This is a genomic window from Mesorhizobium sp. P2_E7, assembly GCF_056403855.1.
On sequence record NZ_JBFUER010000001.1, the window covers coordinates 2,860,544 to 3,088,898 of the forward strand.

Consider the following 228,355-nt stretch of genomic DNA (forward strand, 5'->3'; position numbering starts at 1 on the left):
ATATATTATTTTGCATTCTGATTTCTGGCTGAGATAATGTATCAAGACTCCTCAATGGACGGATTCGGCCGCGGGCAAGCGAATGGCTAGGGAAGGCTCGATCAATCTCACCCAGGGCGCGTATGAGGATCTGCGCGCCGACCTGTTGTCGTGCCGGATCGCGCCGGGCAGCCGGCTCAAGGTCCAGGAGCTCTGCGACCGGCTGTCCGTCAGCCTCGGCGCCATCCGCGAGGCGCTGTCGCGGCTGACCTCGGAAGGCCTGGTCGTGGCCGAGCCGCAGCGCGGCTTCCGCGCTGCCCCCATCTCGGCCGAGGACCTGCTCGACCTCACCAAGACGCGCATCCAGATCGAGACGCTGTGCATTCGCCGGGCCATCGAGGTCGGCGATGTCGCCTGGGAATCGCAATTGGTCGCCGCGCTCCACCGGCTGTCGCGCACGCCCGAGCACACGCCCGACGATCCGGTGCATTCGAGCGACGAATGGGCGACCGCGCACGCGGCCTTCCACAAGGCGCTGGTGGCCGGCTGCGACAGCCACTGGCTGCTGCGCCTGCGCGACCAGCTTTACGACCAGAGCGAGCGCTATCGCCGCCGCTCGGTCTCGCTGGCGCCAAAGGCCCGCAACATCACCAAGGAACATCAGGACCTCGCCACTGCCGTGCTCGACCGCAATGCCGACAAGGCCGCCGAATTGCTGGCGGCGCACCTGGCCGTCACCACCGACATCCTGCTGGCGGCGGAGGCCTCCGACCTCTCAGCGCCCAAGACCAAGGTGCGGGCGTAGCGCTTCATTTTCGAACTCCTCCGGAGGAAACAAAACGCCGCCCGTCGAGCGGCGTTTTGCTGTCGGCTTACTGGCGCAGATTGGTCCAGATCCGGTCATAGGCACGGATCGCCTTCTCGTCGCATGACGGTGCGAACGAGATCTTCAGGTCCGCCGGCGGATTGAACTCCGGCGAGCCGCCAATGTCGGCCGCCAGGAACTTGTTGGAGCCGGCGATCGCGCTCTGGTAGCCGGTGTATTTTTGCTGCAGCGCGATGTTTTCGGGATCCATCAGGAAGTTGAGAAACTTCTTGGCGTTCTCGACATTGGGCGCGCTGGTCGGCACCGCGACATTGTCCATCCAGCCGACGACGCCCTCCTTGGGATAGACGTATTTGACCGTCGATTTCTGCTGCCGTGTCGCCAGCGCCTTGCCCGACCATTGCTCATGCATGACCGTTTCGCCGGCGACCTGGCGCTCGACGATGCCGTCGGAATTGTAGACTTTGACGAAGGGCTTCTGCGCTTCGAGCAACGCGTTCAGTTCCTTCAGATCAGCCGGATTGCTGTTGCACTGGTCCTTGCCGAGATAGACCAGCGCCAGCGACATGACCTCGGTCGGCGAGCCGAACATGCCGACCTTGCCCTTCAGTTCTGCCGGCGGATCGAACAGCGGCTTCAGGCTGTCGGTCGGCCCTTTGTAGATGGCGGTGTCGACGGAATAGGAGGTCGTGCCCCACACCCATGGCACCGTATATTTCGCATCCGGATCCCAGGGCCGATGCTGCCATTTCGCATCCACGTTTTTGAAGTTCGGCATCGCGCCTGCATCGACTTCCTGGAACAGCTTCTGTTTGACGAAGATCGGCACGAAGTCGTTGCTGATGATCATCACGTCATAGCCGGCAGCGCCCGAGCTCAGCTTGGCCAGCGCCGTCTCGTTGGAATCGTAGGTGTCGATGGTGACCTTGATCCCGGTCTCGGCCTCGAACTTCTTGATCATCTCGTCCGACGTGTAGTCGGTCCAGTTGTAGATGTGCAGCTCGCCGGCATCGGCGAGTGCCGTGGTGGTGATCGCGCCGAGCATGGCGGCGGCAAGCGCTATCCTCGAAAGTCCTTCTTTCCATTTGGTCACGGTCGTTCTCCTCTGGTCTGTTTTCTTGTTTTCTAGGCAAATCTGTTGCGTCGCCCGACGAGCAGGGCCGCCGCGACGAAGACGATGGAAACGGCAAGCAGGATGGTGGAGATGGCGTTGACCTCCGGCGTCACGCCAAGCCGCATCATGCCGTAGATGTAGACAGGCAGCGTGGTCGATCCGGCGCTCGACACCATCATCGAGATCAGGAAATCGTCGAGCGAAACGACGAAGGCCATGATGGCGCCGGCCGAGATCGCAGGCAGCAGCAGGGGCAGCGTGACGCGGTGAAACAGCCGCCACTCATCGGCATAGAGATCGCGCCCCGCCTCCTCCAGCGTGCCGCCCATGTCGCGCAGCCGCGCCTGGATCGGCAGCAGCGCGAACGGGATGCAAAAGACGGTGTGGGCGATCATCAGGTTGATCAGCCCGTGATGCATGCCGAGCCCTGAGAAGAAGATCAGTGTGGTGATCGCCACGACGATCTCCGGCACCACCAGCGGCATCGCGATCAGCGCTGTCGCCGCACCGCGCCCGAAGCGCAGCCGGCCGCGCTCCAGCGCGAGCGCGCCGGCCGTGGCGATGGCCGTTGACGCTATGGTCGCGACAATGGCGACGATGACACTGTTGTAGGCGGCGTCGCGGATCGCGCCATTGTTGGCGACGGCGACGAACCATTTGAAGCTGAAGCCGGCCCACACCGTGACCAACCGGCTCGAATTGAAGGCATAGATCACCAGGATCAGCAGCGGCGCGTAGAAGAACAGGAAGATCAGCGCGGTGTAGGCCGACAGGCCGGGCGTATGTCGCCAGTCGAAAGGCTTGGCGCCATTCATCGCCGGTCCTCCTGTACCCGGCGCGAACGGATGACGAAGACGGTCAGCACCACGACCGTCACGACGGTCGAAAGGGCGGCGCCAAACGGCCAGTTGCGCGATGAGGTGAACTGCATCTGGATCAGGCTGCCGATCAGCAGCTTCTTGCCCCCGCCGAGCAGGTCTGGGGCCAGGAACGAACCGAGCGCCGGTGCGAACACCAGCGTGGCGCCGGCCAATGCGCCGGGCCTTGCCAGGGGCCAGACGATACGCCGGAAGACGGCGGCGCGGCTGGCATAGAGATCGTGCGCCGCCTCGATCAGCCGGGGATCGATGCGCTCCAGCGTCGAATAGATCGGCAGTACCATGAAGGGCAGGAAAGTGTAGACGAGGCCGAGCAGGATCGAGCCGTCATTGTAGAGCAGCGGCAGCGGATCGGAGATGATGCCGGCATGGCGCAGCGCACCATTCGCCAGCCCTTCGTCACGCAGGATCAGGATCCAGCAATAGGTTCGGATCAGCGTGTTGATCCAGAATGGCAACGTGACCGCGAACAAAAGGATCCGCCGCCGTTCCGGCGTCTGGCAGACAATGTACCAGGCAACCGGCAGGCCAAGCACGAGGCAGATGAGAGTGGTGGCGATGGCGAGATAGATCGAGCGCAGGATGATCAGCGCATAGCTCGGCGAAAACACCAGGCTGTCGTCGAAATCGCGCTGGTAGAGAAACTGCAGATAGGCATCGAAGGTAGCCGGCGCCGTGACGCCGCCATAGGGGTTGGCGGTCATGAAGGAATAGCCGACCGCCAGCAACAGCGGCAGCACCATGAAGATGCCGATGACCAGCATGGCCGGGGCGATCAGGAGCCAGGTGCGGTTCGGACCCATCTCAGCTCGCCAGCTCGCGTTCGACGCCGCGCGCCCAGTCGACGACGACCCTGTCGCCTGTCGAAAGTGCTGCACCGCCGCGCGAGCGCGAATGCAGCTTGGCCCCCTCCTCCAGCACCACTTCGTAGAGCGTGTCTGAGCCGAGGAAAGTGATGGCCGAGACCGCGCCCGTCGCATGTCCCTTGGCGCCGTCCGATGCCGGCGACACCACGATGTGTTCGGGACGCACGACGATGGTCTTTGCCGGATCGCGGCCAAGCGCGGCACCCGGCAAAAGATTGGACTCGCCGATGAAGTCGGCGACAAAACGGTCCTGCGGATTGTCGTAGATGTCACGCGGCGTGCCGACCTGCAGCACGTCGCCGCTGCGCATCACCGCGATGCGGTCGGACATGGCCAGCGCCTCTTCCTGGTCATGGGTGACCAGCACGAAGGTGATGCCGGTCTCGCGCTGCAGCCGCTTCAACTCGCTCTGCATGCCCTTGCGCAGTTTGAGGTCGAGCGCCGACAGCGGCTCGTCGAGCAGAAGCACGCTGGGCTTGGGGGCAAGTGCGCGCGCAACCGCGACGCGCTGCTGCTGGCCGCCCGACAATTGCGCCGGACGGCGCGTGGCGAAGCCTTCCAGCCGCACCATCTCCAGCGCTTCCTTGACGCGTTCGTCGATCACGGCTTTTGGCGCGTTCTGCATTTGCAGCCCGAACGCGACATTTTCGGCCACGCTCATATGCGGAAACAGCGCGTAGCTCTGGAAAACCGTGTTGACCGGCCGCTTCTGCGGTGGCAGCGCGGCGACATCGCTACCGGCGATGCGAATGGCGCCGGAGCTCGGCGCCTCGAAGCCGGCAATCAGGCGCAACAGGGTTGTCTTGCCGCAGCCCGACGGCCCCAGCAGCGTGAAGAATTCATTGTCGTAGATTTCGAGGCTGACTTCCTTCAGCGCGTGGACGGGATCGGTATCCCTGGTCACGAAGGACTTTGACACGCTGTGGATGTCGATCATGACCGGCACATTCCTGGACTGCGTTTGAGATGGCCGGAAGGCCATCACGGTCGTCTGGCGCCGCACCTAAAAATTCGCTCCAAAATTATATTTGTCAAAGGATAATATATTGTTTTTGCAGTTCGACACGCGAATGTGTGGCGGACACCGTTCTGACCTGCTCCGGAACCCTTTGCGCTCAGAGCACCTTGCCGCTTTCGGGGTCGAGCAGGTGCATGTGGCCCATGCCGAGCGACAGCGTCGCCATCTCGCCGGGCTTCGGCGTCGCAGCCGGATCGATGCGTGCCGTTGCCTCGGCGCCGGCGACCAGCACATGCAGCAGCGTCTCCATGCCCATCGGCTCGACCACCTCGACCGGCACCTTGATGTCGACGCTATCGGGCCGCTCGCGTTGCTCGGTGATGTGCTCGGGACGCAGGCCGAATTCGAGCTCGCGGCCGACATGGGCGGCATAGCGCGCGGCGCGGGACGCCGGCACGGCGAGCGAAGCGCCATCGCCGAGCACCACCGCCAGACGGTCGCCTCGCCCTTCCAGCCGGCATTTGAAGAAATTCATGCCGGGGCTGCCAATGAAGCCGGCGACGAAGCGGCTGGCCGGCTCATGATAAAGATCGTTGGGCGGCCCGATCTGTTCGATGCGGCCCTTGTTCATGACCACGACACGGTCGGCGAGCGTCATCGCCTCGACCTGGTCGTGGGTGACATAGACCGTGGTGGTGGCGACCATCTGGTGCAGTTTCTTGATCTCGGCGCGCATCTTGACCCGGAGCTTGGCGTCGAGATTGCTAAGCGGCTCGTCGAACAGGAACACTTTCGGCTGGCGCACCATGGCGCGGCCCATGGCGACGCGCTGGCGCTGGCCGCCGGAGAGCTGGTGCGGCTTGCGGTGAAGAAGCTCGCTTAGGTCGAGAATGTCGGCGACGCGCGCAATGCGTTGCTTCACCTCGGCATCCGCCACTTTGCGGATGCGCAGGCCAAACGCCATGTTCTGCGCCACCGTCATTTGCGGGTAGAGCGCATAGCTCTGGAACACCATGGCGATGTCGCGGTCGCGGGCCTGGACGTTGTTGACGAGCTTGCCGCCGATAAGGATCTCGCCGCAGCTTGGCCGGTCCAGCCCCGCCACCATGCGCAGCGTCGTCGACTTGCCGCAGCCGGAGGGGCCGACGAGGACGACGAACTCGCCCTCGGCAATGTCGAGGTCGATATCGTGCACGACCTTCAGGTTCTGAAAACTCTTGGAAATCTTGCGCAGTTCGACATCGGCCATGGCGCTATTCCTTTGCCGTCAGCGCAAACATATCGAGCGCCAGAGCAGCCGTGCCGATCACGCCGGCGTCGTTGCCATGCTCGGCCGCCACGATCACCGGGGGACGACCGGGCTTGAGCAGGACGAAATCCCGGACGTTCTTGGCAATGCGGTCGGTGAAGAACGGGCCGGCCAGCGACAGGCCGCCACCGATGATCGCCGCCTCGATGTTGAGCATGTTCGACATGATGCCGATCATCTGGCCAAGCCAGCGCGTAACTTCGTCGACAACCTGCAGGGCAATCGCATCGCCGCCCTTGGCGAGATCGACGACGGTCTCGGCATCCTTTGCGTCGGTGTCCGGCTTGAGCTGGCGGTACCGGTTGACCAGCGCCCGGGCGCTGGCGAGGTTCTCGACCATGCCAGGCACCGGATCGGCAATGTCGGTGCGGGCCGGGTCGAGCGAGATGCAGCCGAACTGCGGCGGCAGTCCGTCCGGACCATCGATGACCTTGCGATCGATCACCATGGACCCGCCGATGCCGGTGCCGAGCGTCAGCAGCGCAAAGCGCGAGAACGGACGCCCGGCGCCATGGCGCATTTCGCCATGGGTGGCGCTGACGGCGTCGTTGCGGACAACGGCCGGCACGCCGAAGCGGATGGAAAACAGTTTCGACAGCGATCCCTTGAGCAGCGCGGGGATCGCCGGGCAACGGCCGTTCAGCATGCCGGTCTCGGGATTGGGCGTGCCCGGCACACCGATGCCGATGGCCGCGATGTCGGGATAAGCTTTTCTCAGCGTCTCGGTCGCTTCTGTGACCAGATGGACGAAATCCGCGAACTCGATATCGCGGTGTACAGGCACCGCATCCCGCGCGAGCACCTTACCTGAACCGTCGACGACGCCGAGCTTGACCAAGCTGCCGCCAATGTCGATTCCAACAGCGGTAACCATCACGCCTCCTTGCGGATGCGCACGTTGAGCCGCCGTCCGAGGTTGGGGTAGATCATCTTGTCGGGATCGATGCCGCGCGCGATCGCCAGCTCGCAGCCATACCATTGCAGCGGCATCGGCGCCCAACTTCCGGCGAGCCATTGCTGCTCAGGTGCGGTCGGCCAGCTCACCGCCAGGTCAAAGCGGGTCGGATGTCCCGAGAGGTTGAGGACGACGGTGCGCGGCCCAAGCTCGGCCAGCGCTTCACCAAGATTGGCCGCGACCTTCGCCTCGCTCTCGGTCTGCGCGATTGCGATCACCAGGCTGTTGTTCGTCGTGCCGTAGACATGGCCGTGCAAGGCCTCTTCGGTGTCGAAGGCAGAGGTCGGCACGCCGCTGATCTCGGCGATCTTGAGCGACGCTTCGAGCGCAGTGCCGAGATGCGTCGCCTGGCCGGCGACCAGGATGTAGTCGGGAACGCCGAAGCGGGTGACCAGATCCTTCGCCGCAGCCAGACCGGTTTCGGCTGTCTGCTCCAGTTGCGCGAGCAGGCCCGACACATCGACCTTCTTGCCGGCGAGCTTTGCCGCAACCGCCAGCACCGAGATGACCGTGGCGGTGTAGCCCATGGTCTTGGGGCCGACCGTCTCAGGGCCGATCGGCATGACGATGATCTCGGCGCCGGTTGCGGTAATCAGGCTGCCGGCCTCGCCGGTGACGACGAGCGTTGGAAACCCAAGCTCCACCGACAGGCGCACTGCCTCGATCGTGGTGATGCTCATGCCGGACTGCGACGCCGCCAGAACCAGCGTGCGCTGGTCCGATGCCTTGGGCGGCAGGCGCAGGAAGGCTTCCGGCTCCTTGGCGATGACCGATGCGCCCGTGCCCTCTTCCAGCGCCTCGGCACCGGCCAGAAGCGCATTCATCGACGAGCCGGTGCCGAGCAGCACGATCCGCTGAGGCGCCTGGCGCAGGCTCGCAAAACCGTCGAGCTCCGCGCCGATCGCGGCGGGCAGGCTGGTGAGCGTCGCGGGCTGCCGCCGGATGTATTTGCCTATCTGCATTTCAATGTTCCATCAGTTCGAAATGTCGGAAATTACTTGCTGTAGCCCTTGCTCAGGCCGCTGATGAATTGCCGCGAGAACAGGGTGAACAGCAGCACCAGCGGCACCGCGCCGAGCGTCAGTGCGGCAAGCAGCGCCGGATAGTCGTTCATGAACTGGCCGACGAATTGCTGCACGCCGAGCGTCACCGTCTGGTTCTGCCGGCTTGGCGCCAGGATCAGAGGAAACCATAGGTCGTTCCACACCGGCAGCATCGTGAGTGCTGCAACCGCGGCGAGGCCCGGCCTGACCAGCGGCAGCACGATCCAGAAGGTGCGCAGCTCGCTGGCACCATCCATGCGCGCCGCTTCCTTGAGATCGGTCGGCACGGTACGGAAATAGGTGACCATCAGCGTCACCGCGATCGGGATGCTCATGGCGGTGTAGACGAGGATGAGTGCCGCCAGCGTGTCCATCAGCCGCCAGGCGAGCATCATCTGGATCAGCGGAATTGTGCCGAGCCGGATCGGCAGCATGATGCCAAGCACGAACAGGCCACCGAGCAGCGACGCCAGCCGCACCCGGTATTCAACCAGCGCGAAGGCGGCGAGTGTCGACAGCACCACGGTGAGTCCGATCGTCGTCACCGTGACGATCAGGCTGTTGCGGTAGTTGATGATGAAATTGCCGCGGGTGAACACCCGCTTGTAGCCTTCGAGGCTGAAGGTCTTGGCCGTTGGCAGATCGAACGGCCCGCCAAAAATCGCCGGCGTCGTCTTCAGCGAATTGATGATGACGATCAGCACCGGCCCGATGGCGAGCAGCACAAAGACGATCAGCAGCGCATGCACGATGATGCGCTCGGCGGTCCAGTGTTCGCGGTCATGGCGGCGGCGGGTGGCGGGTATTATGAGGTCCTGGGCGCTCATCTCAGCTCCTAGACCGAATAGGATTTCAGGCGGCGCTGGATCAGCCAGAAATAGGCTGCGGTGACCAGCAAGACGGTGAGGAAGATGACCGTTGCGACCGCGCTACCCAGATCGAGATCGGCAAGCTGTCCGCTCGAGCCGAAGAAGGTGCGGTAGAAATAGGTGCCGAGAATGTCGGTGCTGTAGTTCGGACCGGGCGCTGAGCCGTTGAGCGCGAACACCAGGTCGAAGCCGTTGAACGTCCAGATATAGGTGAGTATCGCGATCAGCCCGAACTGCGGCGCAATCAGTGGGAACTTGATCTTCCAGAAGGTCGTCCAGCCATTGGCGCCATCGATGTTGGCGGCTTCGACCAGCTCGTTAGGCACCGCCAGCAGGGCGCTGTAGAGGAACACCATCGGGATGCCGAAATACTGCCAGACCGACATCAGCGATATGGTGGTGAGGGCGGTCGATTCCGTGCCCAGCAACGGGAAGCCGACCAGTCCCCAGAGTGGGTTGATGATCAGCCGCCAGACAAAGCCGACAATGACCACCGACAGCGTCGCCGGGATGAACAGCAGCGTCCGATAAATGCCTTCCGAACGCGCCAGTTTGCCGGACGTCAGCAGCGCCGCCAAAAGCAAGCCCATCGGTACTTCGACGATCAGATGGATGGCGAAATACTGCATGTTGTTGATGAGCGCATTCCAGAAGCGGGCGCTGATGGTTGGGTGGGTGAACAGCCGCTCGTAATTGGCGAAGCCGACAAAGACGTCACCCGCGCCGCCGCTGGTCTGGAAAAAGCTCATGACGATCGAGGTCGCCAGCGGCAGCACGGCAAAGACCAGATAGACGGCCAGCGCCGGCAGCACGAACAGCAGCAGGTTTCGATAAGCGGCAGCGGGAGATATCAACGGAAAACCTCATCTTCACGCCGACCGTCATGGCCGGCGTGCCGTCAGGCTTGCGCATGCCCCGCCAACTGGCAAGGCATGCGCTAAGCAGAGCCGGATTACTTCTTCTGCGGTCCGTACCAGGAGGCGAGGCCTGCCTGGAGTTCGGTCGCAACCTGCTGCGGCGTGACGTCGGACTTGGTGAACATCACCTGCAGCAGGCGCCAGGTCTCGTCGTCGAGCGGCGGCGTGCCGGCGCTGAGCCGGTCCAGCGCCAGGCGCGGCGTCAGCTCGGCGCCCTTCTTCAGATCGGCAAAATCCTGCGCCAGCTTGTTCTTGTAGGTCACCGGCTTCGAACTCATGGCAAAGAAGCCAGGGGCGGCGTTGACATAGAGTTCCTGGAATTCAGGTCCGGCGACCCAGTCGAGGAAGGTCTTTGCCGCATCCTTGTGCGCGCTCTTGGCGTTGATGCCGATGCCCATGTCGGGCATTTCCTGGAGATAGCGCTTGTCGCCAGCCTTCGGCACCGGCGGGCCGAAGACGCCGATGTTGAGACCGGTCGAGGTCGCCTGGTTGATGTCCCATGAACCATCGGGAAGGATGGCCGCTTTGCCGAGCGTGAACAGCTGCGTCATGTCGGCATAGTTCAGGCTCTCCTGCCCGGCCGGCAGGAACGGCTTCCAGGCTTCGAAGGCGGCGATGGCGTCGACGAATTCAGGATCCGTCAGCTTCTTCTTGCCGTCGATCAGGCCAAGCCGACCCTCCTCGCCTTTCCAGTAGGCCGGGCCGATGGAGTAGAGGCCGTTATAGGCGAGCTGCCAGGATTCGGCCGAACCATAGGCGAGCGGCGTGTAGCGGCCGTCCTTCTTGATTGCCGTGAGCACGTCGATGAATTCGGCGCTGGTGGTCGGCACCTTGAGGCCCAGCTCCTTGAAGATGTCGGCGTTGTAGTAGAAGCCGGCGAGCACCGCGGCGACCGGCAGGCAGTAGGTCTTGTCGTCGGCGCCGGTCCAGGCCGCGCGGGACGTCTTGTCGAAGTTTTCCAGGCCCGCCAAGCCGTCAAGCGACTCGAAATAGCCGCGCTTGATCCATTCGCGGTTCACGTCGAACGGTCGGCAGGTGATCAGGTCGCCACCGGCGCCGCCTTCGATCTGCGACTGGACGGCGGCATTGTATTCATTGGTGTTGATCGGCGCGAACTCGACCTTGATGTCGGGGTGCTTGGCCTCGAAGGCCGGCAGGATGGTGTCCTGCCACACGGCGATATCCTCGGTGCGCCAGCTGCTCAAGGTGATGGTGACCGGGTCGGCAAACGCGGCGCCGACACCCCCTGAAAACATCACGCCAAGCGTCGCCGCCAGCGGGATCGATACACGTATGGAACGCATTGTCCTGCTCTCCCTCAAGATGGTGCCTCGTGTGGATTCACGATTTTGCACTGTTGCCTCGGACCATACCTACTGATACATCTTGTGACAAGTGGTATTGTGTTGTCTTTTCCAATCAAGAAGCCGTGTTCGCCTCGGGCACAGCCAAATTGATGGCAAGAAATCTGGGAGGATTTGAATGATTGGAGTTGGAATTCTGGGTTCGGGCTTCATCGCCGAGACCTATGCGGACTCGATTCTCGACGTGCGCAACGCCGAACTGGTCGCCTGCTCGTCGCGCAGCTTCGAGCGCGCCACGGCCTTCGCAAAGAAGTGGGGTCCCAAAGTCACCGCCCACAAAGACATCGACGCGCTGTGCGCCGATCCTAAAGTCGAGCTGGTGGTCATCGCCCTGCCCAACGAAATCCATCTCGAAGCTGTCAGGACCGCAGCGAAACACGGCAAGGCCGTCATCTGCACCAAGCCCTTGGCCCGCACCGGCAAGGAAGCGCAGGAAATCCTCGACATCGTCAAGCGCGCCGGCATCTGGCACGGCTATGCCGAATGCGCGGTCTTCTCCCCCAACATCGCCAAGGCCCACCAGATGATCCAGGCCGGCGGCATCGGCAATCTCTTGACCATGCGCGCCCGCGAGGCGCATTCCGGCCCGCACGCGCCGCATTTCTGGAATGCCGAACTCGCCGGCGGTGGCGCCCTGCTCGACATGGGCTGCCACACAGTCGAAAGCGCCCGTCACTTCTTCGGCAAGGACAATAAGATCACCGAAGTATTCGCGTGGGGCGCGACGCTGGTCCACGGTGACAAGACGTCAGGGGAAGACACCGCGATCGCATTGTTGAAATTTGCCGGCGGCCAGCTTGCCACCATCGAATCCTCATGGATCGAAAAAGGCGGCATGCAGCTTCGCCACGAACTGGTCGGCTCGGCCGGCCGCATCGTCACCGACACGTCGGTCGGTCCGGTCTGGGGTTTCATCGAGAAGCCGGTCGGCTATCTCGTCGAGAAGGCCGATGCCGAAACCGGCTGGGTCTATCCGGTGCCCGAGGAAACCCGCGCCTATGGTTTCTCGCAGCAGATGCGCCATTTCGTCGACCATTTCGCGGCCGGGACGACGCCGCTGGAAACCTTCGAGGACGGCGTTATCGTCAACCACATAATTGACGCCTGCTACCGTTCGATGCGAACGGGCGTATGGGAAAAGATCAAGGGGTGACCGTGATGGAGGGCTCGCCACTGCAGTCGGACGGACCCGAACCACTCTGGCGGCAGGCCGCCGATGCGATCCTGCAGGAGATCGCCTCAGGCAAGCTCGCTTCGGGCGCGCGCCTGCCGGCCGAGCGCGACCTGTTCACGCGCATGTCGATATCGAGGGTGACCTTGCGCCGGGCCTTGCAGAGCCTGGTCGAGGAAGGCGTGCTGACGCCCTCCCACGGGCGCGGCTGGTATGTCTCGGCCAAGGTGCCGAAGGAGTTCCCCAACACGCTGGAATCGTTCAGCGAGACCGCCAGGCGCCTCGGCCTGACGCCCTCCTCCAACGTGCTGCGCGCCGAACAGGCGCCGGCCTCGCTGGACGAAGCCGAGGAGCTGTCGATCGCGCCGGGTGCTGCGCTGTTTCACCTCGAGCGCATCCGCCGTCTCGATCAGGTCCCGGTCGCTGTCGACACCTCGTTCTTTGCCGCAAGCCTCGTTCCCGATCTCAGCCGCGTCGACTTCAGCAACGCGTCGCTGTTCGGCTTGCTGATCGATGCCGGTGTCGATCTGGCGCGCGCCGAAACCACGATCGAGGCGCATGACGCCGATCCCGTTCTGGCGCGGCACCTCGACATCGATGTCGGCAAATCGACCCTGGTGATGCGCCAGCTCATCGTCGACACCGCCGGCCGGCCGCTGCTGTCCTCCACCATCCGCTACGCCGGCGACCGCTACCGCCTGCGCACGTCATTTTCGCGCACAGGCAGACCGACGGGCCGCAATCCCTGAACCAGACAAGCGACCTCGCCCACCGCCGCGCATCGGTATTGTGCTTGACTATGCCGCCCGCGCCATCCGCTGGACGCGAACGGACCAGAGCATTTCCGGGAAAAGTGTGAAACGCTTTTCCCGCGAAAAGCGTGTGGCGCTTTCCCCGAGCAATTGCCTCGAAATCAAAGAGATGGGGCGGTTTCAACGTGTGTGTTGAACGATTGACCGCTCTAGGTCTTTTGTCCGGGTTGGCATGGCTGGACACGTGCGGCTAAGGCTGGAAATGTGATTGCGTCTTCGCTGCCGGGGGGCTGGCCGGAGGACGAGGAGGATGGCGCTGAACTTCGAATATATTGTCGGCCATCCGGCGCTGCATCGTCATGTCCAGGCGCAGTCGAAGGCGCTGCTGCACATCTATGAAACAAGCCCGCGCCTGGCCGCCGTATTCGCCACGCAACAGCGTTGGCTGCTGGCTCACACTGGCCTTGCCCTGCATTTCGCCCGTGACCCGCGCGATCCCCGCACGGAACTTACCCTCGCCCGCTTCATCGATGCCGTGCTTCACTATTCCGTCGCCAGCCGCAACACGGCCGAGGCCTTCATCAAGGAGATGCTGCACTATCACATCATCGAATATTTGCCGCACACCGGTGACGGGCGCGCTCACCCGTTTCAGGTGACGCCGGCGACACTGAAGGAATTCGATGGCTGGGTGTTTGCGCATCTGCGCACACTCGACGGCCTCGACGGCGGCAATCGCCTCGCTTCGTTTCTCGAGCAGCCCGGCATGATTGCCAGGCTGCAGCCGCTGGTGGCGGAAGGCCTGCTTTCCTCCAACCCGGTGCGGGAGCCCAAGCAGACCTTCTCGCTGTTCATCTGGCTCAACAATGGCGGCATCGTCATGGATCGGCTGATGTCCGGTATCGACCCTGCCCATGCTGGCCTCGACCAGATCCCGACCAGCGTGGTTTCGATCGGCGAATTCGCCAGTTGGCTAAAACTGTCGCGCACCCACCTGGCGCGCAAATTGCGCGACGCCGAAAAGCTCGGCAGCATCGGCTGGATGGGCGGGCGCGGGCATTCGGTGATGTGGGTCTCGAACAGCTTCTATCAGGAATACATGACCGTGCAGGCCGCCAAGCTTGCGGTCATCGATGCCGCTTTCGAAGCCTGTCGCCCGATGCAGAAGGCTGGCTGAACCTCCACGCTCACAGGTAATCATCCCACTTGCCAGGACCTGGCAGCCCATGGCCGAGATCGGTGGCTCTTCGCCGCCGGGATACGGACATCTGGACACCGTTGTAGAAGCCTGAAAATGTGAGTCCGTGGCTTGGTGGGATCGAGGCACGGGGAATAATGCTCAATCTGGAAAATATTACCGGTCACCCGGCGCTGCACCGCTGTGTCCGGACACAGGCGCTGGCGATGATCACAGCCTTCAAAGCGGACCAGCGCCGCTCTTCGGTGTTTGCCACGCAGCAGCGTTGGCTGATGGCGCATCTCGGCCTTGCCCTGCATTTCAGGCGCGATCCCGGCGACTATCGCAAGCAATTGACGACGTCGCGCTTTCTCGACGTCATCGGCCAGCACTCCGTCGCCAGCCGCAACACCGCCGATGCCTTCATCCGGGAGATGCTGCACTATAATTTCATCGAGTATCTGGAAAACAGCGAGGACAGGCGCATCCGCCCGCTGCAACCCACCGCAGCCTCGCTGGGGGCGGTGACCGGCTGGCTTCTTGCCCATCTGCAGACATTGGACAGTCTGGACGGTGCCAGCCGGCTGGCGAATTTCCTTCAACAACCCGACGGTCTTGCCAGGGTGCAGCCCCTGGTCGCCGACGGCCTGCTGTCGTCAAGTCCCGTACGCGAGCCCAAACAGACCTTCTCGTTGTTCACCTGGCTCAACAATGGCGGCGCGGTCATGGACTGGCTGATCTCGGGCATCGACCCCGACCATGGCGGGCTGGACCGGATCCCGACCGGCGTGGTGTCGATCGGCGACTTCGCCACCTGGCTGAAGCTGTCACGCACCCATCTCGCCCGCAAATTGCGCGACGCCGAAAATCTCGGCAGCGTCGGCTGGCTAGGCCAGCGCAGGCATTCGGTGATGTGGATCTCGAACAGCTTCTACCAGGAGTATATGAGCGCGCAGGCCGTCAAGCTCGCCATCATCGATAGCGCCTTCGCTGCATCGATTCCGTTGCCGGCAAGCGGAACGATGCAGGCAGCACGATAGCGATCCACCCCGACTGAATCGGGATGGATCAACTGGTCAGGGAAGCCGGCGCAGCGCCTCAGTCGATGTCGAACGACACGCCCTGGGCCAGCGGCAGCGCTTTGGAATAGTTCACCGTGTTGGTGGCACGGCGCATATAGGCCTTCCAGGCGTCCGAGCCGCTCTCGCGGCCGCCGCCGGTCTCCTTCTCGCCGCCGAACGCACCGCCGATTTCGGCGCCCGAAGTGCCGATGTTGACGTTGGCGATACCGCAGTCCGAGCCATCGACGCCAAGGAAGCGCTCGGATTCCTGCAGGTCGCGGGTGAAGATCGACGACGACAGCCCGGCGCCGACCGCATTGTGCTCGTCCAGAACGGCGTCGAAATCGGAGTATTTCATCACATAGAGGATCGGCGCGAAGGTCTCTTCAGTGACCGGCGCAACCTGCTTCGGCATTTCGACCAGCGCCGGATGCACGTAATAGGCATCGGGATGGCCGTTCTCGACCCGCGTACCGCCGGTCAATTTGCCGCCGTGAGCGGTGGCTTCCTTCAGCGCCTTCTGCATGGCATCGAACGCCGCCTTGTCGATCAGCGGACCGACAAGCGAGGACGTCTCCAACGGGTTGCCGACCGAGACGCTCTCATAGGCCTTCTTCAGGCGCGGCAGCAGCGCGTCATAGACGCTGTCATGCACGAACAGGCGCCGCAGCGTCGTGCAGCGCTGGCCGGCGGTGCCCATGGCACCGAAGGCGATGGCGCGCAGCGCCATGTCGAGATCGGCGGTCGGGCAGACGATGCCGGCATTGTTGCCGCCGAGCTCCAGCACGGCGCGGGCAAAGCGCTTGGCCAGCCTTGGGCCGACATCACGGCCCATGCGCGTCGAGCCGGTGGCCGAAACCAGCGGCACCTTGGGATGATCGACCAGGATCTCGCCGACGGCGCGATCGCCGATCAGCACCGGCGCCAGGCCCTGCGGCGCGTCAGCGCCGAAGCGCTTGACCGCGCGGGCGAAAATCGCCTCGCAGGCGAGCGCCGTCAGCGGCGTCTTTTCCGACGGCTTCCACACCACGGCATCGCCGCAGACCAGTGCCAGGGCTGCATTCCAGGACCACACCGCGACCGGGAAGTTGAAGGCCGAGATGACGCCGACGACGCCGAGCGGATGCCAGGTTTCCATCATGCGGTGGCCAGGGCGCTCGGTGGCGATGGTCAGGCCGTAGAGCTGGCGGGAAAGGCCGACGGCGAAATCGCAAATGTCGATCATTTCCTGCACTTCGCCGAGGCCTTCGGACGGGATCTTGCCGACCTCGATCGACACCAGCCGGCCAAGCTCGGCCTTGTGCGCGCGCAATTCCTCGCCGAGCAGCCGCACCAGTTCGCCGCGCCGCGGACCCGGCACCATCCGCCATGCCTGGAACGCCGTGTGCGCGGCATCAATGGTCTTGGCCGCCTCGGCCGGTGAAATCGTCTTCAGCGCCGCGATCTGCTCGCCCGTCACCGGGCTGCGCACGATGAGGTCGCCGCCGGTGAGCGCGTCCTTGGCCACGCCCAATTTCGCCAGAAGTTCTGCCGTTTCCTTCGCTATCGTCATTTTTATCCCTTTCAGATCCGCTCGCCATCATGTGGCGGCGGTCAAGCCTTCGCGCCACGTCGCCCGCGTGCCGCAGGCACCTCAGGCGCTGTCATGGCGTGGCATTACTCGTTTCAGGGGAAAATCGCCACCCCGGCATGGTCCAAGCCAGGATTGCACGATTGAGCCAGCAGGCTTCAGTGCGTTGTCTTCGCCGGCGCCTTCACGGCGCCATCCCGCATCAACCGGTCGATATGCATGCGGATATGGGCGGCTTCCGCCGCCGTGTTGGCGAGTGCGATGGCACGGTCGAAGGCGACACGCGCCTCCTCACCACGGTCGAGCTGCATCAGCAACCCACCCTTGAGGCCGAAGAAGTGGAAATAGCCGGAGAGCCGTTCGCCGAGCGGCTCGATCATGGCAAGGGCGGCTTCCGGGCCGCGCACCTTGGCGACCGCGACCGCGCGGTTCAGCGTCACCACCGGCGATGGCTGCATCCTTTCCAGCAGACTGTAGAGCAAGTCGATCTCGGTCCAGTCGGTATCCTCAGGCGTTGCCGCCCGCGCATGCAGTGCCGCAATCGCCGCCTGCACCTGATAGGGCCCGGGCTTCTGGTGGCGCAGCGCCTTGTCGACCAGCGCCAGGCCCTCGTCGATCATCTTGCGGCTCCAGAGACTGCGGTCCTGGTCGTCGAGCAGCACGATCTCGCCATTCTCGTCGAAACGGGCCGGCGCACGCGCATGCTGCAGCAACAGCAGCGCCGTCAGCCCCATGATCTCCGGCTCGGTCTGGAACAGCCGCAGCAACAGCCGCGCCAGCCGGATCGCTTCCTCGCAGAGCGGCGCGCGGGCCGGCGCCTCGCCGCTGTTGGTCGAATAGCCTTCGTTGAAGATCAGATAGACCATGGCTGCCACTGCGGCGAGCCGCTCAGACCGCTCGACCGCACCCGGGGTCTCGAACGGCACGCCGGCGTCGGCAATGCGCGCCTTGGCGCGGGTGATGCGCTGCTCCATGGCGCTTTCGCCGACCAGGAAGGCGCGCGCGATCTGCTTGACGGTGAGGCCGGAGACGATGCGCAACGCCACCGCGATCTGCTGCGTCGCCGGCAGGTCCGGATGGCAGCAGATGAACAGCAGCCGCAATATATCATCGCGGTAATGCGCGCCGTCCAGCCGCTCGGCGATATCGCTCTCGGCATCTTCGAGGTCCGAAATCTGGTCCTCTTCCGGCATCGGCGCCTGCTTGGCGCGCTTGCGCACCGCGTCGATGCCGCTGTTGCGGCCGACAAAGATCAGCCAGGCCGCCGGATCGCGCGGCGGCCCGTTTTGCGGCCAGTTCTTGAGTGCCCTCAGGCACGCGTCCTGGAAAGCCTCCTCCGCCGTATCGAGATCGCGGAAATAGCGCAGCAGCGCACCCATCGCCTGCGGGCGGGCGGCTGAGATTGCGGAGCTGATCCAGGAAAGGTCGGTCATTTCAAAACTCGGGTTGGGTCGAAGACGGAAACCGGCCGGATCTCATAGGATCCGCCGCTCGGATTGACCTCGGACAGTTCGCGCGCGAAGTCGACGGCCTCATCGAGATCGGCGCATTCGAGCGTGTAGAAGCCAAGGAACTGCTCCTTGGTCTCGGCAAACGGACCGTCGATGACGACCGATTCGCCCTTGACCTTGCGCAGCGTCGTCGCAGCAGTGGTCGGCAAAAGCCGCGCCACCGGGCCAAGCCGGCCGGCGTCAGCGTATTTTTGCTGCACATTCAGGAGTTTCGCCATCACCTCGTCATCCTGTGCCTTGCTCCAGGAGGAGACGACATCTTCGGAGGCATAGCAGAGGATAGCGTAGAGCATGGGACGTCCTTTTCTCTCATCAAAGGACGAAACAGTAGGGCCTATGCCGACATGGCGTCGACAAAAAAGTTAGGGCATTTTTTCAACCTTCGCTGGCCTTCAACCACCGCAGCACCAGCGCCTCCTCGTCGTCGAGACCGGCTATGGATCGCTTGCCTTTGTTGGCTTCCGTCATTTCGCCAAGCAGCCGCCCTTCCGACCACGCGTCGAAGACTTGCGGATGGATGTAGCATTTGCGGCAGACGGCGCGCGTGTTGCCCAGCCGCTCGGCGACCTTGTCGATGACGGTATTCATCACCCTCTTCACCCCGGCCTGGGTTTCGGGAAGCTCCGTCTGTGCAAACAGGGACGCGGCATGGATGGTGCCGCCCCAGGTGCGGAAATGCTTGGAACTGAAATCTTCTCCGACCGCCTCGCGGATGTAGCGGTTGACGTCGTCGGAGCGCACCGGATGCCTCGCTCCGTCCTCGTCCAGATACTGGAACAGTTTTTGCCCCGGAATATCCTGCGCGCCGCGCACGACGCGCGCGATGCGGCGGTCGACCAGCTTCAGTTTCCATTCCTTGCCGGATTTGCCCTTGAAGGCAAAGCGCAGGCTCGATCCCTGGATGTCGACGTGACGGTCGCGCAGCGTGGTCAGCCCAAAGCTCTTGTTGTCGCGGGCGTAGGCGGCATTGCCGACCCGGATCATGGTGTTGTCGAGCAACCAGACGATTGCCGCCACGACCCGCTCGGCTGGCAGGCCGTGGCGGCGCAAATCGGCGTCGATCCTGCGGCGCAGCTCCGGCAGGCTTTCGGCAAAGGCGACAAGGCTCGAATATTTGGCGCCATCACGCTCAGCTGCCCACAGCGGATGGTAGCAGTATTGCTTGCGCCCACGCTGGTCGCGGCCGGTCGCCTGGATATGGCCGGCGGGATCGGGCGAAATCCACACATCCGTCCATGCCGGCGGAATGGCCAGCGCCTTGATGCGGGCGATGGCCGAAGCGCTGAAGGCCTGTCCCTTAGGGCCCTTGTAGGAAAATCCCTCGCCCGCCTTCAGGCGGCGGATACCCGGCTCGCTATCGCTGACATAGATCAGCGAGGCCTGATCGGCAGAGGCTTGCGCGCCATTCGTCGGCGCACCGTTCTTTCGTGCAAGCTCCCGGGCCGCCGATGAGCCGGATAGCGACGCGGATTTGTCCAGCATGCCCTCTCCCACGGAATTTTCCCGTAGATAAGCTGCGGGACCGGCAGCTGGTTCCACCGCGTTGCTACGGAATGTCGTCGGGTCCACCAGCGGCGGCACCAGCCGACACGTCGGCCATCCAGAGGCCGCCATCGTCGACGTGAGGCGGATGGTAGTCGCGCCCGGGCGGAATCTGTTCGAACACGGCCCCTGCCTCATCGGCAAGGTAGTCATAGCCCACATCCTGCAGGAGGCCCTTTGGATCGAGGTGGTCGTAGAGATTGCGGCGGGCGATCCTCCGCTTCGGCTCCATCATTTTCAGATGATAGAGGTTGAGCCCGCTTTTGCGGGCCTTGAAACCAAGATCGGGAGGGTACCAGAGCCCATGCAGGTCCTCTGGTCGGTACTTCGCCGGATCGTAGGCTCTAAACAGACGATACTGGAACTTTTCGGCCCACAGCCCGTCAACCCGATACTCGGTCGGCGAATACAATTCGCGGAGCCGGAACCCCCAGGCCATGCGCCTGTAATCCCCCGTCAACTGTCCGATCCGCTCCGCGGCACCGCGTTCCAGCCGCTCATCGGGATCAATAGCCAGGATCCAGTCGGCGCCAGCTTCATGCGCTGCGTCGAGCAAGATCCGCCGCCGCTGCGGCTCGCTGCTGAACACGCCGGTCGCCCCGCGATCGTCATAGGCAATCCAGCCGTCGACGACCGGATCGATATTGGCGATCAGATCGGCAATCAGATGCGCGTCATAGCGATAGCTGAAAACTGCGATCGTTCTCTGCCGCGTCCAGAACAGTCGGCTCCGTCGCCAGCGTCGAGGCTTGATTTGGCTCGTTATCATCTTCTTGTTGCCGCTTTCACGCGATTTCGCACGCCAATATAGACACCCACGGATTTGACCAGCAGGGCAAGCCAGACAATTGGCATCGACATCATCGCGAAAGTTCGATCCCGATCGGAAAGCCCGATGTTCGCCAGCTTGCGGGCATTCCGCCGATCGCGAAACGTGTCGCGAAAACACCGAAACGGAGTGTTCGGGGCGGACGCTGCGAGGTAATCGCCGCGGCGACAGCCGCGCCTGTACTGATCGGCAAGCAATCTCGACAGCCGGGTTTCGTTGCGATGAACGGTTTGCACCTTAGGCTCCCAGACCGGCTGCAGTTCCTGCGGCAGCCGCCCCAGGAATTCGGTGTCTTCGGCAGCAGGCATGGTTTCATCGAACAAGCCATATTCATCGAACAGCCGCCGATCGAACGACACGCCGTAACGCAGCGCACGATCCGACGGCAGACCGGGAAGCCGTCGCATGAACATGATCAGATGAGCCGCACAGGCGATCAGATTGCGCGGATGGCTGTTCACCATGGCGCTCGCCACGGCGCGGTCGCCAGTCAGATGCCGCTGCATCCGTGCCTCGGCCCAGCCCGAACAGGCGAGGCAATCATCGGCAAGAAAGGCAACGAAAGGCGCTTTGGTGGCCGCAATGCCAAGATTGCGGGCTGCGCCGACAAACAGCCTTCGACCGACCTCGATCACTGGCACCTTGACCCCGGCGCCGGTCAGCAGCGCCAGCACCTCACCTCCGCCCGAGTTGACCACCATGATCTCGAGCGACGCATTCTGATCCAGCAAGGATGTCACCGCCTCGACGATTTGAGCCGGCGCGCGATAGCCGATGACAATGACGGCAAGCTGCGGCGGGGCTGATTCAGGCACGTTGCAACTGGGCGCGCGGAGAGGAAAAACAGCGCCGCAGCGCCAGCTTCAGCTGGTAGCGCCTGCAACGCCAGGTGTTCGACCGCGCCTTCGGCGCCGCCGCCGCGATCCTCAGGAACCGCGCCGCCGTCTCCAGATCGCCGCGCGCATAGTGAACCCGCGCGATCTTGAGGGCGACCAGCCCTTCCCTGGTCTTCAGCGACGATGGTGGGATGCCACAGTCAGTCAGCTCACGCAGCGCCAGCCGCCAGTCGAGAAAGCGGCGCACCGGCCTGATGATGAAGCGATCATCGGAACGCACTGCCGAAACGTCGTAGATCATGACGGGATGCACGATGAGGGCAAGCGACGCCCTGCCCATCAGCCTGGCCCAAAACAGCGTGTCCTCATCATAGGCAAGCCCGGTCGGGAAGCGCGTGTCGCCGACGACGCGCCGGGAAACCAGCGCACTGCCCACGGCGATCGAGCGAATGCGACCTTCCAGATAGGCCGAGGCATTGGCTATACCGTCTTCTGTGTAGCCGGCTGGAAGCTTGAGGTTCCGATTCTCGCCATCGGTGCGCCGACGGTAGGCGCCGACCACCATGTCAGCGGTCGGCTGCTCCCCCGCCCGGACCAGCATCGACCGCAGCCCGCCCTCCAGATGCACGTCGTCGGCGTCGATCAGGTAGATCCAGGAGCATTGCGCCCGCGCCAGCGCCACATTGCGGGAGCCGCCCGCGTCCCGGCAGCTGCTCTTGAGCACGCGCAACGGCAACGAGAATTGCGTGGCGGCATTCAGCGCGGCTTCTGCCGTCCCGTCCGAGGAGGAATCGTCGACCAGCAGCACCTCGCCGATAACCTCGGCTTCAGAACGAAGCGAGGCCAGCGTGGCCGCTATGGTTGCCGCCGCATTGTGCGCCGGGATGATGACACTGATTGCCGTCAATACCGAACTCCGCATCGGCATGCCTGCCGACCGATCCTCCCCGAAGTTTCGACCGAGCATAACGGGCATGGCCGTTGTTGAGAAGCTGTGCTTCGAGGCTGTCAGGCCTTCTCGAGCGCGACCGGGATGACATCGACCGCCTGGTCGCCGACCTGACCGCCGGTGGTCTTCAGCACGCCGACGATCGGCGCCACGTCGGAATAATCGCGGCCGTAGCCGACGGTGATGTGGTCGTTGCTGGCCCGCATGCCGTTGGTCGGGTCGAATTCCTGCCAGCCGGCATCGCGCCCGCACCACACCTTGACCCAGGCGTGCATGGCGTCGGCGCCTTCGAGCCGCGGCTTACCCTTGGGTGGAATGGTGCGCAGGAAGCCGCTGACATAGCCGGCCGGGATGCCCAGCCCGCGCAAGCCCGCGATCATGATGTGGGAGAAATCCTGGCAGACGCCGCGCTTCAGACGGAAAGCGTCGCTGGCCCTGGTATGAACGGTGGTCGCCTCACCATCATAGGTGAAGTCGCGGTGGATGCGGTTGCACAGGTCGATGGCCGTGCCGACCGTCGAGCCGCCGGCGCTGCCGCGTGCATAGGCGGTGATCGCCGCATCGATGCCGGCATGATCGCTGGCCGTGAGAAAGTGATGCGGTGCGTCAGGCGCCAGTGACCGCACCGCGCCGAGTTCTTCCCTCAGGCGCTGCAAGTCGGGCGACACATCGAGCCCAGGCTCCGGCCGAGACACCGACACGCGCGCGCTCATCCTGATGTCGAGCCCGTCATGGACATCGCGAAAGGCGATCGCGGTGACATTGTTGCCGAAGAAATCAGTAAAATCCGTGCGCTCCGACGGGGTCGGCACAAATGAAAGCGAGGCGGCGACCACGCGCTGCACGCCGGCAATGGTCTGTGGCAACACACGCACCTGATGTCGGCTGCCGCCGGCCGCGGCGTCATAGTCGTAGCTGAGATGAAGCCTGATGTCGTACAGCATGTTAACCGAAGTAGGCTTTGGCGAGGCTGTTGTAGAGGTTGCCGATCTCGGTGGCGAGATCGTCAAGCACCTCCGCCGACATTTCCGAGGGCTCCATGACGGCAATTGCCGTGTTGAGCTGCAGGATTTCCTTGGCCGCCACCGACATGTGCCCCTCCGGGCCAACCGACGGCAACAGGCCAATTTCCGCCTTCAGCCTTTCGAGCTGGAACAGGATCGACCGCGGGTTGAGCGGGTCGAGCGCCAAGAGGTCGATCACCGTGCGCCGCCCCGCCCGCACCGGATACTGCCGGCGATGGGTCATGACGCTGTCGCCGATCTCCAGCATCATGTCGAGCGCGCCATCAGGTGCTTTTGCCCTGGTCAGGCGGGCAAGCGTGCGGGCGATCTGGATGCCGCGCTCGATGCGCCGGCCGATCTCGAGGAAACGCCAGCCGGTGAAGCGGTACATGTTCTCATGCAGCAGGCCGGAAAAACCAGCGAGCTTGCGCAGCATCACCGTCATCGCTCGCGTCGCATCGTCCCCCGGCGCCACTGTCGTGGCGAACTGGTGAATGGTCTTCGACAGATCCTTCAGCGCAAGCCAGCCATCGGGTGAAAACCGGTCGCGGATCTGTCCGGCGCTGTAGACGGCGCTGTCCAGCGTGCCGATCAATCCGGGCGGAATGGCCGATTCGAGGTCGATGCCGAACGGTTCGAGATAATCCCTGATATCGACGAGCAGCGGCATGTCCGGATCGGACGTCTCGGCCAGCCGTACATGATAGGCGCGCAGGATACGCACCGTATCTTCCGAGCGCTCGATGTAGCGGCCGAGCCAGGTCAGGTTTTCGGCCGCACGGCTGGGCAGGCTGCCCGGCATGGTGCGGGCAAAACTGTCATGCTCCTGCGGCAGCAGCGTCTCGCGCTCGACCGGCTTCTCGCTGACCACCCAGACGTCGGCCGCCTGTCCGCCGCGCTGCATGGCGATGGCCGTCGGGTCGAGCGACAGGCCGACTCGGGCGAAACCGCCCGGCATCACCGTCCAGCCCTCGGGCGTACGCGCCAGATAGACACGCAGGCTCGCCGGCCGGGGCTCGAGCCAGCCGCCGACATAGACCGGCGTCGTCGACAGCGTCACCGCTTCCTGGCCGACGAAACCGCCGCCGTCGCTCTCGATGCGCGCAATCAGAGCGGCACGTTCTTCCGGCGTCAGTGCCGATCCAAGCCTGGTTTGGTCGTCGTCCTCGAAGGCAAGTCGCGTCGACAGAGCCGGGCCGACGACCATACGGTCGAGATTGGCAAGCACATGCCGGCGTTCGCTGTCCTGCCCGCACCACCAGGTGGCGACGCTCGGCAACAAAAGCTCTTCGCCGCGCAATGCGCGCGAGATCTTCGGCAGGAAGGCGAGCAGCGCTCGCGTTTCCATCAGGCCCGACCCCAGCGCATTGACCGTCGATACGGCGCCGCGGCGGATCGCCTCGACCAGTCCCGGCGTGCCGATCTGCGAGTCTGGTCTGAGTTCCAGCGGGTCGGCGAAGGCGGCGTCGAGCCGCCGCCACAGCACGCTGATCGGCATCAGGCCGGAAACCGTGCGCACCATCAGCTTGCCGCCGGACACGGTCAGGTCCTCGCCCTCGAGCAGCATGATGCCGAGATAGCGGGCGATATAGGCGTGTTCGTAATAGGTCTCGTTGAGCGGCCCCGGCGTCAGGATGGCGACGCGGCCGTCATTTTCCTTGGCCATGCCGATCAGCGCGTCGCGAAAACGGCGGAAGAAACCGGCAAGACGATGCACATGCATCTCGCCATAGATGTCGGACAGCGCACGCGTGGTGGCGACGCGGTTTTCCAGCGCAAAGCCGGCGCCCGACGGCGCCTGCGTGCGGTCGCCCAGCACCCACCAGCTTCCGTCTGGCCCGCGGCCGAGCTCGAAGGCGCAAAAATGCAGGAAATGGCCGCTGGCCGGCCTCGTGCCGGCGACCGGCCGCAAATATTCAGGGCTCGCCGCAATCAATCCCGCCGGGAGGATGCCCTTCTCGATCAGCCGGTTCGGCCCATAGATATCGGCGACTATTTCCTCGAACAGGTCGGCTCGCTGGACGAGGCCGGCGCTGATCTCGGCCCATTCCTTGTCCTCGATCAGCAGCGGGATATGCGCCAGCGGCCATTCGCGCTCATTGGCGCCGGCCTTGTCGTAGACGCGGTAATAGACGCCGGCGTCGCGCAGATACTGATCGGCGCGGGCGAAGCGCTGGCCGAGCTTTTCCGGGCCAAGCTCTTCCAGCGCATCGATGAAGTTCTTCCACACCGGGCGCGGATTGCCCGCTGCATCGACCATTTCGTCGACGACGCCGTCAATCGGCTGGTAGTGCTCCAGCAGACTGTGCCTCAGCGGCTTGCCGCGCAGCTTTTTGTGATTCCCCTTTGCCATCGCTGATCAGAGTCTTGCCGGCCGCCTGAGGTCAAGGGTCATCGGGAAGTCTTCAGAGGCTTCTTCGTTGCGCAGCACATAGGCCGACGGCGTGTGGCCACGCGGCTCGAAGCGGGCAAGCCGTCGCGCCTCGGCCTCATTGCCATTGACCGGGAAGGTGTCGTAGCTGCGCCCGCCGGGATGCGCGACATGATAGACGCAGCCGCCCACCGCCCGGCCCGACCAGCGGTCGTAGATGTCGAAGACCAGCGGCGTGTTGACCGGCAGCGCCGGATGCAGACCCGACGCCGGCTGCCAGGCCTTGAAGCGCACGCCGGCTACCGCGACCTCGCGATTGTCGGTCACCTTCATCGGCACGACGCGGCCGTTGCAGACGATGGCATGACGTTCCGGGTTGAGGCCCTCGGTCCTGACCTGCAGCCTTTCGACCGAGGAGTCGACGAAGCGCACGGTGCCGCCAATGGCGCCCTGCTCGCCCATGACATGCCACGGCTCCAGCGCCTGCCGCAGTTCCAGCTTGATGCCGGCATGCTGAACCTCGCCGCAGAAGGGAAAGCGGAATTCGAGCTGCGCGTCGAACCATTCGGGACGGAACTCGAAACCGTTCAATTTGAGGTCGTCGAGCACGTCGAGAAAATCCGCCCAGACATAGTGCGGCAGCATGAAACGGTCGTGCAACGAGGTGCCCCAGCGCACGAAGCGGCCGTCGAGCGGGTTCTTCCAGGCGCGGGCGATGATCGCGCGGACCAGCAATTGCTGCGCCAGCGACATGCGCGCATTGGGCGGCATCTCGAAACCGCGGAACTCGACCAGGCCGAGCCGCCCGGTCGGCCCGTCCGGCGAAAACAGTTTGTCGATGCAGATTTCGGACCGATGCGTATTGCCGGTGACGTCGGTGAGCAGATTGCGGAACAGCCGGTCGACCAGCCACGGCAAGGGTGCATTGCCCTGGTCCGGGTGCGGCACCTGCGCCATCGCGATTTCGAGCTCATACAGCGAATCGTGCCGCGCCTCGTCGAAACGCGGCGCCTGGCTGGTCGGGCCGATGAACAGGCCGGAAAACAGATAGGACAGCGACGGGCGCCGCTGCCATTGCAGCACCAGGCTCTTCAACAGATCCGGCCGGCGCAGGAACGGGCTGTCATTGGGCGTTGCGCCGCCGACCACGACATGGTTGCCGCCGCCGGTGCCGGTGTGGCGGCCGTCGATCATGAACTTGTCGGCGCCGAGGCGCGTCTGCCGCGCTTCTTCGTAAATCGCGGTCGTCGTCGCCACACAGTCTTGCCAATTCGAAGCCGGATGGATGTTGACCTCGATGACGCCGGGATCGGGCGCCACGCGGATGACGTTGAGGCGCGGATCGTGCGGCGGGCCATAGCCTTCGATGTGCACGGGAAGACCGATCGCCTTTGCCGCATTCTCGGCGGCTGCGACCAGTTCGAGATAATCTTCCAGCGCCTCGACCGGCGGCATGAACACGCAGAGCCGTCCCTCGCGCGGCTCGACCGAAAGTGCCGTGCGCACCGCGCCGCCGATCTCGGTGATTTCCTGCTCGACCCTGTCCTGCTGGCCGGTCGTCGCGGTGAAAGAAATCGCCTGCTGGCGGCGCGCCATTTCGTCGGCGCCTTCCAGTTCTGCCGGAGCTGGCAGTATGGCTTCACGCGCCGGCAGCGGTCCACGCGGCAGCGACGGGTCGACCGGCACGATGTAGGGGAATTGCGCCGGCGGTACGTAAGGCAGCGTGCCCAATGGCAGGCGGTAGCCTACCGGTGAATCGCCAGGCACCAGGAACAGCCGGCCACGCCTGGTCTTCCATTTCTCCGAGCGCCAGCGCGGATCCGAAGCCTGGCTGTTCCAGCGCTGTACCGGCAGCACATAGCCGGACGGCTTAGTCAGCCCACGCTCGAACACTTTCGTCATGCGGCTGCGCTCTTCAGGGTCTTCCAGCTTGGAATTGGACGGATCGACATTGTCGGGCAGTTTGCCTTCCTTGAGCAGCCATTCGGCCGGATCCTCATAGGCTTCGCTGACCATAGCCTTGTCGATGCCGAGTTCGCCGGCAATCGCCGTCAGCAGGCTTTCGGCCTGCTGCGGTCCGACCGTTGCGTCGCTCTTTTCGCGTGCGATCAGCGATGGATCGCTCCACACCGGCTGGCCATCGGTGCGCCAATAGAGCGAGAAGGTCCAGCGCGGCAGGCTTTCGCCGGGATACCATTTGCCCTGGCCATAATGCAGGAAGCCGCCTGGCGCGAAACGTTCGCGCAGTTTGCGGATCAGCGCATCGGCCTTTTCGCGCTTGGTCGGGCCGACGGCGGCGGTGTTCCATTCGGCGGACTCGAAATCGTCAATGGAGACAAAAGTCGGCTCACCGCCCATGGTCAACCTGACGTCGCCAGCCTGGAGCGCGGCGTCGACCTTGTTGCCCAGCGCATCCAGCGCCTGCCAGCTTTCATCCGAAAACGGCTTGGTGATACGCGGATGCTCGGCGATGCGGTCGACCCGCATGTCGAAGCCGAATTCGACATTGGCAAAGCTCGCCATGCCGGAAATCGGTGCGGCATTGCGGAAATGTGGCGTTGCCGCCAGCGGCAGATGGCTTTCGCCGGTGAGCAGGCCCGAGGTCGGGTCGAAGCCGATCCAGCCGGCGCCCGGCAGGTAGACCTCGCACCAGGCATGCAAATCGGTGAAGTCGACGGCGGTTCCGGCCGGGCCATCGAGCGCCACCAGATCGGGCTTGAGCTGGATCAGGTAGCCGGAGACGAAGCGCGCGGCGATGCCGAGGTTGCGCAGGATCTGCACCAGCAGCCAGCTCGAATCCCGGCACGAGCCTTTTTTCGCGGCCAGCGTTTCCTCCGGCGAGAACACGCCGGTTTCCATACGCACGATATAGGCGATCTCGCGCTGCAGCCGCGCATTGAGGTCGACGACGAAATTGACGGTGTTGGTGGCGCTACGGTCGATCGTTGCGAGGAAAGCCGAAAGCAGCGGCCCGGCCGGCTCCGGCGTGCGATAGATGGCGAGGTCGTCCCTGATGTCTTCCGGATACTCGAACGGAAAGGTCTCGGCCGCCGGCTCGACGAAGAAATCGAACGGATTGTAGACCGTCATGTCGGCGACAAGATCGACCTCGATCTTCAATTCCGTCACCGGCTCCGGGAAGACGAAGCGGGCGAGGAAATTGCCGTAGGGGTCCTGCTGCAGATTGACGAAGTGGTTAGCCGGCCCGACTTTCAGCGAATGGCTGAGCACCTTGGTGCGGGAATGCGGCGCCGGCTGCAGCCTGATGACCTGGGGCCCGAGCACCACGGGCCGGTCATATTTGTAATGGGTCAGGTGGTAGACGGCTGCCAGAATTGCCATGGGGCCCCGGAGAACGGCGTTTCAAACGAATTCGCCGAACCCTGACACATCTGCTGGCCAATCTCCAAGCACAGATGTTGCGGTGCACCTAATTTAAGCAGCTAACGACTGCGCTGGCGGCTGGTTCCACCGGCTTCCAGCCTCTGCGACTAGCGAGGGCTTTCGCGTCTTCGTCATCCTGGGGCGAAGCAAGGAGCGCAGCGACGCGGCGTAGACCCCGGGATCCATGCCGTTACGCCGATCGAAGAACGCAACGGCGCAGAAAGAACCCGTTTTCGACCTGCCCCGGAAATTCACCGCAGCGGCGCCTTGACGTCGCGGCAAGGATCCTCGGGTCAAGCCCGAGGATGACGACGCAGAGGGCTCAGAAGAACGCCTGGATACCGGTCTGCGCCCTTCCCAGGATCAGCGCGTGCACGTCATGCGTGCCCTCATAGGTGTTGACCGTCTCCAGGTTCTGCGCGTGGCGCATGACGTGGTAGCCGATCTGGATGCCGTTGCCGCCATGCATGTCGCGGGCCTGGCGGGCAATGTCGAGCGCCTTGCCGCAATTGTTGCGCTTGACGATCGAGATCATTTCCGGCGCCATCTTGCCCTCGTCCATCAGACGGCCAACGCGCAAGCTGCCTTGCAGGCCAAGCGCGATTTCGGTCTGCATATCCGCGAGCTTCTTCTGGAACAGCTGGGTGCCGGCCAGCGGCTTGCCGAACTGCTTGCGGTCGAGGCCATACTGACGCGCCCGGTGCCAGCAATCCTCGGCCGCGCCCATGGCGCCCCAGGAAATGCCGTAGCGGGCACGGTTGAGGCAGCCGAACGGGCCGCCGAGGCCCTTGGCGTTGGGCAGCAGCGCGTCTTCGCCCACTTCTACGCCTTCCATCACCACCTCGCCGGTGATCGATGCGCGCAGGCTAAGCTTGCCGCCAATCTTCGGCGCCGACAGGCCCTTCATGCCCTTCTCCAGCACGAAGCCGCGGATTTCGTCCTTCCCGTTCTCGCCCTTGAGCTTCGCCCAGACGACGAACACGTCGGCGATCGGCGCGTTGGAGATCCACATTTTCGAGCCGGAGATTTTGTAGCCATTCGCGGTCTTCTCGGCGCGCGTCTTCATGCCGCCCGGATCGGAGCCGGCGTCCGGCTCGGTCAGGCCGAAGCAGCCGATCCATTCACCGGAAGCGAGCTTCGGCAAATATTTCTTGCGCTGCGCTTCCGAGCCATAGGCATGGATCGGATACATGACCAGCGACGACTGCACCGACATCATCGAGCGATAGCCGGAATCGACACGCTCGACCTCGCGCGCCACCAGCCCGTAGGTGACGTAATTGGCGCCGAGCCCACCATACTCCTCCGGAATGGTGATGCCGAGCAGGCCGGCCTCGCCCATTTCACGAAAAATGCCGGCATCGGTCTTTTCCTCGAGATAGGCTTCCTCGATGCGCGGCGCCAACTTGTCGGCGGCGAAGGCAGCCGCGCCATCGCGCACCATGCGCTCATCCTCCGAAAGCTGGTTCTCGATCAGGAAAGGGTCTTCCCAGACGAACGCGTTCTTGTCGGCGGCCATGGCTCGGTCTCTCCCAGCGAAAATCTTGATTGCCCGGGCTTATCCGCCTCTGCCTCCTAAAAATCAAACGAAATTGCATCACCAATCAATGAGAGATAGTAATGGATCATGAACGTCCAGCGCCGCCTTTTGCCGAGCACCAGCGCCCTTGCCGCCTTCGAGGCGGTCGCCCGCCTCGGCTCCTTCACTGCCGCCGCACAGGAACTCGACCTGACCCAGGGCGCCGTCAGCCGGCAAATAGCACTTCTGGAAAACCAGTTCGGTCGCCGGCTGTTCGAGCGCGACAGCCGCAATGTCCGGCTGTCGGCTGCAGGCGAAACCTATGCCGAGGCGGTGCGCTCGGCACTTGGCCAGTTGTGCGACGCAGCGCTCGGATTGATGAGCAATAGGCATAGTGGCATGCTAAACCTCGCCATCTTGCCCACCTTCGGCACACGCTGGCTGATGCCGCTGATCCCGGATTTTGTCGCAGCGAACCCGGACATCACCATCAACTTCGTCACCCGCATCGGCCGCTTCGACTTTGCCCGCGAGCGCCTCGACGCCGCCATCCATCACGGACTGCCGGACTGGCCGGACGCGGACTCCACTTTGCTGATGCGCGAAACCGTCATGCCTGTGGTCTCGCCCGACTTCCTGGCCAGCCGCCATATCGCTACGGCAGCCGATATCAGCCGCCTGCCGCTGCTGCACATGGCGACGCGCCCTGGCGCCTGGAGCGAATGGTTCGAGGAACAGGGCCTCAGTGCGCCGACCGGGCCCGGCATGCAGTTCGAGCAATTCGGCACCGTCGCCCAGGCCTGCATGGCGGGGCTTGGCGTCGCGCTGCTGCCGCAGGTTCTCATTGCAGGCGAATTGCAGCGCGGTCAGCTCGTACCGACACCGGGACAGCCGATGCAAAGCCGCAGCGCCTACTATCTCGTCGTCCCGCACGACAAGCGCGGCCATCCACCGGTCGCCAGCTTTCGCGACTGGCTGCTAGGCCAGGTCGAGAAGGAGCCGGCTGTTCTGGCGTGGTAGCTACTTCCGCTTCAGCGCATCGGCCAGCGCTGCGCCGAACGCGCCTTGCGACGGCCGCTCGGGCTGACGCTGCGGCGCTGGCGAACGCGGCGCCGGCTTGCCGCCGCCGTTGTCGCGTGGTCCTTTCGAGGCACCGCCCTCGCCGCCATCCTTGCGCATCGACAGCGCGATGCGCTTGCGCTTGATGTCGACGTCGACGACGCGGACCTTCACGACGTCACCGGCCTTTACCACCTCGTGCGCATCCTTGATGAAGCGATCGGCGAGTTGCGAGACATGCACCAGCCCATCCTGATGCACGCCGATATCGACGAAGGCGCCAAAGGCGGCGACGTTGGTTACGGTGCCTTCGAGCAGCATGCCAGGCTTCAGATCCTTGATGTCGTCGACGCCGTCGGCAAAGGTCGCCGTCTTGAAGCCGGGGCGTGGGTCACGGCCCGGCTTTTCCAGCTCGGCGATAATGTCGCGCACCGTCGGCAGGCCGAAACGCTCGTCGACGAAGACGCGCGGGTCGAGCGCTTTCAGCGCAGCACTGTCGCCCATCAGCGCGCGCACATCGCGGCCGCAGGCGGCGACGATCTTCTTGGCCACACCATAGGCTTCCGGATGCACGGACGAAGCATCGAGCGGCTCGCTGCCATTGGCAATGCGCAGGAAGCCGGCGGATTGTTCGAACGCGCGCGGTCCGAGCCGCGCCACCTTGAGCAATTCCTTGCGGCTGGCAAACGGCCCGGTCGCATCGCGATGCGCGACGATGGCATCGGCGAGCGATGCGCCAAGGCCGGACACGCGGGCCAGCAGCGGTGCCGAAGCGGTGTTGAGATCGACGCCGACGGCGTTGACCGCGTCTTCGACCACCGCTTCCAGCGAGCGGCCGAGGCGGTACTGGTCGACATCGTGCTGGTACTGGCCGACACCGATCGACTTCGGCTCGATCTTGACCAGTTCGGCCAGCGGATCCTGCAGCCGCCTTGCGATCGACACCGCACCGCGCAGCGACACGTCGAGGCCGGGGAATTCCGCCGCCGCCGTGGCCGAGGCCGAATAGACCGAAGCGCCGGCTTCGCTGACGATCACCTTGAGCGGCTTTGGGCCTGCACCGGCCGGCATATCCGACAGCATGTCGGCAACCAGCTTTTCCGTCTCGCGACTGCCGGTGCCGTTGCCGATCGAGATCAGCTCGACCTTGTGCTGGCTGATGAGGGCGGCGAGTTCGACCTGCGTGCCGCGCGCATCGTTTCTTGGCGGGAACGGATAGACCGTCGTCGTCGCCACAAGCTTGCCGGTGCCATCGACCACGGCGACCTTGACGCCGGTGCGGATGCCGGGGTCGAGCCCCATGGTCGGCCGCGAGCCGGCGGGCGCCGCCAGCAGCAGATCTTTCAGGTTGCGGGCAAAGACGTGGATCGCCTCTTCCTCCGCCCGCTCGCGCAAATCGCGCATCAAATCGAGCGTCAGGTGCAGCGACAGTTTTATCCGCCAGGTCCAGCCCGCGACCTCCATCAGCCAGCGGTCGCCAGGCAGGCTGGAGCCGATGGCATAGGCGTTGGCGATCGTGCGCTCGACCGGCTTCACCGGCGAGGTGTCGTCGGCGTCGACCTCAATGTCGAGCGACAGCACCTCTTCGTTGCGGCCGCGCAGCATCGCCAGCGCGCGGTGGCTCGGCACGTTGGCCCAGCGCTCGACATGGTCGAAATAGTCGGAGAATTTCGCCCCGGCCTCCTGCTTGCCGTCGACGACACGGGCACGCATGAAAGCGCGTTCCTTCATGTAGTTGCGCAACTTGCCGACCAGATCGGCATTTTCGGCGAATTGCTCCGACAGAATGTCGCGCGCGCCTTCCAGCGCCGCCTTGGCGTCGGCGACCTCTTCGGTCACATAGGCCAGCGCCGCCTCGGCAGGGACGAGCGGGCGGTTGGCCAGAATAGCCTCGGCCAGCGGCCCGAGTCCGCGCTCTCGGGCGATCTCCGCCTTGGTGCGGCGCTTGGGCTTGTAGGGCAGATAGATGTCTTCCAGCTCGGCCTTGGTGGTGGCGGCAACGATCTTGCCTTCAAGCTCTTCAGTCAGCTTGCCCTGCTCGCGGATCGAACCGAGAATTGTGTCGCGGCGCGCATCGAGCTCGCGCAGATAGGCCAGCCGCTCGGCAAGGTCGCGCAATTGCGTGTCGTCGAGCCCGCCGGTGACCTCCTTGCGGTAGCGCGCCACGAACGGCACGGTCGCCCCCTCGTCGAGCAGCCCGATGGCTGCCGCCGCCTGTTCCGGCCGCGCGCCGATCTCGGCCGCGATGATTGCTGCGATGCGCTTGCTGTCCGATGCCATGCTGGTCCTTGTCGCAAAAGAGCGGCGACCATAGGCGCAGACATCGGCGCCGCCAACTGCCGCGTCTTCACCAGCGCGCGAGGTCCACAGGAAAGCACCGAAGTTCGGATGTCCGGGATGGGCTAAACCAGCCCGCTCAGCGCCTCGAAGAAGGCAACGATCTCGCGTTCAAGCGCAGGCTCCTCCGGCACAGGCTGCGACCCCATTTTTGCAATCACCACTTCGGTCTTGGGGTTCACGTACAGCCATTGGCCATGGATGCCGATGCCGCAGAAGGCGCCGTTTTCGTGTCCCGTCTGGTACCATTTGTTGCGATACCGGCCCTTCGGGAACAGATGCACCATGGTGCCGCGCTGCCAGGCTTCCGCATTGCCGCCGGTAACGACCGTATCGTGCACCCAGGCTTCCGGTACGATGCGCCGGCCATTGGCCGTTCCGCCCTGCCGCATCATCTCGCCGATGCGCGCGAGATCGCGCGGCGTTACCGAAATGCCGCCGGCGGTGCGCGCCGTGCCCTCCATGTCGACGCCGATCGAGGCTTCGCTGACGGCGCCGAGCGGCAGCCACAGTTTCTCGCGCATCAGGTCGGGGAAGCGCTGGCCCGAAGCGCGCTCCAGCAGGATGCCGAGCAGGTCGGAGTTGGGTGAACGGTAGCGAAAGGTCTCGCCATGCGGTTCGTCAAGCCGCTGCAAGGTCAGGATGAATTCGCGCAGGCTTTCCGTGCCGCCGCCCGGATTCCACAGCGTGGCCCGGCGGTAGCGGGCAAAGGCGCTTTCGGGATCGAGATAGGCCTCCTCGAAATCGAGGCTGACGCTCATGTCGAGCACATGCCGGCAACTCGCGTCGGCATAGGCAGAGCCGGCGGCTTCCGGGATGTACTGGGTCACCGGCGCTTGCGGATCGAACACGCCCTCGCCTTCCAATATGCCGGCGATGATGGCGGTGACCGACTTGCTGATTGAAAAGATGATGTGGCGAGCACCGAAATCCATATGCGGCGCGAACCAGTCGCCGATGATCTTGCCGCCCTTCATCACCGTAAGCGCGTCGCTGCTCGAACGCGCCAGGAATTCGGCGACCGTTTCCGGCGCGTTGGCGACGGAGACCTTGTCGCGGAGCAGATCGCTGAGGTCCGGCACCGGCGCTTCGACGCTCCCAGGCGTTGCCGCCACGGGAGCGGTCGGCACCAGTTCGCCGAGATTCTGGAACGACCAGCGATTGAATGGGCTTTCGCGCCAGTTGGAAAGCAGCACCTCATTGCGGCTAAAGCCGTGGCGGGTCTCGAACGCGGTCTTGCCGGTCATGAACGTTTCCTCAAAGGGATTGTTTGTGTGGTTTCAGCCAAGCGCCTTGGCGATGGCGTGCACGGCTTTCAGCGTCGCCACCGAATAGGCGACATTGCTGAAATCCGGATAGGTCGAGAGCTTGACCACGACCATGTTCGTTTCCCAGTCGATATGGATCATTTGCCCGAACACACCCCGGCACATCAGCGCGCGTGAGCGCGGATCCTCGATCCAGAACTGGTTGCGGTAGCTGCCCTCCGGCAAGCTCGGATTGAAATCCGGCCCATGCCTGCCATTGCGCGTCGCCTCGATCCAGTCGGCCGGCACGATGCCGCGGCCCTCGTCGAGGATCAGCTGGCCGAAGCGGGCATAGTCGCGCAGCGTCGCGTTGAAGCCGCCATCGGCCAGCGCATAGCCGGCGCTGTCGACGGTGAAGCAGGCGCTCTCGTCGGCGCCGAGCTTTTGCCAGAGTTCCTCCGAGACCAGCTGCGCCAGCCGCTTGCCGGTCACCCGCTCCATGATGAAGGCCAGCACGTCGGTCTCGATCGAACGGTACTCGAAGGCTTTGCCATGCGGCCGCACTCTGTCCTTCAGCCGCAGGATCAGTTCGAACAGATGCGACGGCCACTGGAAATCCGGATCGCTGTCCGGCGGCACCGGCTTCCAGCCGGTGGCGACATCGACCTGACCGATATCCGAATAGCGGTCGGTGTATTCTTCGGAAAAGCGCACGCCGGTGGTCATATCGAGCACATGCTGCACGCTGGCGCCGGCCCAGCCGGTGGTGGCCAATTCCGGCAGATAGGTGGTTACCGGCTTGCCCGGATCGATGAGGCCACGCCCGACCATAATCCCAAACACAGTGCCGGTTATCGACTTCGCCATCGACTGCGACAGGTGCAGCGTGCGCTCGTCCATGCCGTTGAAATAGCGCTCGTAGGCGACCTTGCCGTCCTTGAGCACCAGGAAGCCGTCCGCATAGGTCTCGTCGAGCAGACCGGCGAGTGTGGTCGGACGGCCCTCGCTGTCCTCGACCGGCAATGCGTCGAGATCGGTCTCGGCCCGCTCGAAACGATGGCGATGGCCGGCACCGCGCCAGACCTCGACGGTCGGCAGGAATTCGCGGATGTGCTGAAAGGCCCAGCGGTTCCATGGCGGCCGGTCCCAATCAAGTTTCGGCAATACCATTTGCGGCGGCGAACCCTGCATGATCGGCGGCCGCAGATCGCTGTTGCGATAGGAGTCCATGAAAGCCATTCCGGAAAGAAGAGACCCGGCGGGAAAGATCGCCGGGTCTCTCAAGAAGCGGTTACTTCTGCAGTTCGGTCCAGATCTTGGTGTAGATGTCCTGGATCTCAGGCGCGCACATCTTCTGGAATTCGCCCTGTGCCTTCGCAGCCTCCGGAATGACAACCTCCGGTGCGTCCTTCATGTCGGCCGGCATGTACTTGTCCGAGCCGGTGATGGCGTTGGCGTAGCGGTGGAAGGCCGACAGGCCCGCCGCATTTTCCGGATCCATGATGAAGTTCTGGAACAGCTTGGCGTTCTCGACGTTCTTGGCCTCCTTGAGAACGACGACGTTGTCGCTCCACAGGCCGTAGCCTTCCTTCGGATAATTGTAGTGGATGGCCGGATTGGCCAGCCGCTGGCGCAGCGCCGAACCATTCCAGTCGCTGGTCGCCTTGAAGTCGCCGGCGCCCATCTTCTCGATGGTGTTGTATTCCATGGCGATCCAGTTCGGCTTGGCCGCGACAAGCGTGTCACGCACCTTCTTCAGCACCGCCTTGTCGTCGGTGCACTGCTGGCCGCCGACATATTTGATCGCGGCGAAGATGACGTCATTCATCTCGGGAACGACATTGGTCTTGCCCTTGAGCTCGTCCGGTGTGTTGAAGATGATGCCCCACGAGTCGGCCGGTCCCTTGTAGACATCGGTGTTGACGACGACACCGACGGTGCCCAGCGCCCACGGAACCGAATATTTGCGGCCGGGGTCGAAATCGGGATTGGCCCATTCGGGCGCCACGTTCTTGAAGTTCTCCATCTTGCCGGGGTCGGTCTCGAGCACGAGGCCTTCCTTGATCCAGATCGGCACATAGGTCTGCGACGGCACGGCAATGTCGAAGCCGGTGCCGCCCTGACGCACCTTGGCGAGCGCCGTGTCGTTGGAATCGTAGTCGGTGATGGTCACCTTGATGTTGTATTTGGCCTCGAACTTCTTGATCACGTCGGGGCTGGTGTAGTTGCCCCAATTGTAGATGTTCAGCTCGCCATCGGCGCGGGCCAGGCCCGTCGTTGCGAGCAGCGCCAACCCCATGGCGGCTGTCGTTGTTTTCCAGTTCATGGTTTTAACTCCCATTTGTAGGTTCAGTCTCGTTTCCTGCTGACAAAGAAAAACAACGTGACGATCGCGACCGAAAGCAGCAGGAAGGCGGTCGATATCGCGTTGATCTCGGGTGTGATGCCGCGGCGGATCTGGCCGAGCATGTAGGTGGGCAGCGTGTCCTGCCCGCCGGATTTGACGAACTCGGTGATGACGACGTCATCGAGCGAGATGACGAAGGCCAGCATCAGTCCGGCCAGGATGCCTGGCCACAAAAGCGGCAGCGTGATGCGCCGAAAAGTCTTCCATGGCGTCGCGTAGAGATCGGCCGCGGCGCGCTCCAAAGTCAGGTCCATGTTCTCCAGCCGCGCTCGGATCGGCAGATAGGCGAACGGAATGCAGAACGCCGTGTGCGCGGCGATCAGGTAGCCAAGGCCGGAATAGCCGGTGAAAATCTTGATGCGCGAGAAGAAGATCAGCAGCGCCACGCCGGTGACGATCTCGGGCACCATTAGCGGCTGGTTGATCGCCGCATATTTGAAGGTGAGGCCGGGATAGGACGCGGTGCGGGTGGTGGCCAGCGCCGCCATGGTGGCAAAGATGGTCGACAGCACTGCCGCGACGGCGCCGATCTGGAACGAGCGCAACGTCGCGTCGATAACCTGCACATTCTGCCACGCCGACTGGAACCAGCGCATCGAAAAGCCGCCCCATTCGGATGTCGAGTTCGCGGCATTGAAGGCGTAGGCGACCAGCACGATGATCGGCAGGTAGAGCACGATGAAACAGGTCGCGGCGATCGCCGTGAAGCCGGTCTGGTGCTTGATGGAAAAGTTGCTAGCCATGTCGCACCCCCGACTTGCCGGCGTTGCGGACATAGGCAAGCAGCGCCACCATGACGATAATCATCACCGTGATCGACAGCGCCGAGCCGAGCGGCCAGTTGCGGCCCTGCCCGAACTGCAATTCGATCAGGTTGGACAGCATCATGTTCTTGCCGCCGCCAAGCACGCTCGGCGTCACATAGGCGCCAAGCGCCGGAATGAAGACCAGGATGGAGCCGGCAATGACGCCGGGCTTGACCAGCGGAAAGATGATCTTGCGCAACACCTTGAAGCGCGTCGCGTAGAGATCATAGCCTGCCTCGACCAGGCGGAAATCGAGCTTCTCCATGCTGGCATAGATCGGCAGCACCATCAGCGGCAGGTAGACATAGGCCATGCCGATCAGGATCGCGGTGTCGGTGTAGAGGATCTGCACCGGCGCCGAGACGATGCCGAGCTTGATAAGGATGGTGTTGATGATGCCTTCGTTGCGGATGATCTGCAGCACGGCAAAGGTGCGGATCAGAAGGTTTGTCCAGAACGGAATGGTGATCAGGAACAGCCAGAGATCCCTGGTCTTCTCGCTGCGCGTCGCCATGAAATAGGCGGTGGGAAACCCCAGCGCCAACGTGGCGATGGTCGTCACCACCGCAAGCTTGATCGAGCGCCAGAAAATGGTGACATGCGCCGCCGCAAGCGAAAGCGTATCGTCGAAAATGTCGCGTTCCATGAACACCGACAGCCAGGCATCGGGCGAAAACTGCCACTTCACGTCGCCATAGGGGCCGGGCGTCAGGAACGAGTAGATCAGCACGATCAGCAAGGGGCCGGTCGCGGCGAGGAAAATCACCAGCAATGCTGGCGCTGACAGCAGCCAGCGGTCGCGCACATCGCGCCGCTCCGCTGCCTTGGCGACTTCTTCCGCGGTCGCCATGATCAGTCCTTCAGCACTTGCGCGGCGTCGTTGCCGATCATGATGCCGACCTGGCCGCCCTGCACGATGCCGTCGCCGGCGCCGCGGCTGTTCTGGCGCCGCACGATGAACGGTTCGCCACCGGCAAGGCGCAGATGGAAGTGCGTGTCGGTGCCGAGATAGACGATGTTCTCGACGGTGCCGGACAGCGAAGCGCTCGGGCTGGCCGCACCCAGCTGCGCATGTTCGGGACGCACCACAATGGTGACCTTGCCGCTGGGGCTGAAACCGTCCGGCAACGAGGCCGGGATTTCCGTTCCCGACGATAGCTTTACCGTGGCGCGGCCACTGGTCACGCCGACCACATCCGCCTTGAGGAAGTTCGACTCGCCGATGAAATCGGCGACGAAGCGCTCGGCCGGCCGGTCGTAGATGTCGCGCGGCGAACCGACCTGCAGGATCTTGCCCGACGACATCACCGCGATGCGGTCCGACATGGTCAGCGCTTCTTCCTGGTCATGGGTAACGAAGATGAAGGTGATGCCGGTCTCGTGCTGCAGCCGCTTCAACTCGATCTGCATTTCCTTGCGCAGCTTGTAGTCGAGCGCCGACAGCGGTTCGTCGAGCAACAGGACCTTGGGCTGTGGCGCCAGTGCGCGGGCGAGCGCCACGCGCTGCTGCTGGCCGCCGGAGATCTGGCTGGTGCGGCGACCCGCCAGCGCCTCCATCTTCACCAGCTTCAACATCTCGGCGACGCGCGCCGTGATCTCGGCCTTCGGCTTGCCCAGCATTTCGAGACCAAAGCCGATATTGTCGGCGACGGTCATGTGCGGGAACAGCGCATAGGACTGGAAGACGGTGTTGACCGGCCGCTTGAATGGCGGCAAGGGCGCAATGTCCTGGCCGTAAAGCAGGATTTCGCCGGCGGTTGGAAAGTCGAAGCCGGCAATCAGCCGCAGCAACGTGGTCTTGCCGCAACCGGATGGGCCCAGCAGGGTGAAGAACTCGTTCTCGCGGATGGATACCGAGACCGTGTCGAGGGCCGCGACCTGCCCTTCCCCTGATCCGAAAATTTTACTGACGTTTACGACTTCAATTGCATTCCGATCCGGTTTTTCCGGCACGATACGCCTCACTGTTGACCCCGCTCTTGTCGGCGGAGTTTTTCCCCTGTTCGATGTGACCACACGGCCGGTAGGTTGGCAAGTCCGGCATTGAATCACAGTTCAGTCCGTCAATTCGTCTTGCAAGCCGCAAGCTTTGCAAGCCGCATGCCATTGTTAGGCCTGGTAGGTGACCTTGCCGCCGCAGACCGTCGTCACCGGGCGAACCTTGTGCAATTCAGCCGGTGCCGTCTTCTCGATATCAGCGGACAAAACCACCAGATCCGCCATGTAGCCGGGTTTCAGAACGCCTTTGCGCTGCTCGGCGAATTCGGCATAGGCACCCTCGACCGTGTAGGCCGCGAGCCCTTCCTGCAGCGAGAAACTCTGGTCGGGATCGCCTTCTGCCCATGGTTTGCGCAGCAATGCCGCCTGGATGCTCAGGATCGGGTCGATCGCAGCCACCGGCCAGTCCGACGCGAACACGACATGGGCGCCGGCTTCCCTCAAGGTGCGCCAGGCATAGCTCAGCGGCCAGCGGTCCCGCCCGATGCGCGATACGGTCGGCTCCAGCGGAAAATCCATGGCTCCGGGTGGATGCGACGGCTGCATCGAGGCGATGACGCCGAGTTCGGCGAAACGCGGTACATCGGCGGCGGTGGTGACTTCGATGTGCTCGACCCTGTGCCGGCTGTCGCGCTTGCCATTGGCCTTTTGCGCCGCCTCGTAACCGTCGAGCACAGAGCGCACGGCGCCATCGCCGATCGAGTGCACGGCGATCTGCAGGCCACGCTTGTCGATGGCCACGGCGAGATCGATGAATTGCTGCGGCGTGAACAGCGGCTCGCCGACCCAGTCGGGACGGTCCGCATAGGGCTCGACCATAACCGCGGTCCAGGAGTCGAGCACCCCGTCATAGAACACCTTGACCATGCCCGATGACAGCCATTCGCTGTCGTACCGCTCAGCCATGACAGAGGCCTTCTCCAGCATGTCGAGGGTCATGAAATTCTTGTAGTGGAACGGGATCTTGACGCGGCAGGGCAAGCCTTCTTCGGCCTCGATCTCGGAGAGCAATTCGAGCTGGTAGAGATTGCCGTCCATGTTCTGGATCGAGGTAATGCCGTGGCGGGCGCACCAGGCAAGGCCGCGCCGCATGATGTCGCGGTCGGCGGCCCGCTCTTGCGCCGACGGCATCGGGTTGGGCTCGCCGCCAGTCGACAGCCCCAGCCGCACCCGGCTTTCGCCGGCAAGGTCGAGCACCGGACCGAACGCTTCGCCCTCGCGCAATTCACCGGCAGCCAGGCCGTCTTCGCCCATGACGATCTCGTTGCCTGGACCGAGCGTGCGCGCCCGCAGAATGCCCGCCATCTCCAGCGCTTTGGTGTTGGCCCACATGGTGTGATGGTCGGGCGCCGCCATGCAGAAGGGACGGTCCGGCAGGATGGCGTCGAGATGGTGGCGGGTCACCCGCTCGTCGCCGAGCACGGTGTAGTCGACCCCCTGCCCGACCAGCATCTTCGCCTCGGGCCGTGTCGATGCATAATCGCGGATCGCGCTTTGCAGCGCCTCGAAGCCGTGGATACCACCAAGCTGGAGATGCGCGAGCTCGGCCCCTCCGGAGAACAAATGCATGTGGGCTTCGATGAAACCGGGCAGGACCGAACCGCCTTTGGCGTCGATAACCCTGGTAGCCGATCCCTTGAGTTCTTCGATGGAAGCGCGGCTGCCGATGGCGATGATGGCGCCGTCCTTGACGGCAATAGCCTCGGCGGCGGGATTGTCATCGTCCATGGTCCGCACGCGACCATTGATGACGATCAGATCAGCACCCGCACCCGTGACAGACATCGCGACTCCGCGCTTTTGACGACTGACTGAGACCGACAACCCTCTTGTCCGACAAGCTTCCACTCCGCTGGAGCGGCGCTATCGAACAAAAACTGATGCCAGTGCGCTGTTTTGAAATTCCCCTTGTGATCTCCGAAAACAGCGTGGATAAAAGAATGCGACTAATTATTCGCGTTTGTCAACGTGCCGAATTTCGAATGTATTGTGGACAGCATGCGGCGCTTGGGACGGGCGAACGAGGGCATCGGGACGTGAAGCGCAATCTCAGCCGCGAAACCAGGATGGCGCTCGAGCCGCGCAAGCAGCCGCGGCAAGAGCGGTCGAGCAAGGTGGTCGACCGGATTCTCGACGCGGCGCTGACTCTGACGCGCGAGCAAGGAACCAAGACGCCGACAACGCTCGCCATTGCGCAGCGCGCGGGCCTGTCGGTCGGGTCGGTCTACCAGTACTTTCCCAACAAGGAAGCCATTCTTCTCGACCTCGCGCGGCGCTGGCTATCATCCTTTCCCGAGGTGATCGCCAGGCGCATCAAGGTCGCGCCGCCCACCAACCGCGACGAGTTTCGCCAGGAAGTGCGCAAGCTCTTCATCGATACCTCCAGGATATATCTCGAAAACGCCAACCTGATGCCGGTGATCGAGGCCATCTCCGGCAATGCCGACCTCAGGCCGATCCAGGACGAATATGACGAGCAGATCATCGCGCTCTACGCCGCGTGGCTGCAGCATGTGAACCCGGCCCTTGAAGACAGGATCGCCAGCCGGCTCGGCGTGCTGATGATGGATGTCGGGCACGCCTGCCGGCTTGTGGGACTGAAACGAGACCGCAAGACATACGACCTCATCGAGGACGATGTGGAAAGAATGTGGCTCGCTCTGGTGACCCCCTATCTCAACCTTGACTGATTTCACTTCGAGAGGAATTTTATGAAGACTGTCTATTCGCCGCTTCATGCTGGCCATGCCGGCCAGATGGAACTGGTCACATCAGCCATCGTTCCAGGTTTCGAAAAACCGTCGCGGGCCGAATTCATCAAGGCGCGGGTCGAGAGCGAGAAGCTTGGACCGATCGTCGGACCGGTCGAGCATGATCTCGCCGCCGCCAAGCGTATCCATAAAGCCGATTACATCGACTTCCTGCCGACGGTGTGGCCGCGATGGACCGCCGAGGGCCACAATGGCACGGCCATGCCTTTCACCTGGCCGACACGTGGCCTGCGCGGCGACGTGCCGCCCAAGCGCGTCGATGCTCTGCTCGGCTACTATTCCTTCGACGCCGGAGCCACCTTCGTCGAAGGCACCTGGACCGCCATCAAATCGTCCTATGACGTGGCGCTGACAGCGGCTGCCCTGGTCAAGGGCGGCGAACGGTCGGCCTTCGCGCTCTGCCGCCCGCCCGGCCATCACGCCGGCGCCGGTTTCATGGGCGGCTACTGCTACATCAACAACGCGGCGGTGGCAGCGCAGTGGTTCCGCGACCAGGGCGCCAAACGCGTTTCGATCCTCGACGTCGACTATCACCACGGCAATGGCACGCAGGAGATCTTCTACGAGCGCGCCGACGTGCAGGTCCTCAATCTGCATGGCGATCCGATGGTCGAATACCCCTTCTTTCTCGGCCATGCCGACGAACGCGGCGCCGACGCCGGCGAAGGTTTCAACATCAATTATCCCATGCCCTTCGGCACCGACTGGGACGCCTGGAACGCCTCGCTGGAAGATGCCTGCGCCAGGCTCGCGGCTTACGCGCCTGACATCGTCATCGTCTCGCTCGGCGTCGACACCTTCGAGAAGGACCCGATCAGCCAGTTCAAGCTGAAGAGCCCGGACTATCCGAAGATCGGCCGCCGCATCGCCAAGCTCGGCCTGCCGACGCTGTTCGTCATGGAAGGCGGTTACGCCGTCGAGGAAATCGGCATCAACGCCGTGGGCGTGCTGACCGGCTTCGAGGACAAGTAGGAGTGGGGGGCGGCCACAGCCGCCCCCGGAACTCCACCTAGACAGCTGCGCCGGTGGTCGGCGCGGCCGCTGGAACGACTGGCTTTCGCGACCGGCCGATCCTGTAGACGATCACCGCCGCGATCAGGCCGGCGGCCAGGATCCCTACCGCCAGCAGCGGCCGGTACCAGAACCAGGCGATGGCGATCGTCGTCGTGCCGACCAGGATCGCCAGGACGAAGGCGATAATGCCGGTTCCCATCCGCGCCATGCTGCCGAGGAAGGGTATGACGTCGAGGATCACCCCGATCGGGCTGAGGAACAGCGCAAAGCCGATGGTCAGCAAAAGCAGGCCGGCGCCGCGTAGCAGCCAGGTGATCAGCGTGTTGGCGCTTACAGCGTCGGCGAACATCTTTTCGGCCGGCACGTTGCCGGTATCCACCATCAGCAACGCATCGCCCGCTTGCGTCTGGTATGGCTCGAACCGGCTGCCGGCCTGACGCGCGACGATGCTGACCACGCCAAGCGGCGCCAGTTCGTAGCCGATGCGGTAGTCGCCCAGAGCAGGTGTTGTGTTGTCATTGCCGAGATAGATCCTGCCATCGACGATGCTGAGCGGCTTCGTCCCGGTATAGGCGGCCTTTATCGCCGCCGACTGATCGGCCGACAGCGAATAGTCCTTGTCGCCCTCGATGCGATCCAGCACCGGCGTATCCAGATCGAAGGCGACAAGCTTGCCCTGCGGGATCTGGAAAGTGCGGCTGTGGATCGCCATGGACGGATTCTGATGGCCGTCCGGCTTCTTGAAATCGGACGAGTCGATCTGGCTGTCGTCCCACACTTTCGAATAACTGTAGGTCGTCACCGTCTCTTCACCGCCGCCGAGCTTTTTCGTCGTCTCCGACTTGGACTCTTCCTTCCACTGATACATCTCGACGCTGCGCGACAGCCGCAATCCTTGCGCCGCGATGCCAAAATCCGGATCGGCGAGACCGCTGTCCGCTGTCACCGGTCCGCTGACATGGACCAGCTTGCCGTCATTGGCGGCATCGACGCTGTCGGCGCCGACCGAAACCACCGCGCCCGACCCTTCGGCCAGCGAGCGCGCCGTCTGCACGGCGCGGCCCTCGTTCCAGAACAGCCCGATCACCATCAGCACGATCAGGATGAGGCCGAAGATGACCCCGCCCACCGCACGCTTGATCCGTCCGAACCACGAGACGGATGTGACTTCTTGAAATGAATCGCTCATCGTTTCCCCCGAAACAAAGTTACCCAAAATTTCAACGCGACCGGCGGCCGCGCGCCGAACTGACTAGTCTGCGTGGATCTGCGCGCCGCAATCCCGGTCGCCTGCGCAAGAGTGCACCGCCCGCGTCGTGCCGCCATCGCCGACCCGCCACGGTGAAGCCGACAGCGGCGCCTGCCGCTTGTTGCCAAGAAGATCGAGTGCCCGCATCGCGGTCTGCTCCGCCGTCTCTTCCCGTTTGACGACCAGCACATCCTTAAGGCCGACCGCGGCAAGCTGCGGCATCACCACATCCGGGTCGCCCGCCACCACGATCAGCGACGGATCCAGCGACGACAAGGCCAATGCCTGTTTCTGCACGGCGTCGAGCGTAAGTTTAGTGCGCGCGGCCATGCGGCCTTGCTGGTCCTCCAGCGTCGAGCCGCTGCCGACCGCAGCAATCAGCGAAGAGAACAGGCCGGCCGAGGTCTCGGCCGATCCAGCCAGCGCCCGGCGATAGACGGTCACCGTACGGTCGACCTCATCCTGCGCCACCGGCAAGGTGGTCAGGCCGGCAAAGCCCTTCAGTATCTCAGTGATCGCCGGACCGGTGTTAGCGCGCTCGACCGTGGTTGCCACCACCAGTCCCGAACCGGCCTTCATCGGGCTCATCAGATAGCTCGACACGCCATAGGAATAGCCCTTCTCCTCGCGGATCACCGAATTCAGCCGGCTGGAGAAATCGGCGCCGAGCAGGTTGGAGACCGCGGTCGATTCGGCGCGCTCGCTTTCGTCGGTGCCGGGCGCCGGCCGCGCCACGAACAGCGCCGACTGGCTGGCGCCAGGTTCGGGCACCAGCAGCACCTTCTGGCCGCCATCGAAATGCGCTACCGGCGCTTGCTCGACGGCATAGCTGGCGGCGTCGCTTGTCCATGCGCCGAATGACTTTTCCAGGCCGGCTGCAACAGTCGCGACCGGCATCGGGCCGACGCTGTAGAAGGTCACCGCCTTCGGCGTGAACTCCGCCTTGAACGCGTCTCTCGCCTCATCGAGCGAGATCGAGGCCAGCGCCTTTGCCGACCAGTCGACCGACGCCTTGCCCGGCACCTGCGGGATCAGCGCTGCCTTCGCCACGCGGCCGGCAACGCCGGGCAGATCGGCCTCGCGGCCATTCAGCCAGTCGATCGTCTGCGCCATCAGCACCGTCCATTCGGTCTTATCGAAACGCGGCTTCAGCACCGCGTCGGCAAGCAGGCCGAGACCCTGGTCGAGCTTTTCCGGCGGCACGCCCAGCGTCATCGTCGTGGTTAGTGCGCCGGCCTGGTAGCCGACGCCGGCGCCGATGTCGCTGGCGGCCTTGGCGAAGTCAGCCGAGCCGCGATCCCCGGCTCCGCCCGTCGCCATGCTTGCGGCAAGCTCCAGCAGCCCCTCCTTGCCTTCCGGCACGCTGTTCCAGCCGCCCTGGGCAATGGCCGCGACATAGAGCATCGGCGCTTCCGGCATCGTGTAGTGGACGAGCTTGATGCCGTTCGACAGCGTCGCCGTTTCTTTTGCGGGCAAGGTCGCCGAAGGCGCCTCGCCGGCCGCATGCTTTGGAATATCGATCGCTGCCCGCTCCGGTGCGGTGAACGGTTGCGGCGTGCCGGACGAGCCGATCAGAGCGTCGGGATAGCCCCCACGCGGACCGGGCTTCAGCACCAGCACGCTGGCATCTTCCGGTTTCAACAGCCGCTTCATCGTCGCTTCGATATCGGCGATGCTGACATTCTTGACCCTGGGATCGTCGACCAGCGCACTCTGCGCATCGCCGAGCACGTCGGCATAGTAGGAGACGGTGCCGGCGCGATCCTTCAGCCCTTCATTGCCGAGCCGCGCGGCCTGCAGCAAGCCGGTACGCGCGCGTTCGACATCGGCCGGATCGAGCGGTGTCTTGAGGAAATCCGCGAACGCCGCTTTCATCGCGCTTTCCAGCGCCTCCGGCTTGACACCTTCCGCCGCGCCCGCCTCGAAGGTGAAGCGGCCGCCGAGCAGCCCGACGGTCCAGTTCGCATTGGCATAGGTGGCGATGCCCAGCTGCGAAACCAAACGGTTGCGCAGGAACCCATATTCGCCATTGCCGAGCAGTTCGGCGGCAATGCTGAGCGCGCCATTGTCGGGCGACTGCGCCACCGGGCCGCTGAAACCGACCACGACGATCGCGCTCGGCACACGATCCTCGAGCACCAGCTTGAGCCGCGCCTGCGTCGGTTCCGGCACCGCCGGCCGCGCCACATCGGCGCCGCGCGGCACCTTGCCAAACGTGTCGGCAATCAGCGCCTTGGTGTCGTCGACTTTGATATCGCCGACCAGCACCAGCACCGCATTGTTGGGCAGATAATAGCTGTTGAAGAAACCTCTGACATCGTCGAGCGTCGCCGCATCGAGGTCGGCGACCGAGCCGATGACCATGCGGCTATAGGGATGCGGCTTCGGGAACAGTCCGGACCAGAAGGCTTCCCAGCCGGAGGCGCCGGCCTTGTCGAGCACGTTCTGGCGCATCTCGTTCTTGACCACGGAGCGCTGCAGGTCGAGCTTGGCCTGCGTCACCGAACGGCCGAGATTGGCCATGCGGTCGGCCTCCAGCGACAGGATCATCGGCAGCGACGACGACAGCCCGTCGACGTAATAAACCGTGCCGTCCTCGGTGGTCCAGGCATTGATCTCGTTGCCGAGCGCTGCATGCGCGCCAAACACGTTCGGCCAGGCCGGCGTGCCGGAAAACATCAGATGCTCGAACAGGTGCGCAAAGCCCGAGCGTCCCGCGGGCTCATTCATCGATCCGACGCGGTAGCGCAGGTTCATCACCACCTTCGGCGCACGATGGTCCGGCACCAGCACCACCTGCAGCCCGTTGTCGAGCGCATAGGTGACGATCGGCTCGGCCTTGGCGGGCGCTGCCGCGCCGGCAAAAACCGCAAGCACCACCACCGTGAACGCCAGGAAAACCTGCTTCATCACTACCCCCGATGCTGATGGCCGCGAAGCAAGCGCGCCCAAATCCGCCTTTTACGACCGAAGGGATGCCCACCCCTGCCGGTCGCCGAGAACCTATCGGAATCGATCGGCCCTCGATACGGCAGTGTCGCAACACCCTCTGTCTTTTTCGTGTCAGCGTTTCGGGTCGTTCGAGGCAGGAAAAGCCCACGAAAGCCGGCTCTGAGTCGCCTGAGTCCAAAAAAAACGATTTTGTCAAATCGCGTTTGATGTCGGATTCATCTGCGGGTAGATTAGACCCGAATCAGCCGGTCCTGGGGGGCGCGGCGACCACCCAAAGTCTCAAGTTCCGGCCTCTGACCGGCACCAGACGCGGACGGCTTCGCGTTCCCTGATGGATTCGGCGATCGGCGCGACCGCCGCGCCCGTGTGAGTGCTTCGTAAACGTAATGCGTCTTCAAGTTCGGCCGCTGGTGACCCCAGCATCCGGGCTCAAGAAAAGATTCCGGCCATGACATACAACCAAAGCATCCAATGAGCAGCTCCGCCGCGCTTCTCCAATCCGACACATTAGGCTCGCGCCTCGCGTCCCGCGGCGATCTCACCTCCTTTTTCATGCAGCTTGCCGCCGAGATCGGCGCCGACAGCTACATGCTCGTCGCCATCGTCCACGACCAGGACCGCAACGACGCCCGCATCGTCTCCTCCAACTGGATTTTCGACGCCATCGAGCTCATCGGCAAGCGGCTGATCGCTGGCCTTGCCCAGGGGCCGCTGACTGTAGCACCCGGCATCCGCCCGAAGCCGTTGGTGGCCGCCGAAGCACCCGACACCGACGGTCTGGTCACCGGCGAGGAGGCCCGCCTGCTCGACGCGCTTGGCCATGCCGAAGTCTATTCGCTGCGGCTCAATGTCGGACGCCAGCGGCTGTTCGCCTTGTTCTCAGCGGCGGAGGCCGGCAAGATCGACCAGCCGGCGCTGATGAAGGCCCAGCTGAAGTGCTGCTATGCGCTGTCCGCCATTCCGCAATTGGTCGCCGCCGCCGCCATGCAGGACCCGCTGTCCGACCGCGAGCGCGAGTGCCTGTTCTGGGTGTCGGAAGGCAAGACCACCGATGAGGTCGCGGTCATCCTCGGGGTCTCGTCCAACACCGTCAACAGCTACATCACCCACGCCATCCAGAAATTCGCGGCCTCAAACCGTGCGATGGCCATCGCCACGGCGATCAGGAGCGGCATCATTTGAAACACGCTGACATCAAGGCGGCTGCCGAAGCCCTTTTCAACGAGCAGCGCAATCCGTTCGGCGCCTTCTCCATCGGCTCCGAGACGCACCACGCCGTCAGCATCCCGGACGCGGTGCGCCGCTGCCGCTGGATCGCCGTCGACATCAACGCGTCGGCCTTCGGCCTCTACTTCGTCAGCCCTTCGCCGGAACGCGCGCGCCTGGTGCCGAGCTTCGATTCCGACTATCCCGCCACCGCGGTGACAACCAAGTTCATCGCCGGCGCCAATGGCGAGGAGATGGTGCGCCACAGCGGCGCCTCGACAGCGCCGCGTTGGTGGGCCGATGACGGCATCGCCGGCTCGGACGCCGTCTTCCAGAACCTTGCCTGGGCGGAGCGCACGGCGGCGCTGGCGCCGGGCACCAACGGCATTGCCTTCCCCGTCCATGCCGATCGCGGCCATTGCGGGTTGGTGGTGTTCCTCGGCTCGACGATCGCTCTGCCGGAGGACACGCTCTACGAAATCCACGCCCGCTGTTTCTCGCTGTTCGCCGCCGTTGCCCGCATTCGTCCCAACGACGCCAGCCGGATGCGCTCGATCTCCAAGCGCGAACTGGAGTGCCTGAAGCTGACCGCCAACGGCAACACCAGCGAAGAGATCGCCAGGCTGCTGAAGCTGTCCGTCCACACCGCCAACCAGTATCTCACCCAGTCCACGCAGAAGCTCAACGCGGTCAACCGCAACCAGGCGGTGGCCAAGGCGCTGCGGCTGGGGCTGATCGAGTGATCCAAGGACCAAGGCTGTCGTCTCGGAACGAAGTGTCTGAATCAAAAATCGTCAGGCCGCTGGCGAAAATGGTGATTTCGAGAACCGGAGCGGAGCGTACATGAAGGTACGCGAGCACCGGAAGCGCAGAAAGTGCCATTTGCAGCCCGGCATGGCGACTTTTGGATCAGACACTCAGCGATAGGCGAGCGGCTCGGTCCTCCGGATGCGCGCCTCTTCGATCACGGTCTCCAGCAGGACCGTGTTGTGCTCCGGGTCTTCGCCGGGCTTCTCGAACGATACATAGTTGACGGCGACCGAAGACCTCTCCTCGCTCAGCGTCAGCTGGAAATAGACGGTGACGCCAGGCGGCCTGAGCTCCAGATCAAGCACGATGCGCGGGCTGCCGCTCCAGTCGACATGCGCTTCGCCGCCATGACCAAGCCTGAGCGTGCCCGGCAGGAAGAACAGTTCAACCGCCGAATCCACCAGGTCCGACAAGCAAGCGAAATGCTCGAGCCGGATAAAGGCGATGTAGTCGGCGACATCGATCAGCCGCAACTCGTCCACCACTGGCTCGATGGCCTTGGCAACGATGAGTTCACGGGATTTTGCGTGCGGTTGGCGGTTCATGAAATTTGTCTCCGCTCAGCCTTTTTCGAGTAGACGATCCGCACCAGTTCGGCGACGGCCTGGTAGAATTGCGACGGGATCACGCTATCAACCGAAACTTGCTTGTACATGGAGCGGGCGAGCGCCACGTCCTCGAAGATCGGGATGTTATGCTCCTTGGCGATCTCGCGAATCTTGAGCGCCACCAGGTCCTGGCCCTTGGCCAGCACCAGCGGTGCCGAATCCTCGTCGCGGACATATTTGAGCGCGATGGAAAAGTGCGTCGGATTGGCGATGATCAGCGTCGCGCGCGGCACGGCTGTCATCATCCGCTTGCGCGCCCGGTCGCGCGCCAGCGAGCGCAGCCGCGACTTGATGATCGGGTCACCCTCGGACTGCTTGAACTCGTCCTTGACCTCCTGCTTGGTCATGCGCAGATCCTGCTTCCAGTGGAAGCGCGACCAGACGACGTCGACAGCTGCAATCAGCCCCATGACGAAGACGATCGCCACCAATATGTCGACGGTGATGCTTTTGATGACGAGGCCGAAAGCGACGGGGTTGGTGATCATGCCGGCCAGGAGCTGGCGGTAGTCCTGCGACAGCGTGAAGTAGAGCACGATGCTGGCGAAGCCGAGCTTGCCCAGCGATTTCAGGAATTCGACCCAGCCCTGAATACCGAACGTCCTGGTCCAGCCCTTGGCTATCGAGATCCGTGACAGTTGCGGCCTGATCCGCTCGCCGACGAATTGCGGCATGTTCTGCAGCACCGAGGCGCCGATGCCGGCCACCACCAGCAGCACCAGCAGGCTGACGACGGCACGGCCGATCTCCATCATCACGGTCTTGTAGAGCGCGATGACGTCGGTCTCAGTGTCCATCGGCCATGCCTCGGGTTTTTCCAGGAACATGGACAGGAACATGCCGAGATCGACGACGGCATCCTTGGCGTAGAAGACGGTGAACACCAGTATGGCGATGAAGGACGCCAGGAGTGCGGCTTCCCGCGAATGGGGCAACTTGCCCTGTTCGATGGTGTCGCGGATTTTCTTTTCTGTCGCGTCTTCGGTTTTGGAGTCTTTGTCCGCCGCTTCAGCCATTTGAGGTCAGCGCTCTGCTTTAAGCCGCTTCGCTCTGCTGCGACGAGGACGGAAGTTCGAAAGCCCCCTCGCGCGAAAGCCGGATCGTCGCCACCGCAATGGTCTTGCGCGCCGTCATGATGTCGGCAAGCTGGATGCCTTCCGAGCCCTGTCCGAGCTCGGACTCAATCATGCGCCGTGACCGGGCGCCGATCGCCGATAGCACCGATTCCGTCAATCCGGGCGCAGCACCGCGCAGCGCCAGCGTGATCAGTTCGGTCGACAGCCCGTCGAACAGAAGCACCCTCGCCTTCTGCGTCAACAGCGGCAGATCGTCGAAGGCGAACAGCCTGGAGCGGACGCCGCCGAGATCCGGCGTGCCGGCCTCTTCCAGATCCTGCATGACCTCTTCCAGCTGCGGCTTGTCCATCTCGTTGAGCACGCTGGCGACGCGCGCCTGTCCAGCCGATATGTCCTTGGTCGCCGTCTGCGCCAGCACGCTGGCGCGCAGCTGGTTCTCGATGATCCTGGTGGCCGCGTCGGGAATCGTTGCCATCGACACCATGCGCTTGATGATTTCGCTGCGCATCGGCTTTTCCATGGTCAGCAGAATGTTGGCCGCCGTTTGCGGCGCTAGCTTCGACAGCACCACGGCCGCTGTCTGCGGATGTTCGCCGGCAAGGAACGTACCCAGACGCGTCGGTTCGAGCTTTTCCAGTTCCGGCCAGATCGGCGGCGGTCCTTCCGGCGCAACCTCGAAGCGCTTGTCGCCCATGATGGCGCTCATCTCTTCGGGCGACAGCGATTCATTGAGGATGGTGTCCATCCGGTCGGCGGAATCGAGCAGGCCGGCGCCCTCGGTGAATTCGGCCTCGAATTCGGCGACGATGCGTTCGAGATCGCTCTGCGGAATGGTGCGCAACAGACGCGCCCCTTCGATCAGCGCCTTCAGCTCTTCCTGCTTGAAGAATTTCAGCAACCGGCTGGCCGACGGCTTGCCCATCGCCACCAGGATGGCGGCGGCCTTTTGCGGGCGCGTGAGCGTCACCGGCGTCGTCATGGCATCCGCTCCTGCTGAGACCGCATATCGTCTATCCCTTTGAAGCAATTCCAGGAAAAGTGTGTGCGGCTTTTCCGTCCGGAATTGCGTAAAAACAAATACTCTATGCGCTCCTGGTGGCAGCGATGATTTCGGTCAGCCGGATGCCGAAGCGCGACGGATCGCTTTCCAGCACGGTGATTTCGCCGCGCGCGATCTTGCGGCCATTGACCACCACATCGACCGGTTCGCCGATGCGCCGGTTGAGCGCCACCGTCGAGCCCTTCTGCAGCGCCATCAGGTCCGACACCGGCATTTCCGTGCTGCCGAGGATGATCTGCACGTCGACCGGGATGCTCATGATGATGTTCGGATTGGTGCCGGACATGGCGGCCCGCAAGCCGGCGTCGGGGCGCTTTTCCTCCTCCTGGAGGACGCCGCGCAATTCCTCGATGGCGCGGTCGAGCTGTTCGTCCGGCTGGTCGATATTGGCTTCCACCTTGGTCTTGGCCATACGTCGTCTCCAAATGCTTGGGTTTGCCCGGCGTCAGCCCGGCATAAGCCCATCGATAAAATCCTGACCGGCATCGTAAGGGTGCCTGATCCGGACGGTGTAATTCTGCCCGAGTTTGCCGAACTCGCAGACGAACAAAGTCTTGTCGCGCGCGCTCAGCTTTGCATGCGACTGTGCCGTTTCCTCGAATTCGATGACCTGGCCAGGCTCGAAGCCGGCGAGGTCGCCGAGCGTCAGGCGTGCCAACGGCATGGTCGCTTCGAGCGTCACCGTCGAGCGCATCACCTCTTCCGAAAAGCGTGCCCGCCAGTCGGAGGTCGTGCCTTCGCTGTCATGGGCATCGGCGATACCGCGGGTCGCAAGCAGGATGCGTTGCGGGATCATCACCGTGACCGTGCCGCTGTCGGTCGGCGTCGAGATGCCGAACACGATGCGCACTGCTGCGCCATCGCGCAGCACGCGGCGCCTGGCTTCGTTGCCCGAAAGCGCCCGCGGCACCGGCAGCCGCAATTCGAGCGAGCGGCGGCCCGATCCGTTCAGCGCCTGCGCAACCTCCTGGAACACCGTCGTCGCCACATCCGTCTCGATCTGCGACAGCTCGCGCTCGATCGGCGCAACCGGCTGATCCGGATCGCCACCGAACAGCGCGCAGACCATGACTGCGATCGCTGGTGCATCGATCACCAGTGTCATCGCATCGGAAGAGGTCGGCGATGGGATGATGGTCATGGCAAAGCTGTCGCCGGCATGCACGCGCGCATCCGGCACGCGGCTGACCTCGACGGCGCGCAGGTCGACCGTCACCGGTGCGCCGAGTTCGCCGGCCAGGCTCTTCTGCAGCAGCGGCAGCGCGCGCTCACCCATCGAGCGCCCGGTGCCGATGACGTGAGCGGCCTCGCCGCTGTCACCGACCAGACGCTCGATGATCAGCGAGCGGGCTTGCGAGGGGCTGCCAGGACTTGTCATGACGGCGTGCGGTCCTGTCTGTCGTCATGCATGGCTCAGGCCGCTTTCTTCTCGGCGGAGGCAGTGTTCATCGTGCTCTGCTCGACGGCGTCGATCGTCGGCCGCTCATAGGACGAGATGGTCTTGCGGCCGAACTCGATCGCCACCTGCGGCAGGGCGCCGTTCATGTAGGCGAGCAGCGTCTGCTTGACGATGATGTAGAGGCGGTTCTTCTTCTCGCGCACCGTCTTGATCTTGGTGGCGACAGGCCCGACCACGGCGTAGGACAGGAAGATGCCGAGAAAGGTTCCAACAAGGGCGGCGCCGATCAGGCCGCCGAGGATTTCCGGCGACTGGTCGAGCGCGCCCATCGCCTTGACCACGCCGAGCACGGCGGCGACGATGCCGAGCGCCGGCAGGCCGTCGCCCACTGCGACGAGCGCGTGATAGGCCTTCATCTTGTCGGACTTGATGGTCTGGATTTCCTCATCCATCAGCGCCTCGATCTCATGCGAGCGGGCATTGCCGATGATGATGATGCGGCAGTAGTCGCAGATGAAATTCGTCAGATCGTGATTTTTCAGCACGGTCGGGAATGCCTGGAAGATCGCCGATTCCTCGGGGTTGTCGATATGCGCCTCGACCTCGCTGCGCGACTTCGAGCGCAATTCGCGCATCAGGCTGTGCAGGACGCCCAGCGTCTCCAGATAGTCGCGCTCCTTCGGCACCGCCTGCTTGAAGGCTTCGAGGATGCCCTTGCCGGTGTCCTTGACCGTCTTCATCGGATTGGCGACGAGGAAGGTGCCGAGTGCGGCGCCGCAGATGACCACCGCTTCCCAGGGCTGCATCAGCACATGCAGATGGCCGCCCATGGCCATGAAGCCGCCGAGAACACAGCCGAGCGTCACCACAAGTCCGATCAGAATGCCCACGCCAGATCCTTCCACATCACGTCAGGCCTAACCGATAGCCCTCGTGCCTTGTGTGAGGCTTGAATCACGCATGGTGAGGCGATTCAGCCTCGCGCAAGCAACCCGGCATACTCTGCCGTTTGAAGCTGCGACCGGAGGCATGTCGTGTTGAGCACTTTTACCAGCTACCAGCTCATCGCCAGGGATATTCCCAAGGCGATCGACCGCATCGAGGCGGACCCGATCACCAAGCGCGACACCGACTACTATCTGGCCAACATCGGCAGCGTGAAATCGATCGACGATTTCGTCAAAAACACCCGTCTGTTCACCTATGCCATGAAGGCCTTTGGCCTTGGCGACATGGCCTACGCCAAGGCCTTCATGGTCAAAGCCCTGAAGGAAGGCGTCTCCGACTCCGATAGCTTCGCCAACAAATTGACCGACAAGCGCTACGCGGAATTCGTCTCGGCCTTCAATTTCGCAGCGCTGGGTTCGGATGCCACCAGCTACAATCCCGCGCAGCAAGGCGTGACCAAGAACTATACGGCCCAGATTGGGCTCGGCGCCTTGCAGAACGGGTTCGACTACTACAAGGGCGAAACCTCCTACTTCATTAGCAACATCTCCAACGTCAAATCGATCGACGATTTGATGGGCAACGATCGCCTGCTCACCTATGCGATGGCCGCATTCGGCCTCGATGCAGACGCCGAAGCGCCTGCGACCGTCCGCGCCATGCTGGAAGGCGGCGTCACCGACCCGAACAGCCCCGCAAACACGTCGACCAACAAGGGCTATGCGGCCTTCGTCGCCGCCTTCGACTTCGCCCAATATGGCGACCAGGCGACAGCACGCGACGCCGTCCAGCAAGCGGTTCCCAAAGCCATCATGGCCGGAACCGGGCTGGTGCTGGTCAAGCCGACCGCGCAATACATCAAGGGCGAGGCCGACTACTACGCGGCCAACATCTCCAAGGTGAAGTCGATCGAAGACCTCTTGAAGGACAAGCGCCTGCTGACCTTCGCCATGGCTGCCTATGGGCTGGATGCATCGACCCAGACGGCCAGGCAGATCCGCACGATGGTCAACGGCGGCGTCACCGATCCGTTCAGCCCCGCAAACCAGTTGACCGACAAGAGCTACGCCAACTTCGTCAGCGCCTTCGACTTCGCCCAATATGGCGACCAGACGACCACGCGCGACGCCGTGCTGAAGACCACGCCGAAGCTTTATACGACCGAGTCCAGTCTTGGCCTGATCAAGCCGAATGCCGACGCCGTCCAGGCCGAGACCAGCTACTACCTCGCCAACATCACCAAGGTGAAGTCGATCGACGACCTGATGGCCGACAGCCGCCTCTACAACTATGCGCTGTCCGCAAGTGGGCTCGATCCGGCAACCACCAACAAGGATCTCGTCCGCGATGTCCTGGAGGGTGGCGTGCGCGATCCCGCCAGCATTGCCAACAAGCTCTCCAACAAGGCCTATGCCAGGCTCGCCACCTCGCTGAATTTCGAGGCTTACGGCGAAGCCGCAACGACACGCAGTCCGTCGCAGCAGCCGGTCATCGACAAATACATGCGCCAGACACTGGAGGAAGATGCCGGCAAGACCAATGAGGGCGTGCGGCTGGCACTCTATTTCGAGCGCAAGGCGCCGACCATCACCAACTGGTACGACGTGCTGGCCGACACCGCCTTGGCCAGCGTGGTGCGCACCGCGATCGGCCTGCCCGATTCCTTCGCCACCGCCGACATCGACAAGCAGGCGCAGGCCTTCGAGGCCAAGCTCGACCTGACCGATTTCACCGATCCGGCCAAGCTCGACAAATTCCTGACCCGCTTCACCAGCCTGTGGGAAATCAATCATCCGACCTCGACGGCATCGACATCGGTCGGCGTGCTGTTTGCCCAACCGACCACCGTCGGTATCTCGACCGATCTGATGATGGCCATGCAGAAACTGAAATTCTGAGAGCACCATGCAGGACAGTCTTTACGTCGCCCTTTCCTCGCAGATCGCGCTCGAGCGCCGTCTCGACACCATCGCCGACAATGTCGCCAACGCCTCGACCATCGGCTTTCGCGCCACCGGCGTGAAGTTCGAGGATGTCGTCTCCGGCAGCGGCCCCAAATCCGTATCCTTCGCCTCCTCCGGCAAAACCTATTTGTCCGGCGCGCATGGCGCGATGACGCAGACCGGCAATCCGTTCGACTTCGCCGTCCAGGGCGATGCCTGGTTCGGCATCGACACGCCGGCCGGCACCGTGATGACGCGCGACGGACGTTTTTCGATGAACGAGAACGGCGAGTTGATGTCGCTCGAGGGCCATCCGGTGCTCGATGCCGGCGGTGCGCCGATCCAGCTCGACCCGCGCGACGGCCCACCCAAGGCGGGCGCCGACGGTTCGCTACGCCAGGGCGACAAGCTCGTCGGCGCCATTGGCCTGTTCAATTTCGACCCAGGCCCGAATTTCGTGCGCTACGGCAATTCGGGCATCGTTCCCTCACGCGCGCCGGAGCCGGTCACCGACCGCTCCGATCTCGGCGTCGCGCAAGGCTTTGTCGAGGAATCCAACGTCAATCCGGTGCTCGAGATGACGCGCCTGATCATGGTTCAGCGCGCCTTCGAGAACACGGCGGCGCTGATGCGCCAGACCGACGCGTCGACCGACGACGCCATCAAGACGCTCGGCTCCAAGTCGTAGCGCATGTCGAGCCCGCAATCATCGATACGTGCGCTTGAACGGCAGCCGGAAGCAGCACCGGAAAACCGGCTGGCTGCGCTGGAGCGGATCTGGCACCGGTTCGACGATACCGAAACGCTGCTGCGGCGCGGCGGCCGCGTCGCCGAGGTTTCGCCGACGCACTACAAGGTGCGCGGCCTGTCCGAAGTCGCGAGGCTCGGTGACCTCGTCGAGCAGCGCGGCCAGGCCGGCACGCGCCGTGGCGAGATCGTCAGGATCGGCCGCGACGAGGTCGTCATCGCGCCTTTCGAACGCAGCGCCGATGCCGGCATCGGCGACGCCGTGTTTCGCCGCGGACCACTGGTGGTGACGCCGCACGCCTCGTGGCGCGGCCGCGCCATCGACGCGCTGACCCGCGTCATCGATGGCGGTCCGCCGCTGATCAGGAACGGCGAAGCTGCAAGCGGCGACGGCACCACGCCCGGCGCCATGGCGCGGCAACGCGTCGGCACCGCCTTCACGACCGGGGTCAAGGTCATCGACATCTTCACGCCGCTTTGCTTCGGCCAGCGCCTCGGCGTTTTCGCCGGATCCGGCGTCGGCAAGTCGACGCTGCTTGCCATGCTGGCCGGCGCCCATGCTTTCGATACCGTGGTGGTGGCGCTGATCGGCGAACGCGGCCGCGAGGTGCGCGAATTCCTCGAAGACACGATCGGTGCGCAAAGCATGGCCAAGACGGTCGCCGTCGTGGCCACCAGCGACGAGAGCGCCATGATGCGGCGGCGTGCGCCCGACACCGCCATGCGCGTCGCCGAACATTTTCGCGACCAAGGCCACCGCGTGCTTCTGGTGCTGGATTCGATCACCCGCTTTGCCCATGCGCTGCGCGAAGTCGCGACCGGCACCGGCGAGCCACCGGTGGCGCGCGGCTATCCCGCTTCCGTTTTCACCGACCTGCCCAAGCTGCTCGAGCGTGCCGGACCGGGCGCTGAAGGCCCCGGCGCCAAAGGCCAGGGATCGATCACCGCCATCATCTCGGTGCTGGTCGACGGCGACGACCACAACGACCCGGTCGCCGATTCGGTGCGCGGCATTCTCGATGGCCACGTCGTGCTCGACCGCGCCATTGCCGAGCAGGGCCGCTATCCGCCGGTCAATCCGCTGTCGTCGATCTCGCGCCTTGCCGACAAGGCATGGAGCCCCGAGCAGCGCATGCTGGTGACGAGGCTGAAGTCGATGATTTCGCGCTTCGAGGACACGCGCGACATCCGCCTGCTCGGCGCCTATCAAGGCGGCGCCGATGCCGAGCTCGACATTGCGGTGCGCCAGGTGCCGCTGATCTATGAGGCGCTGACGCAGTCACCAAAGGACCGCGCCTCGAACGACGCATTCTCCGACCTCGCCCGTCATCTGAAAGGCAAGCAAAGTGTCGATGCTGGAGACTGAGCGCCAATACACCGAGCGGCTTTTGCGCGAGATGCTGGCCGAGGCCACCGCCGCCGAGGAAGCCAGGGCTAACGAAGCACGGGCTGCCAAGGCGAAAGCTGAACGCGCCAAGGCAGCTAAAACCGAGGCCGCATTGGCCAGGGCGGCCAAGCCACCTTTGCCGAGACTGGTCCAGCCTGCGTTGCGCAGCGTGCCCGAACCTGCCTTGCTCGGCTCGCCTGAGGCTGCCTTGCCGAGCGTAGCCAACCTTGCCTTGCCAGGCATGGGTGAGCCATCCACACCCAGCGCGTTCAGGCTTGCCCTGGTCGGTGCACCGAATGCTGCCTTGCGCGGTATGTCCAGGCTTGCATCGGGCAGCGCGAAGCTTATATCGAGCAGCGCGTCCAAGGCGGCGTCGCGCAAAGCGGCCAGAGTAGCGGCGCGCAAAGCAGCCAAGTCTGCCTCGCGCAAAATGGCAAAGCCTGCACCAACCGACGAAGCCAAGCCGGCGTCGCTCAGGGCAGTCGAACCTGCATTGCGCGATGTCGGCAAGCCTGCCTTCCCGGAGGTGGCCAGACCTGCTCCTCCCGCTTTCGCCAAGCCCCCACTAGCCAAGGCTCCGCATGCCGAACTCAACGAGGCGATCGCGGCCAGCCGTGACTCGCTGCTCGACGGGCTCTTTCCCGACGTCGACTGGCCGCAGCCGCCAAGGGCGCAGTTTCCCAGGCTGAAAAAGAAGGATGACCGCCGCAGCGACATCGTCTTCGCCGCGCTCGGCATCACGCTCGGCCTGATCTGCGCGCTGTTCCCCTGGTATATCTTCTTCAACCAGGACCAGTTCGGCGTCCAGGCGATCAAGTTCGGCGGCAGCGGCACCAATGCCGGTCGCGTCAGCGGTGGCTCGCAGATGGAAAATTCCGGCCAGCCGCTGACCGCAAACGATGTACCCGATGTCGACCTGTTCGCCACCGGCACGCTGCAGCACCCCGACGACAAGACCCAGCCTCCCGTGGCCGACGAGCAGCCCTTTCCGGGCGATCCCAAATTCCGCATGGTTCATGTCGCCAATGGCCGCGCCATGATCGAGGACGATGCCGGCCTGTGGATCGTCCAGCGCGGCTCGAAGCTGCCTGATGCCAGCACCGTCTCGTCGATCGAGCAGCGCGGCGGCAAATGGGTCATGGTCACCAGCACCGACCAGGTGATCGAACTCTCCAAATAATCGCACGCTCCAGCTGCGGCACGGGCCGGCCCGCGCAAGGTCCGCGCAAGACTGGCGGCCTAGTCTGGTGCGTACCAGCCTGGAGATCCCCATGGAGCCCGTCAACCTTTTCGATCTTGCAGCCAAGCAGTCGCAATGGCTGTCCGTGCGTCAGTCCGCCATTGCCGGCAACATCGCCAACGTCAACACGCCGGGCTACACCGCCGGCGATGTCGAGCCGTTCGAGAAGGTGCTCGACCGCACCGCGGTATCGCTGACGGCCACCCAGGCCGGGCACCTCGGCACCGCCGCCACCAATGCCGGCTTCACGGTCAAGCCCGAAGAGACGACCGGCGCCATCATGCCGTCGAAGAACACCGTGGTGGTCGAGAACGAGCTGATGAAGGCCGGCGAGGTCCGCCGCTCCTTCGAGCTCAACACGGCGATCGTCAAGGCCTTCCATTCGATGATGATGATGGCGGTTAAGACCTGACCATGGACGCGCTCACCGCAGCCCTCAAGATCGCCGCATCCGGCCTCGGCGCCCAGTCGGACCGCTTGCGCGTGGTCTCGGAAAACCTTGCCAACGCGCAGTCGACCGGCAACACGCCGGGCGCTGACCCCTATCGCCGCAAGACCATCAGCTTCGTCTCCGAGCTCGACCGTGCCTCGGGCGGCACGATGGTCGAGGTCAACTCCATCGACCGCGATCCCAGCGACTTTCCCGTCGAATTCCAGCCCGGCAACGAGGCCGCCGACGACAAGGGCTACGTCAAGATGCCCAACGTCAACGTGCTGGTCGAGATGGCCGACATGAGCGAAGCCAACCGCTCCTACGAAGCCAACCTTCAGGTCATCAAGCAGGCGCGTGATCTGATCTCCATGACCATCGACCTGATGAGGAACCAGTAATGATCAGCGGCATTGGCGGTATCGGATCGCTTCCACTCAAGCCGGAGATCGGCGGCGCCGACGCCGCGACCGACCTGTTTCAGGGCACCACGGCGCCAATGGCCGGCGGCGAGATCGCCGGCACCTTCGCCGAGGCGCTGAGCCAAGCCGCTTCCAAAACGGTCAACACCTTGCAGAATGCCGAGCAGGTTTCGATCCAGGCGCTCAAGGGCGACGCCGATACCCGCCAGGTCGTCGACGCCGTCATGAGCGCCCAGCAGGCCCTGCAGACCACGATCGCCATTCGCGACAAGGTCGTCTCCGCCTATCTCGAAATCAGCCGTATGGGCATCTGAGGAGACTTGCCGTGAAAGCACTCGCCATTGCAGCGACCGGCATGAACGCCCAGCAGACCAATCTGGAAGTCATCGCCAACAACATCGCCAACATCAACACCACCGGCTACAAGCGCGCGCGCGCCGAATTCTCCGACCTGCTCTACCAGGTCGACCGCTCGCAAGGCGTGCCCAACCGCTCCAATTCCTCGCTGGTGCCGGAAGGCGTGTCGATCGGCCTCGGCGTCAAGACGACGGCGGTGCGCAACGTCCATACACAGGGCGAACTGACCTCGACCGGCAACAGTTTCGACATGGCGCTGACCGGCCGCGGCTGGTTCCAGATCGAGGGCGCCGACGGCGGCACGCTCTACAGCCGCGCCGGCGCCTTCAACACCAACGCCACCGGCCAGCTGGTGACGGTCGACGGCGCCAATGTCATCCCGGCCATCACCGTGCCGGTCGATGCCATCGAAGTCATCGTCAACAAGACCGGCCAGGTCTTTGCCCGCATCGACGGCCAGACCGACCTCCAACTGCTCGGCCAGCTGCAGCTCGCCAACTTCGCCAACGAAGCCGGCCTGGCGCCGCTCGGCGACAATCTGTTCCAGGAAACGCCCGCCTCGGGCCCGGCCAATGTCGGCGTGCCCGGCGATCCCGGCTTCGCCACGGTCCAGCAAGGCTATCTCGAGGCGTCCAACGTCGATCCGGTCAAGGAAATCACCGAACTGATCTCGGCGCAGCGCGCCTATGAGATGAACTCCAAGGTCATCCAGGCCGCGGACGACATGGCCTCGGTCGTGTCCAAGAACATCAGGTAAGGTTTGATGGTCTCTCCGACCTCCCGCTTAGCATTTTGCCGCACCGCGCTGATCCTCGCGCTGGTGGCCGGCGGCGTGCCGGCGTTTGCGCAGGAGAGCGCAGACCAGCAGGCAACGCAGGTCGCCAGCAACCAGGCGGCCGGCGAAGTCGTGTTGATCCCCAATCGGGTCATCTATCCCGGCGAGATGATCGATACCGGCGCCTTGAAGGCGGTGACGCTGCTGCCCGGCAAGCACAGGCCGGATGCGGTTGCCACGCACGCCGAGGAACTCCAGGGCAAGGTCGTCAAGCGCACGCTGCTCCCGGGCCGCTACATTCCGGTCGCCGCCATCCGCGATGCCTGGCTGGTCGAACAGGGCGCCGCCGTACAGGTCTATTTCATCGCCGGCGACCTCACCATTTCGGCCACGGCGGTGTCGCTGCAGCCGGGCGCCGCGGGCGATCTGATCAAGGTCCGCAACACCGACAGCGGCAAGATCTTTTCCGGCACGGTGATGGCCGACGGCACCATCCGGGTCAGCGCATCATGAGACGCGGACCTGCCCTTCTGCTCGCGGCCATTCTCGGCCTGCAGCCGGCGCTGGCCGATGGTCTTACGCCGAAGCAAAAGCGCGATCTCGCCGGCCAGAATGGTGGCGCCTTTGTCGACCCCGAATATGACCCGGCCACAACCAGCCGCATGTTCAGGGTGTCCAACGGCCCAAGCTCGCTGCCGCCCGGCCAGGTCGCATCGCGCATCAAGGACATCGCTCAGCTGCAGGCTTCGCGCGACAACCAGCTCGTCGGCTACGGCCTCGTCATCGGCCTCGCCGGGTCGGGCGACAGCTTGCGCAATTCGCCCTTCACCGAACAGTCGATCCGCGCCATGCTGGAAAATCTCGGCATCGCCACCGAAGGCGGCAGCGCGCGCGCCAAGAACGTCGCCGCCGTCATCGTCACCGCCAACATGCCGCCCTACGTCCAGTCGGGCGCCCGCATCGATATCGACGTCTCCTCGATGGGCGACGCCACCTCGCTTGCCGGCGGCACGCTGGTGATGACGCCGCTGAAGGCGGCCGACGGCGAGATCTACGCTGTCGGGCAAGGCTCGGTGATCGTTTCCGGCTTTACCGCGCAAGGACAGGCCGAGCAGCTGACGCAGGGCGTGCCGACGGCCGGCCGCGTGCCCAACGGCGCCATTGTCGAGCGCACGGTGCGCGCCGAGTTCGAAGACCAGTCGCTGCTCACCTTGCAGCTGCGCAATCCCGATTTCTCCACTGCCGTTCGCATCGCCGACGCCATCAACGGCTACACCTCACAGCGCTTCGGCATGCGCGTTGCGGCCGAGCGCGATGCGCGCACCGTCCAGATCAGGCGGCCGAAGAATGTTTCGGCGGCACGCTTCTATGCCGAGATCGAGAACCTGGTGGTCGAATCCGACACGCCGGCGCGGGTCGTCATCGACGAGCGCACCGGCACCATCGTCATCGGCAACGAAGTCAAGATCTCACGCGTGGCGATCAGCCACGGCACGCTCACCGTGCGCATCACCGAACAGCCGAAAATCGTCCAGCCGGAACCCTTCTCCAAGGGCGTGACGGCTGAAGAACCCTTCACCACCATCGAGGCCACCCGGCCCGACGCCCGTGTCGCCGTGCTCGACGGGCCCAATCTCGAAACGCTGGTGTCCGGCCTCAACCGTCTCGGCGTCAAGCCGGACGGCATCATTGCCATCCTGCAAGGCATCAAGTCGGCCGGCGCTTTGCAGGCCGATCTGGTTCTTCAATAGGCCATGAAGATGATCGATCGCCTTTCCCCAAAACATCGCCGCAACGCAGCCCTGGCAGCCTGCGCCGTCGCCACGCTTCTCGCCGCCACATCGGTCGGTGCTGAAGAACCAGTGCGGCAGGTTCTGCCCGGCGGGCAGCAGCCGGCGGCAGCCCAGCAGCTGGTTCGCGAGAAAGCGCCGGACGAAAGCGAAATCCAGCGCTTCTGCTCCAACATCGCCGATGCCGCCCGCGACCGCCGCTACGCGCTGCAGGCCGAAGAGCTGAAGCAGCTGCAGGCCGGTATCGACCAGCGCATGAAGGCGCTGGACGACAAGCGCGCCGAATACGAGCAATGGCTGAAGCGGCGCGAAGTCTTCCTGGCCCGCGCCGAGGACGGCGTCGTCAAGATTTACGCCGGCATGAAGCCGGACGCCGCCGCCGAGCGCCTGGCCATGGTCACCCCCGATCTCGCCGCCGCCATCCTGATGAAACTCGATTCGCGCAAGGCCGGCGTCATTCTCAACGAAATGGACCAGAAGGCTGCGGCCACGCTCACCGGCATCATGGCCAGCGCGGCCCGAAGGGTAGATCCGTCATGAAGTTGCAGTTGCTCGTCCTGGTCGCGGCTGCATCGCTGTCCGGCTGTGCCATCGACCCGAAGGAGATCGGCAGGGAGCCGGTGATGTCGCCGGTCGGCTCCGGCATTACCGGTAGCGTCAATGCGCCCTATGCATACCCGGAAGAGCCGCGGTCGCCGGTAAAGAAATTCTCGCTCTGGGACGATCGCCAGAGCCGATTGTTCACCGATCCGCGCGCGCTGCGCGATGGCGACATCCTGACCGTCAGGATCAAGCTCAACGACAAGGCCAACTTCAAGAACCAGAACGACCGCAGCCGCACCGCCGCGCGCAAACTCGGCTATGACGTCAAGCTCGGATGGGAAGATGCCAGCACCAGCGGCAAGGGCGACGCCGGCTTGAGTTCCAGCACCGAAACCAACGCCGACGGCGAGATCAAGCGTTCGGAAAACCTCGAGCTCAATGTCGCCGCTGTCGTCACCGAAGTGCTGCCCAACGGCAATCTGATGATCCGCGGCTCGCAGGAGGTGCGCGTCAACTACGAGCTCAGGGTGCTGACCATTGCCGGCATGGTGCGTCCCTCCGACATCGGCGCCGAAAACACCATTTCCTACGAACGCATCGCCGAGGCGCGAATTTCTTATGGCGGCCGCGGCCGGATTGCCGAAGTCCAGCAACCTGCCTACGGCCAGCAGATCCTCGACCAAGTCCTCCCCTTCTAGGTCAGGAGAACAGCGCCGTGGCAAATGTCGAACAGGTCCAGCCCAAGAAAGGCCCATCGCTTGTCATCCAGCTCGCGATGCTTTTGGCGGTGACGGGCGCTGCCATCGGCATGGGCTGGGTCTCCGGCGGCTATCTGAAGGGCGTCGGCGGACCGGTCCCGGTGCCCGCCGCACCCGAGAACCAGTCCAACGCCGAGCAGCCGAGCCCGGCCGCCGAACATGCGCCGGGCACCGGGCCGGCGCTCGTGCAGCTGCCGCCGATCACCACCAATCTGGCCGCGCCGGCCGATATCTGGATAAGGCTGGAAGCGTCGGTGGTCTATGACGCGCCGCAACCCCCGGAGATGACCGAGAGCATCCACCAGGACCTGCTGGCCATGGTCCGCACCTTGAAGATGCATCAGATCGAGGGCGCCAGCGGCTACCAGCATTTGAAAGCCGACCTCGAGGAGCGCGCCGCGATCCGCAGCGGTGGCCATGCCAAACAGATTCTGATCAGGACATTGCTGCTCGAATGAGAAAACTCATCCTCGCCGCCGCGATCGTCGTTGCTGCCACTTCTGTCGCCGCTGCCCAGCAGCTCGACCTCGGCGGCATCGGCAAGGCCGACGGCGCCACCGTCGGCTATATCATCCAGATGTTCGGCCTGCTCACCGTGCTGTCGGTGGCGCCGGGCCTGTTGATCATGGTGACGAGCTTCACCCGCTTCGTCATCGCCTTCTCGATCCTGCGCGCCGGCATCGGCCTGCAGTCGACGCCGGCCAATCTGATCCTGATCTCATTGTCGCTGTTCATGACCTTCTATGTCATGGCGCCGACCTTCGACCAGGCCTGGAACACCGGCGTCAAGCCGCTGATGGACAACCAGATCAGCCAGACCGAGGCGTTCGAGAAGATCTCGGACCCGTTCCGCACCTTCATGCTGCACAATGTCCGCGACAAGGATTTCGACCTGTTCGCCGATCTCGCCCGCGAACGCGGCCAGGTGGTTGCCAAGGAAACCGTCGACCTGCGCATCCTGGTGCCGGCCTTCATGATCTCCGAAATCCGCCGCGGTTTCGAGATCGGTTTCCTGATCGTGCTGCCGTTCCTCGTCATCGATCTGATCGTCGCCACAATCACCATGGCCATGGGCATGATGATGCTGCCGCCGACCGTCGTTTCGCTGCCCTTCAAGATCCTGTTCTTCGTCCTCATCGACGGCTGGAACCTGCTGGTCGGCAGCCTGGTGCGATCCTTCACCTGACCGCCCGCGCCCCTGCGTGGCGCCTGGCTAAAACTTTATCCAATATATTTCCGGTTAACCGTCCCGTTTAGCCCTTTGGTAGGGACTTGCCCGCATATTGCTCGCAGATGGCGGGTGATCGGGTCTCACGATCATTGGCATGATGCCGCTCCGTCATACCGGAAAAGCCGGTATGCAAAAAAACACCCTGTAAAAATCAAGGTACGAGTAGCCATGTCCAGTATCATGACGAACGCCGCGGCGCTGACCGCACTGCAGAGCCTGAACAGCACCAACAAATCCCTCGAGCAGACGCAGGCCCGCATTTCGACCGGCTACCGCGTCGCCACCGCTTCCGACAACGCCGCCTACTGGTCGATCGCGACCTCGATGAAGTCCGACAACAAGGCGCTTTCGTCGGTTCAGGATTCGCTCGGCCTCGGCGCCGGCAAGGTTGACACCGCCTACACCGCCATCAACGACATCAAGGACCAGGTCGATCTGATCAAGTCCAAGCTCGTCACCGCTCGCGGCGCCTCGAAGGAAGACCAGCAGAAGATCGCGACCGAAATCAACGCCATCCAGGCGCAGATCAAGTCGTCGGTGACCAACGCCAACTTCGCCGGCTCGAACCTGCTGCAGACCGACGGCGCTGCCGCCTCCGACCTGAAGATCGTCGCTTCCTACAACCGTACCGGCGCGACCGTCACCATCGACACCATCGACGTCAAGGCTGCCGACACGCAGGTTCTCGACGTCGCCGGCACGGGCGGCATCGTTGGCGGCCTGCTCGCCACGGCCTTCTTCGATCCGAGCACCACGGCCGTTGCCGCCACCGCCATCGACACCGCACTCGGCACCGTTGAAACGGCGCTCGCCAAGCTGTCCACCGGCGCTGCCTCGCTCGGCGCTGCCAAGTCGCGCATCGACACCCAGAAGAGCTTCCTGTCGAACCTGTCGGACTCGATCGACAAGGGCGTCGGCGCTCTGGTCGACGCCGACATGAACAAGGAATCGACCCGTCTGCAGGCCCTCCAGGTCCAGCAGCAGCTCGGCATCCAGGCGCTGTCGATCGCCAACGGCAACTCGCAGTCGATCCTGTCGCTCTTCCGCGGCTGATCTCTCGACTTTACGACCGACAAGATCCGATCGGGCCGCGCCAACAGCGCGGCCCGATTTCTTTTTGTGGCTGTTGATTTTCTCTTTGAATGGCGGCCGATTTTGCTTTTGGCCAGCGCCCGGATTGGCTTGTTTTAACAGGCCATTAACCATATCCCGCTAGTCATGGTTAACCATACCATGGCGGGCAGACCAGACGGTCGATGGGCTTATGCCTACCCCCTGATGAAGTTGATCCGGCGTGTGCAGGACACGCCAGTTTTTGAAAAGGGGTAGATATCTTGGCAAGCATCATGACGAACGCCTCGGCGCTGACCGCGCTGCAGAGCCTGAACAACACCAACAAGCAGCTCGAAATGACGCAGGCCCGCATTTCGACCGGCTACCGCGTCGCCACCGCCAGCGACAACGCTGCCTACTGGTCGATCGCCACCACGATGAAGTCCGACAACAAGGCGCTTTCGGCCGTTCAGGACGCGCTCGGCCTCGGCGCCGGCAAGGTTGACACCGCCTACACCGCCATCACCGACATCAAGGACCAGGTCGATCTGATCAAGGCCAAGCTGGTTACCGCGCGCAGCGCCTCGAAGGACGACCAGCAGAAGATCGCGACCGAAATCAAGGCCATCCAGGACCAGATCAAGTCGTCGGTCACCAACGCTTCCTATGCAGGCTCGAACCTGCTGCAGAACGACGCTACCGCAGCCTCCGACCTGAAGATCGTCGCTTCCTACAACCGCACCGGCACGACCGTCGCCATCGACACCATCGACGTCAAGGCTTCCGATACGCAGGTTCTCGATCTTCCCGGCACGGGCGGCATCGTCGGCGGCCTGCTTGCTGCGACCTTCTTCGATCCGAGCACCACACAGGTCCTCCCGGCTGCCATCGACACCGCACTCGGCGCCGTTGAAACGGCGCTGGCCAAACTGTCCACGGGTGCAGCCTATCTCGGCGCCGCCAAATCGCGCATCGACACCCAGAAGAGCTTCCTGTCGAACCTGTCGGACTCCATCGACAAGGGCGTCGGCGCTCTGGTCGACGCCGACATGAACAAGGAATCGACGCGGCTGCAGGCCCTCCAGGTCCAGCAGCAGCTCGGCATCCAGTCGCTGTCGATCGCCAACGGCAACTCGCAGTCGATCCTGGCGCTGTTCAAGCAGTAAGCGGACCGGGCTTTCTCTTCCCATGGATTAAAGGGCCGCGCCAACAGCGCGGCCCTTTCGCTTTGTGGCTGTATTTGATGCATGTCGTTGGCCCGGAACCGCCGCACACTTCCGGGCGACATGCTCTATCATCTTCGCACAAGCTTCGCGGTCTAGTGTTCCCACGGAATATCATGCTGGGAGCGCTTGAATCGTGCCGCAACAGATCCAGAGCATCATCTCGAATCTCAGGGCATTTGGCGTCAGGCGCCTGGCCATGCTGGCCGGCATCGCCGCGCTGGTCATGGCCGTCATCGGCATCGGCTCGGTCTATCTCAATCGCCCCGCCTACGAGACGCTCTATGTCGGGCTCGACCGCTCCGACGTGAACCAGATCGGCCTGGTGCTCGGCGAGGCCGGCATCGGCTTCGACGTCGGCTCCGACGGCACCTCCGTGCTGGTGCCGGCCGGCACCACCGCGCAGGCGCGCATGCTGCTTGCCGAAAAAGGCCTGCCGACCAGCGCCAATGCCGGCTACGAACTGTTCGACAATGTCGGCGCGATGGGCCTGACATCCTTCATGCAGCAGATCACCCGCGTGCGCGCGCTGGAAGGCGAGATCGCCCGCACCATCCAGTCGATCGCGGGCATCAAGGCGGCACGCGTCCACATCGTCATGTCCGAGCGCGCCAATTTCCGCCGCGACGAACAGCAGCCCTCGGCCTCGGTGGTGATCCGCTATTCCGGCATCGACGCCGAAAAGAGCGCCATGTCGATCCGCCATCTCGTCGCCGCCGCTGTCCCCGGCCTGTCGGCCGACAAGGTGACCGTGCTCGATTCCAACGGCAACCTTCTGGCCGCCGGCGACGACCCCTCCAACACCAGCGCTGCCCGCACGCTCGGCGTCGAGCAGACCGTCGAGGCGCAGATCGGCGACAACATCCGCCGCGCGCTGACCCCCTATCTCGGACCAGACAATTTCCGCGCCAGCGTCAAGGCCGATGTCAACACCGACACCCGCCAGACCGAAGAGACGATCTTCGATCCGGAGTCGCGCGTCGAGCGTTCGGTGCAGTCGGTGCGTGCCAACGAGAACAGCAACCAGAGGCAGGCCTCGACCCCCGCCAGCGTCGAGCAGAACCTGCCCGAGACCCAGGCGACCAGCACCGAAGGCCCGCAGACGACATCGGCCAACGACCGCAAGGAGGAGATCACCAACTACGAGATCAACTCCAAGAAGATCGCCACCGTCTCCAACGGTTACTCCGTCACCAAGATGTCGATCGCCGTCGTCGTCAACCAGCAGCGGCTGATGACCATCCTCGGCAAGGACGCCACCCCCGAGCAGATCGCCAAGCGCGTCGCCGACATCCAGAAGATGGTGGCCTCGGCCACCGGCTTCGACGACAAGCGCGGCGATATCATCGACGTCTCGGCGGTCGAGTTCATCGACGGCCTGGACGGCGAGCCGATCGAGCAGCCGGGCATCATGGCATCGATCGGAACCCATGCCGGCACGATGATCAATGCCGGCGCCTTCATCGTCGTGGTGTTCCTGGTCGCCTTCTTCGGCCTGAGGCCAATGGCCGCCGCGCTGACCGCGCGGCCGACGCCCGCACTTGCCGGTCCAAGCTTCGACGATGTCCAGCGTTCGCTGCCGACACCTGAAACCACCGCCACTGCCGAACCCCCGCCGGCGGCATTGCCGAGCGGCCGTCCCGGCCCGACCCCGCTCGACGATCTTCGCCAGAAGATCAGGCCGGCGCCACAGGAACGGCTTGCCCGCATGGTCGATCTTAACGAGGAGCGCACCGCGCAGATCCTGCGCAAATGGGCGGCCCAGGAAGCAGCGGTGTAGACCATGGTCTCGGCAGCTCTTTTCGACCTTTTGCCTGATTTCGGCGCGCGCACCCAGCGCGCCGGCCAGCCGCCGCTTGCGACCAAGGCCGAGCCAAGGCCGGAGACGCCGGCGCCGCAGGCCGACATCGGCGCGCTGATCGCCGAAGCAGTCGTCGATGCCGAGGCCGCCCTTGAAGCCCGCCTTGCCGTGGCTCACGAGGCAGCGCTCGAAGCAGAGCGCCAAGCCAGCGCCGATGAAGCAAAGGCTTTTCTGGAAAGCTTCGGCGGCGATGTCGGCGTAGCCGTTGCTGCCCGTATCGACGCCATGGAGGCAAAGGTCAGCGAGCTTGTCGGCGCCACCATTGCCCGCATCATTGGCGGCATCGTCAGCGACGACCTGCAGAAGCGTTCGCTGGAAGCCCTTGCCGGCACGATCCGCGAAGCCGTTGGCGACAGCGAGGCGGTGCGCATCGCCGTGCGTGGCCCGCTCTCCTTGTTCGAGACGCTGAAGGCTTCGCTTGGGCCGCGCGCCGCCAATCTCGATTTCGTCGAGGCGCCCGGCTTCGACCTCACCGTCGCCATTGACGAGGCGGTGTTCGAAACCCGTATCGCCGAATGGTCTTCCGCCTTGTCCGAGGCCCTGTCATGAGTACCGCCGACGCCGCCGAACACCCGCACGAGATCATCATCGTGCGGCGCAGTCACGACGACCACGACGACGCCCACCATGGTGGCGTCTGGAAGATTGCCTTCGCCGATTTCATGACCGCCATGATGTGCTTCTTCCTCGTCATGTGGCTGATCAACGCGGCCAACGAGCAGACCAAGGCAGCCGTCGCCAGCTATTTCAACCCGGTCAAGCTGGTCGACCGCAACGCCAGCCGCAAGGGCCTGGAGGATCTCGGCAACGGGCCGAGCGCGGCCGGCCAATCGTCAAGCGACCCGCAGGAAAAGACCAGCAAGAGCGGACAGGACGAGAGCGGCGCTTCCGGCACGTCGGACAGCAGCGCTTCGGCGGCTTCGGAAAAGGGCACAGCTAGCGCGCCAGCCGAAAAGCAGACGAAGGATCTGGAGCAAAAGACGGACCTTTCCGACGAGCATCTGTTTGCCGATCCCTATGCGGTGCTGTCGGAAATCGCCACCGACACCGGCGTCATGCAGAATGTCAGCGAAAAGGGCGATGGCGGCGCGCAGGCGTCCGGTCCGGCCACCGGCGCATCGGGCGGCCAATCCTATCGCGACCCGTTCGCGCCGGATTTCTGGTCGCAGCAGGTGGCGGCACCAGGCGCCGAAGCCACCGCCGAACGCAGCAAGATCGAAGGCGATCCTCTGAAGCCCGGCGACAAGGCCGCAAAGGAGCAAGTGGCTGAAGTGAAGGCCGTGCCGCCCGCGCCGCCGGTGGTCGATGCGCCACTGCAGCCGCTGGCGAAATCCGCATCCGACAAGCCGCTTACGAAGGCTGAAGCCAAGGCAGAGGCGAAGGCTGAAGCCGCAAAGGCCGCTGCTGAAAAGGCAGGGGCTGCAAAGGCGGAAGTCGCCGAAGCTCAAACCACGCCCAAGCCCGAAGCCGCGGAAAAGGTGCCGAGTGCCGCCGCCGCCCAGGCCGCGGCGCAGGTCAAGCAGGAACTGGCCGAGGCCTTCAAGCCAGGCGACAAATTGCACGACGGCGTCTCCGTCGAGGCCACCGACAAGGGCGTCGTCATCTCGATCACCGACCAGTTCGATTTCGGCATGTTCGAGATCGGCTCGGCAGTGCCCAGGCGTGAACTGGTGCTGGCGATGGAAAAGATCGGCCGCATCGTCAACGAACAGAAAGGCACGATCAGCATCAACGGCCACACCGATGCGCGGCCGTTCCGCAGCGACACCTATGACAATTGGCGGCTGTCCACGGCGCGCGCCCATTCCGCCTACTACATGCTGGTGCGCGGCGGCGTCGACGAGCGCCGCATCACCGAGGTCGCCGGTTTCGCCGACCGCGAGCCGAAAATTGCAGCCGACCCGATGGCGGCCGCCAACCGCCGCATCGAGATCCTGATGGCGACCGACGGATGAGGCGCTCCGCCATCATCGGCCGCGCCATCGGCCTGCTGCTGTTGAGCGCTGTCTATTCGCCGGCAGCTTTTGCCGAGGACGGCTTGCAGCCCTATCAGCTGGTGCGTTCGCTGCAGCTGGTGCAGGATCGCATCGCTGCTGGCGACCATGCCGCGCTGCCGATGCAGGCCAAGCTGCTCGAAATGACCGACACAAGGCTGCGCGCGGCGGGCGCGCAGGACTTCAGCGACCCGAAGAATTTTCGCGCCTTGCTGGTCTATGGCATGAGCGGTGGCAACCCCGTCACCGTCGAGGCGGCGGTGTCGCGCGCCAAGACCGACCAGCAAAGCCTTGCCATCGCCAAGGGCATTGTCGACTATCTGAACGGCCGCCCGGCGGCCGCGATCGAGGCGCTGAAGCCGATCGACCCGATGACGCTGCCCACCGATCTCGGCGCTTTCCTGGCGCTGGTCAAAGGCTCACTGCTCGCCACCGAGCAACCGGCCGCAGCACTTGCCCTGCTCGACGACGCTCGCCTGCTCAGCCCCGGCACGTTGGTCGAGGAAGCAGCGCTGCGCCGCTCGGTCGGCATCGCCGCCGCGCAAGGCGACGGCGCGCGCTTCGCGCTTGCCTCGACCCAGTATGTCGAGGACTACCTCTATTCGCCCTATGCCAGCCAGTTTGCCGACGCCTTCGTGTCCGGCGTGATCACGCTGCACATGGCGATTAGCCAGGACAAGCTCGCCGACATCACCGCAATGATGGATCCCGAACGCGAGACGGTGATCTATCTGCGCATCGCCCGCCGCGCGGCGATCGACGGCTTCGCCGATCTCTCCGCTTTTGCCTCGGCCCGGGCCGAACAGGGCCGCGACGGCATCCACAATCAGGACGACCCGCGCGCCCAGCTCTATTCCAGCCTGTCCACGGTGACGTCGGGCACCATCGAAGAGGTCCGCGCCAAGCTCTCCAGGATCGATCGCAGCCAGCTTTCGCAAAGCGATCGCGACCTGCTCGATGCCGCGCAGGCCGTGGCCGGCGAAGTGATCGCGCCGCCGGCGCCGCTGCCTGTCGGCAAGCCGGCGCCCGCCGCGGCCAAACAGGAACCGGTCAAGACCGCGGCTGCGGTAAATCCCGATGAGCCCGAGCTGCCGCCGGTCGAAGGCGCAATGCCGGAGCAGCCAGCAGCTGGCGCACCGGGCGGACCGGCCGCAACCGACCAGCCGAAGGCGCCAGGCGAGCCTGCCGCTCAGGCACAAAGCACGTCTCAGACAAAGGCGCCGCAAGCGCCTGCAGTCGCCACCGCCAGCGATGCGGCGCCTGTCGTGCCGGCATCGGCGCCTGCCGGGGCCGAGCCCGCCGATCCCACCGACGCCGCCATGGCCAAGACGCGTCGCCAGCTCGATTTGATCGACCAGATGCTTGGAGCAGCACCGAAATGACCACCAATGTTGGCCAGGCCTTGCCGGGATTTGCACCCGTGCACGCTGGATCGAAGCAGTCGGCGCCGAACGCCAAGGGCGATGACAAAAGCTTCGGTGAACTGGTGCGCGACGGGGACAATGCGCAGACACAGAAAGGCCAGGGAGCAACAGAGGCCGTGCCGCACGAGCCACGCTGGAGCCGACGCAGCGCGGCCGGTCCCGTCAAGGGCGAGACTGCACACGCAGAGACGGGAAAGACGGCCTCCAAACCGGTTGTCGGGAAAGCCGCAAAGGACCCTGCCGCCAGCGATCCGGACAAGACATCCGCTGACGCTGAGGCGGGTGGACAAGTGGCAGGCACGGCTCCCCTGCAGGACCATCTGCCGTTGCTGATAGCGCTGCATGATATCAGCCGCTTCTCGGCGACCAGGGCGAGCGGGAACGGGCCCGCCACGAACGAACAGAGTGAACAACCGGCACTCGACGGCGACACCGTTCCTGCGCATACGCCGCCTCTGTCGTTGAAGAAATTCCGCGCGACATCCGGCCCCGACAACAGCCTCGAAACGACGCCACGGCCCGAGCGGGCCAAGGCCGGCGCTGACATTTCCGCACAGGATCAGGGGCAAAAGCTGGCCACGATCGGACCCCAGTCCGACAAGCCGCCGCACCAGGATGGCGCGACGCCAACTCTGCCGGCGGACGGGCCGGCAAGCGACGGTTCGGCCCCCGATGCAAAGCGGTCTGCGCCGTCGATGAAGGTCGTCGATGGAGCCCATCCCGCTGCATCGTCCACACCCGAAAAACAGGCGCCGTCCGCCGGGCGCGTCGACATTGTCGCCGAGCAGAGTTTCCCGGCGCCGGCGCAGAGCCCAATGAACCAGACAACGTCAGCTCTGATCGACGCACTCGCCTCGGAAAACGGCCTGCGGCAAGCGGTTTCGACACCGTCGACGAGCGCCCAGACGGCCGGTTCTGTTGCCGTTCCGACACATATATTGAAGATCGAGCTTCACCCGGCCGAGCTCGGCATGGTCACAGCCAGTCTCAGGCTCGCCGGCGAACAACTTTCGATAGAATTGAAGCCGGAGACGCATGAGGCTTATCGCCGTCTCGCCACCGACAGCGACGCCATTGTGAAGTCGTTGCGCGGGCTCGGTTTCGATGTCGACAAGGTCACCATCCTGCAACCCTCGATAGCAACCCACGCGCCGGCGCGCAGCGATGCGGCGAACTCCCAGCCGATGCCGCAAGGCCGCGATCAGTCCGCTTTTCAGCCCGGAAACTCGAGCGGCAACAATGCGAGTTCGGGCGGCCAGCAGTCGGGAAGAAACCGCAATGACGATGCCCAGGAATTCGGCCGCCCTGCAGCGCCTGTTCGCGAGCGTGCTGGCGACGATATGTTTATCTAGCCTCGGCATTGGCCCGGCCAACGCCGCTACCAACCCTTGCGAGCCCGAGATCCTGCGCGCCGCCGATCGCTATGGCGTGCCGGCCGGCATCCTCTATGCCGTCGGACTGACCGAAACCGGAAAGAAGGGCAGTCTTCAGCCTAATGCCTTGAATATAGAAGGAAAAGCCGTTTTTCCGAAGAGCCGCACCGAGGCTTTGGCGACCTTCGAAGCGGCCCAGCGCGAGGGCAAGACGCTCATCGATCTCGGCTGCATGCAGATCAACCATCACTATCACGCATCGCATTTTCGCAGCGTCGACGACATGCTCGATCCGCGCCAGAATGTCGACTATGCGGCGCGCTTCCTGGCCAGCCTGCATGCCCGTCACGTCAGCTGGTCGATGGCGGTCGCCCGCTACCACGCCGGCCCCGACAACGATCCCGCGCAGAAATTCTACGTCTGCCGCGTCATCGCCAACATGGTCGCCACCGGCTTCGGCAAATGGACGCCAAACGCCCGCACCTTCTGCAACCCATAGACGCAGTCGCCTTTCGGAGATATGAGCAGGCCGCGAGCCCGCTGATGCCCCGGCGCGTCACCGGTATCGCCAACCGACGATACAACCCTGTGACTGCTGTTATTTCGAAAGCCGAAATAACTCCCAAGAAAATAGCTACAAGAAATGATGGTTGTTCAGGATTCCCGCCACCGGTTACGCCTCTTCCCACGGGGCAGATGATCTGATTCGGAGGCGGGGCCGATGATTGTAATCGTTGACGAGCGAGAGCTCGTAACTGAGGGGTATAACTCACTTTTCGATCGCGAGGGGGTCGCCTGTGCGGGCTTCGCACCTGGCGAATTCGGCGAGTGGGTGACATCGGCCGCCGACACCGATTTGAAGTCGGTCCGCGCCTTCCTCATCGGCGACTGCCGCGAAGGCGCCATCTCGCCACGCCAGATCCGCGACCGCACCGGCGCTCCGGTCATTGCGCTCAGCGAACAGCACTCGCTTGAAAACACCCTGCGGCTGTTCGAGAGCGGCGTCGACGACGTCATCCGCAAGCCGGTCCATATCCGCGAGATCCTGGCCCGCATCACCGCCATCCGCCGCCGCGCCCATGAGGACGTCAGCTACACCGAGATCGGCGCCATGCGCATCTTCATGGACGGTCGCGATCCCGAGATCGATGGCCAGCCGCTGCCGCTGCCGCGCCGCGAGCGCCGCATCCTCGAATATCTGGCGAGCAACCGCGGACGCCGCGTCACCAAGACCCAGGTCTTCAACGCCATCTACGGCATCTTCGACGAAGAGGTCGAGGAAAACGTTGTCGAGAGTCACATCTCCAAACTGCGCAAGAAATTGCGCGAAAAGCTCGGCCAGGACCCGATCGATTCCAAGCGCTTCCTCGGCTACCGGCTGGTGTTCTGATGGCGGTCTGCGCCAGCCTCGCGCAAGACAGAAATTATACCCTCGCGACCACAGACATGGGCATTGAGGAGACGTTTCGATGAGCCTTTACGGAATGATGCGGACCGGCGTTTCCGGGATGAACGCACAGGCCAACCGCCTGTCGACGACAGCCGACAACATCGCCAATTCCGACACCACCGGCTACAAGCGATCCTCGGCCGAGTTTTCGACGCTGATCATGCCGCAGGTCGGCGGCGCCTATAACTCCGGCGGCGTCAACACCACCATCCGCTCGGCAATCAGCGCCCAGGGCGTGCTTCAGTACACGACCTCGGTCTCGGATCTCGCGGTCAACGGCAACGGCTTCTTCGTTGTCCAGGACCCCAGCGGAACGCCTTTCCTCACCCGCGCCGGCGCTTTCGTCCCCGACGCCCAGGGCCGGCTGGTCAACGCAGCCGGCTACCAGCTGATGGCCTACAGCTACGCCAACGGCACACCTGCTGCCACCGCCAACGGCTTCGAAGGCCTGGTGCCGGTCGAGATCTCCGACCAGGAAATGACGGCGACGCCCAGCACCACGGGCAACTTCAACGCCAATCTGCCGGCCGGTGCCACCCCGCCCGCCGGTCCGCTGCCCTCCTCCAACAGCCCGACGGCGGAGTACACGTCGAAATCCTCGATCGTCACCTACGACAATCTCGGCAACAAGAAGCTGCTCGACGTCTATTTCACCAACACCGGCACCGGTACCTGGTCGGTTTCGGTGTTCGACCAGTCCAAGGCGACGCCCGGCACGTCCTTCCCCTACACGGGCGGTGCGCTGGCCTCGGCCAACCTGACATTCGACACCACCACCGGTAAAATCACCGGCGCCGTCGACTCGATTACGATACCCGTGCCGGGCGGCGCGTCGCTCGATCTCGATCTGTCCAAGCTGACGCAGCTCGGCACCGGCTTCACCGTCTCCGAAGCGAAGGTCAACGGCAACGCCCCCAGCACCATCGAAAAGATCCAGATCGGCGAGGACGGCGTCATCTACGCCCAGTATCAGGACGGTTCGACCAAGCCGCTATTCAAGATCCCGCTGGCCGACGTCCAGAGCGCCGACAACCTCACGGCACTGCCCGGCAACGTCTATGCGCAGTCCACCGACTCCGGCACCGTGCGCATCGGCTTTGCCAATGAAGGCAAGCTCGGCTCCATCATCTCCGGCGCGCTGGAAAACTCCAACGTCGATATCGCCGAGGAACTGACCAACATGATCGCTGCGCAGCGCAGCTACACCGCGAACTCGAAAGTATTCCAGACCGGTTCCGACCTCATGGATGTCCTTGTCAACCTGAAGAGATAAACGACGGGCGCTAGTGGGATGAACCCAAACCAGAGCAGCGCGGTGCGCGGATTTCGAATTCAAGGCCACACCGGCAACTGGCCGGAGTGGTTTGGAATTGGAGGTTTCCGAACGCTGACGCCGCCGACAGGGCAGAAACGTCATCCCCCTCCCCACTGGCCTCGTGAAAGACCCGCATGTCGCTGACTTCCGCATTGACCATAGCCCAACAGTCGCTTCAGACCACGTCGAAGCAGACCAGCGTCCTTTCCCGTAACATTGCCGACGCTAGCAATCCCGACTACGCCCGCCGCACGGCGGTCGTCGTCAGCAGCGCGCCCGGCGCCCGCTCGGTGGAAATCCAGCGCGCAGCCAACGCCCTGCTGTTTCGCCAGAACCTCAGCGCGCAATCGGCCTGGAGCGGCCAGAGCACGCTTTACAGCGGCATTGACCGCCTCGCCGTTGCCGTCAACGGCGTCGACAACGCCTCCTCTGCCTCGACCGCGATCGGCAACTTGCAGAACGCATTGCAGCTTTACGCCGCCACGCCATCCAACCAGAACCTCGGCTCCAGCGTCATCGACGCGGCCCAGCAGGTGGTGCGCGCGCTGAACGACGGCACCAACGCGATCCAGGATTTCCGCACCCAGGCCGATGGCGAGATATCAACGGCCGTCGACGATCTCAAATCGCTGCTCAGCCAGTTCCAGGATGCCAACAAGGCGGTCATCTCCGCAACCCGTTCGGGCACGGACGCGTCCGACGCGCTCGACCAGCGCGACGCCCTGTTGAAGAAGATCGCCGACTATGTGCCGGTGTCGACCTTCACGCGTGGCGACAACGATATGGTCATCACCACCAAGGACGGCACGACGCTGTTCGAGACCATTCCGCGCTCGGTCAGCTTCACGCCGTCGGCAGGCTACACCGCCGGCACGCCCGGCAACACCATCTATATCGACAATGTGCCGGTCAGCGCCGGCACCGGCGGCAACGCCAGCGCCGACGGCAAGTTGGCCGGGCTGATCACCTTGCGCGACGGTGTCGCCGCGACCATGCAGAGCCAGCTCGACGAAGTCGCGCGCGGCCTCATCACCGCCTTTGCCGAGACAGCACCCGCGCAGCCCGACCGAACCGGTCTGTTCACCTGGTCTGGCGCGCCCGCCATTCCGGCCGCCGGCACGCTGATCGACGGCCTTGCCGGCTCGATCAAGGTCAACGCCGCAATGGATCCGAGCGTCGGCGGCAATCCGGTGCTGCTGCGCGACGGCGGCGCCAATGGCGCCGCCTATATCGCCAACACCGCCGGTAATGCCTCCTATTCGCAGCTTTTGATCGGCTATGGCGACAAGCTCGACAAGCCGATGCCTTTCGACGCTTCGGCCGGCATCACCGTCACCTCCAGCGTCTCCGACTACGCCGCCAACGCCATTGGCTGGTTCGAAGGCCAGCGCCAGCAGGCCTCGACCAATGCCGATGCCAAGGAAGCGCTGGCATCGCGCACCGCCGAGGCGCTGTCCAACGACACCGGCGTCAATGTCGACGAGGAGATGTCGCTGCTGCTCGACCTCGAACACACCTATCAGGCCTCGGCGCGCATGATGAAAACCGTCGACGACATGCTGTCGTCGCTGCTCGATGCTGTGGGATAAGCCATGAAAGCCACATCCGTCTCCTCAGCCGCCCTCTCCAACGCCGCGCGCTATCAGCAGATGCGCATGCAGGCCGAACTGGTCAAAGCCACCAAGGAATCGACGACCGGCACCGTCGCCGATGTCGGCCTGGCGCTCGGCGCGCGCACCTCGCAGGCGGTGACCTTCTCGCGCGACCTCGACCGGTTGAACGTCATCATCGATTCCAATTCTCTGGTCACCGCCCGCCTGTCCTCGACACAGAGTGCGCTTGGCCAGCTTTCCGACACGGCACAGAATTTGCTGACCGCGCTGACCGCCGCCGGCAATTCCTCGAGCACCATCACACAGCAAGCCGGCAAGGCCGCCGTGCAGCAGATGACCTCGATCCTCAACGCCAGCGTCAACGGCGAATATCTGTTTGCCGGCACCAACACCGACGTCAAGCCGATCGACGATTTCACCGCCGCCGGCTCGCCGGCCAAGGCGGCGTTCGACGCTTCCTTTTCGTCCTATTTCGGCTTCACGCAGACCGATCCGCTCGCCGCCAACATCACCGCCGCCCAGATGGACAGCTTCATCACCAGCAACGTCGTGCCGCAGTTCATGGGCGCAGGCTGGCAGGCCAACTGGTCGAATGCTACCGACCAGCAGATCGTCAGCCGCATTTCGCTCGGCGAAACCACCCAGACCTCGGCCAGCGCCAACGACGACAGCATCCGCAAACTCGCCATGGCTTCCGCCATGGTCACCAGCCTGCTCTCCGGCAACATCAGCCAGGCCGCGAAGACCACCGTTGTCGGCCGCGCCCAGGCGATGGTCGGCGAGGCCTTGGGCGGGCTCGGCCAGCTGCAGGCCGAGACCGGCCTTGCCGAAAAGCGCGTGTCCGACGCCAGCGACCGCATGAAGACGCAGGTCGACCTCTTCGAACGCCATATCCTCGATCTGGAAGGCGTCGATCCGGCCGAAGCCGCCACGCGCGTCGCGGATCTGACGCAGCATATCGAGACGTCCTTCGCGCTGACCGCGCGCCTGCAGCAGATGAGCCTGCTGAACTACCTGACCTGACAATCTCAACCGCAACGGTAGAGCCAAACGATGTACCAATTCTCCTACGCCGACATCCAGACCGACTCCGTCACCGATGCGAAGGATCGCGAGCGGCAGCTTTTGACCCGCTCGATCGAAATGCTGTCGGCGGCGGCGGCCGTCGGCCACACTTCGATGGAAGCGATCGAGGCGCTGCACTTTACCAACCGGGTCTGGACCACTTTCGTCGAGGATCTCGGCTCCAGCGACAATGTCCTGCCCAAGGAGTTGCGCGCCAACCTCATCTCCATCGGCCTGTGGCTGCTGCGCGAGGCCGAGGACATCCGCCAGGGCCGCACCAACAATTTCGAGGGCCTGATCGAAGTGTCCCAAATCATCCGGGACGGCATTCAATGACCAACACGCTGAAGATATCGCTGAAGCCGAACGAGAAGATCTACATCAACGGCGCCGTCATCCGCGTCGACCGCAAGGTCACCGTCGAGCTGATGAACGACGTGCAGTTCCTCCTCGAGAACCATGTCATCCAGGCCGAAGAGGCCTCGACACCGCTCAAGCAGCTCTACTTCATCCTGCAGGTCATGCTGATGAACCCGGCCGGCGCCATCGAGGCGCGCGCCATGTTCCGCCGCTCATTGCCCTTGCTTCTGGCGAGCTTCGAGGACGAGCAGATCAACAGCGCGCTGAAGCAGATCGACCGCATGGTCGGCGAAGACCATATCTATGAAGCGCTGAAGGCGATCCGTGCGCTTTATCCGCTCGAACGCCGCGCACTTGGCGGCAATGACGATGTTCAGGGCGCGAAGCGCCCGCTGGCCGTGGGAGCACACTGATGAATGTAGACATGACGGCACAGATCCCGGCTGGCGCCAACCAGGGCACCCAGCAGACGTCGAAGACAGCGGTCGACTACCAGTCGTTCCTGAAGCTGCTGATCGCCGAGATGAAAAACCAGGACCCGACGAAACCGATGGATTCGACACAGTATGTCGCCCAGCTCGCCACCTTCTCGCAGGTCGAGCAATCGGTGCAGACCAACACCAAGCTCGACCAGATCATGCAGTCCTCGGCGCTGTCGCAGGCGGACGCCCTGATCGGCCGCTCGATCACCTCGGCCGACGGCAAGACGACCGGTGTCGTGGCCTCCGTCAAGCTTGCCAGCAACGGCCTGATCGCGGTGCTTCAGAACGGCACCGAAGTGCCGGTCGGCGCGGGCGTTTCGATAAAGCCGGCCAGCTAGACCGGTTTCCGTAGAGGCGCGCTCACATGAACGAGGCCGACGCTCTCGACATCGTCCAGTACGCGGTGTGGACGGTGCTCGTCGCCTCCGCGCCGGTGGTGCTGGTGGCCATGGCGGTCGGCATCGGCATCGCGCTGATCCAGGCCCTGACCCAGATCCAGGAAATCACCCTGACCTTCGTGCCCAAGATCGTCGCCATCATGCTAGTCGTGGCGCTGACCGGACCGTTCATCGGCAGCCAGATCTCGGCCTTTACCAACGTCATCTTCGAGCGCATCGAAAACGGGTTCTAGAAGCAATTCCAGGAAAAGTGTGTAGCGGTTTTCCGTCCGGAATTGCGCAATAAGGAGTCCGCTTGCGGCCTGCCTCGTTCCAGCTAGATTGCGAGTCATGACCCAGGCAACAGCGACCGGCAGGCCATGTGCGGAATAGCCGGCGTCTGGCGTAAGCGAAACCCGATCGACACCAACGACCTGTCGGATGTCGCCAGCATGATGCAGGCGCTGGCGCATCGCGGCCCCGACGATCATGACAGCTGGAGCAACAACCGGCTGGCGCTGGGGCACCGCCGGCTGACCATCATCGACCCCTCGCCCGCCGCCCGCGAACCCATGCTGACCGCATCCGGTCAGGGCGTGCTCGTCTACAATGGCGAGGTCTACAATTACCGCTCGCTGCGCGAAACACTGCAGGCGCAAGGTCTGGTCTTTCGAACCGTTAGCGACACCGAAGTGGTGCTCGAAGCCCTGCATCACTGGGGCCCCGAAAAGGCCGTGCCGCTGTTCGACGGCATGTTCTCCTTCGCCTATTTCGACGCCCGCAGCGGTGCGCTCTGGCTTGCCCGCGATCGCCTCGGCATCAAGCCGATGTCGGTGGCGGAGATGCCGGATCGGATCGTGTTTGCCTCGGAGGACAAGGCACTCCTCGCCTGCGACGGTTTTGTGCGCGACATCGACAGCCGCGAGATGACCTTGCGGCTGGCCTGGCAGAGCCGCGATTCCAGCTACAGCCTGTTCGACCGCATCGAGCGCCTGCCGCCTGCCGGCCTGTGGAAGATCACCGCCAGCGGCATCGAAAAGCGCCGCTTCTGGCACGTGCTGGACGTGCTGGAGACCGCGCGCATCACCGGCGACGTATCCTCCGATGCAGAGCACATGGCGACGCTCGAGGCGCTGCTCAAGGACAGCGTCGGGCTTCACTGCATCGCCGATACCGGCGTCGCCACCGCGTGCAGCAGCGGTGTCGATTCCGGCCTGATAACGGCGCTGGCAAAACGGTTCAGGCCGGAGGTCCATGGTTACGTCGTCGACCCGAAGCTCGGCCGCAGCGAGGCCGAGGATGCCGAACGCACGGGCCGCCATGTCGGCGTTCCCTTGCGCCGGGTGCCGGTCGACAGGGACCGGTTTTTCGAGCTTTGGCCAAGGGTAATCTGGCATCTGGAAAGCGATGGCTGGCACGCCAGCCATGTCGGGCTGCTGGCGCTTGCCGAACAATGCCGGGCCGATGGCATCAAGGTGCTGCTCACCGGTGAAGGCGCCGACGAATTGTTTGGCGGCTACCCCTTGCAGGCCTTGAGCATGAAGAAGTGGCGTTCCTGGTCGTGGCCCCGGCGTCTGTTGCATTCGAAGCGCTCGCTCGACCGGAAATTCGAACATCTGCGCCATGCCCCCTACAAAGTCTCGGCTGGAGGCCACTCGCAAATGGAGCGCAGCATGGTCCTGCGCGCCCTGTCGCCGGAACTGAATTTCCTCCAGACCGAGATTTTCGACCGCCTGCAGCCGATAACGCCGCCCGCCGATCGTGCCTTCCTCGGACATTGCCTCTATGACCTTTATTCCCATCTGCAGGACATTCTCAACCGGCACGACCGGCTGAGCATGGCGGCGTCCGTCGAGCTCCGCGTTCCGTTCCTGGAGAACCGGCTGATCGACTTCGCGATCCATTTGCCGAGGCGGCACAAATACCGCGACAAGACAGGAAAATGGCTTTTGCGGAAGGTCGCTGAAAAGCATATTCCGCGTCAGAACGTCCAGGCGCGCAAGATCGGCTTCGAGATATCGTCCGAATTTTCGGCCGGCACCGAGACTTTATTGCGCGGCGGTTTCCTGCGCGATGCCATGAAGTGGCCCACAGCCAGCGTAGAGAACATGATCCAGCTGGCGCGGCGCGAGGAACCGTCCAGACTGCGGCTTGTCGGCATGGAGCTTTTCCTGCGCCTGCACGCCGGCGGCGAGACGACGAGCCGGCTCACCGAAGCGCTGCATGCCGCCACCCGGGACCGAAGCTGACTTCGCCCAGCCGATAACCCGGGGCCGATACCCCCGCCGGTATGCCGGCGCGGTGGACCAACGAGAATATCGCCCTGGGTAGCGAACCCTTGCCGGCTGACGTATTTTCGCCTTGCTACCCTGTTGTTGGACCATGATCTTTTTCGAAGACGCGTTCGCGCTTTTGGATGTCGTGCTCTATTTCAAACGGATGCCATGATTGTCGTCCCGGCGGACGAAACCAGCGCATGAAGGTGGGACAGGTCTGATGATCGATGACGAGCCGGACAGCGAACGCGTCTCGGCGCTGGCGCCGTTCCGGCATGGTATTTTTCGCGCCGTCTGGTCGGCCAGCCTGGTGTCGAATTTCGGTGGCCTGATCCAGGGCGTCGGCGCCGCCTGGATGATGACCACCATCGCCACCTCGCCCTATCAGGTGGCGCTGGTCCAGGCCTCGACCACGCTGCCGATCATGCTGTTTGCACTCGTCGCCGGCGCCATCGCCGACAGCTTCAACCGGCGCAAGGTGATGCTGATCGCCCAGGTCTTCATGCTGGTTGTCTCTGCGCTTCTGACGCTGTTCACCTGGAACGGCTGGATGACGCCGTGGACGCTGCTTGCCTTCACCTTCCTGATCGACAGCGGCACGGCGCTCAACAACCCGTCCTGGCAGGCGTCGGTCGGCGACATGGTGCCGCGCAACAAGCTGCCGGCGGCTGTTGCGCTGAATTCCCTCGGCTTCAACCTGACGCGCAGCGTCGGCCCGGCGATCGGCGGCATCATCGTTGCCGCCGCCGGTGCGGCCGCTGCCTTTGCCGCCAACGCGCTGAGCTATATCGGCCTCATCGTCGTGCTGTTCCGCTGGAAGCCGGAGTTGCCTGTCTCGACCCTGCCGCGCGAAACGCTGGGCGCTGCGATGGGCGCCGGCCTGCGCTATGTCGCCATGTCGCCCAACATCGGCAAGGTGCTGGTCAGGGGCTCGGCCTTCGGCTTCAGCGCGGGTGCTGTACTGGCGCTGCTGCCGCTGGTGGCGCGCGACGTCGTCAAGGGCGATGCACTGACCTACGGCATCATGCTCGGCGCCTTCGGCATCGGTGCCGTTGGCGGTGCGCTGATCAGCGTGCGTCTCAGACAATTGCTGTCCAGCGAGACGATGGTGCGCATGGCCTTCGCCGGCTTCGCGCTCTGCGCCTTCAACGCCGCCTTCAGCCACAATGCCTGGCAGACATCGGCGGGCCTGCTCATCGGCGGCGCCTGCTGGGTGATCGCACTGTCGCATTTCAACGTCACCGTGCAGATGTCGACGCCGCGCTGGGTCGTCGGCCGGGTGCTTTCGGTCTATCAGACGGCGACCTTCGGCGGCATCGCGCTGGGCAGTTGGATCTGGGGCGTCGTCGCCGACGCGCATGGCGCCGAAACCGCGCTGATTGCAGCCGCCATCGCGATGCTTGTCGGCGGCGCCATCGGCCTGCTCCTGCCCTTGCCGCAGCAGGCCGCGCTCAACCTCGATCCGCTCAACCGCTTCAAGGAGCCGCATCTCGGCCTCGACCTCAAGCCGCGCAGCGGCCCGATCGCCATAATGATCGAGTATGTCATTCGCGACGAGGACGTCCCCGAATTCCTCGCCACCATGGCCGAGCGCGGGCGCATCCGCCGCCGCGACGGCGCCCGCAACTGGACGCTCGCGCGGGATCTGGAAAACCCATCCGTGTGGATCGAGCACTACCACACGCCGACCTGGCTGGAATACATCCGCCACAACCGGCGCGCCACTCATGCCGACGCCGTCGTCACCGAGCGGGTGCGGGCGCTGCACAGCGGCGACGAACCGCCGCGCGTGCGCCGCCTGATCGAGCGCCCGACGACCGCCGGCACCGCGCTGGTATCGCCGAAGGGCCCGATCGACCACTGATTTCGTCTGAACCGGTCCGCGCCTCTCAGCCCACGCTCTGGATCATGTAGAGCTTGCGGGTGGTCTCGCGTATCCGCCACTCGCCCTTCCAGCCCTGCGGCAGGACCAGCAGGTCACCCGGACCGAGTTCGCGCACCTCGCCATCGATGCGGCTCAGTTCCACGCGTCCTGAAATGATGTGGCAGATCTCCGACGAATCCGAACGATCGGCGGTGAAGCGGCCGGGCGTGCATTCCCAGATGCCGACATCGACCCTGCCGTCCGGTGACTGGAAGAACGAGCGAACGGCCTCGACCTGATCGCCTTCGAGGGAGGTCGGCTTGGGCGAGAACGCGCCGATCTCGGCATTGGCGAGATCGTGGAAGGTCGAAAGGTCGATCAAGTCGGGCTCCATGCAATGAGCAATTCCAGGAAAAGTGTGCAGCGGTTTTCCGTCCGGAATTGCGTGAAAACAAAACAAACTAGAGTGGTTCGGCAAACGCCGAGCCGCTCTAGTGGCCTGTGAGGCTGTCGGCAATGGCCGCCAGCTTCGAGGTGTGCGCAAGCCCCGCAGCTTCGCGACGATCGGCAATGCTGTAGAGCTGGTACATCGAATGCACGCCTAACCACCGGAAGGGCTCCGGCTCCCACGGCCTGACCTTGCGGTTGACCCAGGGCAGCTGCGTCAGTTCGGTGTTTGCCCCGAGAACAAGGTCGGCAAGCGTGCGCCCAGAAAGGTTGGAGCTCGACACGCCGAGCCCGACATAGCCGCCGGCCCAGCCGATGCGGGTTGCGGGGTCAAGGCCGACCGTGGTGCACCAGTCGCGCGGCACGCCGAGCACGCCGCACCAGGCGTGGTCGATGCGGCATCCCTTGGTCTGCGGCAAGAGCGTCGTCAGGATCGTGTGCAGTTGGTCGATCGTCGCCTGCTGCGTCTGGCCGTTGACGTCGGTGCGCGAGCCATAGCGATAGGGCACGCCGCGTCCGCCCATGGTGATGCGCCCTTCGCGCGTGCGCTGCGCATAGCAATAGGCGTGCGCCGCATTGCCGAGCAGTTCGTGCCCGTCCCAGCCAACGTCGCGCCACAGTTCCGGCGACAGCGGCTCGGTTACGATCTGCGCGCTGTTGAGCGCCAGCCAGGTCCGCTCCTCGCCGGGGATGCCGGAGGTGAACCCCTCCGTCGCGCGGATGATCGTTTCGGCACGCACCGTGCCGCGGTCCGTCGTCACGATGCCCTTGGCGATCGTCGTCACGGTCGTCTTCTCATAGATCGGCACACCCAGCCGCTCGACGGCAGCGGCCAGTCCGCGCACCAGCTTGGCAGGCTGCACCCGCGCCTGGCCGTGGACGACGAAGCCGCCCATGACATTCCTGATGTTGATGCGCGCGCGCGTTGCGGCAGCGTCCAGCATCTCAACGCGGTTGGGATCGACATCCCAAGAGCGGATCGTCTCGCACTCCTCGCGCACGCGCTCCAGCTGCGCCGGATTGGTCGCCACCGTCAGATTGTCGACGCGGCGAATGTCGGCGTCGATGCCTTCCTCGGCAGCCACCCGGATCACCTCATCCACGGTACCCGCCATCGCTGCCTGCATCGCCATCACGCCTTGCCGGCTCGATGCCTTGAGGTATTTTTCGCGCGACCAGCTGAAGCCGCCCGACAGCCAGCCGCCATTGCGGCCCGAAGCGCCGAAGCCGGCAAACTCGCGCTCGACGATGACGACGCGCAGCGATGGCCTCGCCTTCTTCAGATAGTAGGCGGTCCACAGGCCGGTATAGCCTGCGCCGACGATTACGACGTCGGCTTCGATGTCTCCGGGCAAGGACGGCCGTGGCGCCGGAACTGCCCCCAGATCCGCATACCAGAACGATATGTCGCCGTTGCGCTTGGCTTGCATGGAATGACTTTCAGACGGGATTACGTGAGAGTGGTATCGGCGGTGCTGTCGTCGGCGAGCAGCTTGGCATCGGTGCCGTCGAAGCAAAGTTCGACCTTTTCGCCCAAGCCAAAACTCTCACCGGTCAAAGGTGAGCGCACGATGGCCGCGGAGCCGTCGGCGAGCTTCACTTCGTATTTCGATTCCGAACCGAGATAGATGGCTTCGGCGATTGTCCCAGACAGGCGGTTGGCGCCATTGGCGCTTTGGCCGGGCCGGCGGAGGCTGAGCTTTTCGGGACGCAGCAGCATCACCGTGCTGGCCTCCCCTGCCAGCCGGCGCGGCGCCGTCACCGTCTCGCCGGCGATGCTCAGCGCGGTGCTGGTGCCGTCGCTTCGCGCTTGCCCCCGCAGCACGGTGGAATCGCCGATGAAGCGGCCGACGAACAACGTTGCCGGTTCGTCATAGAGCTGGCGGCCGGTGCCGACCTGCTCGATGCGTCCGCGGTTGAACACGGCGATGCGGTCCGACAGCACCAGCGCCTCTTCCTGGTCGTGCGTCACATAGACGAAGGTGGTGCCGAGCTCGCGGTGGATGCGCTTGATTTCGAGCTGCAGCCATTCGCGCAGCTTCTTGTCGAGCGCGCCGAGCGGCTCGTCCATCAGGAGCAGCGGCGGGTCGAAGACGATGGCGCGCGCCAGCGCCACGCGCTGCTGCTGGCCGCCCGACAATTCGCTGGGATAGCGATGCGCGAAATCGCCCATCTTGACCATGTCGAGCGCCTTTGCCACGCGCGCTTGCCGGCTCGCCTGGTCAACGCCGCGCAGCGTCAGCGGATAAGCGACGTTGCGGCCGACGCTCATATGCGGGAACAGCGCATAGTGTTGGAAGACGACGCCGATGTTGCGCTTGTGTGCCGGCACGCCCACGACGCTCTTTTCCCCGACCAGAAGCTTGCCGCTGGTCACATCGGTAAAGCCTGCAATCACGTTGAGCGTCGTCGTCTTGCCCGAGCCGCTAGGTCCGAGCAGCGTCATGAACTCGCCCGGCTCTATGCGCAGCGACACGCCGTCCAGCGCCTTGAAGTCGCCATAGGCCTTGCTGATCCCTTCCAGATCGATCGCCGCGCCCCTGCTTGCCTGCACCGGGTTCATGGGCGTCCTTTCCGCTCGCGGCCAAGAAGAAGCATGCCGCCGCCGATCAGGATCGTGGTGGCGAACAAAAGGATGGTGCCGACGGCCGCGACCGTCGGGTCGGCGTCGCGCGTGATGGAAGCAAAAATCTGCACCGGTAATGTCTTGAGATAGGGGTTGGTGATGAACAGCGACACGACGATCTCGTCAAACGAGGTGGCGAAGGCGAAGAGCAGGCCGGACGCCACGCCGGGCGCGATCAGCGGCAGCGTCACCGTGCGGAACGTGGTGAGCGCGCCGGCGCCGAGGCTCGCGGCGGCTGTCTCCAGCCGCCGGTCGAACACTTCGAGACTGGCCGAGACGGCAATGAGCACGAAGGGCAGCGCCAGGATGGTGTGGGCGAGCACAAAGCCGGTGAGCGTGCCGACAAGCTGCGTGTCGAGATAGACGGCGTAGATGCCGATGGCCAGCACCACGCCCGGCACCACCATCGGCGTCAGCATCAGCATGCGCAAAAGGTTCGCCGGCCGCGCCTTCATCCGGTCGAGACCGAAAGCGGCAAGCGTGCCGAGCACCGTTGCCAGCACAGCCACGATCGAGGCCACCTTTAGCGAGTTGAGGAAGCTCGACGACCAGTCCGGATTGGTGGCAAAATTCTGGTACCATTGCCAGGAGAAGCCTTGCGGCGGAAAGGCCAGCGACTTGTTCTCGTTGAACGACATCGGCACCACGACCAGCGTCGGCGCCACCAGCCATATCGCCACCAGCAGGCAGACGAGGCCGAGAAGAACGCGGGTGAGCGGCTTCATCTCCATCAGCGCCGCCCCGCTTCCCGGTGCCTGGACCGCATCACGGGTGCAGCCAGCGCCAGCAGCACGAAGGTGGTGACCAGCAGCACCACGCCCATGGCGCCACCCCTGCCCCATTGCAGCAGGCTCAGCACCTGTGTCTGCACCAGCGTCGACAGCATGGTCGAACGCGGTCCGCCGAGCAAAGCCGGCGTGATGTAGAAACCAAGCGACAGGATGAAGACGATGATCGCGCCGGCATAGACGCCGGGCAACGACAGCGGCAAATAGACGGTGAAGAACGCGCGGGAAGGCCGTGCGCCTAAACTTTGCGCCGCCCGCATCAGCCTGAGGTCGATGCCTTGCATCACCGAATAGAGCGGCAGGATCATGAACGGCAACAACACCTGCGCCATGCCGATCACCACGCCCGTCTGGGTGCGGATCAGCTTGACGCCACTGAACCCGGCCGAGCGCAGCAGCGAGTTGATGACACCGGAATCCTGCAGCAGGATGACCCAGGACAGCGTGCGCACCACGCCGCTGACCCAGAACGGGATCAGCACGCAGAGCACCAGCACCAGGCGGACGCGCGGACCGACCGCGGTCATCAGATAGGCGTAAGGGTAGGCCGCGATGACGCAGACCAGCGTCACCCAGGCCGAAATCGTAAAGGTCCGCTGCAGCACCGTCAAATTCACCGGCGCGCCGAAGAACCAGGTGTAGTTCTGCAGACCCCATTCGGGTTCCGACACGCTGCGCAAAACGATGGTGAGCAGCGGATAGCCGATCACCGCAAAAAGCAGGATGAGCGCCGGCGCCGTGAGCGCGAACGGCCGCCATGCCCGACCCGGCCGCGCGTCGGCGGCGGGTTGGGCGATGGGGTCGGACGCGCTCACGATCTGCCTCTCACTTAGCTGTTCAGTTGCCGGCCATCAGCGCCGCCCACTTCTCCTGCGCCACCGCAAAGTTCGGGACCCAGAACTTGAAGTTCTGCTTGTAGCCCTGCTTCTGGCGCTCTGGCGTGTTGGTCAGGAAGGCGGCGACCGAGGCATCGACCTTGGGCTGCGCGTCGTTGTTGATGGGCGTGTAGGAGGTCTTCTCGGCCAGGATTTCCTGCGACTGCTTGCCGAGATAGGCATTGAGCAGCGCGTAGGATGCGTCCGTATCCTTGACGCCGACCGGGATCGTCATCTGGTCCATCACCACCAGCCAATCCTGCCAGGCCGGCGTATATTTGGCGCCGTTCTTCACCGCCGTCATGGCGCGGCCGGTCCACATCATCAGCATGTCGGCCTCGCCGGACTCGGCGAGCTGTTGCGATTCAGCACCGGTCTTCCAGAAAATGGTATCGGGGCCGAGCTTGCGGACCACATTGATGGCCTTGTCGATATCGGCCACCGTCATCGCCTTCGGGTCGCCGCCGGTGAGCTTGAACGCCTGTTCGAGCAAGCCGCCGGTCGGGCTGCCGGAGCCGTCGATGCCGCGCACGCCGGGGAATTTCTCCGTGTCGAAGAAGTCGGCCCAGCTCTTGGGCGGATTATCCTTGTACTTCTCGGTGTTGTACATCAGCACGACGCCGTAGTTCATCGCCGGCACCGAGCATTCGCCGACCTGGCCTTCCGGGATTTTCGAGACGTCAAGCTTCGTCAGATCCAGCTTCTGGAACAGCTTGCCGCAATAGACATAAGGCGGCAGGTCGTCGGTATCGACGACGTCCCAGGTGACGTTGCCGGATTCGACCTGCGCCTGCAGCTTGGCGATCTCGGTCGGCCCGTCATTTAGCAAGGTGACGCCGGACTTGTCGACGAACTCCTTGAGCGCCGCCGCCTGGCCGTCCTGGTAGATGCCGCCATAGGAGACGAGCGTCAGCGTTTTCCCCTTGAGCGAGCCTTCCTTGACCTCGCCCGCCACCGGCTTTTCCTGCGCGATCGCGGCGGTTGCCAGAACGCCAAGCGCCAGCACGGCACCAAGCCCCAGATGTCTTGATTTCAGCATGATTGTCATTCTCCCATTTGTGGCCCGCATAGGATTGAACCTACCTGGCTGCGAGCGGTTTCCAGGCCGTGTATTGATCGAGTTCGGCGCGCACTGACGTCGGCGGCGCGATGATCCACATCACCTCTGCTCGGCCACTGCCGATGTTCTCGGTGCGATGCGGGGTAGCAGTGGTGTATTCGACGCTGTCGCCCTCTTCGAGGACATGGCGTGCCTCGCCAAGCGAGACCTCGACGACGCCGCGCAGCACCACAAGCATCTCATGCGCGTCGCCATGCGTGTATTGATCGGAGCCGGTCGAGCCGCCGATTTCGAACTCGCCGACATAGACTTCCATGTCGCTCAGCGGGGGACGCGAGAGCAGCATCTTGCGGCAGCCGTCGCTGGGCGGCAGGCTCGGCCGCTCGCTGCGCCGCAGCACCCCGTGCTGCCCGGCAGCACTGTCCTCGAACAGCATCGCCACACTGACCCCCAGCGCCGAGGCCATCTGGTTGAGCGAAGCCGTGCTGGCGCCGGTCAAGCCGCGTTCGAGCTGGCTGATGAAGCTGGCGCTGGTTCCGGTTAATTCGGCGAGTTCGCGCAGCGAAAGCCGGCGGCCAAGGCGCAGGCTCTTCAGCCGCTGGCCCAGCATTTGATGCGCATGCGTCGCTGTCGAGGCGACGCCATTCCTAACCCGAGCCTGGTCGGTGCTCATCCCGTCTTTTTCTCCCACTGAACAATTTGTACAGTGGCACTGTACAACTGGCAAGCGCTGAGTCGGGGAGATTTCGAGATGCCGGCTGAGGCCTACTCCTCGCCCGACAGGTCGCGCCGCGCCTTGTCGAGTTCCTCGGCATAGCGCCGCATCAGATGGCTTTCGGTGAGCAGGCCGAGCACGACGCGATTGTCGAAATCCTCGACCACGGCCAGTTCCTCGGCGCCGGCGCGCTGAAAGGTTTCGGCGGCGGACTGGACGTTCATGGCGGGCACCAGCACCGCATCAGTGAATTTGGCCAGCGCCTGCACCGGCGTCTCGCCGTCGGACGGATCGCTGTGCAGTTCGGCGACGATCAGCACGCCGGCATAGTGCTGGTCCTCATCGACGGCGATGACACGCTGCGCCGAACCGAGCGGCACATCCTTGCGAAACGCCACCAGCGTCTTTGTGGCATCGACGGTGCGGACATCCGACCGCATCATTTTGCCAACCGTCAGATTGCGCATCCAGCCGACATCATGGGCGCTGCGGATCGTCTCGCCGCGCAGGTGGAAACGCCAGGTCGAGAAGGAGTAGCCGAAGGTCTCGCGCACCAGGATCGCCGCCATCAGCGATGCCGCCAGCACGACGCCGGTCAGCGTCAGGTCGCGCGTCGATTCCAGCGCCAGGAAGGTCATCGTCAGTGGCCCGCCGACGACGCCGACCGCAAGCGACGTCATGCCGACGACGGCAGCGACGGAAGGATCGATGCCGGTGGCCGGCGAAATGATCGCCATCACGCCCGCGAAGGCCTTGCCGAGCAGCGCGCCAAGGAACAGCGAGGCAAAGAACAGGCCGCCGCGAAAACCCGAGCCGAGCGAGATCGCCGACGCCGCGAGCTTCAGCACGAAGACGCTGGCGACGACCGCGAGCCCGTAATTCATCGCGAACTCGCGATGCAACGCGCCATGGCCCGAGGACAGCACCTGCGGCGTGATCAGCCCGAGCATTCCAACGGCGAGGCCACCGATCATCGGACGCAGCGAACCGTCGACAGCCAGCCGGGCGAAGCCGCGCTCAACCAGGCTGACCAGATGCATGATAGCGATGGAGGCGGCGCCGCCCAGCAGCCCGAGCAGCAGGAACGGCAGATACTGGCTGGCGGTCAGCTCCGGCAGGCCGGACAGTTCCATCGGAAACGGCACCACGCCGAACATCTCGGCGGTCAGCGACGCGCAGATTGCGGCAGTCATCACCGGCGCGACATTGGCGACGGAGTAGATGCCGATGATCAGCTCAAAACCATAGAAGGCGCCGGTCAGCGGCGCGTCGAAGGCCGCGGCAATGGCGCCGGCGGCGCCACAGCCGACCAGGATGCGGACATCGTTGCGGCGCAGCCGCAGCGCACGCGCCAGCCGTGACGCCAGGCCGGAGCCGACCTGCGTGTAGCCGGCCTCCAGTCCGACCGAAGCGCCGAAGCCGCTGGAGATCATCGTCTGTCCGGCGATGATGAACGTATCGGTGAGCGACATACGTCCGCCATAGAGCGCATTGGCTTCGATCGGATCGACCGGGGTGCGGAATTTCCGCTTCCGCAGCCAGATCACCGTCAGGCCAAGCAGGATGCCGCCGATCGCCGGAATCAGCGCCTGGAACGGGCTTTGCAGGGAAAACATGCCGGAGAGACGGCCGCCGGGCTGAACGCCGAACAGCAGGAAATGCAGGCCTTGCACCGCCTCGCTCATGCCGGTGACCAACACCGCCGAGATCACGCCGACGACACCGGCGAGCGCAACGATGACGATGCCGCGCGCTTCGAGCAGCGGGATCGATCGGATCAGCACCGCGCGCAGGCGACGGGCATAGACCTGAGGTTCGTTAGGCAACGGAGCGGCTCGCCGGGTGCGAGGGATGAAAGCTGCCGTGCCTGTTACGCCCGGCGGCATTGCGTGGCAATCGCAATGCCGACTGCTTGTGGCGCCATTTTGGCGCTGCGGAGCAGATAGGCTTGCTGCCCCGGTTTCAACTTCCGTGCGAGCGTCTGTCGAGCTATATGAGAGGTCGCTTACGCAAGCGATGCAACTATGGTATTTTTGCCCGTCTCTATGTCCCTCAAGGAGGAGAACATGAGTGCGCGGGGATTTTTTTCATTAGCTGTTGGCATGATTTTTTTGAGCTCGTCTGCAGTGAGCAACTCAAGCGTGGATATGCCAGTCAAGTTGAGTATCTCATACCCAACGTCTCTTTTGTCTGGCGACAATCCGGAAAAACAAAGCCGGCCAATAAAAGAGTTTATTCAAACTGCGCAGCAAGACGTTTGCTGTCCTGGCGGCTATCCTTGGTATCGCAATTCAACCAACACCTGCTACGGCAGCTATGAAGACTGCCACGATACCGATGGCGGAGGTTGGTCCTGCAGACAGGTCAACGCCTGCTAGACCTTCTTGCCCCTAGGCCTTCTTAGCCATTGCCTGATCCTCAGGTCGGCTTGGGCTCGCCTGCCTCATAAAGCATGAGGTTGCGCTCGCCTATGCCGTGGACTGCCCAGCTCGCCCGCCAGTCGGCGATGTGCGGCGAGCGAAAATGCGCGTCGAGTGCTGCTCTGTCGCTCCACACCTCCGTCACATGGATGAGCCCTGCGTCGAGCACGTCCTGCGCGTAGGAATAGTCGATGCATCCGGGCTCGGCGCGGCTGCCCGAGATCATGCGCTGCATGGCCGGCCTTGCCTCGTCGAGCCGTTCTGCCGGCAGGCGGATGGTGCCGATGATCACCAGCATGATCTCTCCTCAAGCTTCCGTTCCCTCGGCAGTAGCCAGTCTCCCACCCTCGCGCAAGCTTGGCCGGTTAGGCTCGAAGGGCTGCCCTCATGTTCGGGCAGTTCATGGCTCGGGGACGATATGGCGATCAGCGAAAGCTTAGCGACGGGAACAGTGGCCAAGAACGGCCGCGATGTCTTCTTCGCCATCGGCATCGTCATCATCCTGGCGGTGCTGTTCCTGCCGATCCCGGCCTTCCTCATCGACATCGGCCTCGCTTTCTCGATCGCGCTGTCGGTGCTGATCCTGATGGTGGCGCTGTGGATCCAGCGGCCGCTCGATTTCTCGTCCTTCCCGACCGTGCTGCTGATCGCCACGATGCTCAGGCTATCCCTCAACATCGCCACCACGCGCATGATCCTGTCGCACGGCAATGAGGGCACGCACGCCGCCGGCTATGTCATCGCCGGCTTTTCCAAACTGGTGATGGCCAGCGACTTCGTCATCGGCCTGATCGTTTTCATGATCCTGATCGTGGTCAACTTCATCGTCATCACCAAGGGCGCCACCCGTATCGCTGAAGTCGGCGCCCGCTTCACCCTCGACGCCATCCCCGGCAAGCAGATGTCGATCGACGCCGACCTGTCCGCCGGCATGATCGACGACAAGACGGCGCAGTTGCGGCGTAGGGAACTGGAAGAGGAAAGCTCCTTCTTCGGTTCGATGGACGGCGCCTCGAAATTCGTGCGCGGCGACGCCATTGCCGGCCTGATCATCACCGCCATCAACATCGTCGGCGGCATCGCCATCGGCTACATCAGGCACGGCATGGGCATGGGCGAAGCCGCCGATGTCTTCATCAAGCTGTCGGTCGGCGACGGTCTCGTCACCCAGATCCCGGCGCTGATCGTTTCGCTCGCCGCCGGCCTGCTTGTGTCCAAGGGCGGCACCCGCGGCTCGACCAACCAGGCGGTGTTCGGCCAGCTCGGTGCCCATCCGCGCGCGCTCTACGTCGCGGCCTCGCTGCTCGTCCTGCTCGGCCTGATGCCCGGCCTGCCGTTCTTCCCGTTCTTCACGCTCGCCGCCGGCATGGCCGGCCTCGGCTACGTCATCCCGATGCGCGCCAACCGTGAGGCTGCCGCCGTCGAAGCGCTCAAGGATCAGGAGAAGGCGAACAAGGTCGAGGAGGAGAAGAACTCGGTCAAGGCTTCGCTCACCACCGCCGAGATCGAGCTTCTGATCGGCAAGCAGCTGTCGACGCGGCTTCTGGTGTCGCACCAGGAACTGGTGTTCCGCATGGCCAAGATGCGCAAGAAGTTCGCCACCCAATACGGCTTCGTCGTGCCGGAAGTGCGCGTCGCCGACGATTTCGGCATCCCGCCGAAAAGCTACCAGATCAAGGTCCACGGCACCGTCGTCGCCGAATACCAGATGCGCGTCGGTGAGATCATGGTGCTGCTCGGCACCCGTGACCTGCCCGACGTTCCGGGTGAGGAAATCCGCGAGCCGGCTTTCGGCATGCGCGCCTTCTCGGTACTCGAAACCTTTGCCGAGGATCTGAAGCGCGAGAACTACACCTTTGCCGACAACATGTCGGTGCTACTCACCCATCTCTCCGAGGTGATCCGCAACAACCTGCCGCAGCTTCTGTCCTACAAGGACATGAAGGCGCTGCTCGAACGCCAGGACCCGGAATACAGAAAACTCGCCGACGAAATCTGCACCTCGCACATCTCCTACCCCGGCCTGCAGGCGGTGCTGAAACTGCTGCTCGCCGAGCGCGTCTCGATCCGCAATCTGCACCTGATCATCGAGGCCATCGCCGAGATAGCGCCGCATGTGCGCCGCACCGAGCAGATCGTCGAGCATGTCCGCATCCGCATGGCCCAGCAGATCTGCGGCGACCTCTCCGAAGGCGGCATGCTCAAGGTGCTGCGCCTCGGCAACCGCTGGGATCTCGCCTTCCACCAGAGTCTCAAGCGCGACGCCAAGGGCGAGGTGCGGGAATTCGACATCGACCCGCGCCAGCTGGAAGAATTCGGCCAGGACGCCACCAAGGCGATCCGCAAGCATCTCGAAGCCGGCGAGCGTTTTGTCCTCGTCACCGCGCCCGATGCCCGGCCCTATGTGCGCATGATCATCGAGCGGCTGTTCACGACGCTTCCCGTTCTCAGCCACGTCGAAATCGCCAAGGGCGTCGAGATCAAGGTGCTCGGGACAATCTCGTGAACGTATTGTCGCAAGGCGTCGTCATCGCCGCCTTCCTCGCCTTCTGCCGCATCGGCGCCTGCTTCATGCTGATGCCGGGCCTGTCCAGCGCCCGCGTGCCGGTCCAGGTCCGGCTCTTCGTGTCGATCGCCGCCACCGGTGGCCTGCTCGCCTTCCTGTGGGACAAGATCTTTCCCTTCGTCGATGCGCGTCCGCAGGTGCTGGCGCCGATGATCATTTCGGAACTGCTCGTCGGCGGGCTGATCGGCGCCATGACCAGGCTCTACATGGAAGCGCTGCGCTTCATGGGCTCGGCCATCGCCATGCTGATCGGCTATGGTGGCACGGGTGGACCGGCCATCGAAGAGCCGGAGCCGCAGGCGGCGCTCGCCGCCATCATCTCGTTTTCGGCGCTGCTGCTGCTCTTCGTCTTCGATTTCGACCACGAGATCATCCGCGCTCTGGTCGCTTCCTACACGGTGGCGCCGGTCAACGTCTTCTTCAACCCGCAGGCCGCACTGGTCGATCTCACCGACACGGTGTCGGACGCCTTCTTCCTGGTCATCCGGCTCGGCAGCCCATTCATCGCCTATGCCATTCTGGTCAATCTGACCATCGGCTTCGTCAACAAGATGACGCCGCAGATCCCGGTCTATTTCATCTCGCTGCCCTTCGTCATCGCCGGCGGCATGATCATCTTCTACTTCGCCATCGGCACCATGCTGTCGCTGTTCGTCGACGGCTTTGTCGACCTGACGCTGGCGAGGTGAGATGACCACGCGCAAGGAACGGCTGAAGAAACTGGTCAAGGTGCAGGAGCAGCTGAAGGCGCTGCACGAGACCCGCCATGCGAGTTTCCTGGCGGCGGCGGCAACCGCCGAGACCGAGGCCAAGGAACTGGTCCAGCATTTCGACGCCGACCAGTCGATGGCGGTGCTGTTCCCTGACCTTTACCATCGCCGTATCGCCAACGCCCTGGTGCGCCAGGAAGCGAGCCTGGAAAGCGCCAGGCAGGAGGTCACCCTCATCGCCACCGCGACGGCGCGCACCAACATGGTCGAGCGCGCCTACAAGGACGTGCGCCGGCAGGACGAGCGCGAACGCTCCGACCGCGATCGGCTCGATCTGATTGGGCAAAAGCGGGGACAAGAGTAGCTGCTGGGAATTTACCGCCATGCCCGTTCGATAATGGCAACGTCGTTTGACGCCGCTGGGGACGCTATCCGGCGAACAGGGCCAGACTTCCGCTGGAGATGATTGACGCTTTTGCCGGCGCCATTGGCTGGAGCGCCTTCCCGGACGAGGCGTGTCGCGTCAGATCCTGCGGAGCGCATCGGCGGGGAGAAGGCGCGTGGCGCGCCAGGCCGGGTAGAGCGCGCCGAGAGGCCCGGCGATGAAGACAAAGATCAGCGCCTGCGCGATCGACCAGCCTGACAGGTAAGGCACGATCAACCCCGCCGCAAAGTTTGTCTTCGCCGCCATCTCCATCGTGAGGACGCCCAAAACAATCCCGATTACCCCGCCGGCTGCGCTCATGAACAGGCCTTCGATGAGAATGAGTCGAAGAATCCGCCGCGGTGACCAGCCAAGCGCCGCGAGAACTCCGATCTCGAACGTCCGTTCGTTCACGGCCATCAGAAGTGTGTTGGCAACGGCGACAGAGGCCATCGCCATGACGACCAGTGAAATTGTCTGGGCAATCGCCCGAAGCAGATCGAAGATGCGGATGCTGCTGGCAAACTGCTCGGTGTCGCCGACCTCAAACCCCTGTGCGGCTGCGATGAGCTGGGTTCGGGCACCAGCGATGTCGTTTTTGTCGAGCGGGCGCTTCAACCTCACCTCGTACAAGGTAAACACGTCCTCCCGCGACAGGAGTTGCTGCAGTCCTTCGAGCGGAACGATCGCGCTGTTCCGGTTCAGCATGGACGAAAACGACGCGATGCCGACAATCTCATAGGGCTGGAATTGCAGCTCGACCGTATCACCGACCCGCTTGTCCAATGCGCTGGCGATCGACTCGCCAAGGATCACGGACCACTGGTCCCCCGGTGCAGGGAGCCGCCCCGCTACGAGGTGCATGTCTTTCCACAGGAAGCTGTCGCTCGGCCAGCCGGCCATGACAATGTTTGCGGCGTCGTCAGCGGTGGTGATGTTCAGGAGAACGCCCGACACGGCCTCGACGTTCGGCACCGCGGAAAGCCCGGAGCCCAGCGATCTGGGCACGGTGCTGCTCACCAGGTTGAACGCGCTGCGCTGGCTTACCACCAGATCCGCACCGTTCTCGTCGATTCCCGATGCAAACGAATGCTGGACGCCAGCGGTCAGGCCGGTAAGCGCCACAAACCCCGCCACCGCCAGAGCGATGCCGAGAACCGTGAGCAGGGTGCGAAGCGGGCGCGCAATGAGACCGCGCAACGGAAGGGTCAGCTCTGTCATGGATCAGCCGATCCGCGACGCTGGCGCGGGCGCAAGCGTCGCCGCCATTCGGCTGTCCGAACGGATGCGGCCGTCGGTGATTTCGACGCGCCGCCGGCACAGTGCGGCCACGTCCTCGTCATGCGTCACCACGATCACCGCGGTACCGAACTCGCGATGCACGTTGCCGATGATGCTCATCACGGACTGGCTCGTCTGCACGTCGAGGCTTCCTGTCGGCTCGTCCGCAACGAGCAGCTTCGGACGGTTGGCAAGCGCCCGCGCAATGGCAAGCCGCTGGCGCTCCCCGCCCGAAAGCTCGGCCGGCCGGAGCGTAGCGCGTTCGGCAAGACCGAAATGTGCCAGAAGCTCGAGCGCGCGAACGCGACGCTGCCGCGCTCCGCCGAGGTTTCCCAACAACGCCACCTCGATGTTCTCGCGCGCCGACAGGGACTGGAGCAGGAAGAAGTTCTGGAAAACGATGCCGATCCTGCTGGCCCGCACCGCCGCCCATGCGGCCCTGCCGTTGATGGCCCGTCCTTCGAACCGAACTTCGCCCCGCGTCGGCCGGTCGAGCCCACAGACCAGGTTCAGGATCGTGGACTTGCCGCTCCCGCTGCGGCCGACAATGGCGACGGTCTCATCGTCCTCGATCGCGAGCGACACGTCGTCAACGGCGACAATGCGGCCGCCGTCAAAGTCGCGGCCGACATTGCTCAATTCGACGAGGGAGGACATGAGAGCCAGCGAGAAGTCATAGCCGACCTTTCCTGATATCGGCGACAAGCGCGGGGATCGAGCCGCCGTTGGAGGCGAGCAGCTGGGCAACGCGGTCCCGCTGCTGCACCGTCACGGAGCCACCGTCGACAAAGACATCGCCGATACAGAGTTGTCCGCGGCAGTGGCGGACACGCCAGTCCACGGACGTTGGGCCGTGCAGCGGCCGGCGGAATTGGCTTCGCACCAGAATGTCACCATTGGCCAGGGCCTTTGTACCGAGCACGGTGAGAGTCTTGTCCTGCGTCCGCTCCAACCTGTCGGCCAGCCTGTGCGCGATGGCATAAAGGAGCGCATCGACCACCGAGGCGCGGTCGTCTGCACTCGCCCGGCGCCAATACGTCCCGAGCACGGCTTGCGCGATCCCCCTACCGTCGAACGCCGCGGAGATCGAACGGAGCTGCCCATCTGCGGATCCACCGTGCCCAAGCGCGATCGCCGCCTGGCGCACAGTCTCGACCAACCTGACCGCATCACGCTGCTCATCGGCAGATGCGGAAAGCGGTAGGACGCAGGTCGCCATCAACAGAGGGACGAGCAACAGCCGGGCGAAGGCTGCCAAGCTTGCGTGCGACCATCGGGCTGTCGTCATCATCTCATGTCATCCAATGCGCGGTTGGCTGTCAACATTGAGATTGGGCGTGCCGGGAGCCTGCGCCGGCGCATGCCCAAAAGCGGCTGCCAGCGGTGCGAGGCGAGCGGTGCGCGCTTTCTGCCTTTCCGTCAGGTGGGGATGGCGGTCGCGCACCTGTTTGCCGAATGTCGAGGCGACCTGCAGCATCCGCTCCTCGCAGCCGCGGAAAAATGGCAGGCCGAGTTCGCCATAGATACGCTTCATCTCGCCGACGGGGTCGGCAGTGAGATCCTGCAGCCGCACTTCCGCGAGGTCGGCGGCTGGAATCTGGGCTCTGTCCGCCAGATAGTGCGTCTCCGTCGCGAGATATTCGTGAGCGATGATCTCCTCCTGCTCGTCCTCGGCCAATGGCGGCTGCAGGGCGAATGCACGTTGCAATTCGCGCACCAGAAGGAGGTTGGACCGGAACACGACTTCCGGCGAACGGGAGATGTGGACAAACTTGGCGCCCGGGAACAGTTCCCGGAGGTAGCGGACGCGCGCCGTATGGCTAGGCGACTTGAGCAGAAGTCGTCGCCCGCCTGCAACGAGCGTGAGCTTCTGGACGAAACCGAACTGATGTGAGCGCCAGCGGCTTAGCTCCGCCGCCGAAAGCCCGTCGAGATCGTGAAATCGATTGAAGAAGGCTTGCCGGCGGGGGAGCACGGCACGTCCCGCGAGGACGGACATCCCACCCAGATTGTTCAGCGCGAAGTCATCCTCTGCTGGCAGCCTAGCGCCCATGGGCACGACTGCGTCGAGGCGCGTCAACGGCAGCAAGGGGACGAAAAGGTAGCGCAGCAGAGCCCAGCCAAGAACGAATGTCTGAGGCGCCAGGACCTGCTGCCAGCTCGGCGATCTCAGGTTCGGATCGGTTGCCAGCAGGTTCTGCAAAAACGTCGTCCCCGATCGGAAGTAGCCGAGAACGAACACAGGAGCGTTGTCCCGCTCCATCCGGGGAGGTCGCAGCCGCAGCCATGCCCAAAGGATCACGCGCTCCGGCAGGGAGGCGATCGTGTTGATGCCGGAAAGCAGGAGCAGGAGCACCAGGCGCGGCCAGTAAGCCGGAGGGATTTTGCCCTCCGCGTACCACAAGACCCGCAGCACGGCGTCAAGAGGCGCCACACACATAAAGTGCGGAGACGGCAAATACGGCACCAGCCAGCGCTCTGCGAAAGCTCGGATGCGGTGCTGGATAGTGTTCGATGCCATCAGGCTGTCCTGAACATCATGGTCTCGGTGGTCAATCCTGGGCCGAACGCCATGCCGCAGCCGAGCAGGCCCGCCGGCTCCTTCAGCATTTCGGCCATCACGAACATCACGGTTGCCGATGACATGTTGCCATATTGCCGGAGCACTTCGCGCGATGCGGCGAGCGCGGTCGGCTCCAGTTTGAGTGCCCGCTCAACCGCGTCGAGCACGGAGCGGCCGCCGGGATGCACCGCCCACAAATCGATCTCGCTCGCAGGCCTGCCGCCGAGGATGGCCGCACGGTCGTTGCGCAGTGTCTCACGCACCGCGCCCGGAACCTGGCCGGACAGCACCATGTCAAAGCCGTCGTCGCGGATGTGCCAGCTCATCAGCTCCTTGCGCTCCACTGCCACGATGGCGTGGAAGCTTTCGAGCAGGATGCCGTGCGGCTCGGCCGTGACCAGCGCGGCCGCGCAGCCGTCGCCCCACAGGCAGAACGAGATGAGCTTCTCAAGCTCGGTGGCTTCCCTGAAATGCAGCGTGCACAATTCGATGTTGACGATCAGCACGCGGGCTTTCGGGTCGGAGCGCACGATATGGCGCGACAGCTTCAAGGCGTTGATGGCGGCATAGCATCCCATGAAGCCGATGATGGTGCGCTCCACCGACGTCGCCAGGCCACATCGCTGCACCAGTTCGAGGTCGATGCCGGGCGCCGAAAAGCCGGTGCAACTCGTCACGATCAAATGCGTGACCGCCGAGCGGTCGTCGTCGGCCAGCAGCTTGTCGACGGCTTGTTGCGCCAGCTCCGGCGCCGCGGCTTCGTACATCTCCATGCGGATTGCGGTGCTGGCGAACGAGCCCCTGACCGAGGTGCCGTCGCGGTCGATTGCCCCACCGCCCGGATCGTCGGCAGGCGCAAAGCAGGAATAGCGATGTTCGATCCCGGCCAGAGCGACCATTCGCTCGAAGAGCGCTAGGCGCTGGGCATCGTCTTCAAGCAGCAAAGCTCCATAGCGGAGGTAGAACTGATGCACGTCGTGTTCTGGAACTGACGTGGCAATGCGGTTCAGATACGCTTGAGGGGACAAAATTGCTCCGACAATGAGCCCAATCGGGTCTCATAAGAGGTCTAGGAATTCGGGAAGCGTTTCCTAAGGCAAACGTCGGCATAAGGCATTTTATTGCGTGGCGCCGATATTTCTTATTAGCAAATTGTGATACCAGCCTCCGATCCTGTATGAAAGAGACCTCGCCATCCGGATTGAGTTCACATGCGAGTTCCGTCATGAACTGCGCGCAGCCATACGGGTACGGCCGAATTCTATTTGCCGGATTGACGGCTGATGCCCTAGGTTGCCGATCCATCGCATGACCGACATAAACATCCGGCATCTGGAGCCAGAGCTCCTCGACGGCCTCGCGGCCGATGATCCGCGTGCGATCGCATCGCGTCGTGATCTCGTTCGCATCAACGCATTGATGTTCCAGGCCAGGTTCATGGCATCGCTCATGCGGGCGAACGTGCAAACGCCGCCGCTGCGCATCCTCGAACTAGGCGCCGGCGACGGAAAGTTCATGCTGACCGTAGCGCGGCTGATGGCGCGGCGTTGGCCCAACGTCGAGCTCGTCATGGTCGACAGAATCGGACTGATCGGCAAGGATGTGTGCGACGCGTTCGCCAAATTTGGTTGGCGGGCGCAACCCGTAACCGCCGATATTTTCGAGTGGACAGGAGACAGGCCTTTCGACCTTGTCTGCGCCAACCTTATCCTCCATCACTTCGACGACACGCGGCTCCTGGAGCTGTTTTCCCGTATCATGACGATGGCTCCGATGCTCGTCACGACGGAGCCGCTTAGGGCCAAGGTGCCGCTTGTCGCGACCCGGTTCCTGCGACTGATCGGCGCCTGCGCGGTTACACTCAACGACGCGACGCAAAGTGTCCGCGCCGGTTTCCGCGGCACGGAACTTTCCCAACTGTGGCAACTGTCAGGGGGCACGCCCGTGATGGAGGGCCGCAAAGGCCTGTTCACTCAAGGTTTTGTCGGTGCCAGTTTCCCCGGGGCAAGCATGCCCGGCACCAGATGATGCACGACGCGATAGTCATCGGTGCTGGCCCCGCCGGCAGTTCTACCGCCATTGCGCTGGCCCAGCATGGTTGGTCGGTGGCAATGGTGGAGAAGGTGGTGTTTCCGCGCCGAAAGGTCTGCGGCGAATTCATGTCGGGGACCAGCCTGGCCTTGCTCGACCGGTTGGGCGTCGGCGAGATCTGGCGCGCGGAAGCCGGCCCCGAAATACGTCGCGTCGGGTTCTTTTCGGGCGATGTCTCGGCGCAAGCGCGAATGCCGATCGCCAAGACGGGTCTCGGCCGCGCGCTCGGCCGCGACCGTTTGGATTACATCCTGCTGCAGGCCGCAGAACGCGCGGGTGTCGAAATTCTCCAGCCTTGCAAGGCTGTCGCCATTCGTCGGCGCGATGATTTGCAATTTGTGACCGTGGAGGCGGAACAGCACCAAAAGATTTTGAGTGCACCTGTCATCATTGCCGCGCACGGATCCTGGGAACCCGGGAAACTTCCAAGCCAGATTGAAAGAACAAGCGCCCCCTCCGACCTTTTCGGGTTCAAGGCGCATTTTACCGGCGCCGCGCTGCCGCCCGACCTGATGCCGCTGCTGGTATTCCCGGGCGGCTATGGTGGAATGGTAACAGCGGACCGTGGCCGGGTTTCGATTTCCTGCTGCATCCGCCGGGACGTTCTATCCGGCCTGCGCCAGCGCTTTGGAAACATTGCGGCCGCCGATGCATTGTGGCGCCACGTTCTGGCCTCGTGCCAAGGCGTAGAGACTGCGCTGGCCGGTGCCGAACTGGATGGCCCATGGCTCGCCGCGGGACCGATTCATCCCGGCATTCGCGCTGGCTATGATCAGGGCATCTTCCGCGTCGGCAACATCGCGGGTGAGTCACATCCTGTCATCGCGGAAGGGATTTCGATGGCGCTGCAATCCGGCTGGCTTCTTGCGAGAGAACTGATCGCATCGGGCAAGGGTCCCGAGGGCCACGACGCGGCCGGACGTCGCTACGAACGCGCGTGGCGCCGGCAATTCTCGGCTCGTCTGCGCGCCGCAGCCTTGATAGCCCGAATAGCGATTGGGCCCGGTGGCGGAACGGCCATGCGCGCCGTGATCAAAAATTTTCCGGCGGCTTTGACGCTTGGCGCTCGATTGAGTGGAAAGACCCAGCCTGTTCCGGGCTTTTGACATTGAGTAGCGCCGCTTATTGGCCAACTGAATGAGGCGCTGGGGTGACGCAGACGTCGAGCAGATCCGCGCGTGCGCCGAGAGGCTTCCGTTGAGATGCTTCTTACGCCTGATGTGCCAGGGCTGACATTGGATCGAGCGCTCGTGCTTATCGCGATGTTCCGCCACGCCTATCATTTGGTTGGCTGATTGAGCCAGCCGTTGACACCGCGACGTAGGGCCCTGAAATGCCTGTATGGATAAGTCCGCAATGTCTTTGAAGTCGCCTGGAGCCGGGCATTCCCGCCTCCACCCTCGCTGGAAAGCCAGAATTTGCCGCACATGAGGGTGAGCCTTGCAAGACTGGTCAAGTTGGCCCGCCCGGCAGAGCCGACATGGCTGCTGCTTCGGGTCGTCATCAGCGAAGGCGGTGACGCCGCCATGGCCTGGCGGCAGTGGTCGGAGGCCAGAGCGGCCATCGAGCCGAGCGCGGCCGAAGTTCGTTTGATGCCGTCAGTGGCCGAGAGGCTGACGCAGTTGGGAATTTCAAGCAGCGCATCTGACAAGGTTGCTGCCGCGCGCCGCAATGCCTTTCTCGCCAACCATGCGCGCCTGACCGCCGCTTGCCCGTTGATTGAGCGCCTGGGCGCCAAAATGCCGGTCATGTTGCTGAAGGGGGGAGCGCGCATAGCCGCAAACCCCAGAGACTTGCACTTGCGAGCGATCAGGGACATCGATCTCCTGTTCAGACCGGATGAATTGCCGCTTGCCTTGGAGATCGCGATAGGCGCGGGCTATCGACCGATCAGCGGGGTTCTCCCTGGGCCCGTCAAATCCAGGGCGCTTGCTCCGCTTTTTGCCGCCGGTCGGCCCGACTACATCGAGATCGATTTTCATGCCGCACCGCTACGCTTCGGTCGGCTCGGATCTTACGACGCTGGATTGTGGCAGCGGGCGGTCGATGCCGAGATCCTCGGTATAGCTGTCAAGATACCCTCGGCTTCGGACCGGTTCCTCCAGGCCATTGCGCATGGTCTGGTCTTTGACGACGACAGCCCCGCGGACTGGCTTGTCGATTCATACCTCGCACTTCAGGATGCTTCATTCGACCCCCAGATCGTCGCCGACGAAATCCGTCGACGCCGGATTGGCTTGCCGGTGATGATAGCAGCGGCGCTCCTGAACGAGCTTGGCACGGTGGTTCCAGCGCCGATCCTTGCGGCCTGCGAGCGCGATGGTTCCAACCCGCTCTACCGTCGGGAACTCGCGGCATCGATGAAACCGACGCGAGCGCGTACACGGCTTGATCGCGCCCTTGTCATCGGCGCGGAGCTGCATCGCTCCTGGCGCTGGCTGGCGCACATCCCGAGCTGGAAGACATCCTGGCTGGTGGCGCCCTCGCTGCGTCGCAAGCAGGCAGGCTGGTGCAGGTTTGAAAACGGCAGAGCGACAATGCCGGTAAGCGGCATAGGCGAAGGCGGATTGACCGTTCGCTTTGCCGATGTTCCGCCAGGACTGGAACGCCTGTCATTCGATGTCTTGGCTGAGGACAAGTGGATCGGGCGAATCCGGTTTCGACTGGCGTACCGGCTTCTGCCCATATCGCCGCTATCCTGGCGCGCTCGCATGACTTTTCGCCATCCCGTGCAGTTGCCCGACCCAGCGCGGCTCACCGTAGTTGCCCTCAACGCGGAAAACACACCGACGACAGGTATCGCCGAGGGCATGTCACTGACGATTGAACCGGTGGGCAATTGACGTCTTTCGAACCCGGTCGGAATATTTGGCGGCTCGGCTTGATTGCGGTGCCTCACACAAATAAGAGTGCAACCATGAACACAGCTGCAAAACCAATGTCGGCCTACGGACTAAAGGGAAACGGGTCAGCCTGTCGCTTCATCGACGGCGAAGCGGTGCTGATCAATGCCGAGACATCAGCCTATTACAGCATGAACCGCACCGGCACCTTCGTTCTGCGCGAGCTTGTTGTCTCAGGCCGGCAGCCGGAGGAAATCGCCCGTATGTTCGAGGATCGTTTCGGCGCCCAGTCGGCGGACTGGAACGGCGATGTCGGCAAAACCATCGCACAGCTTGAATCGGAAGGCCTGATCGTGTCGGCGGACGGTCCTGCGCCGCAGCTCGAGGGCGCCGACACTGTCGAACTGCCGCAAGTCTACGAGAAGCCGACGCTTGAGCGCCACGGCGAGCTCGAGCAGCTGATCCTGAGCGGCGAATAGACTTCCACCGATGGACCCCGACCACGCCAGGATGATCGGCAAGGAGCTTCAGGTGTCGGTCTCATCGACCGACCGCTCGCTCTATTTCCACGGCAACAGCATGCTGCCCTTCCTGCAGGAGGGCGACATGGTGGTCGTGCGGCCGGTCGCCTGGGCCGACCTGGCGCGCGGCGATATCGTGACCTATCGCAATGGCGAAAAGTTCCCGACCCGGCGCATTTTCTCCAAGCAGGCCGATCGGCTGACGCTCTACTGCGACGGTTGGAAATATCTGCACTTTTACGCCCACCGAGACGACATTCTGGGGCGGGCGGAAGCGCGCCTGCGCGGCAACCTTTGGATTACAATGTCGGATCCGGAGTGGCGGCGCACGGCACGGCGCTCGTTGCTTCATGCCTGGTGGCGGTCCTTGCGCGGCCGTTTCCGGCCGGCAACCGGACCCATACAGTGAGGCCGGGGCATGTTGCCATTCTCAGGATTGGCAGCCTTCGCATCGAAGTCGAGGCGTCGCAGGAACGCTACCTCGACGACCTCGCTCAGATCTATTCGACAGGGCTGCGGCCCTGCGACGACGAACTGCCGGTCGGCTTGCGTCTAGACATCGTCGATAGCCCCGGACCGACGCAGTTTGTGGTGCCTCCCGATGGCCTGGTCATCACGGCCGACGGCACGCTTCGCACCGAGGCGATCGATGCGCAGACCGCGCTGGAAGGCGACGCGTCGCGCGCCGGCGACGCGTCGCGCGCCCGGTTCACCGTTCACAAGACCGGTCTGACCGACGCGGAAAGGCGCATCTATCTCGTCGTTCTCTTGAACAAGATCCTGTTCTGGATGGGCTATGTCAGGCAGCATTCCTCGGCGGTTTGTCTCGACGGGGTGGCCAGTATGTTCGTCGGCGATAGGGGGGCGGGCAAGAGCAGCACCTGCGCCTATCTCGCCGGCCGCGGCGCGCTGGTGCTGGCCGATGACGATGTCATGATCCATCGAAACGGCAAGGCATTCACGGTGAGTGGATGCGACGAGACCATGCGGATCATGGCGGATGCCGAGCGGCGCCTGTTCGGTCATCTGGCCTTGCCGGCGCTCGATTTTGGCGGCATCGCGAAGAAGCAGATTGCGACTGCCGATCATTTCACAACCGCGCCCTATGTGGACTATCCTCTCAAGCAGATCTTTTTCCCCAGGATCGGCGAGGCGTTCGAACTCGACCGCCTGCCGCCAAGTCGGGTGGCGGTTCGCTTGCTGCATTCCCTTGCGCCTTCCAACCGCTTTGCGGGAACGCAAGACCATCTGGATGCGCTGGGCTATGTCTCCGAGCTCGCAGCCCGCGTTCCGGCCTATGCCTTGACCCTGACCCGCGACTATCAAGGTCTCGACCAGCTTTTCGAGCACCTCACGGACCCGAGCCGGCCATGAAGATCTTCTACGTCATCAGCAATGCATGCGAAGTCGCCGGAGGGGCCGAGCGCGCTGCGCGGGCGGCACTGCGGCAGCTCCATGCGTGCTATGGCTTCGCTTGCGAGATGCTCTCCGCCCACCCGGCGCCTTTCGAGCAGACCAGCGACGGAATTCGCCTGCGCGGATTCCGCGACGTGGAAGAACTGAAGTCGATTGTCGGCGCTGAGCGGCCCGACGTCATCATCGCCTCGCTGGGCGATGCGGTGCCGGCGTTCCGAGTGGCACGGCGCTTCCGCATTCCGCGCATATTGTGGATACACGCTTACGAGTTCTCGCCGCCCTCGGACGAGGAAAGGCTGCAGTGGTCGATTCCTCCAGCGCACCGCGCTTTGCCTGCGGATGATATCGACTTCGTTCTGAAGTCTGCGGATCACGTTTTCACCTGCTCGCAGCACATGCAGGGGTTCCTGCGAGATCGCGCTCATCGCGACAGCGAGGTGTTGCTCAACTCCTGGGACGAAGATGAGGTGCTCATCGCTGAACCCGCGGCCGGCGATGCCGCCTGCATCACTGCCGTTTGTGGGTATCGCCACAAGGGCAGCGACATCTTCCTTGAGATGGCGCGCCGGTTTCCGCACGAGCGCTTCATGCTCGTCGGTGAGCCGGGCAGCGACCTGTCGATCAGCACGGTGCGTGAAGCCGCTGCCTTGCCGAATGTCGAGCTGCCCGGCCGCATGCGGCCGCGCGATTTCCTGGCGCTGAGCAAGCTGGTTCTTGTGCCTTCGCAATGGCCCGAACCTTTTGGGCGGATCGCCGTCGAGGCTCTGGCCAATGCGATCCCGGTCCTTGCCAGCCGGGCAGGCGGGCTCAGGGACATCGTCGGCGACGGTGCGATGGGTATCGACGACTACACGAGCATCGATGCCTGGGAGAGCCGCTTGTCGGCGGCGACAAAGGGGCATCTCATTCCGCCAGCCGAACTGCAGGAGAGTTGCGCGCGGGCACGCCGCATCATGCGCAGCGAACCTGTGCACCTGCTTTCCCAGACAATTCGATCGCTCTCCTCAGCTCCGGATTGGACATCGCCGGCCATCGCCTTTTCGGGCGGGATTGGCGGCGTGGAATCCTTCAAGAAGGACAACGCTGCCTGGAGCGAGGATCTGACCGGCCGCGGCTACACGATCAGGTCGATCGATGACGACCGGCACGACGTGCACGACGCTGTTTTGCTGCACGACTATCTGCACGACTTCAATGATTTCCGGCCGCCTGACGCCGGCCATTGCATCGCGGTCAGAACGTCGGATTTCGGACCCTATCCGAAAAGCTGGGTCACCAAGATCGAAACCGAGTTCGACCAATTGTGGGTGTACACGGAATGGATCGCCGAGCAGGCCCGCGCGAGCGGGATCGATCCGGCAATGATACGCGTGGTGCCGGTCGGCTTCGATGCCGATGTTTTCCGTCCTGACGGGCCTGTCACGCCACTGGTTCCAAGCGACCGCTTTGCGTTCCTTTTCGTCGGCGGAGCGGTGCGACGCAAAGGCATCGATATCCTGATCAAGGCTTACCAATCCGCCTTCTCGGCGAGCGATATGGTTGCACTGGTGATCAAGGGGGACTCGAAGAACAAATTCTACGCGGGCCGCAGTGAGGTCGAAGGCATCCTCCAAGCCGACGATCGCGTCGATCCTCCGCTGGTCGTCCATATCGATCAGCACCTCTCGATCGAGGAGCTCGCCGCGCTATTTCGAGGCTGCGATGTCGGCGTGTTTCCTTACCGCGCCGAAGGTTTTGCAAAGCCGATCCTCGAAGCCATGGCATCTGGACTGCCATCGATCGTGCCGAACCTCGGGCCGGCGATGGACTACTGCTCGCCAGCCACGTCCTTCCTGGTCCCGGCACGGCGCATCCGGCTGCCGTTCTCACGCAACATCAATCTTGCGATGGGCTTCGAGATGGACGTGGAGGCGGTTGATTTTTGCGAGGTGCGGGTCGACGCGCTCGCAAAGACCATGCGCGAGATATTTGAGGCTGGTCGCGTTGCATTGCGTTCAAAGCAGGAGACCGGGATCGAGTTCGCACAGGCCAGGCTGAACTGGAGGTCATCCACTGACAAGGTCGAGGCAAATCTGCGCGAAGTGAAGGATACAATCCCGCGTCGGATCTTTTCCCAGCGCGAAGCGGCGGAAAAGCAGCACCGGCTCCAGGTCGCTGCCCGTCAAATGCTGATCAAGGCAGCGATCACTGGTCAATAGCACGACCGGCAGTACAGGCTGCGGATAGATCGCGACAGGATCGCGCAATGCAAACTCGGATCTCCAGCGATCTGCACGACAGCTCAAGAGTGACGGCGGACGGTGGCGGCTCAATTCGACGGCGGCGGGATGAAATCGGTCAGCGCCGCGACAACCTGCTGTGGCTGTTCCTCGGCGATCCAGTGGCCCGAATCCTCGATGATGATCGTCTTCACGTTGCTTGCCACGTTGCGCAGCAGGATACCGATAGTGTCCCCCAATCCTCCCGACGCGCCTAGACCAAGAACGGGGATCTTCAGCGGCCGCTTGGCTAAAGCGCGGTTGTCGATCTCGTCTTGCGCAAAAGCGCGATAGTATTCGAACCCGCCGCGCAGCGCGCCGGGTCGCGCATAGGATTTCGCGTAATAATCCTCCGACTCCGGGGTTAGCGCACTGGTATTGACAGCCTCGACGTTTCGGAACCAGCGGATGAATTCGCTTTCCCGTCCGGTGATGAGCATCTCGGGCAGATCGCGCACGTTGAAGAAGCGAAAATGCCAGGTTCGGGGCGTCGCCGATATATCCTTCCAAGGGTCGATTCCGGGGAGTGGCACATCCATGACGATGAGCCGCGATACCTCATCGCGATATTGGGCGGCATAGGCATAAGCGATCATACCACCCATGTCGTGCCCCGCGACGGTGACGCGCGGCCCTAGGCCCAGTGCCGCGACTAGCGCCTGGATGTCGCGCGCGACATTCGCCTTGTCATATCCCGTGGCCGGCCGCGCTGTGTCGCCCAACCCCCGAAGATCGGGCGCCAGCACCGTGTGCCCACGTGCGATGAGTGCAGGCATCACATAACGCCACATATAGGATGTTTCGCCCCAGCCATGGAGCAGGACGATCGGCTCCCCGCGGCCCATGGCTATCAAATAATGATATTGGACGCCGTTCACCTTGATCTTTCCATCGCGGATCACGGTCTGCAACGTCGCCGCAGGGACAGGAGACTGCGCAGCGGCGGTGCCGGGCAGGCTGAGGGCGAGGATGGCGAAAGCGGCGGCGGCGAGAAGGGGTTTGATCATTGTCAGGCTTTCGGTTGTGAGTAAGACGCGTTGTTGATGAAAGGCCTTCTGACTGCGGTTCTGGAACCGATAGGCGGGCTCTATCAATTAAGGATATTTCATATCCTTGTGGACGTACAATATCCTTATTTGCCGCGGTGTAAAGCGCGATGGCAAGATCAAGCTATGGCGGAAGCGGAACGACGGGTTTTGCCCTAGCTCTGTCTGGAACCCGACGGACAGCTCTCGGCCAAAACGCGACGTGCGAGTAGTGGCTTGGCGATGTCCGTAGTTGGCGCGAAAGCAGACGATCCCCCATCCGGATTTCGCCTCTGCTCTCTTGGCAAGCCTGCCACAAGCTTGTTGCGGCATGGTCTTTCCAGGAACCCGGCAAAGAGGCGGACTTTCTTGGCGATTTCTCCACCCAGTGACATCGTTCTCGATGTTGCCCGAGCCGTCGACCCGACGGACATCGAGGCTGCCCGTGCCGCGCTCACCAAGCGGGCCAACGGCGTTGGCGGCGCCTTTTCTGTCGACATGGCGGCTTCGGTCGATGCCGGCTCGATCCTGTCCCGCGCCACCGCCGACAAGGCCGCGGCGAACGCCGATCCCGCCAGCAAGTTCAAGAAGTTCGAGGCGATGGTCTTGCAGACCTTCATCCAGAACATGCTGCCCAAGGACACCGAAGGGGTCTACGGCAAGGGGCTGGCCGGCGACATGTGGAAATCGCAGCTCGCCGAGCGCGTCGCCGATGTCATGGCCGAGCGCGGCGGCATCGGTATCGCCAAGTCGCTGCTGGCCGACCACTACAAGGACGGCAAGCGCACCGTGCCGATCGGACCGGTATCAACCGGGCCGCAAAAGACCGAGATCGACCAGCAGACCCGGCTCTCCACCTCGCTGGTCGAGGAATTGCAGCGCAAGGTCGCGCGGTCGATGACCGGCGACGAGACGACCATCCAAACCGACATCAAGATCTAGACCGGGATTTTCAATGGCCGATTTTTCAAAATTCTCTTCCAACCTGCCGGCGCGGACTTCCGAGGCGCCGATCCCTTTTGCACGGCCGGGCAACCTTGCCGCCATCATCGGCCGCATCGAGGAGGCGGTCGAGGAAGAGACGGCGGGCCTGAAGAACGACACCAGCTATGACCTCAAGGCCTCCAACGCCCGCAAGAGCCGTTACCTCTATGAATTGACCCGCGCCATGAAGGGCGCCAACGAGATCGAATTCCTGGAAGAGCATCGCGACAGCCTGGCGCGGCTGCGCCAGAAACTGGCGAAGAACGAAGCGGCGATCCTCGCTCACCTCAATGCGGTCAACGAGGTCGCGACGCTCCTGAAGAACGCCATCCAGCGCGCCGAAGCCGACGGTACCTACTCTGCCGGTGAATTCGGATGGGCGAGCTGATGTTCCGGGTAAGACTTGGCGGGAAAAGCCGGTGATCAAATTCATCGCCGCCGCGATCTGGATCTGCGCCGCTACGCTCGGCGCCGTGTTCTATTCGTTCCAGGCGGCCGGCGAGCGCGGCGTCGGCGAAACGCCGAAGCCGATGCTGGGCGGTCTCGACTACGTCAAGACCGACGTCATCTCGGTGCCGCTGATCCGCAATTCCAAGATCGACGGCTATTTCCTCACCAAGCTCGTCTACACGGTCGAGCCGGCCGAGATAAAGAAGATGTCGATCCCGGCCGAAGCGCTGATGACCGATCAGGTCTATTCCTATCTCTACTCCAACCCCCAGATCGACTTCACCAAGAAGGAAACCATCGATCTCGACGCCTTCCGCACCGCCATACGCGACACCGTCAACACACGCGTCGGCGCCAATCTCGTGCACGAAGTGCTGATCGACCAGGTCAACTTCCTGACCAAGGACGAGATCCGAGACAACGCCATGCGCCGTCACAAGGAGCCGGCTACGCCGACCGACGCTGCTGCGGCGGAATCGGCGCAGGCCGAGCCGGCCAAGCCGGCTGCAGCACACTGACCCCGCCGCAGGGCTGATTTCTCCGCCTCACCCCCTCCGACTGAAACGACATGACGCATCGCGACCGCGTTGACGTTTACGTCAACTCGAAGCTATATGCGCCAAGCGACCAGGATCGCGGCACGCGCGAGACAGCGACTTCGGCAGAGGCCGGTCACTGAAGCGCGGCAAAACGCAACAGACGAGGAGAACAGCATGGGCGTTCAGGAGATTGCCGAGAGGATCAAGTCGCGTGTGGCGAGCGCTGGGTTCGAACATTCGGTGAAGTTCGATACCGGCAGCGACGGCGTCATCGTCATCGACGGCGCAACCGTCTCGACCACCGACGCGCCGACCGACTGCACCGTCAAGCTCTCGCTCGACGATCTGGATTCGCTGATCGCCGGCGACCTCAACCCGACCATGGCGTTCATGTCCGGCAAGATAAAAGTCGAAGGCGACATGACGGTCGCCATGGCACTCAGCCAGCTGCTCGGCTAATCCCGTCGCAAAAGCAAAACGCCGCCCATCGGCGGCGTTTTGCTTTTGTCGACCCCCAGGCTTTTGCACCTCGGAAAGCCGAGGGCTTACGCCGCGTAGGTCAGCGGCAGCGCCTTCAGCTTGCGCCCAGCCGCCTTCAGCGTGCCATGCGCACCGTCGAGTGTACCCTCGACCAGCTCGAGCGCCAGCAGGCGATGCCGCTCATAGGGACCAGGCATGGCGAGCGCACCGGTCTTCTCCGCCGAAAAGCCGAAGCGGCCATAGTAAGGCGCATCGCCGACCAGCAGCACCGCAGCATGGCCGAGACGCGCCGCTTCCGCCAGGGCATGGCGCATCAGCGCCGAGCCGATGCCGGCGTTCTTCAACGCCGGGTCGACGGCGAGCGGGCCGAGCAGCAGCGCTGCCGGGCCACCCTCGCCCAGCCTCACATCCCACAGCCGTACGGTGCCGGTCACCGCGCCCGACGCATCGCGCACGACAAAGGCGAGGCCTTCGGAAGGCCGGCGGCCGCGCCGCAGCTTCTCCGACGATTTCTTGCGCCGCATCGGCCCCATGGCGCGGTCGAGCAACGCTTCACGCGCCGCGACATCGGCAGGGGTTTCGGCGACGATGGCAAGGACCGGCAAGGGGTCCACGAGTTCAACTGGCATTTTCATTTCCGCGATCCTTCACGAGCGGAGCTTGTTCCACAGGCGAACCCGGGCGGACGCAAACGCCCGCCTGGGGTGATCTGAAGGCCGAAGCCGTCAGATCACGTAGGATCGGAGAGGCTCGAAGCCGTTGAAGGCGACCGCCGAGTAGGTGGTCGTATAGGCGCCGGTGCCTTCGATCAGCACCTCGTCACCGATGGTCAGCGACAGAGGCAGCGGGTATGGCGTCTTCTCGTACATCACGTCGGCCGAATCGCAGGTCGGGCCGGCGAGCACGCAAGGCGCGGTCTCGGTGCCGTCATGGCGAGTGACGAGCGGATAGCGGATCGCCTCGTCCATCGTCTCGGCCAGACCGCCGAACTTGCCGATGTCGAGGAACACCCAGCGCACATTGTCGTTGTCGGCCTTCTTGGAGATCAGCACGACTTCCGACTTGATGACGCCGGCATTGCCGACCATGCCGCGGCCCGGCTCGATGATGGTCTCCGGGATAGCGTTGCCGAAGTGCTTGCGCAGCGCCGAGAAGATCGCCTGGCCATAAGCCTGAGCCGCAGGCACGTCACGCAAATAGCGCGTCGGGAATCCGCCGCCCATATTGACCATCTTCAACACGATGCCTTCGTCTGCGAGCGTCGCGAACACCTTCTTGGCGTCGCCCAGCGCACGGTCCCATGCCGTCAGGTCGGTCTGCTGCGAGCCGACATGGAACGACACGCCATAGGCGTCGAGGCCGAGCGTCTTGGCATGGCGCAGCACGTCGACGGCCATCGCCGGCACGCAGCCGAACTTGCGCGACAGCGGCCATTCGGCGCCTTCACCATCGGTCAGCACGCGGCAGAACACGCGGGCGCCGGGAGCGACGCGGGCTATCTTGTCGACTTCCTCGACGCAGTCGACCGCGAACAGCCGGATGCCGAGCTGGTAGGCGCGTGCAATGTCACGCTCCTTCTTGATGGTGTTGCCGAAGGAGATGCGGTCCGCCGGCGCACCAGCGTCCATCGCCATCTCGACTTCGGCAACGGAAGCGGTGTCGAAGGACGAGCCCATCGCAGCAAGGAGGCGCAGGATTTCCGGCGCCGGGTTTGCTTTCACCGCATAGTAGATTTTGGAATCGGGCAGCGCCTTTTCGAAGGCGCGGAAATTGTCGCGCACGACATCGAGGTCGACGACGAGGCAGGGGCCGGACGGACGTCGGGTGGCGAGGAAGTCAAGGATGCGCTGGGTGGCCATCGGGGTCTCTCCATCGCGCCTTTCGGCGCGCACAAGGGTGCGGACGCGGGCCGTCGGCCTCGCGAACACGCGGTCAAACAAAGGCGGGACGTCGAATTCATGGAACCAGCCGGTGGAGACCCCGGAACCATGAAACGCCGTCTCGCGGCGATGAACCTTGGCCTTGCCCGGCCTCGGTTCGCTTTGTCTGCCTTGGCTTGGATGGGAGACCCGTCCGCACTGCCGGCAATGAAGGTGTGCCTCTTTAGTAACCCCGGTATTTGGACAACCGGAAGAGAACCAGAAAGGCCCGCACCGTCGTTGCTTCAAGGTGTCCTCGGGCTGGCGGTTGGCCGCTAGACCGACTGGAGGGGTTGGCTCCAGTTACCTTACCGATTTCCCTCACCATTCGAGGATCGGCGGACACCCACAGGCACGTGCGACTTTGGGCAAGCGCGATATAAGATCGAAAGATTTCACAATCAATAAAAATCGTATCCCAGGTTGTAAAATTTCTGGCATCGAACAATGCTGCGCCAACCGTATACGGATATCGAACGATGCCAGGGACGCACGGCCCGCTCAACGCCTTCCTCGACCTTCGCCGCATGCCGGTCGCCAATGCGGAACTGGGCCCGCTGGCCGGGCTGCGCCTTGCTGTGAAGGACATTTACGACGTCGCCGGCTACCGCACCGGTTGCGGCAATCTGGTGAAGTTCGCCGAAGCGCACGCCGCGTCAAGCACGGCGCCGGCCGTGCAGGTGATTCTCGATGCCGGCGCGCGTTTCATCGGCAAGACGCAGACCGATGAGCTCGCTTTCTCGCTGATGGGCCAGAATGCGCATTTTCCGTTTCCGGTGAACCCGGCCGCGCCCGATCGCGTCACCGGCGGCTCGTCCTCCGGGTCGGCGGCGGCGGTGGCTGGCAAGCTTGCAGACATTGCCACCGGCTCCGACACTGGCGGCTCGATCCGCGCGCCGGCGAGCTTTTGCGGGCTGATCGGGCTGCGCACCACGCATGGCCGCATTTCGCTGGAAGGCACCATGAAGCTGGCGCCGAGCTTCGACACGTTCGGCTGGTTCGCCGACGACATCGAAACCTATGAGACGATCGGCAAATTGCTGCTCGGCCGCGACCCACATCAGTACCCGCTCAACCGGCCGCTTTCGATCCGCTGGCTGGACGCCTTCGTGGCCGGTCCGGCCGAGGCAGCCGAATATGCCAGGATGAGAGCGCTGGCGGCCACTGTGGTCGGTGAACCGAAGCCGGTGGAATACGTCTTCGCTTCTTTCCCCGACGAGCTCTACTGGTGCTTTCGCCGTCTGCAGGCCGCCGAGGCCTGGCAGCAGCATGGCGCCTGGATAACCTCTGGCGAGCGCGCTCTCGGGCCCGGCGTCGAGGAGCGCTTCGGCTTTGGCCGGACCATCGACGCAAAGACCGCACAGGCCGAGGCGGTGCGCCGCCTGACCTTCCGCTCCGAGCTCGCCGCGCTGCTCGGCCAGGACGGGTTTCTGGTCCTGCCCACCGTTCCAGGCCCCGCCCCTCTGGTCAAAAGCTCGCCTGAGCAGCTCCAGGCCTACCGCGAAAGGGCCTTGCATCTCTTGTGTCTTTCGGGTCTTTCAGGCTTTCCGCAAATCACCCTGCCCCTGGGCTCGGTCGAAGGCGCCCCTTTCGGCCTCTCGCTGCTCGGCCCTCCCGGCAGCGACATTGCCCTTATACGGCTCGGCCGGCGGCTTCTCGATACGGCACGAAAGGCCTGATCCATGGATACATTGACCCGCATGCGCGCCTTCATCGACGTCGTCGAGGCCGAAGGCTTTTCGGCCGCGGCGCGCAAGATTGGCCGTTCCAAGGCGCTGCTGTCGAAATATGTGCGCGAACTCGAGGACGAACTCGGCGCGCTTCTGCTCAACCGCACCACGCGGCAGTTCTCGATGACCGAGGCCGGCCACACCTACTACAGCCGCGCTTCGGAAATCGTGCGCGAGGTGGACAGCCTGGCCGACGCGGTGCGCGAATCCTCCGGCGACGTGCGCGGCCGGATCAAGCTCTCCGCGGCGCGCACCTTTGCCGATGCGCCGATCGGCCAGTCGCTGATCGACTTCGCCAAGCAGCATCCCGACATCGTGCTCGACATCCATCTCGACGACCGTTTCGTCGACCTGGTCGAAGAAGGTTTCGACCTTGCCGTGCGCATCTCGCGGCTGGAGAACTCCTCCCTGATCGCCCGGCGCCTGGGGCCATTCTCGGTCAGGCTGTGCGCATCGCCGGAACTGATCGCCAGGCACGGCAAGCCGACGCGCCCGCAGGATCTCGCCAACATGCCCTGCATCGTCGACACCAATGGCCGCTCGCTCGCCAACTGGCGCTTCAAGGGCGATGGCGAGGAGTCCGTCAGCGTCAACGTGTCGGGGCCGATCGAAGTCAACAGTCCGATGGCCGCACGCGCTGCCGCCGTGTCGGGCCTGGGCTTCGCCATCCTGCCTGATTTCATCGCCGCCCCCGACCTTGCATCGGGCAAGCTGGTTTCCTTGCTCGACGACCGCATCCAATCAGGCAGTGGCATTTTCGCCGTCTACCCGCATCGCCGCTATCTGCCGGCCAAGGTCCGCGTTTTCGTCGATTTCCTGGTGCAGTGGTTCAAGAACCGCGAGGGCGCTTGACCTGTCTTGACCGTGTCGCGGTCCCAATTTCGCCCGCTTTCTGGTAACCTCTCGAAATCTTCCCGAGGCCGATGGAACAGCGACCGAGAATGCACCTGAATCGCCACGCAATCATGCTGACTTCGGCCTTGGCGGCGCCTTTTGCCGCCGTCGGAGCGGCTGGCGCGCATCCGCACGTCTTCGCCGAGGCTCGCCTCGACGTGATCCTCTCCCCGGATCACCAAAGTGTGAAAGCGCTGCGCCATCTCTGGCGCTTCGACGATTTGTTTTCGAGTACGGTGATGATGGAGTTCGACAAGAACTCCGACCTGAAGCTTGACGACAAGGAGCTGAAGGATGTCGCCGACACCGTCCATGCCTCGCTGGCCGAGTTCAATTATTTCCAGCTCGTCACCGTCGACGGCAAGGACGTGCCGATGACGCCGCCGCCTCATTTGATGGCGAATTTCGACAATGACCAGCTGATCATCCTGTTCGAATCCGAACCGAAGGAGCCGATCAAGCTCGCCGGCAAGATCGATTTCGGCGTCTACGACCCGACCTTCTACACGGCCATCGATTTCACCGAGGATTCCAACATCACCGTCGAAGGCCTGCCGTCGAACTGCACCAGCAAGGTCATCCGGCCCGACCCGGACGAGGCGATCAAGGAAAACCAGAAGACCCTGACGGAAGCCTTCTTCAACGACCCGACAGGCACTGACATGAGCAAGATCTTCGCCACCAAGCTCGAACTGAACTGCCCGCCAGAAGGATAGATCCGGTGATGAAACCGTCCCTGCGTTTGGCATTCGGCCTCGTCGCCGCTGCCCTGGTGATGACGCACTTTCTCGGGCAGGCCCACGCCCAGAGCTCGCTCGGCATCGGCGTCAATGACGGCATGGCGCCCACCACCGGACCGTTCGCCCACATCCTGATGTGGATCAATATGCGCCAGCAGGAATTTTATCGCGCGCTGGCCGCGGCTATGAAGGCGATGCGCGAAGACGGCAGCAAGATGTGGCTGCTGATCGGCCTGTCCTTCGCCTATGGCATTTTCCACGCCGCCGGCCCCGGCCACGGCAAGGCGGTGATCTCGTCCTACATGGTGGCCAATGAAGTGGCGCTCAGGCGCGGCATCCTGTTGTCCTTCGTCTCGGCGCTGCTGCAGGGCCTGACCGCCGTCGTGGTGATGCTGCTTGCCTATTTCGTGTTGCGCGGCACCGCCATCTCGATGACCGACGCAGCCTGGTTCATGGAGATCATGAGCTATGTCTTCGTCACTCTGTTCGGCGCCTGGCTGTTGTGGCGCAAGCTCGGGCCCACGGTGCTGCGCTGGTTCGGCAAGGCACCCGCCTACAGCCTGTCGGCGGCGCATGCCGGCCATTCCCATGGCCATTCTCACGCCGGCCACTCGCATGCCGCCCATAGCAATTCCGCGCATGCTCATTCGCACGCGCTTCACGCCCATCACGATCATGCCGCGCACGATCACCCTCACGATCACGGCGCCCACGATCATCATCATGCCGGACATGACCATTCCCATCACGACCACGCTCACCACGATCATGCGCATCACGACCATGCTCATCACGATCACGCCGCCGGCGAGGTCTGCGATACGTGCGGCCATTCGCATGCGCCCGATCCGGCGCTGTTGTCGGGCGACCGCTTCGACTGGCGCACGGCGTGGTCGGCGGTGGCCGCTGTCGGCATCCGTCCCTGCTCCGGCGCGCTGATTGTGCTGAGCTTCGCGCTGCTCAACGGCCTGTGGCTCGGCGGCCTGCTATCGGTGCTGGCGATGTCGCTCGGCACGGCGATCACCGTCTCGGCGCTGGCGACGATTGCCGTTACCGCCAAGAACTGGGCGGTCTATTTCGCCGGCGACGGCCGCATGGGCAACCGCATCCACACCTTCGTCGAGATCGGCGGCGCCGCCTTCGTCTTCCTGTTCGGACTATTGCTCCTGTCGGCGAGCCTGACTGGCAGCGTCTGATGATTGCGGGTCAGGCCTGACCCGCAATCTTGCCATCGAGCTCATCCTCGATATGCGCTTGGATGATTTCATCAAAACTCTTCTCGGCGCTGAAACCGAGATCCCGTGAGCGCCGCGCCTCGAAGCGCGTCGGCCAGCCCTTGACGATCGCCCAGATCGTTTCGTCAGGCTGCTCGCGGATCAGGCCCGCGACCTTCGGTCCGGCAATGCGCTCCAGCGCCTCGATCTGCTCGCCGACGGTGACGGCAACGCCGGGCATGGTGAGGTTGCGGCGCGGGCCGACGGCGGCACCGTCGATCCCCGCCGCATGAATCAGGAAACTGACCGCCGAGCGCGGGCTGGCATGGGTGTGCAGCACCGAACGCGGCACCGGCAGGATCGCCTCCTGCCCGGCAAGCGGCTCGCGGATGATACCGGAGAAGAAGCCGGACGCAGCCTTGTTCGGCTTGCCGGGCCGCACGCAAATGGTCGGCAGGCGAATGCCGATGCCGTCGAAGAAGCCGCGCCTGGAGTAGTCGGCCAGCAGCGCCTCGCTCATCTGCTTCTGCGTGCCGTAGGACGTCAGCGGCGTCGGATGAAAGTCGTCCGGGATGACATCCGGGAACGGCGCGCCGAACACCGCTATCGACGAGGTGAAGACCAGGCGCGGCGCAAAACCCGCCAGCCGCACGGCGTCGAACAGCGCCCTGGTGCCGTCGAGGTTGACGCGATAGCCGAGATCGAAATTGGCTTCCGCTTCGCCCGACACGATGCCGGCGAGGTGGAACATCACGTCGGGGCGTGAGGCGACGAGGCTCTCTGTAGCACCGGCGTCGGCAAGGTCGCCAGTATGCGTGGCGATGCTGACGCCCGCCATCGCCGGCGCCTGCGGCGGCACGATGTCATGCAGGTCGAGTGCCGTGATCTTGCGGCCGTTGAGCGTGCCGTCCTTGGCCAGCCGGGCGATAAGCTTGCGGCCGACCATGCCGGCCGCGCCAGTAATCAGGATGCGCATTTGTAAAAGCCTCTTATTTGCCCTTGTTCTGGCTGCGCCCGCGCAGCCAGAACACCAGAAAGAATGCCAGCACGAAGCCGATGCCGACGATGCCGGCAAGTACGGTCGAGATGTTGCCGAGCGCCAGCATCACCGTTGGCAGATTGTAGGCCGCAATGCCGAACAGCAGCATGATCCAGGCCGCGGCAATCAGCGCGTTTCTGTTGTCGCGATCCATCATGCCGTCCCGCCGTCGCGAGAGCTCGTCAACCGGGATGCCAATGCCATGAGATTCCCTGTCAGTGATAATGGCCGTGATGCGGTGGCGCACCATGGTCGTGGTCATGATCGTGGTCGTGTTCGTCATGGCTGTCGGCGCACTGGCCGAATTCCGGCTCGACGGTGGCGTGGCTGATGCCGTGCTCGGCGGCGAGCCGCTTCTTGATGGCGCTGACCGCCTGATGCGGATCGACGCCGTCATTGAGGCAGGCATGCAGCGTCGCCATGTTGCTCGAGCCGTCCAGCGACCAGACATGCATATGGTGCACTTCGCGCACGCCCTTGACGGTGCCGGCAATATCCTTGGCGATGAGGTCGCGGTCGAGGCTGGCCGGCACGCCTTCAAGCAGCACGTGGGCGGCTTCGCGCATCAGCGACCAGGCGGTGGACAGGATCAGCACCGAGACCAGAACCGACAGGATCGGATCGATCGGCGTCCAGCCGGTCGCCAGGATAACCAGCGCCGCCACGATCGCCGCCGCCGAGCCGAGCAGATCACCCAGCACATGCAGGATGGCGCCGCGCATGTTGAGGCTGTCGCGATCGCCGCCATGCAGCACGAAGAACGACGCGATGTTGACCAGAAGCCCGGCGATCGCCACCACCAGCATCGGCCCGCCCAGCACTGGCGCCGGCGTCATCAGACGGCCCCAGGCCTCGTAGACGATCCACAGCGCGATGGCGAAGATGGCGATGCCGTTGGTGTAGGCGACCAGCGTCTTGACCCGGCCGAAGCCATAGGTGAGGCGCACCGTCGCCGGCCGTCCGCCCAGATGGAAGGCGTACCAGGCAAGGCCAAGAGCGATCGAATCGGCGAGCATGTGTCCGCCATCCGCCAGCAGCGCCAGCGATCCCGTCAAAAGGCCGCCCAGCACTTCGGCGACCATGAAGCCGGCGGTCAGGCAAGCCGCGATCAGCACCCGTTTCTTGTCGGTCGAGCCATGCACGTGACCGGCGCCATGGCTGTGTACATGCGCACTGTGATCGTGCGAACCGTGATCGTGGCTGTGCGCCATATGTTTTCTCCTACGCGCCGAACTCGGCGCGGAAATCCTCGAGCCGTCGCTTCTGCCGGCCTTCGCCATCGAAATTGGCCGGATCGAGCCAGGCCTCATAGGCTTTGCGAAGCGCCGGCCATTCCTTGTCGATGATCGAGTACCACGCGGTATCGCGGTTTTCACCCTTGACCACAAGATGCTGGCGGAAAATGCCCTCGAACTTGAAGCCGAACCGTTCCGCCGCACGCTTCGAGGGTTCGTTGCGGTTGTTGCATTTCCATTCGTAGCGGCGATAGCCGAGCTCGTCGAAAATGTACTTCATGAACAGGAACTGCGCCTCGGTCGCCGCCGGCTTGCGTGAGATCAGCGGCCCCCAATAGATGTTGCCGATCTCGATGACGCCATAAGCGGGATCGATGCGCATCAGCGTCTGCCGTCCGGCAACCTTGCCGCTGGCCTTGTCGATGACGGTGAAGAAGAGCGGATCCTCACTTGCCTCGACCTTGTCCAGCCAGGGCTGGAAATCGGCGCGGGTCTGCGGCGGATAATCGGGCAGCCAGGCAAAGCGGCCGTCGATGTCGGGCACGGATGACGCTTCGTAGAGCCCGTCGCCATGCTTTTCGGCGCTCAGCGGTTCAAGCCGGACATAGCGGCCATCGATGGCCTTGCGCTCGGGTCGCGGACGCGCTTGCCAGTCTTTGAGATTTTCAGACACGTAAAACTCCAATCCGTTTGACTTTTGTGAGCAGACGCTCACAAAAACGCGACCCAACAGCAAGAACCACACGGACGGGAAAAATGCTCCACACGATTTCGGCCTTCGACCGCCTCGGCGAGGAAAACGCCTTTGCGGTGCTCGCGAGGGCGACGGCGCTGGCGCAACAAGGCCGCGACATCGTCAATCTCGGCATTGGCCAGCCCGACTTCAAAACGCCGCAGCACATTGTCGACGCGGCGATCAAGGCGCTGCGCGACGGCCACCATGGCTATACGCCTGCCAACGGCCTGCTGGCGACGCGCGAGGCGGTGGTTCGGCGCACGCTGACCACGACCGGCGTCGAGGTCTCGGCCGAGAATGTGATGATCCTGCCCGGCGGCAAGCCGACCATGTTCGCGGCGATCCTGATGTTCGGCGAACCCGGCGCCGAAATCCTCTATCCCGATCCCGGCTTCCCGATCTACCGCTCGATGATCGAGTTCACCGGCGCTGCACCCATTCCCGTGCCGATCCGCGAGGAAAACGGCTTTGCCTTCTCGGCGGAGGAGACACTGGCGCTGATCACCTCGAAGACCAGGCTCTTGATACTCAACTCGCCGGCCAACCCGACCGGTGGCGTGACGCCGCGCGCCGAGATCGAGAAGCTGGTCAAGGGGCTGGAGAAACACCCACAGGTCGCCATCATGTCGGACGAGATCTACGACGTCATGACCTATGACGGCGAGACGCATTTCTCGCTGCTCAATTTCCCGGAAATCCGCGACCGGCTGATCGTGCTCAACGGCTGGTCGAAGACCTGGGCGATGACCGGCTGGCGCATGGGCTGGTCGATCTGGCCGAATGGCGACAAGGGCGCCCATCTCTACGACAAGGTGCGCAAGCTGGCGGTCAACTGCTGGTCCTGCGTCAACGCGCCGAGCCAGTTCGCCGGTATCGCCGCCATCGACGGCCCGCAGGACGATGTCGACAAGATGATGCGCGCCTTCGATCGCCGCCGGAAGGTCGTGGTAGAGGGGCTGGACGCGCTGCCCGGCGTTTCCTGCATCACGCCCAAGGGCGCCTTCTATGCCTTCCCCAATGTTTCGAAGACCGGCTGGAAGGCGAAGAAACTCGCCTCGGCGCTGCTTGAGGATGCCGGTGTCGCGCTGATCGGCGGCCCCGATTTCGGCATTCTCGGCGAAGGCTATATCAGGCTCTCCTACGCCAATTCCGAAGAGAACATTCTGCGCGCGCTGGAGCGGATCGAGGCGTTTTTGAAGAAAGAAGCCTAGAGAGAGAATTCGATGGCTTGGCGCTAGTGCAGCCGATGAATCCGCCTGTTTTGGTTATACCAATGTTCGAGAAGTTCGTTGTGTCGGTCAGATTCGATAGCGCCGATGAGCGCTTCCGCGCGTTCAATACAGACGGCGCACCACTCTCGCCCGTCAGCGACGTAGTACGACTTTGCAGTTTTAAGAGCTTCGGTCGCCCGGGCGTTCTCAGCGGACCCGGCCTCGGCTACTCCGATTTGAAACCATCGGTGATGTTCTGATCCCCAGCGCTGGCCGCGCAAATATCGGGCATGTTGTTGGTAACTGCCGTTCTCCGCAAAAAAGGGCAACGCTTGACCGGTCGCAAGCTGAAGCATTGTGATGGCCGATTTTTCTGCATCATCAGCGGACGCTGACGGCAACCAAACATCAGCGCCATTAGGCGCCGCCAGCCGAAAACCAGGCTGAAGAACAGGCATATCATTGCCCGCGATGCTGAACGCAGCGACATTGACGCAGAAGTCGCGCGATCCGAACGCCGAAATCTGGAAATTGAACTCGTGCAGGATGCCGCCGCAAACTCGGATGAAATCGCGACGACCTGCTCGCTGAAAGCCTTGGTCGCGCATTGCCGAACGCCATACCCGGTCAATAGCTGGGGTAAGTAGGTCCTGCAATTTCGCCATCCATGATGTCCTGCTCTACCCCCTGCCCACAAACGGCATTTTGGTCGCCATCACCGTCATGAACAGCACATTGGCGTCGAGCGGCAGGCTGGCCATGTGGACGACGGCGTCGGCGACGCGCTGGACGTCCATCACCGCTTCGGCGGCGATCGAGCCGTTGGCCTGGGGCACGCCGACGGTCATGGCATATGCCATGTCGGTCAGCGCATTGCCGATGTCGATCTGGCCGCAGGCGATGTCATAGGGCCGGCCGTCGAGCGCCAGCGTCTTGGTCAGCCCCGATATGGCGTGCTTGGTCGCGGTGTAAGGCACCGAGCCCGGGCGTGGCGCATAGGCCGAGACCGAACCATTGTTGATGATGCGGCCGCCCATCGGCTTCTGTCTGCGCATGGCGCCGAAAGCGGCGCGGGCGCACAGGAACGATCCGGTGAGGTTGACGCCGACAATGTCGTTCCAGACCTCGACCGGGATCTCGTCGATCGGCGTCGACTTGTAGCTCATGCCGGCATTGTTGAAGAGCAGGTCGACGCGCCCGAAAGCCGCTGCCACCGTCTCGAACAGATCATCGACCTGGCCGGCCTTGCTGATGTCGCAGGCAACCGCCAATGCCTTGGCATCGGTCTTGCCGGCTTCAGCGATCGCGGCGTCGAGCACTTGTTTGCGGCGGCCGCAGAACACCGTGTTCCAGCCCGCCTTGAGCAGTGCGGTGGCGACGCTCTTGCCGATGCCGGTGCCGGCCCCGGTGACGATGGCGGTTTTCTCTGTGAGGGCTGTCATGATTTTGCTCCTGCGCACCGCGCATCCCCGGCTCAGATCGGGATGCATCCGAATGCACCGAGGCATCGCAAATGACAGGGATCATGGCAAGCCGGACCATCGGCAAAATGGTTCAACAAAAAGGGCGGTCATTGGCGACCGCCCTGATCTGAACCGGGCTTGGGAGGAGGAAAAGCCGATCCGACTGCTAGAATCATGCGCTTCCTCGGTAAACGAGACGTTAACGCTTTTTTCCGGCCCGGCGGCTCTGCCTACCAGCGCGGGTTCGGCGCGGTCCCCGCAGGGGCCGGCACCTTGGCTGCCGACACGGTCGCCTCGACATGGTCGACCAGCGCATCAGGCAGGCCGAGCCGGCCTGCTAGCAGGTCGAGATAGCCGCGTTCGGCGCGCGTATCGGGGTCGATGGTCAGCCGCGACGCTGTGTAGAGTTCGAGCCTCTGCTCGTCGGTCTTGGCGCTGGCGACCAGCGTGTCGAGGTCGAGCGGGCTGTCCAGCTCGGCCAGCAGGAATTTTTCGGCATCGGACCCGACGCCGGCGAGTTTGAGCTTGCCGGCAATCTTTTCGCGTTCCTCGTCGTCGACATGGCCGTCGGCCTTGGCCGCCGAGATCATCGCCCGCACCAGCGTCAGCGTGAACTCGTCCTCGCCCTGCGGAGCCTGCGAGGGATGGAAAGCGGTGTCGGCGGGCGGCGGCAGCAGTTCCGGCTGGCCGGCCGCCGGCGCCTGCTCGGGCGCATTGCCAGCCTTGTAGTTCTGATAGGCCTTGTAGGCGAGGCCGCCGATCGCGGCCAGTCCGCCGAGCTTGATGGCGGTGCCCGTCACCTGGCGTCCGGTGCCGGTCCCAAGCAGCACCGCGGCCAGCGCGCCGGCGGCCAGCGGATTGTCCTTGGCCATCTGCACGGCTTGCCCTGCCTTGTCGCGGACGGTGCCGGTGGTACCGGGAACTTGCGAGCCGAGCAGGTCGTCGAGAAGCTTCTTGGGATCGAACATGGTGCCTCCAGAAAAGGGCCCGTACCACAGGGGGACGAGCGGGTTTTGGACGTTGCAGACGTAGGTCCCGCTTGTTGACATTACAATGACGAACGGGCGCTTTGCCAGCGATGCAGCCTTCGAAAAATCGGTACTGCCATGTGTCGAAATGGGCTGTGGCTTCCGCTAGTGTCGCCGCCGCAATGCCGAGGGAGGACCTGCCATGGCCGAACCAACCGAACGCGAACCCGCCCGCGATCCGCAGGATCTGGAACGCCTGCTGATCGACCGGCAGTGGGTGGGAGATGTCGATGGCATGATGGCGCTGTTCGAACCCGATGCGGTGGTAGACACCGGCGAAGCCGAATTGACGCGCGGCCACGACGCGATCCGCGCCCTGTTTGAAACATTCGTCGCAAGCGGGCGAAAATTCCAGCGTGGCGAACAGCGCCCAGCGGCCATCAATGGCGATCTCGCATTGACCTCGACCCGGCTTCCCGATGGCTCGATAACCTCGGAGGTCGCGCGCCGGCAGGCCGATGGCAACTGGCTGTGGGTGATCGACCGCTATTCCGTCGCGTGGTGACGCAGGCAGCGCCAGAGTCGCCCCGACGCTAGCTGCCGATATGGCCCCTGCCCTGCGCCTGCGCCAGTTCGACCTGGCGCTGCCGCTCGGCATAGCGGGCGCGATCCTCGTCCGTGCGGGCCTCATAGCAGTGTGGGCAGGACACGCCGGTGGCATAGCGTGGCGACAGACGGTCCTCCGGCGTCAGCGGATGCCGGCAGGCGCGACACAGTTCAGCGTCGCCCTCAGTGAGCCCATGCGACACCGAGACCCGCTCGTCGAAGACGAAGCATTCGCCCTGCCAAAGGCTGTCTTCGGCCGGCACCTCTTCGAGATATCTCAGAATGCCGCCCTTGAGATGGAACACATCCTCGAAGCCGAGCGACTTCACATAGGCCGTCGCCTTTTCGCAGCGTATGCCGCCGGTGCAAAACATCGCGACCTTGCGGCCGTCGAGCTGGTCGCGATGCTTTTCGATCCAGCCCGGGAATTCGCGAAAGCTCGACGTGCGCGGATCTATGGCGCGCTCGAACGTGCCGATCGACACTTCATAGGTGTTGCGGGTGTCGATGACGATGGTGTCGGCATCCGAGATCAGCGCGTTCCAGTCGGCCGGCGCGACATAGGTGCCCGCGCCCTTCGCCGGGTCGAGGTCTTCGACGCCCATGGTGACGATCTCGCGCTTTAGCCGCACCTTCATGCGATGGAACGGCATCTCGGCGGCAGTGCTGTATTTGACCTCTAGATCGGCGAGGCCTTCGATGGACCCGAGATAAGCGATCAGGTCGGCGATATCGGTCTCCGAGCCGGCGACCGTGCCGTTGATGCCTTCCTGCGCCAGAAGCAGCGTGCCCTTGATCCCGCGCCCGCAGCAAAAGGCGGCAAGCGGCGTGCGCAATTCCCGCAGCGCGTCGAAGTCGCCCAGCGCCGCAAATTTGTAGAGCGCGGCGACGCGCACAGGTTCATGGTTGGACAGTGTCATCGCCAAGCCACTAAACCGTGGTCAAAGCGGATTCAAGGCAGCGCTGAAGAAGCCATCTCCCTTCAGCCGGTCGGCCGACAGATGTGACATCGCGGCAGGCCGGGTTTCGTGGACTCGGAATCGGCCTTCTGCTAATCGGTTGAAATCATCGTTGCCGGAGAGACAAGCCAATGCCCAGCAAGACCGAAAAGCTCCTGTCGCTGCTCAACGGCCAGCCGGTCATCCCGGTGTTGAAGATCGCCAATGTCGCCGACGCCGTGCCGCTGGCCCGGGCGCTCGCCGCCGGCGGCCTGCCGGCAATCGAGATTACACTCAGGACCGCCGATGCGCTGGAGGCGATCCGCCGCGTCGCCGGCGAGGTCGAGGGCGCCATCGTCGGCTCCGGCACCATTCTCGATGCCAGGCAGTTCGAGGAGGCGGCGGCGGCCGGCTCGAAATTTATCGTCAGCCCCGGCATCACCCGCGAGCTGCTGGCGGCGGCCAAGGACAGCGAAGTGCCGCTGCTGCCCGGCGCCATCACGCCCGGCGAGATCATGGCTGCCCGCGAAGCGGGCCTGCGCTTCCTGAAATTCTTCCCGGCCGAACAGTCCGGCGGCATCGCCTCGCTAAAGGCCTTCGCCTCGCCGTTGGCGGACGTAAAATTCTGCCCGACCGGCGGCATCTCGGCCAAGAACGCCGCCGACTATCTCAGCCTGCCCAACGTCATCTGCGTCGGCGGCTCATGGGTGGCACCGGACGAGTTGGTCAAGGCTGGCAAGTGGGACGAGATCGAGGCGCTCGCCCGAGAAGCAAGCAAGCTCAAGAAGTAAACGCCAGGCATTAAAAACCCGGCCGACTTGAGCCGACCGGGTTCGCTGCTTGGAGAACGGTCAATTGCAGACCGTAACCTTCTTCACGATCTTCTGGTGATGCCGCCAGGTCGTGACCCACTTGGTCCGGCAGTGATTGTGATGCATGCGCATATGGTCGTGGGTCTTGATGACAACGGTCGCGGCCTGTGTCGGAGCGATGGCGGCCGAAACCGTTGCCAATGCGATGGCCGACGCCAAAAGAATGTTTTTCATTGATATCCCCAGGTTGGAACGAACCCAGCCTAACCCGCAAAAAGGTCAGTCGTTCCGGCCTCACGAGAAGTTCAGCCGCGCGTGATCGCCAGGGATGGCGTGGCACAAATGTCAGAGGTCTTAGATCGAGAGTTTGGTTCCCGCTCATGGGCTCGAACCACGATTCACGCCTTCAAAGGGCGCTGTCCTACCATTAGACGAAGCGGGAATGCAGGCTGGTGGTTAGCATTCCGGGACGCTGGAAGCCAGTGCTGGAGATTCGCCGATAGAAAAAAGCCGGGCAGGTTGCCCAGCGCGGCTTTGATGTCTGTTCCGGTCGAGGCCCCTACTTCGTCTGGAAACGGGCGACCGAAAGGAATTTTACGGCATTGCCGGTGAAGCGGTTGGCATCGGCCATCTGGTTGTCCGCCTGGAAGCCAGCGGTGTAAACCTCGCTCGGCGGCGTATGCACGATGTTGTAGGCATAGCGCGGCGCAGTCGTCGGGCTGGAAACGGTGGCGATGGTGTCGCCGCTGCTCAGCGCCCAGCGCGCCGCCTGCGGTTCCGCCGCCACCACCACGGCCTTCGGCCCTGGCTTCAGGTCACGAGCCGAGGCCCTGGCTTCCTTGCGCGTCGTCTTGACGCCGGCGCCGATCACTGAGGCCGGATCGGTACCAGCCGGACGGGCAGCAATGGCGCCGCGCGGCGTTGCGGCATCGACACCTGACGGATCGTTGAACGCCGAGCGCGGCTCGAGCGAGGCGACCTGATAGTCGTCGGTAATGCCAGCAGTATCGGTGGCATTGGCCTGTTCGAGAACCGCCTTGACCTCATCCGGACGCTGTGACGGCAGCACCGAGAAGGCGTCCGTTGCGGTTTGCTTGTGGGCCGCCGTATCGGCCAGCGCCAGAAGCACACCCTTGTCCTGTGACGAAAGCTCGGCCGGCGGCGCCGAGCGGTCGGGACGCCAGGTCGGCAGCGGCACGTTGACCGCGACCTGCGCCGGTTCTGCAGCGCCCTGGTCGGCCTCTTGGTCGGCGTTGTTCGGATCAGCCATGCCAAACGGCACGCTGGTCGGTGCCTGCGCCGTCGCCACCGTCTGCTCGGTTGTGGCATCGGCCATACCGAACGGCACGGTCTCAGGCTGCTGCGCACCGACATCGGCTTTCGGCCGCGGCGCGAAATCGGGCAGTGGCACTTCCTTGGCCGGGAGTGCGGCGATGATCGTCTCCGGCGTGTCCTGCTGCGGCTCGGAATCGTCCGCGCTGTCGTCGGCAAGCTGCGGAATATTGGCGCGCTTGGCGTTCTGCGGCGACACGATGGCGATGCCTGGCAGGTTGCTGTTGTTGTCGTTGCTCCTTGCAGCCAGGACCGGCTTCACGCTTCTCGGCGACGGCGCGGCGGTCGCGACATCGGCGCTGTCGTCGGCTTCGTCTTCGCCGCCACCGCCAAAGAAAGCAGACAGGAAGCCACCGGATTTCTTGGTGCTGCCGCCAGCGCTGGCCATCATGATGGCCGGGGAACCGGCGCCCTTGCGCGCCTTGTATGCGGCGAGTGCCTGGTCATAGCCCGGCAGCGGCCGGCCGTCGCTCGGCACATGCAGCGTCTTGCCGTTGGGGAACAGGCTGACCAGTTCCTGGCGGCTGATTCCGGGCCAATGGCGCACATTGCCAACGTCCATATGAACGAAGGGCGAACCGGACGACGGATAATAGCCGACGCCGCCGCCCTGCATCTTGAGGCCGATGTTGCGCAGCTTCTTCAGCGGCACGCCGGGAATGTAGAAGTCCATCGCCTTGCCCAGCATGTGCTGGCTTTCCTTGGCGACACCGCGGCTGCGGCTGCGCAGCATCGAGTTGGTCGCCGGCGAGCGATAACCGCAGACGACCTGGATGTAGTCGGTGGCGCCGGCCTGCCGGTAGGCTTCCCACACCAGGTCGAGCAGGCGCGGGTCCATCTTGGTCGGTTCGTTGCGACGCCAGTCGCGCAGGATGATGTTGATCTTCCTGAGGCCTTCCGGATCGTAGCGACCATTGCGCTTGTAGACGATCTCGGCCTTTTCGTGCGTGTGGAGGTGATAGAGTTTCAGCGAGCGCGTTTCAGCGCTGGCGCCGGTTGCGGCCATTGCAAGGAAACCGAACGCAACAATCACCGCTGCCAGCCATCTCGGCCAGACGCCAATGTGATAGTGCCGCCCGTTGCTGTGTCGTTCGACTTTGTTCAAATCAAAAGGCCTTGCAGGCTGCCGTTTGTCCCCGGATTTGCCCAAACGGATGTGTGGTTGTCACATCCGAATATCGATCCTAATGGTTAATCATCGCTTATTGAAGCCGAAATGCGGTAACACCGTGGCGATATCCCGTCAAAAATAATACACAGGATTTCTTGGTAAACCGCTGGTTTAGATCAAGATTCAGCCTTTTCCCGCTACACGATCTGTTACCGTTAGCCTTAATGCGTGAACAGCGCTGCTCGCATCGGCCGTATTCCCGCCGCAACCCCTTGTGCAGCGCCGACTATCGCCTGGCAAGCTGGTCCCGGCCTTGCGTTGGCAAGCTGTGGAATTCGTATTTTCAGGAGGTTCGTATTTTCAGGAGGCAAGACGGTCGAGGCGGCCGGTTTCCGGGTCGATGCCATATTCCTTGAGCTTGCGGTAGAGCGTCGAACGGCCGATGCCGAGACGGCGGGCGACCTCGCTCATCTGACCGTTGTAATGGTCGATGGCCAGCTTGATCATTTCGAGTTCGACATCGGCCAGCGCGCGCACATTGCCGCGCTCGTCCAGCGCCCTCAGCGTGCCGAAACGCTGAACTAGCCTGGCCGGAGGCTCGATCTCCGCCGCGACAGGACCGACGCCATCAGTCTGCGCGCTGTCGCCTTGCGATTCGCTTCTCCAGGCCATGACGGGGTCCGACAGGGGGACGTCGGCGTCGAGATTGACGGTGCCCTCGACCTGCGCCCGGATCTGCGGGAATTCATCTGGCGTCAGCACATCGCCTTCGGCAAGGACCGAGGCCCGGAACACGGCGTTTTCCAGCTGCCTGATGTTCCCCGGCCAGTCATAGGCCTGCAGCATGGCCAATGCAGCTTCCGAAATGCCATGCAGGCGATGGCCGGCCGGCGCCACCTTGTCCATGAAATGCTTAACCAGATACGGGATGTCGTCGCGCCGGTCGCGCAGCGGGGGCACAAAGATCGGGTAGACATTCAACCGATAGAACAAATCCTCGCGGAACTTGCCGTCCTTGACCTGCTGCAGAAGGTTGCGATGCGTGGCCGAGATCAGCCTGATATCGACCCTGACCGTGGCGCGACCGCCGACCGGATCGACCTCGCCGTCCTGGACAGCGCGCAAGAGTTTGACCTGCACGTCGAGCGGCAGATCGCCGATTTCGTCCAGGAACAACGTGCCTGAATGCGCCTCGACGAACTTGCCGGTGTGTTTGTCGGTGGCGCCGGTGAACGACCCTTTCTCGTGGCCGAACAGGATCGATTCGACCAGATTGTCGGGGATGGCGCCGCAATTGACGGTGACGAAGGGTTTTGAGCGACGATCACCGGTGCCCTGGATGGCGCGCGCCACAAGTTCCTTGCCGACGCCCGACTCGCCCTCGATCAGGATCGGAATGTTGGAGGCCGCTGCCTTTTGGCCAAGGCGGATAACCCGGTCCATCGCCGGGCTGTGCGTGATCATGTCCTTGAAGGTCAAATGCCCGCCGCGCCGCCGCGACGTGCGCTTGACCTCGTCCTCGACCGCCTCGACCTTGAGCGCGTTGCCGATCGCGGTCTGCAGCCGGTCGGGAGACGCCGGTTTGACGACAAAATCGAAGGCGCCGTGGCGCATCGCCGAAACCACCGTCTCGATACCGCCCTGCGCGGTCTGCACGATGACAGGAACAGTAATGCCGCGTTCGCGCATCGCCTTCAGCACGCCGATGCCGTCGAGGCCGGGCATGACAAGGTCGAGGATGACCGCCGACACATCGCGCGCGCCGGGTCCGTCGAGGGCCTCCAGGCCTGCCTCGCCGCCATCGGTAACGATGGCGCTGTGGCCGAATTTCGTCACCGCCGCCTCGAGCAGCCGGCGCTGCACGGGATCGTCATCGACTATGAGAATGGAACCTGTCATGACTGATTTCAGTTGTCCGCCCGGGAAATTCCCATGGATCATCCTGGCACAGGGTTCTAAACAAGGTTTCAAAAAACCCGGTGAATGAATTCCTTAGGATTTGACCGGCTTGCCCTTTCCCCTTGATTCCAGAAGGTAATTGTTGATGAGCAGGATTCTCGGTCGGCAGCTTGCAGCGGCAGCGTCCGGTCAGGGCGCGGCGGAGCTCGGCGACCTGCCGGAATGGAATCTCGGCGATCTCTATTCAGGCATGGAGGCGCCCGAACTGAAGCGCGACATCGCCAAGGCGGCGGCCGACGCTGTCGCCTTCGAGAACCGTTGGAAGGGCACGCTGGCCGCGGAGGCCGAGCGCGGCAGCGCTGGCAAGCTCGGCGAGGCGCTGACAGCCTATGAGGCGCTGGAGGAACTGATCGGCCGCATCGTCTCCTATGCCGGCCTGGTCTATGCCGGCAACACCGCCGATCCGCAGCGCGCCAAGCTGTACGGCGACATCCAGGAGAAGATGACCGACGCCAGCGCGCATCTGTTGTTCTTCGCGCTGGAGCTGAACCTGATCGACGACAAGGCACTCGAAGCAGCCCTCGCCGCCGACGCCGGCTTTGCCCACTACCGGCCCTGGGTGCTCGACCTCAGAATGGACAAGCCCTACCAGCTCGAGGACCGCGTCGAGCAGCTCTTCCATGAGAAGTCGATCACCGGGCGCGGCGCCTGGAACCGCTTGTTCGATGAAACGATGACCGATCTGCGTTTCGACATAGACGGCGAGGAACTGACGTTGGAGCCAGCGCTGAACCGGCTGCAGGACGCCGATGGCGAGGTCCGCCGCCGTGCGGCCGAGGCGCTGGCCACGACCTTCCGCAAAAGCCTGCGCACCTTCACGCTGATCACCAACACGCTGGCCAAGGACAAGGAGATTTCCGACCGCTGGCGCGGCTTCGAGGACATCGCCGATTCACGCCACCTCGCTAACCGTGTCGAGCGCAGCGTGGTCGATGCGCTGGCGTCGGCCGTGCGCGAGGCTTATCCGCGCCTGTCGCATCGCTACTACGCGATGAAGGCGCGGTGGCTCGGCATGGACGTGATGAACCACTGGGACCGCAACGCCCCCTTGCCCGAGACCCCGCAGGCGGTGATCCGCTGGGACGAAGCCAGGAACACCGTGCTGTCGGCCTATCAGCGCTTTTCGCCTGACATGGCGGAAATCGCCCGCGTCTTCTTCGACCGCAACTGGATCGACGCGCCGGTGAGACCCGGCAAGTCGCCCGGCGCCTTTGCTCATCCGACCGTGCCTTCGGCGCACCCCTACGTGCTGCTCAACTACATGGGCAAGCCGCGCGATGTGATGACGCTGGCGCATGAGCTCGGCCATGGCGTGCATCAGGTGCTGGCCGGCGGCCAGGGCGCGCTGATGGCCTCGACGCCGCTGACTTTGGCCGAGACGGCCTCTGTCTTCGGCGAGATGCTGACCTTCCGTTCGCTGCTCGACCAGACCACCGACAAGCGTGAACGCAAGGCCATGCTAGCCCAGAAGGTCGAGGACATGATCAACACGGTCGTGCGCCAGATCGCCTTCTACGAGTTCGAGCGCAAGGTGCATGCCGAACGCAAGAACGGCGAACTGACCTCCGACAAGCTCGGCCAGTTCTGGCTGGAAGTGCAGGCCGAAAGCCTGGGGCCGGCGATCAAGCTTCGCGAGGGCTACGAGGTCTTCTGGACCTACATCCCGCACTTCATCCACTCGCCCTTCTACGTCTACGCCTATGCCTTCGGCGACTGCCTGGTGAACTCGCTCTACGCCGTCTACCAGAATGCCGAGCACGGCTTCCAGGACAAGTATTTCGAGATGCTGCGTGCCGGTGGCACCAAGCATCACTCCGAGCTTCTCGCACCCTTCGGCCTCGACGCCACCGACCCCGCCTTCTGGCAGATCGGGCTTGGCGTGATCGGCGGCTTGATCGACGAACTGGAAGCGCTCGACAGTTGACGTCACCAACCCGTTGGACCGGTGGTGCAAAGCGACAGGTTCGGCGGCCGCTTCGACTTTGAGAAATCGCAGAACAGTTTAGCCGGAATGCATGTGACGGCCGCTCTGTTCTTGTTCTAAATACCTGTTCTTGAAGAACTCTCCGGCGAAATTTTCCGTTAGCTTTCCAGAATCCGTATGATAGCCTTTCCGACTGAAGCTCAGCCGGGCGCGCGGCTCAGGCCGGACAGCATGCCGGCCCATGGCAGCGGTCCGGCGAATGCGACAGCGACGGTTGGCAATGGGCGGGAAAGCCGAACGCCGGCAGTCGACGACAGAGCGGCTGTTCCCCGAACCGCCGAACCACATTGGATGATCCGATCTGCCAAGGTCATGACTTGAGGCGGCGGCGGACGGATCCGACTGGAGAGAGACGATGACCTTCTTCTACATTGTCCTGGCGTTCCTTGTAGGTTTGTTGGTTGGCTGGTTTATCTGGGGCCGGCTGCGCGGCGAGCTTGACAGCCTGCGCGGCGACCTCGACCGCACCCGCAGCGAGCGCGACAGGCTGCGCGCCGATGCCGATCGCCTGACCGGCGAACTCGACGCCTGCGGCAAGACCCGCGCCGATCTCGAACGCCGGCTGCGTGAAACGTCTGCTCCATCGGCCAAACCTTCCAGCGCGGCGCCGGCAGCGCTGGTGTCGACACCCGCAACGGCGAAGTCCGCCCCGGCCGCGAAGCCGGCCACGCCCGCCAAACCCGCCGCGGCCAAGCCTGCCGCCGCCAAGCCAGCTGCGGCCAAATCCGCCGCCGCCAAACCGGCTGCCGGCAAACCCGCGGCTGCCAAGGCGAGCGCCGCTCCGAAGCCTGCCGCTGCAAAGCCGGCCGCAACCCCGAAGAAGGCCGCCCCCGCAACTGGGAAGGCCGACAATCTGCGCCGCCTGATCGGCATCGGCCCGGTCAACGACAAGCTGCTCAAGGGCCTCGGCGTCACGACCTACGCCCAGATCGCCGCATGGACGGCCGCCGACGTCAAGCGCATCGAGGACACGCTGAATTTCGACGGCCGCATCGCCCGCGAAAAGTGGATCGAGCAGGCCAAGTTGCTTGCCGCCGGCGACGAGACGGAATTCGCACGCCAATTCCCGACCGCCGGGACCGCCAACAACACCTGACCGATCATCGGCGATAAGGCCGACAAGGCGGCGCCTTCGGGCGCCGCTTTTGTTTTCGCAAGCGCCACCGTCTTTGCGCCCTGCGACGCCGCTCCCTCGATTGCACGCCGCGCGCCCCCCATATAGAGCGGTTCTGGCGTCATCGACCGCAGCATCCGAGCCCCATGCCCCTGCCCTCTGCCATCTTCCGCAACGACGAAAGCGGCCGTCAGCTGGTCTTCGACCGCCCGGCCGACATCATCGTCGCCCATGATGCCAAGGATTTTCTGCCGGCGCTGGCGGCTGCCCAGGCGGCATCGGACGCCGGCAAATGGCTGGCCGGCTATTTCTCCTATGAAGCGGGTTATCTGCTCGAGCCGAAGCTGGTGCCGCTGCTGCCCGAGGGCCGCCGCGCGCCGCTTGTTTGTCTGGGTGTCTTCGACGCTCCCGTCGAAGAGGCCGTGCCGCGCGCCGATGCGCCGGCTACCAATGGCCCCATCTTCGACGCCAGGGCCAGTTGGTCCGCCCAGGATTACGCCAAGCGCTTCACACGCCTGCACGAGCACATCCGCAAGGGCGATTGCTACCAGGGCAATCTGACGTTTCCGGTCCATGCGCAATGGTCCGGCGATCCGCTCGCCGCCTTCGACGCGCTGACCGGTCGCCAGCCGGTCAAATACGGCGCGCTCGTTTCGTTCGGTGATCCAATCGTCTTGTCGCGCTCGCCCGAACTGTTCTTCGAGATCGACACCGAAGGCGTGATCGAAACCCATCCGATGAAGGGCACCGCGCCGCGCGGCGCAACCAAGGCCGAGGACGCGCGGCTGAAGGCGTTCCTGCGCAATGACGAAAAGAACCAGGCCGAGAACCGGATGATCGTCGATCTCCTGCGCAACGACATCTCGCTGATCAGCGAGGTCGGCACGCTGGAGGTGCCGGAACTGTTCCGCATCGAGAGCTACCCGACCGTTCATCAGATGGTGAGCCGTGTGCGGGCAAAGCTGTTGCCTGACCTCGGCATCCGCCAGATTTTCGCAGCACTCTTCCCCTGCGGCTCGATCACCGGCGCGCCAAAGATCCGCGCCATGGAAATCCTGCACGATCTGGAAGCCACGCCGCGCGACGTCTATTGTGGCGCCATCGGCTGGATCGCGCCCGGCGGCACGATGCGCTTTTCGGTGGCGATCCGCACCATCTCGCTCTTTTCCAGCGGCGAGGCCGTCTACAATGTCGGCGGCGGCGTCGTCTTCGATTCGACGGCCGAGGAGGAGTATCAGGAGTGTCTGCTGAAGGCGCGCTTCGCGACGGGAACACCGCCGACTTCGAGCTGATCGAGACCATGCGCTGGGAGTCTGGCCAAGGCTTCCTGCGCTTCGAGCGCCATCTTGCACGATTGTACGGCTCGGCAAGCGAGCTGGGCTTTGCCTGCGATCCTCAGAAGGTCGGCGAGGTGTTGATGGATACGGTCGGCCGGCAGCAGATCGCCTTGCGCACACGCCTCGTCCTGTCGCGCAACGGCAAGGTGACGGCTGCCGCGCAGCCCTATGAGCCACTCGCTGCAAACAAGGTCTGGAGGCTGCAGCTGGCGCGGGTGCGACTGGATTCGAATGACACGCTGCTGCGCCACAAGACCAGCCGCCGGCAAACCTATCAGCGGGCCCGAGCCGAATATCTGATCAGCCAGGCCGACGAGGTGCTGCTGGCCAATGAACGTGGCGAAATCTGCGAAGGCACCATCACCAATGTCTTTGCCGATTTCGGCGATGGCATGCTGATGACACCCCGGCTCGACTGCGGCCTGCTGCCTGGCGTATTGCGCGCCGAGCTTCTGGACGAAGGCCGCGCCAGCGAAGCCATCTACAGCTATGACGAGCTGAAGTCGGCGAAGGCTATCTATGTCGGCAATTCCCTGCGCGGCTTGATCCCGGCAACATTGGCCTGATACGAAGTTGCCGCGAGAGTGACCGCCGCCGGACTGGACCTCACCCAAGCATGAATTCTCGCCTGCCCACGCACACGCCCTACGATGGCTCGTCAAAACTCTTCACCATCGGGCTGAAGCCGCTTGAGCTCGACAAATGGATCGAGGTCGACGGTAACCTCATCGACCATCTCGCCGAGAAGCGGCGGCTCTATACCGAAATTCCCGACAAGGTGTTTGTCGAGGAGAACGGCACGCGCGACGCCCAGGGCGAAGTGCGCGACCTCATCGAAGCGCATCTTCTGGCGACATTTCCTGAAATCTACAGGCGCACGGCCGCCGGGATCGAGGTGATCAGCGCCGAAGCCAATAAAGCCGATGTCTTCAGCGACGCCCCGCTGGTCGCAGCCTCGCTGCTCGTCCAGGAAGACCTGATCCTGATGCGTCGTGACGATACAGGCTGGCGGCTCGCCGCCGGCTCGCTATGCTTCCCCTCATCCTGGTTGCTGGTCGAAAAATTCGGGCGGCCGCTGCAGGAGATTCACGCACCGGTGCCGGGCTTCGGTCCAGGCACCAGGCCGGCCGAGCTCATCAACCGCATGTTCGACGGTCTCCAGGGTCAGGCCGTCGAGCGCTTCAACTGGTCGATCCAGGCCGACGACGCGCTCTATCATCCGCTCTCCAATGTCGAGCGCATCGACCGTGCCACCAACCGCCCCTCGCGCTTCCCGGACGGCGACGTCAACGCGCACGCCTTCATCCGCGTCGAGCGCCAGACGCTGCGCAAGCTGCCCGTGTCGCGCGACATCCTGTTCACCATCCGCATCCATCTCGACCCGCTGAAAGTGCTGGCGCGGCATCCCGACCGGACAACGCTTGCAGCATCTTTCGCGGAGCAATTGCTGGCGCTGGATGAGGCTCAACTCGACTACAAGGGCATGACCGCCGACCGCGACCGGCTGATCGGCGTCCTTAACCACATGGCCACTGACGGCTAGAAGCGGGGTTGGCGCTTTTTGCTGGTTTGTGACAATGATCTGTGATGTAGCGCATGAGCACCGGGCAAAAAGCCCGGTTTTGTGCGTGTTTTCCCGGCTTTTGTGGGTTTTTTTGAAGGAGTGCTCGATAAAATGGCGAATGAAAACTGGCCCGTTTACGGTGAAATCACCGGCCCTGTCGTGATGATCGGCTTCGGTTCGATCGGACGGGGAACGCTGCCTCTGATCGAGCGCCATTTCAAGTTCGACAAGTCGCGCATGACAGTCGTCGACCCGCTCGACACCGACCGCAAGCTGCTCGACGAGCGCGGCATCGCCTTCGTCCAGGAACATGTGACCGAGAAGAACTACAAGAAGCTGTTGACCCCGCTTCTGACCAATGGCGGCGGCCAGGGCTTTTGCGTCAATCTGTCGGTCGATACCGGCTCGGTCGACCTGATGCGGCTCTGCCGCAAGCTCGGCGTGCTCTACATCGACACCGTCGTCGAGCCGTGGCTCGGCTTCTACTTCGACGCCAAGGCCGACAATGCCAGCCGCACCAACTACGCGCTGCGCGAGGCGATGATCAAGGAAAAGCACGACAAGCCCGGCGGCGCGACAGCAGTTTCGACCTGCGGCGCCAATCCGGGCATGGTCTCGTGGTTCGTCAAGCAGGCGCTGCTCAACCTTGCCGGCGATCTCGGCCTCGAATTTTCCGAACCGGCGCAGGACGACCGCGACGGCTGGGCAAAGCTGATGAAGAAGGCCGGCGTCAAGGGCATCCACATTGCCGAGCGCGACACGCAGCGCACCAAGAAGCCGAAGCCGATGAACGTGTTCTGGAACACCTGGTCGGTCGAGGGCTTCATCTCGGAAGGGTTGCAGCCGGCCGAGCTCGGCTGGGGCACGCATGAGAAATGGATGCCTACGAACGGCAAGGAGCACAAGCATGGCTCCAAGGCAGCGATCTACCTGGAGCAGCCTGGCGCCAACACCCGCGTGCGTTCATGGTGCCCGACGCCGGGCGCGCAATACGGTTTCCTGGTGACGCATAACGAGGCGATTTCGATCTCGGACTTCTTCACCGTGCGCGGCAAGAAGGGCAAGGTGCATTACCGTCCGACCTGCCACTACGCCTATCACCCCTGCAACGACGCCGTGCTGTCGCTGCACGAAATGTTCGGCGCCGCAGGCAAGGCGCAGCCCGTGCATCATGTGCTTGACGAGAACGAGCTGGTCGACGGTGTCGACGAACTCGGCGTGCTGCTCTACGGCCACGACAAGAACGCCTACTGGTACGGCTCGCAGCTGTCGCTGGCTGAGGCACGCAAGCTGGCCCCTTACCAGAATGCCACCGGCATGCAGGTCACCTCGGCTGTTCTCGCCGGCATGGTCTGGGCGCTGGAAAACCCGGAGGCCGGCATCGTCGAGGCCGACGAGATGGACTACAAGCGCTGCCTGGAAGTGCAGTCCCAGTATCTCGGGCCGGTCAAGGGCTACTACACCGACTGGACGCCGCTCGATAACCGTCCGGGTCTGTTCCCGGAGGACCTCGACAAAAACGACCCGTGGCAATTCCGCAACATCCTCGTCCGATAGCGGTTCCATCCCCCTGCCTCACTGCCTTGCAATCGCCCGGAAATCGGGCGATTGAAGGGATGCGGACGAGAGCAGTGTGCGCCCCTTGGGGCGCACGAGGGACCGCTCTGGAAACTTGAGGCCACGCACATCGTGCTTCCCAAACGTCGTTTGGCGATTGGGCCGATGCGTCAGGAGAGGATTTCATATGACGATTGCGCGCAAAATTCTTTCGGCGGGCGCGGCGGGCGCTCTTGCGACGATGCTTGCCGCCTGCACCACCGGCGGCTCCGACGGGCCACCGATCGGATCGCAGCCACGCGGGGTCGAAGGGTCCTGGCTGAACGCCGAAGGCAAGGCGGTCTCGACATTGAGCGGCGGCGTTTTCACCACCGTTTCGGCAGAGACCGGCGAAAAGTTCGCTGATGGCAGCTATACAAAGACCGGCGCCACCTCGGTCGAGATCAACGGCACCTCGCTGATCCGGCAGCAGCCGATCGCTTTCAACTGCCTGCTGGTGTCGATCAACCAACTGAATTGCACCAGCTCCGCTGGTCAGAACTTCGTCCTGACCAGGCGCAGCTGAGCATATCTCATACGGCCTTGCGAAAAGGCGGCGGCACGATGCCGCCGCCCTTTTTATGCCGGCAAATCGATGCCGTTTCCGCTCGCCCTGATTCTTCTTGCATCGCCATAACCGCGATGGGAACATGACCAAAAGCTGGCTGTTATCCTGCAGTCAGGCAAGAGCGTTAAACGCTTTGATCAGATCCATTCGGGAGACGAAGATGAAGAAGCTCGCCGCCATTGCCGCCCTTTCTGCCTCGACGCTCGGCCTGTCGGCCGTGCCATCCTTTGCCGACTACACGTTGAACATCCTGCATTTCAACGATTGGCACAGCCGCATCGAAGGCAACAATAAATACGAGTCGACCTGCTCGGCCGAGGAAGAGACCAAGGGTGAATGCATTGGCGGCGCCGGCCGGCTGGTCACCGCGATCGCCCAGGAGCGAAAGAAGCTCGAAGGCCAGAACGTGCTGCTGCTCAATGCCGGCGACAGCTTCCAGGGATCACTGTTCTACATCACCTACAAGGGCACCGCGGAGGAGGAATTCCTCAATCAGATCAAGCCCGACGCGGTGACGCTCGGCAACCACGAGTTTGACGATGGCGAGAGCGCGCTGGTGCCTTACCTCGACAAGGCGCAGTTCCCGGTCGTCAGCGCCAATGTGGTGCCCAACGACAAGTCCGGCGCCGCGGGCAAGATCAAGCCGTCGATCGTGCTTGAGGTTGGCGGTCAGAAGATCGGCATCATCGGCGCCGTGACCAACGACACGCCTGAACTCGCCTCGCCCGGCCCCAACATCACCATCGCCGACGACGTCAAGTCGATCACCGCGGAGGTCGAGAAGCTGAAGGCGCAAGGCGTCAACAAGATCATCGCCGTCACCCATATCGGCTACCGGCGCGAGCGCGACGTCATTGCCAAGATCCCTGGCATTGATGTGGTCGTTGGCGGCCACAGCCATTCGCTTCTTTCCAACACCGACCCGAAGGCGGAAGGCCCCTATCCGACGATGGTCGACAACCCCGACGGCTCCAAGGTGCCGGTGGTACAGGCGGCCTCCTATTCGAAATATCTCGGCGAGTTCAAGGTCGTGTTCGACGACAATGGCGTCGTCAAGGAAGCCAGCGGCGACCCGATCTTCCTCGACAAGTCGATTACCCCCGATCCGGCCGTGCTTGCCCGTATCAAGGAACTCGGCGCGCCGATCGAGGCGCTGAAGAACAAGGAAGTGGCCGAGACCACCGAGGCCATCGACGGCAGCCGCGAGAATTGCCGCACTAAGGAATGCGCGATGGGCAACCTCGTCTCCGACGCCATCCTCGACCGCGTCAAGGGACAGGGCGTCGAGATCGTCGTTTCCAATGGCGGCGGCCTGCGTGCCTCGATCGACAAGGGCACCGTGACCATGGGCGAGGTGCTGACCGTGCTGCCGTTCCAGAACACGCTGGCGACCTTCCAGATTTCCGGCAAGGATCTGGTTGCCGGGCTGGAAAACGGCGTCAGCCAGGTCGAGGACGGCGCCGGCCGCTTCCCGCAGGTGGCAGGTCTCAAATACGCCTTCGACAAGTCGGTCGCGCCCAATGCCGGCCGCGTCAAGTCGGTCGAGGTGATGGAAGGCGGCGCCTGGGCGCCAATCAATCCGGACAAGGACTATCTGGTCGCCACCAACAACTACGTCCGCCAGGGCGGCGACGGCTACAAGGTCTTCGCCGAGAAGGCCAAGAACGCCTATGATTACGGCCCCGGCCTGGAACAGGTGGTCGCCGACTATCTCGCCGCGCACCGGCCCTATACGCCGAAGCTCGACGGCCGCATCACCGAGGTCGCGGCAACCGTGGCGGCGGCTCCCGCCGCCGAACCGGCCAAGCCGGCACCTGCTCCAGCCGAGCCTGCAAAGCCGGCCGAGGCAGCTCCAGCAGCGGAGCCGGCGATGCCCGCATTGCCGGCAGGCTCCGGCGACATCACCACCACCCCTCCGACTGTCCCCGCGGAAACCGCACCGGCGGCGCCGGCCACCGAACCGGCCAAACCGGCTGAGGCAGCCCCTGCCCCCGCCACGCCCGCCCCCGCCGAGCCGGCAAAGCCGGCCGAGGCCAGCCACGTCATCGTCGCCGGCGATACCTATTGGGACCTGGCCAAGAAGGCCTATGGCGACGGCACCAAATGGAAGGTGATCTCCGAGGCCAACAAGAGCTACGAGCCACGCCGGCTGCCGGTCGGCGCGACCCTGACCATCCCGCCGGCGGCCAACTAGAGCCGGTGGAAATCCGCAACACCCGTCCGGTCAATCGGGCGGGCGTTGCTTTTCCGGACAGGTGCGGCCAGACGTGGCATTGAAAACCGGCGCGGCGCCGTTAGTTTCGCGCCGTGTCCGGAGAACCACTATGACGATTGATCCCAAAGCCGCGAAAGCGCTCGGCCCGCTGCCGGCCGGACATCCGCCAGTAAAGGCAGGCAAGATCGGCGTCATGCTGGTCAATCTCGGCACGCCCGACGGCACCGATTTCAAGCCGATGTGGCGCTATCTCCGTGAATTCCTCTCCGATCCGCGGGTCATCGAACTCAACAAGGCGATCTGGTATCCGATCCTCTACGGCCTGGTGCTGACGACGAGGCCGAAGAAGTCTGGCGCCAACTATGCCAGGATCTGGAACCGCGAGAAGAACGAGTCGCCGCTGCGCACCTACACCCGCGCCCAGAGCGAGAAGCTGGCTGCGACGCTCCGCGACCTGCCCGATGTCGTCGTCGACTGGGCGATGCGCTACGGCAACCCGTCGACGGCGAGCGTCGCGCAAAGGCTGGTCGAGCAGGGCTGCGACCGCATCCTGTCTTTCCCGCTCTATCCGCAATATTCGGCGACCACGACAGCGACCGCCAACGACCAGCTGTTTCGCGCGCTGATGAAGATGCGCCGCGCGCCTGCCGTGCGCAGTGTTCCGCCATACTATGACGAGCCGGTCTACATCGAGGCGCTCGCCCTTTCGATCGAGCGGCATCTGGAAACGCTAGACTTCGAACCGGAGGTTGTCATCACCTCCTATCACGGCATCCCGAAGCCCTATTTCGAGAAGGGCGATCCCTATCACTGCCACTGCCAGAAGACGACGCGGCTGCTGCGCGAACGACTGGGGTGGGATGAAAAGAAACTGATCATCACCTTCCAGTCGCGCTTCGGCGCCCAGGAATGGCTGCAGCCCTACACCGACAAGGTGGTCGAGAAACTGGCGAAGGACGGCGTGAAATCGATCGCCATCGTCAATCCCGGTTTTTCCGTCGACTGCATCGAGACGCTGGACGAGATCGGCCGCGAGGCGGCCGAGACCTTCCACCACGCCGGCGGCGAGAAATTCGCCCACATCCCATGCCTCAACGACAGTGCAGAAGGCATGGCGGTGATCGAGGCGATGGTCCGGCGGGAGCTGTCGGGCTGGGTCTGAGGCCGCCACGTTGCGGCGATCGATCGCCACTGTTGCGGTCTTCTATGCACTAATAATCAGCGATCACCAGATTGTAACATTATTGAAACACACCTAAGTGTTTGGTGAAGTCGGCTGCATGGAATCAACGCCATGGCCGGCATCTGAGGGAGATTTAAATGGACTTCAGCGGTTTCGGTATTGCGATTGGTGCGCTTGCCTTTCTGGTGTTGGTGCTTCTTATCAAAGGCATCCGGACAATTCCACAAGGCTACAATTATACGGTGGAGCGCTTTGGCCGTTATACCAAAACACTAAGCCCCGGCCTCAACCTCATCGTGCCGTTTGTCGACCGTATCGGCGCCAAGATGAACATGATGGAGCAGGTGCTCGACGTTCCGAGCCAGGAAATCATCACCCGCGACAACGCCATAGTCGGTGTCGACGGCATCGCCTTCTACCAGATCCTCAATGCCGCGCAGGCCGCCTACCAGGTCGCCGGCCTCGAGAACGCCATCCTCAACCTGACGATGACCAACATCCGTACCGTTATGGGCTCGATGGACCTCGACGAGCTCTTGTCCAACCGCGACGCCATCAACGAGCGGCTGCTGCGCGTCGTCGACGAAGCGGCGCATCCGTGGGGCATCAAGATCACCCGCGTCGAGATCAAGGACATCAACCCGCCGGCCAACCTTATCGAATCGATGGGCCGGCAAATGACGGCCGAACGCAACAAGCGTGCGCAGATCCTCGCTGCCGAAGGCCTCAAGCAGTCACAGATCCTTGAGGCCGAAGGCCGCAAGGAAGCCGCCTTCCGCGACGCCGAAGCGCGCGAACGCTCGGCCGAGGCCGAAGCCCGCGCCACCCAGGTTGTGTCGGAAGCCATCTCCAAGGGCGACGTGCAGGCGCTCAACTACTTCGTGGCGCTGAAATACACCGAAGCCATGGGCAAGATCGGCACCGCCAACAACAGCAAGGTCGTGCTGATGCCGATGGAAGCCTCGGCGCTGATCGGCACGCTCGGCGGCATAAGTGAGATCGCCAAGGAGGTGTTTCGCAGCGAAGGCACCGCCGGCGCCGCGCGGCAGGCCGCCCGCCCTCCAGTGGTTCGCCCAAGCGAGAACTGAGATCAAGCGACGATTGAGATCATAGGAGCACACTCCCATGTTCGACCGCATTATTTCCGAACTTGGCCCGTGGAACTGGATGGTTCTGGGCCTCGTCCTCCTGGTGATGGAGGTCATAGCACCCGGCATCTTCATGCTGTGGATCGGTATCGCTGCATTGGTGATCGGCCTGATTTCCCTGCTCATCTGGGGCGCAAGCTTCTGGACCTGGGAAATCCAGGTCCTTGCCTTCCTGGCGCTGTCGCTGGTCTCGGCCTACGTCGGCAAGAAGCTGGTTGGTGGCCGTCATGACGAGACGACCGACCAGCCGCTGCTCAACCGACGCGGCGCGCAGCAGGTCGGCAAGATGGCCACCCTTGCCGAACCGATCAAGGACGGCCGCGGCCGCATCAAGCTCGGCGACACGCTGTGGCGCGTGTCGGGCCCCGACCTGCCGGCCGGCACGCAAGTGCGCGTCGTCAGTTCAGCCGATACCGACCTGGAACTGACGGTCGAGGCTGTCTGATCGCCCGAAAGCGCGCTGCGCTTTCGAAATAGAAAAGCAGGGCGCGTCGCGTAGGGCTTCCCCCAACGTGACGCGCCTTTATTTTTCAGGCGGCGCCGATGCGCAGCAGATCATGCAGATGCACCAGTCCCACTGGTCGCCTGTCCTCGACCACCATCAGGCTGGTAATGGCCGAGTTGTTGATGGTCTGCAGCGCCGTCGCCACCAGCGTGTCGGGGGTGGCCGTCTTCGGCTTTTTCGTCATCACCTGATCGACGCTCATCTCCATGAGATTGCTGCCGATGTGGCGCCTGATGTCGCCATCGGTGATGATGCCTACCAACGCGCCGTCGGCGGATGTGATGGCGACGCAGCCGAAGCCCTTGCTCGACAATTCCAGGATCGCCTCGCGCATGCCGGTGCCCGAAGTCACCAGCGGCAGCCTGTCGCCGACATGCATGATCTCGTGGATCTGCGTCAGATTGGCGCCGAGCTGGCCGCCGGGATGGAAGGTGCGGAAATGGTCGGGGGTGAAGCCCCGCGCTTCGAGCAGCGCGATGGCCAGCGCATCGCCGACGACCAGTTGCAGCAGCGTCGATGTCGTCGGCGCCAGGCCGTGCGGGCAGGCCTCCGGCACGGATGGCAGAAGCAGCACCACATCGGCCGCACGCGCCAGCGCCGAAGTGGCGCCGGAGGTAATCGCAATCAGCGGGATCGAAAAGCGCCTGGAATAGGCGACGATGCCCATCAATTCCTTGCTCTCGCCGGACCACGACATGGCGATAATGGCATCATCCCTGGCGATCATGCCGAGGTCGCCATGATTGGCCTCCGCCGGATGGACGAAGAAGGCGGGCGTGCCGGTCGAGGCGAGTGTGGCGGCGATCTTGGAGCCGATATGGCCGCTTTTGCCGACGCCGGTAACGATGACGCGGCCATCGATGCGCGAGATAATGTCGACGGCCTGCGCAAAGGGTTCGGCCAGTCCGTTTTCCAGCGCAGCGGCCAATGCCGCCACGCCGGCCTGTTCCGTGGCTACCGTTCTCAGCGCCGAGGCGATCGAAGCCTGGCTGTTCAAAGGCTTCTTTTCTGGGGATCCCGCATGCATGGCTGAAGCGATTAGCGCGTTGCCGTTCGCCTGTCCAACAGAATTGCCGTCCGGCCAGATCTGACAGGCACCCCTTCAACCTCCCGTTAACCATCCCCGTTTACGGTTCGGTAAGTATGGCGCGCTTGCGCCGCGCAAGCAGTGGTGACGATGTCGCGGGCCCTTCCTGAAAAGAAAAAAGGTCGAACGGGCGGAGCCTTTTGCGCTCTGCTCTTGGCGACAAGCGTGCTCGCTCTGCTGCGGCCAACTGCGCTTCATGCCCAGGAAACCGAGCTGCGCGGTGAAGTCTCGGAATCGGCGATCCTGTCCGACCAGCAGCGCCGGGCCAGGCAATTGAGCAAGGCCAACACGCAGGTCAAACCGGCGCCTGCCGACACCGCCCCCACGGAAAACACGCCAACCGCCTATGTGCCGGCCAGCGATGGCGCCTTGCCTGACGACACCGACCCGTCACAGGCCGGCGCAAACAGCATTTTCGACACGCCTGCGACCACCGACGAATCGTTCGCCGACCAGCCGCCAACCGTCCAGCCACGCCGGCCATCGACCGCAAAGCAACGCGCCGCCGCTGCGGACAAGACCAAGGACAAAACCAAGGCTGCCGACAAGAAGAAGCCTGGCCAAACCACGGACCAGACCACGACCGGAACAACGCCGACTGACACGACGACAGCCGATACGGACCAGGATACGGCCAACCGCCGTGCCCTCACCATCGACAGCGTCGACCGGCAGAAGCTCGATCCTGGCGCCGAGCGCACCGACGCCATCGAAGGCCAAAAGAAGAAGCCCGAGGACGACCCATACGCGGCAACCGGCATCAAGGTCGGCTCCTTCCTGCTGCGGCCGACGCTCGAGCAAGGCGTTACGGTCACGTCGAACGCCGATTCCAGCAGCGGCGGCACGTCGGCGGTGCTGTCCGAAACGGCGCTGCGTTTCTCTGCCGCCTCCGACTGGCGCGAGAATTCGGCTGTCATCGACGGCTACGGCACCTTCCGCAACAGCATTTCGGGCCAGAAGATCAACGAGGGGCGCGGCCGTATCGAAGGCACGTACAATGTCGACCTCGACAATGAACTGCGCGCCATCGCCAAGCTCGGCTACGAGATTGCGCCGGAATCTGCGTCCTCGCCCGACGCCATCGCAGGCGTCACCTCGCAGCCGATCCGCCAGACCGTCGACGGCAGCCTCGCCGTCAAGAAGGATGTCGGCAAGCTGCGCTTCGCGCTGACCGGTGCGGTCTCGCACGACATCTATGGCGACGCCAAGTTGACCAACGGCACGATACTGTCGCAGAAAGATCGTGACTCCACCCTCTACACCGCGACCTTGCGCACCGGTTACGAGATCTCGCCCGCCATCACGCCTTTCGCCGAAGTCGAAGTCGGCCGCCGCGCCTATGATCTGCACGTCGATTCAAGCGGCTTTGAGCGATCGTCGACGCGGCTTGGCGCGCGGGCCGGTGTCGAAGTGGACATGGGCGAGAAGCTGGCCGGCGAATTCTCGGCCGGCTGGCTCCGGGAAGCGATCGACGATAACCGGCTGGAGGCGAATTCGGGGGCGTCGGTGAATGCCGACCTCAAATGGTCGCCCGAGCGCGGCACCATCATCGGCCTCACCGGGCAGACCACCATCGAAGGCACAACGGCCGCCAACGAGAGTGGCGACATCCTCTATTCCGGCCGCCTCACCGGCGAACGGCAAATCCGCGCCGACTTGACCGGCAACGCCGCACTTGGCCTCGACTGGCGCAATTACACCGGCTCCGACGGCCATGACATGACATTGAGCGCCGAGGCCGGGCTGACATGGTGGCTGAACCGCTATGTCGGCCTCACCAGCCGCGCCCGCACCGAAAAGCTGACCAGCAATCTGCCCGGCCGCAACTACACCGCCAACAGCATCTACCTCGGACTGAAATTGCAGCGCTAACCAGCACCTGGCATGCCCAGCGCTTGGTATGTCGAGATTCAGGTCAGGCCGAGTCGAAAATGGCTGATGCCGAGAACCGGAGCGGAGCGTACTTTTCGTACGTGAGCACCGGAAGCGTAGGTATCAGCCATTTGCAGGCCGGCCTCACGTGAATATCGACATGCCTAGAACGCAGCACCCCGCCGCTCGGACGGCTTCATCTCGTCGAGCAGCGTGCGGATGACGCCGGCCATGTTTTCGTTCATGTCGCTGCGCCAGAGCGCGAAGGCGACATTGGCCTCGACAAAACCTTCCGGCGAGCCGCAGTCGAAGGTGCGGCCCTGATAGTGGTAGCCAAAGAAGGGCTGCTGCTTTTCCAGCTTCAGCATCGCGTCGGTAAGCTGGATCTCGTTGCCGGCGCCCTTTTCCTGGCTTTCGAGGATCGTGAAGATCTCCGGCTGCAGGATGTAACGGCCGTTGATGTAGAGATTGGACGGCGCGGTGCCGGTCTTCGGCTTCTCGACCATCTCGGTGATGCGGAAGCCGTGATGCGTGTCCTCGCCGCGGCCGACAATGCCATATTTATGGGTTTCGGCCGGATCGCATTCCTGCACGGCGATGATGTTGTTGCCGGTCTCCTCGTAGAGCTCGACCATTGCCTTCATGCAGCTCTTTTCCGACTGCATGATCATATCGGGCAAGAGCAGCGCGAAGGGCTCGTCGCCGACCAGTTCGCGCGCGCACCAGACGGCATGGCCGAGACCCATCGGCACCTGTTGGCGGGTGAAGGAGGTCTGCCCCGGCGCCGGCTGCAGCCGCTGCAGGCGGGCCAGCTGCTCGTCCTTGCCGCGCTGGGCGAGCGTGTCATAGAGCTCGAACTGGATGTCGAAATGATCCTCGATGACCGCCTTGTTGCGGCCGGTGACGAAGATGAAATGTTCGATGCCGGCCTCGCGCGCCTCATCGACGACATACTGGATGACCGGCCGGTCGACGACGGTCAGCATTTCCTTGGGGATCGCCTTGGTGGCCGGGAGGAACCGCGTGCCGAGACCGGCGACCGGGAAAACTGCCTTGCGAACTCGCTTCATACGTCAATTATCCGTTTGATTGCCTGCTCCGCAATCCCGTTTCGAGACATTTTCACGCCGAAATCGAGGATTACGAGCTACTGGTGAGAACTTCCAGTGCCTAAAGCATCGACGTGTCTTTTCGTTCCAGGCGCCACCTATGGTAAACTAATTCCTAACCCGGTTCGGCGATGAATGGTCTTTCCTGAGATAGTGAAGGAGGAAAAGATGTCCGTTCGCAGTGCCGCAAAACTCTTTACCAGCGTCCTGACGGCGGCCAGCCTCTCGCTCGCCTTGCTAATGCCGACCGGACCGGCCTTTGCCGATGCCGGTTTCCGGCAATGGGTCGCCGGCTTCCGCGCCACCGCTGTGGCCGGCGGTGTTTCCGGCCCAGTCTACGACCAGGCGTTCCGCGGCATCAACGAGCCCGACCCGGTGGTGCTGGAAAAGGCCCGCACGCAACCTGAGTTCAGCGCGCCCGCCTGGGACTATTTCGACAACCGCGTCCATGACCAGTCCGTTGCCGTCGGCCAGCAGATGGCCAAGAAATGGAAGCCGTGGCTGGACCGGATCGAGGCAAGGTTCGGCGTCGATCGCTACATCCTGCTTGCCATCTGGTCGATGGAATCGAACTACGGCGAGATCCTCAAGCGCGACGACATCATGCGCAATGTCATCCGCTCGCTGGCGACGCTCGCCTATGGCGACCCGAAGCGGTCGAAATTCGCTCGCACCCAATTGGTCGCGGCACTGAAGATCCTGCAGACCGGCGACATCGACGAAAGCCACCTGATGGGCTCCTGGGCCGGCGCCATGGGCCAGACCCAGTTCATCCCGACCAGCTATCAGCATTATGCCGTCGACATGGACGGCAACGGCAAGCGCGACATCTGGAATTCGATCCCCGATGCTCTGGCGACATCAGCCAATCTGTTGAAGAAGAATGGCTGGCAAGGCGGCAAGACCTGGGGCTACGAAGTCACCATTCCGGCCGGCAAGCTGCCCGCCGGCTCGAAGACGCTGGCACAATGGCAGGCGCTCGGCGTCGCCAGGGCCAACGGCAAGCCGTTCAAGAACGCAACCGACAAGGCAACGCTGAAAGTGCCGGACGGCCGCGGCGGACCGGCCTTCCTGATGATCAAGAACTTCTCCGTCATCAAGGCCTACAACAACGCCGACAAGTATGCCCTTGCCGTCGGCCTTCTTGCCGACGAAATCGCCGGCTCTAGTGGTCTGGTGCAGGACTGGAAGCGGCCTTTCACCAAACTGTCCTTCGAGGAAAGGCAGGAGTTGCAGAAGCGGTTGTCGCAGCACGGGCTTTACGACGGCAAGTTCGACGGCAAGATCGGTGACGGCACGAAAACCGCCATCATGACCTATCAGGCAAAGGTCGGCTTGACCCAGGACGGGTATCCGAGCATGGAAGTGCTCAAATGGCTCAGAAAAAAATAGGGCCAGCTACCGCGCCGCGCATTTGCCGCGCGCAAGTGACGCTGTAGCATCGATCTGTGCATGATCCCCCGAGGGGTCATGCGCCAAGGGATGGAGAGGGTGCTTGGTTTCGGCAGCGCGTATCCGTGTGATCGTTTTCCGCTTGCCGATCCTCGTTCTGGCCGTCGTTGTCCTGGCGACGGGAATAGCCGGCTCTTTCCACACACCCGCCTTGGCGCAGGAACAGCCGCAGAACCGCGGCTGGTCGCTGCGCGACCTTCTGTTTCCACGCCGCAGCGAGCGCATCGAGCCGCCGCTCGACATCCGCAAGGCAAAGCCGAAGATCAAGAAAAAGCCCCGAGCACCCGCTGAACCTGCTGTTCCAGTCGTCGAGAAGACGCCGGATTCCCGCGTCATCCTGGTGATCGGCGATTTCATGGCCAGTGGCCTTGCCGAGGGCCTCGACACCGCCTTTGCCGCCAACCCGGCCATCAGGATCGTCCAGCGCGCCAACGGCTCGTCAGGCTTCGTGCGCGATGACGTCTACAACTGGCCCGAACAGGTCAAATCGCTGATCGAGGCCGAGAAGCCGGCAGCGGTGGTCGTCATGCTCGGCTCCAACGACCGCCAGCAGATGCGCGTCAACGACGTGCGCGAGCAGCCGCGTTCCGAGAACTGGACCAAGGAATACGAACGCCGGACCGAGGCGTTGGGCGAGGCGCTGGCGTCGACCAAAGTGCCGTATCTGTGGGTCGGCATGCCGGCCTTCAAGGCGCCGAAGATGACCTCCGACATGCTGGCCTTCAACGACATCTACCACTCGGCCGCCGAGAAGAATGGCGGCGAATTCGTCGATGTCTGGGACGGGTTCGTCGACGAGAATGGCGCCTTTGTCACGACCGGTCCCGATATAAACGGCCAGGCCGTGCGGCTGCGTTCCGACGACGGCATCAACGTCTCGAAGGCCGGCAAGCGCAAGCTCGCCTTCTATACCGAAAAACCGCTGGCCAAGATCCTCGGTCTGGCGGCGCCGGGCAGCGTGGTGACCGCTGCAGCGCCCGCCGGCGCCCCGGTCGAGGCGCCGTCGCTTCCGGCCGCCCCCATTGTGGTCGACCGCACGGTGCCGATGCTGCTCAACGATCCGGCTCTTGACGGCGGTTCCGAACTTCTCGGCGCCGCGGCAGCGCCCAAGGCCAATCCGGATCTGCCCGGCGAAAAACTCATCCTCGAAGGCAAGGCGCCCGAGGCGTCACCCGGCCGCGCCGACGATTTTTCCTGGCCGCCGAAGGCACAGCCGCCGGCGACAGCAGCGGCAACGCCCGATACGACGACGGCAACTCCTTGACCGACGTTCCTGCCTAGCGGCAATTCCGCGCCAAGCCGAACAATGGCATTATCGGTTTTTGGCCGAAGTCAAAGTCGGGGGCGAATATGTCGGCAACGGGCTACGCATTGCTTGGGTTCGTGAGTTGGACCCTTTTATTGCTTACATGGATGGAGATTTTGCGCACGCACCTCGTACTGAGCGGCCGCATCCTCGCCAATGGATTCGCGCCGGATAACGCAGGTCTTTCGCCCTTTTTGCGGCGGCTTGCGCGAGCTCACGCGAATTGCATCGAGGGACTCCCAATCTTCGGAGGTCTCATGGCCTTGGCCATGATGACTTCGCGGACCGGGATCACCGACCCGCTTGCGTACTGGTTTCTCGTTGCGCGATTGATCCAGTCTGCCATTCATTTGACGTCGACCAGTCCAAACGCGGTCAAGGCTCGATTTTCCGCGTTTGCGGTCCAGATGGCCATCGGCCTCCATTGGGCAACCAAGCTGCTGATCAGCTAAGCGCTTCGGCAGGTACGGACAGCGATTCGGCCGCAGATATCGCCAGCCGAGGAAATGTCTCCGGCGCTGTCATGAATATCAGCGCGGCAGCACCGTTGAGCCCATCAGCGCTTCGTCGATCGAACGCGCCGCCTGGCGGCCTTCGCGGATCGCCCAGACGACCAACGACTGGCCGCGGCGCACGTCGCCGGCGGCGTAAAGCTTGTCGACGCTGGTCTTGTAGTCGCGATCGTTGGCTTCGACATTCCTGGAGCGCCGGTTGTCAGTGACGATTTTCATCTCGCCTTCCAGCTCCTTCGCCACACCCACGGCGGCCGGTCCGGCAAAGCCGATGGCGATGAAGGCGAGATCGGCGCGGATGACGAATTCGGTGCCGGCGATCGGCTTGCGCTTCTCGTCGACTTCGCAGCACTTGACGCCGGTCAGTTGGCCGTCTTCGCCGATGAATTCGAGCGTCGCCACCTGGAATTCGCGCTCGGCACCCTCGGCCTGCGAGGAGGACGTCCGCATCTTGGTCGCCCAGTAGGGCCAGACCGCGAGCTTGTCTTCCTTCTCCGGTGGCTGCGGGCGGATATCGAGCTGGGTGACGCGCACCGCGCCCTGGCGGAAGGCGGTACCGACGCAGTCGGAAGCGGTATCGCCGCCGCCGACGACGACGACATGCTGGCCGCCGGCAATGATCGGATGCGACGGCCACGCCACCGACTGGATCGGCTCGCCGCCGACGCGGCGGTTCTGCTGCACCAGATAGGGCATGGCATCATAGACGCCACCGAGATCGTCGCCCGGAATGTTGGCCGGACGCGGCGATTCCGACCCGCCGCAATAGAGCACCGCATCGTATTCGGCGAGCAGCTCTGCCACGGGCTTGTCGACACCGACATTGACGCCGCAATGGAAGGTCACGCCCTCGCCCTGCATCTGCTCGATGCGGCGGTCGATATAGTGCTTCTCGATCTTGAAGTCGGGAATGCCATAGCGCATCAGCCCGCCGGGGCGGCTCTCACGCTCATAGACGCTGACCTCGTGCCCGGCGCGGCCAAGCTGCTGCGCGGCGGCCATACCGGCCGGGCCGGAGCCGATGACCGCAACCCGCTTGCCCGTCTTCTTCTCAGGCGGATAAGGCCGGATATGGCCGGTCTCATAAGCCTTGTCGGCAATCGCCTGCTCGACCGTCTTGATGGCAACCGGAATGTCCTCGAGGTTCAGGGTGCAGGCTTCCTCGCAGGGGGCGGGGCAGATGCGACCGGTGAATTCGGGGAAATTGTTGGTCGAATGCAGGTTGCGGATCGCATTGTCCCAATCGCCATTATAGACGAGGTCGTTCCAGTCCGGGATCTGGTTGTGGATCGGACAGCCGGTCGGCCCATGGCAGAACGGAATGCCGCAATCCATGCAGCGTGCGGCCTGTTTCTCGACCTCCTTGTCCGACATCGGCAGCGTGAACTCGCGGAAATGCCGGATGCGGTCGGAGGCCGGCTGGTACTTGTGCACCTGCCGGTCGATTTCGAGAAAGCCTGTTACCTTGCCCATAGTCCAGTTCCTGCTGTCCAGATGGTGCGGGGTTCGCCGCACCCGTTAACCCCTTGAGGCAGCCATGGCAACCTTGCATCCGAGGTCAAACTGTCGCTGAAAGTTCCGCCGGGAAGCCTGGGCCTCCCGGCAAGTTCAAAAGCCTATTCCGCTGCCACGCCCATGCGCATGCGTTCCATCTCGATCAAAGCGCGGCGGTATTCGACCGGCATGATCTTGCGGAATTTCGGCCGGAATGTCGTCCAGTCATCGAGGATCTCGCGGCCGCGCACCGAACCCGTGAAATGCACATGGTTCGAGATCAGCTGGTAGAGCCGTTCCTCGTCATGGCTGGTCATGTCGCCGGAGACGTCGACGCGACCCTTGTGGTCGAGGTCGCCGCCATGGTGCAGCAGCCTTTCCATCAAATCGTCCTCTTCCGGCACCGGCTCCAGCTCGACCATCGCCATGTTGCAACGCGCGGCGAAATCGCCGGCTTCGTCCAGCACATAGGCGACGCCGCCCGACATGCCGGCGGCGAAGTTGCGGCCGGTCTGGCCGATGACGACGACGATGCCGCCGGTCATGTACTCGCAGCCATGATCGCCGACGCCTTCGACGACGGCGGCCACACCCGAGTTGCGCACCGCGAAGCGTTCGCCGGCGACACCGGCAAAATAGGCCTCACCCTCGGTGGCGCCATAGAGCACCGTATTGCCGACGATGATCGATTCCGCCGCGACGATCTTGGATTCTTCCGGCGGCCGGATGACGATGCGGCCACCCGACAGACCCTTGCCGACATAGTCGTTGGCGGCGCCGACGAGATCGAACGAGATGCCGCGCGCCAGGAAGGCGCCGAAGGATTGGCCGGCAGTGCCGGTCAGCTTCACCTGGATCGTGTCTTCGCGCAGGCCCTTGTGCCTGAAACGCTTGGCCACTTCGCCCGACAGCATGGCACCGGTCGAACGGTCGACATTGCGGATGTCGACCTCGATCTTGACCGGCTGCTTGGCCTCGAGCGCGGGCTTGGCCAGTTCGATCAGCTTGCGGTCGAGCACATCGTCGATCGGGTGCTTCTGCCGCTCGGTCCAGTGCACCGCTTCATGCGGCGCATCCGGCTTGAAGAACATCTTGCCGAAATCGAGCCCGCGCGCCTTCCAGTGCTGGATCATCTCGCGCTTCTCCAGCAAATCGCTGTCGCCGATGATCTGGTCGATATGGGTGTAGCCCATTTCGGCGAGCAGCCCCCTCACCTCTTCCGCAACATAGAAGAAGAAGTTGATGACATGCTCGGGCGTGCCCTTGAAGCGCTTGCGCAGCACCGGGTCCTGCGTCGCGACGCCGACCGGACAGGTGTTGAGATGGCACTTGCGCATCATGATGCAGCCGGCCGCGATCAGCGGCGCGGTCGAGAAGCCGAACTCGTCGGCGCCGAGCAGCGCGCCGATGATGACGTCGCGCCCCGTGCGCAAGCCACCATCGACCTGCAGCGCCACGCGCGACCGCAAACCGTTGAGCACCAGCGTCTGGTGTGTCTCGGCAAGGCCCATTTCCCACGGGCTGCCGGCATGCTTGAGCGAGGTCAGCGGCGACGCGCCGGTGCCGCCGTCATAGCCCGAAATGGTGATGTGGTCGGCGCGCGCCTTGGCGACGCCGGCCGCAACCGTGCCGACACCGACTTCCGACACCAGCTTGACCGAGACGTCGGCCGCCGGATTGACGTTCTTCAGATCGTAGATCAGCTGCGCCAGATCCTCGATCGAGTAGATGTCGTGATGCGGCGGCGGCGAGATCAGGCCGACGCCAGGCGTCGAATGCCGGACTTTGGCGATGGTCGCGTCGACCTTGTGGCCGGGCAGCTGGCCGCCCTCGCCGGGCTTGGCGCCCTGCGCGACCTTGATCTGCATGACATCGGAATTGACCAGATATTCGGCCGTCACCCCGAACCGTCCCGAGGCGACCTGCTTGATCGCCGAGCGTTCCGGGTTCTTGCCGCCGCCGGGCAGCGGCAGATAACGGTCGGCTTCCTCGCCGCCCTCACCGGTGTTCGACTTGCCGCCGATCTGGTTCATGGCGCGCGCCAGCGTGGTGTGCGCTTCGCGCGAGATCGAACCGAACGACATCGCCCCGGTCGAGAAGCGCTTGACGATGTCGGCTGCGGACATGACCTCGTCGAGCGGGACCTTCTTGCGGCCGGTCTCTTCCGCGAGCTTGATCCTGAACAGGCCACGAATGGTCTGGGCGCGGGCCGTCTCGCTGTCGATCTGCGCCGAGTATTCCTTGAACGTCTCCCACGACCCCTGGCGCACGGCGTGCTGCAAGGTGGCGACCGCGTCGGGCGACCACATATGGGCTTCGCCGCGCATGCGGTACATGTACTCGCCGCCGACCTCGAGGCTGTTGCGCAGCACCGGATCGTTGCCGAAACCGTCGGTGTGGCGGCTGAGCGTCTCGGCCGCGACCTCGTCCAGACCCACACCTTCGATCAGCGTCGCGGTGCCGGTAAAGTACTTCTCGACGAAATCCGTCTTCAGCCCGATGGCGTCGAAGATTTGCGCGCCGCAATAGGACTGGTAGGTCGAGATGCCCATCTTGGACATCACCTTGAGGATGCCCTTGCCGATCGACTTGATGTAGCGCGAGACGACCTCGTAGGCATCGACCTCGGCCGGCAGTTCGCCGCGCTTGTGCATGTCGAGCAGCGTGTCGAAGGCGAGGTAAGGATTGATCGCCTCGGCGCCATAACCGGCGAGACAGCAGAAATGATGCACTTCGCGCGGCTCGCCGGATTCCACGACCAGGCCGACCGCGGTGCGCAGGCCCTTGCGGATCAGGTGATGGTGCACCGCCGCCGTCGCCAGCAGCGCCGGAATGGCGATGCGGTCCGGCCCGACCTGGCGGTCGGACAGGATGATGATGTTGTACCCGCCGGCGACAGCCGCCTCGGCGCGCTCGCACAGGCGCTCGACGGCGCCCTGCATGCCGGCAGCGCCCTCGCTCGACCCGTAGGTGATGTCGATCGTCTTGGTGTCGAAACGGTCTTCGGTGTGACCAATCGAGCGGATCTTTTCCAGATCGCCATTGGTCAGGATCGGCTGGCGCACTTCGAGCCGCTTGCGGCGCGAATTGCCGACCAGGTCGAAGATGTTCGGCCGCGGCCCGATGAACGACACCAGGCTCATCACCAGCTCCTCGCGGATCGGGTCGATCGGCGGGTTGGTGACCTGGGCGAAGTTCTGCTTGAAATAGGTGTAGAGCAGCTTCGACTTGTCCGACATAGCCGAGATCGGCGTGTCGGTGCCCATCGAACCCACGGCTTCCTGGCCGGTGGTCGCCATCGGCGACATCAACAGCTTGGTGTCTTCCTGGCTGTAGCCGAACGCCTGCTGGCGATCGAGCAGGCTGACATCCTTGCGCAGTTCGCGCGGCTCGACCGGCTTCAGATCCTCGAGGATCAGCTGCGTGTTGTTGAGCCAGGTCTTGTAGGGATGCCTGGTCGCGATTTCCGACTTGATCTCCTCGTCGGAAATGATGCGGCCCTTGGCGAGGTCGATCAGAAGCATGCGGCCGGGCTGCAGCCGCCACTTCTTGATGATCTTTTCCTCCGGCACCGGCAGCACGCCGGCTTCGGACGCCATGATGACGCGGTCGTCGTCGGTGACGATGTAGCGCGCCGGGCGCAGGCCGTTGCGGTCGAGCGTGGCGCCGATCTGGCGGCCGTCGGTGAAGGCGACCGCGGCCGGCCCGTCCCACGGCTCCATCAGGGCTGCATGGTATTCATAGAAGGCCTTGCGGTCGGCATCCATCAGCTTGTTGCCGGCCCAGGCTTCCGGGATCAGCATCATCATGGCGTGGCTGAGGCTGTAGCCGCCCTGGAACAGGAATTCGAGCGCATTGTCGAAGCACGCAGTGTCGGACTGGCCGTCATAGGAGATTGGCCACAGCTTCGAGATGTTGTTGCCGAACAGCTCGGAATCGACCGAGGCCTGGCGCGCCGCCATCCAGTTGTTGTTGCCGCGCACCGTGTTGATCTCGCCATTGTGCGCGACCATGCGGTAGGGATGCGCCAGCTTCCACGACGGGAAAGTGTTGGTGGAAAAACGCTGGTGGACGAGGATCAGCGCCGTCTCGAAGCGAGGATCCGACAGATCCTTGTAATAGGCGCCGACCTGGTAGGCCAGGAACATGCCCTTGTAGACGATCGTGCGCGCCGACAGCGACACGCAGTAGGCGCCGATATCCCTGTTGTTGTTCTCGGCATAGATGCGGCCGGAGATGACCTTGCGCAGCAGGTAGAGCCTGGCCTCATACTCCTCGTCGTCGGTAATGTCGGCCGTGCGGCCGATGAAGACCTGGCGATGGAACGGTTCGGAGGCCGCGATATCGGGCGCCTTCGACAGCGATGAATTGTCGACCGGCACGTCACGGAAACCGAGCAGCGGCAGCCCTTCGGACTGCGCCGATTCGGCGATGATGTCTTCGATATGGGCGCGCAGTGCCGCATCCTGCGGCATGAACCAGTGGCCGACGCCGTATTGGCCCGTCGGCGGCAGTTCGACGCCCTGCGCCGCCATCTCCTCGCGGAAGAAGCGGTCCGGGATCTGCACCAGCACGCCGGCGCCGTCGCCCATCAGCGGATCGGCGCCGACGGCGCCGCGATGCGTCAGGTTTTCGAGCACGAAAAGCCCGTCCTTGACGATCTGGTGCGACTTGACGTTCTTCATGTTGACGATGAAGCCGACGCCGCACGCGTCATGCTCGTTGCGCGGGTCATAGAGACCCTGCGCTGCCATGCCGTTGGTGGTTAGGCCGTTGGTGGTTCGCCCGGTATTGGTCAGAACGGTATTTTTAACGGCTGCCGCTTTCGTCTGCGCGGCCTGGCCGGTAATCGCAGATGGCGTCAGTTCCGTCATCGTCCTGTCCTCCGTTCCGGCCCCTGCACGTCTAGCGTTTGGGGCGCTGGTCTACCTTGGGAAGCGACTGGCTTCCGCTCTCATTCTTGCGGCACGTCTTGCGAAATCCTTGGCGAACCGAGCGGTGCGCCGCCGGTTCGTATCCGGTATCGTACAGGCCACAGCCGAGCCGTCTACCCGTCGCTCGCGGCAACGGCCGGAGTGGCCCAAATGATACGCCAATCCAGCCTGACTTGTGCGACAAAATAAGACAGCACTACTGTCCTAAATTTTTATGGCAGAAATCCTGAGCACACACAAGACCGATTCACAAAAATCTTGGGCGTTTCGCGACAGAAAATTACGCGACGCGTAGTCGAAACGAAAACTTCGGTCCCCGCACGCCTTCGTGATCGGCCGCTGGCTTTACCGCTTTTCCAGCCCTTGGCCCTTGCGCGCTAAACCCTGAAGCGGCCATGGTCGCGCTCCTTTTCGCAAACAGCCATGGACTTTCTGAATGTTCTTTGCATCCGACAACTGGGCGGGCGTCCATCCCGATATCTCGGCCAACCTGACCCGCCATGCTGCCGGCATCGCCACCGCCTATGGCGATGGCGACCTTGACCGCGCCGTCTACAAGCGCTTCAACGAAATCTTCGAGCGCGAGGTCGCGGTCTTCTTCGTCGCCACCGGCACGGCGGCCAACGCGCTGTCGATGGCGTCGCTGAATCGGATCGGCGGCGTCGCCTTCTGCCATGCCGAAGCGCATATGAATGTCGATGAATTCGGTGCCGCAGGTTTTTACACCGGCGGCGCGCGCATGTCGCCCGTCCCGGGAGCTCTGGGGCGCATCAATCCGCAGGCGCTCGACCGGGCCATCAAGCGCTATTCGCAGGATCTCGCCCCTGCAGGCCAGCCGATGGCGGTGACGATCACCCAGGCAACCGAAGTCGGCACCGTTTACGCCGTTAACGATATCAAGGCGATCGCCGAGGTGGCTCGCCGTCACAAGCTGCCGCTGCACATGGACGGCGCGCGCTTCGCCAATGCCGTTGCGGCGACTGACGTCAGCCCTGCGGAAATGACCTGGAAGAGCGGTGTCGACATCATCTCCTTCGGCGGCACCAAGAATGGCTGCTGGATGGCCGACGCGGTCGTGGTCCTCAACCCCGACGTGGCGCGCGACCTGCGCCTGCTTCGCCAGCGCGCCGGGCAGACCTTCTCCAAGGCGCGCTTCATCTCCGCCCAGTTCGAGGCCTATCTTACCGACGATCTGTGGCTGAGGATGGCGCGCCACGCCAATGCGATGGCCGCAAGGCTGGCCGCGGCGATCGAGGATGCGCCGTCCGGCCGGCTGGCCTGGCTGCCGCAGGCCAATGAAGTGTTCGCCATTCTCGACCGCACCAAGGCGGAAAAGATGCAAGGCGACGGCGCCAAATTCTATGAATGGGGCGTGCCGCAAAGCTTCGACGGCCACCTCGGGGACAATGAAGCGATCTACCGCTTCGTCGCCAGCTTCGCCACGACGGCTGAAGAGGTGGACCACCTCGGCCACATGATCGCCTGAGCTTTTCCGATGACCAGACCTCCTCTCGGCTCGACCATGCGGCTGCTCCGCCCGGCGCCAAACGTGCTGGGCTTCTACGATGGCCGCATCGACGGCGTTCGCGCCTGGTCGGACGACCCGAATTGGCTGGATGACGGTGCTTATGCCCTCGGCATCTGCACCTATGCCGTTGTCGATGGGCCGCAGGCGCTTGTCTACGACACGCATATTTCGCTGCCCCATGCGCGCTTTGTCCGGCAGACGTTAGAAGCCATGGGCGTCAGCTCGATCCGGGTCGTGCTCAGCCACTGGCATGACGATCATATTGCCGGCAATGAAGTGTTTCAGGACTGCGAGATCATCGCCAACACGCTCACCGCCGCGGCGCTGGCGAACAACCGAGCAGAGATCGAAGGCGGCATTCCGCCGATCAAGCCGCTCGTGCTGCCGAACCGGACCTTCGAAGGCAGTCTTGACCTCACCGTCGGATCGATCGCCGTCGAGCTGCGCCAGGTCGAAATCCACAGCCATGACGGCACGGTGCTGTTCATGCCTGGGAACGGCCTGCTCCTGGCGGGCGACACGCTCGAGGACCCGATCACCTATGTCAGCGAGGCGGATCGGCTGGCTGAACATCTGGTCGATCTCGAACGCATGGCCGGCTGGCCGATAGACCGCATCCTGCCCAATCACGGTTCGCTCGAAGCGATCGAACGAGGCGGCTACGACAAAGGCCTCATCGCCGCAACGCAAGCCTACGTCCAAAAACTGCTCCGCTGCCGGCACGAGCCCGATCTGGCGAAGCAGGATTTGAAAACCTTCGGCGCCGACATGTTCGCCACCGGTGCGGTCGAGTACTTCGCGCTATACGAGCCCGTTCACAGGCAAAACGTCGAGGCCGTTCTTGCAACCGGCGCCAACAGTTAGGCGAGGAAGGGCCGCAGCAGAAGCTCCAGGCCAAGCAGGATCAGGAAGATGAGAAACCAGCGCCGGAAGGTCGCCGGGCTGATCCGCTGGCGGAGCAATTGTCCCAGCCACATGCCGAGCAGCGCCGGCAGGACCGCCAGCGACGACATCGCGATATGCTCGACCTGGAAGGCGCCATGCGAGGCAAGGCCGGCGGCAAGCGCGATGGTCGATACGGTGAAGGAAAGACCGAGCGCCTGAATCAGGTCCTCGCGGTTCAACCCCAATGCCTGGATGTAGGGCACCGCAGGGACGACGAACACGCCGGTGCCGCCGGTAACGAGGCCGGTAAGAAAACCGACAATGGGCGACGACCAGCGTTCGGCCGACATCGGGACCGTCAATTGCCGCGCCAGCAGCGTATAGACGGCATAGACGATCAGTGCGGCACCGAGGCCGGCGGTCGTCCATTTGACGTTGTCGCTGGCCAAGAGCCATGAGCCGGCGAGCGTGCCGGCGACGATGCCGACCATCATCAGCCACAGCCGCTTGAGGATCGACGCGAAGCTCGGGCCGGCAAACAGCTGCCAGATATTGGTGACGAAGGACGGCACGATCAGCAGCGAAGCCGCCGCGACTGGCGGCATGATGGTGCCGAGCAGCCCCATCGCCAGCGTCGGCAGGCCCATGCCGGTCACGCCCTTGACGATACCGGCCAGCAGGAAGGTGACGGCAATGGTGGCTGTCAACGCCAACGAGAAATCAGACATCGCCCTTCATGGGAAGGCAGCGCCCCCACCAAAAGAGCCAGAACCCATGGTTCTGGGTGACAGAGGCTTCGGCGCAACAAAAAAGCGGCGCCTCGCGGCGCCGCTTTCGTCTCGGGAGGAGACGCTTCTATCTCTGGGCGTTACCACGTCCCTTGGGCGATATCACGCCGCCGTCTTGATTACGCGGCGTTCTTGGCCTCGATCTGCTTCGCCTTCTCGGAGCTGGCGGTAATCGCGATCTTGCGCGGCTTCAGCTCCTCCGGGATGTTGCGCGTGAGATCGACGAAGAGCAGGCCGTTCTTCAGCGTGGCGCCGACGACCTCGACATGGTCGGCGAGCTGGAAGCGGCGCTCGAAGGAGCGCGAGGCAATGCCGCGATAGAGCAGCTCGGAGCCTTCGCCATTGCCCTCTTCCTTGCGCTCACCCTTGACGGTCAGCACGTTGCGGTGGGCTTCGATCGAGATCTCTTCGTCCGAAAAGCCGGCAACCGCCATCGAGATGCGATAGGCATTCTCGCCGGTGCGCTCGATGTTGTAGGGCGGATAGGTCTGCGCGCTCTCGGGCTGGGCCAGCGAGTCGAGCATGGTAAACAGGCGGTCGAAGCCGACGGTCGAGCGATAGAGCGGGGAAAAATCAACGTGACGCATGAGGTGTTCTCCTGTTGAGCAACATGGTTTGCGTGTGGTCGGTGCGAAACCCTGAAAAAGGCGTTTCGGATGGACCAGCAGCCCCGACATCGGCGGCTGCATCAGACATTTGGGGAGCGCAAAAGCGCATTTCAAGGATTTTTGAACAGCTGTGAATTGAGGCGTCGATGAACGGCAGATGAACCGCCGCTTCGGCGCCCGTTCAGCCGGCCGGCGTTAGAGTGCAGCCAGGATCAAGAACCAGGCGGCGCCGGATGAGGGTGCCGCGACGAAGCCGAACCGGGTGTAACGTCCCTTCCTCCCGGATCGACAGAGGCCGGAAGCACGCCGCAGGCTGCTTCCGGCCTTACTCGTTCTTCGTCCGCCCCTTGGCGCCCCTCCCTTTGCTTTTCATCCATTGGCGTCTATCACCATGCCGACGCCCAACCGGGCGAAACACCACCAAACGCAAGCACCGAATGACGGATCTCTTCCACCCCACGCCAGGCAACCCGCCGCCGCAAAACGTCGCCGGCGGGTTCTTCACCACGCGTGACGGTAAAAAGATCCGCTACGGCCTTTTTGCCGCGGTCACACGGCCGCTGAAGGGCACGGTCGTGTTGCTGCCCGGCCGCAATGAGTGCATCGAGAAATATTTCGAGACCATCCGCAACCTGACAGATCGCGGCCTCGGCGTCGCCACGCTCGACTGGCGCGGCCAGGGCGGTTCGGACCGGCTGCTCCGTGACCCGCAACGCGGCTATGTCCGCTCCTTCTACGACTACACCGGCGACCTCGAGCAGTTCTTCGAGGACATCGTGCTGCCCGACTGCCGCGGCCCCTACTACATCCTCGCCCATTCGGCCGGCGCCGTGATTGCGCTGCTGGCCGCGCCGTCGATGGTCAACCGGGTGCGCCGCATGGTGCTGATTGCGCCTTTCCTGACGGTGCCCGATTTTCCGCTGTCTGCAAAAACGGTGCGCCGCGTCTGCTCTGTATTATGCTTTCTCGGCCTCGGCCGGCTCTATGCCGCCTGGGGTCCGCGTCCGCGGCAAACCCTGCCCTTTGCCCTCAACAAGGTGACTTCGGACCCCGAGCGTTATCAGCGCAACACACAGATTTATGAAGCATGGCCGCAACTGGCGCTCGGCGGCCCGACCATCCGCTGGCTGCAGGCAGCCATCAAGGCCGGTGAGGTCATCACCGAGCCGGATTTCATGGCCAGGATCCAGGTGCCGCTGCTGGTGATCGCCGCCGGCGCCGATCAGGTGGTCTCGACCAAGGCCGTGGAGGCCTACACCAGGCGTCTGCGCGTCGGCTCGCTGCTGATGATCGATGGCGCCAAGCACGAGATCCTGCAGGAGGCCGATGTCTATCGCGAGCAGTTGCTCGCCGCCTTCGACGCCTTCATTCCCGGCAACGACGACCCTACGGCCTGATCCCGTCAGCGCCGCAGGTTGCGGCGCCTTGAGCTTGCGCCTGCTGACAGCCTTCTGTCAGGAGGACCGCCCGGCAGCGCCGGCAGCACGCAAAGAGCTAAAGATTCTGACAGCCGGTGCTGCCCCGGAATGCTCATCTCCACGTCGAACTGAACGCCAAGGAGATGACATCATGACCGAGAAAACCTGCGCTGCCTGCGATTGCCGGCTGGACGCCAACCCGATCCGCGTCAAGGTCGGCGGCAAGACCGTCGAGGTCTGCTGCGAGGAATGCGCGATTGCGCTGAACGAAGCCGGCGCCTCGGTGGCCGGCGCCTCAGTGGTCGGCAACGGGGAGGCCTGAGCGATGCGCCCCGATCATGCAACGGTGGTGCACCTGGCACAGGCACCCACAACCCAATCCGCGACCTTCTGGCGGTCCTTGCGGACACACTGCATCGCGGCGGCCAATTGGATCGGCCGCCAGCTGGAAAGGCGTCGGAGTCGCCTCGCACTGCTCGAAATGACCGACGAACAGCTCAAGGACATCGGCCTGTCGCGCGGTGAAGCCCACGGCGAATACATGCGCCATCTGTGGGATTGAGCCATGGCCGTTGCGACGGCGCTGACAGGTGAAGCCTCCTGACAGGTTTGGACCGGCCGATCGCCTAACAGTGCCAGGACAGCTTCCGGCGCAGAGGGGAACGCAACGGCCATGTCTCAATTCACGGTACAGATGCTCCTGGACACCGGTACCGTCAGGATAAGGGACGTTGTCTGCAGCGGCGAATGCCGGCACAGAAGCGAAGAAGAATGCACCGCCGCCACGCATCTGGTGTTTCCCTACCGCGGTGTCTTCGTGCGCCATGTCGGCCGCAACGATGCGGTCGCCGAAGCCAACCAGTTGCTGTTCTTCAATGAGGCGGAACCCTACCGGATCAGCCACCCCGTCGAGGGTGGCGATTCCTGCCTCGATCTCGTCATCGAGGAGGCGCAGCTGCAGGAATTGACGCCGAAGGAGCAGTTGCGCTCGGGCAGCGCGTTGGCGTTTCGCCGCCAGCGCCGCCGCATCGACCCGCGGGCTCAGGCGCTGGTGGCGGTGCTGCGCCACAGCCTGAGCCGCAACATTGCCGAAACGCTGGAGGCCGAAACCCTGGCGCTGACGCTGGTGCGGCGCTCCCTCGGTGAACGCACCTCGCATGCCGCCGGTGCCAGCGCCGGCCGGCAAAAGCTGGTCGATCGCGCCAAGCTTGTCCTGTCCTCGGACCTGTCGCGGCGCTGGACGCTGGCCGAGATTGCCGCCGAAGTCGGGGTGTCACCGGTTTATCTGACGCAAGTGTTCCAGCAGGTCGAGGCGATGCCGCTCTACCGCTATCATCTGCGCCTGCGCCTGGCGCGCGCGCTCGACCTGCTTGGCCGCTACGACAATCTGACGACCCTCGGCATGGACCTTGGTTTCTCCAGCCACAGCCATTTCAGCGCGGCGTTCAGGCAGGTCTACGGGCGAACGCCGGCGGAGTTCCAGCGTTCGATCAAGCCGCGTTGACAGGGACAGAATATCAGCCGCGCAGTGCCGCCATCGCCGCCGCGTGAAGCTCGGGTGTCGCGGCGGCCAGTATGTCGCCGCCCTTTTCCGCCGGGCCACCCTCGAATGTGGTGACGACGCCGCCGGCCTTTTCGATGATCGGTATCAGCGCCACGATGTCATAGGGCTTCAATCCGGGGTCGGCGACGATGTCGACGCTGCCCGACGCGATCATGGCGAAGGCGTAGCAATCGGCGCCGTAGCGAACGAGCTGGACTTGCTTTTCGAATTTGTCGAAGCGCGTGCGCGCCTCGCCCTTGAACAGCGCCGGCGTGGTCGTGAACAAGGTCGCCTCGTCGAGCTTCGTCGTTTTGCGGGTCGAGAGCTTGCGCGGTCCGCCGGGGCCCTCATAGTGGGAGCCGGAAGCGTTGGCGTAGAACAGCTCGCCGGTGAAGGGCTGCGCCATCATGCCGGCGACAGCGTCACCGTCGACCGTGAGACCGACCAGCGTCCCCCATACCGGCAGGCCGGAAATGAAGGCGCGGGTGCCATCGATGGGATCAATCACCCAGACATGCCGGCTGGAGACGTTCTCGCTGCCGTGCTCTTCGCCCAAAATGCCGTGATCGGGATACTCGGCCGATATCATCGCCCGGATGGCGCGTTCCGTCTCGCGGTCGGCTTCCGTGACCGGATCGAAACTGCCCTTTTCCTTGTTGGCCACCACGCCCTGGGCGCGGAACCGCGGCAAGGTCTCAGCCGCCGCCGCTTGCGCGATCCGGCGCATGAAATCGATGCTGATGTCCACCTGATTCTCCCGCATTGCAGAGTGCCCGACCCGGTCTGCCGGCACTTTTGCGCCAAAACAAGCCGGTTTATCGATTTATCACTGAGATAATTGTTGCCAAAATATCACACCAGCGCCACCGAAGCGCAATTTCCACATCAGAGTGAATTAAAAAAGGGTGGAGTCGGTTGACATTTGTGCATCGCACAATAACTTTGTTGTCGGACAGGTTTTCCTGTCCATGCCCTCCTTGGGCGTTTCCTCCCTAGACTTCGACCGTGTCGTGCAAACGATGCGGTCTTTTTTTACGCCGCCGCATGGCTGGCGCGGGATCTCATGGATAGCCGCCGCTCCGGCGTCATTCGGCAGCCAGCGGCAGGTCGATGAAATGGTGGTCGGGCATCGCCATCAGGTCGGCCGAAAAGCGCGCCATGTCGTCGGCCAGCGCATCGAAACCAGCCGACTTCTGGAACGTCCGCTCATTCATGTAGAGGCCGCGATTGACCTCGATCTGCAGCGCATGCAGATGGCGCGCCGGCCGGCCGTAATGCTCGGTGATGAAGCCGCCCGCATAGGGCTTGTTGTGAGCGACGGTATAGCCCATGCCGGTGAGCAGGCCTATCGCCGTCTCGGTCAACGCAGCCGTGGCCGAGATGCCGAAACGGTCGCCGACGATGAAGTCCGGCCGCAGGCCGCTGTCGCCCACCCTGATGCTCGCCGGCATCGAATGGCAGTCGATCAGCACGGCATAGCCAAACCTCGCATGGGTTCGGGTCAAAAGCCGCTTCAGCGTCTCGTGATAGGGTTTGTAGACGGCCTCGATGCGCTGCACGGCCTCCGCCAGCGGCAGCCGCCCGGAATAAATGTCGAGCCCCTCGCCCACCAGCTTGGGCACGGTGCCGAGCCCGCCGGCCACGCGCGCCGAGCGGATGTTGCAGAAGGACGGCACCGGCTCGGCGAACATGCGCGGGTCGAGTTCCCAGGGTTCGCGATTGACGTCGAGATAGGCGCGCGGAAAATTCGCCGCCAGCATCGGCGCGCCGAGCGCCACGGCACCGCCGAACAACTCGTCGACATAGCAGTCCTCGGAACGCCGGATGGCGTTGCGGTCGAGCCTGGCCATGGCCAGGAAACGGTCGGGATAGTAGCGGCCGCTATGCGGCGAGTTGAAGACGAAGGGAACGCGCTGCTCGGCGCCCGATCGGATTTCGAAGGGTGGAACGACCGAAAAATCCTCGGCTGCCGTCGTCAATTTGAACGAACCCGGAAACAGCAATGCATCATGATGGGAAACTGCCACCTCATCAGCCGCATGTCCAGCATTTCGGCGTGCCAGAAACCCCGTCAAATCAGGATTAATGCTGCTAGCGTTCACTTGATGTTTACCGTCACCTCCTCATATACAGGATGGTTAACGGGCTTGCCGGACGGCAGGCTTGGGTGGGGTGATTCGGACGGGATATGATGGCACGCATTCTGCTGGCGGAAGACGACGACGATATGCGCCGGTTCCTGGTCAAGGCGCTGGAGCGGGCGGGCTACCAGGTCAGCGATTTCGACAATGGTGCCAGCGCCTATGAGCGACTGCGCGAAGAACCCTTCTCCTTGCTGCTGACCGACATCGTCATGCCGGAGATGGACGGCATCGAGCTCGCCCGCCGCGCCACCGAGATCGATCCCGACCTCAAGGTGATGTTCATCACCGGTTTCGCGGCCGTCGCGCTCAACCCCGATTCCAAGGCGCCGAAAGACGCCAAGGTGCTGTCGAAGCCCTTCCATCTGCGCGATCTCGTCAACGAGGTCGAAAAAATGCTGCAGGCCGCCTGAAGCACGCCCAGTACGATTTCGCCGCTCGCCTGGCGGCGCGACAAAACGAGCCGTTCTTTCCCTTTTCCGGCTATTGACGCGCTGGATCAAAAATGGTGTATGCGCGGCTTCGGATGGGCGTGTAGCTCAGCGGGAGAGCACTGCATTGACATTGCAGGGGTCACAGGTTCAATCCCTGTCACGCCCACCATCCTTTCAATAACTTAGCTAAACCCGTTCTTTGGCTGCCACGGAACTCAATTCCCTGAGAAAGCGAAGGCGCCGAAAATTTGGCCGAATACGCTTGGCGCCCCCTTCGACCACTTAGCTGGTAAGGCGGCCACCGCTTGTGGCAGCCGCCTCGCGTATTCTAGACGTGGTGCGGGCTTAGCTTCCTTGAAGGTGCAGGCTCGATGCTGTCCTCCATCAGAATATCCTTCTTGCGAGCGAACGCGATGAAGACGCCTCGTGCAGTCTCGGGTTCCACATCACCAATCAGAGCGGCTTTGCAAGCGCGCATAGCAGCTCTCTGCTCCGGGCTGTTGCCACACCATTCCGCTGCGAACTGATAGGCATCTGCGACGGTGTTGAGTTGGCGGGGAAAGCCCAATCCCGCCCACACCCGGACCGGCTTTTCAAAAGGTTTCGATAGCATCATGACCTCCGTTCTAGGCAGTCACGCCTCCCCCTTGACCACTTTTGCCCGTCATCCACGGCATTGTCATGGAGACTTCCACAAGGATTCTGGCTGCTTTCGCGAAACCGCTGAACGCGTCTCTGGCTGCGGACAGCGGATAGTCGCTATCGAAAGCTCGCTGGCAGGCGCGCAATGCGGTTTGGTGGATGGGGCCGCGCCTGTCCTTCGGCCATTCATAGAGGAATTCCAGAGCGTCCTCGAGACACGCGATTTCCTGGACAAGATTGTTGCCGCTTTTGACGAACACGGCGCTGTCGAACATCCGATCGTTCATATGATCCTCCAAATCAAAGGAACCATTGAGTTTTATGGTTTGCGCGGTCCCGGCCAACTGCGCGCACGCGATAGACGCGCGCCAATAGGTTGCTGCGAAGTGATCATCTCCGTTGCTCCGCAATCGGAGCCTCCCAGCCGAGGCCGGGAGGCGGACCGCAGTTCAAAGTGACACAGGATTACGCGGCTTTACGCGCGCGGTCCGGGTCTTGCGTGATCTGAGTGGCGGCCGTCGGTGTGTCACCCATGCCGATGCTGATGCGGCGCGGCTTCAGCTCTTCGGGAATCTCACGGACAATGTCGATCGTGAGGAGACCATTCTCAAGATTGGCTGCCTTGATCTTCATGTGGTCGGCCAACCTGAACGATTGCCTGAAGCTGCGATAGGCGAGGCCCTGATGGAGCAGCTGGCGCCCGCTCTGGTCATCGGCCTTCTGACCAACCACGACAATTTCGGGACCATGCTGGGTCAACTCGACCTCGTCCCGGCTGAAGCCGGCGATGGCCATGGCGATGCGGTAATCGTTCTCGCCGACCTTCTCGATGTTGTAGGGAGGCCAGTCCGGGCGCGTGCCGCTGTCGAGCATGTCGAAAAGGCGGTCGAAACCGACGGTGGTCCGATAGAGGGTATCAAAGGTTCTCATAGCCACATTCTCCTTGAAGCAACATGGGTACAAGGGCGCCGCCCCACGCGGCGCCGCCATTTTTGCCGAGCCTTATGGCCTTGGCGGAAATCGAATTAGGAATCGTCCCAAATGAGTTCAAGAGCAACTCGAAATTTTTTTGGCGGCCACCCTTTGGCATCGAGGGAAAGCGCACTCTGAGGTTCTCTGGGGGACCTTAACTCTTCGATCAGTCTAGCAGCGCCTTGAAGTAGGACCGGAACCCTGGCCGGGCGGGTAAGCCTGTCTTGACAACCGGGCTGATTTCACCCGGAGGTCGCCGGATGCATTATCTCAATGCTCACAAGCTCATGACCAACCTGCCGGTCGTCCAGGCCTATTTCGCCAAGCGTGGCGAACCGCGTGCCGATTTGCGCATCTTCATGCAGGACGAGCACAATCTGGTGCTCCCCGGCGGGCGCGACATTCCCCGCTCATCGCCCCGGGGCGTCGTCCCATCGATGTTCGGCGGCGACGAAAAATACCTGGTGCGCATTGCCAGGGAAAAGCAGTTCCGCGCCGCCGATATCGTGCTGGAGTACAATGTGCCGAACATCGTCAACATCAGATCCAGCGGGAAATTCTCGCGCGATCTGTGCGACCGCATCGTCTACTGCCCCGCCATCCCGTTTGGCTATTCAAATGCCGGCGGCCGGCAGATCGACGTTCTGACCAACATCATCAACACCCGCGAGCCGAGGCGGGCAGCCGTGATCGAAAAGCTCGAGGGATTTCCGGGCTACCGGAACGCGCAAGGCATTTACGACCTGCCTGGGCTGCAGTCGCTGTACCGGAGCGCGAAGATCGTCGTGAACCCGCACCAGACCTGGCACCATCATTCGATCGAAGAGTTCAGGGTGCTGCCGGCGCTGTCGCAAGGCTGCCTCGTCATCAGCGAGGAGGTGCCGCTGCGAACGCACATCCCCTACCATGAGCATGTGATCTGGTGCCGTTATGAAGACATCCCGGGCGTCGTCGCCGCCACGCTTGCCGATTATGACGCCATCGTCGACAGGCTGCACGGTCCCGCGCTGCAGGCGTTGCTGGCGTCGATGGTGACCGAATTCGAACGGTCGATGGATGCGGTGTTGGCAGCCGACGCCGTCCGGTCTTCTCGGGTTTCGAGATTTCTTTCAGCCATTCGGCGCACTCTGACCCGGGCATGATCCCGAAAAGTGGAACCCGGTTTTCGGAAAAGATCATGCTCAACAAAGAGATAGAGTGGTTCGGCGTTTTCCTGAAACGATGAACCGCTCTAGGGAAAACCGGGAAACGTCCCGGCGCGAAACCGGGACGATTCAGGCTCGTGGATCATTGCGGCCGCGGATCGGGCCTGTCGGGCTTGTCATGAGGGGTGTTGCGGCCTTCACGGCACGGGGTTCCGATGCCGCAGCATTTGCCGTTATAGGTGACACCAGGCTTGGTCTTCTCGCATTCCCTCGGCGGTGCCGTCTGACACCCCGCCAGCACCGAAACGGCGATGGCGGCGAGAAGGACGTTTCTTGAAGTGATAGACATGGACGTTCTCCTTGATGGACCGTGTTTGCTACACAGCGCTTCGTCGCGGGCGGCACCGAAATGGTTCACGAGCAAACTGAATTGCCGGCAAAGCCTTCCCGGCGCAGGCTGCTGAGCGGGCACGACAAGGCCTGGGACAAATTTTCAGTCGTGACGCCCGGGCGCGATGGCTTTAAGGCTGGGGACAGACGCGATGTTTCGGGGGGGAACAATGCGAATGACGACATCAGGATGGTCGAGGATCCGCTGCGGCCGTAACCATCGGCGCGCTCGCTTCGGCGGGTTGCCATGACGTCAACTCCGGCGGAGCGGAAGTCGGCCTGGCAACGCATCTACCTCGAGCTCAAAAGGGCGAGGAAATATCTCCAATCGCCAGGCGCGAGCCTTGGCGGCGTGCTGGTTGCGGCAAAGCGAACGCTCGAACACAGGCGCGATGTCAGGCTTCGCATCAGGGCGGCGCGTGACGCATACCCCGCCTTGCCGATTGCGGCGGTAAAAGACAGCTTCATGCTCGTCCGCATCATTGGCAACGATCTCGAGCCGCGGCATCGCAAAGGCCAGTCCTTCGACAATGCCCGCTTCATCCTGGACAACGAGCCCGCCTTTCCTGACTGCGACAAATTCTGGATCGTCAATCGGATAGCCGATCCAGATGAGGAGGCCCGCATCGTCCAGCTGCTGGAGGGTCGCGGCCAGAGCTTTCTGCGCATCCCTTTCGATCTCGAGGCCTATGGCAGGATTGCGTGGGACATCGACAGGCTGGCAGCAAAGGAAATCCGGTTTTCCGGCAAAAGCGGCCAATCGGCTGAGCTCACAGCGCGCTACGAAACGCTCATCAGGCGCAGCAAAAACCGTTATCTGATGAACAACAACGGCGCCCGCAACAAGGCGCTCGAGATCGCGCGCACACGGGCGAAGTGGCTTATGCCGTGGGACGGAAACTGCTATCTGACCGAGCAGGCATTCCGGCAGATACGCGGAGCAATCGAGGCGCGGCCGTATCTGCCCTATGTCATCGTGCCGATGGCGCGCATTGTCGAAAACGCGGGCCTGCTCGACGAGAATTTCAAGCCGCCGGCCAGGGAAGAGCCCCAGATCATCTTTCGCACCGACACGACTGAGCTGTTCGACGAAAACTATGCCTATGGCCGCCGGCCCAAGGTCGAAATGCTGTGGCGGCTCGGCGTTCCCGGACCGTGGGACCGTTTCCGCGACGACCCGTGGGATTTCCCACGTCCGTCGCTGGCCCCCGATGCCGGGCTTTTCCAGAATGCCGGCTGGGTGGCGCGTCTGGATTCCGGGCGCGCGCATCTGGAAATCGGCAAGGTCGGTTTCGTCGCCCGCTGGAGCAGCCGCGACGAAGCGATCGTCGACATGATCGACCGCTGCGATGCCCTCGCAACCGCCGCCAGGCTCGATCCGTCGCGCCTGGTTTTTTACGATGACGCTGCTCTTGCCGCGGCATCCAGAAACCATGACGCTGAGCTTCGCCGCCAGCTCGAAACGGCCGCGAGCGAGGTGATTGCCCGCGCTCATCGCACCGATCTCCATCAAGCAGGCGATCCTGCCCACCTGCACCATGCCCTGCACGACATCACCGTGCTGGCGCTGGCGGCGGCCGTGATCGGCGAACAGCGTTTCACCGCCCATGCCGCGCAACGGATCCGCGCCTGGTTCATCGACCCCGACACAAGGATGAACCCGCCTTACGCGCAGCAAGATGTCCTAGGGCTTGGCGATCTCCACTTCTTCCTCGATGCCGTCCGCCTTGTTGAACGCGCCGGGGTGCTGGATGGGCAGGCCCGGGAGGATTTCCAAGCCTGGCTTGCCAGCTACGGCAAATGGCTGGCCACCGCGCCGGCGACGGCGTTTGGCAATCGCGGTGTCGTCAGCGATCTGCAACGGGCATCGATCGCACTGTTTCTGAACGACGGCGCGACGCTGGCCAGGGTCCGCCTCCAGGCCCGTGAAAGGCTGGTTGCCGAGATCGCATCCGACGGCTCGCTTTTGAACGAACCGTCCAGCCTGCACGACGCCATGTTCGCCTTGCAGGCTTGGACTTCCCTGGCGCGGCTCTTGTCCTCGGTCGGCGACGATCTGTGGCGGCACCAGGCTGCCGAGGGACAGGGGCTGGTGATGGCGCTGCGGCGGTTTGCAGCCGATATCGGCAGGCAAGATATCGAGACCATCGACCAGGATCTGGCCCTGCCGCTGCTGTTCGATCTCGCATGCCACGACCCCGAGGCGGCGGCGCTTGATGTCAGCCCCGGGAGACCGCTTTTCCATCCCGACCAGGGCATCGCGCCGTTCTGGGTCTGGCGAAGGCAGTGAGGGACTAAATCCTGATCCCGGCTTTCCAAAGACGCAGCCGCGCTTTCAACAGCGGGCTGGATTCACGCGTCGCGATCGGCCGGATGTAGCGCCTGATTTTCCTGAACAATACACTGTTCGGTTCGGCGGCCTGCGATCTGGCGATCATCTCGAGCGCCGGTTTCAGTTCGCCAAACCCGTCATGCAGAATATGGGCCGCGCAGGCCGTGGCAAAGGGATGACCGGCCTTCGCCGCGGCAAAATAGAACGCGAAATCCTTGCCCATGGCGTGGCCGTGCACTGTCTTGCGCGACAGGGCCGAGAGCATTGGCAGCGGCACCTTGGGATACGCCTCGAATTGTGCCGTCATGCGCGATTTCAATATGGCTTCGCCTACAGAGTAATCCCCCTCGCGAAAATAGGAGGCCACGATCTTCAGCGCATAGGCATCGTTTTCAGGATCGAGCGCGCAGCCTTTGCTAAGAATGTCCCTTGCCCTGGCCGGGCTGATTTCATCCTCGACAGCCAGGAACGCCGACAGATAGCCGAAGGCCGCTTCGAGCGGATGATAGTCGGTGTGATTGCGCGCCAGCTCATCGAGCATGAGTTGCGAGGCCCGGGGCGGGCTGAACAGCGCGGCGGTCTTGATGCGCGGAGAACCGCCGATCACCGAGGCCACCGATGCGAACACGCTGCTGCCGGCATAGATCCGCTGGCAGCGCGCCAGAAGCGCCATCTCGAAAAATGCCCTCAGCGTCTGATCCTCGAATGCGTTGGCGCCGAAATCGTCCGTCAGCAACGCGCCGGTTTGCGATCTCAAATAGTCGAGCGTCGCTCGGTCCTGGCCGACCAGCAGCGTCGCTATGCCCTGTGACGCGAGCTCCGCCACAATCGCCTTGGCCAGGGTCGAAGGAATCACCTTGCCGTTGAAATTGAGCGTCGAACGGTATTTGCCGCGAACGATATCGCCGCTGCGCAGGTGCAGCCCGGCCATTTGCTCCGGAAATTGACAGGACTGCGCCGCGCGCAGCGCGTGGTTCACCGGCTCGGCAAAGCCGATCGTCCTGATCGTGTCGGATGTCGCGAGCGGCTTTCCCTTGTCGCGAAAAGACTCCAGAACATTGAAATCGTTGCAGAGCCAGCCGCGAAAAAAGTTTCGCCGGGCTGACGCATTCAGGCTTGCGCGGCTAAATTTCCCTTTCTTGAGAATCTCAAGAGATGCGCCTGTGATCTTTTCGCCCAGCCAGTGCTTTTCGATGAAGTCGGGAGCAAATATTTTGTCGACCGTATCGACAATGTGAAACGTCTTGTCCGAGACGGCTCGCTTCCAGGTGAAACCGAAGCGGTGGCCTGTTGCATCGGCAAGCGCCTTTGCGTTGACCATGGCCAGAAGCCGGCCGCCCAGCCCGTCATCCCGGGTCGCGGCAATCAACTTTGCATGCCGAGGATTGCGATCAGGCCGCGCCGAGGCGGACGTCACCCCTCTCAACATGCTGGAGAAACCAGGCATATGTCTGTTCCAATCCACTGCGAAGCGCGTATCGCGGGCGCCATCCCGTAGCAAACAGCCGCGACACATCCATCAGCTTGCGCGGCGTGCCATCGGGCCTCGTCGTATCGAAGGCGATCGTAGCCTCGACGCCGGCGACGGACGCGACGGTCTGGGCGAGTTCGGCAATGGTGACATCCTCCCCCGAACCGACGTTGACGTGGCTGTCGCCGGCATAATTCTTCAACAGCCAGACCAGCGCATCGGCTGCGTCGTCGACATGCAGCAATTCGCGCCGCGGTGTGCCCGAGCCCCAAACCTCGAGGCTGGTGTCGCCGCTCAGCGCCAGCGCATGCGCCTTCCGCATCAGCGCCGGCACCACATGGCTGGTCTGCAGGTCGAAATTGTCACCCGGGCCGTAAAGGCTGGCCGGCATTGCCGAGATGTAATCGACGCCGTATTGGCGCCGATAGGCCTGGCACAGTTTAAGCCCGGCGATCTTGGCGATCGCATACCATTCGTTGGTGGGTTCGAGCGGGCCGGTCAGCAGCGCGTCTTCCCGGATCGGCTGCGGCGCGAGCTTGGGATAGATGCAGGACGAGCCGAGAAACAGCAATTTGCCGACCTCGCTGCGAAAGGCGCCGTCGATGACGTTGCTCTGGATCACCAAGTTTTGCTGCAGGAAGTCGACCGGGAACCTGTCATTGGCCAGGATGCCGCCGACCTTGGCGGCTGCCATCACCACCGCATCCGGCCTGTGCTCGGCCATCCAGCGCCGCACGCCTGTCTGGTCGAGCAGGTCGAGCCTGTCGCGCGATACGGTGAGCACCTCGCAGTCCTCGCTCGCCAGCCGGCGCACGACGGCCGAACCGACCATGCCGCGATGCCCGGCAACGAAGACGCGCTTGCCTTTCAGCTCAAATGTCGCGTCCATCGGCCTGCCTCACGCAGAGCGGCTGTTCTGTAGCGTGCCGCCGGCAGCGCGCGCCAGATCGGCCTGCACCATTTCCGCCACCAGATCCCTGAACCCGGTCGTGTGCGACCAGCCAAGTCTTGCCTTGGCCTTGGCGGGGTCACCGAGCAAAAAGTCTACCTCGGTCGGCCGGAAATAGCGCGGATCGATGCGCACCAGGACGGCGCCCGAACCGGCATCGACGCCGACCTCGTCGACACCCTCGCCTTGCCAGCGAATGGTCCGTCCGGTCTCGGCGAAAGCCAGTTCGACGAATTCGCGCACTGAATGCGCCTCGCCGGTCGCCAGCACGAAATCGTCGGCTTCGCTGTGCTGCAGAATGCGCCACATGCCTTCTACATAGTCGCGCGCATGGCCCCAGTCACGCCTGGCGTCGAGATTGCCGAGATAGAGCGTGTCCTGCAGGCCGTGTTGGATCGAGGCGACGGCCCGCGTAATCTTGCGGGTGACGAAGGTTTCGCCACGCGTCGGGCTTTCGTGGTTGAACAGAATGCCGTTGGCGGCGAACATGCCGTAGGCTTCGCGGTAATTGACCGTGATCCAGTAGGCATAGAGCTTGGCCGCAGCATAGGGCGAGCGCGGATGGAACGGCGTCGTCTCGGTTTGCGGTACCTCGCGCGCCCTTCCGTAAAGCTCCGAGGTCGAGGCTTGGTAGAAGCGCACCGACTTCTCCAGCTTGAGGATGCGGATCGCCTCCAGCAGCCTGAGCGTTCCCAGCGCATCGGCATTGCCGGTGTATTCGGGCGTCTCGAAACTCACCTGCACATGGCTCTGGGCGCCGAGATTGTAGATCTCGCTGGGCTGCGTCTCCTGCACCAGACGAATGAGATTGGTTGCGTCGGTCAGGTCGCCATAGTGTAGGAAGAAGCGCGCGCCGCGCTCATGCGGATCGACATAGATGTCATCGACGCGCTCGGTGTTGAACGAGGACGAGCGGCGTTTGACGCCATGGACAATATAGCCCTTCCGCAGAAGCAGCTCTGCAAGATAGGCCCCGTCCTGCCCGGTTACACCGGTGATGAGCGCCACTTTTTCCGTCATTGCCGTATTCGTCCGCTCCCAATCCCGGCAACGGAATACAGATTTGGCGCGAGAACGCAAATCCCCCATACGGGGGATACTTTTCAGACGGCTATGCTGTTCTCAGGCACCCGCGACCGCGCAGAAATGCTTCATTCTGGTCAGCGCAAGCGCGGGATCGGCGAGCAAGCCTGCCTGGTCGGCAAGGCGGAAGACATCGGCATAGTGCAGGACGCCGCGCGCCGACTGCATGCCGCCGACCATTGTGAAATGATCCTGATGGCCGTTGAGCCAGGCCATGAAGACGATGCCGGCCTTGTAATACTCGGTCGGCGCCTCGAAGATTTTGCGCGAAAGCGGCACCGTCGGCGCCATCAGCGCGTCATAGCCGGCGCGGTCGCCGTCGGCCAGCTTCGCCAGGGCCGCATTGGCGACCGGGGCGATGGCGTCGAAGATGCCGAGCAAGGCATGCGAATGCCGCTTCCCGTCGCCGGCAATCAGTTCGGGATAGTTGAAATCGTCGCCGGTGAACATGACGACGCCTTCCGGCAGCCGGTTGCGCAAGGCGACCTCCTTGTCGGCATCGAGCAGCGATATCTTTATCCCCTCGACCTTGCCAGCATGGCGCTCGATGATGGCGACGACGGTATCGAGCGCGGCCTCGAAATCGCCGCTGCCCCAATAGCCCTTCAGTGCCGGATCGAACATGTCGCCCAGCCAGTGCAGGATGACCTTGCCGGAGGCCTGGCTGAGAATGCGGTCGTAAACCCTGACATAATCATCCGGGCCTTTGGCGACCGCCGCCAGCGCCCGGCTGGCCATCATGATCGCCTTGCCGCCCTCGCCCTCGATGAAAGCGAACTGCTGCTCATAGGCGGCGATCACATCGTCCAGCGTTCTGGTGGCCGTCGGCGCCAGATGATCGGTGCCGGCGCCCGATGCCAGATCGGCGCCTTCGACGCTGCGTGCCTCGGCGATCGAGCGTCGGATCAACTCCTTGGCATTCGTCCAGTCGAAGCCCATGCCGCGCTGCGAGGTATCCATCGCTTCGGCGATGCGGAAGCCGAGCCGCCACAGATGATGACGAAACGCCATCGTCTTGTCCCAGTCGACCGCAGGCCTCGACCACGGATTGGTCATCGCAAGCGGATCGGCGACGACATGGGCCGCGGCATAGGCGATGCGCGGGAAAGCTGCGCCGATCCTGGGCTCCACCGGGTCACCCACGAGCTTGTAGCTGATGCGGCCGCCATTCTCCGCAGGCAAGGTAATATCCATGGCAACCTCCGTTTCCGGCATCCTATAAATGGAACGTTCCAATAAATCAAGAACCTTTATGATTCCTGAGATTGAACCGGTCCAAATGTCGAAAAGAGGTCAAAGCCTTGCTGAGCACGGCATTCATCAATTTTTTGATCATCGCGAGAATCCTGATTGACTCTCGTTTGACACAGTGATTAGAACGTTCCAATGGATTTTCCAATTCAGGCGGAGGAAACCACCCATATGGCCAGCCGGCCCAAGGCAACGATCCTGGACATCGCCCGCGAGGCCGGTGTGTCCAAATCGACGGTGTCGCTCGTGCTGCAAGGCTCGGGGCTGATCCGGCCTGAAACGGCGGTCAAGGTTCGCAAGGCGATCGAGGATGTCGGCTATGTCTACAACCGCGGCGCCGCCAATCTGCGCAAGGCCCACTCCAACGTCATCGGCATGGTCATCAACGATCTCACCAACCCCTTTTTCGCCGAGCTGGCGGTCGGCATGGAGCGTGTCTTCCAGTCGGCCGGCATCGTGCCGTTCATCGCCAACACGGCGGAAAATCCGGTGCGCCAGGAAGAAGTGCTGAAGTCGCTGATGGAACAGGGCGTCGCCGGGCTGATCGTGTCGCCGGCGCGCGGCACCACGCCGGGCGCCTTCCGCCGCCTCGAGACGGCGGGCGTTCCGGTGGTCTTCGCCATGCGCCGCCTGCCGGACAGCCGCATCCCGGTGATTGCGCCCGACAATCATCGCGGCGCGTACCTCGCCGCCGCCCATCTGATCGGCAAGGGCCACCGCCGGCTGGCCTTCTTCGGCGGCTCGTCCGATCTGGTCGTCTATCAGGAGCGCCTGGGCGGTTTTCGCGAGGCCTGCGAAACGCTCGGCATTGCCCGGCGCGACGTGCTCGTCGTCCAAGGCGAAACCAGCCGCAAGGGCGGCATCGCTTGCCTGGAGACCGCCCTTGCCCTGGCTGAACCGCCGACGGCCGCGCTTTGCTTCAACGACGCCGTCGCCTTTGGCGTCATGCTGGCGCTGCGCAAGCGCGGGCTGGAGCCCGGCGCAGATTTCGCCGTCGTCGGCTTCGACGACGTGGTCGAGGCCGAGCATTACATGCCAGCGCTGACCAGCGTCTCGGTGGACACGGCAGGCCTTGGCGAGCGCGCCGCGCATGTCATGCTGAAGATGATCCAGTCGCGTACCACGCGCGCCGAGGATCATATCGGCGCCGTCAATCTGGTCGTCAGGGAAAGCTGCGGCCCCGATCGCCACGCCCAGAACACAGGAATGGGAGACGCGGCATGAGCGTCAGATGGGGACTGATCGGCGCCAGCACGATCGCCAAACAGTTCATGATCGGTGCCATCCGTGCCCAGGAGAACGGAGAAATCGCCGCGGTGATGAGCTCCAGCCCGGAGCGGGCCAAGGCCTATGCTGCGGAACAAAACATTCCGCTTGCCGTCTCGACGCTCGACGATCTGCTCGGCGCCGGCATCGATGCCGTCTACATCTCGACCACCAATGAGCTGCATCTCGAACAGGCGCTGGCCGCCATCAAGGCGGGAAAGCATGTTCTGTGCGAAAAGCCGCTGGCGCTGACCAGCACTGACGCGCGCAAAATGGTCGCCGCCGCAAAGGCCGCCGGAATCGTGCTCGGCACCAACCATCATCTGCGCAATGCCGGCGCCCATCGCGCCATGCGTGACGCCATATCGGCCGGCCGCATCGGCAAGCCGATCGCCGCCCGCGTCTTTCATTCCGTCTACCTGCCGGAAAACCTGCAGGGCTGGCGCATCACCAAGCCGGAGGCCGGCGGCGGCGTGGTGCTCGACATCACCGTCCACGATGCCGACACGCTGCGCTTCGTGCTCGGCGACGATCCGATCGAGATTTCGGCTTTCACCCAGTCGGCCGGGATGGCCGGCAGCGGGTTGGAAGACGGCGCCATGTGCATCTGGCGCTTCAAGTCCGGAGTCATTGCCCAGTCGCATGAAGGCTTCACCACCAGATACGCCGACACCGGCTTCGAGGTGCATGGTTCAGAAGGTTCACTGATCGCCAAGAATGTGATGACGCAGAAGCCCATCGGCTCGGTGCTGCTGCGCACAGCCAAGGGTGAGGAAGAACTGAGCTTCTCCCGCGAAGACCTCTATGTCCGGTCGCTGCGCAAGTTCCATGCCGCCATAAGCGGCAAGGGCCAGCCTTCCGCCACCGGCGAAGACGGCGTCTGGTCGCTGGCCTCGGCCGAAGCGGCGTTGCAGTCGGAGAAAACCGGCAAGGCGGTCACCATCGATCCCAAGCTCGGGAGCGCCAAGTGAGCAAACTCGTCTCCGCCGCTGAAGCCGCTGGCCTGATCAAGGACGGCATGACCGTGTCCGTCTCGTCGTCGAGCGGCCTCGGCTGCCCGGATGCGGTGCTTGCCGCCATCGGCGAGCGTTTCGACACCGAAGGCCACCCCAAGGGTATCACCACGCTGCATCCGATTGCCGCCGGCGACATGTATGGCATCAAGGGCATCGACCATCTGGCCAAGCCAGGCCTGTTGAAGCGCACGCTCTGCGGCTCCTATCCGTCGGGCCCCTCCTCGTCCGAGCCACCGCAGATATGGAGGATGATCGGCGACAATTCCGTTGCCGCCTACAATGTGCCCTCCGGCATCCTGTTCGACATGCATCGCGAGGCCGCGGCCAAGCGGCCGGGCGTGCTGACCAAAGTCGGCCTCGACACCTTCGCCGACCCGCGCCACCAGGGCTGCGCCATGAACGCGGCTGCAAGCGAACCGATCGTGTCGGTGCAGCAGTTCGACGGCGAGGAATGGCTCTATTTCCGCTCGATCGTGCCCAACATCTCGATCATCCGCGCAACGACTGCCGACGAGCGCGGCAATCTCACCTATGAGCATGAAGGCGCCTATCTCGGCGGCCTCGAACAGGCGCTCGCCGCCCGCAACAATGGCGGCATCGTCATTGCGCAGGTCAAGCGCGTCGTCGAGAACGGCACGCTGAAGCCGCATGACGTACGCGTGCCCGGCGTGCTGGTCGACCATATCGTGGTGGCGCCCGACCAGTTGCAGACGACGCTGACGCCTTACGACCCGGCAATCTCGGGCGAGATCTTCCGGCCGCTGTCGAGCTTCCGCAATGCCGAGATGAACGTGCAGAAGGTCATCGCGCGCCGCGTCGCCATGGAATTGCGCGACGGCATGGCCGTCAACATCGGCTTCGGCATCTCCGCCAATGTGCCGCGCATCCTTATCGAGGAAGGCCAGCACGGCAAGGTCACCTGGGTGATCGAACAGGGTGCGGTCGGCGGCGTGCCGCTGCTCGACTTCAAATTCGGCTGCGCCTCAAACGCCGAGGCAATCATGCCCTCGCCGCACCAGTTCATCTATTTCCAGGCCGGCGGCTTCGACGCCTCGCTGCTGTCCTTCCTGCAGATCGACCGTCATGGCTCGGTCAATGTCTCGAAACTTTCGGCAAGGCCGCATGTCACCGCCGGCGCCGGCGGCTTCGTCGACATCACCGCGCGAGCGAAGAAGATCGTCTTCTCCGGCTTCTTCAACGCTGGCGCAAAGCTCTCGCTCGCCGATGGCGGCATCCGCATCGACGCCGAAGGCAAGGTCAAGAAGGTGGTCAACGAGGTCGAACACATCTCCTTCTCAGGCAAGCGAGCGGTCGCTCAGGGACAGGACATCACCTATGTCACCGAGCGCTGCGTGATGAAGCTGACGCCAGATGGATTGATGGTGACGGAGCTTGCGCCGGGCATCGACCTCGAGCGCGATGTGCTGGCGCAGTCCGAGACACCGCTCGGCGTCGCCAACGACCTCAAGGTCACGCCGGCGGCCCTCTACCAGGATCGGCCGATCGGCCTGTCGCTCAATGGCAGCGCTTCGATCGGAGGCGCGCATGGCTGAGCGCCCCGTCACCTTCGAGCAGGACGGCGCCATCGGCATCGTCACGTTGCGCCGGCCGGAAAAGTTCAACGCGTTGGACATTCCGATGCTGCGTGCTCTCGAAGCAGCGCTCGACGATGCCGAAATGGCTGAAGGCGTGCGCGTCGTGCTCGTCCGCGGCGAAGGCAAAGGCTTTTGCGCCGGCGGCGATGTCGAGGCCTGGGGCGAGATGAGTGCTGCCGATTTCCAGGTGCAATGGGTGCGCTACGGCCACCGTGTGTTCGACCGGCTGGCAAGGCTCAGGCAGCCGACCATCGCCGTGCTCTCCGGCCATGCGCTGGGCGGCGGGCTGGAACTGGCGGTCGCCTGCGACTTCCGCGTCGCGGAAACACAAATTAAGCTAGGCTTCCCCGAAACGTCGATCGGCGTCGTGCCCGGCTGGTCCGGCACGCAGCGCGCCGTGCGCCGCTTTGGCGCGCAGATCGTGCGCCGCATGGCGCTTGGCGGCGAGGTTTTTGTCGCCCCCGACGCGCTCGCCCTTGGCATCGTCGACCGCGTGGTGGAGACCGGCCAGGCACTGGCGGAGGCCAAGGCATGGGGAGAAAAGATCGCCGAGCGCGGGCCGCTCGCAACCGAAGCCGCCAAGCTGATGATCGCCATCGCCGAAGGCGAGGAAAGTGCTGCCGCCACCGAGGCGCTCGCCAGCGGCTTCATCGCCCTGACCGGCGACCTCAAGACCGGCGTCGGCGCCTTCAAGGCCAAGCAGAAGCCGGTCTTTTCGAGATCCTAGAGAAAGCACGATGAACGCACCGCTCAACATTTCCATGCCGGCTGAGGCGTCCAGGACGCCGAAGGCTTACAAGCTCCTGATCGACGGCAAGCATGTCGATGCTCACGATGGCCGCACGCTTGAGCGCAACAGCCCCGGCCACGGCTTCACCGTCTCGCGCTATGCGCAGGCCGGCGAGACCGAGGTGGAAGCGGCCATGCAGGCCGCGCACAGAGCCTTCGAGACCGGCCTCTGGCCGCGCATGAAGGCGGCCGAGCGCGCCGCCATCCTGCTCAAGGCCGCCGATCTGATCGAAGCCCAACTCGAAGACATCGCCCGGCTCGACGCGCTGGAATCCGGCAAGCCGATCGCCCAGGCACGCGGCGAGATCGGCGGCGCCGTGGACATCTGGCGCTATGCCGCGTCGCTCGCCCGCACGCTGCATGGCGAAAGCTACGCCAATCTCGGCGACGCCATGCTGGGCGTGGTCGTGCGCGAGCCGATCGGCGTCGTCTCGATCATCACGCCGTGGAATTTCCCCTTCCTCATCGTCAGCCAGAAGCTGCCGTTTGCGCTGGCCGCCGGCTGCACGGCGGTGGTCAAGCCGAGCGAAATGACCTCGGCCTCGACTTTCGTGCTCGGCGATATTCTGATGCAGGCCGGGCTACCCGCCGGCGTCGTCAACATCCTGGCCGGTCTGGGCGCCGATGTCGGCGCGCCGATGGTCAGCCATCCGCTGGTCGAGATGGTCTCGTTCACCGGCTCGACCCGCGTCGGCAAGATGACCATGGCGTCGGCCGCGCAGTCGCTGAAGAAGGTCTCGATGGAGCTCGGCGGCAAGAACGGCCAGATCGTCTTCCCCGATGCCGATCTCGAGGCTGCCGCCGATGCCGCTGTCTTCGGCGGTTTCTTCAATGCCGGCGAGTGCTGCAATGCCGGCAGCCGGCTGATTGTGCATGAAGCGATCGCTGACGATTTCCTCGCCGCGGTGAAGGCGCTTACCGCCAAGGTGAGGGTCGGCGATCCGCTCGACGACCAAACCAAGGTCGGCGCGATGATTTCCGCCGATCATCTGAATAAAGTCGCGGGTTACGTTACGGCAGCGGCAAAAGACGGCAGCAATGTCTACAGCGGCGGCGCGCAGCGGGCCTCCAATGCCGGCCAATACCTCGATCCGACCATTATGAGCGGCGTTACCGAGAACATGGCTATTGCGCGTGAGGAAGTGTTCGGCCCCGTCCTCTCGGTGCTGACTTTTGAAACGATTGAAAAGGCGTTGCACATCGCCAACAACACGCCTTATGGTCTCTCGGCAGGGGTGTGGAGCGCCAGCATCGACACGTGCATGTCGGTGGCGCGTGGTGTGCGTTCGGGGACGGTTTGGGTGAACACATTCATGGAAGGCTACCCCGAGCTGCCATTCGGGGGCTACAAGCAGTCCGGCATCGGACGCGAACTCGGCAAACGCGCTGTCGAGGACTATACCGAGGAAAAGACAATCCAGTTTCATCGCGGCCAGCGCACCGGTTGGTGGGTCGGCTGAGTTTGGAAGAACCCGGTGGGCTTTCACCGGTCGTGTAATGCAACAAGGGAGGTAGTACATGTTGCGCAAACTGCTTATCGGAACGGCTCTGGCGACGACCTTTGCTTTCTCGGCGCATGCCGAGGACGTCAAGGAAGTGCAGATGCTGCATTGGTGGACGTCGGGCGGCGAAGCGGCTGCTCTCAACGTCCTCAAGGGCGACCTGGCCAAGGAAGGCTATGCCTGGAAGGACGTGCCGGTGGCCGGCGGTGGCGGCGACGCCGCCATGACCGCGCTGAAGGCAATGGTCGCGGCCGGCAATTACCCGACCGCCTCGCAGATGCTCGGCTACACCGTGCTCGACTATGCGGCGGCCGGCGTCATGGGCGACCTGACCGAGACGGCGAAGAAGGAAGGCTGGGACAAGTCGGTTCCGGCAGCCCTGCAGAAGTTCTCCGTCTATGACGGCAAGTGGGTCGCGGCTCCGGTCAACGTCCACTCGGTCAACTGGCTGTGGATCAACAAGGCGGTGATGGACAAGATCGGCGGCGCCGAGCCGAAGACCTTCGACGACTTCGTCGCTTTGCTCGACAAGGCCAAGGCGGCCGGCGTCATCCCGCTGGCGCTGGGCGGACAGAACTGGCAGGAAGCCACCATGTTCGATTCGGTCGTGCTGTCGACCGGCGGACCTGAGTTCTACAAGAAGGCCTTCAACGACCTCGACGATGCTTCGCTCAAGTCCGACACGATGAAGAAGTCGTTCGACAACCTGGCCAAGCTCGTCACCTATGTCGACCCGAACTTCTCGGGCCGCGACTGGAACCTTGCCACCGCCATGGTCATCAAGGGCGACGCCCTTGTCCAAGTCATGGGCGACTGGGCCAAGGGTGAGTTCCACGCCGCCAACAAGACCCCGGGCACGGACTTCCTGTGCTATCGCTTCCCGGGCACCGACGGCTCCGTGATCTACAACTCCGACATGTTCGGCATGTTCAACGTTCCGGACGACCGCAAGGCGGCCCAGGTCGCGTTGGCCACCGCCACCCTGTCGAAGAGCTTCCAGTCGGCCTTCAACGTCGTCAAGGGTTCGGTTCCGGCCCGTACCGACGTTCCGGACACCGACTTCGACGCTTGCGGCAAGAAGGGCATCGCCGACCTGAAGGCTGCGAATGACGGCGGCACGCTGTTCGGCTCCCTCGCCCAGGGCTATGGCGCGCCTCCGGCAGTCGCCAATGCCTACAAGGACGTCGTGTCGAAGTTCGTCCATGGTCAGATCAAGACCTCGGACGAAGCCGTGACCGAACTGGTCAAGGCAATCGACGACGCCAAGTAAGCGCTAGCCAGCAAAATACCTTCCCCGCTTCGGCGGGGAAGGTATCCATCTCGCAATTGGCCGGCTTGAACACCATGCCGACTGAAGACCCGTATGCACGGGGCCGCCTTGCCGCCTGACGGCAGAGCATGGACGACCCGAAACGGGAGGAGCCTCATGAGCAGTGTAGCGACAACACAGATCAAGTTGACGCCGGAGCGGTCGCGCCCCTCTATGCGCTCGCGCCTGCAGGACGCGCTGCCGAAGATCGTGCTGGCGCCGAGCTTCGCCATCACCATCGTCTTCGTCTACGGCTTCATCCTGTGGACGGTCTATCTGTCCTTCACCAATTCCAAGACCTTCCCATCCTATGTCATCACCGGACCGCGCGCCTATCAGCGGCTGTGGGGCTGGACTTTCGACTCCGACCCGCCATCGAGCTGGTACACGTCGATCGTCAATATGGGCATTTTCGGCTTTCTCTACATCGCCATTTGCCTGGCGCTCGGCCTGTTCCTGGCCATCCTGCTCGACCAGAAGATCCGCGGTGAAGGCGTGCTGCGGCCGATCTATCTCTACCCGATGGCGCTGTCCTTCATCGTCACCGGCGTCGCCTGGAAATGGTTCCTCGATCCGGGTCTCGGCCTCGAGCAGACCTTGCATCAATGGGGCTGGACGAGCTTCCATTTCGACTGGATCAAGAACAAGGATTTCGTCATTTACACGGTGGTCATCGCCGGCGTCTGGCAGGCCTCCGGCTTTATCATGGCGATGTTCCTGGCCGGCCTGCGGGGCATTGACGGCGAGATCATGAAGGCGGCGCAGATCGATGGCGCCACCACCTTCCAGCTCTACCGCCGCATCGTCATTCCGCTGCTGCGGCCGATCTTCCTGTCAGCCTTCATCGTGCTCGCCCATCTCGCCATCAAGTCGTACGATCTGGTGGTCGCACTGACCAGCGGCGGCCCCGGCGGTTCGGCCTGGCTGCCGTCCAACTTCATGTATGAGTACACCTTCAAGCGCAACGAAATGGCGGTCGGTTCGGCAAGTGCCGTGATCATGCTGATGACCATCGTCGCCATCATCGTGCCCTATCTCTATTCCGAACTGCGGGAGAAGCCGCGATGAGCGCTGTCGCCACCCCTGCCCGCCAGGCCTCTAGCGGCATGAGCACCAAGACCCTGAACCGGGTCGTCATCTACGGGCTGCTGGCGCTGTTTGCGCTGGTCTACCTGATGCCGCTGTTCGTCATGCTGGTGACGTCGTTCAAGACCATGGACGAGATCCAGAACGGCAACATGCTGGCCCTGCCCAAGGCGCCGACTTTCGACCCCTGGCTGAAGGCCTGGGGCGAGACCTGCGTCGGCCTCACCTGCGCCGGCATCAAGGGCTATTTCTGGAACTCCATCAAGATGGTGGTTCCGGCCGTGCTGATCTCGACCATGCTCGGCGCGCTCAACGGCTACGTCTTGACCAAATGGCGTTTTCGCGGCGCCACGCTGGTGTTCGGGCTGATGCTCTTTGCCTGCTTCATTCCGTTCCAGTCGGTGCTGCTGCCGATGGCGACCATCCTCGGCAGCCTGGGACGCTTCGGCGTGTCGTTGCAGAACTCGGTCGGCACCAGCTTCGGCCTCGGCAACCCGACGGTCAATCTGGTCTTCGTCCACGTCGTTTACGGCATCGGCTTCACCACGCTGTTCTTCCGCAACTATTACGAAGCGTTCCCGAACGAGTTGATCAAGGCGGCACAGGTCGACGGCGCCTCCTTCTTCCAGATCTTCCGCCGCATCATGCTGCCGAACTCAATGCCGATCTTCGTCGTCACCGTGATCTACCAGTTCACCAACATCTGGAACGACTTCCTGTTCGCCTCCGCCTATGCCGGCACCGGCGACTCCATGCCGATGACGGTGGCGCTCAACAACGTCGTCAACACCTCGACCGGTGTCGTCGAATACAATGTCAACATGGCGGCCGCGATGATCGCGGCTCTGCCCACCCTGATCGTCTATGTCGTCGCCGGCCGCTATTTCGTGCGCGGGCTGATGGCCGGCGCGGTCAAAGGCTGAGCTATCAGGAAGGAACGACCCATGGCTTTTCTGGAAATTGACGGGCTGAAGAAACGCTTCGGGAATGTGGAGATCCTGAAAGGCATCGATGTCGAGCTCGAAAAGGGCGGCTTCCTGGTTCTGGTCGGCCCGTCCGGCTGCGGCAAGTCCACGCTGCTCAACACCATCGCCGGCCTGGAGCAGATCACCGAGGGCGAGATCCGCGTCGACGGCCGCGCCATCAACGATCTGCATCCTTCCAAGCGCGACATCGCTATGGTGTTCCAGAGCTATGCGCTCTACCCCAACATGACGGTGGCCGGAAACATCTCCTTCGGCATGGAGATGCGCGGCGTGCCGGCCGACGAGCGCCAGAAGGCGATCGACAAGGTGGCCAAGGTGCTGCAGATCGGCCATCTCCTGCAGCGCAAGCCGAGCCAGCTTTCCGGCGGCCAGCGCCAGCGCGTCGCCATGGGCCGGGCGCTGGTGCGCGACCCCAAACTGTTCCTGTTCGACGAGCCGCTGTCCAACCTCGACGCCAAGCTGCGCGTCGACATGCGCATCGAGATCAAGCGCCTGCATGCCACCACCGGCACCACCATCGTCTACGTCACCCACGACCAGATCGAGGCGATGACGCTGGCGACCAAGATCGCCGTCATGCGCGACGGCGAGGTGCAGCAGTTCGGCACTCCGGCCGAGATCTACAACAACCCGACCAACCTGTTCGTCGCCGATTTCATGGGCTCGCCGGCGATGAACCTGATCCCGGCGACCATCGCCACGTCGGGCAATGCGCTGTCCGTCGTCTTGCAGCGCGAGGCACGCGAGCCGATCACACTGCCAATGGCCAATGCGCCGGCGGGCCTTTCGGCCTTCCAGGGCAAGCCGATCATCTTCGGCGTGCGGCCCGAAGCGCTGACCGATCCGGAGGGTGCGGAACGCAACGCCTCCAACATCGCCACCGCCGACCTGCACATCGAAGTGGTCGAGCCTGCGGGGTCCGACACGTTCGCAGTGACCAATCTCGGCGGCAAGCCCGTTGTGGCGCGGCTGCGCGCCGACGCCAATATCCAGCCGGGCACCAGCACGCCGCTCGCCTTCAACCTGACCAAGGCAGTGTTCTTCGACCCGGCGACTGAACACCGCATCCGCTGATCGAGATGACCAGCCCCGATATCGTCATCATCGGCTCCGGCATCGGCGGCGCCACGATCGCCTCCGGTCTGGCCGGCAGTGGCGCCTCGATCCTGATGCTGGAGCGGGGCGAACCCTTGCCGGCAACGCCGCATGCCCGCGACACGCGCTCGATCTTCGTCGATGGCCACTACCGTCCCAAGGAGATGTGGCGCGAAGCCGGCGGTGCCGCCTTCAACCCCGGCAACTACTACTATGTCGGCGGCAATTCGAAATTCTACGGCGCGGTTCTGATCCGCTACCGCAAGGAAGACTTTTCGGCCATGGAGCATTTTGGCGGCGTCTCGCCGGCCTGGCCGTTTTCCTATGACGAATTCGAACCCTGGTATTCGAAAGCCGAACAGCTGTTTCGCGTCCGCGGCACGCTGGGCGAAGACCCGACCGAACCGTTTCACTCGATCCCTTATGCCTTCAAACCGGTGCCCGACGAGGCGCCGATCGCCCGCGCCCGCGCCGAACTCAAGAGCCTCGGCCTGCACCCGGCCTCGCTGCCGCTCGGCGTCGACATCGACACCTGGCTGAAGGAAGGCAAGACCGGCTGGGACGCTTTCCCGAACACAGGCCAAGGCAAGGTCGATGCGCAGACCGGACCACTGACTGCTGCCCTCAAGGACAGCAACATCCGGCTCGAAACCGGCTGCTATGTCGAATATCTCGAAGCGTCGTCCGACGGCAAAAGCATCGCTGCCATTCACTACCGTCAGAATGGCGAGCTGAAAAAGGTAGCGCCAAAACTGGTCATCCTGTCCGCCGGCGCGGTCAACTCCGCCGTCATCCTGCTGCGTTCGCCCTCATCAGATGGCAAAGGCCTTGCCAACCGTTCCGACCAGGTCGGCCGCAATTTCATGAACCACAATTCGAGCGCCATGCTGGCGATCGATCCGCGCCGCAGGAACGATGCCGTCTACCAGAAGACGCTGATGTTGAACGACTACTATCTCTCGGGCGGCAAGGGCGGCAAACCGCTCGGCAATGTCCAGCTGCTCGGCAAGATCGACGGCAACATGCTGAAGGCCAATGTGAAGTCAGTGCCGAAATTCGTGCTCGATTACATGGCCGGCCACGCCGTCGACTGGTATTTGATGTGCGAGGATCTGCCCGATCCGGAAAGCCGTATCATGGTCGACGGCAAGGACATCGTCATGCAGTGGCGGCGCTCCAACATGCAGTCGCTCGATGGGCTGACCAAGGTGATGCGCGAAAACTTCCGCGCCTGCGGTTATCCCATCGTTTTGTCGCGCCCCTTCGACAAGCGCACGCCCTCGCACCAGTGCGGCACGGTGAAGATGGGCGACGATCCGGCGACCGCGCCGCTCGACCCGTACTGCCGCGCCTTTGATCACCGGAACCTGTTCGTGGTCGACGCTAGTTTCCTGCCCAACTCGGCCGCGGTGAATCCCGCGCTGTCGATTGCAGCACAGGCACTGCGGGTTGCCGATCATATTCGCCGAACGGACCTCGCGGCATGACCCGCCCCGCGGCAACCGTCACCGGCGGCGCGCGCGGCATTGGGCTGGCCTGCGCCGAGGCGCTGGCCGATGCGGGGTTCGACATTCTGGTCGCCGATCTTGCCGAACAATCGCCGGATGGGCTGCCTGAGAACATCGCAGCCCGGGGCGCGAAGTTCGCCTATGTCCGTTGTGACATCGCCAACCTCGATGACCATCCAGCCCTCATCGACGCCGCCACGCGTGCCTTCGGCCGCATCGACTGCCTCGTCAACAATGCCGGCGTCGGCGCCGTGGTGCGCGGCGACCTGCTGGAGCTGAAGCCCGAAAATTTCGACCGTGCGCTGAACATCAATCTGCGCGGCACCGTCTTCCTCAGCCAAGCCGTCGCCAGGGCGATGCTCACCGTGCCGAGCGACCATCCGAAGTCGATCATCACCATCAGTTCGGTCAGCGCCGAAATGGCCTCGCCGGAACGGGCGGACTATTGCATCTCCAAGGCCGGGCTTTCCATGTGGGTGAAGAACCTGGCGCTGCGACTCGCGCCTGAAAACATCGGCGTCTTCGAACTGCGCCCCGGCATCATCCGAACAGACATGACGGCGGGCGTCACCGCCAAATACGACGCGCTGATCGATGGCGGACTGGTGCCGGCAAAACGCTGGGGCGAAGCATCGGACATCGGTACGGTGGTAGCGACGCTTGCCGCCGGCAAGCTCGGCTTTTCCACCGGCTCGATCATCAATGTCGACGGCGCGCTGTCCGTGCCGCGATTGTAAGTGGATAGTGTCATGACCGACTATATCATCGTAGGCGCCGGCCCAGCCGGCTGCGTTCTGGCCAACCGGCTAAGTGAGGAACCCTCAAATTCGGTTCTGTTGCTGGAAGCCGGCGGCAAGGACTGGCACCCCTACATCCACATGCCGGCGGGCTTTGCCAAGATGACCAAGGGCATCGCGTCCTGGGGCTGGTCGACCGTGCCGCAAAAGCACATGCAGGACCGCGTCTTCTGGTACACGCAGGCCAAGGTGGTCGGCGGCGGCTCGTCCATCAACGCCCAGATCTACACGCGCGGCAACGCCCGCGATTACGACGCTTGGGAGAAGGAAGAGGGCCTCGCGGGCTGGGGTTACCGCGACGTGCTGCCCTATTTCAAGCGGGCCGAGAACAACCAGCGCTTCGCCAACGATTTTCATGGCGACCAGGGGCCGCTCGGCGTGTCGAACCCGATTTCGCCGCTGCCGATTTGCGAGGCCTATTTTCGCGCCGGCCAGGAGATGGGTATTCCCTTCAACCCGGACTTCAACGGCGCTGCCCAAGAAGGCGTCGGCTATTACCAGCTGACTCAGAAGGACGCCCGGCGTTCATCGGCTTCGGTCGCCTATCTGAAGCCGATCCGTGCCCGCAAGAACCTGACCGTCAGGACCGATGTGCTGGTGACCCGCATCGTGGTCGAGAAAGGCCGCGCCATCGGCGTCGAGATCGTCGACAAACCCGGCGGCCAAAGGACCATCCTGCGCGCCGAACGCGAAGTGATCGTCTCGTCCGGCGCCATCGGTTCGCCGAAGCTGTTGATGCAGTCCGGCATCGGCCCGGCCGATCACCTGAAGTCGGTCGGCGTGACACCCGTGCATGACCTGCCCGGCGTCGGCTCCAACATGCAGGACCATCTCGATTTGTTCGTCATCGCCGAATGCACCGGCGACCACACCTACGACAACTACGCCAAGCTGCACCGCACGGCATGGGCCGGCTTGCAGTATCTGCTCCTCAAGAAAGGGCCGGTCGCCTCCAGCCTGTTCGAGACCGGCGGCTTCTGGTACGCCGACCCGACAGCCGCCTCCCCCGACATCCAGTTCCATCTCGGCCTCGGCTCCGGCATCGAGGCCGGCGTCGAGAAGCTGAACAACCCGGGCGTCACCTTGAATTCGGCCTTCCTGCGCCCGCGCTCGCGCGGCACGGTGCGGCTGAAGAGCGGCGATCCGGCCGACCACCCGCTGATCGATCCCAACTACTGGTCTGACCCTTATGACCGCGAGATGTCGATCAAGGGCCTGAGACTGGCGCGCGAAATCATGCGCCAGAAGGCGCTAGCGCCTTATGTGCTGCGCGAAGTGCTGCCCGGACCGTCGCTCGCCAGCGATGACGAGCTGATCGATTATGCCTGCCGCACCGCCAAGACCGACCATCATCCGGTCGGCACCTGCCGCATGGGCAACGACGCCATGGCCGTGGTGACGCCGGACCTGCGGCTGCGCGGCATCGAAGGCTTGCGCGTCTGCGACGCTTCGGTGATGCCGCGCGTGCCCTCCTCCAACACCAATGCGCCGACCATCATGATCGGCGAAAAAGGCGCCGACATCATCCTCGGCCGCGAGCCACTGCCACCGGCGGTGTTTTCCGGCAATCGCGCGGCGTAGCCTCAGGAGAGCCAATCAATGATCAGGCATTGCGTTTTTGTCCGCTTCCGCAGCGATGTAGCCGAAGCCGAGCGGACGGCAATCCACACCGATCTCGAGGCGCTGCGCTCCGTCATCGACGGGATGGACACAGTCCATTTCAGCGCCAATGTCAGCCCGGAGCCGTTCGCGCGCGGTTTCAGCCATGGCTTCACCATCGACTTCCGCGATGCCGCGGCCCGCGACGCCTATCTCGTGCATGAGGCGCATCAGCGCGCCGGCGCCCGCCTGGTCGCAGCCCTCGAAGGCGGCACCGACGGACTGATGGTATTCGATCTCGATATCTCGAAAAAGTGACCGCGCTTCTTTCGAAAGCCGGCTGACCACCTGTTCTCTTTTGCGGCCCGAGGAACATATCGTTGCCTTGGGGGGTGCATTGGAGCAACGTCGTGACCCTCACCCCGCAACAGAAGAAAACCGTCCTTGCCTCCTTCCTCGGCTGGACGCTCGACGCTTTTGATTTCTTCCTTCTGACCTTCCTGCTCACCGACATCGCAACCGAATTCAACACCGACGTTCCGGCAGTCTCCAAGGCGCTGTTCCTGACGCTGGCGACGCGCTTTATCGGCGCATTCTTCTTCGGCATGCTCGCCGACAAGTATGGCCGCAAGCCGATCCTGATGCTCAACATCGTCAGCTATTCGGTGATCGGAGCGCTCGCCGCCTTCTCCCCCAATCTCGGCATATTCCTTGCGCTGCGCGCGCTGTTCGGCATCGCCATGGGCGGCGAATGGGGGCTCGGCAGTTCGCTCGCCATGGAATCCATTCCGCCCAACGCACGCGGCATGGTCTCGGGCATCCTGCAATGCGGCTACCCCACCGGCTATTTGCTCGCGGCCGTGGTCTATGGCCTGCTCTATCAGCAGACGATCGGCGGCTACACGATCGGCTGGCGCGCCATGTTCCTGCTCTCCTTCCTGCCGGCGCTGATCGTTCTCTTCATCCGCTCCCACGTGCCGGAATCGCCGGCTTTCGTCGAGGCGCAGAAATCCGTCAAACCGGGACTGCTGGAAACGCTGCGGAAGCACTGGGGCGTCGCCCTCTATGCGGTGGTGCTGATGATGTTCTTCAACTTCTTCAGCCACGGCACGCAGGATCTCTATCCGACCTTCCTGAAGAAGCAGCATGGCTTCGACCCGCATACGGTGAGCTGGATCACCATCGTCGCCAATATCGGCGCCATCGTCGGCGGCCTGGCGTTCGGCGCACTGTCCGAGAAGATCGGCCGCATCAATGCGATCACGCTCGCCTGCCTGATCGCGCTGCCGGCGATCCCGCTCTGGGCCTACAGCTCGACGCCCTTCATGCTGGCCATTGGCGCCTTCGTCATGCAGGTCGCGGTCCAGGGCGCCTGGGGCGTCATCCCGGTGCATCTCAACGAGCTGTCGCCGGGTGCGGTGCGGGCGACCTTGCCCGGCTTCATCTACCAGGCCGGCAATCTCGCGGCGTCCTATGGCGGCCCCTACCAGGCCGGCATCGCCGAGGCGCCCGGAGGCAGCTATGGCTACGCGCTGGCGCTGTTTGCCGGCGTGGTCGCCGTCTGCATCATCGTCGTCATCCGCTTCAGCCCGGAGCGGCGCGGCCAGGTGATGACGGTACTCGGGTGAAGAACCAGGCCCTCATCCCATTCTGAGGGCCACGACGCCGGCAACGATGCTGAGCGCAGCGGCGCCGCGCCAGCCAGTCATCTTCTCGCCCAGCGCGAAGACCGAGATCATCATGGCAAACAGGATCGAGGTTTCGCGCAGCGACGCCACCGAGGCGATCGGCGCCTTGGTCATCGCCCACATCACGATCCAGTAGGCGGCGCCGCTGAGCACGCCGGTGAACAGGCCGGCTTTCCAGTCGCGCGCCAGAACGGGCAATGCCTTGGGCCCGCGGAAGAAGAGGCACAGCACCAGTGCGCCAAGGGCGTCGCAGATGAACAGCCAGGCGGCATAACTCTGTGCCGTCGCCGCCAGCCGAGCACCGCTGCCGTCGGAGAGCGTATAGCTGGAGATGAAGATCGAAGTGCCGAGCGCAAAGGCCACCGCGCGCAGATTGATCCGCTCCAGATGCGCGCCACCACGAAACGACATCACCAGCGTGCCGGCCGACAGCAGCAGGATGCCGAGGACGGCGAACGGGGCCGGCATCTCCTGCACCACGACAACGCCGCCGAGCGCGGTCAGCAGGGGTGCCGTGCCGCGCGCCAGCGGATAGGTCTGGGCGAAATCGCCGGCCTTGTAGGCGCCGATCAGGAAGGTCCGGTAGCCCATGTGGAAAATGACGGAAGCGATGATGTAGGGCCACACCGCGGCCTTCGGGAACTCGACGAAAGGCAGCACGAAGAGTGCTGCAAACCCCATGCCCAGCGTCATCAGCGTGATCGACAGGAAACGGTCGAGATGCACCTTGACCAGCGCATTCCAGATCGCGTGCATGGCGGCAGCGGCAAGCACCGCGAAGAAGACGAAAAGCGTCATCTGCCGTGCTGCATCGCGAGCGGCGTTTCGAGATCGATGTCGACGCGCAGCGGAAAATGGTCCGAGGCGATTTCGCCGATATCGGCGCCGACCGAACGCACGCGGTCGGCGAACATACCACCGACGAAGCAATGGTCGAGCCGGCGCTTCGTCAGCTTTCCGTCGATGGTCTTCACATGGGTGTGGAAATCCGCCGTCGGCTCGCTGGCGACCGAAGCCGCTTCGACAAAGCCATCGAGATAGGCGGCGGCGCGATGGTATGGCGTGCTGCCGACGATGCGGCGATGTTCGGCACTTCCCGGTTCCATGTTGAAATCGCCCATCCAGATCGCCGCCCTCGGGCTTTCCGGCTCGGCTTCCCCGCTGGTCCAGTTTCGCGCAGGCTCGTCATCGATGCCGCTCCACGGTCCGCCTTCGGACGGCGCGCGGCGATGCTCGTTGAGCAGATAGTCGATCTGCTCCAGCCGCTCTTCGGCACCGATATGGGCGAGATGCAGCGACAGGAAACGCACCGGACCGGCCGGCGTGCGGATCATGCATTCAAGCGCAGCGTTGCGCGTGTTGAGCGGCCTCAGCGTGCGGCGCATCGGCAGCGCATGCAGGCGCGACCAGACGATCGGCAGTTTCGACAGCAGCATGGTACCGAACTGCCGACGGCGATTGACGAGCCGGCCGTCGCGCCGCTCGCTGGCGTCCATGTCGAAGGCCGGGCCGTAGACCCAGTGATAGTCGGGCAGCAGTCTGGACAGGATCTCCGGCTGGTCGTCCTCATTGGTCCGCTGCCAGTGCCGTTCTACTTCCTGCAGCGCAATGATTTCGGCGCCGTCAACGATCCGCGCGGCGCGCGTCAAATCGTAACGGCCGTCGCTGCCGAACCCGTACTGGATGTTGTAGCTGACCAGCTTCATTGCTTATCCGGCTCAGTTTCGCTGTTGGCAGTAGCGGTTCGGCGATAGGCTTGCAATGGACCGCCGCGGCAACGGCGCTGGGCCAGCTTACCAAGTGGTGAGCGGCTGAAAACTTCCCGCCGGCGACGCCGCCAGTTCCGCCCAGTCGATCTCTTCCTCCAGCCGATGATAAGCCTCGTCGCCGATCGTGCCGTTGCGGCGCAATTCCTCCAGCGTGTCGCGCTGGCGGTTGATGGCGTAGAGGCGGAGCCGGTCGTATTCGGTTGCGGCTTGAGCGTCGTCCGGGTTTTCCGCGATCACGCGCTGCGCTTCATACTGCTCGCGCACGACAGCCGCCGCGGCTGACGTCTTGCGGCTCAACACGTCGAGGGCTGCCTGCATGATGGCCGCGCGGGCCTGCGCCACCTCGTTGTCGATCGTCCTGTCCGGGGCGAAGTTGATCCAGCGCAGCAGCGGTTTCAGGGTCATGCCTTGCACCACCAGCGTGCCCAGAACCACTGCGAAGGCGGCCAGCACGATCGGGTCGCGGTGGGGAAAATCGGCCGGCAGGGCAATCGCCACCACCAGCGTCACCAGCCCGCGCATGCCGCACCAGCCGACCAGCACGGCGCCGCCAAATGTCGGCAGATCGCGCCTTGCCTCTTGGCTGCCGAGGCGGGCAAGCCATCGGATGATGGCGACGTAACTCCCGACCCAGACCAGCCGCGCCACGATGACGACCACCAGCACGGTTCCCGCGAAGAGAAAGGCTTCGCCCTGTCCATCGCCTGAGAGACGGCCGACGATCGAGCGAGCCTGCAGGCCCATCAGCACGAAGGCCAGCACGTTGAGCACGAACACCGCCGACTCCCAGACCGAATAGGTGCTGACGCGGCGTCTGGCGGACATGCGGCGCGGCGCCCTGCGTGCGATGGTGATGGCGTAGACGACGATGGTGATGATGGCGGAAAGACCGAGCTTGTCGGCGATGATCCAGACAGCAAAGGTTCCAGCGAATTGCACCACCGTGCTGCTCGCCGCGTCCTCGATCCGGCCAAGCGTCAGCAGCGAGATCCGGCCGAACACATAGCCCGCGACCAGACTGCCGATCGTTGCCAGCAGGATCACCGGAATGGCGTTGCTCAGCATGATCGTGCCGAGCGCGGCCGAAACCGCCAGCCGGTAGATCAAGAGTGCCGTGGCATCGTTGAGCAGGCTCTCGCCCTGCAGGATGGCGGTGATGCGGTGCGGCACCTTGAACTGGCTGAGCACGGCAGACGCCGCCACTGCATCCGGCGGCGCGACGATGGCGCCGAGCGCGATCGCCGCCGCGATCGGCAGGCCGGCCATCTTCCAGCCGACAAAGGCAACCACCACGGTGGTGAAGACCACGGCGCCAAGCGCCAGCAATGCCAGCGACAGCCGGTAGCGTTTCAGGTCGCGCAGCGAAGTGTCATAGGCGGCATCGAGAAGCACCGGCGCGATGAACAGCGCAAGCGCCAGTTCCGGATCGATCTCGATCGTCGGCGCGCCTTGCACGAAGGCAATCGCGACCCCGGCTAGAGCCAGCAAGGACGGATAGGGAATCTCCAGCCGCCGCGACAGCGCCGTCAGCGCGACGGCAGCCAGAAGCAGGACAAGGGTCAGTTCGAAAAGAGCCATGGCCCATCGTAGCGGCGAAGCGGCATTGTGGGCAGTGGCCGGATGGCAAGATGCTGTTGATTGTCCAGCAAACGCCCGCCTCTGGCCCGCAGCCGCTCATCGCGCCGGCTTGAATCGACCGCCTCAGTTTTCCTGAGGATGCTGCTTTTATTAGTGCAGCACCAGCATGTCGCTCGACGAGAACGATATCTCGGCCTTCTCGCCGACTGCCGGCGGCGGCGTTGCCGGGCTGTTGAATGTGTCGAGCGAGACCGTGTTACCGCCGATACCGACGCGAACCCGGATGACCGAGCCGAGGAAGTGCACTTCGGAAATTTCGCCTGACAGGCTGGAGTCACGGCCAGGCTGGCGCCCCAGCGAAATCGCCTCCGGCCGCAGCGCCAGAGACAGCATGTCGCCGGACTTCGACCCGTTGAGCTTGCCCTTGAGCGAGACCTCCTGCGTGTTGACCTGCACCGTGCCGGCCGCGGCATCGGTGACCTTGCCTTCGAGCACGTTCAGCGTGCCGACGAAATTGGCGACGAACTTGGTTGCCGGGCGATTGTAGATCTCGAACGGCGTGCCGACCTGCTCGGCCTTGCCGCCATACATGACGGCGATGCGGTCGGAGATCGATAGCGCTTCTTCCTGGTCATGCGTGACGAAGATGGTGGTGATGCCGAGCTTCTTCTGGATCGAGCGGATTTCCTCACGCAGTGACACGCGCACCTTGGCGTCGAGTGCCGACAGCGGTTCGTCGAGCAGCAACAGTTTCGGCTTCGGCGCAATCGCACGCGCCAGCGCGATGCGCTGCTGCTGGCCGCCGGAGAGCTGGTAGGGATAGCGGTCGGCCATCTGCGGCAGCTTGATGATGTCGAGCATCTCGGCCACGCGTCTATCGATGTCCGCCCTGGGCATGCCGGCGACCTTCAGTCCAAAGCCGATGTTCTGCGCCACCGTCAGGTTGGGGAACAGTGCATAGGCCTGGAACACCATGCCGACATTGCGCTGGTTTGGCTTCAGCCTCGTGATGTCCTTGCCTGCAACGACGATCTTGCCCGCCGACGGCTCTTCGAAACCGGCGACCATCCGCAGAACGGTGGTCTTGCCGCAGCCGGACGGCCCGAGGAAGGAAACGAATTCGCCCGGCTCGACATCGAGATTGAAATCCTCGACCACAGTGGTGGCGCCGAAGGATTTTCGCACATGCTGGATGGAGAGGAATGGTTCGGCCATGGCTTTTTCTTTCGATCAGTACTTTGTCGATCAGTTCGGGCGGTTCGCCGATCTCGGCGCGAACCGGGACAGGATCTGGATCAGCGACATGCAGCCCCAGGTGATGGCGAAGGCTATGATGGCAAGCGCCGCCGGCTCATAAGCGCGGTTGGCGCCAACGTTTTGCAGATAGGGGCCGAAGGCGGGCCGATTGAGCAGGCTGGCCATGGTGAACTCGCCGATGACGATGGCGAACGTGAGGAAGGCGCCCGACAACACCGCGATCAGCACATTGGGCAGGATCACTCGACCAATGATCGTGCCCCAACCGGCGCCCAGAATCTGCGCCGCTTCCGTCAGCGTCCTGACATCAATGGTGCGAAGGCCGGTATCGACGGCGCGGTACATGTAGGGCAGCGCCAGCATCGCATAACCGATGACCAGCAAGGCATTTGTACCCATGTCGGTCGCCAGGAACGGCAGCGGCGAATTCGAACCGTACATCCTGATATAGCCGAAGACGATGACGATGGCCGGAATGACCAGCGGCAGCAACGTGATAAACTCGACGATCGGCCGCAGTTGCGGCAGGCGCAGCCGAATCCAGTAGGCGGCGGGCACCACGATCAACACGCCGAGAATGATGGTGAAGACGGCGGCGAGCACCGAGTAGCCAAAGGTCGCCTGAAAACGAGGGTCGCCAAGCACGATCTGATAGGCATCGAAGGAATAGGCGCCGCGCCGCATGCGCATGGAAAATTCCACGGTTGCGATCAGCGGAATGAAGAAATAGGCCGCGCCCAGCGCGAAGACGACCCAGGCCCAGAATTTGCCGGACTTCATTTCAGCCACCTCTCCGAACGCGTCCGGAACCAGATGTAGAAGACATTAGCGAGCCCGGTGATGACGATCATGCCGAAGGCGATCGCATAGCCGAGATGAGCATTGTGCAGCACGTCGCCGCGGATCTGCGCATAGAGCAGGATTGGCACGATGTTGAGGGAGGAGCCGGTCAGCGCATAAGCGGTGGCGATAGCGCCGAAGGCATTGGCGAAGAGCAAGATGACCGTGCCGAGGAAGCTGGGCCAGATCACCGGGATCACCACCATGCGCCAGTATTGCGCCTGGGTGGCGCCGAGCGTCGCGGCGGCCTCGCCCCATTCCTTCTTCAAACCGTCGATCGCCGGCGTGATGATGACCACCATCAGCGGGATCTGGAAATAGACATAGGTCAGCGTCAGGCCCCAGAACGACAGGATGTTGAAGCCGTGTGCGTAGATGTTGAGGCCGAACACCGTGTTCAGAAGCACCGTCGCGAGACCGAGCCGTCCCAGTGTCGCGAGGAAGGCGAAGGCCAGCGGTACGCCGGCGAAATTGGAAGCAACGCCGGAAAAGGTTAGCGTTGCCGAGCGTATCCACTCCGGCAGGCCGCCGCGCACGATCGCGATGGCGATGGCGAGCCCGGCGAAGGCACCGATCAGCGCCGAGGAAAGGCTGACTTTGAGCGAGATCCAGTAGGCGGCGACAATCGATGGCTGCGCCAGCGCCGCTATGTTTTCGAACGTGAATTCGCCGGCATCGTTCTGGAATGCGCCCAGCATCAGATAGAGCGTGGGCAAGATCAGGAACATGATTGCGAAGATGAAAAATGGCGCGACACCGAGCCATTGCGTCGGCAGTCGCAATGCGCGCGCCTCGCTGGGGGGCGCGGTCTTCCCGGCGACTGCGTGATCGGAAAGCGAGAGATCTGTCATGCGCCGGCTACCGTCTCCGAGGAAAACCGGGCGGCCGCGAGGCCGCCCGGTTGGCTTCAAGCCTTACTTGACGTTGGCGCCGACGACGGCATCCCAGTTCTTGGTGACGGCTTCCTTTGCCTTGCCCTGCTCGTCCAGCGTCGGGAACACCGCCGCAGCGTAAGCCTCAGCCGGCGGCAGCTTGGCCATCACGTCCGCCGGGAGCTTGCCGTTCTTGGCAAGATCGTTGAAGCGGATCGGGTGGCAATAGCCTTTCAGCCAGCCGATCTGGCCTTCGTCGGAGTAGAGATACTCCAGCCACAGCTTGGCAGCGTTCGGATGCGGTGCGAAAGCACTGATAGCCTGCACGTAGACGCCGGCAACGACACCCGTCTTCGGCACGACGACGTCGACGGGCGGATTACCCTTCAGCGTGTCGCGACCGGCAAGTGCATTGTAATCCCAGGTCACCAGGATCGGCGTCTGGCCTTGAGCCAGGGTCGCCGGCTTGCCGATGACCGGCACGAAATTGCCGGCGGCATTGAGCTTCTTGAAGAAGTCGAGGCCGGCGGTACCGGCAGCTTCGCCGGCAGCCGCGCCGCCTGAAAGGCCGGCCGCGTAGACGGCCTGGATGGCCTGGTTCGAGGCGCGCGGGTCGCCTGCAAGCGCCACGGTGTTGGCGAATTCCGGCTTCAGCAGGTCAGCCCAGTCAGCCGGTGCTTCCTTGACGAGATCCTTATTCACCAGGAAGGACAGCACGCCGTAGTAGTCGCCGGTCCAGAAACCGTCGGCATCCTTGGCGCTGTCCGGGATCGAGTCCCAGGTCGACACTTTGTAGGCCTGGATAAGGCCGTCGGCCTTGGCGGTCGGGCCGAAGGACAGGCCGACATCAATGACGTCGGGAGCCTGCGGGCCCTTGTTGTCCTTGTTGGCCTTGATCGCCTCGACCTCGTCGCCAGAGCCGGCATCGGGGTTGAGTTCGTTGACGGTGATTTCCGGATACTTCGCCTTGAAGCCGTCGATGACGGCGCCGTAACCGCACCAGTCATGCGGCAGCGCAATTGTGGTGAGCTGGCCTTCCTTCTTCGCCGCGGCAACCAGTTCATCCATGGACTGGGCCGATGAGATAGCAGAGGTCGCCATGAGGGCGACGGCCGATAGGGAAAGCACTTTCCCCGTAAACTTGAACATGTGTTCTCTCCGTTGAACTGGCGTCGCTGGACGCCTGCGATGCGGTATCTTTTTCATATGACAGCCAGATGAAAGCTTTTTGAAACTGGCGCCCGGCGGTACGAAAAGTTAACTCTTTTTAACGGGCTGTAGCAATCAGCCTCCACTTAATTTCCCGGCTAATGGTTTATTGCCTTGCCCTTTGCCCCCTTGCCCTTTCCTTTCCCCTCGTTTCCAGATCACTTCCGGCGCCGCTAGCCGCCTCACACAGTGCCGGCTATGGCGTTCTCAAGCAGCGTCAGCGCCGCCTTCTTGGTCAGCTTGACCGGGTTGCCGCCGGCGGTCGGATCGACCACCGCCATGTCGGCGATCAGCCCCTTGCGCTTCTTGTCCATATCGAGCCCCTTGATCAGACCGGGCAGCGCATGCGGCACCTTGAGCTCCTTGCGCAGCTTGATGATCGCTTTGGCAAAGCCGTTGAAGCCGCCCTTGATGCCGCAATAGGCGGCAAGCCGAGCGATCCGCTCTTCGATCGAGTCCCGGTTGAAGGCCAGGACATAAGGCATGAACACCGCATTGGTCATGCCGTGATGGGTGTCGTAGAGCGCGCCGATCGGATGCGACAGCGAATGGATGGCGCCCAGCCCCTTCTGGAAGGCGGCAGCGCCCATGGCCGCAGCGCTCATCATATGGGCGCGGGCCACGAGGTCCTTGCCGTTGGCATAGGCCTTGGGCAGGTTCTCGAACACTAGGCGCACACCTTCCACGGCGATGCCGTCGGCCATCGGGTGGTAGCCCGGCGCGCAATAGGCTTCGAGACAGTGGGCGAGCGCATCCATGCCGGTGCCGGCGGTGATGAAACCGGGCATGCCGACCGACAGTTCCGGATCGGCAATGACGATTGCCGGCAAAAGTTTCGGATGGAAGATGACCTTCTTGGTGTGCGTCGCCTCATTGGTGATGACGCCGGCGCGACCGACTTCCGAGCCGGTGCCGGCGGTGGTCGGCACGGCGATGATCGGCGCGATGGCGTCGGAATTGGCGCGCGTCCACCAGTCGCCGACATCCTCGAAGTCCCACACCGGCCTTGTCTGCCCGGCCTGGAAGGCGATCAGCTTGCCGAGATCGAGGGCCGAGCCGCCACCAAAGGCGATGACGCCGTCATGCTTGCCCTTCTTGAACACGGCGATGCCGGCTGTGAGGTTGGAATCGACCGGGTTCGGCTTCACCTCGGAGAACACGCCATAGGGTACCTTGGCGTCGTCGAGAATCTTTAGGGTCGAAGCGACGACCGGTAGCTTGGCCAGCCCGGGATCGGTAACGAAGAGCGGCCGCTTGATGCCGGTGGCCGCAAGCACGTCGGGCAATTCCTTGATGCGCCCGGCGCCGAAGCGGACGGTGGTCGGATAGTTCCATTTGGAGATCAGCTTGGACATGTCTTGTCTTTCAAAAATCAGATGGCTTCGCGCAGGTGGAAGGATTTCGGCCGGGTCAGGTTGTCATAGCCGAGCGCCGACAGGGCAACACCCTTGCCGGTGTCCTTGACGCCAGTCCACACCAGCGCCGGATCGAGGTAGTCGCAGCGGTTCATGAACACGGTGCCGGTCTCGACGCGGTCGCCGATCGCCACCGCGTGCTCGATGTCTCCGGTCCAGATCGAAGCGGTCAGTCCGTAGGGGCTGTCGTTCATCAGCGCGATCGCCTCCTCGTCATTGCGCACCTTCATGATGCCGACGATCGGGCCAAAGCTTTCCTCGCGCATGACGCTCATCTGGTGGTCGACGCTGGTCAGAACTTCCGGCGCCAGGTAGGGCGAGCCGGCCTTATCGTTAGCCACCTTCATATTGATATGTGCCACCGCGCCCTTGCGCAGCGCCTCGGCCTTCTGCTCGCGGATCAGGTCGGCAAAGCGCGCCTGCGCCATCGGCCCCATTGTCGTCGCCTGCTCCAGCGGATTGCCGACGACATAGTTCTTCGTCTCGGCAATGAAGCCTTCGACGAACTGATCGTAGACCTTTTCATGCACATAGACGCGCTCGATGCCGCAGCAGCACTGGCCGGAATTGTAGAAAGCGCCGTCGACCAGATTGGCCACCGCATGATCGAGCTTGGCGTCGGGCAGCACATAGGCCGGATCCTTGCCGCCGAGCTCGAGGCCGAGCGTCATGAAGGTGCCTGCCGCAGCCTTTTCGATGGCGCGGCCGCCGCCGACCGAGCCGGTGAAGTTGACATGGTCGATCCTGCCGGAACCGAGCAGCTTCTCGGTCTGGGCATGGTTGAGCACGACATTCTGGAACACGCCCTTGGGCAGGCCGATCTTGTCGAACGCCTGCTGGAACCGTTCGCCGACCAGCAGCGTCTGCGCCGCATGCTTCAGGATGACGGTGTTGCCGGCCATCAGCGCCGGCACGATGGTGTTGACCGCGGTCAGATAAGGATAGTTCCACGGCGCAATCACCATGACGACGCCGAGCGGATCCTTTTTCACATAGCGGCGAAAACCATCCTTCGGATTGGAAGCTGGCACGGATTTCAGCGCAGCTTCAGCGATCTCGACCATGTAATTTGTGCGTTCCCTAACGCCGCCGAACTCACCGCCATAGCGCACCGGGCGCCCCATCTGCCAGGCGATCTCGGGCACGATCTCGTCGGTCATGGCGACCAGCGCTTCCAGCATCGCCAGCATGTACTTGCCACGCTCGACGATCGGCGTCAGCGCCCACTTCTCCTGCGCCGCCTTGGCGCGCTCGACCGCGGCATTGATCGACTGATCGGTCGCGATCGGCCGCTCGGCATAGATCGAACCATCGATGGGGGATTTGAGTTTGACCGTTTCGGTCATTTTGTAAGTCCTCGTACTTTTACAACAATCAAGAATGACATGGCTTGGCGCTGCCCCGCTCCAACGCTGGCGCACTCTTTCCCCATTCTCAACGGGGAAAGAGTGGGAGGCAGCCGACGTTCGCAGGCTACCCTAGTACCGCTCGAACCCCCTGTGCAGTTCCCAATCCGTAATCCGGCGGTCGTATTCGAACTGCTCCCACTTGGCGGTGTGGACATAATGTTCGAGCACGTCGTCGCCGAGCGCCTGCTTGAGCATCTTCGACTTGGCCAGCGTCTCGGTGGCGTCCCGAAGCGTCTTCGGGATCTCCGGCAGGCGCGAGGCCTGGTAGGCATCGCCGACGAAGGGCTTTTGCAATTCGAGTTTCTCATCGATGCCTGCAAGGCCGGCCGCGATCAGCGCGGCGAAAGCAAGATAAGGGTTCAGATCGGCACCGCCGATGCGGCATTCCATGCGGATGCCCTTGGTGCCCTCGCCGCACAGGCGGAAGCCGGCGGTGCGGTTGTCCTCGCTCCACATGATCTTGGTCGGCGCGAAGGTGCCGGCCTGGAAGCGTTTGTAGGAATTGATGTAGGGCGCCAGGAACCAGGTGAACTCCTTGGCGTATTTCAACTGCCCCGCTGCCCATTGCTGGCCGAGTGTCGACAGCGTCCAGTCGGCCTTTTTGTCGAAGAACAAAGGCGCCTTGCCGTCGGCGCTCCACAGCGAATTGTGGATGTGGCTGGAATTGCCGGCGAGCCCGTAATTGTATTTCGACATGAAGGAGATCGACTTGCCTTCGGACTCGGCAATCTCCTTGGCGCCGTTCTTCAGGATGACGTGGCGGTCGGCCATGTCGAGCGCCTCGGCATAGCGCACATTGATCTCTTCCTGGCCCGGGCCCCACTCGCCCTTGGAATTCTCGATCGGGATGCCGGCTGCTTCCATCTCGTTGCGAAGCCGGCGCATGACGCCTTCTTCCTTGGTGGTGATGCCGATCTGGTAATCGCCGATATAGGGCGAAGCGGTGTCGAGACCCTGCCAGTGCTTCTTGCGAGCGGAATCATAGGTCTCGTTGAACAAATAGAATTCGAGCTCGGAGGCGAAGTAGCCGATATAGCCGCGCTCGGTGAGCCGCTTGACCTGCTTCTTCAGGATGGCGCGCGGCGAATGCGGCAGGTCGTCATGCGTGTGGTGGTCGAGCACGTCGCAGATCACCAGCGCCGTCTTTTCCAGCCACGGAAGACGCCGCAGCGTCGAAAGATCCGGCTTCATGACGAAGTCGCCATAGCCCTTCGACCAGCTTGCCGCCTTGTAGCCAGGCACCGGCTCCATATCGATGTCGGCGGCCAAGAGATAGTTGCAGCCATGCGTCTCGTCATGGGCGGAATCGACGAAATATTGCGCCAGGAAACGCTTTCCCGCGAGCCTGCCCTGCATGTCGACGATACAGGCGAGCACCGTGTCGATCTCGCCATTGGAGACCGCTTTCTTCAACTGATCGAACGAGAAATTTCCGGCCATTCCTTTGGCACTCCAGCGCTGGTCGTTGAGAGGGGTAAACGAAACCGTGGCCGGCGCGAGGCCGGCCATGGTCGTGATGGATGACGTCAGTGGCCGGTTTCGCCGACCGCCTGTTCGGCTGCCTTGATCGCTGCCTGACGCGCCGCGATGATGTCGCCGAGCGGCGGACCCTGGAAGCGGTTGCGTTCGAAAGCGAACCATACGATCGCCGTCAGGATGAAGAAGCCGACGGTGATGTAGAGCGCCCAGTCGTTCGGTGGCTGGATGCCGATGACGAAGATCAGGATCATCGAGACGATCGAGAGAACGCCGAACAGCATGAAGATGGCGCGGCCCATGTTCCACGGCCCCATCTTGTCCCACTTCGGCGTGCCCCAAGCCAGCATGCCGAGCACGATCGGCACGGTGAAGGACAGGAACAGGAAGATGACGGTGCAGGACACGACGATGGTATAGGCCGAGGTCCCGGCAACCGAGACCAGCGTCGAACCCCAGACGAACAGCACCGACAGGATCGATGCCGTCCAGATAGCCGCCACCGGCGTGCGGTAGGTCGGGCTGACCTTGGCCAGTGCCGCCGAGCCAGGCAGGCCGCCGTCCCGCGAGAAGGCGAAGATCATGCGCGAAGCCGAGGTGACGGTTGCGAGGCCGCACAGCAGCTGGGCGATGAACACCACGAGGTAGACGAACTCCTTGAGGCCGGGGCTGACGCGCTGGTCGAAGGCCCAGAAGAACACGTTCCAGCCCTGCTTGGCGGCGTCGTCCATGTTCGGGATCATCAGCACGAAGGCGGCCAGGAACAAATAGCCGAACACCGCCGACCAGATGACCGACATGACCATCGCACGCGGCACTGATGAAGCCGCCTTGATGGTTTCTTCCGAGGTGTGCGCCGAAGCATCGTAGCCGGTAATCGTATAGATCGGCAGCAGCAGGCCAAGCGCGAACACCCAGGCATTCGAGACCGACGGCCAGACGCTGGCGCCGGCCTCACCCGAATAGTTGTGGAAGGTGAAGAGCCGGCTGAAGTCCCAGGTCTCGGCGGAGAACAGGCAGACGACCGCGATCAGGATCGAGCCGAAAAAGATCAAATAGCCCGAAAAGTCTGTCAGCTTAGCCGTCAGCTTGATGCCGAGATGGTTGATCAGTGCCTGGGCGCCGGTGATGATGACCAGGAAGATCATCTGGTTGGTCAGCGTGCCCTCGATGCCGAGCGTCGGTCCGAAGGCGCCGACGAAGAACGTCCAGGTGCCGACATTGATGGCGCCGAGCACGGTGATCAGTCCCAAAAGGTTGAGCCAGGCCGTCACCCAGCCGGTGCCGCGGTTACCGAGGATCGAACCCCAGTGATAGAGGCCGCCGGCCGTTGGATAGGCCGAGCTGATCTGCGACATGGCGACCGCGAAGGTCAGCGAGACGAAGCAGCCGACCAGCCAGCCGATGCCGATGCCGATGCCGCCGGCGCCCGACGTTGCCTGCGCCAGCGAGTTGATGCCGCCCGACAGGATGCAGATGATGGAGAAGGAAACCGCGAAGTTCGAGAAGCGGCTGAGCCGCCGCTCCAGTTCCTGGGCATAGCCCATGCTGTGGAGGTGCTTTACGTCCTCCGCCTTGTCGACGTCTGAATAACCCGGTGCTGCCATTTGAAGTCCCCTTTGCGTTCTTAGCTGGCGGGCCCTGCTCCGGCCGGCTTGCGCCGGCCGGAGCATTTAGTCTTGCTGTTAGCCGGCCGTCTGGCCAACGGCTTTTTCCGCAGCCGCGATCTCCGCCGCACGGCGAGCGATATCGGCGCCGATCGGTGGGCCCTTGAAGCGGCGCGACTCGATGCCGAACCACAGAACCACGAGCAGAACGATCAGGCCGATGGCATAGTTGATCAGGATGTCGAATGGAGGCTGGATGCCGGCATACATCAGCACCAGAACGCCAAGCACCGTGATGACGGCGAATGGCTTGGACCAGACGCCGAGGCGGAACGGACCGAACTCGGTCCAGGTCTTGCCCTCGGCAAGCAGGCCAGCCGCCACCGGCATGGCGTAGGACACGTAGAGGAACAATGCGCAGCCGGCGGCCAGTGCGGCAAAGGCCGGCGAGTACAGTGTCGCCGCGATTGCAAGCACCGCTCCGAGCCAGATTGCCGCCACCGGCGTACGCCATGTCGGGCTGACGGTTTTCCACACCGACGACCCGGGCAGGCCGCCGTCACGCGCAAAAGCAAAGATCATGCGCGAGGTCGATGTCAGTCCGGCGAGCGCGCAGATGAAGTTCGCCAGCACGATCGCGATGGCAATGATGCTCTTCAGCCAGAATGGTGCCGGCAGGTTGTTGAAGAGATTGAACCACGCATTGGCGCCGTCCTTGGCCGTTGCCGCCAGATCGGGGCTGGCCAGCACGAAAGACACGGCCATGACGAGGCCGAAGACCAGCGACCACAGAACCGAATGGATCATGCCGCGCGGCACTGCCACGCGGGCATTGTGGGTCTCCTCGGAGGTATGGGCCGAAGCGTCGAAGCCGGTTATCGTATAGAGTGGGTAGAGCAGGCCGATCAGGAAGGCGACGAGTGCCGTCCGTGCGGTGGGAACGTATCCGGCGCCCGGATCACCGGTGTTGTTGACGAAGGTGGTGAGCCGCGAGAAATCCCAGCTTGCGCCCCAGATCAGGAACATCGCGGTCAACACCACGGCGACGACCAGAATGAGGTAGCCCGAGAAATCCGTCAGCATGGTGGTGAGCTTGATGCCGAAATGGTTGATCAGCGCCTGCGCGACAGTGATGATCACAACGCCGATCACCTGCTCCTGGTAGCCCCAGGCGGAGACGTCGTGACCGAACACGCCGGACCAGACAAGGTCCTTGAACAGTGCATAGACACCGACATTGACCGAGGCGACGACGAAGATCAGCCCGAGCAGGTTGATCCAGGCCGTGGCCCAGCCCCAGCCGCGCCCGCCAAGAATTGACGACCAGTGGTAGAGACCGCCGGCCGTCGGGTAGGCCGAGCCGATCTGGCCAAGCGACGCAGCCACGATAAGCGCAAAGACGCCGCCGATGATCCAGCCGACGGTCGCCTCGAAGCCGCTGCCGGTCGCCATGGCCAGCGGGAAGGAGGTGATGCCGCCCGCCAGAATGCAAATGATCGAAAAGGAAATCGCGAAGTTCGAGAAGCCGCTCATGCGGCGAGCCAATTCCTGGGCGTAGCCCATGCTATGGAGGGTTTTTACGTCCTCCGACCTCTCATGGTCTGATGTATCCGGTCCTGCCATTTTCGTTCCCCTCGTGTTTCTAGCTGGCCGATTGAACTGATTTTCCCATTGCGTGTCGCCGGGAACCCTTGGCCTCCTCGGGTTCCAGATCAGAAAAGATGCCGGTGAGCAGATCCGCCCATTTCCGCTGCCCGGTCTCGCCGGAGATCTCGTCGTTGCGGATTTCGATCATTGCGCAGGCAAGGCCGCGCGAGCGCGCATGGCGCTCCAGGGTGAAGTAAACGCGGTCGGCCGGCGAATAGGGTTCGTTGATGCCGACTGTAACGCCGGCGAGGCGCTGCAGCGCCGCTATCAGCGGCGACGCCAGCCGGCGGTCGTCATCATGGATGATGCCGATGTGCCAGGGCCGGCTCTTGCCTTTGTAGATTGGGGTAAACGAGTGCACCGACACCAGCCGCGTTTCCTGCCCGCGCGCCAGCCGGTCGTCGATGATGTTGTCGATCGTGTCATGGAAGGGGCGCCACGACAAAGCGATGCGGTCGGCGCGCTCACTGTCCGACAGGCCGGCATTGCCTGGAATGATCGTCGTCTCGCTGACCGGCGGCACCAGGTCCGGCGCGTCGAGCGGACGGTTGCAGTCGATGATGAGGCGCGAGATGCGGGTTTCGATGAGCGTCGCATCGAGCGCTTCAGCCATGCGGCTTGCCACTGGCAGCGCGCCGGGGTCCCAGGCGATATGGCGGGAAAGATCTTCGGCGCTCAGGCCGAGCGTGCCGAATTCGGCCGGCAGGAAATTGGAAGCGTGGTCGCAGGTCAGCACGAAAGGGCTGGACCCGCCGGGGTTCGTCACCCTTACGGTATCAGACGATGCAAGGCTGGCGGGCCGTGCTCTCTCCATACTGCCGTCCCCTGGGGAGCGCTGTATCTTATGTTACGTATTTTGCCTCATTGCGTCCCTGTGGATGATTTCATACAGTTTGTCAGGCTTTGTCAAATGCGATTTCGGGGAAGCATGACGGACCGGGCCAAGGGCGGGGGAAAACCATGATTTCCAGCATTGCCGAACTGATTTCGGACCGCATCGGCACGATGCCGGCCGGCGAGCGCCGCGCCGCGCAGACGCTGATTGCCAACTATCCGTTGATCGGGCTGAAGACGGTCGCCGAGTTCTCCGCCGCCGCCGGCGTGTCGTCGCCTACCATCCTGCGCTTCGTCTCCAGGCTGGGTTTCCAGAACTATCCCGAATTCCAGTCGGCACTGCAGGACGAACTGGCGGCGCAATTGCAGTCGCCGGCATCGCGCACGCTCAACCCCGCCTCGCCGGGCGGCAGTGCCGTATCGCCGATGCTGGAAGCGACGCTGGAAAACATGCGCGAGACCTTCCGGCATCTCTCCGACCGGCAGCTTGCCGACATCGCGGCAAGGCTCGCCGAGCGGCGCGGCAAGACGTTTCTGATCGGCGGCCGCTTCACCGACCCGCTGGCGCGCTACATGGCCGCCCACCTCGCCATCATCCAGCCCGATGTCTATCACCTCGCCGGCCAGGAGAGCATCTGGCGCGACCGTCTGATCGACATGGGCAAGCGCGACGTGCTGGTGATCTTCGACATAAGGCGCTACCAGGACAGCCTGGTGCGCTTTGCCGAAACGGCGCACCAGCGCGGCGTGCAGATCGTGCTGTTCACCGACCAGTGGCTATCGCCGATCGCCCGCTTCGCCCGCCATGTCATCGCCGGGCGCACCGCCGTGCCCTCGGCCTGGGATTCCTCGGCGGCATTGTTCGTCGTCGCCGAGACGCTGATCGGCGCCGTCACCCGGCAACTCGAGGCCGACAGCGCCAAGCGCATCCGCGACCTGGAAGGCCTACGCTGACAGCCTCAATCCCCGCCGCTGGCGCGCAACGTTACGCAGATTTGATGTGCATGGCCGCGGCAGAATTGCCATAAAGCCATGATATTGCGTGGCTTCGCACAGTGAGGGGTGCGTCGCCGGGGTTTTGCGTTTTGAAAACCGGAAGACGTTTTTGCCAACCGGAGTGCCGATGGCCGCCTGGAAACAGATCGTTCTTGCGCTCGTGATCCTGGTCGCGGCTGCCCTCGCCTGGGCGCGCTTCTTTCCGGGCGCGCCGGAAGTTCTGGCTCGCTGGGGCATCGATTGGGCCTACGCCTCGGCACCCGCTACGACCGGCGCGGTCGACAAGACGAAACAGGCAGGCGGTCGTAACGCTGCCGGGCGGCCGGCAAATGTCGTCGCCTTGCCGGCAGGCACTGCCACCATCAACGATCGCTTGCAGGCGATCGGCACCGGCCGCGCCAACGCCTCGGTCACGGTCAACCCTTACAGCTCAGGCCGCCTCGTTGAATTCCTCGTCCAGTCCGGCACCCGTGTCGACAAAGGGCAGATCATTGCCGTCCTCGATTCCGAAACCGAGGTGATCGCCCAGGATCGCGCCAAGCTTGCTTTGCAGGATGCTCAGGACAAGCTCGAGCGGGTGAAATCGCTGAGGGCCTCCAACGCCGCGACCCCGGTCGCCGTCGCCGATGCCCAAGTGGTGCTGGCCGGCGCCAAATTGGCGCTGCAGGATGCCGAACTCGCCTTGCAGCGCCGTTCGATCGTGGCGCCGATAGCGGGCACGGTCGGCATCCTGCCGATCTCGGCCGGCAATTACGTGACCAGCCAGTCAGCAATCGCCACGCTCGACGACCGCTCTTCCATCCTGGTCGAGTTCCTGGTGCCCGAGCGCTTTGCCGCCGCCGTCAAGATCGGCGCGCAACTGTCGGCGACGCCGATCGCCAATCCGAGCAAAGCCTATACCGGCACGGTGTCGGCCATCGACAACCACATCGACGAAAAGAGCCGCACCCTTCTGGTCAAGGCCGCGATCGCCAATCCGGCGGATTCGTTGCGCGCCGGCATGTCGTTCGGCATCACCATGCGCTTCCCCGGCGACACCTATCCGGCCGTCAGCCCGCTGGCGATCCTGTGGGGCTCGGACGGCGCCTATGTCTGGCAGGTCGAGGACGGCAAGGCCAAACGCGTTCCCGTGCGCATCATCCAGCGCAACACCGAGACGGTGCTGATCGACGCCGAGATCGAGGATGGCGACATGGTGGTCACCGAAGGCACCCAGAGCGTCAGCGAGGGCGGCGAGGTCCGCATCGCCGGCCAGCGCGCCGCGAACGCCGCCGAAGGCTCATGACCACGACCACAAACGCGGCCAGCGAAACCGGCTTCACCGCGCTCTTCATCCGCAGGCCGGTCATGGCGTTCGTGCTCAACACGCTGATCGCGGTGGCCGGCCTTGCCGCCTTCTACGGCGTCGAGATCCGCGAACTGCCCGATGTCGACCGCGCCGTCGTCACTGTGTCGACCGTATTCGAGGGTGCGGCCGCCGAAACCGTCGACCGCGAACTGACCGACACGATCGAAGGCGCGGTGGCGCGCGTCTCCGGCGTCAAGTCGATCTCGTCGACCTCGTCCTTCGGCCAGAGCCGCGTCACCATCGAGTTCAATGACGGCGTCGACCTGAATGTCGCTGCTTCCGACGTGCGCGACGCCGTCGGCCGCGTCGCCAACATGATACCGGAGACCGCCGATCCGCCGCGCATCGTCAAGGCCGACGCCAATTCCGATCCGGTGATGCGGCTGGCCGTCACCTCCGATACCATGTCGGTGCAGGACATGACGGTGATCGTCCAGGACCAGATCGAGGACGAGCTGGCCGCCGTGCCGGGCGTCGCCGACGTCCAGGTCTATGGCGACCGCGACAAGATCTTCCGCATCGATGTCGATCAAAACAAGCTGGCGAGCCTCGGCTTCACCGTCGCGGATTTGCGGGCGGCACTTGGCTCTGTCGCCTTCGATTCGCCAGCCGGCTCGATCACCACCACCAACCAGGACCTGATCGTTCGCACCACAGCCGATGTGACGACGCCCGAAGAATTCGAAAACATCATCATCGGCGGCACGACGCGCATCCGCGACGTCGCCACCGTCACACTTGGCCCCGATATCGGCCAGACCTCGCTGCACTCCGACGGCAAGACCGGCATTGGCCTCGGCATCATCCGCCAGGCGGAATCGAACACGCTGGATATCTCCACCGGCGTGAAGGCGGCCGTCGCCAAATTGCAGGAGAACCTGCCCAAGGGCATGTCGATCAAGATCACCAGCGACGACGCGGTCTTCGTCAACGGCGCCGTGCATGAGGTCGAGATCGCGCTCGGCCTGTCGATCTCCATGGTGCTGATCGTCATCTATGTCTTTCTGCTCGACTGGCGCGCGACGCTGATCCCGGGCCTGTCGATGCCGGTCGCCATGATCGGCACCATCGCCGCCATCTACCTCGCCGGCTTTTCGATCAACATCCTGACCTTGCTGGCGCTTGTGCTGGCGACGGGCCTGGTCGTCGACGACGCCATCGTCGTCCTTGAAAACATCGTGCGACGGCGCAATGAAGGCATGGGACCCCGCGCCGCCGCGGTGCTCGGCGCCCAGGAAGTGTTCTTCGCCGTCATCGCCACGACGCTGACGCTGGTCGCCGTCTTCGTGCCGATCTCCTTCCTGCCCGGACAGACCGGCGGCCTGTTTCGCGAATTCGGCTTCGTGCTTGCCATGTCGGTGCTGCTCTCATGCGTTGTTGCGCTGACGCTGTGCCCGATGCTGGCCTCGCGCATGCTGACCGGCGCATCGCCCCACCACGAAGGCGGCCATGGCATTGGCGCGCGCATCGGCGGCGCGCTGAATTCGGCCTACAAGCGTGGCCTGCATGCCTGCCTTGGCGCGCCGTGGATCGTGCTTCTGGTCGCGGTGTTGTTTGCAGGCGTCGCCTTCAGTCTGTTCGGCACCATCCGCCAGGAATTGACGCCGAGCGAGGACCGCGCCGTCGTGCTTCTGCGCATCAACGCGCCGCAAGGCGTCAGCCTCGATTACACCACGCAGCAGATGCAGAAGATCGAGCGGCTGATCCAGCCGTTGCGCGATTCCGGCGAGATCGTGAGTACCTTCGAAAACGCCGGCCAGAACGGCGCCTACAACTCCGGCTTCATGGTGATGACGCTGGCGCCGTGGGACGAGCGCGCGCGCAGCCAGCAGGAAATCATGGCTCAGATCAGCCAGCTGACCCGCCAGGTGCCATCCGTGCGCATCTTCCCGGTCCAGGCCAACAGCCTCGGTATCAGAGGCGCCGGCAACGGCCTCCAGTTCGCGCTGGTCGGCAACGACCGCAAGGCGCTTGGCAATGCCGCGGTCAAGATCATCGCGCAGATGCAGGCCGACCCGCGCTTCCAGACGCCGCGGCTTTCCGTCGACCCGACGCAGCCGCAGCTGGCGGTCGCCATCGACCGCGAGCGTGCCTCCGATCTCGGCATCGACATCACCGGGCTTGCGAACACCTTGCAGGCGATGCTCGACGGCAACGATGTCGTCGATGTCTATATCGCCGACCGCAGCTACGGCGTGAAGCTGGTCTCGACCACCAACCCGATCAACGATCCCACCGATCTTGAAAACATCTTCCTGAAAACCGCCGACGGCCGCTTCGTGCCGATGTCGACCATCGCCACGCTGACCGAGCGCGCCGTGCCACCGTCGCTGACGCGCGAGCAGCAGCAGCCCTCGGTGGCGATAACCTCCAATCTGAACGGCAATTTCGCGCTTGGCGATGCGCTCGGTGTCGCCGAACAGATCGCCACGCCGCTGTTGCCGCCCGGCAGCCGTATCCTGCCGCTGGCGGAAGCCGCGACACTGGGCGAGACCAACAGCGCCATGGTGACCATTTTCGGCTTCGCGCTGGTCATCATCCTTCTGGTGCTTGCCGCGCAGTTCGAAAGCTTCGTCAGCGCCGTCATCATCATGGCGACGGTGCCGCTCGGCCTCGCCTGCGCGATCTTTGCGCTGCTTTTGTCAGGCACGAGCCTCAACGCCTACAGCCAGATCGGCCTGGTGCTGCTGGTTGGCGTCATGGCCAAGAACGGCATCCTCATCGTCGAATTCGCCAACCAGCTTCGCGACCGTGGGCTGGGCGTGCGCGAAGCGATCGAGCAGGCCTCGATCATCCGCCTGCGGCCGGTGATGATGACGATGATCTGCACCATACTCGGCGGCGTGCCGCTGGTGCTGGCCGCCGGCGCCGGCGCCGAGGCACGCATCGCGCTTGGCTGGGTCATCGTCGGCGGGCTGGGGCTGGCCACCGTCTCGACGTTGTTCCTGACCCCGGTCGCCTATCTCCTGCTCGGCCGCTTCGTCACGCCCAAGACGCATGAAGAAGCAAGGCTGAAGCGCGAACTGGAAGAGGCGGCTTATACGAATGTCGAGCCGGCGGAATAGTTGGCTCTCCTGTCAATAGTGCGCCTGCACTATTGACCAGTGAACTCTGGCAGCTGGATGTACGGATTGGCCGGGTCGTAGCGGCGCTTTGGCTCACCTTTCCCCGGTGATATGGCACCCGCGATCAGTGCTCCTTTCGGCCCGAATTGATAGTCTATTCCGGCACAGAGGTGAGCGAGATCTTGATAGTCGAAGCCGCGCAGTGCAACGCCGGTTTGAAACGCTGCCGCCTTGAGGGCGTCAGGCGAAAGCCCACCGAGCGTGCTGTCGCCATATGCTTTGAGCTTGGCCTTGTTGAGTTTGGACGACTGGCACTCCGAACCGAGTTCTCGCGCCAGCACGATATTTCTGACTGCCGTCGCAGCAGGATCGTCCAGGGCTGCCGAATATTTCTTGAGAAAGAAGTTTGTACTCGGATCGTTGGTCATCGACTTGCGCCAGGAAGGCGGGAACTTGTCGGCGGCGTCGGCAGAAATCGTACCTGCCATCGACGTGAGGACGACTGCAACGAACCATAGCTGCTTCATAGGGAGAAACCTCGAACTCGTCTGATCTATGGCCTAATAAACACCTTCCCGTTCGGCTTGGCGAGTTCCGCCGGCACCTTCGCCATCGCTTCGTCCAGCGGCAGCACCGCCGTCACATCGGTCGACCAACGGCCGTCGGAAAAGCGCTTCTGCGCTTCCATGACGGCCGGGCCGCGTTTGTCGCGGAACTGGCGCATCCATTCGACCAGCCAGAAGCCCTCAATATGCTTGTTCTGGAAGATCAGCTGGCCGGGCTCACGGATGACAGTGGTGTCGGGATCGAGTCGGCCATAGATGATCCAGCGCGCGCGCTTCGGCATGGCGTCGAAAATGATCGAGGCCAGCGGCCCGGTCACCGCGTCGAGGAAGATGCGCGGCTGTTCGGTCTTGACCACCTCGCGCAGCGCGGCCTTGAAATCCGGCGCCTTCTCGTTGAGCACATGGACAGCGCCGATCTCCTTCAAGAGCGGGATCTGCTCGTCGCGGCGCACGGTGACGATCGGCCGATATCCTGCCTCCTTGGCGAGGCCCGCGATCAGTTTGCACAGCTGACTGGCGCCGGCGGTCATGATGAAGGCCTTTTCGCCAGCCTCCTTGACGATGTCGAACATCGCGATCGCGGTCAGTGGGTTGACGATCAATGCGGCGCCGTCCGCGTCGCGAACCGTGTCGAGCAACGGGATGCAGACGGCGGCTTCGGCGACCGCGTATTCGGCCCAGGAACCCCAATTGGTGACGCCGGTGGCGAAGGCGACGCGCTTGCCGATCAGGGTTTTCGGATAAGGCTCGTCGCCGGTGGCGACAATGGTGCCAACCCCCTCGAAGCCGGCCGGCTGGCCCTTGGCGCGCGGCTGGCCGTACTGGCCTTTGATGAACATGACATCGGACGGATTGATCGAGGCAAGGCTGACCTTGATCAGCACCTGGCTCGGCCCGGGCGTCGGCACGCCGATGCTGCCCGGCACAAGATATGGCTCCATCGCCTCCAGCACGGTGCCGGTCGGCGTCCTGGTGTAGCCGTCGCCGGTCAGCAACAGCGCTTTCATCTCGGAGGGGATGGCCATGGCGGGCTCCTTACGGTTTGAGGATGAGCTTGCCGGATGCGCCGCGGCCGAGCACGCGCTTCAGCACGGCGGCGGCATCGGCCAGCGGGTACGTGCCTTCGATCACCGGCCGGACCTTGCCGGCCAGGTACCAGCCGACAAGCTCCTTCATATTGTCGGCATAGACGCGCGGCTCCTTGGCGGTGAACGCGCCCCAGAACGCGCCGACCACCGAAAAGCCCTTGACCAGCGCCAGGTTGACCGGGAATTGCGGAATGGTGCCCGAGGCAAAACCGATGACCAGCAGCCGGCCGTTCCAGGCCATCGAGCGGGCCAGCACGTCGAAGGTTTCGCCGCCCACAGGATCGAAGCCGACATCGACCCCCTTGCCGCCCGAGACCTCTTTCAGCGCTTCCTTGAGATTGTCGTAGCCGAGCGCAATGTCGGCGCCGGCTTCGGCGGCGATGCGGCGCTTTTCCTCCGACGAGGCGACGCCGATGACGCGGGCGCCAAGCGCCTTGCCGATCTGGATGGCGGCGATGCCGGTGGCGCCTGCCGCGCCCAGCACGCACAGCGTCTCGCCTTCCCTGAGCGTGCCACGTTGCTTCAACGCGTAATGCGAGGTGCCGTATCCGGCGAGCAACGCGCAGGCGTCTGCGGCCGGCATATCGGGCGGCAGCGGCATCACGAAGGGCTCGGCCGCAGCCACCCGCTCGGCATAGCTGCCATGGGTCGAGAGCGCGGCGACCCGGTCGCCGATCTTGATCGATTTCACCCCAGGCCCGACCGCAATCACCGGTCCCGCGACCTCCATGCCGGGCACGAAGGGCAGTGGCGGCTTCATCTGGTAGAGGCCCTGGACGAGCAGGCCGTCGGGATAGTTCACCCCGATCGCCTCGGCCTCGATGACGACGGTATTGCCCTTGGCCTCCGGCTCCGGCCAATCGCCATAGACGAGCTGGTCGAGCGGCGCGAAGTCGCGGGCGATGATGGCTTTCATGCCCTCACACCTTTTCCTGCGTGTATTTCCTCAGTTCCGTCCGCGCCACTTGCCGGCGATGCACCGCGTCCGGCCCGTCGGCGAGCCGCAGCGTTCGCAGATGTGTCCACGAGCGCGCCAGCGGCGTGTCCTGGCTGATGCCTTGCGCGCCGAACATCTGCACGGCTTCGTCGGTGACTTTCAGCGCGACGCGCGGTGCGATGACCTTGATCTGGCTGATCCAGGGCGCCGCGGCGCGCGCATCGCCCTGGTCGATCATCCACGCCGCCTTGAGGCAGAGCAGCCGTGCCATCTCGATCTCCATGCGGCATTCGGCGATGATATCGAAATTGGCGCCGAGTTTTGCCAGCGGCTGGCCAAAGGCTTCGCGCCGCACCGAACGCTGGCACAGCATTTCCAATGCCATCTCGGCCTGGCCGATGGCGCGCATGCAGTGGTGGATGCGGCCGGGGCCGAGCCTGCCTTGCGCGATCTCGAACCCCCTGCCCTCGCCGAGGATCAGATAGGAAGCCGGCACGCGGACATTGTCGAAGCGAAGATGCATGTGGCCATGCGGCGCGTCGTCATCGCCATAGACCTGCATCGGCCGAAGCTTGGTCACGCCCTTGGTGTCCGACGGTACCAGGATCATCGAATGGCGGCGGTGCTGCGGCTCGCTTTCGCTGCCGGTCCGAACCATGACGACATAGATGGCGCAGCGCGGATCGCCGGCGCCCGACGCCCACCATTTCTCGCCGTTCAGCACATAGTCGTCGCCTTGCCGTTCGCAGCGCATGGCGATGTTGGTGGCGTCGGAGGAGGCGACATCCGGCTCGGTCATCAGATAGGCCGAGCGGATCTTGCCTTCGAGCAGCGGCTCCAGCCATGCCTTCTTGTGGTCGTCCGAGCCGTAGCGCTCCAGCACTTCCATATTGCCGGTGTCGGGCGCCGAGCAGTTGAAGGTCTCAGCGCCCAGATGCGCCTTGCCCATCTCCTCGGCCAGATAGGCATATTCGACCGTCGACAGCCCATAGCCGCGCTCGGAGCCGGTCAGCCAGAAATTCCACAGGCCGCGCTCCCTGGCCTTATTCTTCAGCCCTTCCAGAATTTCGGTCTGCCGCGCTGTGTAGACCCAGCGATCGCCGCCTTTGCCAACCTCGCCGAGGAACTCATGGTCGAGCGGCATGATCTCCTCGCGCACCATGGCGGCGACGCGGGCGTGGATCGGCTTCAGCCGCTCTGTCATGCCGAGATTCATGTCGCTCATCGTGTATTCTCCTCAGCCGCACCCAGACCACGCGCCGCGAAAGCGACGACCTCGCCGACAATCGCCTCGATATCCCCGTCCGTCTCTGTCGGGCGCGGCGTGTACCAGAACAGCGGCGAGTTGAGCGTCAGGAACATCAACTGCTCGGCAATGCCGATGGTGCCGAAGCGCATGTCGCCTTCGTCGCGCGCAGCCGCAATCGCCTCGCGAAAGATGCGGCCATAGGCATCGCGATACTGCATCAGCCTGGTGAATTCCTCGCGCTGTTCGGGCGTGGTCGCGCCGCGCAGATAAAGCTCGACGCCTTCCCACACGACACGCTGGAACGGCTTGGTGCGGATCATCTGGCCGCAATGGATGGCAGCCATCTTGCGCCAGCGCCCAATCGCCGGGCCGGGCTGCGCGCGCACCGGCTCTATCGCAGCAAAATTCATGTCCATGCCGGCGCGGAACACGTCGGCGAACAGATCGGCCTTGGACGGATAGTGATGGTAGATGCGGCCCTTGGTCGAGCCAAGGCTGCGCGCGACGTCGTCGATGGAACTCGCGGCATAGCCTCGCTGCATGAAACAGATGGCGGCGGCGCGCAATATGTCGGCGCGCGGGCGGTCCAGCAGTGGAGCTTCGACGCTGAGCATCGGTTTCGCCTTTCGCCTGCTTCCGCAGCGATGCTGCATTTCAAGGCCTTTACGTCTGGGCAAAAGATGAACATACTACCGGGTATGTTGTCAATGTGGCAAAGCCCAACGAGGCGACGTTCCCACGGGGAGGATCGATGAGCTATCTCGACGAGCTGTTTTCAGTTGCCGGCAAGACCGCGCTGGTGACCGGAGCCGCGACCGGCATCGGCCGCATGGTGGCGACCGCTTTGGTTCAGGCCGGCGCCACCGTAATGATCGCCTCGCGCAAGGGCCAGGACTGCATCAAGGTCGCCGCCGAATTGAACGCGCTGGGCGCCTCCGGCCGCGCCGAAGGTTTTGCCGGCGATGTCTCGACCGAGGCCGGCATTGCCGCGCTGGTCGCCGAGGTCAAGGCGCGCACCGAGCGGCTGCACATACTGGTCAACAATGCCGGCATATCCTGGGGCGCCACGCTCGAGGATTTTCCCTACAGCGGCTGGGCCAAGGTGTTCGCCGTCAACGTCACCGCCGTCTTCCACCTGACGCGCGAATTGCTGCCGCTGCTGGAAGCCGCGGCCAGCGATGCCGATCCGGCCCGTGTCATCAATCTGGGCTCGGTGATGGGCACGCAGCCGCTGGCCGACGATGCCTATTCCTACACCGCCTCCAAGGGCGCCGTTCACCATCTGACGCGCACGCTGGCGATCGAGCTCGCGGCGCGGCGCATCACCGTCAACGCCTTCGCGCCCGGCCCCTTCCAGAGCCGCATGACCGCCTTTGCCACCGGCACCGAGGAAAAGGCCAAACACGTCGGCAGCCATGTCCCCATCGGCCGTATCGGCGTGGCGGATGACATTGGCGGCGCAACGCTCTATTTGTGCAGCCGTGCCGGTTCCTATGTCACCGGCGCCATCCTGCCGATCGACGGCGGGCAGTCGGTGCAGCATGGGCTGACACTGTTCAAGGAATGAGCCGCGGGCGGCGGCAAACGGAGGACATCGCAGTGGAACCGATCAGTCTCGATGTGCTTCTGGCCAGCGTCGGCAAGGAAGTCGGCGTGTCGCCCTGGCGTGTGGTCACGCAGACCATGATCGACCAGTTCGCCGACGCCACCGACGACCACCAGTTCATCCATTGCGACCCCGAGCGAGCCCGGCTGGAGACGCCGTTCGGCGGCACCATCGCGCATGGCTTCCTGTCGCTGTCGCTGCTCTCGGCCATGACCTTCGAGACCATGCCGCCGCTGGAAAAGAGCAAGATGGGCGTCAATCACGGTTTCGATTCGCTGCGCTTCCTGGCGCCGGTGAAGACCGGTTCGCGCATCCGCACCCGTTTCGTGCTGGCCGACGTCAAGGTCAGGCCCTCGGGCTGGGTGCAGACGGCGCATGACGTGACCATTGAGATCGAGGGTTCGAAGAAGCCGGCGCTGACCGCGCGCTGGCTGACGCTGACATTGATCGAGCGTGAGCCGGAGACCGCATGAGCGGCGACGCCAACGCCCTCGATCAGACAGCACTTGCACCCTATCTTGAGGCGCACATCCCGGGTTTTGCCGGGCTTTCCTCAATCGAAAAATTCAAATCCGGGCAATCGAACCCGACCTATCTCTTAACCGCGGCCAGCGGCCGCTATGTGCTGCGCGCCAAGCCGCCGGGCCAGTTGTTGAAATCGGCGCATCAGGTCGACCGCGAATTCACCGTGATGGAGGCGCTTGCCGGCACCGCCGTGCCGGTGCCCCGGATGCTGCATCTGTCGGGCGAGGACTCGCCGATCGGCCGCATGTTCTACGTCATGGAGTTCCTCGACGGCCGCATCTTCTGGGATCCGGCCGTGCCGGAAGCCGGCGGCAACGACGAGCGCGCCGCCCTCTACGACGCCATGAACGCCACGCTGGCGGCGCTGCACGATGTCGATGTCGAAGCCGTTGGCCTCGGCGATTTCGGCAAACCCGGCAATTACTTCGAACGTCAGCTGGCCCGCTGGACAAGCCAGTACCGCGCCTCGGAGACCGGCACTGTGGCCGACATGGACCGGCTGATCGCCTGGCTGGAGACGCATATGCCGGCCGATGATGGCCGCGTGTCCTTGGTGCATGGCGACTACCGGCTGGACAATATGATCTTTGCAGCCAGTGAGCCAAAGGTGCTGGCGGTGCTCGATTGGGAACTGTCGACACTCGGCCACCCCTTCGCCGACCTCGCCTATCAGTGCATGCAATGGCGGCTGCCACACGCATCGAGCCTGCGCGGCCTGCGCGGTATCGACCGGGCCGCGCTCGGCCTTCCCTCCGAGGAGGCTTATGTCGCTGCCTATTGCCGGCGGCGCGGGCTGGACGGCATCGGCAACTGGAGCTTCTTCCTCGCCTTTTCCTTCTTCCGGCTGGCGGCGATCTGCCAGGGCGTCTACCGCCGCGCACTGGACGGCAACGCGTCCAATCCGGGAAAAGCCCAGATCTATGGCGAGATCGTCAAGCAGCTGGCTGGCCTCGCCGTGGAAATCATCGACAAGAAGACCTGAAGAATACGGGAGAGCTGAATGGGCCGTTTTGACGGAGCAACGGTGCTGATCACGGGTGCCGCCGGCGGCCTCGGCCGGGGTGCTGCGAAAGGCTTTGCCGCTGAAGGCGCCCGCCTTGTCCTGTCCGACATCGACGACAAGGCGCTGGCCGATCTTGCCGGCTCGTTGCAGGCCGAAACCGCCATCCTCGCCGGCAACATAGCCGATGAAAAACTGTCCGAGGATCTGGTCAAACTGGCGACGGAGAAATTCGGCCGGCTGGATATCGCCATCAACAATGCCGGCATCGTCCAGAGTTTCGTGCGCTTGCCGCAAGTGACCTCCGACGAGGCGCGCCGGGTGCTGGAGATCGACCTCCTCGGCGTCTTCTATGCCATGAAGCACCAGATCCCGCAGATGGAGCGACAGTTCAAATCGGACGGGAAAGGCGGCGCCATCGTCAACATCGCCTCGGTTGCCGGGCTGGTGGGCGCACCGAAACTGTCGGTCTATGCCGCGGCCAAACATGGCGTCGTCGGTCTGACCAAATCGGCCGCGGCCGAATACGCCACCAAGGGCATACGCATCAATGCCGTCTGCCCGGCGCATACGCGCACGGCCATGGTCGACAGCTTCGTGCGCATCTCCGGCGCGCCGGAAGCCGAAGCACTGGCCGAGTTGACGCGCGGCGTACCGATGAAGCGGGTTGCTGAAGTCGACGAGGTCGTGACCGCCATCCTGTTTGCCGCTGACCCCGCCAATTCCTTCATGACCGGCCACACGCTGGCCGTGGATGGCGGCGTCGGCGCGATTTGATAGCGCCCGATTTGGTAACCATTGCCGTTGCGGGAACCTGTGGCGGCCTTGTTCGTTTTCGTACAGCGTATATAATTTAGCCAACACCCACCCCATGAAGGCAGACTCACGTGCCGCTGAGCGTCCAGAAACGCCGCGAAAAACAAAAGGCCGAACTGCGTTCCGAGCTGCTCGACGCAGCCCACAAGCTCGTCAAGGAAGAAGGCTATGAGGGCCTCACCATCCGCAAGCTGGCCAACCGGGTGGGCTATGCCCCGATGTCGGTCTATTCCTATTTCGCCGACAAGCAGGACATTCTGTTTGCGCTGGCCGAGGATGCGTTCGAAACACTTGCCCGCAACATCGAGGCGCACCCCTCCGACGATCCGATCGAGGCGCTGAAGGCAGTGATGACCGAGTATGCCGCCTTCGGGCTCGGCAACCCCAACGAATACCGCACCGTCTTC

Annotated in this window: 209 protein-coding genes and 2 tRNA genes (1 of these 211 only partly in view); 111 read left to right on the forward strand and 100 right to left on the reverse strand. The window is 63.5% G+C overall.

Annotation, left to right across the window (positions count from 1 at the left end; translation table 11 throughout):
- The first annotated feature begins 82 nt into the window (after positions 1-82).
- Positions 83-784 (forward strand): GntR family transcriptional regulator, encoded by a 702-nt coding sequence (locus AC1DYC_RS14105; protein ID WP_477407151.1) that lies wholly within the window; start codon positions 83-85, stop codon positions 782-784.
- Positions 785-851: 67 nt separating this feature from the next.
- Here the strand turns inward: AC1DYC_RS14105 and AC1DYC_RS14110 are convergent, their stop codons facing one another.
- The 10 genes from AC1DYC_RS14110 to AC1DYC_RS14155 form a co-directional block, all read right to left on the reverse strand.
- A complete protein-coding gene (locus AC1DYC_RS14110) occupies positions 852-1,898 on the reverse strand; it encodes an extracellular solute-binding protein (RefSeq protein ID WP_477407153.1) in 1,047 nt (348 codons plus the stop codon).
- A gap of 32 nt (positions 1,899-1,930) precedes the next feature.
- Entirely contained in the window at positions 1,931-2,734 is an 804-nt protein-coding gene (locus tag AC1DYC_RS14115) for an ABC transporter permease (protein WP_477407155.1), read from the reverse strand.
- Positions 2,731-3,600, reverse strand: coding sequence for an ABC transporter permease (locus AC1DYC_RS14120; protein ID WP_477407157.1), 870 nt, complete (start codon positions 3,598-3,600; stop codon positions 2,731-2,733). Before AC1DYC_RS14120 ends, AC1DYC_RS14115 begins: the two co-directional genes overlap by 4 nt.
- 1 nt (position 3,601) lies before the next feature.
- Positions 3,602-4,600: an ABC transporter ATP-binding protein gene (locus tag AC1DYC_RS14125; RefSeq protein WP_477407159.1), complete on the reverse strand. Its 999-nt coding sequence runs from the start codon at positions 4,598-4,600 to the stop codon at positions 3,602-3,604.
- A gap of 178 nt (positions 4,601-4,778) precedes the next feature.
- The gene (locus AC1DYC_RS14130; RefSeq protein ID WP_477407161.1) at positions 4,779-5,870 is read right to left on the reverse strand and encodes an ABC transporter ATP-binding protein; all 1,092 of its coding nucleotides are present in this window, start codon (positions 5,868-5,870) and stop codon (positions 4,779-4,781) included.
- Positions 5,871-5,874: 4 nt separating this feature from the next.
- Positions 5,875-6,804, reverse strand: coding sequence for an ROK family protein (locus AC1DYC_RS14135; protein WP_477407162.1), 930 nt, complete (start codon positions 6,802-6,804; stop codon positions 5,875-5,877).
- The gene (locus tag AC1DYC_RS14140; RefSeq protein WP_477407164.1) at positions 6,804-7,847 is read right to left on the reverse strand and encodes an SIS domain-containing protein; all 1,044 of its coding nucleotides are present in this window, start codon (positions 7,845-7,847) and stop codon (positions 6,804-6,806) included. The genes AC1DYC_RS14135 and AC1DYC_RS14140 overlap by 1 nt, the downstream gene beginning before the upstream one ends.
- A gap of 32 nt (positions 7,848-7,879) precedes the next feature.
- Positions 7,880-8,755, reverse strand: coding sequence for a carbohydrate ABC transporter permease (locus AC1DYC_RS14145; RefSeq protein WP_352586353.1), 876 nt, complete (start codon positions 8,753-8,755; stop codon positions 7,880-7,882).
- Positions 8,756-8,763: 8 nt separating this feature from the next.
- The gene (locus AC1DYC_RS14150; RefSeq protein WP_477407166.1) at positions 8,764-9,651 is read right to left on the reverse strand and encodes a carbohydrate ABC transporter permease; all 888 of its coding nucleotides are present in this window, start codon (positions 9,649-9,651) and stop codon (positions 8,764-8,766) included.
- Positions 9,652-9,749: 98 nt separating this feature from the next.
- The gene (locus AC1DYC_RS14155) at positions 9,750-11,018 is read right to left on the reverse strand and encodes an ABC transporter substrate-binding protein (RefSeq protein ID WP_477407168.1); all 1,269 of its coding nucleotides are present in this window, start codon (positions 11,016-11,018) and stop codon (positions 9,750-9,752) included.
- Positions 11,019-11,196: 178 nt separating this feature from the next.
- On the opposite strand from AC1DYC_RS14155, the gene AC1DYC_RS14160 reads away from it, so the two are divergent.
- The 4 genes from AC1DYC_RS14160 to AC1DYC_RS14175 all read left to right on the forward strand — a co-directional run bounded on the left by AC1DYC_RS14160 (position 11,197) and on the right by AC1DYC_RS14175 (position 15,218).
- Entirely contained in the window at positions 11,197-12,231 is a 1,035-nt protein-coding gene (locus AC1DYC_RS14160) for a Gfo/Idh/MocA family protein (protein ID WP_477407170.1), read from the forward strand.
- Positions 12,232-12,236: 5 nt separating this feature from the next.
- Positions 12,237-12,998 carry a GntR family transcriptional regulator gene (locus AC1DYC_RS14165; protein ID WP_477408304.1) on the forward strand — a complete coding sequence of 254 codons (762 nt, stop codon included), beginning with the start codon at positions 12,237-12,239 and terminating at the stop codon, positions 12,996-12,998.
- A gap of 313 nt (positions 12,999-13,311) precedes the next feature.
- Positions 13,312-14,178 (forward strand): hypothetical protein, encoded by an 867-nt coding sequence (locus AC1DYC_RS14170; protein ID WP_477407172.1) that lies wholly within the window; start codon positions 13,312-13,314, stop codon positions 14,176-14,178.
- A 158-nt stretch (positions 14,179-14,336) separates the two neighbouring features.
- A complete protein-coding gene (locus AC1DYC_RS14175; protein WP_477407174.1) occupies positions 14,337-15,218 on the forward strand; it encodes a hypothetical protein in 882 nt (293 codons plus the stop codon).
- Positions 15,219-15,276: 58 nt separating this feature from the next.
- Here the strand turns inward: AC1DYC_RS14175 and amaB are convergent, their stop codons facing one another.
- The 11 genes from amaB to AC1DYC_RS14230 form a co-directional block, all read right to left on the reverse strand.
- Positions 15,277-16,791, reverse strand: a complete 1,515-nt coding sequence (amaB, locus tag AC1DYC_RS14180) for an L-piperidine-6-carboxylate dehydrogenase (RefSeq protein ID WP_477407176.1) — start codon at positions 16,789-16,791, stop codon at positions 15,277-15,279.
- Positions 16,792-16,967: 176 nt separating this feature from the next.
- Positions 16,968-18,242 carry an RNA polymerase sigma factor gene (locus AC1DYC_RS14185; protein WP_477407178.1) on the reverse strand — a complete coding sequence of 425 codons (1,275 nt, stop codon included), beginning with the start codon at positions 18,240-18,242 and terminating at the stop codon, positions 16,968-16,970.
- Positions 18,239-18,613, reverse strand: coding sequence for a YciI family protein (locus AC1DYC_RS14190; protein WP_477288209.1), 375 nt, complete (start codon positions 18,611-18,613; stop codon positions 18,239-18,241). Before AC1DYC_RS14190 ends, AC1DYC_RS14185 begins: the two co-directional genes overlap by 4 nt.
- An 82-nt stretch (positions 18,614-18,695) precedes the next feature.
- Positions 18,696-19,802: a DNA topoisomerase IB gene (locus AC1DYC_RS14195; RefSeq protein ID WP_477407180.1), complete on the reverse strand. Its 1,107-nt coding sequence runs from the start codon at positions 19,800-19,802 to the stop codon at positions 18,696-18,698.
- 64 nt (positions 19,803-19,866) lie between these two features.
- Positions 19,867-20,631, reverse strand: a complete 765-nt coding sequence (locus tag AC1DYC_RS14200) for a glycosyltransferase family protein (protein WP_477407182.1) — start codon at positions 20,629-20,631, stop codon at positions 19,867-19,869.
- A complete protein-coding gene (locus tag AC1DYC_RS14205; RefSeq protein WP_477407184.1) occupies positions 20,628-21,506 on the reverse strand; it encodes a glycosyltransferase family 2 protein in 879 nt (292 codons plus the stop codon). Before AC1DYC_RS14205 ends, AC1DYC_RS14200 begins: the two co-directional genes overlap by 4 nt.
- Entirely contained in the window at positions 21,499-22,434 is a 936-nt protein-coding gene (locus AC1DYC_RS14210; protein ID WP_477407185.1) for a glycosyltransferase family 2 protein, read from the reverse strand. Before AC1DYC_RS14210 ends, AC1DYC_RS14205 begins: the two co-directional genes overlap by 8 nt.
- A gap of 101 nt (positions 22,435-22,535) precedes the next feature.
- A complete protein-coding gene (locus AC1DYC_RS14215; RefSeq protein WP_477407187.1) occupies positions 22,536-23,420 on the reverse strand; it encodes a transglutaminase family protein in 885 nt (294 codons plus the stop codon).
- A 1-nt stretch (position 23,421) separates the two neighbouring features.
- Positions 23,422-25,833 carry a circularly permuted type 2 ATP-grasp protein gene (locus AC1DYC_RS14220; protein ID WP_477407189.1) on the reverse strand — a complete coding sequence of 804 codons (2,412 nt, stop codon included), beginning with the start codon at positions 25,831-25,833 and terminating at the stop codon, positions 23,422-23,424.
- A gap of 6 nt (positions 25,834-25,839) precedes the next feature.
- On the reverse strand, positions 25,840-29,193 hold the full coding sequence (locus tag AC1DYC_RS14225) for a transglutaminase family protein (protein ID WP_477407191.1): 3,354 nt from the start codon (positions 29,191-29,193) through the stop codon (positions 25,840-25,842).
- Positions 29,194-29,557: 364 nt separating this feature from the next.
- Positions 29,558-30,754, reverse strand: coding sequence for an acyl-CoA dehydrogenase (locus AC1DYC_RS14230; RefSeq protein WP_477407193.1), 1,197 nt, complete (start codon positions 30,752-30,754; stop codon positions 29,558-29,560).
- 108 nt (positions 30,755-30,862) lie between these two features.
- Between AC1DYC_RS14230 and AC1DYC_RS14235 the strand changes: the two genes are divergently transcribed.
- Positions 30,863-31,774: a LysR family transcriptional regulator gene (locus tag AC1DYC_RS14235; protein WP_477407195.1), complete on the forward strand. Its 912-nt coding sequence runs from the start codon at positions 30,863-30,865 to the stop codon at positions 31,772-31,774.
- Here AC1DYC_RS14235 and AC1DYC_RS14240 read toward each other — a convergent pair whose 3' ends face one another.
- The 8 genes from AC1DYC_RS14240 to AC1DYC_RS14275 all read right to left on the reverse strand — a co-directional run bounded on the left by AC1DYC_RS14240 (position 31,775) and on the right by AC1DYC_RS14275 (position 42,393).
- Entirely contained in the window at positions 31,775-34,093 is a 2,319-nt protein-coding gene (locus tag AC1DYC_RS14240; protein ID WP_477407197.1) for a Tex family protein, read from the reverse strand.
- Between the two features lie 122 nt (positions 34,094-34,215).
- Positions 34,216-35,397, reverse strand: coding sequence for a serine hydrolase domain-containing protein (locus tag AC1DYC_RS14245; protein WP_477407199.1), 1,182 nt, complete (start codon positions 35,395-35,397; stop codon positions 34,216-34,218).
- 33 nt (positions 35,398-35,430) lie between these two features.
- The gene (locus tag AC1DYC_RS14250) at positions 35,431-36,627 is read right to left on the reverse strand and encodes a serine hydrolase domain-containing protein (protein ID WP_477407201.1); all 1,197 of its coding nucleotides are present in this window, start codon (positions 36,625-36,627) and stop codon (positions 35,431-35,433) included.
- A gap of 61 nt (positions 36,628-36,688) precedes the next feature.
- On the reverse strand, positions 36,689-37,723 hold the full coding sequence (locus tag AC1DYC_RS14255; RefSeq protein WP_477303533.1) for an ABC transporter substrate-binding protein: 1,035 nt from the start codon (positions 37,721-37,723) through the stop codon (positions 36,689-36,691).
- A 23-nt stretch (positions 37,724-37,746) separates the two neighbouring features.
- On the reverse strand, positions 37,747-38,547 hold the full coding sequence (locus AC1DYC_RS14260) for an ABC transporter permease (protein WP_477407203.1): 801 nt from the start codon (positions 38,545-38,547) through the stop codon (positions 37,747-37,749).
- Positions 38,540-39,460 (reverse strand): ABC transporter permease, encoded by a 921-nt coding sequence (locus tag AC1DYC_RS14265; RefSeq protein WP_112559356.1) that lies wholly within the window; start codon positions 39,458-39,460, stop codon positions 38,540-38,542. Before AC1DYC_RS14265 ends, AC1DYC_RS14260 begins: the two co-directional genes overlap by 8 nt.
- Positions 39,461-39,462: 2 nt before the next feature.
- On the reverse strand, positions 39,463-40,563 hold the full coding sequence (locus AC1DYC_RS14270) for an ABC transporter ATP-binding protein (protein WP_477303891.1): 1,101 nt from the start codon (positions 40,561-40,563) through the stop codon (positions 39,463-39,465).
- A gap of 156 nt (positions 40,564-40,719) precedes the next feature.
- Positions 40,720-42,393, reverse strand: a complete 1,674-nt coding sequence (locus tag AC1DYC_RS14275) for an amidohydrolase (protein WP_477407205.1) — start codon at positions 42,391-42,393, stop codon at positions 40,720-40,722.
- Positions 42,394-42,437: 44 nt separating this feature from the next.
- Between AC1DYC_RS14275 and AC1DYC_RS14280 the strand changes: the two genes are divergently transcribed.
- Together AC1DYC_RS14280 and AC1DYC_RS14285 are read left to right on the forward strand one after the other, a co-directional pair.
- On the forward strand, positions 42,438-43,298 hold the full coding sequence (locus AC1DYC_RS14280) for a TetR/AcrR family transcriptional regulator (RefSeq protein WP_477407207.1): 861 nt from the start codon (positions 42,438-42,440) through the stop codon (positions 43,296-43,298).
- 21 nt (positions 43,299-43,319) lie between these two features.
- Positions 43,320-44,351, forward strand: a complete 1,032-nt coding sequence (locus AC1DYC_RS14285; protein ID WP_477407209.1) for a histone deacetylase family protein — start codon at positions 43,320-43,322, stop codon at positions 44,349-44,351.
- A 37-nt stretch (positions 44,352-44,388) separates the two neighbouring features.
- Here AC1DYC_RS14285 and AC1DYC_RS14290 read toward each other — a convergent pair whose 3' ends face one another.
- Together AC1DYC_RS14290 and AC1DYC_RS14295 are read right to left on the reverse strand one after the other, a co-directional pair.
- Complete coding sequence (locus AC1DYC_RS14290; RefSeq protein ID WP_477407211.1) at positions 44,389-45,582, reverse strand: TMEM43 family protein; 1,194 nt, start codon at positions 45,580-45,582, stop codon at positions 44,389-44,391.
- Between the two features lie 63 nt (positions 45,583-45,645).
- A complete protein-coding gene (locus tag AC1DYC_RS14295; protein ID WP_477407213.1) occupies positions 45,646-48,552 on the reverse strand; it encodes a M16 family metallopeptidase in 2,907 nt (968 codons plus the stop codon).
- Between the two features lie 513 nt (positions 48,553-49,065).
- Here AC1DYC_RS14295 and AC1DYC_RS14300 point away from each other — a divergent pair.
- Both AC1DYC_RS14300 and AC1DYC_RS14305 read left to right on the forward strand, forming a co-directional pair.
- Complete coding sequence (locus tag AC1DYC_RS14300) at positions 49,066-49,776, forward strand: helix-turn-helix transcriptional regulator (protein ID WP_477407215.1); 711 nt, start codon at positions 49,066-49,068, stop codon at positions 49,774-49,776.
- Positions 49,773-50,543 (forward strand): helix-turn-helix transcriptional regulator, encoded by a 771-nt coding sequence (locus AC1DYC_RS14305; protein ID WP_477407217.1) that lies wholly within the window; start codon positions 49,773-49,775, stop codon positions 50,541-50,543. Before AC1DYC_RS14300 ends, AC1DYC_RS14305 begins: the two co-directional genes overlap by 4 nt.
- Positions 50,544-50,717: 174 nt before the next feature.
- On the opposite strand, the gene AC1DYC_RS14310 is transcribed toward AC1DYC_RS14305, so the two are convergent.
- The 6 genes from AC1DYC_RS14310 to motA form a co-directional block, all read right to left on the reverse strand.
- Positions 50,718-51,155, reverse strand: coding sequence for a hypothetical protein (locus AC1DYC_RS14310; RefSeq protein ID WP_477407218.1), 438 nt, complete (start codon positions 51,153-51,155; stop codon positions 50,718-50,720).
- Positions 51,152-52,234, reverse strand: a complete 1,083-nt coding sequence (gene flhB, locus AC1DYC_RS14315; protein WP_477233026.1) for a flagellar biosynthesis protein FlhB — start codon at positions 52,232-52,234, stop codon at positions 51,152-51,154. The genes AC1DYC_RS14310 and flhB overlap by 4 nt, the downstream gene beginning before the upstream one ends.
- A 19-nt stretch (positions 52,235-52,253) precedes the next feature.
- Entirely contained in the window at positions 52,254-53,273 is a 1,020-nt protein-coding gene (locus tag AC1DYC_RS14320) for a flagellar motor switch protein FliG (protein WP_477407220.1), read from the reverse strand.
- A 103-nt stretch (positions 53,274-53,376) separates the two neighbouring features.
- Positions 53,377-53,766: a flagellar motor switch protein FliN gene (gene fliN / locus AC1DYC_RS14325; protein WP_477407222.1), complete on the reverse strand. Its 390-nt coding sequence runs from the start codon at positions 53,764-53,766 to the stop codon at positions 53,377-53,379.
- A gap of 33 nt (positions 53,767-53,799) precedes the next feature.
- Complete coding sequence (locus AC1DYC_RS14330; protein WP_477407224.1) at positions 53,800-54,732, reverse strand: FliM/FliN family flagellar motor switch protein; 933 nt, start codon at positions 54,730-54,732, stop codon at positions 53,800-53,802.
- Positions 54,733-54,767: 35 nt separating this feature from the next.
- Positions 54,768-55,643 (reverse strand): flagellar motor stator protein MotA, encoded by an 876-nt coding sequence (gene motA / locus AC1DYC_RS14335; RefSeq protein WP_477288263.1) that lies wholly within the window; start codon positions 55,641-55,643, stop codon positions 54,768-54,770.
- Positions 55,644-55,787: 144 nt separating this feature from the next.
- Here motA and AC1DYC_RS14340 point away from each other — a divergent pair, with 144 nt between their 5' ends.
- The 32 genes from AC1DYC_RS14340 to AC1DYC_RS14495 all read left to right on the forward strand — a co-directional run bounded on the left by AC1DYC_RS14340 (position 55,788) and on the right by AC1DYC_RS14495 (position 87,054).
- On the forward strand, positions 55,788-57,599 hold the full coding sequence (locus AC1DYC_RS14340; protein ID WP_477407226.1) for a DUF1217 domain-containing protein: 1,812 nt from the start codon (positions 55,788-55,790) through the stop codon (positions 57,597-57,599).
- 7 nt (positions 57,600-57,606) lie between these two features.
- Positions 57,607-58,332, forward strand: coding sequence for a flagellar basal-body rod protein FlgF (gene flgF, locus AC1DYC_RS14345; protein WP_112559340.1), 726 nt, complete (start codon positions 57,607-57,609; stop codon positions 58,330-58,332).
- A 3-nt stretch (positions 58,333-58,335) separates the two neighbouring features.
- The gene (gene fliI / locus AC1DYC_RS14350; protein ID WP_477407228.1) at positions 58,336-59,757 is read left to right on the forward strand and encodes a flagellar protein export ATPase FliI; all 1,422 of its coding nucleotides are present in this window, start codon (positions 58,336-58,338) and stop codon (positions 59,755-59,757) included.
- Positions 59,744-60,958, forward strand: coding sequence for a hypothetical protein (locus AC1DYC_RS14355; RefSeq protein ID WP_477407229.1), 1,215 nt, complete (start codon positions 59,744-59,746; stop codon positions 60,956-60,958). Before fliI ends, AC1DYC_RS14355 begins: the two co-directional genes overlap by 14 nt.
- A gap of 91 nt (positions 60,959-61,049) precedes the next feature.
- Complete coding sequence (gene flgB / locus AC1DYC_RS14360; RefSeq protein WP_112559338.1) at positions 61,050-61,430, forward strand: flagellar basal body rod protein FlgB; 381 nt, start codon at positions 61,050-61,052, stop codon at positions 61,428-61,430.
- Positions 61,431-61,432: 2 nt separating this feature from the next.
- Entirely contained in the window at positions 61,433-61,849 is a 417-nt protein-coding gene (flgC, locus tag AC1DYC_RS14365; RefSeq protein ID WP_142865957.1) for a flagellar basal body rod protein FlgC, read from the forward strand.
- Complete coding sequence (fliE, locus tag AC1DYC_RS14370; protein ID WP_142865958.1) at positions 61,849-62,184, forward strand: flagellar hook-basal body complex protein FliE; 336 nt, start codon at positions 61,849-61,851, stop codon at positions 62,182-62,184. The genes flgC and fliE overlap by 1 nt, the downstream gene beginning before the upstream one ends.
- Positions 62,185-62,195: 11 nt before the next feature.
- Complete coding sequence (flgG, locus tag AC1DYC_RS14375) at positions 62,196-62,984, forward strand: flagellar basal-body rod protein FlgG (RefSeq protein WP_477303564.1); 789 nt, start codon at positions 62,196-62,198, stop codon at positions 62,982-62,984.
- 6 nt (positions 62,985-62,990) lie between these two features.
- The gene (flgA, locus tag AC1DYC_RS14380) at positions 62,991-63,515 is read left to right on the forward strand and encodes a flagellar basal body P-ring formation chaperone FlgA (protein WP_477407231.1); all 525 of its coding nucleotides are present in this window, start codon (positions 62,991-62,993) and stop codon (positions 63,513-63,515) included.
- Entirely contained in the window at positions 63,512-64,753 is a 1,242-nt protein-coding gene (locus tag AC1DYC_RS14385) for a flagellar basal body P-ring protein FlgI (protein WP_477233034.1), read from the forward strand. Before flgA ends, AC1DYC_RS14385 begins: the two co-directional genes overlap by 4 nt.
- A gap of 3 nt (positions 64,754-64,756) precedes the next feature.
- Complete coding sequence (locus AC1DYC_RS14390; protein WP_477303568.1) at positions 64,757-65,332, forward strand: MotE family protein; 576 nt, start codon at positions 64,757-64,759, stop codon at positions 65,330-65,332.
- Positions 65,329-66,033 carry a flagellar basal body L-ring protein FlgH gene (flgH, locus tag AC1DYC_RS14395; RefSeq protein WP_477303570.1) on the forward strand — a complete coding sequence of 235 codons (705 nt, stop codon included), beginning with the start codon at positions 65,329-65,331 and terminating at the stop codon, positions 66,031-66,033. Before AC1DYC_RS14390 ends, flgH begins: the two co-directional genes overlap by 4 nt.
- A 17-nt stretch (positions 66,034-66,050) precedes the next feature.
- Positions 66,051-66,551, forward strand: coding sequence for a flagellar basal body-associated FliL family protein (locus AC1DYC_RS14400; RefSeq protein WP_477407233.1), 501 nt, complete (start codon positions 66,051-66,053; stop codon positions 66,549-66,551).
- A complete protein-coding gene (fliP, locus tag AC1DYC_RS14405) occupies positions 66,548-67,279 on the forward strand; it encodes a flagellar type III secretion system pore protein FliP (protein ID WP_192254432.1) in 732 nt (243 codons plus the stop codon). The genes AC1DYC_RS14400 and fliP overlap by 4 nt, the downstream gene beginning before the upstream one ends.
- Positions 67,280-67,492: 213 nt before the next feature.
- A complete protein-coding gene (locus AC1DYC_RS14410; RefSeq protein WP_477338818.1) occupies positions 67,493-68,377 on the forward strand; it encodes a flagellin N-terminal helical domain-containing protein in 885 nt (294 codons plus the stop codon).
- Between the two features lie 281 nt (positions 68,378-68,658).
- Positions 68,659-69,543, forward strand: a complete 885-nt coding sequence (locus AC1DYC_RS14415) for a flagellin N-terminal helical domain-containing protein (RefSeq protein ID WP_477400868.1) — start codon at positions 68,659-68,661, stop codon at positions 69,541-69,543.
- A gap of 193 nt (positions 69,544-69,736) precedes the next feature.
- Positions 69,737-71,380 carry a flagellar basal-body MS-ring/collar protein FliF gene (gene fliF / locus AC1DYC_RS14420; protein WP_477407235.1) on the forward strand — a complete coding sequence of 548 codons (1,644 nt, stop codon included), beginning with the start codon at positions 69,737-69,739 and terminating at the stop codon, positions 71,378-71,380.
- 3 nt (positions 71,381-71,383) lie between these two features.
- Positions 71,384-72,010 carry a hypothetical protein gene (locus AC1DYC_RS14425; protein WP_477407237.1) on the forward strand — a complete coding sequence of 209 codons (627 nt, stop codon included), beginning with the start codon at positions 71,384-71,386 and terminating at the stop codon, positions 72,008-72,010.
- Positions 72,007-73,416, forward strand: coding sequence for a MotB family protein (locus tag AC1DYC_RS14430; RefSeq protein ID WP_477407239.1), 1,410 nt, complete (start codon positions 72,007-72,009; stop codon positions 73,414-73,416). The genes AC1DYC_RS14425 and AC1DYC_RS14430 overlap by 4 nt, the downstream gene beginning before the upstream one ends.
- Positions 73,413-74,837, forward strand: a complete 1,425-nt coding sequence (locus AC1DYC_RS14435) for a chemotaxis protein MotC (RefSeq protein WP_477407241.1) — start codon at positions 73,413-73,415, stop codon at positions 74,835-74,837. The genes AC1DYC_RS14430 and AC1DYC_RS14435 overlap by 4 nt, the downstream gene beginning before the upstream one ends.
- Positions 74,834-76,231 (forward strand): flagellar hook-length control protein FliK, encoded by a 1,398-nt coding sequence (gene fliK, locus AC1DYC_RS14440; protein WP_477407243.1) that lies wholly within the window; start codon positions 74,834-74,836, stop codon positions 76,229-76,231. The genes AC1DYC_RS14435 and fliK overlap by 4 nt, the downstream gene beginning before the upstream one ends.
- The gene (locus tag AC1DYC_RS14445) at positions 76,164-76,751 is read left to right on the forward strand and encodes a transglycosylase SLT domain-containing protein (RefSeq protein ID WP_477408306.1); all 588 of its coding nucleotides are present in this window, start codon (positions 76,164-76,166) and stop codon (positions 76,749-76,751) included. Before fliK ends, AC1DYC_RS14445 begins: the two co-directional genes overlap by 68 nt.
- A gap of 222 nt (positions 76,752-76,973) precedes the next feature.
- Positions 76,974-77,642 carry a response regulator transcription factor gene (locus tag AC1DYC_RS14450; RefSeq protein WP_112559323.1) on the forward strand — a complete coding sequence of 223 codons (669 nt, stop codon included), beginning with the start codon at positions 76,974-76,976 and terminating at the stop codon, positions 77,640-77,642.
- A 79-nt stretch (positions 77,643-77,721) separates the two neighbouring features.
- Positions 77,722-78,975, forward strand: coding sequence for a flagellar hook protein FlgE (locus AC1DYC_RS14455; RefSeq protein ID WP_477407245.1), 1,254 nt, complete (start codon positions 77,722-77,724; stop codon positions 78,973-78,975).
- Between the two features lie 176 nt (positions 78,976-79,151).
- On the forward strand, positions 79,152-80,606 hold the full coding sequence (flgK, locus tag AC1DYC_RS14460; protein WP_477407247.1) for a flagellar hook-associated protein FlgK: 1,455 nt from the start codon (positions 79,152-79,154) through the stop codon (positions 80,604-80,606).
- A 3-nt stretch (positions 80,607-80,609) separates the two neighbouring features.
- Complete coding sequence (locus AC1DYC_RS14465) at positions 80,610-81,653, forward strand: flagellar hook-associated family protein (RefSeq protein WP_477407249.1); 1,044 nt, start codon at positions 80,610-80,612, stop codon at positions 81,651-81,653.
- 30 nt (positions 81,654-81,683) lie between these two features.
- Entirely contained in the window at positions 81,684-82,031 is a 348-nt protein-coding gene (flaF, locus tag AC1DYC_RS14470) for a flagellar biosynthesis regulator FlaF (protein ID WP_477288307.1), read from the forward strand.
- Positions 82,028-82,468, forward strand: coding sequence for a flagellar biosynthesis repressor FlbT (flbT, locus tag AC1DYC_RS14475; RefSeq protein WP_477407251.1), 441 nt, complete (start codon positions 82,028-82,030; stop codon positions 82,466-82,468). Before flaF ends, flbT begins: the two co-directional genes overlap by 4 nt.
- Positions 82,468-82,875: a flagellar hook assembly protein FlgD gene (gene flgD, locus AC1DYC_RS14480; protein ID WP_477407253.1), complete on the forward strand. Its 408-nt coding sequence runs from the start codon at positions 82,468-82,470 to the stop codon at positions 82,873-82,875. The genes flbT and flgD overlap by 1 nt, the downstream gene beginning before the upstream one ends.
- Before the next feature lie 26 nt (positions 82,876-82,901).
- A complete protein-coding gene (fliQ, locus tag AC1DYC_RS14485; protein WP_192254461.1) occupies positions 82,902-83,168 on the forward strand; it encodes a flagellar biosynthesis protein FliQ in 267 nt (88 codons plus the stop codon).
- A gap of 126 nt (positions 83,169-83,294) precedes the next feature.
- Positions 83,295-85,163 carry an asparagine synthase (glutamine-hydrolyzing) gene (asnB, locus tag AC1DYC_RS14490; protein ID WP_477407255.1) on the forward strand — a complete coding sequence of 623 codons (1,869 nt, stop codon included), beginning with the start codon at positions 83,295-83,297 and terminating at the stop codon, positions 85,161-85,163.
- Between the two features lie 247 nt (positions 85,164-85,410).
- Entirely contained in the window at positions 85,411-87,054 is a 1,644-nt protein-coding gene (locus tag AC1DYC_RS14495; RefSeq protein WP_477407257.1) for an MFS transporter, read from the forward strand.
- Between the two features lie 25 nt (positions 87,055-87,079).
- Here the strand turns inward: AC1DYC_RS14495 and AC1DYC_RS14500 are convergent, their stop codons facing one another.
- The 8 genes from AC1DYC_RS14500 to AC1DYC_RS14535 form a co-directional block, all read right to left on the reverse strand.
- Positions 87,080-87,448, reverse strand: a complete 369-nt coding sequence (locus AC1DYC_RS14500; protein WP_477407259.1) for a cupin domain-containing protein — start codon at positions 87,446-87,448, stop codon at positions 87,080-87,082.
- 97 nt (positions 87,449-87,545) lie between these two features.
- Entirely contained in the window at positions 87,546-88,931 is a 1,386-nt protein-coding gene (locus AC1DYC_RS14505; RefSeq protein WP_477407261.1) for an NAD(P)/FAD-dependent oxidoreductase, read from the reverse strand.
- Positions 88,932-88,951: 20 nt separating this feature from the next.
- Positions 88,952-90,064, reverse strand: coding sequence for an ABC transporter ATP-binding protein (locus AC1DYC_RS14510; RefSeq protein ID WP_477407263.1), 1,113 nt, complete (start codon positions 90,062-90,064; stop codon positions 88,952-88,954).
- Positions 90,061-90,858 (reverse strand): ABC transporter permease, encoded by a 798-nt coding sequence (locus AC1DYC_RS14515; protein WP_477407265.1) that lies wholly within the window; start codon positions 90,856-90,858, stop codon positions 90,061-90,063. The genes AC1DYC_RS14510 and AC1DYC_RS14515 overlap by 4 nt, the downstream gene beginning before the upstream one ends.
- Positions 90,858-91,730, reverse strand: a complete 873-nt coding sequence (locus AC1DYC_RS14520; RefSeq protein ID WP_477407267.1) for an ABC transporter permease — start codon at positions 91,728-91,730, stop codon at positions 90,858-90,860. The genes AC1DYC_RS14515 and AC1DYC_RS14520 overlap by 1 nt, the downstream gene beginning before the upstream one ends.
- Positions 91,731-91,752: 22 nt before the next feature.
- Complete coding sequence (locus AC1DYC_RS14525) at positions 91,753-92,829, reverse strand: extracellular solute-binding protein (protein WP_477407269.1); 1,077 nt, start codon at positions 92,827-92,829, stop codon at positions 91,753-91,755.
- 40 nt (positions 92,830-92,869) lie between these two features.
- Positions 92,870-93,523 carry a helix-turn-helix domain-containing protein gene (locus AC1DYC_RS14530; RefSeq protein WP_477407271.1) on the reverse strand — a complete coding sequence of 218 codons (654 nt, stop codon included), beginning with the start codon at positions 93,521-93,523 and terminating at the stop codon, positions 92,870-92,872.
- Between the two features lie 92 nt (positions 93,524-93,615).
- A complete protein-coding gene (locus AC1DYC_RS14535; protein ID WP_477407273.1) occupies positions 93,616-95,451 on the reverse strand; it encodes a chloride channel protein in 1,836 nt (611 codons plus the stop codon).
- A gap of 180 nt (positions 95,452-95,631) precedes the next feature.
- Here AC1DYC_RS14535 and AC1DYC_RS14540 point away from each other — a divergent pair, with 180 nt between their 5' ends.
- The gene (locus tag AC1DYC_RS14540) at positions 95,632-95,943 is read left to right on the forward strand and encodes a hypothetical protein (protein WP_477407275.1); all 312 of its coding nucleotides are present in this window, start codon (positions 95,632-95,634) and stop codon (positions 95,941-95,943) included.
- Positions 95,944-95,983: 40 nt separating this feature from the next.
- On the opposite strand, the gene AC1DYC_RS14545 is transcribed toward AC1DYC_RS14540, so the two are convergent.
- Positions 95,984-96,283 carry a putative quinol monooxygenase gene (locus AC1DYC_RS14545; protein WP_477407277.1) on the reverse strand — a complete coding sequence of 100 codons (300 nt, stop codon included), beginning with the start codon at positions 96,281-96,283 and terminating at the stop codon, positions 95,984-95,986.
- Between the two features lie 120 nt (positions 96,284-96,403).
- Between AC1DYC_RS14545 and flhA the strand changes: the two genes are divergently transcribed.
- Genes flhA through AC1DYC_RS14560 form a run of 3 tightly spaced genes read left to right on the forward strand, consistent with a single transcriptional unit; the run spans position 96,404 to position 99,625 of the window.
- Positions 96,404-98,491, forward strand: a complete 2,088-nt coding sequence (flhA, locus tag AC1DYC_RS14550) for a flagellar biosynthesis protein FlhA (RefSeq protein WP_192254471.1) — start codon at positions 96,404-96,406, stop codon at positions 98,489-98,491.
- Positions 98,488-99,240, forward strand: a complete 753-nt coding sequence (gene fliR, locus AC1DYC_RS14555) for a flagellar biosynthetic protein FliR (protein ID WP_477407279.1) — start codon at positions 98,488-98,490, stop codon at positions 99,238-99,240. The genes flhA and fliR overlap by 4 nt, the downstream gene beginning before the upstream one ends.
- A 1-nt stretch (position 99,241) precedes the next feature.
- Positions 99,242-99,625 carry a hypothetical protein gene (locus AC1DYC_RS14560; RefSeq protein ID WP_477407281.1) on the forward strand — a complete coding sequence of 128 codons (384 nt, stop codon included), beginning with the start codon at positions 99,242-99,244 and terminating at the stop codon, positions 99,623-99,625.
- A gap of 159 nt (positions 99,626-99,784) precedes the next feature.
- Here AC1DYC_RS14560 and AC1DYC_RS14565 read toward each other — a convergent pair whose 3' ends face one another.
- Genes AC1DYC_RS14565 through AC1DYC_RS14585 form a run of 5 tightly spaced genes read right to left on the reverse strand, consistent with a single transcriptional unit; the run spans position 99,785 to position 104,503 of the window.
- Positions 99,785-100,906 (reverse strand): ABC transporter permease, encoded by a 1,122-nt coding sequence (locus AC1DYC_RS14565; RefSeq protein WP_477407283.1) that lies wholly within the window; start codon positions 100,904-100,906, stop codon positions 99,785-99,787.
- Between the two features lie 3 nt (positions 100,907-100,909).
- Positions 100,910-101,671 (reverse strand): ABC transporter ATP-binding protein, encoded by a 762-nt coding sequence (locus AC1DYC_RS14570; RefSeq protein WP_477407285.1) that lies wholly within the window; start codon positions 101,669-101,671, stop codon positions 100,910-100,912.
- Positions 101,640-102,257, reverse strand: a complete 618-nt coding sequence (locus AC1DYC_RS14575) for a Tgt2/MlaC family protein (protein ID WP_477407287.1) — start codon at positions 102,255-102,257, stop codon at positions 101,640-101,642. The genes AC1DYC_RS14570 and AC1DYC_RS14575 overlap by 32 nt, the downstream gene beginning before the upstream one ends.
- Positions 102,258-102,263: 6 nt before the next feature.
- Positions 102,264-103,487: a sulfotransferase family protein gene (locus AC1DYC_RS14580; protein ID WP_477407289.1), complete on the reverse strand. Its 1,224-nt coding sequence runs from the start codon at positions 103,485-103,487 to the stop codon at positions 102,264-102,266.
- Positions 103,487-104,503 (reverse strand): type III polyketide synthase, encoded by a 1,017-nt coding sequence (locus tag AC1DYC_RS14585; RefSeq protein ID WP_477407291.1) that lies wholly within the window; start codon positions 104,501-104,503, stop codon positions 103,487-103,489. Before AC1DYC_RS14585 ends, AC1DYC_RS14580 begins: the two co-directional genes overlap by 1 nt.
- 334 nt (positions 104,504-104,837) lie before the next feature.
- Between AC1DYC_RS14585 and AC1DYC_RS14590 the strand changes: the two genes are divergently transcribed.
- The 7 genes from AC1DYC_RS14590 to AC1DYC_RS14620 all read left to right on the forward strand — a co-directional run bounded on the left by AC1DYC_RS14590 (position 104,838) and on the right by AC1DYC_RS14620 (position 112,598).
- Positions 104,838-105,557: a class I SAM-dependent methyltransferase gene (locus AC1DYC_RS14590; protein ID WP_477407292.1), complete on the forward strand. Its 720-nt coding sequence runs from the start codon at positions 104,838-104,840 to the stop codon at positions 105,555-105,557.
- A complete protein-coding gene (locus AC1DYC_RS14595) occupies positions 105,554-106,726 on the forward strand; it encodes an NAD(P)/FAD-dependent oxidoreductase (RefSeq protein WP_477407294.1) in 1,173 nt (390 codons plus the stop codon). Before AC1DYC_RS14590 ends, AC1DYC_RS14595 begins: the two co-directional genes overlap by 4 nt.
- A 321-nt stretch (positions 106,727-107,047) precedes the next feature.
- Entirely contained in the window at positions 107,048-108,463 is a 1,416-nt protein-coding gene (locus AC1DYC_RS14600; RefSeq protein ID WP_477407296.1) for a nucleotidyltransferase family protein, read from the forward strand.
- A 74-nt stretch (positions 108,464-108,537) separates the two neighbouring features.
- Positions 108,538-108,942 (forward strand): PqqD family protein, encoded by a 405-nt coding sequence (locus AC1DYC_RS14605; RefSeq protein WP_477407298.1) that lies wholly within the window; start codon positions 108,538-108,540, stop codon positions 108,940-108,942.
- A gap of 10 nt (positions 108,943-108,952) precedes the next feature.
- On the forward strand, positions 108,953-109,393 hold the full coding sequence (locus AC1DYC_RS14610; RefSeq protein WP_477407300.1) for a S24/S26 family peptidase: 441 nt from the start codon (positions 108,953-108,955) through the stop codon (positions 109,391-109,393).
- The gene (locus AC1DYC_RS14615) at positions 109,390-110,358 is read left to right on the forward strand and encodes a hypothetical protein (RefSeq protein WP_477407302.1); all 969 of its coding nucleotides are present in this window, start codon (positions 109,390-109,392) and stop codon (positions 110,356-110,358) included. Before AC1DYC_RS14610 ends, AC1DYC_RS14615 begins: the two co-directional genes overlap by 4 nt.
- Positions 110,355-112,598: a glycosyltransferase family 4 protein gene (locus AC1DYC_RS14620; RefSeq protein ID WP_477407304.1), complete on the forward strand. Its 2,244-nt coding sequence runs from the start codon at positions 110,355-110,357 to the stop codon at positions 112,596-112,598. The genes AC1DYC_RS14615 and AC1DYC_RS14620 overlap by 4 nt, the downstream gene beginning before the upstream one ends.
- Positions 112,599-112,708: 110 nt before the next feature.
- Here the strand turns inward: AC1DYC_RS14620 and AC1DYC_RS14625 are convergent, their stop codons facing one another.
- Positions 112,709-113,665, reverse strand: coding sequence for an alpha/beta fold hydrolase (locus AC1DYC_RS14625; protein WP_477407306.1), 957 nt, complete (start codon positions 113,663-113,665; stop codon positions 112,709-112,711).
- Between the two features lie 387 nt (positions 113,666-114,052).
- Between AC1DYC_RS14625 and AC1DYC_RS14630 the strand changes: the two genes are divergently transcribed.
- From AC1DYC_RS14630 to AC1DYC_RS14645, 4 genes are all read left to right on the forward strand, one after another.
- Entirely contained in the window at positions 114,053-114,625 is a 573-nt protein-coding gene (locus AC1DYC_RS14630; protein WP_477407308.1) for a rod-binding protein, read from the forward strand.
- 13 nt (positions 114,626-114,638) lie between these two features.
- A complete protein-coding gene (locus tag AC1DYC_RS14635) occupies positions 114,639-115,055 on the forward strand; it encodes a hypothetical protein (protein ID WP_477233066.1) in 417 nt (138 codons plus the stop codon).
- Positions 115,056-115,086: 31 nt separating this feature from the next.
- A complete protein-coding gene (locus AC1DYC_RS14640; protein ID WP_477407309.1) occupies positions 115,087-115,635 on the forward strand; it encodes a hypothetical protein in 549 nt (182 codons plus the stop codon).
- 96 nt (positions 115,636-115,731) lie between these two features.
- Positions 115,732-116,115 carry an SCP2 sterol-binding domain-containing protein gene (locus AC1DYC_RS14645; protein WP_477407311.1) on the forward strand — a complete coding sequence of 128 codons (384 nt, stop codon included), beginning with the start codon at positions 115,732-115,734 and terminating at the stop codon, positions 116,113-116,115.
- Positions 116,116-116,201: 86 nt separating this feature from the next.
- On the opposite strand, the gene AC1DYC_RS14650 is transcribed toward AC1DYC_RS14645, so the two are convergent.
- A complete protein-coding gene (locus AC1DYC_RS14650) occupies positions 116,202-116,771 on the reverse strand; it encodes a GNAT family N-acetyltransferase (protein WP_477407313.1) in 570 nt (189 codons plus the stop codon).
- Between the two features lie 90 nt (positions 116,772-116,861).
- On the reverse strand, positions 116,862-117,995 hold the full coding sequence (gene odc2, locus AC1DYC_RS14655) for an ornithine/lysine decarboxylase (protein WP_477233069.1): 1,134 nt from the start codon (positions 117,993-117,995) through the stop codon (positions 116,862-116,864).
- 539 nt (positions 117,996-118,534) lie between these two features.
- Here odc2 and AC1DYC_RS14660 point away from each other — a divergent pair.
- The 4 genes from AC1DYC_RS14660 to AC1DYC_RS14675 all read left to right on the forward strand — a co-directional run bounded on the left by AC1DYC_RS14660 (position 118,535) and on the right by AC1DYC_RS14675 (position 122,615).
- Complete coding sequence (locus AC1DYC_RS14660; protein ID WP_477407314.1) at positions 118,535-119,734, forward strand: amidase; 1,200 nt, start codon at positions 118,535-118,537, stop codon at positions 119,732-119,734.
- Between the two features lie 3 nt (positions 119,735-119,737).
- Positions 119,738-120,637 (forward strand): LysR family transcriptional regulator, encoded by a 900-nt coding sequence (locus tag AC1DYC_RS14665; protein ID WP_477303665.1) that lies wholly within the window; start codon positions 119,738-119,740, stop codon positions 120,635-120,637.
- An 89-nt stretch (positions 120,638-120,726) separates the two neighbouring features.
- Positions 120,727-121,395, forward strand: a complete 669-nt coding sequence (locus tag AC1DYC_RS14670; protein ID WP_477407316.1) for a DUF1007 family protein — start codon at positions 120,727-120,729, stop codon at positions 121,393-121,395.
- Between the two features lie 8 nt (positions 121,396-121,403).
- Entirely contained in the window at positions 121,404-122,615 is a 1,212-nt protein-coding gene (locus AC1DYC_RS14675; RefSeq protein WP_477408308.1) for a nickel/cobalt transporter, read from the forward strand.
- Between the two features lie 10 nt (positions 122,616-122,625).
- On the opposite strand, the gene denD is transcribed toward AC1DYC_RS14675, so the two are convergent.
- Genes denD through AC1DYC_RS14695 form a run of 4 tightly spaced genes read right to left on the reverse strand, consistent with a single transcriptional unit; the run spans position 122,626 to position 125,580 of the window.
- A complete protein-coding gene (gene denD / locus AC1DYC_RS14680) occupies positions 122,626-123,609 on the reverse strand; it encodes a D-erythronate dehydrogenase (protein WP_477407318.1) in 984 nt (327 codons plus the stop codon).
- A gap of 13 nt (positions 123,610-123,622) precedes the next feature.
- On the reverse strand, positions 123,623-123,829 hold the full coding sequence (locus tag AC1DYC_RS14685) for a hypothetical protein (RefSeq protein ID WP_477408310.1): 207 nt from the start codon (positions 123,827-123,829) through the stop codon (positions 123,623-123,625).
- Positions 123,830-123,887: 58 nt separating this feature from the next.
- Positions 123,888-124,883, reverse strand: a complete 996-nt coding sequence (locus AC1DYC_RS14690) for a cation diffusion facilitator family transporter (RefSeq protein ID WP_477407320.1) — start codon at positions 124,881-124,883, stop codon at positions 123,888-123,890.
- 10 nt (positions 124,884-124,893) lie between these two features.
- The gene (locus AC1DYC_RS14695) at positions 124,894-125,580 is read right to left on the reverse strand and encodes a GNAT family N-acetyltransferase (RefSeq protein WP_477407322.1); all 687 of its coding nucleotides are present in this window, start codon (positions 125,578-125,580) and stop codon (positions 124,894-124,896) included.
- Positions 125,581-125,663: 83 nt separating this feature from the next.
- Between AC1DYC_RS14695 and AC1DYC_RS14700 the strand changes: the two genes are divergently transcribed.
- The gene (locus AC1DYC_RS14700; RefSeq protein WP_477407324.1) at positions 125,664-126,854 is read left to right on the forward strand and encodes a pyridoxal phosphate-dependent aminotransferase; all 1,191 of its coding nucleotides are present in this window, start codon (positions 125,664-125,666) and stop codon (positions 126,852-126,854) included.
- 23 nt (positions 126,855-126,877) lie between these two features.
- On the opposite strand, the gene AC1DYC_RS14705 is transcribed toward AC1DYC_RS14700, so the two are convergent.
- The 3 genes from AC1DYC_RS14705 to AC1DYC_RS14715 all read right to left on the reverse strand — a co-directional run bounded on the left by AC1DYC_RS14705 (position 126,878) and on the right by AC1DYC_RS14715 (position 129,285).
- Positions 126,878-127,519 carry a DUF4304 domain-containing protein gene (locus AC1DYC_RS14705; protein WP_477407326.1) on the reverse strand — a complete coding sequence of 214 codons (642 nt, stop codon included), beginning with the start codon at positions 127,517-127,519 and terminating at the stop codon, positions 126,878-126,880.
- 15 nt (positions 127,520-127,534) lie between these two features.
- Positions 127,535-128,296, reverse strand: a complete 762-nt coding sequence (locus AC1DYC_RS14710) for an SDR family oxidoreductase (RefSeq protein WP_477407328.1) — start codon at positions 128,294-128,296, stop codon at positions 127,535-127,537.
- A gap of 251 nt (positions 128,297-128,547) precedes the next feature.
- The gene (locus tag AC1DYC_RS14715) at positions 128,548-129,285 is read right to left on the reverse strand and encodes a tellurite resistance TerB family protein (protein WP_477407330.1); all 738 of its coding nucleotides are present in this window, start codon (positions 129,283-129,285) and stop codon (positions 128,548-128,550) included.
- A 202-nt stretch (positions 129,286-129,487) separates the two neighbouring features.
- Here AC1DYC_RS14715 and AC1DYC_RS14720 point away from each other — a divergent pair, with 202 nt between their 5' ends.
- Positions 129,488-129,850: a YybH family protein gene (locus AC1DYC_RS14720; RefSeq protein WP_477407332.1), complete on the forward strand. Its 363-nt coding sequence runs from the start codon at positions 129,488-129,490 to the stop codon at positions 129,848-129,850.
- Between the two features lie 28 nt (positions 129,851-129,878).
- On the opposite strand, the gene trhO is transcribed toward AC1DYC_RS14720, so the two are convergent.
- Entirely contained in the window at positions 129,879-130,811 is a 933-nt protein-coding gene (gene trhO / locus AC1DYC_RS14725) for an oxygen-dependent tRNA uridine(34) hydroxylase TrhO (protein ID WP_477407334.1), read from the reverse strand.
- A 170-nt stretch (positions 130,812-130,981) separates the two neighbouring features.
- Between trhO and AC1DYC_RS14730 the strand changes: the two genes are divergently transcribed.
- Positions 130,982-131,620 carry a 2-dehydro-3-deoxy-phosphogluconate aldolase gene (locus tag AC1DYC_RS14730; RefSeq protein ID WP_477407336.1) on the forward strand — a complete coding sequence of 213 codons (639 nt, stop codon included), beginning with the start codon at positions 130,982-130,984 and terminating at the stop codon, positions 131,618-131,620.
- Positions 131,621-131,680: 60 nt separating this feature from the next.
- On the opposite strand, the gene AC1DYC_RS14735 is transcribed toward AC1DYC_RS14730, so the two are convergent.
- From AC1DYC_RS14735 to AC1DYC_RS14750, 4 genes are all read right to left on the reverse strand, one after another.
- On the reverse strand, positions 131,681-131,875 hold the full coding sequence (locus AC1DYC_RS14735; protein ID WP_477407338.1) for a hypothetical protein: 195 nt from the start codon (positions 131,873-131,875) through the stop codon (positions 131,681-131,683).
- Positions 131,876-132,009: 134 nt separating this feature from the next.
- Positions 132,010-132,083: transfer RNA gene (locus AC1DYC_RS14740), tRNA-Gln, on the reverse strand.
- Between the two features lie 117 nt (positions 132,084-132,200).
- Positions 132,201-134,036, reverse strand: a complete 1,836-nt coding sequence (gene mepK, locus AC1DYC_RS14745) for a peptidoglycan L,D-endopeptidase MepK (protein WP_477408312.1) — start codon at positions 134,034-134,036, stop codon at positions 132,201-132,203.
- A 408-nt stretch (positions 134,037-134,444) separates the two neighbouring features.
- Positions 134,445-135,983 carry a sigma-54-dependent transcriptional regulator gene (locus AC1DYC_RS14750; protein WP_477407340.1) on the reverse strand — a complete coding sequence of 513 codons (1,539 nt, stop codon included), beginning with the start codon at positions 135,981-135,983 and terminating at the stop codon, positions 134,445-134,447.
- 145 nt (positions 135,984-136,128) lie between these two features.
- On the opposite strand from AC1DYC_RS14750, the gene AC1DYC_RS14755 reads away from it, so the two are divergent.
- The 11 genes from AC1DYC_RS14755 (at position 136,129) to AC1DYC_RS14805 (ending at position 149,197) form a co-directional block, all read left to right on the forward strand.
- Entirely contained in the window at positions 136,129-137,967 is a 1,839-nt protein-coding gene (locus tag AC1DYC_RS14755) for a M3 family oligoendopeptidase (protein ID WP_477407342.1), read from the forward strand.
- A gap of 415 nt (positions 137,968-138,382) precedes the next feature.
- Positions 138,383-139,123, forward strand: coding sequence for a proton-conducting membrane transporter (locus AC1DYC_RS14760; protein WP_477407344.1), 741 nt, complete (start codon positions 138,383-138,385; stop codon positions 139,121-139,123).
- Positions 139,124-139,287: 164 nt separating this feature from the next.
- Complete coding sequence (locus AC1DYC_RS14765) at positions 139,288-140,433, forward strand: aminodeoxychorismate synthase component I (RefSeq protein ID WP_477407346.1); 1,146 nt, start codon at positions 139,288-139,290, stop codon at positions 140,431-140,433.
- Complete coding sequence (locus AC1DYC_RS14770) at positions 140,382-141,044, forward strand: aminotransferase class IV family protein (protein ID WP_477407348.1); 663 nt, start codon at positions 140,382-140,384, stop codon at positions 141,042-141,044. The genes AC1DYC_RS14765 and AC1DYC_RS14770 overlap by 52 nt, the downstream gene beginning before the upstream one ends.
- A gap of 50 nt (positions 141,045-141,094) precedes the next feature.
- Positions 141,095-142,021, forward strand: coding sequence for a heme-dependent oxidative N-demethylase family protein (locus AC1DYC_RS14775; protein ID WP_477407350.1), 927 nt, complete (start codon positions 141,095-141,097; stop codon positions 142,019-142,021).
- Positions 142,022-142,153: 132 nt separating this feature from the next.
- Positions 142,154-143,599, forward strand: coding sequence for a homospermidine synthase (locus AC1DYC_RS14780; protein WP_477407352.1), 1,446 nt, complete (start codon positions 142,154-142,156; stop codon positions 143,597-143,599).
- 187 nt (positions 143,600-143,786) lie between these two features.
- Positions 143,787-144,164 carry an Omp10 family outer membrane lipoprotein gene (locus tag AC1DYC_RS14785; protein ID WP_477407354.1) on the forward strand — a complete coding sequence of 126 codons (378 nt, stop codon included), beginning with the start codon at positions 143,787-143,789 and terminating at the stop codon, positions 144,162-144,164.
- A 202-nt stretch (positions 144,165-144,366) separates the two neighbouring features.
- Positions 144,367-146,400, forward strand: a complete 2,034-nt coding sequence (locus AC1DYC_RS14790; RefSeq protein ID WP_477407356.1) for a 5'-nucleotidase C-terminal domain-containing protein — start codon at positions 144,367-144,369, stop codon at positions 146,398-146,400.
- 130 nt (positions 146,401-146,530) lie between these two features.
- Positions 146,531-147,583: a ferrochelatase gene (gene hemH / locus AC1DYC_RS14795; protein WP_477407358.1), complete on the forward strand. Its 1,053-nt coding sequence runs from the start codon at positions 146,531-146,533 to the stop codon at positions 147,581-147,583.
- 158 nt (positions 147,584-147,741) lie between these two features.
- Entirely contained in the window at positions 147,742-148,692 is a 951-nt protein-coding gene (locus AC1DYC_RS14800) for an SPFH domain-containing protein (RefSeq protein WP_112559280.1), read from the forward strand.
- 37 nt (positions 148,693-148,729) lie between these two features.
- The gene (locus tag AC1DYC_RS14805) at positions 148,730-149,197 is read left to right on the forward strand and encodes an NfeD family protein (RefSeq protein WP_477407360.1); all 468 of its coding nucleotides are present in this window, start codon (positions 148,730-148,732) and stop codon (positions 149,195-149,197) included.
- Positions 149,198-149,282: 85 nt separating this feature from the next.
- On the opposite strand, the gene AC1DYC_RS14810 is transcribed toward AC1DYC_RS14805, so the two are convergent.
- Positions 149,283-150,284: a KpsF/GutQ family sugar-phosphate isomerase gene (locus tag AC1DYC_RS14810; protein ID WP_477407362.1), complete on the reverse strand. Its 1,002-nt coding sequence runs from the start codon at positions 150,282-150,284 to the stop codon at positions 149,283-149,285.
- 150 nt (positions 150,285-150,434) lie between these two features.
- Here AC1DYC_RS14810 and AC1DYC_RS14815 point away from each other — a divergent pair, with 150 nt between their 5' ends.
- Positions 150,435-152,216, forward strand: coding sequence for an outer membrane beta-barrel protein (locus AC1DYC_RS14815; protein WP_477407364.1), 1,782 nt, complete (start codon positions 150,435-150,437; stop codon positions 152,214-152,216).
- 164 nt (positions 152,217-152,380) lie between these two features.
- Here the strand turns inward: AC1DYC_RS14815 and galU are convergent, their stop codons facing one another.
- A complete protein-coding gene (galU, locus tag AC1DYC_RS14820) occupies positions 152,381-153,286 on the reverse strand; it encodes a UTP--glucose-1-phosphate uridylyltransferase GalU (RefSeq protein ID WP_192254541.1) in 906 nt (301 codons plus the stop codon).
- 207 nt (positions 153,287-153,493) lie between these two features.
- Between galU and AC1DYC_RS14825 the strand changes: the two genes are divergently transcribed.
- The 3 genes from AC1DYC_RS14825 (at position 153,494) to AC1DYC_RS14835 (ending at position 156,535) form a co-directional block, all read left to right on the forward strand.
- Positions 153,494-154,717, forward strand: coding sequence for a lytic murein transglycosylase (locus AC1DYC_RS14825; RefSeq protein WP_477407366.1), 1,224 nt, complete (start codon positions 153,494-153,496; stop codon positions 154,715-154,717).
- A 103-nt stretch (positions 154,718-154,820) separates the two neighbouring features.
- Positions 154,821-156,041 carry an SGNH/GDSL hydrolase family protein gene (locus AC1DYC_RS14830; RefSeq protein WP_477407368.1) on the forward strand — a complete coding sequence of 407 codons (1,221 nt, stop codon included), beginning with the start codon at positions 154,821-154,823 and terminating at the stop codon, positions 156,039-156,041.
- A gap of 86 nt (positions 156,042-156,127) precedes the next feature.
- On the forward strand, positions 156,128-156,535 hold the full coding sequence (locus AC1DYC_RS14835) for an MAPEG family protein (RefSeq protein WP_477407370.1): 408 nt from the start codon (positions 156,128-156,130) through the stop codon (positions 156,533-156,535).
- 78 nt (positions 156,536-156,613) lie between these two features.
- Here the strand turns inward: AC1DYC_RS14835 and AC1DYC_RS14840 are convergent, their stop codons facing one another.
- Positions 156,614-158,068, reverse strand: coding sequence for a glutamate synthase subunit beta (locus tag AC1DYC_RS14840; protein ID WP_477407372.1), 1,455 nt, complete (start codon positions 158,066-158,068; stop codon positions 156,614-156,616).
- A 143-nt stretch (positions 158,069-158,211) separates the two neighbouring features.
- The gene (gltB, locus tag AC1DYC_RS14845; RefSeq protein ID WP_477407374.1) at positions 158,212-162,963 is read right to left on the reverse strand and encodes a glutamate synthase large subunit; all 4,752 of its coding nucleotides are present in this window, start codon (positions 162,961-162,963) and stop codon (positions 158,212-158,214) included.
- 496 nt (positions 162,964-163,459) lie between these two features.
- Between gltB and AC1DYC_RS14850 the strand changes: the two genes are divergently transcribed.
- The gene (locus AC1DYC_RS14850; RefSeq protein ID WP_477407376.1) at positions 163,460-164,509 is read left to right on the forward strand and encodes a threonine aldolase family protein; all 1,050 of its coding nucleotides are present in this window, start codon (positions 163,460-163,462) and stop codon (positions 164,507-164,509) included.
- Between the two features lie 9 nt (positions 164,510-164,518).
- Positions 164,519-165,415 carry an MBL fold metallo-hydrolase gene (locus AC1DYC_RS14855; protein WP_477407378.1) on the forward strand — a complete coding sequence of 299 codons (897 nt, stop codon included), beginning with the start codon at positions 164,519-164,521 and terminating at the stop codon, positions 165,413-165,415.
- Here AC1DYC_RS14855 and AC1DYC_RS14860 read toward each other — a convergent pair.
- Complete coding sequence (locus AC1DYC_RS14860) at positions 165,412-166,164, reverse strand: sulfite exporter TauE/SafE family protein (RefSeq protein WP_477407380.1); 753 nt, start codon at positions 166,162-166,164, stop codon at positions 165,412-165,414. The genes AC1DYC_RS14855 and AC1DYC_RS14860 overlap by 4 nt on opposite strands.
- A 179-nt stretch (positions 166,165-166,343) precedes the next feature.
- Positions 166,344-166,811 (reverse strand): Hsp20 family protein, encoded by a 468-nt coding sequence (locus AC1DYC_RS14865; RefSeq protein WP_352586260.1) that lies wholly within the window; start codon positions 166,809-166,811, stop codon positions 166,344-166,346.
- A 458-nt stretch (positions 166,812-167,269) separates the two neighbouring features.
- Between AC1DYC_RS14865 and AC1DYC_RS14870 the strand changes: the two genes are divergently transcribed.
- The 4 genes from AC1DYC_RS14870 to AC1DYC_RS14885 all read left to right on the forward strand — a co-directional run bounded on the left by AC1DYC_RS14870 (position 167,270) and on the right by AC1DYC_RS14885 (position 169,754).
- Positions 167,270-168,229 (forward strand): alpha/beta fold hydrolase, encoded by a 960-nt coding sequence (locus AC1DYC_RS14870; RefSeq protein ID WP_477407382.1) that lies wholly within the window; start codon positions 167,270-167,272, stop codon positions 168,227-168,229.
- Between the two features lie 172 nt (positions 168,230-168,401).
- A complete protein-coding gene (locus AC1DYC_RS14875; protein ID WP_477303731.1) occupies positions 168,402-168,572 on the forward strand; it encodes a hypothetical protein in 171 nt (56 codons plus the stop codon).
- Positions 168,573-168,575: 3 nt separating this feature from the next.
- A complete protein-coding gene (locus tag AC1DYC_RS14880) occupies positions 168,576-168,812 on the forward strand; it encodes a DUF1127 domain-containing protein (RefSeq protein WP_477303733.1) in 237 nt (78 codons plus the stop codon).
- 111 nt (positions 168,813-168,923) lie between these two features.
- Positions 168,924-169,754, forward strand: coding sequence for a helix-turn-helix transcriptional regulator (locus AC1DYC_RS14885; protein WP_477407384.1), 831 nt, complete (start codon positions 168,924-168,926; stop codon positions 169,752-169,754).
- Positions 169,755-169,767: 13 nt separating this feature from the next.
- Here AC1DYC_RS14885 and hisN read toward each other — a convergent pair whose 3' ends face one another.
- Both hisN and AC1DYC_RS14895 read right to left on the reverse strand, forming a co-directional pair.
- A complete protein-coding gene (gene hisN / locus AC1DYC_RS14890) occupies positions 169,768-170,541 on the reverse strand; it encodes a histidinol-phosphatase (protein ID WP_477407386.1) in 774 nt (257 codons plus the stop codon).
- 337 nt (positions 170,542-170,878) lie between these two features.
- Positions 170,879-171,820, reverse strand: a complete 942-nt coding sequence (locus AC1DYC_RS14895; RefSeq protein WP_477286170.1) for an N-formylglutamate amidohydrolase — start codon at positions 171,818-171,820, stop codon at positions 170,879-170,881.
- A gap of 164 nt (positions 171,821-171,984) precedes the next feature.
- Here AC1DYC_RS14895 and cpdR point away from each other — a divergent pair, with 164 nt between their 5' ends.
- The gene (gene cpdR, locus AC1DYC_RS14900; RefSeq protein WP_006199474.1) at positions 171,985-172,347 is read left to right on the forward strand and encodes a cell cycle two-component system response regulator CpdR; all 363 of its coding nucleotides are present in this window, start codon (positions 171,985-171,987) and stop codon (positions 172,345-172,347) included.
- A gap of 115 nt (positions 172,348-172,462) precedes the next feature.
- A tRNA-Val gene (locus AC1DYC_RS14905) sits at positions 172,463-172,537 on the forward strand.
- A 159-nt stretch (positions 172,538-172,696) separates the two neighbouring features.
- Here the strand turns inward: AC1DYC_RS14905 and AC1DYC_RS14910 are convergent.
- The 3 genes from AC1DYC_RS14910 to AC1DYC_RS14920 all read right to left on the reverse strand — a co-directional run bounded on the left by AC1DYC_RS14910 (position 172,697) and on the right by AC1DYC_RS14920 (position 173,940).
- Entirely contained in the window at positions 172,697-172,984 is a 288-nt protein-coding gene (locus tag AC1DYC_RS14910; protein WP_477407388.1) for a DUF982 domain-containing protein, read from the reverse strand.
- A gap of 10 nt (positions 172,985-172,994) precedes the next feature.
- On the reverse strand, positions 172,995-173,297 hold the full coding sequence (locus tag AC1DYC_RS14915; protein WP_477407390.1) for a DUF982 domain-containing protein: 303 nt from the start codon (positions 173,295-173,297) through the stop codon (positions 172,995-172,997).
- A 178-nt stretch (positions 173,298-173,475) separates the two neighbouring features.
- On the reverse strand, positions 173,476-173,940 hold the full coding sequence (locus AC1DYC_RS14920) for an Hsp20 family protein (protein WP_477407392.1): 465 nt from the start codon (positions 173,938-173,940) through the stop codon (positions 173,476-173,478).
- A 302-nt stretch (positions 173,941-174,242) separates the two neighbouring features.
- Here AC1DYC_RS14920 and AC1DYC_RS14925 point away from each other — a divergent pair, with 302 nt between their 5' ends.
- Positions 174,243-175,124 carry a hypothetical protein gene (locus AC1DYC_RS14925; RefSeq protein ID WP_477407394.1) on the forward strand — a complete coding sequence of 294 codons (882 nt, stop codon included), beginning with the start codon at positions 174,243-174,245 and terminating at the stop codon, positions 175,122-175,124.
- Positions 175,125-175,269: 145 nt separating this feature from the next.
- Here the strand turns inward: AC1DYC_RS14925 and AC1DYC_RS14930 are convergent, their stop codons facing one another.
- The gene (locus tag AC1DYC_RS14930; protein WP_477407396.1) at positions 175,270-175,476 is read right to left on the reverse strand and encodes a hypothetical protein; all 207 of its coding nucleotides are present in this window, start codon (positions 175,474-175,476) and stop codon (positions 175,270-175,272) included.
- A 288-nt stretch (positions 175,477-175,764) separates the two neighbouring features.
- Here AC1DYC_RS14930 and AC1DYC_RS14935 point away from each other — a divergent pair, with 288 nt between their 5' ends.
- Positions 175,765-177,807: an alginate lyase family protein gene (locus AC1DYC_RS14935; RefSeq protein WP_477407398.1), complete on the forward strand. Its 2,043-nt coding sequence runs from the start codon at positions 175,765-175,767 to the stop codon at positions 177,805-177,807.
- A gap of 4 nt (positions 177,808-177,811) precedes the next feature.
- Here the strand turns inward: AC1DYC_RS14935 and AC1DYC_RS14940 are convergent, their stop codons facing one another.
- The 4 genes from AC1DYC_RS14940 to AC1DYC_RS14955 form a co-directional block, all read right to left on the reverse strand.
- Complete coding sequence (locus AC1DYC_RS14940; RefSeq protein WP_477407399.1) at positions 177,812-179,218, reverse strand: O-fucosyltransferase family protein; 1,407 nt, start codon at positions 179,216-179,218, stop codon at positions 177,812-177,814.
- A gap of 22 nt (positions 179,219-179,240) precedes the next feature.
- Positions 179,241-180,209: a GDP-L-fucose synthase gene (gene fcl / locus AC1DYC_RS14945; protein ID WP_477407401.1), complete on the reverse strand. Its 969-nt coding sequence runs from the start codon at positions 180,207-180,209 to the stop codon at positions 179,241-179,243.
- A 9-nt stretch (positions 180,210-180,218) separates the two neighbouring features.
- Positions 180,219-181,289: a GDP-mannose 4,6-dehydratase gene (gene gmd / locus AC1DYC_RS14950; protein WP_477407403.1), complete on the reverse strand. Its 1,071-nt coding sequence runs from the start codon at positions 181,287-181,289 to the stop codon at positions 180,219-180,221.
- Between the two features lie 102 nt (positions 181,290-181,391).
- Positions 181,392-182,546 (reverse strand): dihydrodipicolinate synthase family protein, encoded by a 1,155-nt coding sequence (locus AC1DYC_RS14955; RefSeq protein ID WP_477407405.1) that lies wholly within the window; start codon positions 182,544-182,546, stop codon positions 181,392-181,394.
- A 228-nt stretch (positions 182,547-182,774) separates the two neighbouring features.
- On the opposite strand from AC1DYC_RS14955, the gene AC1DYC_RS14960 reads away from it, so the two are divergent.
- The 14 genes from AC1DYC_RS14960 to AC1DYC_RS15025 all read left to right on the forward strand — a co-directional run bounded on the left by AC1DYC_RS14960 (position 182,775) and on the right by AC1DYC_RS15025 (position 198,779).
- Positions 182,775-183,827 (forward strand): LacI family DNA-binding transcriptional regulator, encoded by a 1,053-nt coding sequence (locus AC1DYC_RS14960; protein WP_477408314.1) that lies wholly within the window; start codon positions 182,775-182,777, stop codon positions 183,825-183,827.
- Positions 183,824-184,840, forward strand: coding sequence for a Gfo/Idh/MocA family protein (locus tag AC1DYC_RS14965; protein ID WP_477407407.1), 1,017 nt, complete (start codon positions 183,824-183,826; stop codon positions 184,838-184,840). The genes AC1DYC_RS14960 and AC1DYC_RS14965 overlap by 4 nt, the downstream gene beginning before the upstream one ends.
- The gene (locus tag AC1DYC_RS14970; protein ID WP_477407409.1) at positions 184,837-186,438 is read left to right on the forward strand and encodes an acyl CoA:acetate/3-ketoacid CoA transferase; all 1,602 of its coding nucleotides are present in this window, start codon (positions 184,837-184,839) and stop codon (positions 186,436-186,438) included. Before AC1DYC_RS14965 ends, AC1DYC_RS14970 begins: the two co-directional genes overlap by 4 nt.
- On the forward strand, positions 186,431-187,207 hold the full coding sequence (locus tag AC1DYC_RS14975; protein ID WP_477407411.1) for an enoyl-CoA hydratase/isomerase family protein: 777 nt from the start codon (positions 186,431-186,433) through the stop codon (positions 187,205-187,207). The genes AC1DYC_RS14970 and AC1DYC_RS14975 overlap by 8 nt, the downstream gene beginning before the upstream one ends.
- 10 nt (positions 187,208-187,217) lie before the next feature.
- Positions 187,218-188,729, forward strand: coding sequence for an aldehyde dehydrogenase family protein (locus AC1DYC_RS14980; RefSeq protein ID WP_477407413.1), 1,512 nt, complete (start codon positions 187,218-187,220; stop codon positions 188,727-188,729).
- Between the two features lie 58 nt (positions 188,730-188,787).
- Positions 188,788-190,041: an ABC transporter substrate-binding protein gene (locus AC1DYC_RS14985; protein ID WP_181057433.1), complete on the forward strand. Its 1,254-nt coding sequence runs from the start codon at positions 188,788-188,790 to the stop codon at positions 190,039-190,041.
- Between the two features lie 156 nt (positions 190,042-190,197).
- On the forward strand, positions 190,198-191,148 hold the full coding sequence (locus AC1DYC_RS14990) for a carbohydrate ABC transporter permease (protein WP_477407415.1): 951 nt from the start codon (positions 190,198-190,200) through the stop codon (positions 191,146-191,148).
- Positions 191,145-192,089 (forward strand): carbohydrate ABC transporter permease, encoded by a 945-nt coding sequence (locus AC1DYC_RS14995; protein WP_477407417.1) that lies wholly within the window; start codon positions 191,145-191,147, stop codon positions 192,087-192,089. The genes AC1DYC_RS14990 and AC1DYC_RS14995 overlap by 4 nt, the downstream gene beginning before the upstream one ends.
- 21 nt (positions 192,090-192,110) lie before the next feature.
- Positions 192,111-193,226 carry an ABC transporter ATP-binding protein gene (locus tag AC1DYC_RS15000; RefSeq protein WP_477407419.1) on the forward strand — a complete coding sequence of 372 codons (1,116 nt, stop codon included), beginning with the start codon at positions 192,111-192,113 and terminating at the stop codon, positions 193,224-193,226.
- A 5-nt stretch (positions 193,227-193,231) separates the two neighbouring features.
- Entirely contained in the window at positions 193,232-194,734 is a 1,503-nt protein-coding gene (locus tag AC1DYC_RS15005) for a GMC oxidoreductase (protein ID WP_477407421.1), read from the forward strand.
- Positions 194,731-195,492: a 3-ketoacyl-ACP reductase gene (locus AC1DYC_RS15010; protein WP_477407423.1), complete on the forward strand. Its 762-nt coding sequence runs from the start codon at positions 194,731-194,733 to the stop codon at positions 195,490-195,492. The genes AC1DYC_RS15005 and AC1DYC_RS15010 overlap by 4 nt, the downstream gene beginning before the upstream one ends.
- A gap of 12 nt (positions 195,493-195,504) precedes the next feature.
- Positions 195,505-197,133, forward strand: coding sequence for a GMC family oxidoreductase (locus AC1DYC_RS15015; RefSeq protein WP_477407425.1), 1,629 nt, complete (start codon positions 195,505-195,507; stop codon positions 197,131-197,133).
- 18 nt (positions 197,134-197,151) lie between these two features.
- The gene (locus AC1DYC_RS15020) at positions 197,152-197,469 is read left to right on the forward strand and encodes a Dabb family protein (protein WP_477407427.1); all 318 of its coding nucleotides are present in this window, start codon (positions 197,152-197,154) and stop codon (positions 197,467-197,469) included.
- A gap of 92 nt (positions 197,470-197,561) precedes the next feature.
- Complete coding sequence (locus AC1DYC_RS15025; RefSeq protein WP_477407429.1) at positions 197,562-198,779, forward strand: MFS transporter; 1,218 nt, start codon at positions 197,562-197,564, stop codon at positions 198,777-198,779.
- Between the two features lie 12 nt (positions 198,780-198,791).
- Here the strand turns inward: AC1DYC_RS15025 and AC1DYC_RS15030 are convergent, their stop codons facing one another.
- From AC1DYC_RS15030 to AC1DYC_RS15090, 13 genes are all read right to left on the reverse strand, one after another.
- Complete coding sequence (locus AC1DYC_RS15030) at positions 198,792-199,637, reverse strand: EamA family transporter (protein WP_477407431.1); 846 nt, start codon at positions 199,635-199,637, stop codon at positions 198,792-198,794.
- Positions 199,634-200,545, reverse strand: coding sequence for an endonuclease/exonuclease/phosphatase family protein (locus AC1DYC_RS15035; protein ID WP_477407432.1), 912 nt, complete (start codon positions 200,543-200,545; stop codon positions 199,634-199,636). Before AC1DYC_RS15035 ends, AC1DYC_RS15030 begins: the two co-directional genes overlap by 4 nt.
- Positions 200,546-200,632: 87 nt before the next feature.
- Positions 200,633-202,186, reverse strand: coding sequence for a cation:proton antiporter (locus tag AC1DYC_RS15040; RefSeq protein ID WP_477407434.1), 1,554 nt, complete (start codon positions 202,184-202,186; stop codon positions 200,633-200,635).
- A gap of 150 nt (positions 202,187-202,336) precedes the next feature.
- Positions 202,337-203,401: an ABC transporter ATP-binding protein gene (locus tag AC1DYC_RS15045; RefSeq protein WP_477407435.1), complete on the reverse strand. Its 1,065-nt coding sequence runs from the start codon at positions 203,399-203,401 to the stop codon at positions 202,337-202,339.
- A 30-nt stretch (positions 203,402-203,431) separates the two neighbouring features.
- Positions 203,432-204,223, reverse strand: a complete 792-nt coding sequence (locus AC1DYC_RS15050) for an ABC transporter permease (protein WP_112559241.1) — start codon at positions 204,221-204,223, stop codon at positions 203,432-203,434.
- Complete coding sequence (locus AC1DYC_RS15055) at positions 204,220-205,134, reverse strand: ABC transporter permease (RefSeq protein ID WP_112559240.1); 915 nt, start codon at positions 205,132-205,134, stop codon at positions 204,220-204,222. The genes AC1DYC_RS15050 and AC1DYC_RS15055 overlap by 4 nt, the downstream gene beginning before the upstream one ends.
- A 63-nt stretch (positions 205,135-205,197) precedes the next feature.
- Positions 205,198-206,304 (reverse strand): ABC transporter substrate-binding protein, encoded by a 1,107-nt coding sequence (locus AC1DYC_RS15060; RefSeq protein WP_142866056.1) that lies wholly within the window; start codon positions 206,302-206,304, stop codon positions 205,198-205,200.
- Positions 206,305-206,546: 242 nt separating this feature from the next.
- Complete coding sequence (locus AC1DYC_RS15065) at positions 206,547-207,719, reverse strand: iron-containing alcohol dehydrogenase (RefSeq protein WP_477407437.1); 1,173 nt, start codon at positions 207,717-207,719, stop codon at positions 206,547-206,549.
- Positions 207,720-207,736: 17 nt separating this feature from the next.
- Positions 207,737-209,125, reverse strand: a complete 1,389-nt coding sequence (locus tag AC1DYC_RS15070) for an aldehyde dehydrogenase family protein (RefSeq protein ID WP_477407439.1) — start codon at positions 209,123-209,125, stop codon at positions 207,737-207,739.
- A gap of 132 nt (positions 209,126-209,257) precedes the next feature.
- Positions 209,258-210,628, reverse strand: coding sequence for a glutamine synthetase family protein (locus tag AC1DYC_RS15075; RefSeq protein WP_477407441.1), 1,371 nt, complete (start codon positions 210,626-210,628; stop codon positions 209,258-209,260).
- A gap of 86 nt (positions 210,629-210,714) precedes the next feature.
- Positions 210,715-212,271, reverse strand: a complete 1,557-nt coding sequence (locus AC1DYC_RS15080; protein ID WP_477407443.1) for an amino acid permease — start codon at positions 212,269-212,271, stop codon at positions 210,715-210,717.
- Between the two features lie 78 nt (positions 212,272-212,349).
- Positions 212,350-213,894, reverse strand: coding sequence for an amino acid permease (locus AC1DYC_RS15085; protein ID WP_477407445.1), 1,545 nt, complete (start codon positions 213,892-213,894; stop codon positions 212,350-212,352).
- A gap of 19 nt (positions 213,895-213,913) precedes the next feature.
- On the reverse strand, positions 213,914-214,732 hold the full coding sequence (locus tag AC1DYC_RS15090; protein ID WP_477407447.1) for an N-formylglutamate amidohydrolase: 819 nt from the start codon (positions 214,730-214,732) through the stop codon (positions 213,914-213,916).
- Positions 214,733-214,878: 146 nt separating this feature from the next.
- Between AC1DYC_RS15090 and AC1DYC_RS15095 the strand changes: the two genes are divergently transcribed.
- From AC1DYC_RS15095 to AC1DYC_RS15105, 3 genes are all read left to right on the forward strand, one after another.
- Complete coding sequence (locus AC1DYC_RS15095; protein ID WP_477407449.1) at positions 214,879-215,706, forward strand: MurR/RpiR family transcriptional regulator; 828 nt, start codon at positions 214,879-214,881, stop codon at positions 215,704-215,706.
- A 169-nt stretch (positions 215,707-215,875) separates the two neighbouring features.
- A complete protein-coding gene (locus AC1DYC_RS15100; protein ID WP_477407451.1) occupies positions 215,876-217,033 on the forward strand; it encodes an efflux RND transporter periplasmic adaptor subunit in 1,158 nt (385 codons plus the stop codon).
- Complete coding sequence (locus AC1DYC_RS15105; protein ID WP_477407453.1) at positions 217,030-220,161, forward strand: efflux RND transporter permease subunit; 3,132 nt, start codon at positions 217,030-217,032, stop codon at positions 220,159-220,161. The genes AC1DYC_RS15100 and AC1DYC_RS15105 overlap by 4 nt, the downstream gene beginning before the upstream one ends.
- Before the next feature lie 29 nt (positions 220,162-220,190).
- Here AC1DYC_RS15105 and AC1DYC_RS15110 read toward each other — a convergent pair whose 3' ends face one another.
- The 5 genes from AC1DYC_RS15110 to AC1DYC_RS15130 are packed head-to-tail and all read right to left on the reverse strand — an operon-like array spanning position 220,191 to position 224,615.
- Positions 220,191-220,688 (reverse strand): hypothetical protein, encoded by a 498-nt coding sequence (locus AC1DYC_RS15110; protein ID WP_477407455.1) that lies wholly within the window; start codon positions 220,686-220,688, stop codon positions 220,191-220,193.
- Between the two features lie 26 nt (positions 220,689-220,714).
- The gene (locus tag AC1DYC_RS15115) at positions 220,715-221,752 is read right to left on the reverse strand and encodes a zinc-binding dehydrogenase (RefSeq protein ID WP_477407456.1); all 1,038 of its coding nucleotides are present in this window, start codon (positions 221,750-221,752) and stop codon (positions 220,715-220,717) included.
- A gap of 10 nt (positions 221,753-221,762) precedes the next feature.
- Positions 221,763-222,731, reverse strand: a complete 969-nt coding sequence (locus AC1DYC_RS15120; protein ID WP_477407458.1) for an NADPH:quinone oxidoreductase family protein — start codon at positions 222,729-222,731, stop codon at positions 221,763-221,765.
- Between the two features lie 4 nt (positions 222,732-222,735).
- Positions 222,736-223,977, reverse strand: a complete 1,242-nt coding sequence (locus AC1DYC_RS15125; RefSeq protein WP_477407460.1) for an acyl-CoA dehydrogenase family protein — start codon at positions 223,975-223,977, stop codon at positions 222,736-222,738.
- Positions 223,974-224,615: a TetR family transcriptional regulator gene (locus AC1DYC_RS15130; RefSeq protein WP_477407462.1), complete on the reverse strand. Its 642-nt coding sequence runs from the start codon at positions 224,613-224,615 to the stop codon at positions 223,974-223,976. The genes AC1DYC_RS15125 and AC1DYC_RS15130 overlap by 4 nt, the downstream gene beginning before the upstream one ends.
- A gap of 137 nt (positions 224,616-224,752) precedes the next feature.
- On the opposite strand from AC1DYC_RS15130, the gene AC1DYC_RS15135 reads away from it, so the two are divergent.
- From AC1DYC_RS15135 to AC1DYC_RS15155, 5 genes are all read left to right on the forward strand, one after another.
- Positions 224,753-225,568: an SDR family oxidoreductase gene (locus tag AC1DYC_RS15135; RefSeq protein WP_477407464.1), complete on the forward strand. Its 816-nt coding sequence runs from the start codon at positions 224,753-224,755 to the stop codon at positions 225,566-225,568.
- On the forward strand, positions 225,565-226,080 hold the full coding sequence (locus AC1DYC_RS15140) for a MaoC family dehydratase (RefSeq protein ID WP_477407466.1): 516 nt from the start codon (positions 225,565-225,567) through the stop codon (positions 226,078-226,080). The genes AC1DYC_RS15135 and AC1DYC_RS15140 overlap by 4 nt, the downstream gene beginning before the upstream one ends.
- Positions 226,077-227,114, forward strand: coding sequence for a phosphotransferase family protein (locus AC1DYC_RS15145; RefSeq protein WP_477407468.1), 1,038 nt, complete (start codon positions 226,077-226,079; stop codon positions 227,112-227,114). The genes AC1DYC_RS15140 and AC1DYC_RS15145 overlap by 4 nt, the downstream gene beginning before the upstream one ends.
- An 18-nt stretch (positions 227,115-227,132) precedes the next feature.
- Complete coding sequence (locus AC1DYC_RS15150) at positions 227,133-227,909, forward strand: SDR family NAD(P)-dependent oxidoreductase (protein WP_477407470.1); 777 nt, start codon at positions 227,133-227,135, stop codon at positions 227,907-227,909.
- 110 nt (positions 227,910-228,019) lie between these two features.
- Positions 228,020-228,355, forward strand: partial view of a TetR/AcrR family transcriptional regulator gene (locus tag AC1DYC_RS15155; protein ID WP_477407472.1) — the 5' portion only. Its footprint extends 309 nt past the window's final position; only the first 336 of its 645 coding nucleotides appear in the window; it begins with the start codon at positions 228,020-228,022; its stop codon lies off the right edge, out of view.

Bases quoted from the DNA above. Each gene is read 5' to 3' on its own strand.
- fcl (WP_477407401.1), bottom strand. From the start codon at position 180,209: ATGGACGCGACATTTGAGCTGAAAGGCAAGCGCGTCTTCGTTGCCGGG.
- AC1DYC_RS14965 (WP_477407407.1), top strand. From the start codon at position 183,824: ATGAGCGTCAGATGGGGACTGATCGGCGCCAGCACGATCGCCAAACAG.
- AC1DYC_RS15010 (WP_477407423.1), top strand. From the start codon at position 194,731: ATGACCCGCCCCGCGGCAACCGTCACCGGCGGCGCGCGCGGCATTGGG.
- AC1DYC_RS15040 (WP_477407434.1), bottom strand. From the start codon at position 202,186: ATGGCTCTTTTCGAACTGACCCTTGTCCTGCTTCTGGCTGCCGTCGCG.
- AC1DYC_RS15120 (WP_477407458.1), bottom strand. From the start codon at position 222,731: ATGAAAGCCATCATCGCCCGCGACTTCGCGCCGCTCGACCAGCTCGTC.
- AC1DYC_RS14190 (WP_477288209.1), bottom strand. From the start codon at position 18,613: ATGCTCTACGCTATCCTCTGCTATGCCTCCGAAGATGTCGTCTCCTCC.
- AC1DYC_RS14860 (WP_477407380.1), bottom strand. From the start codon at position 166,164: ATGTCTGATTTCTCGTTGGCGTTGACAGCCACCATTGCCGTCACCTTC.
- AC1DYC_RS14445 (WP_477408306.1), top strand. From the start codon at position 76,164: ATGCCCAGGAATTCGGCCGCCCTGCAGCGCCTGTTCGCGAGCGTGCTG.
- gltB (WP_477407374.1), bottom strand. From the start codon at position 162,963: ATGACGGAACTGACGCCATCTGCGATTACCGGCCAGGCCGCGCAGACG.
- AC1DYC_RS14175 (WP_477407174.1), top strand. From the start codon at position 14,337: ATGCTCAATCTGGAAAATATTACCGGTCACCCGGCGCTGCACCGCTGT.
- AC1DYC_RS14700 (WP_477407324.1), top strand. From the start codon at position 125,664: ATGCTCCACACGATTTCGGCCTTCGACCGCCTCGGCGAGGAAAACGCC.
- AC1DYC_RS15055 (WP_112559240.1), bottom strand. From the start codon at position 205,134: ATGACAGATCTCTCGCTTTCCGATCACGCAGTCGCCGGGAAGACCGCG.
- AC1DYC_RS15020 (WP_477407427.1), top strand. From the start codon at position 197,152: ATGATCAGGCATTGCGTTTTTGTCCGCTTCCGCAGCGATGTAGCCGAA.
- AC1DYC_RS14450 (WP_112559323.1), top strand. From the start codon at position 76,974: ATGATTGTAATCGTTGACGAGCGAGAGCTCGTAACTGAGGGGTATAAC.
- AC1DYC_RS14290 (WP_477407211.1), bottom strand. From the start codon at position 45,582: ATGAGCGATTCATTTCAAGAAGTCACATCCGTCTCGTGGTTCGGACGG.
- AC1DYC_RS14455 (WP_477407245.1), top strand. From the start codon at position 77,722: ATGAGCCTTTACGGAATGATGCGGACCGGCGTTTCCGGGATGAACGCA.
- fliE (WP_142865958.1), top strand. From the start codon at position 61,849: ATGATCAGCGGCATTGGCGGTATCGGATCGCTTCCACTCAAGCCGGAG.
- AC1DYC_RS14910 (WP_477407388.1), bottom strand. From the start codon at position 172,984: ATGATGCTATCGAAACCTTTTGAAAAGCCGGTCCGGGTGTGGGCGGGA.
- AC1DYC_RS14275 (WP_477407205.1), bottom strand. From the start codon at position 42,393: ATGTCTGTCACGGGTGCGGGTGCTGATCTGATCGTCATCAATGGTCGC.
- AC1DYC_RS14245 (WP_477407199.1), bottom strand. From the start codon at position 35,397: ATGACCGGCAAGACCGCGTTCGAGACCCGCCACGGCTTTAGCCGCAAT.
- AC1DYC_RS14815 (WP_477407364.1), top strand. From the start codon at position 150,435: ATGTCGCGGGCCCTTCCTGAAAAGAAAAAAGGTCGAACGGGCGGAGCC.
- AC1DYC_RS14990 (WP_477407415.1), top strand. From the start codon at position 190,198: ATGAGCAGTGTAGCGACAACACAGATCAAGTTGACGCCGGAGCGGTCG.
- AC1DYC_RS14865 (WP_352586260.1), bottom strand. From the start codon at position 166,811: ATGCGTCACGTTGATTTTTCCCCGCTCTATCGCTCGACCGTCGGCTTC.
- amaB (WP_477407176.1), bottom strand. From the start codon at position 16,791: ATGACGATAGCGAAGGAAACGGCAGAACTTCTGGCGAAATTGGGCGTG.
- AC1DYC_RS15030 (WP_477407431.1), bottom strand. From the start codon at position 199,637: ATGACGCTTTTCGTCTTCTTCGCGGTGCTTGCCGCTGCCGCCATGCAC.
- AC1DYC_RS14200 (WP_477407182.1), bottom strand. From the start codon at position 20,631: ATGATAACGAGCCAAATCAAGCCTCGACGCTGGCGACGGAGCCGACTG.
- AC1DYC_RS14675 (WP_477408308.1), top strand. From the start codon at position 121,404: ATGAAACCGTCCCTGCGTTTGGCATTCGGCCTCGTCGCCGCTGCCCTG.
- AC1DYC_RS14495 (WP_477407257.1), top strand. From the start codon at position 85,411: ATGATCGATGACGAGCCGGACAGCGAACGCGTCTCGGCGCTGGCGCCG.
- AC1DYC_RS14995 (WP_477407417.1), top strand. From the start codon at position 191,145: ATGAGCGCTGTCGCCACCCCTGCCCGCCAGGCCTCTAGCGGCATGAGC.
- flhA (WP_192254471.1), top strand. From the start codon at position 96,404: ATGGCGATCAGCGAAAGCTTAGCGACGGGAACAGTGGCCAAGAACGGC.
- AC1DYC_RS14760 (WP_477407344.1), top strand. From the start codon at position 138,383: ATGACCTTCTTCTACATTGTCCTGGCGTTCCTTGTAGGTTTGTTGGTT.
- flaF (WP_477288307.1), top strand. From the start codon at position 81,684: ATGTACCAATTCTCCTACGCCGACATCCAGACCGACTCCGTCACCGAT.
- AC1DYC_RS14780 (WP_477407352.1), top strand. From the start codon at position 142,154: ATGGCGAATGAAAACTGGCCCGTTTACGGTGAAATCACCGGCCCTGTC.
- AC1DYC_RS14300 (WP_477407215.1), top strand. From the start codon at position 49,066: ATGAGCAGCTCCGCCGCGCTTCTCCAATCCGACACATTAGGCTCGCGC.
- AC1DYC_RS14465 (WP_477407249.1), top strand. From the start codon at position 80,610: ATGAAAGCCACATCCGTCTCCTCAGCCGCCCTCTCCAACGCCGCGCGC.
- AC1DYC_RS14650 (WP_477407313.1), bottom strand. From the start codon at position 116,771: ATGAAAATGCCAGTTGAACTCGTGGACCCCTTGCCGGTCCTTGCCATC.
- AC1DYC_RS14160 (WP_477407170.1), top strand. From the start codon at position 11,197: ATGATTGGAGTTGGAATTCTGGGTTCGGGCTTCATCGCCGAGACCTAT.
- AC1DYC_RS14385 (WP_477233034.1), top strand. From the start codon at position 63,512: ATGAGACGCGGACCTGCCCTTCTGCTCGCGGCCATTCTCGGCCTGCAG.
- AC1DYC_RS14955 (WP_477407405.1), bottom strand. From the start codon at position 182,546: ATGGATATTACCTTGCCTGCGGAGAATGGCGGCCGCATCAGCTACAAG.
- AC1DYC_RS14785 (WP_477407354.1), top strand. From the start codon at position 143,787: ATGACGATTGCGCGCAAAATTCTTTCGGCGGGCGCGGCGGGCGCTCTT.
- AC1DYC_RS14790 (WP_477407356.1), top strand. From the start codon at position 144,367: ATGAAGAAGCTCGCCGCCATTGCCGCCCTTTCTGCCTCGACGCTCGGC.
- AC1DYC_RS14935 (WP_477407398.1), top strand. From the start codon at position 175,765: ATGACGTCAACTCCGGCGGAGCGGAAGTCGGCCTGGCAACGCATCTAC.
- AC1DYC_RS14730 (WP_477407336.1), top strand. From the start codon at position 130,982: ATGCCCAGCAAGACCGAAAAGCTCCTGTCGCTGCTCAACGGCCAGCCG.
- AC1DYC_RS14875 (WP_477303731.1), top strand. From the start codon at position 168,402: ATGACCGAGAAAACCTGCGCTGCCTGCGATTGCCGGCTGGACGCCAAC.
- AC1DYC_RS15035 (WP_477407432.1), bottom strand. From the start codon at position 200,545: ATGAAGCTGGTCAGCTACAACATCCAGTACGGGTTCGGCAGCGACGGC.
- AC1DYC_RS14140 (WP_477407164.1), bottom strand. From the start codon at position 7,847: ATGCAGATAGGCAAATACATCCGGCGGCAGCCCGCGACGCTCACCAGC.
- AC1DYC_RS14390 (WP_477303568.1), top strand. From the start codon at position 64,757: ATGAAGATGATCGATCGCCTTTCCCCAAAACATCGCCGCAACGCAGCC.
- AC1DYC_RS14825 (WP_477407366.1), top strand. From the start codon at position 153,494: ATGTCCGTTCGCAGTGCCGCAAAACTCTTTACCAGCGTCCTGACGGCG.
- AC1DYC_RS14850 (WP_477407376.1), top strand. From the start codon at position 163,460: ATGTTCTTTGCATCCGACAACTGGGCGGGCGTCCATCCCGATATCTCG.
- AC1DYC_RS14530 (WP_477407271.1), bottom strand. From the start codon at position 93,523: ATGAGCACCGACCAGGCTCGGGTTAGGAATGGCGTCGCCTCGACAGCG.
- AC1DYC_RS14240 (WP_477407197.1), bottom strand. From the start codon at position 34,093: ATGGCATCGGACAGCAAGCGCATCGCAGCAATCATCGCGGCCGAGATC.
- AC1DYC_RS14295 (WP_477407213.1), bottom strand. From the start codon at position 48,552: ATGAAGCAGGTTTTCCTGGCGTTCACGGTGGTGGTGCTTGCGGTTTTT.
- AC1DYC_RS14130 (WP_477407161.1), bottom strand. From the start codon at position 5,870: ATGGCCGATGTCGAACTGCGCAAGATTTCCAAGAGTTTTCAGAACCTG.
- AC1DYC_RS14880 (WP_477303733.1), top strand. From the start codon at position 168,576: ATGCGCCCCGATCATGCAACGGTGGTGCACCTGGCACAGGCACCCACA.
- AC1DYC_RS15005 (WP_477407421.1), top strand. From the start codon at position 193,232: ATGACCAGCCCCGATATCGTCATCATCGGCTCCGGCATCGGCGGCGCC.
- flgD (WP_477407253.1), top strand. From the start codon at position 82,468: ATGAATGTAGACATGACGGCACAGATCCCGGCTGGCGCCAACCAGGGC.
- AC1DYC_RS14170 (WP_477407172.1), top strand. From the start codon at position 13,312: ATGGCGCTGAACTTCGAATATATTGTCGGCCATCCGGCGCTGCATCGT.
- AC1DYC_RS14505 (WP_477407261.1), bottom strand. From the start codon at position 88,931: ATGCAAGCCAAGCGCAACGGCGACATATCGTTCTGGTATGCGGATCTG.
- AC1DYC_RS14920 (WP_477407392.1), bottom strand. From the start codon at position 173,940: ATGAGAACCTTTGATACCCTCTATCGGACCACCGTCGGTTTCGACCGC.
- denD (WP_477407318.1), bottom strand. From the start codon at position 123,609: ATGCGCATCCTGATTACTGGCGCGGCCGGCATGGTCGGCCGCAAGCTT.
- AC1DYC_RS15135 (WP_477407464.1), top strand. From the start codon at position 224,753: ATGAGCTATCTCGACGAGCTGTTTTCAGTTGCCGGCAAGACCGCGCTG.
- AC1DYC_RS15110 (WP_477407455.1), bottom strand. From the start codon at position 220,688: ATGAAGCAGCTATGGTTCGTTGCAGTCGTCCTCACGTCGATGGCAGGT.
- AC1DYC_RS14500 (WP_477407259.1), bottom strand. From the start codon at position 87,448: ATGGAGCCCGACTTGATCGACCTTTCGACCTTCCACGATCTCGCCAAT.
- AC1DYC_RS15065 (WP_477407437.1), bottom strand. From the start codon at position 207,719: ATGTCCAAGCTGATCTCCAAATGGAACTATCCGACCACCGTCCGCTTC.
- AC1DYC_RS14590 (WP_477407292.1), top strand. From the start codon at position 104,838: ATGACCGACATAAACATCCGGCATCTGGAGCCAGAGCTCCTCGACGGC.
- AC1DYC_RS14155 (WP_477407168.1), bottom strand. From the start codon at position 11,018: ATGCGTTCCATACGTGTATCGATCCCGCTGGCGGCGACGCTTGGCGTG.
- AC1DYC_RS14810 (WP_477407362.1), bottom strand. From the start codon at position 150,284: ATGCATGCGGGATCCCCAGAAAAGAAGCCTTTGAACAGCCAGGCTTCG.
- fliQ (WP_192254461.1), top strand. From the start codon at position 82,902: ATGAACGAGGCCGACGCTCTCGACATCGTCCAGTACGCGGTGTGGACG.
- AC1DYC_RS14250 (WP_477407201.1), bottom strand. From the start codon at position 36,627: ATGGACTCCTATCGCAACAGCGATCTGCGGCCGCCGATCATGCAGGGT.
- galU (WP_192254541.1), bottom strand. From the start codon at position 153,286: ATGAAGCGAGTTCGCAAGGCAGTTTTCCCGGTCGCCGGTCTCGGCACG.
- flgA (WP_477407231.1), top strand. From the start codon at position 62,991: ATGGTCTCTCCGACCTCCCGCTTAGCATTTTGCCGCACCGCGCTGATC.
- AC1DYC_RS14195 (WP_477407180.1), bottom strand. From the start codon at position 19,802: ATGCTGGACAAATCCGCGTCGCTATCCGGCTCATCGGCGGCCCGGGAG.
- AC1DYC_RS15115 (WP_477407456.1), bottom strand. From the start codon at position 221,752: ATGGCCATCCCCTCCGAGATGAAAGCGCTGTTGCTGACCGGCGACGGC.
- AC1DYC_RS14670 (WP_477407316.1), top strand. From the start codon at position 120,727: ATGCACCTGAATCGCCACGCAATCATGCTGACTTCGGCCTTGGCGGCG.
- AC1DYC_RS14230 (WP_477407193.1), bottom strand. From the start codon at position 30,754: ATGGCCGCCGACAAGAACGCGTTCGTCTGGGAAGACCCTTTCCTGATC.
- AC1DYC_RS14410 (WP_477338818.1), top strand. From the start codon at position 67,493: ATGTCCAGTATCATGACGAACGCCGCGGCGCTGACCGCACTGCAGAGC.
- flgB (WP_112559338.1), top strand. From the start codon at position 61,050: ATGGAGCCCGTCAACCTTTTCGATCTTGCAGCCAAGCAGTCGCAATGG.
- AC1DYC_RS14635 (WP_477233066.1), top strand. From the start codon at position 114,639: ATGGCCGATTTTTCAAAATTCTCTTCCAACCTGCCGGCGCGGACTTCC.
- AC1DYC_RS15145 (WP_477407468.1), top strand. From the start codon at position 226,077: ATGAGCGGCGACGCCAACGCCCTCGATCAGACAGCACTTGCACCCTAT.
- AC1DYC_RS14685 (WP_477408310.1), bottom strand. From the start codon at position 123,829: ATGATGGATCGCGACAACAGAAACGCGCTGATTGCCGCGGCCTGGATC.
- AC1DYC_RS15070 (WP_477407439.1), bottom strand. From the start codon at position 209,125: ATGACCGAAACGGTCAAACTCAAATCCCCCATCGATGGTTCGATCTAT.
- AC1DYC_RS14105 (WP_477407151.1), top strand. From the start codon at position 83: ATGGCTAGGGAAGGCTCGATCAATCTCACCCAGGGCGCGTATGAGGAT.
- AC1DYC_RS15050 (WP_112559241.1), bottom strand. From the start codon at position 204,223: ATGAAGTCCGGCAAATTCTGGGCCTGGGTCGTCTTCGCGCTGGGCGCG.
- AC1DYC_RS14620 (WP_477407304.1), top strand. From the start codon at position 110,355: ATGAAGATCTTCTACGTCATCAGCAATGCATGCGAAGTCGCCGGAGGG.
- AC1DYC_RS14285 (WP_477407209.1), top strand. From the start codon at position 43,320: ATGAAGACTGTCTATTCGCCGCTTCATGCTGGCCATGCCGGCCAGATG.
- AC1DYC_RS14855 (WP_477407378.1), top strand. From the start codon at position 164,519: ATGACCAGACCTCCTCTCGGCTCGACCATGCGGCTGCTCCGCCCGGCG.
- AC1DYC_RS14535 (WP_477407273.1), bottom strand. From the start codon at position 95,451: ATGCCGCCGGGCGTAACAGGCACGGCAGCTTTCATCCCTCGCACCCGG.
- AC1DYC_RS14705 (WP_477407326.1), bottom strand. From the start codon at position 127,519: ATGGCGAAATTGCAGGACCTACTTACCCCAGCTATTGACCGGGTATGG.
- AC1DYC_RS14145 (WP_352586353.1), bottom strand. From the start codon at position 8,755: ATGAGCGCCCAGGACCTCATAATACCCGCCACCCGCCGCCGCCATGAC.
- flgC (WP_142865957.1), top strand. From the start codon at position 61,433: ATGGACGCGCTCACCGCAGCCCTCAAGATCGCCGCATCCGGCCTCGGC.
- trhO (WP_477407334.1), bottom strand. From the start codon at position 130,811: ATGACACTGTCCAACCATGAACCTGTGCGCGTCGCCGCGCTCTACAAA.
- AC1DYC_RS14515 (WP_477407265.1), bottom strand. From the start codon at position 90,858: ATGGAGATGAAGCCGCTCACCCGCGTTCTTCTCGGCCTCGTCTGCCTG.
- AC1DYC_RS14605 (WP_477407298.1), top strand. From the start codon at position 108,538: ATGAACACAGCTGCAAAACCAATGTCGGCCTACGGACTAAAGGGAAAC.
- AC1DYC_RS14765 (WP_477407346.1), top strand. From the start codon at position 139,288: ATGCCCCTGCCCTCTGCCATCTTCCGCAACGACGAAAGCGGCCGTCAG.
- AC1DYC_RS14840 (WP_477407372.1), bottom strand. From the start codon at position 158,068: ATGGGCAAGGTAACAGGCTTTCTCGAAATCGACCGGCAGGTGCACAAG.
- AC1DYC_RS14980 (WP_477407413.1), top strand. From the start codon at position 187,218: ATGAACGCACCGCTCAACATTTCCATGCCGGCTGAGGCGTCCAGGACG.
- flhB (WP_477233026.1), bottom strand. From the start codon at position 52,234: ATGGCTGAAGCGGCGGACAAAGACTCCAAAACCGAAGACGCGACAGAA.
- gmd (WP_477407403.1), bottom strand. From the start codon at position 181,289: ATGACGGAAAAAGTGGCGCTCATCACCGGTGTAACCGGGCAGGACGGG.
- AC1DYC_RS15015 (WP_477407425.1), top strand. From the start codon at position 195,505: ATGACCGACTATATCATCGTAGGCGCCGGCCCAGCCGGCTGCGTTCTG.
- AC1DYC_RS15045 (WP_477407435.1), bottom strand. From the start codon at position 203,401: ATGGCCGAACCATTCCTCTCCATCCAGCATGTGCGAAAATCCTTCGGC.
- AC1DYC_RS15060 (WP_142866056.1), bottom strand. From the start codon at position 206,304: ATGTTCAAGTTTACGGGGAAAGTGCTTTCCCTATCGGCCGTCGCCCTC.
- AC1DYC_RS15130 (WP_477407462.1), bottom strand. From the start codon at position 224,615: ATGCTCAGCGTCGAAGCTCCACTGCTGGACCGCCCGCGCGCCGACATA.
- AC1DYC_RS14710 (WP_477407328.1), bottom strand. From the start codon at position 128,296: ATGACAGCCCTCACAGAGAAAACCGCCATCGTCACCGGGGCCGGCACC.
- AC1DYC_RS15125 (WP_477407460.1), bottom strand. From the start codon at position 223,977: ATGAGCGACATGAATCTCGGCATGACAGAGCGGCTGAAGCCGATCCAC.
- AC1DYC_RS14425 (WP_477407237.1), top strand. From the start codon at position 71,384: ATGGTCTCGGCAGCTCTTTTCGACCTTTTGCCTGATTTCGGCGCGCGC.
- AC1DYC_RS15150 (WP_477407470.1), top strand. From the start codon at position 227,133: ATGGGCCGTTTTGACGGAGCAACGGTGCTGATCACGGGTGCCGCCGGC.
- AC1DYC_RS14755 (WP_477407342.1), top strand. From the start codon at position 136,129: ATGAGCAGGATTCTCGGTCGGCAGCTTGCAGCGGCAGCGTCCGGTCAG.
- hemH (WP_477407358.1), top strand. From the start codon at position 146,531: ATGACGATTGATCCCAAAGCCGCGAAAGCGCTCGGCCCGCTGCCGGCC.
- AC1DYC_RS14525 (WP_477407269.1), bottom strand. From the start codon at position 92,829: ATGCTGAAATCAAGACATCTGGGGCTTGGTGCCGTGCTGGCGCTTGGC.
- AC1DYC_RS14510 (WP_477407263.1), bottom strand. From the start codon at position 90,064: ATGAACCCGGTGCAGGCAAGCAGGGGCGCGGCGATCGATCTGGAAGGG.
- fliP (WP_192254432.1), top strand. From the start codon at position 66,548: ATGAGAAAACTCATCCTCGCCGCCGCGATCGTCGTTGCTGCCACTTCT.
- AC1DYC_RS14805 (WP_477407360.1), top strand. From the start codon at position 148,730: ATGTTCGACCGCATTATTTCCGAACTTGGCCCGTGGAACTGGATGGTT.
- AC1DYC_RS15000 (WP_477407419.1), top strand. From the start codon at position 192,111: ATGGCTTTTCTGGAAATTGACGGGCTGAAGAAACGCTTCGGGAATGTG.
- asnB (WP_477407255.1), top strand. From the start codon at position 83,295: ATGTGCGGAATAGCCGGCGTCTGGCGTAAGCGAAACCCGATCGACACC.
- AC1DYC_RS14435 (WP_477407241.1), top strand. From the start codon at position 73,413: ATGAGGCGCTCCGCCATCATCGGCCGCGCCATCGGCCTGCTGCTGTTG.
- AC1DYC_RS14660 (WP_477407314.1), top strand. From the start codon at position 118,535: ATGCCAGGGACGCACGGCCCGCTCAACGCCTTCCTCGACCTTCGCCGC.
- AC1DYC_RS14735 (WP_477407338.1), bottom strand. From the start codon at position 131,875: ATGAAAAACATTCTTTTGGCGTCGGCCATCGCATTGGCAACGGTTTCG.
- cpdR (WP_006199474.1), top strand. From the start codon at position 171,985: ATGGCACGCATTCTGCTGGCGGAAGACGACGACGATATGCGCCGGTTC.
- AC1DYC_RS14430 (WP_477407239.1), top strand. From the start codon at position 72,007: ATGAGTACCGCCGACGCCGCCGAACACCCGCACGAGATCATCATCGTG.
- fliI (WP_477407228.1), top strand. From the start codon at position 58,336: ATGTCGAGCCCGCAATCATCGATACGTGCGCTTGAACGGCAGCCGGAA.
- AC1DYC_RS14775 (WP_477407350.1), top strand. From the start codon at position 141,095: ATGAATTCTCGCCTGCCCACGCACACGCCCTACGATGGCTCGTCAAAA.
- AC1DYC_RS14750 (WP_477407340.1), bottom strand. From the start codon at position 135,983: ATGACAGGTTCCATTCTCATAGTCGATGACGATCCCGTGCAGCGCCGG.
- AC1DYC_RS15100 (WP_477407451.1), top strand. From the start codon at position 215,876: ATGGCCGCCTGGAAACAGATCGTTCTTGCGCTCGTGATCCTGGTCGCG.
- AC1DYC_RS14645 (WP_477407311.1), top strand. From the start codon at position 115,732: ATGCGCCAAGCGACCAGGATCGCGGCACGCGCGAGACAGCGACTTCGG.
- AC1DYC_RS15080 (WP_477407443.1), bottom strand. From the start codon at position 212,271: ATGGCAGCACCGGGTTATTCAGACGTCGACAAGGCGGAGGACGTAAAG.
- flbT (WP_477407251.1), top strand. From the start codon at position 82,028: ATGACCAACACGCTGAAGATATCGCTGAAGCCGAACGAGAAGATCTAC.
- AC1DYC_RS14800 (WP_112559280.1), top strand. From the start codon at position 147,742: ATGGACTTCAGCGGTTTCGGTATTGCGATTGGTGCGCTTGCCTTTCTG.
- AC1DYC_RS14575 (WP_477407287.1), bottom strand. From the start codon at position 102,257: ATGATGACGACAGCCCGATGGTCGCACGCAAGCTTGGCAGCCTTCGCC.
- AC1DYC_RS14975 (WP_477407411.1), top strand. From the start codon at position 186,431: ATGGCTGAGCGCCCCGTCACCTTCGAGCAGGACGGCGCCATCGGCATC.
- AC1DYC_RS14545 (WP_477407277.1), bottom strand. From the start codon at position 96,283: ATGCTGGTGATCATCGGCACCATCCGCCTGCCGGCAGAACGGCTCGAC.
- AC1DYC_RS15085 (WP_477407445.1), bottom strand. From the start codon at position 213,894: ATGGCAGGACCGGATACATCAGACCATGAGAGGTCGGAGGACGTAAAA.
- AC1DYC_RS14870 (WP_477407382.1), top strand. From the start codon at position 167,270: ATGACGGATCTCTTCCACCCCACGCCAGGCAACCCGCCGCCGCAAAAC.
- AC1DYC_RS14690 (WP_477407320.1), bottom strand. From the start codon at position 124,883: ATGGCGCACAGCCACGATCACGGTTCGCACGATCACAGTGCGCATGTA.
- AC1DYC_RS14985 (WP_181057433.1), top strand. From the start codon at position 188,788: ATGTTGCGCAAACTGCTTATCGGAACGGCTCTGGCGACGACCTTTGCT.
- AC1DYC_RS15090 (WP_477407447.1), bottom strand. From the start codon at position 214,732: ATGGAGAGAGCACGGCCCGCCAGCCTTGCATCGTCTGATACCGTAAGG.
- AC1DYC_RS14220 (WP_477407189.1), bottom strand. From the start codon at position 25,833: ATGGCAAAGGGGAATCACAAAAAGCTGCGCGGCAAGCCGCTGAGGCAC.
- AC1DYC_RS14255 (WP_477303533.1), bottom strand. From the start codon at position 37,723: ATGAACTGGAAAACAACGACAGCCGCCATGGGGTTGGCGCTGCTCGCA.
- fliN (WP_477407222.1), bottom strand. From the start codon at position 53,766: ATGGCCAAGACCAAGGTGGAAGCCAATATCGACCAGCCGGACGAACAG.
- AC1DYC_RS14225 (WP_477407191.1), bottom strand. From the start codon at position 29,193: ATGGCAATTCTGGCAGCCGTCTACCACCTGACCCATTACAAATATGAC.
- flgF (WP_112559340.1), top strand. From the start codon at position 57,607: ATGCAGGACAGTCTTTACGTCGCCCTTTCCTCGCAGATCGCGCTCGAG.
- AC1DYC_RS14165 (WP_477408304.1), top strand. From the start codon at position 12,237: ATGGAGGGCTCGCCACTGCAGTCGGACGGACCCGAACCACTCTGGCGG.
- AC1DYC_RS14260 (WP_477407203.1), bottom strand. From the start codon at position 38,547: ATGGCTAGCAACTTTTCCATCAAGCACCAGACCGGCTTCACGGCGATC.
- AC1DYC_RS14265 (WP_112559356.1), bottom strand. From the start codon at position 39,460: ATGGCGACCGCGGAAGAAGTCGCCAAGGCAGCGGAGCGGCGCGATGTG.
- AC1DYC_RS14560 (WP_477407281.1), top strand. From the start codon at position 99,242: ATGACCACGCGCAAGGAACGGCTGAAGAAACTGGTCAAGGTGCAGGAG.
- AC1DYC_RS14960 (WP_477408314.1), top strand. From the start codon at position 182,775: ATGGCCAGCCGGCCCAAGGCAACGATCCTGGACATCGCCCGCGAGGCC.
- AC1DYC_RS14610 (WP_477407300.1), top strand. From the start codon at position 108,953: ATGGACCCCGACCACGCCAGGATGATCGGCAAGGAGCTTCAGGTGTCG.
- AC1DYC_RS14715 (WP_477407330.1), bottom strand. From the start codon at position 129,285: ATGTTCGATCCCAAGAAGCTTCTCGACGACCTGCTCGGCTCGCAAGTT.
- AC1DYC_RS14310 (WP_477407218.1), bottom strand. From the start codon at position 51,155: ATGAACCGCCAACCGCACGCAAAATCCCGTGAACTCATCGTTGCCAAG.
- AC1DYC_RS15105 (WP_477407453.1), top strand. From the start codon at position 217,030: ATGACCACGACCACAAACGCGGCCAGCGAAACCGGCTTCACCGCGCTC.
- AC1DYC_RS14665 (WP_477303665.1), top strand. From the start codon at position 119,738: ATGGATACATTGACCCGCATGCGCGCCTTCATCGACGTCGTCGAGGCC.
- AC1DYC_RS15140 (WP_477407466.1), top strand. From the start codon at position 225,565: ATGAGCCGCGGGCGGCGGCAAACGGAGGACATCGCAGTGGAACCGATC.
- AC1DYC_RS14135 (WP_477407162.1), bottom strand. From the start codon at position 6,804: ATGGTTACCGCTGTTGGAATCGACATTGGCGGCAGCTTGGTCAAGCTC.
- AC1DYC_RS14320 (WP_477407220.1), bottom strand. From the start codon at position 53,273: ATGACGACGCCGGTGACGCTCACGCGCCCGCAAAAGGCCGCCGCCATC.
- AC1DYC_RS14120 (WP_477407157.1), bottom strand. From the start codon at position 3,600: ATGGGTCCGAACCGCACCTGGCTCCTGATCGCCCCGGCCATGCTGGTC.
- AC1DYC_RS14915 (WP_477407390.1), bottom strand. From the start codon at position 173,297: ATGAACGATCGGATGTTCGACAGCGCCGTGTTCGTCAAAAGCGGCAAC.
- flgK (WP_477407247.1), top strand. From the start codon at position 79,152: ATGTCGCTGACTTCCGCATTGACCATAGCCCAACAGTCGCTTCAGACC.
- AC1DYC_RS14625 (WP_477407306.1), bottom strand. From the start codon at position 113,665: ATGATCAAACCCCTTCTCGCCGCCGCCGCTTTCGCCATCCTCGCCCTC.
- AC1DYC_RS15095 (WP_477407449.1), top strand. From the start codon at position 214,879: ATGATTTCCAGCATTGCCGAACTGATTTCGGACCGCATCGGCACGATG.
- AC1DYC_RS14930 (WP_477407396.1), bottom strand. From the start codon at position 175,476: ATGTCTATCACTTCAAGAAACGTCCTTCTCGCCGCCATCGCCGTTTCG.
- AC1DYC_RS14565 (WP_477407283.1), bottom strand. From the start codon at position 100,906: ATGACAGAGCTGACCCTTCCGTTGCGCGGTCTCATTGCGCGCCCGCTT.
- AC1DYC_RS14835 (WP_477407370.1), top strand. From the start codon at position 156,128: ATGTCGGCAACGGGCTACGCATTGCTTGGGTTCGTGAGTTGGACCCTT.
- flgH (WP_477303570.1), top strand. From the start codon at position 65,329: ATGAAGTTGCAGTTGCTCGTCCTGGTCGCGGCTGCATCGCTGTCCGGC.
- AC1DYC_RS14540 (WP_477407275.1), top strand. From the start codon at position 95,632: ATGAGTGCGCGGGGATTTTTTTCATTAGCTGTTGGCATGATTTTTTTG.
- AC1DYC_RS14215 (WP_477407187.1), bottom strand. From the start codon at position 23,420: ATGCTGTACGACATCAGGCTTCATCTCAGCTACGACTATGACGCCGCG.
- AC1DYC_RS14125 (WP_477407159.1), bottom strand. From the start codon at position 4,600: ATGATCGACATCCACAGCGTGTCAAAGTCCTTCGTGACCAGGGATACC.
- AC1DYC_RS14115 (WP_477407155.1), bottom strand. From the start codon at position 2,734: ATGAATGGCGCCAAGCCTTTCGACTGGCGACATACGCCCGGCCTGTCG.
- AC1DYC_RS14595 (WP_477407294.1), top strand. From the start codon at position 105,554: ATGATGCACGACGCGATAGTCATCGGTGCTGGCCCCGCCGGCAGTTCT.
- odc2 (WP_477233069.1), bottom strand. From the start codon at position 117,995: ATGGCCACCCAGCGCATCCTTGACTTCCTCGCCACCCGACGTCCGTCC.
- AC1DYC_RS14720 (WP_477407332.1), top strand. From the start codon at position 129,488: ATGGCCGAACCAACCGAACGCGAACCCGCCCGCGATCCGCAGGATCTG.
- AC1DYC_RS14925 (WP_477407394.1), top strand. From the start codon at position 174,243: ATGCATTATCTCAATGCTCACAAGCTCATGACCAACCTGCCGGTCGTC.
- fliK (WP_477407243.1), top strand. From the start codon at position 74,834: ATGACCACCAATGTTGGCCAGGCCTTGCCGGGATTTGCACCCGTGCAC.
- AC1DYC_RS14885 (WP_477407384.1), top strand. From the start codon at position 168,924: ATGTCTCAATTCACGGTACAGATGCTCCTGGACACCGGTACCGTCAGG.
- AC1DYC_RS14355 (WP_477407229.1), top strand. From the start codon at position 59,744: ATGCTGGAGACTGAGCGCCAATACACCGAGCGGCTTTTGCGCGAGATG.
- AC1DYC_RS15075 (WP_477407441.1), bottom strand. From the start codon at position 210,628: ATGGCCGGAAATTTCTCGTTCGATCAGTTGAAGAAAGCGGTCTCCAAT.
- AC1DYC_RS14600 (WP_477407296.1), top strand. From the start codon at position 107,048: ATGAGGGTGAGCCTTGCAAGACTGGTCAAGTTGGCCCGCCCGGCAGAG.
- AC1DYC_RS14330 (WP_477407224.1), bottom strand. From the start codon at position 54,732: ATGACAAGTCCTGGCAGCCCCTCGCAAGCCCGCTCGCTGATCATCGAG.
- AC1DYC_RS14185 (WP_477407178.1), bottom strand. From the start codon at position 18,242: ATGACCGACCTTTCCTGGATCAGCTCCGCAATCTCAGCCGCCCGCCCG.
- AC1DYC_RS14580 (WP_477407289.1), bottom strand. From the start codon at position 103,487: ATGGCATCGAACACTATCCAGCACCGCATCCGAGCTTTCGCAGAGCGC.
- AC1DYC_RS14235 (WP_477407195.1), top strand. From the start codon at position 30,863: ATGAACGTCCAGCGCCGCCTTTTGCCGAGCACCAGCGCCCTTGCCGCC.